The 230,686-nt window shown below is 46.1% G+C and carries 202 protein-coding genes, 1 pseudogene and 1 riboswitch (2 of these 204 only partly in view); of the genes and pseudogenes, 51 read left to right on the forward strand and 152 right to left on the reverse strand.

The genetic code is table 11. The features are described from left to right. On the reverse strand, nt 1–19 hold the beginning of the coding sequence (locus BLS14_RS20160; RefSeq protein WP_090953868.1) for an ankyrin repeat domain-containing protein. Its footprint begins 566 nt before the window's first position; only the first 19 of its 585 coding nucleotides appear in the window; its start codon is at nt 17–19; the stop codon falls past the left edge of the window. Nucleotides 20–203: 184 nt separating this feature from the next. Here BLS14_RS20160 and BLS14_RS20165 point away from each other — a divergent pair, with 184 nt between their 5' ends. Next, entirely contained in the window at nt 204–1,097 is an 894-nt protein-coding gene (locus BLS14_RS20165) for a LysR family transcriptional regulator (protein ID WP_063565383.1), read from the forward strand. A gap of 103 nt (nt 1,098–1,200) precedes the next feature. Here BLS14_RS20165 and BLS14_RS20170 read toward each other — a convergent pair whose 3' ends face one another. From BLS14_RS20170 to BLS14_RS20190, 5 genes are all read right to left on the reverse strand, one after another. After that, nucleotides 1,201–3,120 carry a beta-glucoside-specific PTS transporter subunit IIABC gene (locus BLS14_RS20170; RefSeq protein ID WP_090953611.1) on the reverse strand — a complete coding sequence of 640 codons (1,920 nt, stop codon included), beginning with the start codon at nt 3,118–3,120 and terminating at the stop codon, nt 1,201–1,203. A 127-nt stretch (nt 3,121–3,247) separates the two neighbouring features. Beyond that, the gene (gene licT, locus BLS14_RS20175) at nt 3,248–4,099 is read right to left on the reverse strand and encodes a BglG family transcription antiterminator LicT (RefSeq protein ID WP_053781440.1); all 852 of its coding nucleotides are present in this window, start codon (nt 4,097–4,099) and stop codon (nt 3,248–3,250) included. Between the two features lie 234 nt (nt 4,100–4,333). Next, nucleotides 4,334–5,758: a glycoside hydrolase family 1 protein gene (locus tag BLS14_RS20180; RefSeq protein ID WP_063565380.1), complete on the reverse strand. Its 1,425-nt coding sequence runs from the start codon at nt 5,756–5,758 to the stop codon at nt 4,334–4,336. A gap of 247 nt (nt 5,759–6,005) precedes the next feature. After that, the gene (locus tag BLS14_RS20185) at nt 6,006–7,463 is read right to left on the reverse strand and encodes a glycoside hydrolase family 1 protein (RefSeq protein WP_062325655.1); all 1,458 of its coding nucleotides are present in this window, start codon (nt 7,461–7,463) and stop codon (nt 6,006–6,008) included. A gap of 279 nt (nt 7,464–7,742) precedes the next feature. Further along, entirely contained in the window at nt 7,743–8,033 is a 291-nt protein-coding gene (locus tag BLS14_RS20190; protein WP_090953613.1) for a hypothetical protein, read from the reverse strand. A gap of 148 nt (nt 8,034–8,181) precedes the next feature. Here BLS14_RS20190 and BLS14_RS20195 point away from each other — a divergent pair. The 3 genes and pseudogenes from BLS14_RS20195 (at nt 8,182) to BLS14_RS20205 (ending at nt 10,924) form a co-directional block, all read left to right on the forward strand. Further along, nucleotides 8,182–9,245: pseudogene (locus BLS14_RS20195) on the forward strand (suppressor of fused domain protein). Between the two features lie 18 nt (nt 9,246–9,263). After that, a complete protein-coding gene (locus BLS14_RS20200) occupies nt 9,264–10,022 on the forward strand; it encodes a LuxR C-terminal-related transcriptional regulator (protein ID WP_090953615.1) in 759 nt (252 codons plus the stop codon). A 113-nt stretch (nt 10,023–10,135) separates the two neighbouring features. Further along, nucleotides 10,136–10,924 carry a hypothetical protein gene (locus BLS14_RS20205; protein WP_063565378.1) on the forward strand — a complete coding sequence of 263 codons (789 nt, stop codon included), beginning with the start codon at nt 10,136–10,138 and terminating at the stop codon, nt 10,922–10,924. 106 nt (nt 10,925–11,030) lie between these two features. On the opposite strand, the gene BLS14_RS33490 is transcribed toward BLS14_RS20205, so the two are convergent. Next, nucleotides 11,031–12,782, reverse strand: a complete 1,752-nt coding sequence (locus tag BLS14_RS33490; RefSeq protein ID WP_072734614.1) for an ABC transporter ATP-binding protein — start codon at nt 12,780–12,782, stop codon at nt 11,031–11,033. 170 nt (nt 12,783–12,952) lie between these two features. Between BLS14_RS33490 and BLS14_RS20215 the strand changes: the two genes are divergently transcribed. The 3 genes from BLS14_RS20215 to BLS14_RS20225 all read left to right on the forward strand — a co-directional run bounded on the left by BLS14_RS20215 (nt 12,953) and on the right by BLS14_RS20225 (nt 17,790). Then, nucleotides 12,953–14,371, forward strand: a complete 1,419-nt coding sequence (locus tag BLS14_RS20215; RefSeq protein WP_072734795.1) for an ABC transporter permease — start codon at nt 12,953–12,955, stop codon at nt 14,369–14,371. Between the two features lie 12 nt (nt 14,372–14,383). Continuing rightward, on the forward strand, nt 14,384–15,898 hold the full coding sequence (locus tag BLS14_RS20220) for an ABC transporter permease (protein ID WP_090953620.1): 1,515 nt from the start codon (nt 14,384–14,386) through the stop codon (nt 15,896–15,898). Between the two features lie 65 nt (nt 15,899–15,963). Then, on the forward strand, nt 15,964–17,790 hold the full coding sequence (locus BLS14_RS20225; protein WP_090809719.1) for an ABC transporter substrate-binding protein: 1,827 nt from the start codon (nt 15,964–15,966) through the stop codon (nt 17,788–17,790). A 77-nt stretch (nt 17,791–17,867) separates the two neighbouring features. On the opposite strand, the gene BLS14_RS20230 is transcribed toward BLS14_RS20225, so the two are convergent. Then, the gene (locus tag BLS14_RS20230) at nt 17,868–18,359 is read right to left on the reverse strand and encodes a hypothetical protein (protein WP_090809717.1); all 492 of its coding nucleotides are present in this window, start codon (nt 18,357–18,359) and stop codon (nt 17,868–17,870) included. Between the two features lie 186 nt (nt 18,360–18,545). Here BLS14_RS20230 and BLS14_RS20235 point away from each other — a divergent pair, with 186 nt between their 5' ends. Beyond that, nucleotides 18,546–18,746, forward strand: coding sequence for a hypothetical protein (locus tag BLS14_RS20235; RefSeq protein WP_063565515.1), 201 nt, complete (start codon nt 18,546–18,548; stop codon nt 18,744–18,746). 132 nt (nt 18,747–18,878) lie between these two features. Here the strand turns inward: BLS14_RS20235 and BLS14_RS20240 are convergent, their stop codons facing one another. The 3 genes from BLS14_RS20240 to BLS14_RS20250 all read right to left on the reverse strand — a co-directional run bounded on the left by BLS14_RS20240 (nt 18,879) and on the right by BLS14_RS20250 (nt 21,358). Continuing rightward, nucleotides 18,879–19,616, reverse strand: coding sequence for a cyclase family protein (locus BLS14_RS20240; protein WP_079696317.1), 738 nt, complete (start codon nt 19,614–19,616; stop codon nt 18,879–18,881). Between the two features lie 82 nt (nt 19,617–19,698). Then, on the reverse strand, nt 19,699–20,328 hold the full coding sequence (locus tag BLS14_RS20245; RefSeq protein ID WP_090953622.1) for a type 1 glutamine amidotransferase family protein: 630 nt from the start codon (nt 20,326–20,328) through the stop codon (nt 19,699–19,701). A gap of 103 nt (nt 20,329–20,431) precedes the next feature. Then, on the reverse strand, nt 20,432–21,358 hold the full coding sequence (locus BLS14_RS20250; protein WP_090953870.1) for an NADP-dependent oxidoreductase: 927 nt from the start codon (nt 21,356–21,358) through the stop codon (nt 20,432–20,434). 181 nt (nt 21,359–21,539) lie between these two features. Here BLS14_RS20250 and BLS14_RS20255 point away from each other — a divergent pair, with 181 nt between their 5' ends. After that, the gene (locus BLS14_RS20255) at nt 21,540–22,418 is read left to right on the forward strand and encodes a PhzF family phenazine biosynthesis protein (protein ID WP_090953623.1); all 879 of its coding nucleotides are present in this window, start codon (nt 21,540–21,542) and stop codon (nt 22,416–22,418) included. On the opposite strand, the gene BLS14_RS20260 is transcribed toward BLS14_RS20255, so the two are convergent. From BLS14_RS20260 to BLS14_RS20275, 4 genes are all read right to left on the reverse strand, one after another. After that, entirely contained in the window at nt 22,413–23,369 is a 957-nt protein-coding gene (locus BLS14_RS20260; RefSeq protein ID WP_090953625.1) for an alpha/beta hydrolase, read from the reverse strand. The two genes, BLS14_RS20255 and BLS14_RS20260, sit on opposite strands and share 6 nt — an antisense overlap. Before the next feature lie 315 nt (nt 23,370–23,684). Then, nucleotides 23,685–24,890, reverse strand: coding sequence for a cation:proton antiporter (locus tag BLS14_RS20265; protein ID WP_079696322.1), 1,206 nt, complete (start codon nt 24,888–24,890; stop codon nt 23,685–23,687). A gap of 3 nt (nt 24,891–24,893) precedes the next feature. Next, the gene (locus tag BLS14_RS20270; RefSeq protein WP_063565368.1) at nt 24,894–25,400 is read right to left on the reverse strand and encodes a cation:proton antiporter regulatory subunit; all 507 of its coding nucleotides are present in this window, start codon (nt 25,398–25,400) and stop codon (nt 24,894–24,896) included. Further along, nucleotides 25,390–25,863, reverse strand: coding sequence for a GreA/GreB family elongation factor (locus BLS14_RS20275; protein ID WP_090953627.1), 474 nt, complete (start codon nt 25,861–25,863; stop codon nt 25,390–25,392). The genes BLS14_RS20270 and BLS14_RS20275 overlap by 11 nt, the downstream gene beginning before the upstream one ends. Before the next feature lie 388 nt (nt 25,864–26,251). On the opposite strand from BLS14_RS20275, the gene gdhA reads away from it, so the two are divergent. Beyond that, entirely contained in the window at nt 26,252–27,628 is a 1,377-nt protein-coding gene (gene gdhA / locus BLS14_RS20280) for an NADP-specific glutamate dehydrogenase (protein ID WP_072734620.1), read from the forward strand. A 210-nt stretch (nt 27,629–27,838) separates the two neighbouring features. Then, nucleotides 27,839–28,693 (forward strand): pentapeptide repeat-containing protein, encoded by an 855-nt coding sequence (locus BLS14_RS20285; protein WP_090953629.1) that lies wholly within the window; start codon nt 27,839–27,841, stop codon nt 28,691–28,693. 183 nt (nt 28,694–28,876) lie between these two features. Here BLS14_RS20285 and BLS14_RS20290 read toward each other — a convergent pair whose 3' ends face one another. From BLS14_RS20290 to argH, 15 genes are all read right to left on the reverse strand, one after another. Further along, a complete protein-coding gene (locus BLS14_RS20290; RefSeq protein WP_371121655.1) occupies nt 28,877–29,854 on the reverse strand; it encodes a diaminopimelate dehydrogenase in 978 nt (325 codons plus the stop codon). A gap of 144 nt (nt 29,855–29,998) precedes the next feature. Further along, entirely contained in the window at nt 29,999–30,145 is a 147-nt protein-coding gene (locus BLS14_RS32685; protein WP_176854632.1) for a hypothetical protein, read from the reverse strand. A 50-nt stretch (nt 30,146–30,195) separates the two neighbouring features. After that, nucleotides 30,196–31,179 carry an alpha/beta fold hydrolase gene (locus BLS14_RS20295; protein ID WP_090953631.1) on the reverse strand — a complete coding sequence of 328 codons (984 nt, stop codon included), beginning with the start codon at nt 31,177–31,179 and terminating at the stop codon, nt 30,196–30,198. A 271-nt stretch (nt 31,180–31,450) separates the two neighbouring features. Beyond that, nucleotides 31,451–32,206, reverse strand: a complete 756-nt coding sequence (locus tag BLS14_RS20300) for an exodeoxyribonuclease III (RefSeq protein WP_063565361.1) — start codon at nt 32,204–32,206, stop codon at nt 31,451–31,453. Between the two features lie 105 nt (nt 32,207–32,311). Continuing rightward, the gene (locus BLS14_RS20305; protein WP_090953633.1) at nt 32,312–33,046 is read right to left on the reverse strand and encodes an alpha/beta hydrolase; all 735 of its coding nucleotides are present in this window, start codon (nt 33,044–33,046) and stop codon (nt 32,312–32,314) included. 37 nt (nt 33,047–33,083) lie between these two features. Next, the gene (locus BLS14_RS20310; RefSeq protein ID WP_064636055.1) at nt 33,084–34,106 is read right to left on the reverse strand and encodes a FecCD family ABC transporter permease; all 1,023 of its coding nucleotides are present in this window, start codon (nt 34,104–34,106) and stop codon (nt 33,084–33,086) included. Next, on the reverse strand, nt 34,099–35,106 hold the full coding sequence (locus BLS14_RS20315; RefSeq protein ID WP_063565358.1) for a FecCD family ABC transporter permease: 1,008 nt from the start codon (nt 35,104–35,106) through the stop codon (nt 34,099–34,101). Before BLS14_RS20315 ends, BLS14_RS20310 begins: the two co-directional genes overlap by 8 nt. Nucleotides 35,107–35,130: 24 nt before the next feature. Then, the gene (locus BLS14_RS20320) at nt 35,131–36,132 is read right to left on the reverse strand and encodes an ABC transporter substrate-binding protein (protein ID WP_090953635.1); all 1,002 of its coding nucleotides are present in this window, start codon (nt 36,130–36,132) and stop codon (nt 35,131–35,133) included. Nucleotides 36,133–36,249: 117 nt separating this feature from the next. Then, entirely contained in the window at nt 36,250–37,893 is a 1,644-nt protein-coding gene (locus BLS14_RS20325) for an AraC family transcriptional regulator (RefSeq protein WP_090953636.1), read from the reverse strand. Nucleotides 37,894–38,002: 109 nt separating this feature from the next. Further along, on the reverse strand, nt 38,003–38,827 hold the full coding sequence (locus tag BLS14_RS20330) for an alpha/beta hydrolase (RefSeq protein WP_090953872.1): 825 nt from the start codon (nt 38,825–38,827) through the stop codon (nt 38,003–38,005). Between the two features lie 257 nt (nt 38,828–39,084). Beyond that, a complete protein-coding gene (locus BLS14_RS20335) occupies nt 39,085–39,945 on the reverse strand; it encodes a carbohydrate ABC transporter permease (RefSeq protein WP_064636047.1) in 861 nt (286 codons plus the stop codon). 24 nt (nt 39,946–39,969) lie between these two features. Next, nucleotides 39,970–40,914 carry a carbohydrate ABC transporter permease gene (locus BLS14_RS20340; RefSeq protein ID WP_090953638.1) on the reverse strand — a complete coding sequence of 315 codons (945 nt, stop codon included), beginning with the start codon at nt 40,912–40,914 and terminating at the stop codon, nt 39,970–39,972. A gap of 27 nt (nt 40,915–40,941) precedes the next feature. Beyond that, nucleotides 40,942–42,297: an extracellular solute-binding protein gene (locus BLS14_RS20345; RefSeq protein WP_090953640.1), complete on the reverse strand. Its 1,356-nt coding sequence runs from the start codon at nt 42,295–42,297 to the stop codon at nt 40,942–40,944. A gap of 60 nt (nt 42,298–42,357) precedes the next feature. Further along, a complete protein-coding gene (locus tag BLS14_RS20350; protein WP_090953642.1) occupies nt 42,358–43,302 on the reverse strand; it encodes an amidohydrolase family protein in 945 nt (314 codons plus the stop codon). A gap of 18 nt (nt 43,303–43,320) precedes the next feature. Beyond that, nucleotides 43,321–44,829, reverse strand: coding sequence for an argininosuccinate lyase (gene argH / locus BLS14_RS20355; RefSeq protein ID WP_256336609.1), 1,509 nt, complete (start codon nt 44,827–44,829; stop codon nt 43,321–43,323). Nucleotides 44,830–45,060: 231 nt separating this feature from the next. Here argH and solA point away from each other — a divergent pair, with 231 nt between their 5' ends. After that, complete coding sequence (solA, locus tag BLS14_RS20360) at nt 45,061–46,200, forward strand: N-methyl-L-tryptophan oxidase (protein WP_090953644.1); 1,140 nt, start codon at nt 45,061–45,063, stop codon at nt 46,198–46,200. A 191-nt stretch (nt 46,201–46,391) separates the two neighbouring features. Here the strand turns inward: solA and BLS14_RS20365 are convergent, their stop codons facing one another. From BLS14_RS20365 to BLS14_RS33255, 9 genes are all read right to left on the reverse strand, one after another. Beyond that, the gene (locus BLS14_RS20365; protein WP_090953646.1) at nt 46,392–48,230 is read right to left on the reverse strand and encodes an RICIN domain-containing protein; all 1,839 of its coding nucleotides are present in this window, start codon (nt 48,228–48,230) and stop codon (nt 46,392–46,394) included. Nucleotides 48,231–48,311: 81 nt separating this feature from the next. After that, on the reverse strand, nt 48,312–49,646 hold the full coding sequence (locus BLS14_RS20370) for a glycoside hydrolase family 43 protein (protein WP_090953648.1): 1,335 nt from the start codon (nt 49,644–49,646) through the stop codon (nt 48,312–48,314). Between the two features lie 285 nt (nt 49,647–49,931). Beyond that, the gene (locus BLS14_RS20375; protein WP_090953650.1) at nt 49,932–52,922 is read right to left on the reverse strand and encodes a beta-galactosidase; all 2,991 of its coding nucleotides are present in this window, start codon (nt 52,920–52,922) and stop codon (nt 49,932–49,934) included. A gap of 105 nt (nt 52,923–53,027) precedes the next feature. Next, nucleotides 53,028–54,560 carry a glycoside hydrolase family 30 protein gene (locus BLS14_RS20380; protein WP_256336610.1) on the reverse strand — a complete coding sequence of 511 codons (1,533 nt, stop codon included), beginning with the start codon at nt 54,558–54,560 and terminating at the stop codon, nt 53,028–53,030. 82 nt (nt 54,561–54,642) lie between these two features. Then, nucleotides 54,643–55,488 (reverse strand): carbohydrate ABC transporter permease, encoded by an 846-nt coding sequence (locus tag BLS14_RS20385; RefSeq protein WP_072734634.1) that lies wholly within the window; start codon nt 55,486–55,488, stop codon nt 54,643–54,645. After that, the gene (locus tag BLS14_RS20390) at nt 55,481–56,368 is read right to left on the reverse strand and encodes a carbohydrate ABC transporter permease (protein ID WP_063565348.1); all 888 of its coding nucleotides are present in this window, start codon (nt 56,366–56,368) and stop codon (nt 55,481–55,483) included. The genes BLS14_RS20385 and BLS14_RS20390 overlap by 8 nt, the downstream gene beginning before the upstream one ends. A gap of 78 nt (nt 56,369–56,446) precedes the next feature. Beyond that, entirely contained in the window at nt 56,447–57,706 is a 1,260-nt protein-coding gene (locus BLS14_RS20395) for an ABC transporter substrate-binding protein (protein ID WP_063565347.1), read from the reverse strand. Between the two features lie 182 nt (nt 57,707–57,888). Then, nucleotides 57,889–58,917: a LacI family DNA-binding transcriptional regulator gene (locus BLS14_RS20400; protein WP_063565346.1), complete on the reverse strand. Its 1,029-nt coding sequence runs from the start codon at nt 58,915–58,917 to the stop codon at nt 57,889–57,891. 37 nt (nt 58,918–58,954) lie between these two features. Beyond that, the gene (locus tag BLS14_RS33255; protein ID WP_256336611.1) at nt 58,955–59,080 is read right to left on the reverse strand and encodes a hypothetical protein; all 126 of its coding nucleotides are present in this window, start codon (nt 59,078–59,080) and stop codon (nt 58,955–58,957) included. 85 nt (nt 59,081–59,165) lie between these two features. On the opposite strand from BLS14_RS33255, the gene BLS14_RS20405 reads away from it, so the two are divergent. Further along, the gene (locus BLS14_RS20405; RefSeq protein WP_256336612.1) at nt 59,166–59,540 is read left to right on the forward strand and encodes an iron-sulfur cluster biosynthesis family protein; all 375 of its coding nucleotides are present in this window, start codon (nt 59,166–59,168) and stop codon (nt 59,538–59,540) included. A gap of 189 nt (nt 59,541–59,729) precedes the next feature. On the opposite strand, the gene BLS14_RS20410 is transcribed toward BLS14_RS20405, so the two are convergent. Then, the gene (locus tag BLS14_RS20410) at nt 59,730–61,787 is read right to left on the reverse strand and encodes a methyl-accepting chemotaxis protein (RefSeq protein WP_090953652.1); all 2,058 of its coding nucleotides are present in this window, start codon (nt 61,785–61,787) and stop codon (nt 59,730–59,732) included. Nucleotides 61,788–62,046: 259 nt separating this feature from the next. Here BLS14_RS20410 and BLS14_RS20415 point away from each other — a divergent pair, with 259 nt between their 5' ends. Together BLS14_RS20415 and BLS14_RS20420 are read left to right on the forward strand one after the other, a co-directional pair. Then, complete coding sequence (locus tag BLS14_RS20415) at nt 62,047–63,063, forward strand: hypothetical protein (protein WP_090953654.1); 1,017 nt, start codon at nt 62,047–62,049, stop codon at nt 63,061–63,063. A gap of 125 nt (nt 63,064–63,188) precedes the next feature. Beyond that, complete coding sequence (locus BLS14_RS20420) at nt 63,189–64,145, forward strand: phosphotransferase family protein (protein ID WP_090953656.1); 957 nt, start codon at nt 63,189–63,191, stop codon at nt 64,143–64,145. A 172-nt stretch (nt 64,146–64,317) separates the two neighbouring features. Here the strand turns inward: BLS14_RS20420 and BLS14_RS20425 are convergent, their stop codons facing one another. From BLS14_RS20425 to BLS14_RS20445, 5 genes are all read right to left on the reverse strand, one after another. Beyond that, nucleotides 64,318–65,196 carry an amidohydrolase family protein gene (locus tag BLS14_RS20425; RefSeq protein ID WP_072734638.1) on the reverse strand — a complete coding sequence of 293 codons (879 nt, stop codon included), beginning with the start codon at nt 65,194–65,196 and terminating at the stop codon, nt 64,318–64,320. Nucleotide 65,197: 1 nt separating this feature from the next. Then, complete coding sequence (locus BLS14_RS20430; protein ID WP_090953657.1) at nt 65,198–68,350, reverse strand: GNAT family N-acetyltransferase; 3,153 nt, start codon at nt 68,348–68,350, stop codon at nt 65,198–65,200. Nucleotides 68,351–68,781: 431 nt separating this feature from the next. Beyond that, on the reverse strand, nt 68,782–69,099 hold the full coding sequence (locus BLS14_RS20435; protein ID WP_063565341.1) for an AbrB/MazE/SpoVT family DNA-binding domain-containing protein: 318 nt from the start codon (nt 69,097–69,099) through the stop codon (nt 68,782–68,784). Between the two features lie 21 nt (nt 69,100–69,120). Continuing rightward, the gene (gene rarD / locus BLS14_RS20440; protein ID WP_063565507.1) at nt 69,121–69,999 is read right to left on the reverse strand and encodes an EamA family transporter RarD; all 879 of its coding nucleotides are present in this window, start codon (nt 69,997–69,999) and stop codon (nt 69,121–69,123) included. Between the two features lie 105 nt (nt 70,000–70,104). Further along, nucleotides 70,105–70,548 (reverse strand): GNAT family N-acetyltransferase, encoded by a 444-nt coding sequence (locus BLS14_RS20445; protein WP_090953659.1) that lies wholly within the window; start codon nt 70,546–70,548, stop codon nt 70,105–70,107. A gap of 100 nt (nt 70,549–70,648) precedes the next feature. Between BLS14_RS20445 and BLS14_RS20450 the strand changes: the two genes are divergently transcribed. Beyond that, nucleotides 70,649–71,203 (forward strand): stalk domain-containing protein, encoded by a 555-nt coding sequence (locus BLS14_RS20450; RefSeq protein WP_090953661.1) that lies wholly within the window; start codon nt 70,649–70,651, stop codon nt 71,201–71,203. A 117-nt stretch (nt 71,204–71,320) separates the two neighbouring features. Here BLS14_RS20450 and BLS14_RS20455 read toward each other — a convergent pair whose 3' ends face one another. The 5 genes from BLS14_RS20455 to BLS14_RS20480 all read right to left on the reverse strand — a co-directional run bounded on the left by BLS14_RS20455 (nt 71,321) and on the right by BLS14_RS20480 (nt 74,930). Next, on the reverse strand, nt 71,321–71,776 hold the full coding sequence (locus tag BLS14_RS20455; protein WP_090953663.1) for a DinB family protein: 456 nt from the start codon (nt 71,774–71,776) through the stop codon (nt 71,321–71,323). Between the two features lie 132 nt (nt 71,777–71,908). Then, nucleotides 71,909–72,529, reverse strand: a complete 621-nt coding sequence (locus BLS14_RS20460) for a hypothetical protein (RefSeq protein ID WP_090953664.1) — start codon at nt 72,527–72,529, stop codon at nt 71,909–71,911. Between the two features lie 571 nt (nt 72,530–73,100). Continuing rightward, nucleotides 73,101–73,634 carry a pilus assembly protein gene (locus BLS14_RS20470; RefSeq protein WP_176854636.1) on the reverse strand — a complete coding sequence of 178 codons (534 nt, stop codon included), beginning with the start codon at nt 73,632–73,634 and terminating at the stop codon, nt 73,101–73,103. A 129-nt stretch (nt 73,635–73,763) separates the two neighbouring features. Beyond that, nucleotides 73,764–74,189, reverse strand: a complete 426-nt coding sequence (locus BLS14_RS20475; RefSeq protein ID WP_176854638.1) for a hypothetical protein — start codon at nt 74,187–74,189, stop codon at nt 73,764–73,766. A gap of 180 nt (nt 74,190–74,369) precedes the next feature. Further along, nucleotides 74,370–74,930: a DUF4367 domain-containing protein gene (locus BLS14_RS20480; RefSeq protein WP_090953672.1), complete on the reverse strand. Its 561-nt coding sequence runs from the start codon at nt 74,928–74,930 to the stop codon at nt 74,370–74,372. Nucleotides 74,931–75,535: 605 nt separating this feature from the next. Between BLS14_RS20480 and BLS14_RS20485 the strand changes: the two genes are divergently transcribed. Beyond that, nucleotides 75,536–76,054 (forward strand): hypothetical protein, encoded by a 519-nt coding sequence (locus BLS14_RS20485; RefSeq protein ID WP_176854640.1) that lies wholly within the window; start codon nt 75,536–75,538, stop codon nt 76,052–76,054. A 248-nt stretch (nt 76,055–76,302) separates the two neighbouring features. Here the strand turns inward: BLS14_RS20485 and BLS14_RS20490 are convergent, their stop codons facing one another. The 4 genes from BLS14_RS20490 to BLS14_RS20505 all read right to left on the reverse strand — a co-directional run bounded on the left by BLS14_RS20490 (nt 76,303) and on the right by BLS14_RS20505 (nt 80,033). Further along, the gene (locus BLS14_RS20490; RefSeq protein WP_090953878.1) at nt 76,303–77,502 is read right to left on the reverse strand and encodes an MFS transporter; all 1,200 of its coding nucleotides are present in this window, start codon (nt 77,500–77,502) and stop codon (nt 76,303–76,305) included. A 96-nt stretch (nt 77,503–77,598) separates the two neighbouring features. Beyond that, nucleotides 77,599–78,636: an ROK family protein gene (locus tag BLS14_RS20495; RefSeq protein WP_090953674.1), complete on the reverse strand. Its 1,038-nt coding sequence runs from the start codon at nt 78,634–78,636 to the stop codon at nt 77,599–77,601. Between the two features lie 199 nt (nt 78,637–78,835). Then, complete coding sequence (locus tag BLS14_RS20500) at nt 78,836–79,105, reverse strand: hypothetical protein (protein WP_090953676.1); 270 nt, start codon at nt 79,103–79,105, stop codon at nt 78,836–78,838. A 94-nt stretch (nt 79,106–79,199) separates the two neighbouring features. Beyond that, nucleotides 79,200–80,033, reverse strand: a complete 834-nt coding sequence (locus BLS14_RS20505; RefSeq protein ID WP_090809655.1) for an MAE_28990/MAE_18760 family HEPN-like nuclease — start codon at nt 80,031–80,033, stop codon at nt 79,200–79,202. 210 nt (nt 80,034–80,243) lie between these two features. On the opposite strand from BLS14_RS20505, the gene BLS14_RS20510 reads away from it, so the two are divergent. The 5 genes from BLS14_RS20510 (at nt 80,244) to BLS14_RS20530 (ending at nt 85,207) form a co-directional block, all read left to right on the forward strand. Then, nucleotides 80,244–81,191, forward strand: a complete 948-nt coding sequence (locus BLS14_RS20510) for a hypothetical protein (protein ID WP_143021568.1) — start codon at nt 80,244–80,246, stop codon at nt 81,189–81,191. A gap of 70 nt (nt 81,192–81,261) precedes the next feature. Next, nucleotides 81,262–82,221 carry a S8 family peptidase gene (locus BLS14_RS20515; protein WP_090809651.1) on the forward strand — a complete coding sequence of 320 codons (960 nt, stop codon included), beginning with the start codon at nt 81,262–81,264 and terminating at the stop codon, nt 82,219–82,221. Between the two features lie 71 nt (nt 82,222–82,292). Next, nucleotides 82,293–82,721 carry a hypothetical protein gene (locus BLS14_RS20520; RefSeq protein WP_090809649.1) on the forward strand — a complete coding sequence of 143 codons (429 nt, stop codon included), beginning with the start codon at nt 82,293–82,295 and terminating at the stop codon, nt 82,719–82,721. 355 nt (nt 82,722–83,076) lie between these two features. Further along, on the forward strand, nt 83,077–83,688 hold the full coding sequence (locus tag BLS14_RS20525) for a TetR/AcrR family transcriptional regulator (protein ID WP_090809647.1): 612 nt from the start codon (nt 83,077–83,079) through the stop codon (nt 83,686–83,688). Nucleotides 83,689–83,884: 196 nt separating this feature from the next. Then, nucleotides 83,885–85,207, forward strand: coding sequence for a metal-dependent hydrolase family protein (locus BLS14_RS20530; protein ID WP_090953678.1), 1,323 nt, complete (start codon nt 83,885–83,887; stop codon nt 85,205–85,207). 333 nt (nt 85,208–85,540) lie between these two features. Here the strand turns inward: BLS14_RS20530 and BLS14_RS20535 are convergent, their stop codons facing one another. Then, the gene (locus tag BLS14_RS20535) at nt 85,541–86,893 is read right to left on the reverse strand and encodes an MFS transporter (protein ID WP_256336613.1); all 1,353 of its coding nucleotides are present in this window, start codon (nt 86,891–86,893) and stop codon (nt 85,541–85,543) included. A 4-nt stretch (nt 86,894–86,897) separates the two neighbouring features. Continuing rightward, on the reverse strand, nt 86,898–87,914 hold the full coding sequence (locus BLS14_RS20540) for a quercetin 2,3-dioxygenase (RefSeq protein ID WP_090953882.1): 1,017 nt from the start codon (nt 87,912–87,914) through the stop codon (nt 86,898–86,900). Nucleotides 87,915–88,104: 190 nt separating this feature from the next. On the opposite strand from BLS14_RS20540, the gene BLS14_RS20545 reads away from it, so the two are divergent. Beyond that, a complete protein-coding gene (locus BLS14_RS20545) occupies nt 88,105–88,971 on the forward strand; it encodes a helix-turn-helix domain-containing protein (protein ID WP_063565324.1) in 867 nt (288 codons plus the stop codon). 194 nt (nt 88,972–89,165) lie between these two features. On the opposite strand, the gene BLS14_RS20550 is transcribed toward BLS14_RS20545, so the two are convergent. From BLS14_RS20550 to BLS14_RS20560, 3 genes are all read right to left on the reverse strand, one after another. Further along, nucleotides 89,166–92,699, reverse strand: coding sequence for an S-layer homology domain-containing protein (locus BLS14_RS20550; protein ID WP_090953680.1), 3,534 nt, complete (start codon nt 92,697–92,699; stop codon nt 89,166–89,168). 590 nt (nt 92,700–93,289) lie between these two features. After that, complete coding sequence (locus BLS14_RS20555) at nt 93,290–94,867, reverse strand: leucine-rich repeat domain-containing protein (protein WP_090953682.1); 1,578 nt, start codon at nt 94,865–94,867, stop codon at nt 93,290–93,292. Nucleotides 94,868–94,946: 79 nt separating this feature from the next. Continuing rightward, on the reverse strand, nt 94,947–95,408 hold the full coding sequence (locus tag BLS14_RS20560; protein ID WP_090809633.1) for a MarR family winged helix-turn-helix transcriptional regulator: 462 nt from the start codon (nt 95,406–95,408) through the stop codon (nt 94,947–94,949). A gap of 135 nt (nt 95,409–95,543) precedes the next feature. On the opposite strand from BLS14_RS20560, the gene BLS14_RS20565 reads away from it, so the two are divergent. Continuing rightward, complete coding sequence (locus BLS14_RS20565; protein WP_079697346.1) at nt 95,544–96,422, forward strand: SDR family NAD(P)-dependent oxidoreductase; 879 nt, start codon at nt 95,544–95,546, stop codon at nt 96,420–96,422. Between the two features lie 65 nt (nt 96,423–96,487). On the opposite strand, the gene pstB is transcribed toward BLS14_RS20565, so the two are convergent. The 17 genes from pstB to BLS14_RS20645 all read right to left on the reverse strand — a co-directional run bounded on the left by pstB (nt 96,488) and on the right by BLS14_RS20645 (nt 116,462). Next, nucleotides 96,488–97,243, reverse strand: a complete 756-nt coding sequence (gene pstB, locus BLS14_RS20570; protein WP_090809631.1) for a phosphate ABC transporter ATP-binding protein PstB — start codon at nt 97,241–97,243, stop codon at nt 96,488–96,490. 242 nt (nt 97,244–97,485) lie between these two features. Continuing rightward, nucleotides 97,486–98,394, reverse strand: a complete 909-nt coding sequence (gene pstA, locus BLS14_RS20575) for a phosphate ABC transporter permease PstA (RefSeq protein WP_090809628.1) — start codon at nt 98,392–98,394, stop codon at nt 97,486–97,488. Further along, complete coding sequence (gene pstC / locus BLS14_RS20580) at nt 98,391–99,359, reverse strand: phosphate ABC transporter permease subunit PstC (protein WP_063565319.1); 969 nt, start codon at nt 99,357–99,359, stop codon at nt 98,391–98,393. The genes pstA and pstC overlap by 4 nt, the downstream gene beginning before the upstream one ends. A gap of 107 nt (nt 99,360–99,466) precedes the next feature. Then, nucleotides 99,467–100,330: a phosphate ABC transporter substrate-binding protein gene (locus tag BLS14_RS20585; protein WP_063565318.1), complete on the reverse strand. Its 864-nt coding sequence runs from the start codon at nt 100,328–100,330 to the stop codon at nt 99,467–99,469. Between the two features lie 55 nt (nt 100,331–100,385). Continuing rightward, complete coding sequence (locus tag BLS14_RS20590) at nt 100,386–101,780, reverse strand: stalk domain-containing protein (RefSeq protein WP_256336614.1); 1,395 nt, start codon at nt 101,778–101,780, stop codon at nt 100,386–100,388. Between the two features lie 280 nt (nt 101,781–102,060). Continuing rightward, nucleotides 102,061–102,927, reverse strand: coding sequence for an aldo/keto reductase (locus tag BLS14_RS20595; protein WP_090809626.1), 867 nt, complete (start codon nt 102,925–102,927; stop codon nt 102,061–102,063). A gap of 69 nt (nt 102,928–102,996) precedes the next feature. Then, a complete protein-coding gene (locus BLS14_RS20600) occupies nt 102,997–103,428 on the reverse strand; it encodes an RrF2 family transcriptional regulator (RefSeq protein ID WP_072734667.1) in 432 nt (143 codons plus the stop codon). A 70-nt stretch (nt 103,429–103,498) separates the two neighbouring features. After that, nucleotides 103,499–104,383, reverse strand: a complete 885-nt coding sequence (locus BLS14_RS20605) for an AraC family transcriptional regulator (RefSeq protein WP_090809624.1) — start codon at nt 104,381–104,383, stop codon at nt 103,499–103,501. Between the two features lie 35 nt (nt 104,384–104,418). Further along, nucleotides 104,419–105,246, reverse strand: coding sequence for a sugar phosphate isomerase/epimerase family protein (locus BLS14_RS20610; RefSeq protein ID WP_090809622.1), 828 nt, complete (start codon nt 105,244–105,246; stop codon nt 104,419–104,421). 12 nt (nt 105,247–105,258) lie between these two features. Further along, nucleotides 105,259–106,266 (reverse strand): zinc-dependent alcohol dehydrogenase, encoded by a 1,008-nt coding sequence (locus tag BLS14_RS20615; protein WP_090953684.1) that lies wholly within the window; start codon nt 106,264–106,266, stop codon nt 105,259–105,261. 324 nt (nt 106,267–106,590) lie between these two features. Continuing rightward, on the reverse strand, nt 106,591–109,254 hold the full coding sequence (locus BLS14_RS20620) for an endo-beta-N-acetylglucosaminidase (protein ID WP_090953686.1): 2,664 nt from the start codon (nt 109,252–109,254) through the stop codon (nt 106,591–106,593). Then, entirely contained in the window at nt 109,251–109,379 is a 129-nt protein-coding gene (locus BLS14_RS33260; protein ID WP_256336615.1) for a hypothetical protein, read from the reverse strand. The genes BLS14_RS20620 and BLS14_RS33260 overlap by 4 nt, the downstream gene beginning before the upstream one ends. After that, complete coding sequence (locus BLS14_RS20625) at nt 109,355–110,863, reverse strand: ABC transporter substrate-binding protein (RefSeq protein ID WP_090809616.1); 1,509 nt, start codon at nt 110,861–110,863, stop codon at nt 109,355–109,357. Before BLS14_RS20625 ends, BLS14_RS33260 begins: the two co-directional genes overlap by 25 nt. Before the next feature lie 58 nt (nt 110,864–110,921). After that, on the reverse strand, nt 110,922–111,878 hold the full coding sequence (locus BLS14_RS20630; RefSeq protein ID WP_090953688.1) for a carbohydrate ABC transporter permease: 957 nt from the start codon (nt 111,876–111,878) through the stop codon (nt 110,922–110,924). A 22-nt stretch (nt 111,879–111,900) separates the two neighbouring features. Next, on the reverse strand, nt 111,901–112,806 hold the full coding sequence (locus BLS14_RS20635; protein ID WP_205524889.1) for an ABC transporter permease: 906 nt from the start codon (nt 112,804–112,806) through the stop codon (nt 111,901–111,903). Between the two features lie 285 nt (nt 112,807–113,091). Then, nucleotides 113,092–114,651 (reverse strand): response regulator transcription factor, encoded by a 1,560-nt coding sequence (locus BLS14_RS20640; RefSeq protein ID WP_090953690.1) that lies wholly within the window; start codon nt 114,649–114,651, stop codon nt 113,092–113,094. After that, complete coding sequence (locus BLS14_RS20645; protein WP_256336616.1) at nt 114,648–116,462, reverse strand: cache domain-containing sensor histidine kinase; 1,815 nt, start codon at nt 116,460–116,462, stop codon at nt 114,648–114,650. Before BLS14_RS20645 ends, BLS14_RS20640 begins: the two co-directional genes overlap by 4 nt. Before the next feature lie 250 nt (nt 116,463–116,712). Here BLS14_RS20645 and BLS14_RS20650 point away from each other — a divergent pair, with 250 nt between their 5' ends. After that, nucleotides 116,713–119,862: an alpha-mannosidase gene (locus BLS14_RS20650; protein ID WP_090953694.1), complete on the forward strand. Its 3,150-nt coding sequence runs from the start codon at nt 116,713–116,715 to the stop codon at nt 119,860–119,862. 193 nt (nt 119,863–120,055) lie between these two features. Further along, nucleotides 120,056–120,739, forward strand: a complete 684-nt coding sequence (locus BLS14_RS20655) for a DUF6199 family natural product biosynthesis protein (protein WP_090953696.1) — start codon at nt 120,056–120,058, stop codon at nt 120,737–120,739. Between the two features lie 32 nt (nt 120,740–120,771). Here the strand turns inward: BLS14_RS20655 and BLS14_RS20660 are convergent, their stop codons facing one another. From BLS14_RS20660 to BLS14_RS20670, 3 genes are all read right to left on the reverse strand, one after another. Further along, entirely contained in the window at nt 120,772–122,094 is a 1,323-nt protein-coding gene (locus tag BLS14_RS20660; RefSeq protein ID WP_090953698.1) for an LLM class flavin-dependent oxidoreductase, read from the reverse strand. A gap of 76 nt (nt 122,095–122,170) precedes the next feature. Beyond that, complete coding sequence (locus BLS14_RS20665; protein WP_090953700.1) at nt 122,171–123,418, reverse strand: MFS transporter; 1,248 nt, start codon at nt 123,416–123,418, stop codon at nt 122,171–122,173. 141 nt (nt 123,419–123,559) lie between these two features. Further along, on the reverse strand, nt 123,560–124,000 hold the full coding sequence (locus BLS14_RS20670) for a GNAT family N-acetyltransferase (RefSeq protein WP_090953702.1): 441 nt from the start codon (nt 123,998–124,000) through the stop codon (nt 123,560–123,562). 352 nt (nt 124,001–124,352) lie between these two features. Here BLS14_RS20670 and BLS14_RS20675 point away from each other — a divergent pair, with 352 nt between their 5' ends. From BLS14_RS20675 to BLS14_RS20700, 6 genes are read left to right on the forward strand one after another with little or no spacing between them, the layout of a single operon-like run. Further along, nucleotides 124,353–125,279 (forward strand): ABC transporter permease, encoded by a 927-nt coding sequence (locus tag BLS14_RS20675; RefSeq protein WP_063565301.1) that lies wholly within the window; start codon nt 124,353–124,355, stop codon nt 125,277–125,279. 1 nt (nt 125,280) lies between these two features. Continuing rightward, a complete protein-coding gene (locus BLS14_RS20680; protein ID WP_063565300.1) occupies nt 125,281–126,237 on the forward strand; it encodes an ABC transporter permease in 957 nt (318 codons plus the stop codon). 13 nt (nt 126,238–126,250) lie between these two features. After that, on the forward strand, nt 126,251–127,285 hold the full coding sequence (locus tag BLS14_RS20685) for an ABC transporter ATP-binding protein (protein WP_063565299.1): 1,035 nt from the start codon (nt 126,251–126,253) through the stop codon (nt 127,283–127,285). Beyond that, nucleotides 127,266–128,222, forward strand: a complete 957-nt coding sequence (locus tag BLS14_RS20690; protein ID WP_090953704.1) for an ABC transporter ATP-binding protein — start codon at nt 127,266–127,268, stop codon at nt 128,220–128,222. Before BLS14_RS20685 ends, BLS14_RS20690 begins: the two co-directional genes overlap by 20 nt. 32 nt (nt 128,223–128,254) lie before the next feature. Then, a complete protein-coding gene (locus tag BLS14_RS20695; RefSeq protein ID WP_090953705.1) occupies nt 128,255–129,913 on the forward strand; it encodes a peptide ABC transporter substrate-binding protein in 1,659 nt (552 codons plus the stop codon). Then, nucleotides 129,913–130,302, forward strand: a complete 390-nt coding sequence (locus BLS14_RS20700; RefSeq protein WP_090953706.1) for a DUF3899 domain-containing protein — start codon at nt 129,913–129,915, stop codon at nt 130,300–130,302. Before BLS14_RS20695 ends, BLS14_RS20700 begins: the two co-directional genes overlap by 1 nt. A 113-nt stretch (nt 130,303–130,415) precedes the next feature. Here BLS14_RS20700 and BLS14_RS20705 read toward each other — a convergent pair whose 3' ends face one another. The 8 genes from BLS14_RS20705 to BLS14_RS20740 form a co-directional block, all read right to left on the reverse strand. Then, entirely contained in the window at nt 130,416–130,958 is a 543-nt protein-coding gene (locus BLS14_RS20705) for an SMI1/KNR4 family protein (protein WP_090953708.1), read from the reverse strand. A gap of 336 nt (nt 130,959–131,294) precedes the next feature. Beyond that, nucleotides 131,295–131,624 carry a GRAM domain-containing protein gene (locus tag BLS14_RS20710; protein WP_063565294.1) on the reverse strand — a complete coding sequence of 110 codons (330 nt, stop codon included), beginning with the start codon at nt 131,622–131,624 and terminating at the stop codon, nt 131,295–131,297. Between the two features lie 186 nt (nt 131,625–131,810). Beyond that, nucleotides 131,811–132,629, reverse strand: coding sequence for a purine-nucleoside phosphorylase (locus BLS14_RS20715; protein ID WP_076287857.1), 819 nt, complete (start codon nt 132,627–132,629; stop codon nt 131,811–131,813). A gap of 276 nt (nt 132,630–132,905) precedes the next feature. Continuing rightward, nucleotides 132,906–133,715 (reverse strand): SDR family NAD(P)-dependent oxidoreductase, encoded by an 810-nt coding sequence (locus BLS14_RS20720; RefSeq protein WP_176854643.1) that lies wholly within the window; start codon nt 133,713–133,715, stop codon nt 132,906–132,908. Nucleotides 133,716–133,792: 77 nt separating this feature from the next. Next, entirely contained in the window at nt 133,793–134,893 is a 1,101-nt protein-coding gene (locus tag BLS14_RS20725; protein WP_090953712.1) for an MBL fold metallo-hydrolase, read from the reverse strand. Between the two features lie 140 nt (nt 134,894–135,033). Beyond that, a complete protein-coding gene (locus BLS14_RS20730) occupies nt 135,034–135,444 on the reverse strand; it encodes a MerR family transcriptional regulator (protein WP_231952412.1) in 411 nt (136 codons plus the stop codon). Between the two features lie 294 nt (nt 135,445–135,738). Continuing rightward, nucleotides 135,739–136,854 (reverse strand): AbrB family transcriptional regulator, encoded by a 1,116-nt coding sequence (locus BLS14_RS20735; RefSeq protein WP_090953714.1) that lies wholly within the window; start codon nt 136,852–136,854, stop codon nt 135,739–135,741. Beyond that, entirely contained in the window at nt 136,854–137,582 is a 729-nt protein-coding gene (locus tag BLS14_RS20740; protein WP_090953715.1) for an MBL fold metallo-hydrolase, read from the reverse strand. Before BLS14_RS20740 ends, BLS14_RS20735 begins: the two co-directional genes overlap by 1 nt. Before the next feature lie 148 nt (nt 137,583–137,730). Between BLS14_RS20740 and BLS14_RS20745 the strand changes: the two genes are divergently transcribed. Next, the gene (locus BLS14_RS20745) at nt 137,731–138,630 is read left to right on the forward strand and encodes a TetR/AcrR family transcriptional regulator (RefSeq protein ID WP_176854645.1); all 900 of its coding nucleotides are present in this window, start codon (nt 137,731–137,733) and stop codon (nt 138,628–138,630) included. A gap of 170 nt (nt 138,631–138,800) precedes the next feature. Here the strand turns inward: BLS14_RS20745 and BLS14_RS32690 are convergent, their stop codons facing one another. Together BLS14_RS32690 and BLS14_RS20750 are read right to left on the reverse strand one after the other, a co-directional pair. Next, nucleotides 138,801–138,974 carry a hypothetical protein gene (locus BLS14_RS32690; protein ID WP_176854647.1) on the reverse strand — a complete coding sequence of 58 codons (174 nt, stop codon included), beginning with the start codon at nt 138,972–138,974 and terminating at the stop codon, nt 138,801–138,803. Between the two features lie 91 nt (nt 138,975–139,065). Further along, on the reverse strand, nt 139,066–140,226 hold the full coding sequence (locus tag BLS14_RS20750) for a serine hydrolase domain-containing protein (RefSeq protein WP_256336617.1): 1,161 nt from the start codon (nt 140,224–140,226) through the stop codon (nt 139,066–139,068). 185 nt (nt 140,227–140,411) lie between these two features. Here BLS14_RS20750 and BLS14_RS20755 point away from each other — a divergent pair, with 185 nt between their 5' ends. After that, nucleotides 140,412–140,852 (forward strand): Lrp/AsnC family transcriptional regulator, encoded by a 441-nt coding sequence (locus tag BLS14_RS20755; RefSeq protein ID WP_063565290.1) that lies wholly within the window; start codon nt 140,412–140,414, stop codon nt 140,850–140,852. A gap of 12 nt (nt 140,853–140,864) precedes the next feature. Here BLS14_RS20755 and BLS14_RS20760 read toward each other — a convergent pair whose 3' ends face one another. After that, nucleotides 140,865–141,989 (reverse strand): MFS transporter, encoded by a 1,125-nt coding sequence (locus tag BLS14_RS20760; protein WP_090953884.1) that lies wholly within the window; start codon nt 141,987–141,989, stop codon nt 140,865–140,867. Between the two features lie 412 nt (nt 141,990–142,401). On the opposite strand from BLS14_RS20760, the gene BLS14_RS20765 reads away from it, so the two are divergent. Together BLS14_RS20765 and BLS14_RS20770 are read left to right on the forward strand one after the other, a co-directional pair. Further along, nucleotides 142,402–143,970: an AraC family transcriptional regulator gene (locus BLS14_RS20765; RefSeq protein ID WP_176854649.1), complete on the forward strand. Its 1,569-nt coding sequence runs from the start codon at nt 142,402–142,404 to the stop codon at nt 143,968–143,970. Between the two features lie 87 nt (nt 143,971–144,057). Continuing rightward, complete coding sequence (locus BLS14_RS20770; protein WP_176854651.1) at nt 144,058–145,125, forward strand: ABC transporter substrate-binding protein; 1,068 nt, start codon at nt 144,058–144,060, stop codon at nt 145,123–145,125. Between the two features lie 127 nt (nt 145,126–145,252). Here BLS14_RS20770 and BLS14_RS20775 read toward each other — a convergent pair whose 3' ends face one another. From BLS14_RS20775 to BLS14_RS20835, 12 genes are all read right to left on the reverse strand, one after another. After that, entirely contained in the window at nt 145,253–145,804 is a 552-nt protein-coding gene (locus BLS14_RS20775) for a hypothetical protein (RefSeq protein ID WP_090953725.1), read from the reverse strand. A gap of 553 nt (nt 145,805–146,357) precedes the next feature. Continuing rightward, nucleotides 146,358–146,711, reverse strand: coding sequence for a hypothetical protein (locus BLS14_RS20780; protein ID WP_090953727.1), 354 nt, complete (start codon nt 146,709–146,711; stop codon nt 146,358–146,360). A 50-nt stretch (nt 146,712–146,761) separates the two neighbouring features. Then, entirely contained in the window at nt 146,762–147,625 is an 864-nt protein-coding gene (locus BLS14_RS20785; RefSeq protein WP_256336618.1) for an aminoglycoside phosphotransferase family protein, read from the reverse strand. A gap of 58 nt (nt 147,626–147,683) precedes the next feature. After that, nucleotides 147,684–148,112: a GNAT family N-acetyltransferase gene (locus BLS14_RS20790; protein WP_064635944.1), complete on the reverse strand. Its 429-nt coding sequence runs from the start codon at nt 148,110–148,112 to the stop codon at nt 147,684–147,686. Nucleotides 148,113–148,130: 18 nt separating this feature from the next. Next, nucleotides 148,131–148,613, reverse strand: coding sequence for a DinB family protein (locus BLS14_RS20795; RefSeq protein ID WP_090953729.1), 483 nt, complete (start codon nt 148,611–148,613; stop codon nt 148,131–148,133). 454 nt (nt 148,614–149,067) lie between these two features. Further along, the gene (locus BLS14_RS20800) at nt 149,068–149,451 is read right to left on the reverse strand and encodes a nuclear transport factor 2 family protein (protein WP_063565500.1); all 384 of its coding nucleotides are present in this window, start codon (nt 149,449–149,451) and stop codon (nt 149,068–149,070) included. A 291-nt stretch (nt 149,452–149,742) separates the two neighbouring features. After that, complete coding sequence (locus BLS14_RS20805; RefSeq protein ID WP_090953731.1) at nt 149,743–150,210, reverse strand: hypothetical protein; 468 nt, start codon at nt 150,208–150,210, stop codon at nt 149,743–149,745. 623 nt (nt 150,211–150,833) lie between these two features. Beyond that, complete coding sequence (locus BLS14_RS20815; RefSeq protein ID WP_090809582.1) at nt 150,834–151,361, reverse strand: cysteine hydrolase family protein; 528 nt, start codon at nt 151,359–151,361, stop codon at nt 150,834–150,836. A 40-nt stretch (nt 151,362–151,401) separates the two neighbouring features. Next, nucleotides 151,402–151,830, reverse strand: a complete 429-nt coding sequence (locus BLS14_RS20820; protein ID WP_090953732.1) for a hypothetical protein — start codon at nt 151,828–151,830, stop codon at nt 151,402–151,404. A 41-nt stretch (nt 151,831–151,871) separates the two neighbouring features. Beyond that, nucleotides 151,872–152,417 (reverse strand): GrpB family protein, encoded by a 546-nt coding sequence (locus BLS14_RS20825; RefSeq protein WP_090953734.1) that lies wholly within the window; start codon nt 152,415–152,417, stop codon nt 151,872–151,874. Between the two features lie 48 nt (nt 152,418–152,465). Further along, the gene (locus tag BLS14_RS20830; protein WP_090953736.1) at nt 152,466–153,329 is read right to left on the reverse strand and encodes a GNAT family N-acetyltransferase; all 864 of its coding nucleotides are present in this window, start codon (nt 153,327–153,329) and stop codon (nt 152,466–152,468) included. Between the two features lie 195 nt (nt 153,330–153,524). Then, nucleotides 153,525–155,015, reverse strand: coding sequence for a glycoside hydrolase family 43 protein (locus BLS14_RS20835; protein ID WP_090953739.1), 1,491 nt, complete (start codon nt 155,013–155,015; stop codon nt 153,525–153,527). A 177-nt stretch (nt 155,016–155,192) separates the two neighbouring features. Between BLS14_RS20835 and BLS14_RS20840 the strand changes: the two genes are divergently transcribed. Continuing rightward, entirely contained in the window at nt 155,193–156,095 is a 903-nt protein-coding gene (locus BLS14_RS20840; protein WP_063565274.1) for an ArsR/SmtB family transcription factor, read from the forward strand. Here BLS14_RS20840 and BLS14_RS20845 read toward each other — a convergent pair. The 8 genes from BLS14_RS20845 to BLS14_RS20880 all read right to left on the reverse strand — a co-directional run bounded on the left by BLS14_RS20845 (nt 156,092) and on the right by BLS14_RS20880 (nt 161,931). After that, nucleotides 156,092–156,565 carry an NUDIX hydrolase gene (locus BLS14_RS20845; RefSeq protein WP_090953741.1) on the reverse strand — a complete coding sequence of 158 codons (474 nt, stop codon included), beginning with the start codon at nt 156,563–156,565 and terminating at the stop codon, nt 156,092–156,094. The genes BLS14_RS20840 and BLS14_RS20845 overlap by 4 nt on opposite strands. Nucleotides 156,566–156,695: 130 nt before the next feature. Next, nucleotides 156,696–157,082 (reverse strand): GNAT family N-acetyltransferase, encoded by a 387-nt coding sequence (locus BLS14_RS20850; protein ID WP_256336619.1) that lies wholly within the window; start codon nt 157,080–157,082, stop codon nt 156,696–156,698. A 64-nt stretch (nt 157,083–157,146) separates the two neighbouring features. After that, nucleotides 157,147–157,557 (reverse strand): DUF6157 family protein, encoded by a 411-nt coding sequence (locus BLS14_RS20855; protein ID WP_090953743.1) that lies wholly within the window; start codon nt 157,555–157,557, stop codon nt 157,147–157,149. 65 nt (nt 157,558–157,622) lie between these two features. Further along, nucleotides 157,623–158,051 (reverse strand): GNAT family N-acetyltransferase, encoded by a 429-nt coding sequence (locus tag BLS14_RS20860; protein ID WP_176854655.1) that lies wholly within the window; start codon nt 158,049–158,051, stop codon nt 157,623–157,625. A 179-nt stretch (nt 158,052–158,230) separates the two neighbouring features. Next, the gene (locus BLS14_RS20865; protein ID WP_090953747.1) at nt 158,231–159,457 is read right to left on the reverse strand and encodes an amidohydrolase; all 1,227 of its coding nucleotides are present in this window, start codon (nt 159,455–159,457) and stop codon (nt 158,231–158,233) included. Nucleotides 159,458–159,580: 123 nt separating this feature from the next. Then, entirely contained in the window at nt 159,581–160,348 is a 768-nt protein-coding gene (locus tag BLS14_RS20870) for a DUF1361 domain-containing protein (RefSeq protein WP_083584780.1), read from the reverse strand. Nucleotides 160,349–160,607: 259 nt separating this feature from the next. Then, nucleotides 160,608–161,162, reverse strand: a complete 555-nt coding sequence (locus BLS14_RS20875) for a methylated-DNA--[protein]-cysteine S-methyltransferase (RefSeq protein ID WP_090953749.1) — start codon at nt 161,160–161,162, stop codon at nt 160,608–160,610. A gap of 64 nt (nt 161,163–161,226) precedes the next feature. Beyond that, entirely contained in the window at nt 161,227–161,931 is a 705-nt protein-coding gene (locus BLS14_RS20880) for a DNA alkylation repair protein (protein WP_063565267.1), read from the reverse strand. A gap of 358 nt (nt 161,932–162,289) precedes the next feature. On the opposite strand from BLS14_RS20880, the gene mgtE reads away from it, so the two are divergent. Next, nucleotides 162,290–163,660, forward strand: coding sequence for a magnesium transporter (gene mgtE / locus BLS14_RS20885; protein WP_090953751.1), 1,371 nt, complete (start codon nt 162,290–162,292; stop codon nt 163,658–163,660). A gap of 133 nt (nt 163,661–163,793) precedes the next feature. Here the strand turns inward: mgtE and BLS14_RS20890 are convergent, their stop codons facing one another. Then, nucleotides 163,794–164,297 carry a hypothetical protein gene (locus BLS14_RS20890; protein WP_090953753.1) on the reverse strand — a complete coding sequence of 168 codons (504 nt, stop codon included), beginning with the start codon at nt 164,295–164,297 and terminating at the stop codon, nt 163,794–163,796. 157 nt (nt 164,298–164,454) lie between these two features. Here BLS14_RS20890 and BLS14_RS20895 point away from each other — a divergent pair, with 157 nt between their 5' ends. Next, nucleotides 164,455–165,036, forward strand: coding sequence for a LysE family translocator (locus BLS14_RS20895; protein WP_063565264.1), 582 nt, complete (start codon nt 164,455–164,457; stop codon nt 165,034–165,036). 21 nt (nt 165,037–165,057) lie between these two features. After that, complete coding sequence (locus BLS14_RS20900) at nt 165,058–165,834, forward strand: AraC family transcriptional regulator (protein WP_090953756.1); 777 nt, start codon at nt 165,058–165,060, stop codon at nt 165,832–165,834. A gap of 134 nt (nt 165,835–165,968) precedes the next feature. Here BLS14_RS20900 and BLS14_RS20905 read toward each other — a convergent pair whose 3' ends face one another. After that, nucleotides 165,969–166,535 carry a hypothetical protein gene (locus BLS14_RS20905; RefSeq protein ID WP_090953758.1) on the reverse strand — a complete coding sequence of 189 codons (567 nt, stop codon included), beginning with the start codon at nt 166,533–166,535 and terminating at the stop codon, nt 165,969–165,971. Nucleotides 166,536–166,680: 145 nt separating this feature from the next. On the opposite strand from BLS14_RS20905, the gene BLS14_RS20910 reads away from it, so the two are divergent. Then, nucleotides 166,681–167,349, forward strand: coding sequence for a phosphatase PAP2 family protein (locus BLS14_RS20910; protein ID WP_090953760.1), 669 nt, complete (start codon nt 166,681–166,683; stop codon nt 167,347–167,349). A gap of 129 nt (nt 167,350–167,478) precedes the next feature. On the opposite strand, the gene BLS14_RS20915 is transcribed toward BLS14_RS20910, so the two are convergent. Beyond that, a complete protein-coding gene (locus tag BLS14_RS20915) occupies nt 167,479–168,912 on the reverse strand; it encodes a glycoside hydrolase family 1 protein (RefSeq protein ID WP_090953762.1) in 1,434 nt (477 codons plus the stop codon). Nucleotides 168,913–168,980: 68 nt separating this feature from the next. On the opposite strand from BLS14_RS20915, the gene BLS14_RS20920 reads away from it, so the two are divergent. Further along, on the forward strand, nt 168,981–169,943 hold the full coding sequence (locus BLS14_RS20920; protein WP_256336620.1) for a helix-turn-helix transcriptional regulator: 963 nt from the start codon (nt 168,981–168,983) through the stop codon (nt 169,941–169,943). A 75-nt stretch (nt 169,944–170,018) separates the two neighbouring features. After that, complete coding sequence (locus tag BLS14_RS20925; protein WP_063565258.1) at nt 170,019–170,834, forward strand: class I SAM-dependent methyltransferase; 816 nt, start codon at nt 170,019–170,021, stop codon at nt 170,832–170,834. Between the two features lie 103 nt (nt 170,835–170,937). Here the strand turns inward: BLS14_RS20925 and BLS14_RS20930 are convergent, their stop codons facing one another. The 3 genes from BLS14_RS20930 to BLS14_RS20940 all read right to left on the reverse strand — a co-directional run bounded on the left by BLS14_RS20930 (nt 170,938) and on the right by BLS14_RS20940 (nt 173,792). After that, the gene (locus tag BLS14_RS20930; protein WP_256336621.1) at nt 170,938–171,705 is read right to left on the reverse strand and encodes a hypothetical protein; all 768 of its coding nucleotides are present in this window, start codon (nt 171,703–171,705) and stop codon (nt 170,938–170,940) included. Nucleotides 171,706–171,818: 113 nt separating this feature from the next. Continuing rightward, nucleotides 171,819–172,235, reverse strand: coding sequence for a hypothetical protein (locus tag BLS14_RS20935; protein WP_063565256.1), 417 nt, complete (start codon nt 172,233–172,235; stop codon nt 171,819–171,821). A 276-nt stretch (nt 172,236–172,511) separates the two neighbouring features. Next, nucleotides 172,512–173,792: a transcriptional regulator gene (locus BLS14_RS20940; protein WP_090953764.1), complete on the reverse strand. Its 1,281-nt coding sequence runs from the start codon at nt 173,790–173,792 to the stop codon at nt 172,512–172,514. A 380-nt stretch (nt 173,793–174,172) separates the two neighbouring features. On the opposite strand from BLS14_RS20940, the gene fabV reads away from it, so the two are divergent. Beyond that, nucleotides 174,173–175,363 carry an enoyl-ACP reductase FabV gene (gene fabV / locus BLS14_RS20945; RefSeq protein ID WP_090953766.1) on the forward strand — a complete coding sequence of 397 codons (1,191 nt, stop codon included), beginning with the start codon at nt 174,173–174,175 and terminating at the stop codon, nt 175,361–175,363. A 106-nt stretch (nt 175,364–175,469) separates the two neighbouring features. Here the strand turns inward: fabV and BLS14_RS20950 are convergent, their stop codons facing one another. The 3 genes from BLS14_RS20950 to BLS14_RS20960 all read right to left on the reverse strand — a co-directional run bounded on the left by BLS14_RS20950 (nt 175,470) and on the right by BLS14_RS20960 (nt 177,750). Further along, on the reverse strand, nt 175,470–176,702 hold the full coding sequence (locus BLS14_RS20950) for a DNA glycosylase AlkZ-like family protein (protein WP_256336622.1): 1,233 nt from the start codon (nt 176,700–176,702) through the stop codon (nt 175,470–175,472). Nucleotides 176,703–176,858: 156 nt separating this feature from the next. Next, a complete protein-coding gene (locus tag BLS14_RS20955) occupies nt 176,859–177,083 on the reverse strand; it encodes a hypothetical protein (RefSeq protein WP_063565252.1) in 225 nt (74 codons plus the stop codon). A 70-nt stretch (nt 177,084–177,153) separates the two neighbouring features. After that, the gene (locus tag BLS14_RS20960) at nt 177,154–177,750 is read right to left on the reverse strand and encodes a restriction endonuclease (RefSeq protein ID WP_063565251.1); all 597 of its coding nucleotides are present in this window, start codon (nt 177,748–177,750) and stop codon (nt 177,154–177,156) included. Nucleotides 177,751–178,006: 256 nt separating this feature from the next. Here BLS14_RS20960 and BLS14_RS20965 point away from each other — a divergent pair, with 256 nt between their 5' ends. Next, on the forward strand, nt 178,007–179,281 hold the full coding sequence (locus BLS14_RS20965) for a hypothetical protein (protein ID WP_063565250.1): 1,275 nt from the start codon (nt 178,007–178,009) through the stop codon (nt 179,279–179,281). Nucleotides 179,282–179,509: 228 nt separating this feature from the next. On the opposite strand, the gene msrA is transcribed toward BLS14_RS20965, so the two are convergent. The 6 genes from msrA to BLS14_RS20995 form a co-directional block, all read right to left on the reverse strand. Beyond that, nucleotides 179,510–180,028: a peptide-methionine (S)-S-oxide reductase MsrA gene (msrA, locus tag BLS14_RS20970; protein WP_090953770.1), complete on the reverse strand. Its 519-nt coding sequence runs from the start codon at nt 180,026–180,028 to the stop codon at nt 179,510–179,512. A gap of 166 nt (nt 180,029–180,194) precedes the next feature. Further along, nucleotides 180,195–180,452: a GlsB/YeaQ/YmgE family stress response membrane protein gene (locus tag BLS14_RS20975; protein ID WP_017686880.1), complete on the reverse strand. Its 258-nt coding sequence runs from the start codon at nt 180,450–180,452 to the stop codon at nt 180,195–180,197. Between the two features lie 285 nt (nt 180,453–180,737). Then, nucleotides 180,738–182,042: an AAA family ATPase gene (locus tag BLS14_RS20980; RefSeq protein ID WP_090953772.1), complete on the reverse strand. Its 1,305-nt coding sequence runs from the start codon at nt 182,040–182,042 to the stop codon at nt 180,738–180,740. Next, entirely contained in the window at nt 182,042–183,505 is a 1,464-nt protein-coding gene (locus BLS14_RS20985; protein WP_072734726.1) for an RtcB family protein, read from the reverse strand. Before BLS14_RS20985 ends, BLS14_RS20980 begins: the two co-directional genes overlap by 1 nt. 597 nt (nt 183,506–184,102) lie before the next feature. Further along, on the reverse strand, nt 184,103–184,921 hold the full coding sequence (locus tag BLS14_RS20990) for a TerC family protein (RefSeq protein WP_053779176.1): 819 nt from the start codon (nt 184,919–184,921) through the stop codon (nt 184,103–184,105). A 279-nt stretch (nt 184,922–185,200) separates the two neighbouring features. After that, nucleotides 185,201–185,515 (reverse strand): DUF3817 domain-containing protein, encoded by a 315-nt coding sequence (locus BLS14_RS20995; RefSeq protein WP_090953774.1) that lies wholly within the window; start codon nt 185,513–185,515, stop codon nt 185,201–185,203. Between the two features lie 174 nt (nt 185,516–185,689). On the opposite strand from BLS14_RS20995, the gene BLS14_RS21000 reads away from it, so the two are divergent. Further along, the gene (locus tag BLS14_RS21000) at nt 185,690–186,790 is read left to right on the forward strand and encodes a glycosyltransferase family 4 protein (protein WP_090953776.1); all 1,101 of its coding nucleotides are present in this window, start codon (nt 185,690–185,692) and stop codon (nt 186,788–186,790) included. 23 nt (nt 186,791–186,813) lie between these two features. Here BLS14_RS21000 and BLS14_RS21005 read toward each other — a convergent pair whose 3' ends face one another. The 12 genes from BLS14_RS21005 to BLS14_RS21060 all read right to left on the reverse strand — a co-directional run bounded on the left by BLS14_RS21005 (nt 186,814) and on the right by BLS14_RS21060 (nt 204,321). Next, nucleotides 186,814–187,176 carry an HIRAN domain-containing protein gene (locus BLS14_RS21005; RefSeq protein WP_063566897.1) on the reverse strand — a complete coding sequence of 121 codons (363 nt, stop codon included), beginning with the start codon at nt 187,174–187,176 and terminating at the stop codon, nt 186,814–186,816. A gap of 47 nt (nt 187,177–187,223) precedes the next feature. After that, on the reverse strand, nt 187,224–188,189 hold the full coding sequence (locus BLS14_RS21010) for a helix-turn-helix transcriptional regulator (protein WP_079697431.1): 966 nt from the start codon (nt 188,187–188,189) through the stop codon (nt 187,224–187,226). 273 nt (nt 188,190–188,462) lie between these two features. Continuing rightward, nucleotides 188,463–188,981, reverse strand: coding sequence for a hypothetical protein (locus BLS14_RS21015; RefSeq protein ID WP_090953778.1), 519 nt, complete (start codon nt 188,979–188,981; stop codon nt 188,463–188,465). 263 nt (nt 188,982–189,244) lie between these two features. Further along, nucleotides 189,245–189,877, reverse strand: coding sequence for a 50S ribosomal protein L25 (locus tag BLS14_RS21020; RefSeq protein WP_063566894.1), 633 nt, complete (start codon nt 189,875–189,877; stop codon nt 189,245–189,247). 281 nt (nt 189,878–190,158) lie between these two features. Further along, on the reverse strand, nt 190,159–193,038 hold the full coding sequence (gene pulA, locus BLS14_RS21025; protein WP_090953780.1) for a type I pullulanase: 2,880 nt from the start codon (nt 193,036–193,038) through the stop codon (nt 190,159–190,161). Nucleotides 193,039–193,321: 283 nt separating this feature from the next. After that, a complete protein-coding gene (gene pulA / locus BLS14_RS21030) occupies nt 193,322–195,373 on the reverse strand; it encodes a type I pullulanase (protein WP_090953782.1) in 2,052 nt (683 codons plus the stop codon). A gap of 164 nt (nt 195,374–195,537) precedes the next feature. Beyond that, entirely contained in the window at nt 195,538–197,049 is a 1,512-nt protein-coding gene (locus tag BLS14_RS21035) for an extracellular solute-binding protein (protein ID WP_083584781.1), read from the reverse strand. A gap of 82 nt (nt 197,050–197,131) precedes the next feature. After that, nucleotides 197,132–198,241 (reverse strand): glycoside hydrolase family 88/105 protein, encoded by a 1,110-nt coding sequence (locus BLS14_RS21040; protein WP_090953784.1) that lies wholly within the window; start codon nt 198,239–198,241, stop codon nt 197,132–197,134. A gap of 23 nt (nt 198,242–198,264) precedes the next feature. Continuing rightward, on the reverse strand, nt 198,265–199,764 hold the full coding sequence (locus tag BLS14_RS21045) for an extracellular solute-binding protein (protein WP_090953786.1): 1,500 nt from the start codon (nt 199,762–199,764) through the stop codon (nt 198,265–198,267). A 65-nt stretch (nt 199,765–199,829) separates the two neighbouring features. Beyond that, on the reverse strand, nt 199,830–200,702 hold the full coding sequence (locus BLS14_RS21050; RefSeq protein WP_024633116.1) for a carbohydrate ABC transporter permease: 873 nt from the start codon (nt 200,700–200,702) through the stop codon (nt 199,830–199,832). Nucleotides 200,703–200,747: 45 nt separating this feature from the next. Continuing rightward, entirely contained in the window at nt 200,748–201,701 is a 954-nt protein-coding gene (locus BLS14_RS21055; RefSeq protein ID WP_063566889.1) for an ABC transporter permease, read from the reverse strand. Nucleotides 201,702–201,984: 283 nt separating this feature from the next. Further along, complete coding sequence (locus tag BLS14_RS21060; RefSeq protein WP_176854660.1) at nt 201,985–204,321, reverse strand: helix-turn-helix domain-containing protein; 2,337 nt, start codon at nt 204,319–204,321, stop codon at nt 201,985–201,987. A 574-nt stretch (nt 204,322–204,895) separates the two neighbouring features. Here BLS14_RS21060 and BLS14_RS21065 point away from each other — a divergent pair. Next, a complete protein-coding gene (locus BLS14_RS21065; protein WP_090953790.1) occupies nt 204,896–206,905 on the forward strand; it encodes an endonuclease MutS2 in 2,010 nt (669 codons plus the stop codon). A gap of 92 nt (nt 206,906–206,997) precedes the next feature. Further along, nucleotides 206,998–207,246: a cysteine-rich CWC family protein gene (locus BLS14_RS21070; protein ID WP_063566886.1), complete on the forward strand. Its 249-nt coding sequence runs from the start codon at nt 206,998–207,000 to the stop codon at nt 207,244–207,246. Nucleotides 207,247–207,298: 52 nt separating this feature from the next. Here the strand turns inward: BLS14_RS21070 and BLS14_RS21075 are convergent, their stop codons facing one another. From BLS14_RS21075 to gcvH, 5 genes are all read right to left on the reverse strand, one after another. After that, nucleotides 207,299–208,450 carry a mannitol-1-phosphate 5-dehydrogenase gene (locus BLS14_RS21075; RefSeq protein WP_090953792.1) on the reverse strand — a complete coding sequence of 384 codons (1,152 nt, stop codon included), beginning with the start codon at nt 208,448–208,450 and terminating at the stop codon, nt 207,299–207,301. Next, nucleotides 208,447–208,881, reverse strand: a complete 435-nt coding sequence (locus BLS14_RS21080; RefSeq protein ID WP_024633110.1) for a PTS mannitol transporter subunit IIA — start codon at nt 208,879–208,881, stop codon at nt 208,447–208,449. Before BLS14_RS21080 ends, BLS14_RS21075 begins: the two co-directional genes overlap by 4 nt. After that, nucleotides 208,878–210,983 (reverse strand): BglG family transcription antiterminator, encoded by a 2,106-nt coding sequence (locus tag BLS14_RS21085; RefSeq protein WP_090953794.1) that lies wholly within the window; start codon nt 210,981–210,983, stop codon nt 208,878–208,880. The genes BLS14_RS21080 and BLS14_RS21085 overlap by 4 nt, the downstream gene beginning before the upstream one ends. After that, nucleotides 210,983–212,449, reverse strand: a complete 1,467-nt coding sequence (locus BLS14_RS21090) for a PTS mannitol transporter subunit IIBC (RefSeq protein WP_063566883.1) — start codon at nt 212,447–212,449, stop codon at nt 210,983–210,985. The genes BLS14_RS21085 and BLS14_RS21090 overlap by 1 nt, the downstream gene beginning before the upstream one ends. Nucleotides 212,450–213,013: 564 nt before the next feature. Then, on the reverse strand, nt 213,014–213,403 hold the full coding sequence (gcvH, locus tag BLS14_RS21095; RefSeq protein ID WP_063566882.1) for a glycine cleavage system protein GcvH: 390 nt from the start codon (nt 213,401–213,403) through the stop codon (nt 213,014–213,016). A 348-nt stretch (nt 213,404–213,751) separates the two neighbouring features. Next, nucleotides 213,752–213,874, forward strand: a riboswitch (glycine riboswitch). A gap of 300 nt (nt 213,875–214,174) precedes the next feature. On the opposite strand from gcvH, the gene gcvT reads away from it, so the two are divergent. The 3 genes from gcvT (at nt 214,175) to gcvPB (ending at nt 218,246) form a co-directional block, all read left to right on the forward strand. Further along, complete coding sequence (gcvT, locus tag BLS14_RS21100; protein ID WP_090809522.1) at nt 214,175–215,311, forward strand: glycine cleavage system aminomethyltransferase GcvT; 1,137 nt, start codon at nt 214,175–214,177, stop codon at nt 215,309–215,311. Further along, nucleotides 215,308–216,663 carry an aminomethyl-transferring glycine dehydrogenase subunit GcvPA gene (gcvPA, locus tag BLS14_RS21105; protein WP_063566880.1) on the forward strand — a complete coding sequence of 452 codons (1,356 nt, stop codon included), beginning with the start codon at nt 215,308–215,310 and terminating at the stop codon, nt 216,661–216,663. The genes gcvT and gcvPA overlap by 4 nt, the downstream gene beginning before the upstream one ends. 95 nt (nt 216,664–216,758) lie before the next feature. After that, on the forward strand, nt 216,759–218,246 hold the full coding sequence (gene gcvPB / locus BLS14_RS21110; RefSeq protein WP_072734812.1) for an aminomethyl-transferring glycine dehydrogenase subunit GcvPB: 1,488 nt from the start codon (nt 216,759–216,761) through the stop codon (nt 218,244–218,246). Nucleotides 218,247–218,390: 144 nt separating this feature from the next. On the opposite strand, the gene BLS14_RS21115 is transcribed toward gcvPB, so the two are convergent. The 10 genes from BLS14_RS21115 to BLS14_RS21165 all read right to left on the reverse strand — a co-directional run. Continuing rightward, nucleotides 218,391–219,170 (reverse strand): hypothetical protein, encoded by a 780-nt coding sequence (locus BLS14_RS21115; protein ID WP_090953796.1) that lies wholly within the window; start codon nt 219,168–219,170, stop codon nt 218,391–218,393. Continuing rightward, nucleotides 219,170–220,150 (reverse strand): ABC transporter substrate-binding protein, encoded by a 981-nt coding sequence (locus BLS14_RS21120; RefSeq protein WP_090809516.1) that lies wholly within the window; start codon nt 220,148–220,150, stop codon nt 219,170–219,172. The genes BLS14_RS21115 and BLS14_RS21120 overlap by 1 nt, the downstream gene beginning before the upstream one ends. Nucleotides 220,151–220,176: 26 nt before the next feature. After that, on the reverse strand, nt 220,177–221,268 hold the full coding sequence (locus tag BLS14_RS21125) for an alpha/beta hydrolase family protein (RefSeq protein WP_176854662.1): 1,092 nt from the start codon (nt 221,266–221,268) through the stop codon (nt 220,177–220,179). A gap of 219 nt (nt 221,269–221,487) precedes the next feature. Continuing rightward, entirely contained in the window at nt 221,488–223,059 is a 1,572-nt protein-coding gene (locus BLS14_RS21130) for a helix-turn-helix domain-containing protein (RefSeq protein WP_063566876.1), read from the reverse strand. Between the two features lie 249 nt (nt 223,060–223,308). Then, nucleotides 223,309–225,021 (reverse strand): phosphoenolpyruvate--protein phosphotransferase, encoded by a 1,713-nt coding sequence (ptsP, locus tag BLS14_RS21140; RefSeq protein WP_063566874.1) that lies wholly within the window; start codon nt 225,019–225,021, stop codon nt 223,309–223,311. Beyond that, nucleotides 225,014–225,289, reverse strand: a complete 276-nt coding sequence (locus BLS14_RS21145) for an HPr family phosphocarrier protein (protein ID WP_024633102.1) — start codon at nt 225,287–225,289, stop codon at nt 225,014–225,016. Before BLS14_RS21145 ends, ptsP begins: the two co-directional genes overlap by 8 nt. 77 nt (nt 225,290–225,366) lie before the next feature. Then, entirely contained in the window at nt 225,367–227,424 is a 2,058-nt protein-coding gene (gene ptsG / locus BLS14_RS21150; RefSeq protein WP_090953802.1) for a glucose-specific PTS transporter subunit IIBC, read from the reverse strand. A gap of 288 nt (nt 227,425–227,712) precedes the next feature. Then, complete coding sequence (gene glcT, locus BLS14_RS21155) at nt 227,713–228,567, reverse strand: glucose PTS transporter transcription antiterminator GlcT (RefSeq protein ID WP_063566872.1); 855 nt, start codon at nt 228,565–228,567, stop codon at nt 227,713–227,715. Nucleotides 228,568–228,732: 165 nt separating this feature from the next. Next, a complete protein-coding gene (locus BLS14_RS21160; protein WP_063566871.1) occupies nt 228,733–230,289 on the reverse strand; it encodes a flotillin family protein in 1,557 nt (518 codons plus the stop codon). A 58-nt stretch (nt 230,290–230,347) separates the two neighbouring features. Continuing rightward, nucleotides 230,348–230,686 carry the 3' portion of an NfeD family membrane protein gene (locus BLS14_RS21165; RefSeq protein WP_063566870.1) on the reverse strand. Its footprint extends 198 nt past the window's final position, so the window shows 339 of its 537 coding nt (coding positions 199–537); its start codon lies beyond the right edge, outside the window — the gene reads right to left on this strand; it ends in the stop codon at nt 230,348–230,350.

The following is a 230,686-nucleotide window of genomic DNA, read 5'->3' on the forward strand; positions in this document are numbered from 1 at the left end:
CATGTATTGTTTTCAGCATCGCACCTTCACCCTCCAATTCGTCGTCATCCTCACGGCATATATTCGATAGATCATAATCGACATGTGTGATTTGCAGTGTTTAAATCTTATGTATGGTAACATAGGATGGAAGTATAATAAAAATACATGTTTTGTTGGTTTCCCATATGAAAATCATATCGCTGCAAATAAGGAGAACACACGTGGATATCAAACAATGTCGCTATTTCATCGCGATTGCCGAGGAGAGACAGATCACGGCGGCAGCGCGCAGATTACACATGGCTCAGCCTCCTTTAAGCCAGCAGCTCAAGCTGATGGAAGACGAGCTCGGCGTGGCTTTGTTTGAACGCAAAGGACGCAGCATGGAGCTGACACAGGCGGGTCGAAGCTTCTATGATTATGCGGTCACAATGACCAAATATATGGAAGAAGCCGTCATGGAGATGCAAAGCTTCAGGTATGGCATTCGGGGCAAGCTGTCGCTTGGCATTAATACCATTTCAGATCGTTTGATCCCACAGGCGCTCCAGCAGTTTCGGACAACACACCCTCAGGTGACTTATAAAATTCAGCAAAATGAATCTGCTCAGCTCTGCCAGCTCTTGGGTGAAGGCAAAATTGAGCTTGCCTGTGTACGGATGCCTGTCAAAACAGAGCAATATGAAGTGCTGCATCTACCGCAGGAAGCTCTCTTCTATATTTCCTCCACACCACTGAAGTCAGCGGATGAGCGCGGGATTTATTTTCAAAAGCTGGCCGATATCCCTCTCTTGCTTCCTAGCACTGAAGGACTCGGGATGTTCGAACTGATATTACAGAAATTCCGTGAGCATCACGTGAACCCTTCGATTGCGGGCGAATGCTCGGATATTAACATGTTGTTGGAACTTGTGCGACTCGGTTTTGCAAGCTCCATCGTGCCCCATACGGTTCTTCAGCTTTATCATGAGCATCCGTTCCATATCTATCGTATTCAAGATGCGCAATCTAACGTAGATTCTGCGCTTGTGTGGCATCGCAATCGTCATCTTTCCAAGCCCGCGCAGCACTTTGTACAATTGGTTCAGGAGCTGCTGCCTTCTCGCTCGGTGTAGTGTCCAGCAAATATCAGCCATGAAGAATATCGCCCATATACTAAAAAGCAGCAGCCTTGCCGGAATAATTCCATCCGGAAAGACTGCTGCTTTTCGATGTTCGTTAAGCTTTTGCCGTGAACAACAATTCTTTTTCCTTAATCGTTGTACGTCCGGCAGACTCAATTGAATTATATTGATGCATGTTCGTAATGATGACCGGCGTAATCGTTGTATAACCGGCTTTTTCGATTTCTTCCCGGTCGAATTCCATCAGTACATCACCAACGGCAACCTTCGCTCCTGCTTGAACTTTAGGCGAGAAGAATTGACCTTTCAGTTTCACGGTATCAATCCCGATGTGAATGAGCATCTCAGCGCCATTGTCACTTACCAAACCGATAGCGTGTCCACTCTTCGACAACGAGAATACTGTACCGTTAATTGGGGAAACCACACGGCCTTCCGACGGCTGAATCGCAAAACCTTTACCCATAATCTCTTCGGAGAATGCAGGGTCTGGAACTTCACTTAGTGATTTAACTTCACCAGTAATTGGGCTAAATACATCTTGATCCAGCACTTTAGTTTCTTCAACAGCAGTTAATGCGGAAGCAGAAGTCGTTGCTGCTGGTGTTGTAGGCTCAGCAGCTGGCGTAGCTTCAACCGATTGTGGAGCATTGTCTTCTTGGAAACCAAGGATGTACGTCAGTACTGCTGCTGCTACGATGGCAATCAAACCACCAGCCAGAGCGTAGAGTAACGTGCTAATTGCCGGACTGATAAATGCTGCAATACTCGGCAGACCCACTAGACCTGTAAGTACATAAGCTTTAACATTGACGATCCCCATGAATCCACCTGCAACAGCTCCACCGATCAGGGCTGCTATAAAGGGTTTTTTGAACTTCATATTGATCCCGTACATTGCCGGTTCCGTAATCCCCATAATAGCCGTAAGACCTGTGGAATAAGCAAGCGATTTAGTTTTACCATTTTTCGATCTAAGACCAACACCAAATGCTGCACCACCTTGTGCCAAGTTAGCTGCAAACATCAGTGGAATAATAAAATCGTAACCGAGTGATGTCATCGAACCAACAATGATCGGCAGCAGTGCATAGTGCATACCCGTAATGATCAGAAGTGACATCGTACCACCAATCAAGATACTTGCGAATATAGACATATTGTCGAACAACCAGGAAATACCACCTGACAAACCATTACCGAGCACTGTACCCAATGGTCCAACTGTCATCAAGGTCAGAGGAACCATAATTAACAGGGTAACCGTTGGAACAATCAGAAGCTTAAGTGAAGCATGTGTAACACGATCAACCGCTTTCTCTACATAGGAAGCAATCCAGATTGCGAGAATAATTGGAATAACCGTAGAAGAATAGGTTGCTGCTATAACCTTAATGCCCACAAATGTGGTGTCACCATTGGCAAGCAAGGCTGTAATCGTCGGATGCATAATCCCCGCTGCCAACGCTGCAGCAATATACATATTGCTACCGAGCTTACGTGCAGCACTGATCGCCAGAATGATCGGCAGGAAGTAGAATGCACCATCACCGATAGCAGATAAAATGATATAAGTTGAACTGGTATCAGACAACCAACCTACAGCTACCAGGATTGCCACGATCCCTTTGATCATACCGGCACCTGTAATCGCTGGCAGAATCGGCGTGAATATTCCGGAAATAAAGTCGAACAATGCACTTACTGGATTTCTCTTTTTCTTAACCCCAGTCGAAGTACCGGTTGATCCAGCGTCTGCATTCGGGGATTTGGACATGTTGCCTACAAGTGCATTATACACAACGGGCACATCGTTCCCGATAATGACCTGGAACTGTCCGCCATTCTCCATAACGCCCATAACGCCAGGTGTATTTTTCAGCGTCGCTTTGTCCGCTTTTTTGTTGTCATTCAGGTTAAACCGGAGTCTTGTCATACAGTGTGTGACTTGATCGATGTTCTCTTCGCCACCAACAAGCTTCAGAATATCCTTGGACAATTGTTGTTTATCCATTGTGTTTTGCTCCTTTTATGTGTAATGAAGGTTAAAAAAAAACCTAAACACTGAATAATGACAAAGCAGTTTCAGCTTATCATTATTCAACGTTTAGGTTTTGCCTTTTTTGCAGTAACAATCCCAATTATTCAATTGTTTGTTCAGTTCTGACAACTCGTTCAATATGAATGGTCAGATATAGGATTTCTTCCTTGGATAAGACCCGGCTATAGATCTTGCGAGTATAGTCGTTAATCTTACAGGCACAAGCATGTGCCTCAGGATATTGTTTGCTCACCAGGTCATGAAGCGGATTATCTGCTTCCTTATCTTCAATCGCTGTACCGTGTAGTACGCGCTGAGCAAAGAATTTCAAATGTGTCAGGAATCGATAATAACTCAGCGAATCCTCATCCAGCTCAATGACAAAGCTGCGTCGCACAATGTTGAGTATGTCTTTTACGATATTCGTAATGCTGATGGTTTCTCTCATCTCACCGTTCATCTGGGCATTGACTAGATGCATTGCGATGAATGCGCATTCGTCTTCAGGAAGCAGGACACCCAATGTTTCTTCAATAATCTGAAGTGCCTTGAGCCCAATGGCATATTCCTTGCGGTACATGCGCTTGATCTCCCAGAATAATGCATTACGAATCTGCAAGCCTTGACGATGCCGGTCAATGGCAAAATGAATATGATCCGTAAGTGAAATGTAGATGCTTTCATGAAGCTTCTCACCCAACACGGTCTCGGCGTAACGAATAATCTCATCCGAGCATTCAACATATTCAACTGGAATATCAGACAGAAGCGTTTTCAGTTTCTGCGATACTTCCTTGCTTTCCAATGAGAATATTTTTTCGACCAGACTGTCGTCTATCGTTTCACCAGTATGCTTTTTGAAGGCTATGCCCCGTCCCATGACGACCAGTTCGTTTCCTCCTGGATCAATCACAGTAACTACATTGTTGTTCAGCACCTTCTCAATTTTCATTTCTTCACATCACCTTGCACCGTCAAAGTAGTAAAAGGCAAAACCAAAGCTGGTCATGATACACATGCCCCGCTTCTGGTTTTGCCTGATTGAACAGTAACAATCCAGTATTCATTAGCCTTAGGCCCATCTTACCATATAATTATCCATCTGACAATGTTTTTGTGAAAGCGGTTAATGTGCTTGAATATGACACAAGAAGATGCTGCCCACATATGTCTTTGGAACTAGAAATTAATGGTTTTCGGATTTTAGACTTGCGCCGTTTGTATCAATAACTTCTTTGTACCAATGGAATGATTTTTTCTTGTAACGATCCAGGGTACCTGATCCATCATTGTTACGGTCCACATAGATGAAGCCATAGCGTTTCTTCATTTCTGCTGTGGATGCACTCACCAGATCGATGCAGCCCCATGAGGTATAACCCATGACTTCAACGCCGTCTTCAATCGCTTCACCCACTTGCACCAAGTGATCATTCAGGTATTGAATCCGGTAATCATCATTCACTGTTTTATTGCCATTTTCGTCTGTGATCAGCTCATCGACTGCACCCAAACCATTTTCGACAATAAACAGCGGTTTTTGATAACGATCCCAGTATTTATTCAGCGTTACGCGCAGACCTTGCGGGTCAATCTGCCAGCCCCATTCACTTGCTTTGAGGTAAGGGTTCTGTACACCTGCAAACAGATTCCCTTTGCCTTCAACACGTTTCTGTGGGTCACCTGTCTCACAAATACTTACATAGTAACTGAATGAGATGAAGTCCACTGTATGTTTCAGAATTTCAGCATCGCCATCTTCAAACTTGATGTTGATATTATTCGCTTTGAAGTAACGATTGATGTATTTCGGATAATAGCCACGTGCATGAATATCGGCAAAGATGTCATTCCGCTGTTCTGCATGCATTGCAGCTACCACATCATCCGGATTTGGAGTTAACGGATAGGTTGGCATACTGAGTACCATACAGCCAATTTTCGCTTCAGGCATAATCTCATGACCCAATTTAACCGCCAGCGCACTTGCCACCAGCTCATGATGGATCGCCTGGTACAGATCCTGCTTGGACAGTTCTGCTTTTGGTGTGAAAATGCCGCCACTCATGAATGGTTCTTCCAGAATGGAGTTAATTTCATTAAACGTCAGCCAGTATTTTACTTTGCCTTTGAAACGGTTAAACAGCACAGTTACATAACGCTCATAGAAATCAATCATTTTACGATTAACCCAGCCATCATACGTTTTGGACAAATGCAGCGGTGTCTCATAATGAGAGATCGTTACGAGGGGTTCAATCCCGTATTTGTGGCACTCGTCAAACAGGTCATCATAGAACTGCAGACCTTTTTCGTTTGGCTCCAATTCATCGCCTTTAGGGAAAATACGGGACCAGGCAATGGATGTGCGGAATACTTTGAAGCCCATTTCAGCAAACAACTTAACATCCTCTTTGTAACGGTTGTAGAAATCAATACCGATCAATTTCAGGTTATCCTCTGTCGGTCCTTCCGTTCTTGGCGTCGTAATCCCATGCGGCATTACATCCTGAACAGACAGGCCTTTGCCATCTGTATTGTAGGCTCCTTCGAGCTGATTGGCTGCGACTGCGCCGCCCCATAGAAAATCTTTCGGAAATGGTGTTGTCATATCTGTCATTCCTCTCTGGTTACGTTATCTTCATTCTTTGTTAAAACGGTTGACCCTATGCCCGTAAGCACTTGTTTCGATCAGTTCCACATCAATAAGCGGACAACACGCCAACTAAAGGGCTTCAGATCAGATAATCACCGATGGCCTGCTTTATGTTGGGTTTTGCCCGCTTTATGCGGTAACAATCCGCGAATAGCCTAATTACTTACAGCGATCCGGGTTCAAGATAAGGAATCAGACCAAATTATAGTTGCTCACCATTGCTGGCAATTACGTTTTTGTACCAGTCAAACGAATCTTTCTTCGAACGTTTGAGTGTTCCATTACCTTCGTCGTCCAAATCCACGTAGATGAAACCATAACGTTTGGACATTTCAGAAGTGGACATGCTCACGAGGTCAATCGGGCCCCAAGCTGTAAATCCAATCAGATCCACACCGTCTTTGATCGCTTCTTTCATTTGTTCGATGTGTTTCTTCAGATAGTCCACACGATAGGAGTCATGAATTGAACCGTCTTCTTCAACACGGTCATATGCACCCAGGCCATTTTCTACGATGAACAATGGTTTCTGGTAGCGATCCCAGAAGTTATTCAATGTTACGCGCAGACCGATCGGATCGATCTCCCAGCCCCAGTCGGAAGCTTCCAGATAAGGGTTTTTCACACCGCCAGTCAGGTTACCTGTTGTTTCTTCTTTGTCTGCGGATGCAGATTTGGTTACGGACATGTAGTAACTGAAGGAAATGAAATCAACGGTATTGTTGAGCAAGATTTCGTCATCGCCTGCTTCTTTCTGAATCACAATGTTGTTTTCTTCAAAATAACGAGCCATGTAGTTCGGGTATTGACCACGAGCATGCATATCCGTAAAGAAGAGGTTAATCTGATTCTCATGTTGCGCCAGACGAACATCAACCGGGTTACAGGTCGCAGGGTACGTCTCCATACGAGCGAGCATACAGCCCACTTGGGAACCAGGAATAATCTCATGTGCAAGCTTGGTTACCAGTGCACTTGCTACAAATTGGTGATGCAGCGCTTGATATGTCGTTTGCAGTTGGTTGTCCACTTTATCAATCAGGATACCGCCGCCAGTGTATGGGCTAAATAACATCACGTTGATTTCATTAAACGTCAACCAGTATTTCACTTTATTTTTATAACGGTTAAACACAGTCTCTGCATATCTCACATAGTGCCCAATCACTTCACGGCCTGCCCAACCATTGTATTTCTGTGTCAGACCCAGCGGAGTTTCATAGTGAGACAAGGTTACCAGCGGTTCAATGCCGTATTTCAACAGTTCGTCGAAGACGTCGTCATAGAATTTCAAGCCAGCTTCGTTCGGCTCTTGGTCGTAACCATTCGGGAAAATACGTGCCCAGTGAATGGACAAACGGAACACTTTGAAGCCCATTTCAGCAAACAACGCGATATCTTCTTTATAGTGATGATAGAAATCAATACCAAAGCGTTTAGGGAAACGTTCTTCAATTTTGCCAGAAAGGATCTCTTCAATTCGTGTAGAGGAGATTTCCATGGCATGTCCACCTGTACGCTTCTCTTTAGGAACATGCGCAATCATATCCGCAGTAGAGAGACCTTTGCCGTCCTTATCGAATGCACCTTCTAATTGGTTGGCAGCTGTAGCGCCTCCCCACAGGAAGTTTTCGGGGAATCCTTTTTTTGCCGTGGTCATAACGAACAACCTCTTTTCGAATTTTATTTGGGTTTTTCCCGAATACAGCGGCTGTATTTCACGCCAAAAAACAAGAAAAACCTAAACTCAAGGTAAAATAGCTCGCAAAAAAAGAGCCTTCATTTCACCATCAGTTTAGGTTTTGCCTGTCTGCACAGTTACAATCCATCAAAAGATGTTATTGCGTATTCGGTTGTTTTCTCTTGTAATGTAAGCGTAACATATCTGTTTTGCAAAATCAACTTTCCGCTCAATGCACTCGTCGACCACCTTTGGACGTTATCGAGGCATTCGCATAATCGCTGCTCTTAGGGAATTTGTATCCCCGTATTCGAGGTAGCTGGCAGGACTTTCGTCGCCCAATGCAGGAACTTTCATGTCTATCCATCTTAGCGCATATTCACCCATTTCACATAATATAACCTTGCTAATATCTGCCGGAATCCCTCGCTGCTCTGCACATTCAGCCCATTTTGGGTCCACATGTAAATATGATTTTTCAAAGAGTTGCACAAATGAGTCCCAACTGCCTTGATTAAATTCCGCCAGATATAACTCTTTCATACTCATGTAAATTCCCTCCCTGAAATAGACATCGTAACCCCCAAGTCCTACGATAAGCAATTCATCCTTAAGCCGCTTGAAACCGATTTTGAAAAAGGTAGACTTAATTTTAAATGTTTTTCGGGAAAATGGATAGCCAAGGAGGAACACAACAATGACTGAAGAAGCAAACACATCCGGTTGGGATGCCATGATATAGCAGTTGGTAAGTTATATGGAGATCAGGAACCACTTCACTATGGTACAGCCATTCCTTATATGCTCGGTGGACCTGGTCCGCTAAATGGAATTAGCGTATACAAAGTGGATGCCCCCATACCTCACTGGCATTTCATTACCTATGGTTTTTCAGAACTGTATGAGAAGGAATCGGAAGATCTCGAGCATAGCGGTTATGGATTTGAAATGACGTTTCGGCTTACCCGGAGTGAGGGTGAGTCCACACCCCCGTCTTGGGCTCTGAATCTATTACAGAACGTTGGACGATATGTTTTTACTAGCGGAAACGTATTTCATGCAGGAGATTACATGGATGCAAATGGCCCCATTTGTCTCGGCTCAGATACATTACTAACCGCACTTTCTTTTATTGAAGATCCTGATCTGACAGAGATCTCCACACCCAATGGAACGGTGAAATTCATTCAGATGGTGGGAATCACCGGTCTGGAACTCGAAACGATGCAAACATGGAACACCCGCGGATTGTTAGCAGCCTTTGTTGAATTCATGCCAAAATACGTTACGGATCTCATGAGAAATTCATATTTGGATATCCCCTCAGTGATACAGGCTGTTGAGCGTGGGATTGAAGAGGAAGGTTCCAGTACAGCATTTTTATTCATACAACAACTGGCCTGGACATCTCCACGCAAGAGAATACTGCAAAAAAGTGTACCCGCTGAACTCCAGATCGGAGCAAAACAAGCCCAAATTATCGGAAAAATACTACGTTGCCGCTTTTCAAAAGGCGCTCCACTGTCCCTAATCGGATCAGGAGTGAACATTACGTTCGAAGCCGGGGGGACACCTTCATTTTCTGAGGATGGCAACCAGATTAAGGTAGTTGTGCATGAACAAACCGTATCGGAGTTAGTTGCAAACCTTCGCCCAGTCGAGCAAATATTTGAAATTGCTTCACTGCCCGGCGTTCTCTTTCGAATTGCCCGCACTGAAATTACCGATCAGGATGGTCATGTGATCGAAACCATCGGTTGATCACAAGGAGGTAACCATATGTCAAGAACATCTTCCTTACGGAAGAGCTGGTCCGAGAGCGAAAATTTTACTCCCGGTATGGCACATATTCAATATTTAACTAAAACCAATCTGGACAGGATTCGCAAAATCAATCATTTTCTGATTAACGCCTTCCAGCAGAGTCTCTCGGATATCAAAGAAAACCTATCCAGCACGTATCTCTTTCTGCTCACCGACGGGCATGGAGTTCTGCTTGCCATGGATTATAGCCCTGATTTGGAACAGGTGGTGAAACAGTCACCCATCCGCCCGGGTATGATCTTTACAGCTAGAAGCTGTGGCGTCAATGCCATATCCGAATCAATGGATAAACATGGGCCTGTTCAGCTGTCCCCTGAGCAGCATGAGAATCCACTTTTTCAGAACTGGCATTGCTACGCTGCACCTTTGTCGGTCGGTCTTCAACATGTTGGCTACCTGGACGTCTCCACCATTAATGCAGACATCCAGAGTGAGCTGATTGCAATCGCCAAGCTGATCCCGGCCCATATGCAAAATCGGTATCAATCTAACCTTGCCTCGTCGGTAACAGAGCAGCCATCGATTGAATTCACCAAGCGACAGTTAACCATTCTGAAAATGATCTCTAACGGACTGACGGTTAAAGCCATTGCTTTGAAATTGAAAATAAAGGAATGCACCGTAAATCACCATAAAAAAGTGATTTTTAACAAATTAGGTGTACAATCCAGCACGGAAGCTGTTTCAATTGCCAGCCGTCTGTCTTATCTATAAAGGTACACCTATAGATTCCTATAGGTGGTCAACACGAACATCTGTGCTAAGATTTTAGGTACACATGAATTAGAGAGAGAACAAGAACACACACACATTTTCAGGAGGGTAATATGTCTAATCCAAAAAAAGCTTCATTGTTTGCCATGTTAATTATGATTCTGTTGGTTGCTGCAGCCTGCGGCGACAAAGCGGATAACAACGCTAAATCGAAGGAATCCACTGCAACAGAAACCACTGCCGGCACAGATACAGACACAGCCAAGACAGAAGATACGGAGAACACGGAGAGCTCCGAAGCATCCACTTCCGAGTCCAAGGAAACAGATAACTCCAAAGACGTTGAATTGGGAACTACGGAAAAAGGCTCTTACAACAATGACTATTTCGGAGTTTCGTTGAAATTCCCCGAAGCTTGGGAGTTCCAGGATGCCGCAGGCATGAACGAGCTGACTAACGCTTCCTCCGAAGTTATTGCTGGAGATGATGAAACGAAGAAAAAACAAATTGAACTATCTCAGGCCAAAACACTGAACCTGTTGATGGCTTCACAATATCCATTGGACGGAAGTCAAGTTGGCCCTTCCGCCATGGCGATTGCTGAAAAAGTAAGCCTGCTGCAAGGAATTCGTACCGGTAAAGATTATCTGAAAGCAACGAAGAAATTCATGGAGGACAGCCAGTTCCCTTATGAATACAAGGAATTCACAACCGAAACCATCGGTGGCAAAGAGATGGATCTGATGCAAATTACGATGGATGCGGGCAATGGATCAACCATTACGCAAGATTACTACAGCACCATTATTGAAGGTTATGCATTCAACTTCATCTTCACCTATTTGGATGATACTACAAAGGCCGAGATCGATAACATTAAGAAATCCGTGCAGTTCAAATAATACACTCACTGTCACAGTGCTTGCTGTGCATGAATAGAACCCCGCGCAATGACCTTCTACAGATCATTGCCGGGGTTCTTTTTCGAGTAAAAATGAATGTTTCACCTTATCCGGAAATGGCCACCCAATGTCCCTCTTTTACTTCCACCCATCGGGACTGTTCCAGATTATAGCGATCTTCCACTTCTACCGTCTCTCTTGGGGCTTCGTTTACAGCATGACGTTTTTTCTTCGCTTCCACAGCCGGGTCCGGAACCGGAATAGCCGATAACAAGGCCTTTGTGTACGCATGCTGAGGGTTCGAATATAGTTCTTCACTTTCTGCTAACTCCACAATCTTCCCATTATACATGACAGCTACACGATCACTGATATGTTTAACCATGGACAAATCATGTGCAATGAACAGGTATGTCAGACCGAGTCGCTGCTGCAATTCTTCAAGCAGCTGTACGATCTGAGCCTGAATGGACACATCCAACGCAGACAAAGGCTCGTCACATACAATAAATTCAGGTTCCACGGCCAGCGCACGAGCGATTCCGATCCGCTGCCGTTGACCACCCGAAAATTCATGAGGGTATCGCTGGGCATGAGCCGGATCGAGACCCACCATCTCCAGCAATTCCTCCACACGTTTTTCCCGCTCAGCGGGGCTGCCGGCAAGATGGTGAATATCCAAGGCTTCCCCAATAATGTCCATAATTCTAAATTTCGGATTAAGCGAGGCATACGGATCCTGGAAAATAATTTGCATATGTCTCCTCATCGTTTTCATCTCTGAGGCAGAGAGGCGGTTGAGCGGCACTCCCTTAAACAGCACATCCCCACCTGTAGGTTCATGCAGTCGTAGAATGGCTCTGCCTGTAGTCGATTTCCCGCTGCCCGATTCGCCTACGACCCCAAGCGTCTCCCCTTGGCGAATCTCGAAACTGATATCGTTCACAGCTTTTAAAGTGTTGCCTTTACCCAAATTAAAATGTTGTTTGAGGGACTTCACTTCCAGTAAAGGCTGATCATCTTCCAGATCGCGTGGCACCAACGAGACGAGTTTCGGCTTTTTCTTCTCATCCAGTCGAGGTAATGCATTCAACAGTCTTGCTGTGTATGGATGTTTCGGATTCGCAAAAATCTCTGTGGTTGTGCCGGATTCCACAATCTGCCCGTCTTTCATGACTACAACCCGATCACACATGCCTGCCACTACTCCGAGATCATGGGTAATCAGAATAATGGAAGTGCCCAACTGTGCCTGCATATCTTTCATCAAATTAAGGATTTGGGCCTGAATAGTAACATCAAGCGCAGTTGTAGGTTCATCCGCAATCAGCAATTCAGGACGGCAAGCAAGAGCAATAGCGATCATCACCCGCTGACGCATACCTCCAGAGAATTCATGTGGGTACTGATTGAAACGTATTTCACTCCGGGTAATACCAACGAGCTCCAGCATGGCAATCGCCTGCTTCTTCGCTTCCCCTCTGGAAAGCTTCTGATGTTTAATCAGACTTTCGGTGATCTGTTTTCCGATTTTCACGGTCGGATTAAGAGAGCTCATAGGATCCTGAAAGATCATGCCGATGTCACGGCCACGGATACTCTCCATCTCTTTTTGCGTTTTATGGACCAGATCTACCCCTTTAAACAGGATCTCACCCTTTTTCATCTGCGAAGGAGGAGAGGCAAGCAGCCGCATAATGGAACGTGCCGTCACACTCTTCCCACTGCCGGATTCCCCTACAATGCCAAGCGTTTCGCCTTTCCGCACTTCAAAACTGACTTCTTTCACCGCCTGAAATTCATTCTCTCCGGAATGAAAAGAAACGGACAACTCATTTACTTTCAACAAAGGTTGCATGTGATCACCAGCCCTCATCCATATTTTCACATGTGCTCATATGTATACTCTTCCATACCTTGACAATTAAATAGACTCTAAATAATATATACTATATCAATCGGAATAATGCAATTTAAAATGAGATGAAAGGAGGCTCGCATGGTTTGAATCTTGCAAAAGGCAGCAAAATGTCACAGCTTGTTTACACCCTGGGATTTAATTATGGCAAAATGCTGCTTCATCCCTCCTATCGATATGTTCTATTTATTCTCGGACTGCCCGTTAATTTGGTTGTACTTCTGATCTGGCAATCTAGACGAAAAAGGGATGGCTGGGCCGTGGTTCAACAAGCTGTTGAACGCGATATGCTCTCCACTTCTTATCGGGATAAACTTAGGACGGACGTTGAAGAACAGTTGAGGCGTAAACACCGTTTCTTTCGGCAGCAAGTTAGTGAGGCAGAGTTTAAGCGTCAGACCGAGGAGTGGCTGGAGGAATCCGTTCAGAAGGAGTTAAAGGAACGAACGTTCAGCAAGCTTCAGGAACAGGGAAAACAGCGACTGACGATGGCTGATACATTCCAATCGATGATTGATAAACCTTGGTTCCTTGCGATATCAGTTATTCCGGGCTGTCTGATGTACGCCATGATGTTTTTGTATGGCAATCCTTATCTAAAGTACATATTCGAAAGAATTCTGATGACGGTATTCGTCATTCTGGGCGTAGCTACACTTGTATTCACCATCTTGTACCTGTCCCCATTCAATCCGGCGGCCAACATCCTCGGAGAGACAGCGACACAGGAACAGATCGCAGCTTTTAACCATGTCTATGGCCTGGATCAGCCCTATCTTGTCCAGCTCTGGAACAATATCAAGGGCATAGCGCTATTTGATCTCGGCAAGTCTTTTTCAGGGAATGAAGATGTCACGGCTACGATCGCCAGAAAGTTTCCAATCACGTTAACACTGGCCGTTATCTCCTTGCTGCTTGCCCTTGTCATCGCATTGCCAATCGGCATCATCTCGGCGATCAAGCCCAATTCACTGTTTGATTACACATTCATGTTTATTGCATTAATTGGATTATCGATTCCGAATTTCTGGCAAGGACTCATCTTCATCCTGAATTTTTCGATCAAACTGCAGTGGCTTCCGGCTACCTTCAATCCACAGAACTGGCTATCTATTATTATGCCAACGATTGTTCTGGGAACGGGATTAACCGCTGCGGTGGCCCGTATGACTCGGTCTTCCACACTGGAAGTTATTCATGAGGATTACGTGATGACTGCTCGTGCCAAAGGATTAAGCGAACGACAGGTTCTGCTGAAACATGCAGTGCGCAATGCGCTAATTCCAATCGTAACCGTTGTAGGTCTTCAATTCGGAGGCATGCTTGGTGGGGCGGCTGTAACGGAGAAAGTATTTAATATCAGCGGACTTGGAAGCTACATTGTGGATAAACAGTTTATCCCTGATATTCCGAGCATTATGGGCGGGGTCATATACACAGCGATTACAATCTCCATCATCAATGTTGTGGTAGATCTGTTGTACGCTTTTGTCGATCCCAGAGTTCGTTCCAAGATGAAACAATATTAAAGCAGGTGCACTATGACAAAATCGGGTTCACTTACACAAGAAATGCGTTTTCGGCTTAAGTCTTCACAGGAGTACAGTCAGGCGAGCTTCGCCTGGGTCACTTCCCTTCTCTTGTCGGTGTTACTGTTGTTCAACAGTTATGACTGGAGCCTTCAGGAGTTCAGACCATTTCTGCTGACTGCGCTCGGAATCTACCTATTTTTCACACTGGTCCAGAGTGTACTGACGCTCCGAATTCGGAGAGACCTGATTCAGAAGGGGACAATCTCTGTGCTGACTCGCAGACTTGCCTGGGTCCAGCTGTTGGGTATCATTTCAGGCAATATCTTTATCGTGACGGCCGCTTTTCATCTGATCAAGAAAACAAAGAGCATTGAGTATACATTTGCGGTGTATATGCTGCTGACCCAACTGTTCGTTATTGGGGTCTCGGCACTCAATATGTTTAAACCGTATGTTGCGGATACGTTTTTGCCAGCCATGGCTGTGCTCGTACTTGTCCTTGTCATTGATTTGGTGGTGCTGTTTATCGTATCCCGGTATACCTCAGCCTCGATCATCCCACGCTGGATGCTGGGCGTGAGCGTGATCCTAATTCTGACTTCGGTCACAGGGAATGTGTTCGCACTGCTGCTGGGTATTTCCATCATTGGACGAATCCGCAGGCAGGGTAAACAGAAATCCAACTTCTGGAATGATCTGTGGGAGCGTCTTGCTCCGAATGTCACGGCAATGTCCGGTTTGTTTTTTATCATTTTCCTGTTCTCAATATCGATTTGCAGCTTCTTTACTTTTGATTACAGTATGGCTGTAGAAAATAACTACTCAGCCTTGCTTCAGTCCCCATCGCTCGCCTATCCCTTGGGAACAGATGACTTTGGACGATGTTTATTTTCCCGGATTGTATTCGGTGCCCGTATATCGTTGATCGTAGGATTCATGTCAACCCTGATTCCGGTACTGATAGGCGGTATTCTCGGAGCCTTCTCGGGATTCTATGGAAGACACACGGACAATATCATCATGCGACTGCTGGATATTCTCTATGCCATTCCGGGTATTCTGCTCGCTATCGCCATCATTGCGGCGTTCGGGGCCAATACGGTCAATCTTATTCTCGCACTCAGCTTGGGCTCAATCCCAACTTATGCACGAACCATGAGGGCTAGTGTGCTCTATGTATCTACGTTTGAATTTGTTGAAGCTGCACGTGCACTGGGTTACAACAATCGCTCGATTATTTTCAAACATATTATTCCGAACTCGCTCGCACCCATGATTATCAAGTCTACACTTACGATCGGCGGAGCGGTCATTGCCACCAGCAGTCTGAGTTATTTGGGGCTCGGCGTGGAGCCGCATATTCCCGAGTGGGGCAACATTCTCAAGCTGGGCAGCACGTATCTGGAAACCCATTCGTATCTGGCCATCTATCCAGGTCTTGCGATCATTCTGCTCGTGCTCTCGTTCAACTTTCTGGGTGACGGACTACGTGATGCGCTTGATCCAAAGCTGGAAAAGGCTTAACCACTTCTACAATATTCAACTCAAATTGAATTCCAATGATTATGAACTTATCTGGAGGTATTTTCATGAAAAAACGTATGCTGATAGCACTACTATTAACTTTTGTCCTTGTGGTCTCCGGTTGCAGTGTGAAGACCAAGACGGAATCCCAGTCAGAATCCGCACCGTCAGATACAACAGAAAACACGCAAAACCAAAAACCGGTGGACATCGAATTACTGGCTCAGAGCTCCTCCGAAAATGACGTGAACATTATCCGCGACCAGCTTACCAAGAATGGCTTCAATGTTAAGCTGAACCTGCAGCCGGATTACGGCAGCTACAAATCCCAGCAGGATGCTGGCAATTATGACATTGCGCTGTCCAGCTGGACAACGGTAACCGGGAATCCGGATTACGCAGTTCGTTCACTCTTCAAAACAGGCGGAGACTACAGCATTCTGGCTGATGAAGAAATCGATAAGCTTATTGACCAGGCTGCTACTCAGACTCCGGACGAATACAAGGATACGTATAAACAATTGGAGGATCGCTTGGTAACCGATCAGGCCTATATCGCTCCGTTGTACATTTCCCTGAAAAGTCAGGCTGTGAACAAAGACATTCTCAATGTAGACACCGTTCGCTTGTCCAAATCCCGCGCCATGGCATGGGAACCGATTGAATTCAAAGACAGCTCCAAAAATACAAAAGAACCACTAATTCTTACACAAACCGCTTCCGTCCTGACTTCTCTTGACCCGATCAAAGGAAATGACGGTTCCATCAACCAACTGAACACCAACATGTATGTACGTCTCGTTAACCTGACAGATGACGATCAACTTACACCAGAGGGTTCCCTCTCCCACAATTTCAGCATTGCTGAGGGGAACTCGGAGTATTACTTCATTCTCAGAGACGATATCAACTTTGCCAAGATTGATAATAAAAAAGCGGTAGATACGGGAGAACGTGTCGGTGCAGATGACGTCATCTTCTCTCTTGATCGCGCCAAAAACAAAGATTCCGTACCGGATCACCGGACATACAGCCTGCACGAACATATCAAGGAAGCCGAGTTGGTAACCGATCTGGGCGCCTTGGAATCCGTTCAGCAATCCAGTGGCAGCGGTACGGTTAAAGAAGCACTGGAACAAGGGCTTGGCACCAAAATTACGGAACTGGTCGCGGACAAAAACAAAGCCGATAACGCTGCCGGGAAGTATCAAGTTGTGAAACTTACAACCACGGAACCTTTCCCGCAAGTATTGAACTATCTGGCTCACCAATCTGCTGGCATTGTGTCCAAAAAACAGGTCGAAAGCATCAATACGTATGATGTAGCTTCGTTTGACGTGAATAAAGACATTCCTTACGGCGATCAGAATACCGTGACTGAAGGTGCTGCGTACAACAACACCCTGTATGCCAGCGGCCCATATATCTTGGCATATAAAAATGATTACGAAGGTGTATTCTATCAGAATCCCGGATACCGCAAAGGCTCTGAGTATGCACCCAAAATCTCTCAGGTGAATGTTCGATTCATCTCTGATGCCGACAGTGCGTTGTCTGCTCTTCGCAGCAGTGAAATCCACCTGTACTACGGAGTATCCGAAACAAAGTATGACATCATCAAAAATGACAGCAAGTTGCAATTGCAGAGCATTCCGAGCAATGCGGTTTCCTATCTGCTGTTCAACACAGCCAATCGGGAAGTTGCCAAGAGCAGTGATCTGAGAAAATCCGTGCTCTACTCCATCAATCAGGATGACATTTTGCAGTTCTACAAAAACAATAAACTTAAGGCATACTCTACAGTAAGTCCACTCGTGCAGACCGGGAATGAATTGAAGTCCGATCCGGCAAAAGTAAAAGAATTCTTGAGCGCCTACCAGGCTTCCAAGTAACAATTAAGATAAACGGCTGTCACCCGGATCACTCCAAGATCCGGATGACAGCCGTATTATTTTATAGAAAGAATATATTATGATGAGCAGTCTGCCTGATACCTTCGCTGTACGTCAGGAAGCAGAGTGACGATCTGGATTCCCACTCCCCAGGAAAAATAGACCAGATGGATAACAGATATATGCTGGATCCAGTATACCTGCACCATAATCCAGATGATCAGAGCAAATCCTGTATATAACGAGAACGTCCATCCCCAGTATTGATTCGAGTAGAGATTCAGTTTCTCACCTATTTCCCAGTGAGTGCGACGAAGGAGTGAAATGGCAATGATCATCGGCATAACACCAAGAACCAACAATAGTATAATTCCCGGGATCAGAAAACTGTCAAAAGGGGAATGCTCCAATAATGAATCCGGCATATGGACGAGATTTCCCGAAGGATCGATAATGAGTGCTCCCCCTCCAACCATCGCACCAATGCCCAGTAACCCCTGCATCATAATGAGCGCCCACGATCTTTCAGGTACACATTCACGCTTTATTCCATCATCACTAGTCCTCATCCCTCACCCTCCAGACATTGTTATACAGATATACTGAACGTTCTATTCCATTTTCACATATGGAAAGGGCTGAATCCTGTGCTCTTTCTCACTAAAATCGTCCCCAAAAATTCGATTATGGTAAAACTTGATAAAAGAACGTACGTTCGGTATAATAGAGATATACTTAATGAGCGAGAGGCAGATATGGACGACAAATTTATTAAGGAACTACGCGAGATTAGTCGGGATGACAGACGAAGATCCGAATTTATGATCCAAGGCATGAAGGAAACACTGCAGGGAAGAAAAGAAGAAAGTATATTCAAGCGCTGGGTTCGGCGTAAGAAGACAGAGAAAAAAATTTCACAACGATTCAATCAGGATCCCTCTTCGGATCAAAAGTAACCACATAAAAAGGAGGCGTACTACGCCTCCTTTATTATTTATATGAGCAGTTTGCACACAAATGCCGTTGGTGAATCATTCTGAAAGAACTGTGTGTGAGTCCTTTGCATTATACCTATGTTCAACTTTGTTTTAAGGTAAAATGGCAAACGAGCGTACTGGAAAGCCGGACGCCTTTTCGGCCTTAGGTACGATATTGAAGATCACCGCACCTTTGGCTGGTACCTGATCCAGATTCGTTAACAGCTCTACCTGATATGTATCCTGAGCAAGTACATAATACTCTGCCAGAAGTGCTCCGTTCTTTTGATAGTCTACAGCTGAATCGGTGTCGAAGGTCTCATGGCCAATCGCCTGTATTTTTCTTTCCTCGAATAAAAACATTAGCGCACTGACTGACCATCCGGGTGCATGACTGTTTCCCTCTGCATCCTTGTTGTCGAATGCTTCGTGACTGGGCCAGCGTTTGCTCCAATCAGTACGTAGTGCTACAAAGCTGCCAGCTTCAATAACGCCATGCTCTTTTTCAAACTCAAGAATATGATCGACATCCAGCGTGAAATCCGGATTGCTCTCTACAGCCACAGATTGATCAATGACAACAAGCGGTAGCACAAGCTCCTTCAACCCCAATTCATCGAGATAACGGGTATCACGCACAAAATGGATCGGTGCATCGAGATGCGTACCATATTGACCGGGAAACCTGAAACTTTGGGCAAAGAAACCTTGGTCGTGATTAAACAACGTATCGAATTGTGCCGCATCAAAAGCCGAGAAATGTGGAGATTCCGGTCCAAACGTATGGGTCAGATCCACCCACTTCTTTTCTTTTAATAATTGAATCGCTTGAATGAGCTCATTGGACATCCGAATCACCTCATACATAGAATGGAATAAATTGTTACTATTATATCTTATTCCACTCCATGCGAAAATATCGAAATGTTAGCTATTTGATAGAATTCATTAACTCGAAGAAGTATTTTGGTTCATGAGTCTGATATAGATTGAACCACGAATCTAAAGTCTCCGGTGTAAATACATCTAGTACCTTCAATACAAGCATCGCAAATTCCAAAGGAGCTATGCCCGATGCAGTAACTAAATTGCCATCCGTTACGGCCGGTACCATTTCATAGTATTTTTCTCCAATGTAATGAGGACAAATCATTTTCAAATATTCCAGATCGTTGCTTGTATGCCTTCTGGAGTCTAGCAATCCCACCCTCGCAAGTCCAACGGTTGCACCACATATTGCCGCAACAACATGACCTTTTTCCAAAGATGTCGAAGCTTTTTTTAATATGGGCTCGTGAATGGATTCCATCCAAGTATTTCCGCCTGGAAGAATCAATACATCCGTACTTTCCAACATACACTCATCAACTGAAATGCGAGGTAATATTTCCAATCCCCCCATGGTAGTCACGGGACTTTTATCAACGCCAACAGCAACCACCTCTATCGCCGCCAGCCCTTTCTTAAAATACCTTCCCGAGTTTAATTCAGCAATTAAATAACCTACCTCCCAGTCTGACATCGTATCAAATACATAAAGATATGCTTTTTTTGTATGCATAGTGCACTTCCCTTCTAGTGGATACCCCTATTATAAAAAAACTTCACTGACATCTTCCGTCAGTAAAGTTTTTAAATTTGAAACCTTCAAAGATAACCCTCATCTATTCTACTCGAATGACCAGTTTTCCGCGTGTATGATGGGTTTCGCTTTTTTCGTGCGCTTCACGCAGTCCTTGTTCACTCAAGGGGTATGTCTCATCAATGATGGGTCTCAGCTTGCCCTCAGCAGCGAGCTCAGCCAACTGATCGAGTTGGTCCCCTTTGGGTTCCATCATGAACACGTTGGCGGTTACACCGGCTTCCTTAGCCAGCGTTTCATCCGGTTGTTCCACAAGTGATACCAGATGCCCACCTGGCTTTAATACCTTGAAGCTATCACGTTGAATATCGCCACCCATCGTGTCCAGCACGACATCATACCCGGAGAGAATCTCCGAGAAATCTTCTTTTTTATAATTGATAAAATGGTCCACTCCCAGCGAACGAAGCAACTCTTCATTCGATTCACTCGCCGTGGAAGCCACTCCAGCGCCAAGATATTTGGCAATCTGAATAGCAAAGGTTCCTACACCACCTGCTCCCGCGTGAATGAGGACCTTCTGCCCTTTGGCAAGCCGTCCATGGTCAACAAGTGCCTGCCAGGCCGTCATGGCTGCTAGCGGTATGGCAGCTGCTTCCTCGAAGCTCAGATTTTCCGGAATACGGGCAATGATGTCCGCATCCACAGCCACATATTCTGCATAGGTCCCGAAATGACGAGGACGGGCAAATACGCGATCGCCCGCTCTGAACCTAGTGACATTGGAACCCGCTTCAGTCACTGTCCCGGCCACATCCCCGCCCAATATTAGTGGGAAAGAATCTGCTGCCTCTTTCATATGGCCTTGTCTGACTTTAAAATCCACCGGGTTTACAGAAGTAGCATGAATGCGGATTAGCACCTGGTTCACTCCACATGCCGGCTTCGGCATTTCCTTTTCCTTCAATTGTTCCGCTCCACCGAACTTTTCAATCACAATTGCTTTCATTAGAGATCCCAGCCTTTCCATAGCATTATCGTTATGCTCTCCTTCTTCATTACCCTTCCCGAACGTTCACTTGACCTATATTCATGAATTCGCAGCAGGTTTGGGTTCACAATCCCGATTAGGAACCGTGATATAATGAAGAACTGTTGAACTTAAATAACTGAACAAGCGAGGTAGAGATGTGGAAATTGAAGTAAGTACGTTACATGCATTTTCGGATAAGCCTCTAGGCGGAAACCCCGCAGGCGTTGTTTTACAAGCAGGACACTTGTCCGACTCCCAGATGCAGGAGATTGCCAGACAAGTTGGATTCTCAGAGACCGCGTTTGTTATGCCATCGGATCAGGCTGATTTCAAAGTTCGTTACTTCACCCCTAGTGATGAAGTTGATCTATGCGGACATGCAACGATTGCCTTATTTTATTTAATGAAAGCACAGCATATCGTTGATGTAGGTGTATACACGCTGGAGACGTTAGCCGGAATACTTGAAGTAGTTGTCCACAACAATGGTGAAGTCTATCTGTCTCAGGCGCTTCCGGAGTTTGGAGAGATCGTTGACCGACAAGGCATTGCAGATTCTCTGGGTATTTCCACACATGATTTACACGCTGAATTACCTGTACAGATCGTATCTACCGGATTGCGCGATATCTTGATTGCGGTTAACCATGTTGATGTTCTGTCAAAAATCATTCCTGATTTTAAGCTTATCGCTGAAATTAGCAAAGCTAACCATGTCGTAGGTTATCACGTGTTTGCAGTCGAACCAGATAAAGAGAGTACTCTGGCAGAATGCCGGAACTTTGCTCCCCTTTACGATATCCCGGAAGAGAGCGCAACTGGTACTTCTAACGGTGCTTTACTCTGTTATTTACATAAATACAACCAACTTTCAGATCCCCACGATACAATCTATACGATTAGACAAGGGTATACTATGAACCGTCCCTCGGAGATTCAAGCCAGATTAACACTGGGCATGTCCAATGAAATTACAAAGATTCAAGTGGGCGGGGTCGCGGTTCATATAGAGAACATTCGAATTCAACTTTCATAAATGTTGAGCTTCAATCTTATGTAAAAATCGTAACACGGCTTCTTCCAATTGATTCAGCCCTGGCTGTTCTATAGGGAAGTGGCCCGCTCCTTCCAACACTACGCATTCCTTTTCCACCTTCAATCGATCAAAAAAAGATTGGCTGAACTGTAATGGTGTCATCGGGTCCAGTTCGGGGTGAACCAGCAGTACGGGACATTGGCCAAACTGTTCCGGATCTACCTCCGGCTTCTTATTCAGGAATGTTCTTAATAGTTCCAACGGGACACGTGTCGATGCCGCCTGTGGATCTTTCATAATAAGTTGGGTTAACTCCGAATTATTGGTAATCAGCTGCATACGCGATACTTGCTTCACAGAGATACGTATATGATCCAGTAAAGCCGGAAACCGATCCATCATACGTTTGCCCCATCGGCTCACCAAACGGTTTGGTGCAAGCTGGTCACGCATATCCGCATCACTCGTGTCCACAAATGTCGTTACAATCAAGCCTTGTACGTGCTCACTGCGTGCACTCATGTGATAAGCCAGCATACCTCCGATGCTGCTTCCCAATGCCACGATCGGCTTGCCGTCTTTCCTAAATTCGCAATCAGCGAGTGAAACAAGCAGCTTGATCCATAGTTCATAATTGAGACGTGTCCCAGGCAACGGATAGCTCAGTCCATACGGTGGAAGATCTGGCGATACTACCTCATAGCCTCGGAGCTGCAACATTCGAGCATAAGGCGCGAGCAACCTGCCATTGCCTCCAGCTCCGTGAATGAACAGAATTTTGATCGGCGACTCGGGCGCGGGCAGACGATCGATGTGCAGATGAACCCCGTTCGATTCCCACCACTCCTCTTCAGGATTCGCATGGTCCCCTAGCCTGAATTCTTCCGGGAAAAAGGCTTGATACTGTTTCCAATAATGATGTGATGAATGATATGAAGGCAGATTATCCATGCTGTTCATTCTCCTCTTGTGATAGATCAGTCTCATTCAGATTGAATGAGACTGATCCTATATAGCCAAAAAAGGCCGTGCATTGCACGACCTTACATTAAGCCTACTTCCATAAGTATACTTCTTTGTATAACAGCCTTCATACATCTGTCAATAAAGGGATGGTACATTCCCCGATACAATAAACGCCACACCAAGGAGAGAATATACTCCAAGTAGTGTGGCGTGTACGGTTTAGCAGTGGATTAGATTCAAAGCGTGTTTGCATTTGTGTATTAACCTACGCTGTAAAGACGTGGCAAACAGATGCACAATTCATCCCGTCTCTTTCCCCCTCATTCTTTTCCTCAAGCGAGCGTATTGACTGTAGATCCAAGGTGATTCTTTCGTCAGGATCGGGCCAAGCACTGCCAGAATCAACACATATAACACGGCAAAAGACTGAATGGATGCCATCAGGCCTCCTGCCTTGCCGATATTCGCCATAATGATAGAGAACTCTCCACGGGACACCAGCGTGAATCCCACATTAAGAGAAGCGCGTGGAGACATCCCGGAGAGTCTGCCAGCGATCATGCCCGCACCATAGTTGCTGGCAATGGTCAGAATAACGGCAATCACGGTCATTCCAACGGCTCCGCCAAGGGTCGAAGGTTCAATGGTCAGGCCAAAGCTGAAAAAGAAGATCGCCCCAAAGAAATCTTTGAACGGCATAATCTGATGCTCAATTCGGCTGGCATGTCTGGACTCCCCCAGAACCAGCCCCATCATCAGAGCTCCAATCGCTTCGGCTACATGCAGCGTTTCCGAGAAACCCGCCACCAGAAAGAGCAGCGTCATAACGGTAAGCAGAAACAACTCCGATGACTTGATGTTGAGTGCCTTATCAATATACTTGATGCATTTCCTGCCTATGATTAGAAATAGCACAATAAAGAGCAGCGCAGACAAGGATACGAGCAAGACGCTGAGGAATGAGGTAGCCCCACTAAGTACAAGCCCCGTCAGAATCGAGATATGGATGGCAATAAACAGATCATCAAACATGATCATGCCCATAATAATCTCCGTCTCCGGGTTCGCCGTGCGCTTCAGATCCACGAGTACTTTAGCCACAATAGCTGTGGAAGAACTCGTCATAATACCACAGACAACTAACGTTTCTTTGAGTGGCAGTTCCATGAACCATCCTAGCAGCAGACCGGAAGCAAAATTTAGTCCAACGTAGAACATACCTCCGGTCAGAATGGCTTTGCCCGACTTCATCAGGCGGGAGACCGAAAATTCCAATCCCAGATAAAAGAGCAAAAACAGAATACCCAGCCTGCCCATAAATTCAATAAATTCCGAGCTTTCGATAAAACGCAAATCCACAATGCCGATCTGTGGTGCATGCGGTCCAACAGCCATACCAATCAGAATATAGAAAGGAATGACCGAAAATCGTAATCTTGCAGATATTAGCCCCGTAAGTGTAATCAGCGCAACGGCAATTCCCACTTCGAATATGAGCATATCCATAGGCTAGAGCCGTCCATTGGATAACAACTGTTTTAACAGTTTGATCTGATCCCGTTCACCAGCGACAACAACCGTTGCTCCCGCGGTAAAGGTATAGTCCGGACCTGGATTAAACTGCTTCATCCTGTTCTTCTCCACCACAGCAAGAATAACTGCTCCTGTTGCCTGGCGAATATTCAGTTCTCCGATCGATCTTCCTATGCTCTCTGAATGCGGCTCAATACGGAGCCACTCAATTAACAGTCCCTCCAGCATAACTTCACGCTCATCCTGAAAGGTTGGTTTGTACGTCATGCCACCGACAATAGCCGCAACCGCACGTGCCTCATCATCATCCAGTGTGACCAGTGACACCATATCTCCCAATTCTTCAGGCGAATCGCCTGATTCCATGTGAAACAGGTCACGTCGCTCATCATTATGGATAACGATGACCAGATGCTCACCGCTGCGTGTGTGCAACCAATATTTGCGTCCAATTCCCGGCAAATCCGTCTCTTTAAAGTGCATGATCTGCACCCCCAGTGGACATCCGATTCAAGGACTCATTGTTTAACGTAATATCCGTAATGCGTACTCGCATGGAGCCAGCCGGTATATTAATCGACCTCACTTCTCCCTTGAGCCCAAGCAATAATTGCCGCCCCACAGGGGAGAGGAAGGAAATATGCCCCGCATCCGGGTCCGCGTCATCCGGCATAACAATGTTGAATGAATCAGATGTATGGAAGTCAACGTAATCAAAACGGATCAAACTACCGATAAGTACCACCGAGTCCAGAGCTTCATCCGAACCAAGGAGCAGCTTCTCCACACACGTTGTATAGTTCGCAAGCAGGCGTTCCATCTGCGAGCGTTCCGGATCACGCACGTCAAAATAGGCGTCGAGAAATGTTCTTTTCTCTTCACCGAATATAATGAGCTGGTTCACCAGCATTTCTCTGCAATTTTGAAAGGAGGTCCTATGGTTCATAATAAATCTCACCTCCTATACAAGCCCTGTTCTCCATGTTGATTCGCATGTTTTTCTTCATCATGTTGTTCTCCTCCTTCATATAGATAAAAAAACCACGGATACCGCGGTCTTACTACCATCTTACCAAAACTAATTTTTTAATCCAGCTATTCCGTTAACTTTGCCTTGTATAACGATAAAAGGGGCGTCCATTCAGCTTCCAAACTTAACCTTTACATCATATGACAGATCCATAGAAGATTTTAATAACGTCATAAAAAACATTTTATGGGTTTTCATCTCGTATTTTTATTTTGTTTCCTGTATATTTAACTACAAACTTTTATGCAATTTATACAAATAGCCATCCCAAGACTTTAACACAATAAAGGAGTGCATTGAAAAAGTGTCGACTATAACTAAGGATTCAACTCAAGTAACTGCCGCAGAGTATGTTCATTCCGTTTACGAATCGGTTATCGCCAGAAATCCACAGGAAAGTGAATTCCATCAGGCTGTCAAAGAGATCCTGGACTCGCTTATTCCTGTCATTGCAGCTCACCCGAAATATCGGGAAAATGGCTTGCTTGAACAGCTTGTTGAGCCAGAACGTGTCATTACGTTCCGCGTGCCTTGGGTAGATGATCAAGGCAAGGTACAAGTAAACCGTGGATTCCGTGTTCAGTTCAACAGCGCAATTGGTCCTTATAAAGGTGGACTTCGTTTCCATCCTTCCGTTTACTCGGGAATCGTTAAATTCCTTGGATTTGAACAAATTTTCAAGAATGCCCTGACTGGCCTGCCAATCGGCGGTGGTAAAGGTGGTTCCGACTTCGATCCAAAAGGAAAATCAGATCTGGAAGTCATGCGTTTCACTCAAAGCTTCATGACTGAGCTGTACAAATATATCGGTTCCGATGCGGACGTACCTGCCGGGGACATCGGTGTAGGTGCACGGGAAATCGGTTATATGTTCGGACAGTACAAACGCATCAGCGGTGGACACGAAGCTGGCGTTCTTACAGGTAAAGGGCTCCTATACGGAGGAAGTCTTGCACGTAAGGAAGCTACCGGATTCGGATGCGTGTACTTTGTGAAGGAAATGTTGGCATCTAAAGGACTGAGCTTCAAGGACAGCACCGTGGTTGTCTCCGGTTCGGGTAATGTATCCATCTATGCCATTCAGAAGGCTCAAGAGCTTGGAGCTAATGTTGTCGCGTGTAGTGACTCTGGTGGTTATATCTATGACGCTCAAGGAATCAATCTGGATACCGTAAAAAGATTAAAAGAGGTTGATCGTCTGCGGATCAGCGAATATGTCAAAGAGCATCCACATGCCGTGTATACCGAAGGCTGTGAAGGCATCTGGTCTATCCCTTGTGATATCGCGCTGCCTTGTGCAACGCAAAATGAAATCGACGAACAGGCTGCTGCATTGCTCGTGCAAGGCGGAGTTAAAGCGATTGGTGAAGGAGCGAACATGCCTTCCACTCTGGCTGCGATTGACGTTTTCCATAAAGAAGGCGTTCTGTTTGGACCAGCCAAAGCGGCTAATGCTGGCGGAGTTGCCGTGTCCGCACTTGAAATGTCGCAGAACAGCATGCGGTTGTCCTGGTCATTTGAAGAAGTGGACGCCAAGCTGCATGACATTATGTCTGACATCTACACTAGCTGTGTTCAGGCAGCGGATGAGTACGGCTGTGCAGGTAACCTGCTTGCGGGAGCGAACATCGCTGGCTTCCTGAAGGTTGCAGACGCCATGCTTGCGCAAGGTATCGTCTAATTCTAATTGTGTTACAGTTGTTAACTAACTAAATAAACCGCCTTCCATCACGGGAGGCGGTTATTTTACATTCCTACCTGTCATTTATGGAGTTTAATCCGGTATCAGGATCGCCATGTGATCCATATCGGAATTGATCGAAATCCAGTGTAATGGTAAAGTTGTACTGACCTTAAAATAGCATTTTTTTTAATTAAAGGAAGTGTATAAATGACTAACCAAGCATTCAGTAGCAATCAGGCTACTCTGCATTTAAGCGCAGACTGTGAGCAATGTTTTGGTCTATGCTGTGTCGCCTTGCCGTATGGCAAATCCTCAGACTTTGCTTTTGATAAATCCAGCGGCACCCCCTGTTCCAATCTCCGTACCGATAACCGCTGCGGCATCCATACACAGCTGCGACAGAAAGGGTTCAAGGGCTGCACAGTCTACGATTGTTTCGGGGCTGGGCAGAAACTATCACAAATTACATATGCGGGCAAGGATTGGCGTAATCATCCCGAATCAGCTGCTGAAATGTTCGATTGCTTGCCTGTCATGAAGCAGCTTCATGAGATGATGAGCTATATCAATGAAATGCTACAGCTGCCGGAAACATCATCCATCCATGCCGCGTTGAAGGACGTATATGTGGAAACGAACCGACTGACCGATCTGGAGCCATCTGCCATATTACGTCTCGATATTCCCGTACATCGGGCGGTGGTGAACGAACTGCTTGTATTGGCCAGCGAGATGGTGCGGGCAAAGGTCCCAGCTTCGGGTAAGGAGCCTTCCAAATCGAAGACCAAAAAGCGTATCGGAAGAGACTTTCTGGGTGCCAATCTAAAAGGAGCTGACCTTCGGGGAGCGAGCTTCAGAGGTGCATTAATGATAGCGGCTGACCTACGAAACGCAGATATGAGAAAGACCGATCTAATTGGGGCTGACTTGCGGGATGCGAATCTGGGTGGAGCGGATCTGAGAGGCAGCATCTTTCTGACGCAATCCCAGCTCAACTCGGCAAAAGGCAGTGCAGATACCAAGTTGCCGGATCATTTAAACATTCCCTCACACTGGCTGTAGGGAAGACTGTCCCAAGATGAAGTATGAATTATGAATGAATATGAATAAACCATGAATATGCACTGATTCGTATGTATAACACAAACAGCTCGTCCCTCTGTTTAGAAGGACGAGCTGTTTGTGTTGTATTACATTTTAGATATGAATAATCAGGTCTTACAACTGCGGTAATGAATTAACGGACTACAGCAAGTCGCGGCGAAGGTCCTCAGCCGATTTAGGAGACAGGTGACCGAGTGGGATATCAAATACCGTCTTAGCCCCTTTGTGTCCTTCCAGACTCAAACGTTGTGCGGCTCTTGCATAAGCCACCAGTACACTTGCGGTAAATTCAGGATTGCTGTCGAGCTTCAGACCAAACTCAATAATTTGTTTCTGGCCTGCGCCTGTAACTCCACTACGAATGACAAATCCACCGTGCGGCATGCCTTCATGCTCAGCCTTCAATTGCTCTTCAGTAATAAACGTCACCGTTGTATCGTAATCCGAGAAATAGTTAGGCATAGATACAATCGTTTCACGAATCTCGTCCTGATTTGCACCAGCTTCTGCAACTACATAGCATTGACGCAGATGCTTCTCACGTGTGGTCAATTCTGGGGTCTCCCCAGCACGAATGCTGTTGATTACTTCTTCAACAGGTACAGTGTATTGCACACCAGCCTTAACGCCAGGAACACGACGGATGGCATCGGAGTGACCTTGGCTTACTCCTTTACCCCAGAACGTGTACTCTTTACCTTCTGGCAGGATCGATTGAGCAAGCAGTCGGTTCATGGAGAACAAGCCTGGGTCCCAACCTGTGGAAATGACGCTCACATGGCCACCTTGCTCTGCCGCAGCGTTAACTTCTTTATAGAATTCAGGGATTTTGGCATGTGTATCGAAGCTATCCACCGTATTGAACAATTTTGCAATTGCAGGTGTCTGCTCCGGAAGATCGGTTGCCGAACCTCCACACAGAATCATCACATCAATTTTGCCTATGTATTGCTCAGCAGCAGAGATATGTTCGAAACGAACCTCTGTACCTTCTGCAACCATCTGCTCCGGGTTACGACGTGTAAATACAGCAACAAGCTCCATATCCGGGTTTTGAGTAATAGCTTTCTCTACACCTTTGCCCAGATTTCCGTAACCTACGATACCAACTTTGACCATGTTCAATCCTCTCCTGTCTTCATCTATAGTTGCCTACTTTATCTAGTATAATGATATAACATAACATGTAAATTGTCAGGTTTCCAGTTTGAAATAAAAATACCTTGCATGCAGAGCAGCAAGGCCTGATATATTCCTTTTATTCTAATCACGTCCAACCGAATGGATAAAAGGTATGACATCCACGGAAGAAGTAGCAAACAAGACGGAAACGGACAATACCGTTAGAGACAACAGACAACTTGCCAGGAGTAAGGAAAGGAATCTTGAAGCGGTTCTGATCTTTTTCATCCATCCTACCTCCTCATCTTGTTTGCTATATTTTGGCTGGATTATGTTCTTCATAGTTCACCGGACCGCCTCACCAACTCCAAAATTTCATTGGCGACAATATCCGGCTGACTGTTATGAATATCGTGTTTGGCGTGTGCCACAGTGACCTGTGTTCCTTGACTGGACCATGAAGCAAAATCGGCTTGATCTGCCTGCCATGCCCGGCTGCCTTCGCTCGATTTCTCTGAACCGGCCGTCAGAATGGTTAGCGGGAAGGAGAATTCCTTTTTATGCTCCAAGATATGGGCTACGTTCGTCTTGGAATTGCGCATCTCTCCAATCACGTTGTCATTGTAAGCATGCTTGAGTGTGGATATGGTGGCTGCCTTTCTCATTGACTCCGTAACGAGATCCGGGTTAACGACCAAAGATTCGGTTAACCGATCCGAATGCAGCAATGTCCGCACAATTCCTGTTTTCACCAGAAGACGGGCTGAATCGAAATACCAATCCGATTGCTCCATAGCCACAGTGCTGTAATATTCGGGACTTCCTCCATCAATCATGACCATGCCAGCTACCTCATCGGGATACATTTGTGCGAATCGCAAGGTCTCCAGCGATCCTAGAGAATGACCTACCATGATATATGGCGGACGTTGGCCGGATACTCGCAGCAATTGATGGATTTCCTCTGTAATGGTATCGATATCACGTGGCCGATCCGTATAATCGCTATACCCGTAACCGAACCGATCATACACCGCAATTTTCACCTGGGATTTCAACTTGTTATATAGCGGGCTGAAATCAACATACGGATTGGGCGTACCCCAGCCTGAAGCGAGAACAACTGTCGCATTTCCTCTTCCCGTTGTATAGAGATGCATGTTACGTCCGCTCACCTCATACATCTTGCCTGGTGCAGTATAAGATTTCATGTCCTGTGTCGACTGATACGCCTCGTACGCGGTACCTACCAGCAGCAGAAGTCCTGTTGCCAGCATCAGGCCACCCAGCCCCTTCAAACCTCTCCGTAACCCCTTCTTCATCGTTCTCTACCCCTTACCCGAATCATCTTCTATATGTATTCTTCAATCTTACCCAAGTACGGGTGGAAACGGAACGATCCCGGGTCCAGTTCTTTCCCCAACCTAAGTCTAGTTCCACCCCCTACCCGCAGGATGAAAAATACCATTGAGACCTGTACCAAAGGGAAGATAATCATATAGACAACGTAAAATAACCGCGAATTCCCGATAACGGAAACCTGCGGTTTTGATGATATTCATTTTGTAAAAAGCCAAATAAACCCTCTGCAATCTACAATTGCAACGTGAGACCCACCGGGCAATGATCACTGCCCATGACATGGCAATCAATATGCGCCTCTGACACCTTCGGAGCCAGCTGATTGGACACAAGAAAATAATCGATCCGCCATCCAACATTACGCTCTCTTACCTTGGGCATGTACGACCACCAACTGAACACATCCGTGCGATCCGGGTACAGATGACGGAAGCTATCCACATATCCGGCAGCCAGCAGATCGGTCATTTTGCCTCGCTCTTCCAGCGTGAATCCCGAGTTGCCCAGATTCGGCTTCGGATTCTTCAGGTCGATCTCCTGATGGGCTACATTCAGGTCACCACATACGATAACCGGCTTGGTCTGCTCCAATTGCAGCACGTACCCTCTGAACCGATCCTCCCATTCCAAACGGTAAGGAAGTCTGGTCAGATCCCGCTTCGCATTGGGGGTATATACGTTGATGAGATAAAAATGATCAAACTCCAGCGTAATCATTCGGCCTTCCGGTTCGCTATCTTCCTCGATCCCATACCAGACAGATAGCGGCTTGATCCGGGTAAATATGGCTGTGCCGGAGTATCCTTTTTTGACAGCATAATTCCAGTATTGATATACGTCTTCACCCAGATCCATTTCGATCTGTCCTGCCTGCAGCTTGGTCTCCTGCACACAGAAAATATCGGCTTGACTCTCGTTATAATAATCCATGAATCCTTTGGTAACACATGCCCGCAATCCATTTACATTCCAGGACACCAGCTTCATATCCTCATCTCCTCACATCTCCCCAATATAGCATGGGCGAATTCGGAAGGACAAGCTGAGGTGTGACGATATCCAAACAGAATGAGCGCTTACTAAGCCCTATGCTCACTGAAACAACCAGGTTAATGCTTCAGGCAGATGCTTGGCAAAAAATAAAAGATCATGCGTCCCGCCCTCTTCCTCCACATAATTCAGCCGCTCGGCAGGATAGCCCTGGGCCAAAATCATGCGACACGCAGAACGTGTATTTTCCAGCATTTGTGCTTGGGCATTAGCCTTGTACACACCTTCCAGACTCCCAACGTACATATACAGCTTCAACCCGCGGCGTTCAGCCCAGGAATAGTCACTCATATAATCGAGGAAACCTTCATACCACATTGAGGCTGATAACGCCCCAACCTTTCCAAAGATATGAGGGAATTCCATCGCCGCAAACAGAGAGATCAGCCCACCGAGTGAACAGCCAAGTATACCTGTATTCTCTGAATCTGCAAGAGTACGGTAAGACGAGTCCACATACGGTTTCAGCTGCTCAGTGATCGCCTTCAGATATATGCTTCCCTGACCGCCAAAGGCCGAAAAGGATGCATGCAGCGCTGGTACAGGCCATGGTGTGTAGTCATCGTTGCGATTGTGAGGTTCAATACCAACCAAAATCAATTCAGGCAATTTTCCGGAGCGAAAAGAATGATCCAGCAGATTGCTGCAGGCTTTGGCTACCGCACCTCCATCCTGAATATAAACGACCGGGTAATGACGATCTCCCTCTTTGTAAGATGGCGGAAGCAGCAGATGGAGCGTCCAGCCATTAACCGACTCCTGTACCCATTTACTCATGTATGGAACCCTTCCCTCCTGTTTCAAATCTGGCTTGTTACATCCGGTTTTTGAGCAGTAAAAAGATGAAATAAGGAACGCCAATAATGGAGATGACGATGCCCACAGGCAGTTCTGCCGGGGCAAATACCGTTTTGCCGATCAAATCCCCTACAACAACCATCGCCATGCCAACCAACCCGGATATCGGAATGACCCGTTTATGGTGAAGCCCCACCAGCCGCCGTGCAATATGAGGAGCGATTAACCCAACAAATCCGATACTCCCGGATACGGCAACACAGGCACTGACGAGCCCAACACTGCCCAGCAACAATATTTTTCTCTCCCGATGAACATCCACACCGAGTCCCATGCTGCTGGCCTCCTGCAGCTGCATGACATCCAGCACACGGGATTTAGCCCAAAGCAATGGAATCAGCAGAACCAGCCATGGAATCATCGCCGATATGTATCGCCAATTGGCATTATAAATGCTGCCTGTCAGCCAGACGGTAGCCATCTCAAAATCGGACGGGTTCATCTTTAGGGAAAGATAAAGCGTAATTGCACTAAAACCTGAACCGATGGCAATCCCGACCAGAATGAGCCTTTGGGAATCCAACTGTCCGCGCTCCTGAGCAAACCACAAGATGAGAATAACTGCGGTTAATCCACCCACCAGGCCAAACAGCGGCATCGCCATAACGGACAACCATCCTGTACCCGTTATGGACCCGTGAAACAGAAGCATAAAGAGCACCATTGCTGTTCCAGCACCTGCGTTAATACCAAGCATGCCGGGGTCAGCAAGCGGATTGCGCGCAATACCCTGAATTACAGCTCCGGCAATCCCGAGTCCCAGGCCAAGCAGTAATGCAATGACAATTCGCGGTAGCCTGAAATCAAAAATGACCAGATCATGCTCATGGACAGGGTCCAGCCGTAATAACGTTTTGACCACATCCATCACCGATATGTCAAACGCACCGTTAGTCAAACTGATATAAACGGCTGCTGCAATGATTATTGAACTTATGAAAATGACGGCCCATAATCTTCCCCGCTGCGGTTCAGGCATGTTTTCCCCCTCCTTTGGTTTTGATCAGATAAAGGAAGAAGGGAACGCCAAATAATGCGGTGACGACTCCAATTGGTGTTTCAAACGGAGAGTTAATGAAACGACTCAAGATGTCACACCAGGCCAAAAAGAATCCGCCCAGCAGAGCGGAGCACGGAATAATCCAGCGGTAATCTACCCCGAAGAGAAATCGGGTAATATGCGGAACCAACAAACCGACAAAAGCGATTTTGCCCGCCAAAGCCACAGATATTCCAGTCAGGATAACCACACTCAGTATCGATAAAGCCTTAACCCATCCGGTACGCTGCCCCAGGCTTGTTGCCACATCATCGCCCATCGACAGAATGGTAATAGACTTGGAGAGGATGATGGCTAACGCCAGTCCCACCACAGCAAATGGAATAATCAGCTTGATCATGCCCGGGTCCATCTGATGCAATCTGGCGTTATACCAGAAACTGATCGTTTGAGACACCTGATAATAGGTAGCTACTGCCTGAGATACACCACCGAGGAATGTCCCAATAATCGTTCCCAGAATGGCAAGCCGAACAGGCGACATGCCGCCCGGCAGTAACCAGGCTATGAAAAATACCAGTCCTGCTCCAAGTGCCGATCCCGCCAAAGAGTAAAATATAAGACCAAGAGATGACGTATTCGGCATAAATACCATGCATAAGGTGATGACCACTACCGATCCATCGGATACCCCCATAATGGAAGGGGATGCAAGATAGTTTCTTGTCATCCCCTGCATGAGCGCACCTGACACCGCCAGAAAAGCCCCGATTAATAGAGCACCAATAACACGCGGGAGCCGGGATGACACGATGATCTGGTGATCGATGCTGTCTGTATCAAAATGGAAAATGGCTGCCATTATGGTCGAAACGTCAATGCTCTTGGCTCCGTACATAACGGACGCCAGAATGGTAACTGCAATGAACAGAGGTGCTGCTGCGAACAGCACCACCGGATTCAATCTTCTTTTTTGCATAGGAGTATACACGCCTTGCTCTAATTATTTGGATAACTGCTCAACTGCTGCTTTCAGGAATTCAATACGACTCCAGGCCGGACCACCTTCAGCCAATGGATCAATGACATTAACAAAAGCATGATTTTCCTTCAGCGCAGTTGTCTTCTGGATAATCGGGTTGTTCTGTAGATCTGTCAGGGCATTCGGGGTGTCGGAGTTCTCGGATGTCTCAAATTGTAAAAACACATAATCCGGGTTCATCTCTGCAAACTTCTCTACCGAAAGTGCTTCCTGTGCTTTGGCTGCCTGAATCTCGGCCGGAACCTGGAATCCAAGGTCTCCATACAGAATCGGATTCACAAAGACAGACTCAGGATACACATACATTTGTCCGTTACGAATACGTACTGCCAACACCTTTTTGTTTTCCAGTTTGTCCCCAAGTTCAGCCTGGGCAGTAGTCAAAGCAGCCTTATACTGTTCAATTTCCTGTTTGGCCTGTTCCTGTTTGCCTGTCAGCTCAGCCAGCAGATTAAGGTTCGACTCCCAATCCGTAGCAATATGAGACACCTGAATAAATGGCGCAATTTTGCTTAACTGCTCGGCCACTTCAGGTTTAAACTTCGTAGAACCCAGGATAATATCCGGTTTCAGGGACAGAATGGTCTCAAAGTTAGGCTCAATCTTCTGCCCAATGGACTCAGCTTGATCCGTGATAGAAGCATACATCTCCGGGAATTCGCCGCCAAAAGTAATAGCCCCTACCGGATGTACATCAAGAACCAGTGCATCCTCCATGGCTTCCATGGAACCGGTAATTACAATACGGTTAACCTCTGTCGGAACCGTGTACTCCTGATCTAAGTATTTAATAGTTCTTGTGCCTTCAGCTGCCTCAGCTGTATCCGTTTCATTGGTCGTCGCCGTTGTTCCAGTCGAGGCCGAATTCTCCGCAGTCCCTGACGCGTCCTCTTTATTGGCGCACGCTCCCAATACAGCGAGCATACATATCATTACCAAACATAACCCCAATTTCTTTTTCATCTCTGGTGATCCCCCTTCAATTTCGATTATTCTAATTGAGAATAATAATCATTATTGAATGATAAACAAGATTGACCGACAGAACCATGGACTCTGTCCTGAATCTCTATGGATTTTTCACCGATAGCGATCCATCAGATCGTCCAGGATGCGTTCGTTGGCGAGGGGCGAGTTCTCAAGCCAGGGATCAGCCGGGATGATGAACAACCGGTTATTCTGAACAGATTTTATATTTTGCCACAAGGAGGTTTTCTGCACATCCTCCCAGAAGGATAACGTCTCACTCTCCTGACATACCATCAGAAATATCCAATCCGTCTGCATTTCATCCAGTTGTTCCAGCGTAATCGGCTCGTTATATATCTCCCCTTCCTCACTAACATGAGCTGGTTTGACTGCCAAATCTCCATATAACACTTCCAACATGGATGGTGAACAATAACGTGTGAACTGATGTTTTAACAAACGGACAACGACTACCTTCTCGTTGCCAAGCTTTTGATGCATCATCGTTTTGACCTGGTCCGCCTTATGATCATAAGTTTCCAGCCAACTCTTGGCATCCTGCTGTGCCCCCAGTTGTTCAGCCAGAATCTGAAGCTGTGAACGCCAGTTGTGATCTGAGACCGTGAGGTAATGAACCGGCGCAATACTTTCAAGCTGTGCTTTCTCCTCAGGTCGCAAGTGGTCGTAACTGATAATCAGGTCAGGCTGATGCTCCTGCAGAGCCTGAATTTTGGATTGCCATTCCATGTCAATCCGATAGGCACTCAGATGTACAGGGATGTCCTTGCCATACATTCGATAATAATACGATGTCCATTTCGGGTGCAGCGGTGCCGCATAGGGAATCATGTTCAGGGCCAGCAAATGTCCTGTAATCGCAATGTGATAGGCGGCAATTTTACGGCGGCGGCTGTTCATATATACCGAAGGGGATATTCCCATGGCTTTTTTAAATTTGCGACTGAAGTAAAATTCGTCGTGATATCCAACCTGATGAGCAATATCCCGCAGACGCATTTCAGTACCGGCCATCAGTTGCTTTGCCCGGTTAATGCGGAGTGAAGAAATATAATCAGTTGTACTCATTCCATATCTTCGCTTGAACAGGTCCACATAATATTTCGGACTCAGCCCGGCCATGCCTGCCAGATATTCCACGGTTAGATTCTCATTGGAATGCTCATCGATATAATCTTTGGTACGCTGGATCATCATCTGGGAATCTTCCTTGTGCGGAGGTGATGCTTCCGTAAGGCTTGCAAGCAATTGGAGAAACTGCACATGTGCCTGAAATTGCCCCATGGCCCTGCCACTATGCCACAGATTGTGTATTTCTTCGCACATAAATGAGAGCTGAACAGTGGGTGACACTGCCAGCTCCTTGCCAGATCTGAACATCGGGGTATCTTTAACCACATGCAAGGTGTCAGGATCATCATGCAGCTCTTGATAAAGGTCAAACCGCATGATCGTTACTTCGGCTCCTTCATCTCCGAAAGAGGTCAGTCCAAAAGTGGATTCGGGTACACAGGAATATACGCCTTGTGCATGGATATGGATAGACCCCCGATCCAGTGTCAGTAAGGCTTCACCACCTGTGACCATGACAAGCACATATGACGAGGTATGCTGCTGGGGAATGTTCCAGTCCGAAGTGGATTTCATTTTCTCCATGTCACGCAATTTTATAGTCAATCTGTCGAGCAGATACGTGGAATCCACCTCTTGATTAGGGTATAAGTTAGGGGAAATCATCTATTTATAGGCCTCCATTTGATAACCATTCTCAATAACTATCATCAGTATATCAAATTTTCGGAGACCCCCGCATCTACTAGTTCTTTCATGATGGTACTCAACCCGTTCAATCTCTGGATGCAAATCGCAGTGCCCTGTTGATCAACACAGGCAATACCGAGATATGACCTTCATCTTCAAAACAGATAAAATCAGCGCGGACTCCCCTAGCATCGGCATGGTTCAACCATTCGGTAAACACTCGGGAACGTTCAATCACCCCGCTGGGATGACTCCCCTCCAGTTCTCCTACTGCAAGTAAAACGTGAATTTTCATACGATTATCCAGCATACGGGAAGCAAACGTCTCTTGCTGCCGGGCGATCCAGGCCGAGTTCCAATGAAGAGACGGACTACCTGCAATGTAATTTCGGTATGTTCCCGGACGTTCCAGTAACAACTGCAAAACAAATAAGCCGCCCAGCGAGTGCCCCACAACGGATTGTCTGCTCCTATCAATGGCATAGCGTCGTTCAATATCCGGCTTCAATTGTTCCTCGATAAATTGGGTGAATGCTTCAGCGCCGCCATGCTCCGGCCAAGTTGCTCCATCCGGTCTCCGGGGTAATTCCTCTTCGGGAACCAACATCATAAAGTCATAGTGCCTGTCCGGTGGAAAGGCTTCCCGGGCTGTATACCCCACGCCAACAATAACTGCCGGAACAACCCCGGTCTTCTCCGGGCGTAAAGATTGTACACGCATGGCCTCAACCATCGTACCAAACACCGCATTGGCATCCAGTAGATAGATCACGGGATATCCGGAAGCTGGCGGGGCGCTCTCCGGCACCCAAACTCTGATCTCGTACTCTCTTTTGGTCTGTTCTGCACGCATGCGGTAAAAGGTGGTTCCCGGCAAAGTTACCTCCGGTTCTGTTCCGTCATGTCTCATCACTTGTTTCAATGAAGTATTCCTCCTGGTTGCTACGGCTTTAGTCTCCGATTATATCCAAGGTCGGTCCGGCCTTCCATGGACGAATCACCCATTTCCATATGGAAAATGCACCGCTTCATTGCACGCATGGCTTTTCCATTTCCATGAAAGAACAAAGCCGGCCCCCTTGACGGGGTAACCGGCTCTGTTTTGTTTTGCTTTGTATTGTATTGTAGGGTTCTATTTTTCTATAAAACATGTCCGTCGCTTTAATGCTATTTTAGACCTGTTGTAGCAATACCACGAATGATCTGCTTCTGAAAACACAGAAAGAGAATGATCAATGGCAGAACCGAAAGTGTTGCTCCAGTCATAATCTGCACCCAATTGCTGCTGTCCTTAGCCTCGCTGGAGAAGAAAGCCATCCCGACCGGAATCGTAAACATCTCCTCACTCTGCGTAATAATGAGCGGCCAGATGAATGAATTCCAACTGCCCAGGAATGTCAGAATGCAGAGGGTAGCGAACGCTGGCCTTACCAGCGGAACAGCGATCCGAAGGAAAATGCCCCATTCTCCCATGCCATCAATTCGTGCCGCATCCAGTAATTCGGAAGGAAGGGATTCCATGAATTGCTTCATTAGAAAAATGCCAAACCCGGATATTAAACCTGGAAACAGAATCCCCCAGTAGGTATCCATACCGTTAAAACTGCTGGATACAAGATACCATGGAATAATTAGCATTTCAGTCGGCACCATCAATGTACTTAGAATGAGTACAAAGATAACCTGTTTCCCCCAGAACGTAAATTTGGCCAGAATGTATCCCGTAATGGAATCAAATACGCAGACGCTCACGGTGGCAATGACGGCTACATATAAACTGTTCAACATCCAGCGGGGAAATGGAGTTCCCTGAAAAATAGCCGCATAATTATCCCATGTGACTCTGGAAGGGATGAGGCTTAGAGAGTAGATTTCATCCAGCGTCTTGAACGACGTCGATATCATCCATAGAAACGGAAACACCATCAACCCAAGTCCGAGCGTAAGTAAACCATAACTGATCAGTGACCCGGAACGTTTCCAGCGGAGTGTTGTTCGGGTATCGGCCCATGCGGCAGATCTGCTCATGCTTGTAAAGCACCCTCCTTCCTTTTACTCCTGTTGAAAACGACTGCCAAGCACTTTAAGCTGAACCAGAGTCAGCATGAATATGATGACAAACAGAATGACGGTGGCTGCCGAGGCCAGGCCCATATCAAAACTCTTGAAAGCCAAATTGTATATATGAAGCACGACAGATATGGTGGAGTCCAACGGCCCGCCTCCAGTCATATTCAGCACCTGAGTGAAGGATTGCAGAAACCCGATGCTTGCCATGACGACAGATAGAAGCATGACCGGGTTCAACAGAGGGATCGTAATATGCACAAAGCGCTGCCAACCCGTGGCTCCGTCTATGGCAGCCGCCTCATAATACAATTTGGGGATGTTTTGCAGACCCGCCAGGAAAATGAGCATCTGAAATCCGATATTTTGCCATACCATCACCGCAATAATCCAAAAGATGGCCTGTGTGGGCGAATACAGGAAAGATTGCGGCCCAAGGCCCAACTCTATAAATAGAGCATTTACAATCCCGTTCTTCATCAGCAGCCACCGGAATATCCAGCTTACCGCCACTACACTGGTTACATACGGGATAAAGTAGGCCGTCCTGAACAATCCGCGCAGCTTCACCACTTGCTGGAGAAGAAGAGCCACGATTAATCCGGCAATTAACTGTGCAGGCACTCCAACAACGACGTAGATTCCTGTGTTCACCAGCGACTTGAGGAATAGAGGGTCACTTAGCAATGTCGCATAATTATCAAAGCCCACAAAGGGTTTATCCGGTGACAGCATGCCCCATTCGCGAAAGCTTACGTTAAAGGAATACAGAATCGGTAAGATGCGGATGACTACAAAATAGATCAGCGGAATCAACAAACCGCCATAAATGAATAACCGCTGTTTATGTCTGTAATTGAGTCTTCCAATTCCCGATCCGAACCATAAACGCCGTTTCGGCCGCGAAGGGATCACCCCGGTAGTCCTCATAGCTGCGCAGCCTCCTTGAATGAGAACTTATTTTTTCTTATCCTGTTTCGCCCAGTAGTCGTCATAGAGCTTCTGGGTTTTGGTCACCAGATCATTGAAAGCCTGCTCTTCCGGCACATGATTAAGCAGCACCTCATCCACAGCGTTCACAAACAACGTACGCTCCTGCGTCTCATCAATGAAGAAGTGGGCGTTGGCATCGTTCAGTTGGGAGATAAAAGGGCCAAGCAGCGGGTCATTCACATACTTATCCTGAAGAGCAACTTCTTTCTGTGCGGGAAGTTCACCGACCTTCTCCACCCATTGTTCCTGAACGCCCTTGCTGATCAAAAACTGTAAAAATGCCGTGGCTGCTTCAAGCTTCTCCCCGGTAACATTGGCTGGAATCGCATTCGCCCAGAATGAAGCCTGTGTGGATTTTCCTTTATAACCCGGCAGCGGTGCGACAGCAAAATTCAAATCGGGAGCGTCTTTTTTGATAGATCCCAATCGATAGGAACCATCCACATTGATTGCGGCATGACCGGTTTTGAATGCATTGGCATCATCGGTGTAAAAGCCGTTAATTCCTACCTTATGCACGGTTGCAAAATCAACCAGATACTTGAATGCTTCAAGCCCTGCAGGGGTATCATTCCACAGGATTTTCCGACGATCCTCGCTCGTATCTTTGCCTCCCGCTTGATATAACAATCCGTCTCGGAACCAGTGATGAAGCTGGGAACCCGGTTCCCACGCGAAACCCTCTGTTACCAACTGCCCATTTTTGTCCGTTTCCGTTAATGCCTTGGCATCCGAGACAAGTTCTTCCCAAGTCGTAGGCGGTTTGTCGGGATCAAGTCCAGCCTTGGTGAACAGGTCCTTGTTATAAAACAACCCCAGCGTTCTCACGCCTGTAGGCAAAGCATAATAGCTTCCGTTTAATTTGGCTGTATCCACAAAAGGAAAAAATGCCTCGGCGATGCCCGGAAAGCTGCTTTCAGGTAGCGGCTGTAAATAACCGGATTGCACATATTTGGGCAACCATCCGTAATACAGATTGATGACATCCGGTCCTTTTCCAGCGGGAACCAGTGTAGCTACCTTTTGATTGTACTGGTCGTACGGAAAATTGGTTTGTTTGACTTTGATGTTGGGATGTTCCGTCTCGAATTCCTGGATTAAGGTATTGATCAGTTCAACCTTGGCTGGAAATTCGTACTGCCAGTACTCAATCGTGATGGGCTCCGTCTCCGTCTGATCACCCGAAGCTGTAACAGCTGCTGAACCGGACTCTTCGGATGGCTTGGTTGAGCAAGCTGTAATGCTCAATAAGAGTAAACCTGCAATCAATAATTGCAGGGTCTTGCTTGGCCTGAATGAAAAATAACCGGATTTCGTCAAGTGAAGCCACTCTCCCCTCTTTTGCAACAAAAGTGTTATAACGTTCTCTATTTCCTTGGCTTACGCGTTGGTGGAACCGACGGCTTTGCCAACAGGCAGCTTCAACAGACGTCTTGCGTTATTTCCGAAGATGAGTTCAATGTCCGCTTCAGGGAAGCGAAGTTCACGGCATACACGCACCTGATCCTGCAAATAACGATAAGGATAACCACGCGGAAATCCGCTCGCATCCGTCCCAAAGATGATTCGCTCCGGACCCAGCAGCTCGTATGTTTTGCGGAATAACGTCTCCAGGTTCAGCTCATAGGGCATCCAGCGTACCCACTGATTAGAACCGGATGTGTCGATGTATACATTAGGGCAGCTCCAGCTTAAATGCAGAAGCTCCTGGAAATACCCTGCGCCAAAATGAGGGATGATGAACGGTATATCCGGATAAGCACGGGCCGTATTAAAGATGGCAAGCGGATTAATGTTGGGATGATGAACGATGCCTCCGGCATGACCAAGCATGCCGAAATGAATCAGAACAGGCAGGCGCCGCTCTGCAAGAAACGCCCACACCGGATCAAGCGAAGGGGAGTCAAAGGGAATCTGGGTGAGGGGACCAAATAGCTTGTATCCTCGCAATCCGAGCTCATCAACCGCCCGACGCAGCTCTGTGGATGCATCTTCATTTTCAATGGAATGATAGGCGAATCCGGTAAACCGATCCGGGTATAAGGATATTTGTTCAGCCAGATTGTCATTATCCAGAGCCGTCAGAAAGTTAAGTCCAGCAATATTGTATTTGTCCAATTCCTCTACCCACCGTTCAATTAACGGCCGTGCTGCTTCCTCTCCCTGCTCCTCCACCGCTGGGAAATCCCAGGTTAGTCGCATTCGCTCACTTCGTTCCTTGCCATATCGCGTCACCAACTCATGGTTTTTATATGAGGAAAGCAAAAGTTTATAAGGCAGATGGGCATGGATGTCAAAAACTCGAAAGTCGGGATTGGAGAACATTGATTTTGCTCCTTCCATTTAGATTCTGTTAAGCCAGCCGTTTAGAATTAAATCCAGTTTTGCATCTACAGAACGGAGTTTATTAGTGGTATCGAGACTCCATTGTTCCTGTGTGCCGAGACGGAGCGCTTGGGCCTCCAATGCTCTTGCCACTTCTTCCGGATTGGGTCCACCACGCACATGTCGAATGTGTACAAAATGCTCGGGAGATATTGCTTCCTCTAATTGCTCATAGGTTAGGGCAAGCGGCTTGGCGGCAATTTCCTGTACCGCTGTGTTCACAACCTCCCAGTTCAATCCCGAAATAGAAATACCAGATTCCGTCAGCTGTGTTACAATCCGGCTCACGATGGAATGAGCTTGTCGAAACGATAATCCTTCTGTGCGGACCAGCGTATCTGCAAGTTCGGTAACCATGGCAAAACTACGCTCTGCCCGTTCACGCAGCAATGACACATTGACCTTAAGGGTATCCATCACTTCGGACAGCAAGCGATATACGGATTCAAGTGTATTCAGACTTCTCCATACATAGGGCTGCATATCATCTTCGGTATCTACAATGTCACCAAAGGGCGTGTTATGCATCATGTTAAGAGCAGTTGCTGCATCCCCTTTGGCACTTGAAAGGAGTGATCGGGCGTGTTCAATGGATACCGGATTCCGTTTTTGCGGCATGATGGAACTAATCTGAACGTAAGGGGCAGCTACAATTAATGCACCATATTCCTGTGTGCACCATAACAGCAGATCCTGAACGAAACGTCCCAGATTGATAGCTGCCAGTTGGGCTACAGAGGCGGCTTCACCTGCATAATCTGCACCGCTGACGGCATCATAGGCATTCTCAATAATGCCATCAAAGCCGAGCAATTCTGCGGTTCGGTCTCGACAGACCGGAAATCCAGAAGTGGTGAGAGCAGCCGCACCAAGACTGCTGCGATTGCAGCCTGTATAGGCGGATTTCAACCGATCGAGATCCCGTTCAAGGGAATCGCTAACGGCACAGATGTAATGGGCAAGTGTGGTCGGCTGGGCTTGTTGGGTGTGCGTGTGAGCAATCATGAGGGTATCGATATGACGTAATGCAAATTCTCTTAGGCTTCGGTGTAATGACAGCCCTGAGGAAATCGCTGAGTTCAGCTTATCCCTTAGCACCATACGATAAATGGCGATTCCCATATCGTTTCTGCTTCTGGCTAAGTGCAGATTCCCGACAGAGGGTCCGCCAAGCTTCTCTAGTTCAACTTCGACTTGGTAGAACAAATCTTCAACGTGGGAGGAATACTCGCTCGTTCGGAGCCCATCCACATCCAGACTCTGTACAGCCGAAGCGATGTGGCACGCTTCTTGCTCCGGAATGATGTGTTGTTCACGGAGCATAATTAGATGTGCTTTGTTTACGGCCATCATGGGGTTCAGCAGATGCTGTGTGGCCTGGTTATAGGCGGGTTCAAGTACAATTTCGGCATAGGTTTGACTGGGAAAACCAGACACTTGTGTTGGATTCGTTGACGTTGACTTCACCTTCCTTGTTCTTCATCTGAATATACAGAGATCTGAAATGCCGACTAATCAGGTCGGAATGTTTAGTTCAAAACTCTACCACTATTTTGGTATACATACAACTTTATCCTTAATCAAAATTTTCTATTGTTGTATCGGCTTTCTCTATAACCTGTTCTATTGACTGCCGTAGATTTGAAGACTAGATTATCCTGTATAAGATTGGTCTCTGAAAAATAAGCGGAAGGAGGGATGGTTATATCACATTCCTATGATGTCATTATCGTTGGAGCCGGATCGATGGGCATGAGTGCAGGTTATTATCTTGCGCGCAGTGGATTAAAAACATTACTGATTGATGCCTTTGATCCTCCGCATACGGAGGGCAGCCATCACGGAGAACCACGGCTTATCCGCCACGTGTACAGCGGGGGACCTGACTATATAGCGATGGCACTTCTGGCGCAGGAACTGTGGGAAGAACTGGAGGATATTACCGGTGCCAAATTAGTTGTACCTTCGGGCGTCTTGAATATAGTTGACCCCGATATCCATTCTTTTCATAATCGTTTAACCCATGCTGACGATGCGGGGATTCGATATGAAACCTTGCGCGCAGCCGAAATCATGAAACGCTGGCCAGGCATTGAAGTCCCTGAACATTACGAGGGAATGTATGAGCCTGATGCAGGTTATTTATTCAGTGAACGCTGCGTGCTCGCCTTCCGTCAGGCAGCCGAAGCATCGGGTGCCACTCTCTTAACGCACACACGTGTGGAACATATCGAGTGCAGCGCAGATTCTGTTGGAGTCATCACATCTGCTGGCGAGACGTATTATGCGAACCAGGTCATTCTCAGTGCCGGAGCATGGTTTCAGACGCTGAAACCGTTCGTGAACCTTCCCATTCGAGCTGTCCGCAAAACCGTGGGATGGTTCGATGCACCGGAGGCGTTGTTCGCCGAGGATCACTTTCCCGGTTTTACGCTGGCTGGAAAAGAAGGCGGATATTATGGATTTCCGAGCATTGGCGGGTCGGGTCTGAAGATTGGACGTCACGATACGGGGCAGGAGTGGACACCAGGCGGTACACTGGCTTCATTTGGCTCTGATAAGACGGATGAGGGTGATCTGCGGAGATTGCTTGAACTTCGGATGCCTCTGGCAGCGGGAAAGCTGAAGCGTGGTGCGGTATGCAAATACGAGTTCACACCGGATGAAGATTTTATTATCGACCGTCACCCTGCCCATAACCATGTATGGCTGGCAGGCGGATTTTCCGGTCATGGCTTCAAATTTGCAAGTGCAGTGGGCAAAATATTGTCTGACTTGGTGCAAACAGGGCATACGGATCAAGATATTGGACGATTTGCCCTTTCACGTTTTCAATAGAGCACTAGCCCCCGGAGAAGGCTGACTAGTCCTGAACGTAAGCTAACTCGATTTGGTGTATCAGGATGAACTCCTTTCTTGAGCCGTGCGGTGTGGCATAGCGCATCCTGCTTCAAGAAAGGAGTATCCTTACCTTAGCAACGTTGAATCATTCTAAAGCGAGAGCAGTCCGCGCAATGAATACTCTACTTCTAATTCACTTTAACCAAACTCCAGTGCTGATTGGCTCCTCCATTGTCTGCCCATTGAATGGTCGAGGCACCAGCGGTTGTGGAGCTCTGGTTGATATCAACGGTCAAGCCGCTATTGCGGTTCACGAGCACAAGATATCCTCCGACATCCACCGGTAACCATTGTTGATTGTTGCCCCCGTTATCCTGCCACTGAATCAAGGCTGCTCCTCCTTGAGTAGAGCTCTGATTCACATCCAGCAGCAGACCACTGCCTACGTTACGGATCTTATAATAACTGTTGCCCGCAGACTCCAACTTCCATTGTTGGTTTGCTGCGCCATTGTCGTTCCACTGGATGATCGTTGCACCCCCGGCAGTGGAAGCCCCATTCACATCCAAAGCGAGACCACTGTTCCGATTGATCAGCTTATAGATCGCCCCGGATTCATATCCTGTGCTGCCATTATACGTCGCGCCAGATATGACATAGGTCGTAACCGAGCCCGCTTTGGCGGTCGCTGTAAACTTTTTATTCTGAATGTTGATGTTGGTCAACTGCTGCAACTTCTCCGTAGAGGAGGTCCGGTGTACTTGAGCAGACGATCCAACACTTGTAAACTGACTCAAATCATACGTCACCGCTGTATCACTCGAATCCGAATTGGTAGTCACCAGCACCACTTTACCTGAAGTAGCATCATAGGCAGCAAGCGTATTGGCATCACTCATGCCGATGATCTTGTAACCAGGACGAATAAACTTGCTGTAGTTGCCCATGACATAATATTTCTGATTCACAGTGTAACTGGTCGTTTGCGTGTTATTCAGTACGTTTTTGAAAAATCCCCAGCCATCTGCACTATCTACGGCCTGCCAGTACACCCACGCACTCGCCCCCATGTTGCGTATATCCTTAAGGATCGTGCGTGACATCGTTAGTCCGCTAGCATCCCCGTCTCCATATTCTGAGGTCCAGAGATGTTTTCCCGCTGAAGTCGCTGTATTCCGCAATGATGCACGATTGCTTCCGCCATAGGTATGTGTGTTAATTTGACTGATCGCAGACTTCACTGCACTGCTGTAACTGTTGAAGGAAGTGGTTGTGTCATCCAGACTGTATTCTTCTGGTGCGCTCAGCTTCGTGGACAATCCCTTTGCTGTAAGTGAAGATTGCACCTGGCTCAGAATCGTGTTCTGATCTGCCCGATCAAAGTGCATGCCCTCCTGATTATTACCCAGCTTCCACCAAGTGGAGATCGGTTCATTAAGCGGGGTAACTGTGTCAAACGTGATGCCCCAGTTATCTCTGAAATGCTTCACGACCTCTGTGAGATAATCTGCAAAATCATCATAGTAATCCGGCTTGAGATTATTGCCACCATTCGCGGCCCCGGACACACTTCCGCTAATGGTCATCCAATAGGGTGCCGAGTTCGCAAAGGCTTCAAAGACGTTGACTCCATATGATTTGGCGGCTTGGAGCATATACCTCTGATTGGCATCTGCATTCCAGTCATACACGCCCGGGGAAGGTTGATATCCCGGCACGGCTTTGCGATATTCCAGCACATTTGATGAAGGATTATCGCCGCCTCCAATGTTGTAACGCAGAACGTTCAGACCTAGTCCGGTTGTTGGGCTAAACATCTTTTCCACATACTCATCCCGGTTGGAGTACTCTCCGACCACTTTGCCCCACCAGGCAAGGGATGTTCCCCAACCTTCGATAGTCTGATATTGCTTCGAGGGATCAGCCGTGGCTGTATAAGAACCCGCGGCGGATGCCTCTGTACCCAAGCTCCCTGTTATAAGACTTCCTGCCATTAGCAGGGTGCCCAACCGTTTCAACCATTTCATTCGATTCACTCCTTCTAAAGTAAAATGAGTTCAGTTTCTTGAGATAAAATGAGTTCAATTTCAATGGAAGAATCCAGAAGATTACTGTGCAACCTCTCGGAAGGTCGCGTCTGACTTATCGAGTGCGGTAACGACAGCTTCCAATTTCAGCACATTATTGTAATGCCTCAGATACAGGTTCGGGTTACTAAACGAGGCGTACGATGTCCAAGCGGCGTTAGCAAGTCCATTTACACGTTTGAACGTGGCATCATTTCGAAACGTAGCACTGCCGTCATTATTCACCAGTGTGATGTTGCCATTATTATTGCGCAGGAAATAGCCTGGATAATTCATGGCCTCAAACGAAATTCCTGTGGCATTCTCCAGCCCGGGAACGATGCGAAACTGTGCGTCCTCTGCGGGACTGACACTGGCATCGATTCGGGCCACATAGTTATAATGGCGAATATAGCTGCCTGGAACATTATAGGACTCCAGCTTGCGGATATCGCCAGGCTGCCCGGTTTCTTTCAACACGGTCATGTGCCGAACCAATCCGGTCAGACCGGCAAGCTCCTGCTTTGCACTCCAGGTCTGAAACCCGTCAGCAGAGTCGCTGTAATAATATTTTTGTGTAGAGTAACCGTCAAAATAGATTCGCCAGGAGCCGTTATCCAGCTGGACAAGCGCAGGTCCCTCTACCCAGGAACCCCATCCTGCCCAATCCCCTGTCCCTTTGAATGTGTAAGGTCCAGTGAGGGAAGTAGCTGTAGCATATTCGATATACTTGGTGGTTTCATTCTTGGTGAATACGTGATAGGTTGATCCTGTCTTGACGATGAAGGTATCGATGTAGTTGGGTGCAATGCCTGCAAGCTCTGTGGCAGCAGACCATGTTGTGGAAGACAGCGTTGCATTGGTCGCTGTGATAACATAAGGTTTGAAGTTCTCATAATTGCCTGGGGAGATGGACACGATGATGTTCAGACTGCCGTTGCTGTCTTTGAACCATTCCGGTGCCCAGGTATGTGCAATCGTGGTGGGTGCAGATAGGGTAATATTGCGGACAAACGTCCAATTCACCTTATCTGTGCTTGATGCGATGCCGATCGTATTACCTGACCAGTTCGTGGTATAAACGACATAATACAGCCCATCCGTATGCTTCATGATGCTGGGATCACGGATCAGATTGGCCGGGGGTGTATAGGCAGGCCCTTTAAGCAAACCGTAATTAGTCGCATTGTAGGATTCATAGATATACAGATTGGATTCGCTCGTATTGGTAAAAGCCGAAATCGTGTAAACACTTGTTGCTGCTCTGGCTGTATTCGGGAATAACGTGATGAATAAAAGCAAGACTCCAAGCAGCATGATCATGCCGGACTTACAAGTTTTGAATAATCTTGTACTCCATCTTTTCCTTGTGAACATGGGTCATCTCCTTATCGAAAATGTGGGACAGGCATACCATTTGCCAAACATCACCCCCTCACAGAACACGTAGCCCACAACGCCCTCAATATGTAAACGGTTTCAATAAGAGATACTAGCTATTCTCGTCGTCCATTCACCGTGCAAGAGCTGCCCGGAGATTCAGAATCTATAGATTCAAACATCCGAGCAGTCTCCGCAAAGAGAATAAATACGACGAGCTAGAACAGGACACGACTGATCAGAACAGACCCAATTCCCTTGTACGTACAATGAAAAGAAGATCTATTCGACCACAACCCATGGATACTGGGACAAGTTATCATACAAGAAGCGCACCCGTTCTGGCGTTCGGCCTTCCTCATCAAATAACAGCAATTCATTCTCATCCTGCAGCCAGGATAAAGGAATTTTGTAATCCTCTTGCGGACCGATCTGCCAATAACGTCCCAGATGGTGCCCGTTCAGATGAAGTGTTCCCTTGCTCATCCTGGTAAGACGAAGCATCAGGTTCACTCGGAAGTGTTCGGGCACAGCTGACTTGGAGAAACGCCAGCGGTACCAGACAGGTTGACCGTACGAACCATTCCCCACCGACATGGCATTCCAATTGCCACTATAGTCCGCATCCTGCCGATAGGTATCGAGATGACCTGAGACGTTCGGTGGCTCATATAATCCCCATTGTCGTGGAAGCAAGGCATCCGTACCTGCCATGCGCCAATCCTTCAGCTCATCTTCACTCCGGTACAAGATCAGTTCCAGCCGATTCAGCGGCGTCCTGCTATAAGGCATCTCCAGCGTATTGATCTCTCCGGGCCGCAAATAAAGGGAAAGATCCAACGTGTTAAACGAAAACCAGTCCTGATACCCTTCCATTGGCACATCCATGCCATTAATGCGCAATCCTTGGCTCACCGCTCCAACGAGAGTCGCACGGTCCATGCCATCCAGCGTAAAGCTTCTGCTCAGAAGCGGGGCATCCTCAAGATGATTCACCTCATCGAGATGCACCACCCCATGCTCCGCATGCCAATTCCGGCGTAGGTCCTGAGCGGAACCACCGATGTACACCGATCCTGCCAGACCTTTGCTTTCACCCAAATATGGAGAAAAATTTAGCCTGCCCATATGCTGTACCAGCACCTGAAGTGTATTCTTTCCTTTCGTCGTCTGCACCTGAACACCCGCTGCACCAACTTGACGAACCAGTGCCTGCTCTACACGATTGACATATATTCTGGCCGTATCCTGAAGGTCCGGCAGAATAAGGGTGGTGATTCCATCCACCGAACGGTCGAAATCGCACTCGTATAATAGATACCCGAAATCTTGTCCGTACTGGGAAAAATGCTCTGGTTGACCACTCGAAGCACGCTGTTCCGCTGTTAATGACACACGAGACAACTCGGGGGAATCCGACAGTTTCGGTGGCATAGGCAGCGTGGTGAAAAGATCATGCTGAATTGCTGCGGATGACTCCTGAACATGTTCATCCTGTATGCCGCTCTGTGAATCGTTTGCTTCTCCATATATGAACTCACGTCCAGTCAACGACCGTTCACCATCCGTCCAGCTGCCGAGAAGCAACATATTCCGATCCGGATCAGAGATCATACCTGTGACCTGCCCGGATAGGGAGACATCTACATCATCAAATCCGATTGCGTAACGCAGCTGATTCGCCCCTCCCTCACCATCAATTCTCCACATGCAATCCATCGTTTCCTTGTCCAGAACCACGAACCGAATGGGGATACCACTTGCCTCCAGATGAATGATGCCTGGCTCACGGAAATGTACCAGTTCGAAGCGATAGGCTCCATTTAACGGATCACGTTCAACCAGTACCTGCATGCTGCTATCCTGTACATTCAAGACATTCGTCTCCAGTTCCACAACTGAACGCTGTCCCGCCTCCGCAACGATGAACAGGGTCAATTCTCCATTCACCACTTCATTGCCCGTAATCATCGCGCCACCTGTCAGGTATACATTCTTGGCAATCTCCACCCTGTCAAGTATCGGGATAATCTGCCCCGGGTTCAGAGCTACAGGAAGTGTCCGGCCTTCCTCCAGCGTGACGTGAAACGTTTCGCGCTCATCCTTGTGACTCTCCAAGAACCATATCTTCTCGCTGCCTTTAGACCTGCCTCGTATAGAAACGCCTTGCGGATGACGTACCTTGATCTGCTCTGCTGGTACTTCCTCCGTCTCCATCAACAATGCGCCAAACGCATGGACAAAATAGGATAACGTCTTCGCTACAGCATACTTGGCCGTTACCCGTCCGTACTCGTTCAGCGGCGCATCATAATCGTAGGAGGTAATCATGAAAATATCGCTGCTGCCCACGGTTCTGCCACCGTATCCGCCAAAGTTGGTTCCGCCGTAGAACATGTAATGACTGATTCCGGTATAGCCGGTGCGAAGAATTTCCATCATGCGTTTCTCAAACAGTGGCGCCGTCTTCTGAATGGCAGAAGGCCCACCCCAATTCTCGAACCATCCCGTCCAAAATTCCGTAACGATCTTCGGTGTATCCGGCTGCTTCTGCCGAAGCTTCGCATAATGACCGTCAGCACCTGACCAGAAGTTGGCCCCTTCAATCGTGCCCTCCGCGCCACCTACACAGGTGATAAGTGGAACGTCAATCCCTCGCTGAAGCAGGCCGTCCCGAAGGTGGTTCATATGGGCACTTGCTGCTGCATCATCCATCAGATACCCGTATTCGTTCTCGACCTGTACAAGAATAACAGTGCCTCCAGCAGATAGCTGGCGCTCACAAATGATTGGAATGATCCGGTCAAAATACAGATCTACATAATGCAGATAGGCTTCATTATTTTGTCGGAACTTGATTCCCTGCTTCGTCTCCAGCCAATACGGAAAGCCGCCGAAATCCCACTCTGCGCAAATAAACGGACCCGGCCTCGTGATTACATACATGCCCAACTCTGCACACAGGTCCAGAAAGGCTCCACAATCATTGTCTCCTTCGAACGACCACTGTCCTTCCTCCGGCTCATGCACGTTCCAGGCAAAATAGGTATCAATGCAATTCATGCCAGCCAGCTTCGCCTTCATCAAAACCTCCCGCCATTCCTCCCTTGGCATGCGGAAATAATGAATGGTGGCACTGTTCAGAAATACTCGTTCTCCATTCATCATGAAGCTGCGCTGATCGTAAGTCAGTTCAGATCGAACGCCGTGCTCAGCCCTCGTCTTTGTATTCTTCTCCTGCTCCTGAAGCAAAAGGGATGTTTTCTCTGTCAAAGATAAGCCCTCCTTCTCTGTGTTTGAGTTCATCACTGCGTTGACAGAACAACCTTCCAATCGCTGTTATCCCCAGATTTTTTTGATTCCTATTTCAATAGGCCCTCAGTTCGCCTGCAACGTTACACCTTCCAATACTACAGTGGTGATGGAATTGTCCGCAGTCGATACTTCCAATCCATTGGCATACACCGGAACATCTTCAAGCTGCTCCATATTGCGATCCGGCGACGTCTGATAAACCTGTGCTGTAGAAGTACTGCTGTGGTCAAACGCCTCCAGTTCAAATGCTGTAGTTCCGGCAGATAACTCGTTGCGAATGATCAATACCAGTCTCTTCTGCTCTCCATCATAGGCAGCCAGTGTTCGCCCTTCATCTGTTGGAATAATCGTTGCACCTGGACGGATGAATTTCGTAAACTGGGCCATGCCATAATACTGTTTTGTCATCTCGTACTGCTCTTCTCCATTAAAGTTCGCATGAATAAAGCCCCAGTTATTGTTGGCACCTTCATCTTCAACCGCCTGCCAATACACCCAGGCAGAAGGCTGCATGATTTTCAGATCGAACATGATGCGCTCCGCGAGCTCCTGCACGGAAGTCATGTCCTCGTGACTATGGGGTTCACTGCCACCCGTCCCATACTCGGACATCCACAGTTTCTTGCCATGTCGCTCGGTCAACGTGCGAAGCTCTTCCATTTTGCTACCATTATAGGAGTGCGTGTTAATCTGGTCGATCACATCAAGCGTATCCTGATCATAGAGGCTGAAATTGTGCACCGTCTCGTCAATGCTATTATCGTCCGCAGCACTGATGAGCGTACCGTCCAGCCCTTTACTTTTGAGCGATGCCGCAACCCTCTTGATAATTTCGGCTTGTTTCTCATTGGTAAAATGACTGCCTTCCTGCATGTTGCCTTTCTTCCACCAATCAGAGGAAGGTTCATTGAGGGGGTCAAGTGTACGGAACGTAATGTCCCACTCATCGCGATAATGCTTCACTACTTCGGTCAGATAATCGGCAAACGCGTCGTACTGATCCTCTCGTAGATTGTTGCTGCCATCCACGGCACCCGTAACCGAGCCGCTAATCGTCATCCAGTAAGGGGGTGAATTGGAGAACGCTTCAGCGATGTTGACCCCACGTTCCAAAGAACCTTGTAATACGGCACGTTGTCCTGCATCTGCCTCCCAATTCCACACGCCGGGTTCAGGCTGGAAGCCGGGAATATCTCCCCCGGGCCGAAGCGCCTTCATGTCGGGATTCTCCTCGCCGCCAATGTTGTAGCGAACAATGTTCAGACCTAGCCCTTTCTCTGCATCAAACACCAGATCCATGACTTCACTGACCTTTGCTTGATCTTTCCATCCTCCAAGATCGTTGGCCCACCACGCAAGCGACGTACCCCAGCCTTCAAAATGATCATAGGATTGCTCCAGCTTCAGACGTATCGGCTCACCTTGGAATGCAAGTGTTTTGGATGATTCATTGGCAAAATGATTGATGATAATCCCTCCTCCTGCAAGGAGCGCGATCAGGGCCACACCCATCAGGATGTAACTCCGGCTACGCCACCTGCGCTGCTTGTGATGATTATGGTTGTCATTGTTGAAAGGGTCCTTGTTGTTATTCATGATTCATGCAGCCCTTTATCCATGTGCGATGTAGACGGCTCTTGCTTTTCACCATTGGCTTCAACACTGCGTTCACCTCCCGTTACTTGATCCCGCTGCTGCCACCACTGATATTCGCTTCATAGACATAACGCTGTCCAAACAGATATACCAATACCATCGGAATGGTCAGGAACAGGGAAGCAATCATAACGAGGTTCCATGGCGGCATCTGTCCGCCACCTACCGTGGTCAGAAGCTGAACACCGAGCGCCAGTGGCATTTTCTCCGGATCATTGATGTAAATGAGCGGTCCCATGAAGTTCCCCCAGTTATAGGAAAACGAGAAAATGGCGATGGCGGCAAGTATCGGATAGGTGAGTGGCATAATGATCTTCCAGTAGATTCCCGGATGTCCCATGCCGTCGATCATGGCAGCTTCATCAAGCGACTTCGGAATGCTCATGACGAACTGCCGAATGAGAAATACGTTGAAGGCTCCGGCGAAAAAACTAGGCACGATCAGTGGATAGAATGTATTGATCCAATCCAGATGACGGAAGATGATGAACTGCGGCACCATCGTCACCTCGCCCGGAATCATCATCGTACTAAGCAGTACAATGAACAGGAACCGACTGCCTCTCGCCTTGATCCGAGCGAAGCCGTAAGATACGACCGATGCTGACAACACCGATCCGATAATGGTAATGACGGTAATAATGACTGAATTTTTCAGATAAGTACCCAGATTGTTATTCGTGAAGATCGTATAGAAATTGGACCATTGGAATTCGAGCGGTATGAAGGTAAAGGCTGATTTTACTGTTGTAGCGTCACTCGCCAGTGCGATGGAGATCATGTACAGGAAAGGGGAAGCAAGCAGCACCCCAACCAGAATCAGAAAAATGTAAGATATCGTTTTCTCTACAGTGGATGGATTACTCATTTGCTTTTCCCTCCTCGTAATGCACCCATAGCGCCGACGAACGGAACACAACCAGGGTGAGCGCCATGATGATGATGAACAGCACCCAGGCAATGGCCGATGCATATCCCATTTTGTAGAACTGGAACGCATTCTGGAACAGATAAGGAACAACCATCTGACTGGCATTGTCCGGTCCACCTGCTGTAACGATGAATACCTGTGCGAATGTCTGGAGCGCTCCGATCATCCCGGTGACGAGATTGAAGAAGATGACGGGAGTCAGCATCGGAAATGTAATGTGGAAGAACGATTGCGAGCTCTTCGCCCCATCAATGGCGGCGGCCTCGTACAGCTCCTGAGGAATACCTTTCATACCCGCCAGCAGCAGTACCACGCCGCCCCCGACGCCCCATAGCGACATGAGGATCAAGGCTGGTTTAACCCAGTTCGGATCAAGCAGCCAAGCAGGGCCTTGAATGCCGAAGATGGCAAGTGCCTGGTTGATCAACCCTTCCGTTGGAGCGAGCAAATGGATGAAGAGTAGTGAGCTTGCAACCACCGGAACGACAGATGGCAGATAGAACAGGATGCGGAAGAAGGTAATACCTTTGATTTTTTTGTTGAGGTAATACGCGATCCAGAGCGAGATGGACATTCCCAGCGGAATCGATATTAATGCGTAGAAGAAAGTATTGCCTACGGATTTCCAGAAGATCGGGTCATCGGTCAACAGGTTTTTGTAATTGTCTATACCGATGAATTCAGGAGACTGGAACAGATCCCAATTGGTGAAGCTCATGTAGATGGAAAACAGGATCGGACCCAGGGTAAGTCCAAGGAATCCAATCAGCCAAGGCGAGATGAATATATAAAACCATTTCCCGTCCTTTTTTCTCACGTTAAGCCCTCCCATAACGAAGCGAGCAGACGAAACCCGGATTCATTCATGCCGAATTCCGTCTGTCCCCTGTCGATGCTATTTGTAGATTCTTTCCAGTCCACTCTGAATTTCAGTCACGGTATCATCCAGTGAGGCTTTATTGTTGAAGTAGACACCCAGCTTGTCGTTAATGAGCTTCATCATTTCATTCCATTGCGGATTGAACGGCTCGGCGTAAATGGTGGACTCGCTGAAAGCAGCCATGTTGATTTTCTTGCCGCCATATTCTGCATTCAGGAACTCATCGCTGGACAGGCCTGCTTTCGTTGCCGGAGCATCCTGGCCCGCTTTGATCATCGGTAATTGAGCTTCTGGTGTGGTCAGCGCTTCTATGATTTTGAATGCCTCTTCCTTATGTTTGGACGCGTTCGTAATCGTGAAGCCATTGAAGAAAGCGTTGGTCTCTCCCCATATCGGAGAAATGTCCCAATTGATGCCTTCCACCTTGGCAAGTGAACCGATATTCCAGAATCCCGTCGTCTCCATGGCAATCTTGCCCTGGGCGAACAATGGGTCAGCACCGATATTTCCCATGTCGGCAATCTCCGTTGGCGTTGGTCCCACACCATGGGTGAAGGTCAGATCATTCATGAATTGCAGTGCTTTACGTACAGGTTCGGTATTGAAGGTAGGTTTGCCGCTCTCATCGAACAGGGAGCCACCGTTTTGGTAGATCAATTGCATCCATTGCGGCCACCAGCTGCCTGGGTAGTACCCCCATTGAACCGTTTTGCCATTCTCCTTCACTGTCAGCTTCTGAGCAGCGGCGAGCAGGTCTTCCTGCGTCCATTCCTTGGTCGGGTATTCCACCCCGGCCTTGTCGAACAGGTCTTTGTTGTAAAAGAGTACCATCGCGCCTGCGCGGTCAGGCATTCCGAACTGTTTACCATCGAATTTCATCAGGTTGGCGATGTCGTCAGAATAACGCTCTGACATGTTCACATTGTTGGCCTGGATCATATCATCCAGCGAAACAATTTGGTTTTTGGAGGCGTACGCCTGATAGTTCTCGGCAATCATCATGATGTCTGGTGCGGTTCCTCCGGCGATCATCGTCTGAACCTTTTGATCATAGTCCCCGGCAACGACGTTCAGTTTCACATTAATATCGGGATAGGTCTGCTTCACAATATCGAGTCTCTCCTGATAAATCTTCTTCTCGTCCTCCGAGCCCCAGATCGTCATGCTCAGATCGACCTTTCCCCCAGCTGCACCGCTGTCACCCTTGCTACAGGCTGTCAGACCCATCACCATGACCAACATCAATAACGAAATGACCTTTAAACTTTTTCTCATACCGTGCGCCCCCTTGAAATATGAATGGAAGATCAGACAACTGAAACCCATTTCATGAAATGGGTTTCATAAAGTTTAAAATTAAAACCCGTTCCAGTTTATGAAAGGGGTTTCATTCACGACCTCATTATATTTCACCCTCCGAAGGAATGTCAACGCTTTCTTTTTCAAACATTCCCCATTTATCGTGGTGCGGGTCCAGTACTCTGGCGGACAACAAGCTCTGGTTGCAGAACAGTCTGTTTCTTCGGATTACCCTGGTTAATCAGTTCATGCAGCTTATCCACGGCCAGCTTGCCCAGCTGATACGTATTCTGGGAAACAGTCGTCAGTTCCGGTATAACGGCACTTGCGAGCGGCGTATCATCAAAACCGACAATGGAAATATCCTTCGGAATCGATAAGCCATGCTCAATGGTCGCCTTAATCGCACCAATCGCCGTGTAGTCGTTCACACAGATCACCGCAGTTGGAGGGTTTCCACGGTCCAGCAGCTTAGACATCTCCCGTTTGCCATCTTCAATGGAGAAGCTTCCAAGCAGTTGACGATCTTTCGGTATTTCGAGTCCATGCTCACGCAGTTTTTTCTGAATGGCCTTGACCTTAACCATCGTGGTGGACAACTCCTTCAAACCGCCCACAAAAGCAATATCCCGATGTCCCAGTTCGAGCAAATGTTCAGCAGCCAAAACGGCTCCTGCTCCTTCATCCGTGTACACCCGATGGAATCCGCCTTTGGCAATGTTGCCATTGACCAGCACGATCGGCATACGTTTGCCCATATCAATCAATTCCTGAGCCATCTCATCCGGACAGACCTGCATGTTGATTCGTCCACCGAGAAAAATAATGCCATCTACCCGCTTCTCGCGCAAAATAGACAGATACTCGGACTCCCGGCTGTAATCCCCGGCCGTATTGCACAGGAAGAATGTATATCCCAATCCACGTGCCTCGTTCTCAGCCCCCCAGAACACTTCCGGGAAGAACGGATTCGTAATGTCCGGCAGGATGATCGCAATGGTTCCCGTCTCTTTCTTGATCAGACTGCGCGCCTGCGCGTTGGGTTGGAACTGGTGTTTTTCAATGATAGACATGATCTTCTCCCTTGTGCTAGCACGCACAGGTGCCGTATCATTCAGCACACGGGAGACCGTGGATACGGATACGTTCGCTTCTTTGGCGATGTCATATATGGTAATCGGTGTCATATGTGGAACCATCCTTTTTCTCTAATATTCCTGCTTATCATACCAGATAAGGAATCGGGATGAAATGGGTTTCATTCCGAGGCTCCATCACAGCATCTCCACCGATGATATTCAAGTAATTGAACCATTCGATTGGATGATCCACCAAAGTTGTAATTTTCATCGGATTCAGCCTGCTTTCCCTTCTATTTCACACCATTGTTCCATATATTAGATTGTAAGCGAATTCATAAGGTGATTAGAGGAGTGTGAACGACGTTATGATCATTCAGGTCAGTCCGCTGGCAGAATCAAGACTTAACGCGATGCTGGGAGATCGGCCGGGCTATTTCAAGCTGTTTTATGACACCGATGGATGCGGATGTGATGGTACTGCTGTGCTTCTGATCGTTAACGAGCCAGACAGTGATGACATTCGGATTGAATCCGATTCGCTTCCTTTCCTTATCAACAAACAGCAACAGATCTATTTCGAACCTTGCCTTCGCCTGCAATCAGAGAACAGTTTCCCTTCCTACCGATTGAGCAGTGATTCCATGATCTACGGTAATCATGTCAAAGCCCATGATCTTCGGGATACCGCAGACACTTCGCCGCAGCCGCTCAGTTGGTTCGTACGATAAAAGTTGGAAAAGATGGACTTACGAAAAAACCTCCCAACCCTTCAAACTTAACGGGCTGGGAGGTTTTTTCTTTGATTGTTTGTTTGTTTGTTTGTTTTTGTATGACCTGCACCAGTTGTGCGACTGGAAAGTTATCTCTTGGCCCAATCGCAGCATACCGGATCTCGTCAAATGACCTCATGCGCTTATTTACTTTGTTTTGAACCGGGATGATGCTTCGGCAAGCTGTTTGGTCAATCCATCGATGGTCTGTACCATCTCTGACAGATGCTCGGTCATACCTGACTGTTCCTCCATCGTCGCGGTTACTTCCTCCACGGATGCAGATACTTCTTCACCCGAAGCAGATAAGTTCTGAGCAGCTCCAATGACGTCATCCTTATCGCGTTCAATGGATTCAATCTCAGAGGCAATGGCCTGAACCTGGTTCATCATTTCATTCATATTTTGGGTGACAAAATTGAACGTTTCCTTGGTCTGGCCTACACTGCTCTTATGCTGTTCAGCAATCGCCTCAATGGCTTGTACGCTCCGGTTATTCTGCTCGACATGATCAATCGTCTGCATCACAATCCGGCTGATATCCTCCGATTGGGCTGTGGTCTGCTCCGCCAATTTGCGGATCTCCGATGCAACCACGGCGAAGCCACGCCCATGCTCGCCTGCCCTAGCGGCTTCAATGGAGGCATTGAGTGCAAGCAGCTTCGTCTGATTCGCAATCTCGGTTATCGTACCTGTAATTTGGTGAATGCCGGAGGAACTTTCAGCGAGCTGCACTGTAATCTTGGAAATATTGTTCACTTCGGCCTCGTTCTGTTCGTTCACCGCAATCAACGCATCAATGACCTTATGGTTGTTTTTGAATGCATCCGTAATCTCGTCTGCCTTGAGCTTCACTGACTGCGACATCTCATTAACGTTCTCAATTTTATTGCCCACGTTCATGAATTTATCCACGATCGCTTCCGTATCATTGGCCTGAGACTCCATGGCTCGTGAAATTTCAAACGCCGTGGTCGTGGTTTCGGCAATGGAGGTCGAGGTCTGCTGGGTGGACAGATCCAGTTCGGTTGTACTTGTTTTCAGTACGCTGATGGAATGATTCATGCTGGAAATCAGCTGTTGGTTGCCCGCCGCCATCGTGTTAAAGCTATCCACCAGTTGTTTGAATTCTCCGCTATATTTGCCCTTAGCCTGCACCGTCAGATCCCCGTCTGCAAGTTGTCTGAACAATGCTGTTAGCCTTGTAATGGGTTTGGTAACCAGCAGGGAGATCAGTATTCCTGCGATGATAGACACCGCAATTGCGCTGAACAGGACGATATACATCTGTTTCGCCATTTTCCCTAATGGCTTCTGCACATCACTTAGTTTATCTTCAACAATGATGGTCCAATCCGATCTTGGAATTTTGGAATAAAAGATTACTTTGTCCTTTGTGCTAACATCGCCTTGTTGCAACTGCTCGTTAGAAGGCAGATCAATCAGTGACTGATATTCACCAGACTCAAGCTTCTGCCCCGCCATCTTTTCATCCGCCGAATTGAACATCACTGTACCTACGCGGTCCAGAATAATGACTTTTCCCTCTTCATTAATGTTGATGTTCTGAAGCTGGTCAACGAAGAACGAGGTTGATGCGGTAGATACAAGTACGCCCTCCACTTGTTTGTTTTCATCGTAGATCGGCATTGCAAAAGCAGTACCCAGCGTACCCAGTGACTTGGAGATAACCCCTTCACTAATTACATTCTGGCCTTGAACCGCCTGTTGAAAATACGCACGATCTGCACGTTCTCCCCCGAGGGCTTCAGGATCGTTCGCTGCAACAACGATGCCTTTCCGGTCCAGCAATATGATATTGCTGTTGCCTTCCATCCCCGCGAGGCTGTCTGCCAATATACCATTGGACTTATCCACGAGTTCACTATTTTCCGAGAAAAAGACATCATCATTCTGTCCTTCGCTATTTCGAATCTCCAGCAATTCCTGAAATGTGCCATGTGTTGTAATCAGGAACGTGGATTGTTCTTCCAACGTTAGTGAAGTGAACAAGCCCGCACCAATCCGGTCAGAGGTTGCTTTAATCTCATCCTTGCTTTTGTCGAGGGTAATCACTGCTGCTACAGTGTAAGATAAAACCGCAGTTACCGCCAATACGAGGGTTACCAGTAAACCGATCATTAGCGGCAATTTGACTCTGAACGACATGTTGATTACGCGTTCTCTCGCCTTCGCGAATACCAAATGAATCCACCTTCCATTTCATCCTTGATTGTGTCCAATATTGTATGGGTTAACTTTATATCGGTAGATATCAATCAATTGTTCAGCAGGAAAAACGTTTGCACTGAAAATGTTTTTTTAAAACTCATATTCATCTATATAAAAATAGAACTATATGTAACTAGTCTAATTTTTTTTCATTTACTCCATTTGTAAAATAAAGGTATAATTCACTTTGAATTCATCTATCGTTTCTTTTAGTGAAAAGGGTGTAAAGATAATGAAAAGAACGATCTTACCCAACCAATTTATTGCAGTCGTAATAACTTTACTTCTCTTCATTGCAGGGTGTGGTCCAGAAGAAGAAGCACATGAATATCTCTCAATTACAAACACGGAATATGTTAATGGAACTGATACCGATGATGGTATGATCATGAGAGTATACACATACGACATCCAAACGAAGGCTCTAACTAAACTATCTGATTTACCTTATACCTCACAATATCCCTTAACTGTAGCTTCCTTAGCAAATGACACCATCTATTATTCAGGAGTTGGAAAAGATAAGGGTGACGAGTTGTTTTCCTATGATATTCAGGCACAAAAGACTCAACAATTAAGCACAGGCTTATTTGCAATTAATTCAATTATTCCAGATACCGTTGATCATACTTTGGTTATGGCTGCTGTTAAAAAGGGAGAGCGTCCTGTCAAAGTCATTTTCTTTGATCAGAAAACACAAGAGATGAACATCTTGAATGACTATGATTCGGATACAACTACATGGGATATTTCGTTTAACCCGGAAACGAGAAAAACCTATGCCATCCAATATTCCGAAGAAGAGCAATACATTCATATGGAGCAGTCCAATAAGGCGCAAACACCGTTGGTTCCTCCAAACCATACCATCATTGAAATAGATCCTATTTCCATGCAGACCCGTAAGGTCATTGAACTGCATGAGGAACAAATCTTAACTCTGTCCGCACGTGCAGATCAGATCATGATTGCCACAGCAAAACACATCAATAAATATCCTATTGAATACAGTATGGTGAATATCAGAACAGGCGAAAGAACGAAAATGTCCTTTCCTATCAAGGCCAGCAGCGAATTGCGCTTATCCAAAGATGGACGAGGTTTTTATTTCCTTGGGGAATATGTAGATGCAAACATCAAACATGAACGGGGAATCTATTACTATGATTTGAAAACGCAAGAATTCGAAGAGGTATTTCTTCAAAAAGAGGGATTCATTAATAATTTCACAAAAACAATAGCAAAATAGGGACGTTGCTGAGAAACACAGGAATGCTCTTGTAGAGTGGGCTCACCAATAAGGTGCTTGTTTCACTTGTAACTACAGCGAAGCTTGGTAAGCTACTTAACTAATAAGCAGGAAGGAGCAATCAGATGAGTAAGGAATCTATCACAGTACAAGCATTAATAGAACAAACCATCCATCAGTATGTATCCTCGGATGCTCACATCCTAAGCATGGAAAGTAACCCTATCCAATTGGGACTTCAGGCCGTGGAATTGCTTCGACATCATATTGAATTCCTAGTCAATGGAGTGCAAAAGGACATTTCTGTCATTACGAAGAAAGCCACGTTCATAGAACGCTCTGCATTGACCAGATTATTTTCACAAGGCGCGAATGTGCCATTTAGTCTAACAAGTGAGCCTCATACTGAAGATCGCTGCTTGATCTGCATTCAGGATGTGGACTACCAAACCGATTATAGCCATCTGGATATGGATCTGCTTCAGAATAAAGAATTACGAGCGCTGGCTTACATACATGGAACGAATATGGGGTTACAAAAAGAAATGCCCTGGATACCCACTGTGGATCGGAATCATATCATCGGCATGATGGAAAATCGTTGGAAACCTTCGTGGAACGCCGCCATAGAAAACCCAGCATTCATTGCGGAATTTGGATTACCAATCATATCGGAAATTGAAGCTCTAGCCAGTACCATCGTAGATGATCTTGAAGTTCTGATCAGAGATGAACATATGCATACGATGATCCATAATGATCTGAATCCCGGAAACGTACTGGTACATAACAATGAGGATGTCTATTTTATTGATTGGGAGGAAGCAAGGTATGGCTCCCTGTTCTTTGATATTCCTTTACGCTGTAGCCACTTAAAACAAGTAGACATCTATCGGGAGGCCCTAAGTTCCCACGGATACGATATTCCACAAGAGCAATTCGAAAAATACTTCTCCCTGGCGTCCCGTTATCTTGGCATCCGTTATATGAGTTGGAGCCTTGGGGTATGGGAGAAACACTCGCATGGAAAAGCTGACTTAAAAAAATATATGAAGATGGTAACTCAACCTTTGTTCTCCTGATCCCTTACTCATTCCAAGTTAGCCGTAGGAAGAATTCACTGTTTTCCCGGATAAAAAAAGCTCCTGCCACCAGAAGTGAAAGGAGCTTACATGATAGGGATTCAGCATGAACATCATATGCTTCCACGACCTACATGGCATACATTTTCCACAGATAATTATGAGCTGGTGCTTAACCCAAATCTGCAATTCGCTGTTTAATGCGCGGAAATAAACCAAAAGCATTCTCATAGAATACCTTCTCATGATGCTGCTCCGGCACAAGTCGGCGGACGAATTCTGCATACAGATCGATCGGCGCAAGCGGCCAGTCGGTTCCGAACAGCATTTTCTCGTAATGATCCGAATACACCAGCGCCCGGCGGAAATGATCCATGAATAAGGGCTCGTTCATAAATCGTTCAAAATGGGGCCGATCACCGACAACGAGGCCGGACAGATCTGCGTAAACGTTAGGGTTCTTCGCCACAACTTCAGCGGCATCCATCACCCAAGGATCACCCAAATGACAGATCATAAAATTCACGCCGCGCTGTTGAAAGGCTAATTCGTCCACGGTCAGCGGATGTGCATACTTGAGCAATCCATTCATGGAGTACGTATCGCCCGTATGAATGACCACAGGCACGTTATACTTGGCTGCCAGTTCATAGACCGGTGTGTAGATCTTGTCATACACGTAGTGATGATAGTACCCCGCATATAGTTTGATTCCGGCTACCTCAGGAGCTTGTAATCGTGCTTCAATCCGGTCCAGCTCGTCCTGAGCGTGTTCACCACCAAGGTGGTTTGGATTGATGCCGACGCATTCCATGAGGAATGACGGAACCGTTTCTTCCAAATCAAGTCCCATCGGGTTGGGAGAGCTGGAATCCGGAAATGCTCCCTTCGTCTGCTCCGTAACCCCCATTCCGATACCAAGAATAACGTCGTTCTTATCAAACTCCGCCTTGAGGCCAGCGGCAGAGTAATCCACTTTCGATAAATCGATCGCCGTTCTATGAAAGCTGTCGATGTCCGACAGATGAATATGAATATCAATAATCGGCATGTTAAGCCTCCTTTTCACCTTTTGAAGTTGCAAAGTCTAGCTGCAGAAGGCCACGTACATCCTCTGGATTCAGAGGAATTTGCCCCAAGATCAGATAGGTCGGCTCTGTCCAGACCGTTTCCCCGTTCAGCAGTGGCAGATTGTGATACACACTGTGACCAAGCACCACATTGTTCACAAACCCCGCAGCGTTCTGATTAGGGTAACGATTCACTGCATGCAGCATGTCTTTACGCGAAACTGAACCCATTCGCAAGAAACCTTTGGACTGAAGATATCCATCTAGCTTTCCAAGAGGGTACCGCCCTTGCTCGGGGTGTTCCAGCCAACCATCAGCAAAGACAGGCGAGGGTTTGAAGAAATGTTCCTCGGCTAGCGAGTAATCCAGCGCCAATCCGCTTTCGTTCGTAACCGAGTGCAACTCACAGAGAACAGGAACGCCGGGCAGCATGAGGTAATGCTGCTGTACCGTGATTCCTCGATTCGCTTCATGCTTCTCGATGCGGGTTGTGATCTGAATTCCTTTCCAGACGTTACCGAATTCATCCTTCTGCTCCGTCCAAGCTGCGCTTCTTTGTTCCAACTGACGGCTGAAACCGTTCATACCAGGGATACCTACACCAAGTCCACCGTACCATGGATTCCACCAGGAACGCGGTGTTGCTTCCGGATACGTACTGTCCAGCCATTCTTCACCCTGGTACTTCAAGGAATGCACGACACTTCCGAAACCAGGGGCAGCTGCCATCGAAAGAACTCCGTTGCTCACCGTGTACACAGGACCTGCTGGACCTTCCTCAATCACGCAATCAACGGCTGTTCCTGTCTGCGGATACCAGAGGGCTGTACGTTCATGAATCCGATCCTCGCCTCGATATACGGCCCGAGCCTTCCAGCCAAATTCGCTTTCTCCTGTCTCATCCTTTTCCTCAGGGGAGAACTGCAATTTAGCAGAGCGCAGATCCTGCTCTCGATTTAATTCCATATCAGCAGCTAAATGCTCTGGTGTGCCACCATTCTGCACGTACAGTTCCAGGTTTCCAGCGAGCGGGACCATCTTCCGTTCAATCAGTTCTGCTGTCAGCACATCCTGGGCAAACGGATTGCCACCACCCAATGCCAGCTCAAGATGGTTGTCCAGCTTCGGTACAACCGGGCTATGCCGTTTTTGAGCGAATGATCGGAAATCCTGCCATTTGGCAAAGGTATTCAGAGCAAATACGGTCGCCTTTGTTTGCACAACGGCTCCTGCTGGAATCCGGCCTAGCTCATGCTGTAACCCCAGTGTGTGTTCCGGACGAAGCAGCTTCAGCGAAGGGTCCCAATAGATACCGCAAGCACCATACTCCTCCTTGCAGAACAGCCAGTTCTCTGTAATTTGGGCGCTGTCCCAGTGGCTCGGATCGCCAGAGTACGCATCGCCCATATCTACATAACGGCCTTGGTACGGGAGAATAAGCCGGTTGCCGAAGAAACCAAAGTTCGTCATCAAGAACATATTCTCTTCCAGCTCTGCGCTGCGCGTATTCCCAATTTCGTGGTAAAACTCCGCAATTCCGTTGGCAGACAGCTTGACCACGGACTTGATCTCTATACCAGGGAAATCTTCCGATTCATACAGTGCTTCGAGAACCTGGTTTTCTCCCTCCGGATAGATGTTCACTTCCTTGGCTTGTTTCTTGGAGAACTCTTCTGCAAATGGCTTACCGAGCTTCGGATAGGTCCACCAGAACGTGTGAACCGAGCCAGGATATTCAATCCACATGTTGTTCTCTTGCTTGCTCATATGGAGGGAGAATGCACCGTTCACGGCCACCCACTGTTCCCCATTTTCCCCACCGTAACGTCCTTGTGTTCCCTTCATTAGAACAGACAGCTTGGTTGTAAAAGATACCTCTTGTCTATCCGTCGGAACAGCTGTTACCTCTACTTCTCGCGAATAGAGACCATACGAACGCAAGGTGAACGCTACGGGAACAGATGCTTTGCCTTTTGCAGGGACCGTGAGGCGCACCGAGCGTTCTGCCCACTCTAGGAATTCTTCTTCTGGCAAGTCAAAAGTGAACACTGCTTCGGAATCAAAATTATTCTCCACGTTCAGGTATAGCTCAGCAGGAACGCTTGTATAGAGCTCTTTCACGGGCAACGCCGTGTTGATCTTGGCCGGGAATTTCGGGGCAACGCCCATACGAAACTCGGCTTTCCTGCCACCGATCAGCCATGTGCTCGTCACAACGGGATGGGTCTTATTCTGACTTTGCTCCTCTTGAACCGAATCAAGGTGGAATTCGCCCTCCACGATTACCGTTTCTCCCGGAGCAACTGCTCTTGCAACGTCCAGCGCAAAACGAATATTTTTGTTGTCTTGGCCCTTGATCTCAAACTTCAGCTCGGATGCTGAGCGGTTCGTGATCCGGTAGCGAACCTTGTATGTGGAACCAAATACGAGATCATGATCGTCGATCTCTGTGGTAATTTCGTAATCCGGTGTTTCAAGAGCTGTCAGCCCGCGACCCGATTTCTCGAATTCGGCTCGTAAAGAGATATCTCCCTTTTTCCAGGAATAATCAAAGAAATCGAAACCACGCTCCCGTCGGCCATCCGGCTCGATGACGAGTTCGCGGGTGCTGTCTGCGTACCAATCCAGCTCCTCAAAATAAGGAGCAAGTGCTTCCGTCTGCAAAATGGTCGGGATGAAGTTCATCAGATGCACATTTTCATCCTTTTTTTCCCAGAAGAACCCGCATTTCTTATACATCGGTACAGCCTTGGTGTTACCTGCCCAAGTGAACAGATCCAGGCGAGGCCATCCCGCTTCCACAGTCTTGCGAACGGCGTTCAGGATCAGATTACGTCCGACCTTGTAGCCGTGATAATCGGGGCGCACATTCAACAGCGGTACATACAGGGCATTCTCGTCATAGCGGTAGTGGGCGAAACTGCAGAAGCCAACAACCTCTTTCTCATGAACGGCGAGAAATACATGAAGATTGGACGAAGTCTCCATCTCCCGGCGAACGGTATCCTCCGTTCTCTGGTTGGTGCCACCTCCCCAACTTTCATTGCTGCGGTTCCACATATCAGCGATTGCAGCGGCGTAGGAGGGATCGTATTCGATAATGCGGATTTGTTCCATGATCGAAGTTACTGTCATATTTGGATCTCCTTATCTTTATCTATAGGATGGTCTTCGTGATCATTCGATATGGCCTTTGCCCGATAGCCGCAGAGATAATACAGGCCATGTTTGAAGAAGCTAGCGATAGTCTTATCATACTATAAATGGAAGCTTTTTCAGAGGATTAAAAATCTTTCTTTCCAACTTATAAGTGCCTTTCGGCTCTTGTTCGAAGCGTCAGTGATGGACGAATAAATTTAGGTAAAAAAGAAAAAATCCACGTCTATGAGTTAGACGTGGATTTAGGTATACGAACAGCTAATAATCTTCAATTATGCCAATATAGAACGGACATTGCGTAGAACTGATTTCATTGGGATTGGCTCATTAAGCGACATACAACAGCAAAACCCTTTACTTCATTAAATTCATGTTAGTACAGTGGTCGGTCGTATGGCTGAGAATGATCAAAGTAGCTCGTTCCCTTCTGTGCCAAAGTCTATTTCCTCATGTCTTGTATCCTGTTTCACTTTAGAGAGCAACGTCTTTAGATGGTTACGTAGTTCCTCATTGGACTCTACAGGCTTGGTTTTTGGACGCAACAACAATTCATTATCTTCTGTCACCAAAATCTCAATTTCCGAGCCTTCTTCCAGATTAAGACGCTTAAGCAATTGGTTAGGAATGCGAATTGCACTGCTATTTCCCCATTTGCTAAGTGTGGCTGTAGTCATGGCAATCCCACGCCTTTCGTTTGATTGATGCTCCAGGGTTTTCCACTTCATCCCTACCGGGGTACTATGCCATCAACTCGCCTTCGCGAGTTTCGCGCCGCGAATCGATGCTGTAGCGTATACCACGAGCGCTGTCCAGATGAGAGCAAAGCCTACGAGTAGAACCGGCGAAACCGATTCCTTGAATACGAATATGCTCAGCAAAAGCATGATCGTCGGCCCGATGTATTGAACGAAGCCGAGCGTTGACAGCGACATCCGGGCGGCTGCTCGCGCAAAAAAGAGCAGCGGCAGCGCCGTGACTACGCCGGAAAGAAGCAATTCGATGAACGTTGGTGCAGGCAGCGTCCATGCCGTCGTTTTCCCTACAACGGCCAAATAGATCCAGTAGCCGAGCGCGACAGGCAGGACTACAGCCGTCTCCGAGAATAAACCTATAGAAGCGTCTTGCTTGATCTTCTTCTTCGCCAGGCCGTACAAACCAAATGACGCAGCCAGCGAGATCGCGACCCACGGAAACCGTCCATAGTCAATCGCGATGATAAGCACCGCTGCGCCAGCGATGGCAATTGCAAGCCATTGGCCGCGGTTTGGCTTCTCACGAAGGAAGGCGACCGCTAACAGCACGTTCAGCAACGGATTCAAATAATAGCCAAGGCTTGTCTCGACGACATGGCCGTTGTTGACCGCCCAGATAAAGATGAGCCAATTAACCGCGATCAGCATTCCGCTGGCGGTGAGCGACAGCAGGATCGAGCGGTTAGTTGCAATCCGCTTTATATCACCCCAGCGACGCTGGGCGGCGACCAGAATACCCATAAAAACAAACGACCAGACAACCCGATGCGACAAAATCTCACCTGCCGGAACTTCGCTAAACAACTTCCAATAAAGCGGGAGAACCCCCCACATGATATACGCAATAATAGCGTTGACTAACCCGTTATTCATAATCATTTTTCCCCTCTTCTTGCTCTGATGTCTGAACGGATTATACGTCTCAATCCCCTCTCAAGTAAAGGAAATAATTGATGAATTTGATTTAATTATTATTTATTAGTCAAGGTTAATAATCTTATCAAAGCAGTATGAATCTTTGTCATAGCCATTATGCTCATAGAAAGCATGGGCATCAGTTCGCTTGAATCCGCTACATAAAATAATACTAGATATTCCGAGTTCTTTAGCATAATTTTCAGTATGTCTTAATAGTTGTGTACCTACCCCACGATGCTGGAATTCTTTTTTAACGGCAAGAGCTTGTATATGTAAATAACCAATGGAAACCCCTATGGACAATGCCTGAACTATAGTTACAAAACCAACCACATCATTTTCAAATAATGCAACAAATGTTTTGTAATTCCCGTCCTCATTCATTTTTTCTGTAGTATCTCGAAAATTCCCCTCATTAACATTGCGAATCTCAAGCACATCGTTCCATAAAAAAACAACTTCAGTATAATCATTCGCTGCAATTTCTCGTATCTTAATTTCCATGCCTATTCTCCCTTTTCATACAACTGGATTTTAAAGGAAACATTTTCCTGTCTTGTAGCGTTTATGTTACGTGAATAACAATACTTAAGGAGGAATCAAGATGAAGCGATTAGTTTCTCTATTTTTGATGTCAACTTTAGTTGTGGGTGTAGTGTCGGTTGCATCTGCTACGGACCAACCTTTAAAGGATCTACCTTTTAAGGAACGTGCAGCGTATACATATAATCCTTCATTAAAAAAGATAGAACTAAATATCACAAAGGACCACAAGTTGACTACAACGACGTATAACTCCACTTATGTTCCAGTGAAGGATGTCTTTAAAGCATCCGGAGCAACAATTAAATGGGATGGAAAGAACAAAGTGACTACGATTAAAAATCAAGGACAGGAATTGATTCTTAATTTCTCTGGTAAGAGCATCGAAGTGGGTAAGAACCAAGTAGTTCTTCCGCAAGAGTGGGTACAATTAAAAAATGGAGTCTCAAGTATTGATGCATTTGTCTTAGCATATATTTTTGAAGTAGCTGCTGATGAGTCCGACCAAGAAAGAGTGGACTGGGAAGAAAAACTTAAATTTTTGGATATCAAAGAAACGACTGGTCTTCCAGGATTAGATAAGTATATGCATGTGTTTGTTGAGTTTAATGATTAATTAAAACCTTTATTTTCTAATTCTCTTTCGGTTATCCCCAGGATAGGTTTCTTTTCCTCTTATTAAGAAACCTATCTATGAATATCCAGTCCTCTATATGCCACGCTATCTTGCCCGTTAGAGCCTCGCGAACGTGATGTAATCGACTTGGGCAGGCTCTGCCGATTCGATCCGAAGTGCCCGATTGATCTGTCCTCGGTGATATTGCCCATGTAAGAGAACCTGCAACAGGATGTCCCGGACGGATGTTTGGAATGGAACCCCACTCTGATTCGCGTAGTCGATCATTTCATCCAACTCAGATTCCTCAAGCCCTTCGATATAGACGCGATATTGCTCAGCGTTTTCTTCGAATATCGTCCGGATCGCCGTCAGGTCTTCCGCTTCTTCCCATAACGAATATTGCGCGCTACCCTTGCCCTGCAATCGAGACAACCAGACTCGTTCCGCGACCGCGACGTGCCGAACGAGTTTCAGAAGGTCCTTGTGCTTCGTCCCACTCTCTTCGAGTGCTTCCAAGATACGTCCGTCTGCCCAGTACAGGTGGTCCATCATGCACTTGATTGTCTTCATTTCGATTTCCCCCTCTTCATCTCATTGATTAATCGAACCTGCTGCCATCCAATAGTTTCATCAATGAAGCTTTTCATTTGATTTAACTGATATCTGAACAAATTCCGTAGTGTCTTGGTTGAACGCCAACGTTTAACGTAAATCCGTAAGAACTCGTTTCGCATAAGCTTCCCAGTCTGCTTCATCTGTGTTAATCTCTAAAGTTGGAATCAATGATTGTTTCGTAGCCATTCGAAGATTTTCTTGATTATCTAAAAACGTTTCACATACTTGGGGAGTAGTAGAATTCCCCATAACATATGACTTCCAGGCTTCACCGCGACTTTCAATATACCTAGACTCAACAGCATCCGGGGTCAAGGTTAAGAGTACACAATGTGCATTCATCCTGAGTAGACGTTTCTCTAGCAACTCAATCTCAGGAGAGGCTTTAAATGCGGCTCTATGATTTACATGAAACCTCTCTAAAAGAAAAAATATACCTTTTGATGGTTTGGAATGACCAAGAAAGTTAATCCAATCGTATTGTTGTTCAAGATAATCAACATGTCGACTTAGAAGTGAGATATGTTCATCCTTATCCATGGATCTTAAAACACCTTGGTATGAATGCAATACTTGTGAATAGTGTTCACTTACTGCAACTATAGTTTTCTCACTATTCGGTGTTTGACTATGTAATCTCTTTATAGCAGAAAATAATGATGTTTTTCCTACAGTAGACATCCCTTCAACAATTACACCCCGAATCATCTTCCTGTTCCCTCCTAAGCTTCTTGGTATTCTGCCCTTTAGTATATTTAGTACCGTGAACTAGCCTGCTCGTTCCTGCTCGTTAGTTGATAATTTAGTTAGTTCATCAATGGGAATTGAACCATCATGATAACGATAAGAGAAGAAATACAGCTTAGTATTGCAATCAAAATATGAAGACAACTGAATGAGATTTTTTCTATAAAAATTCTTTCTTTTCTTTGAATGAAGCACGAGTATATTAACACAGTGATCACAATGGGCAAATATTGATGAAGATTCGGTCCATCCTTACTCGGTAATACTTCATGAATATATCCACCTATAGTTTCATCAATGATCATAAAAGTATATATAACTCCGATTAACGCTGAAATAAAAAACTGCAATGCTAACTGAACTAGATTTTTCTTTAAAAATAAGAGACCAATTTTTCGGTATAGGTCATTGACCATTATGTATTTGTTGCCTCCTCATTTTTTGAATAGTACTCCTCCTATGTTTTACCATATAATTCATGCTATTGATTCCGTGCAGCGATACCTCAATTAAAACTAACCTGCCCGTTAGTTCAATAAGATAGAGGAGCAGTATCGTCCGGGTCTGAAACAGCTGCTCCCCATACTTCCCCATTAACGTTATAACCGCCACCACTCCATTGAAGCAAGTAGCCTCCAGTACGCATGCCTTGCGTGAAACCTTGATTAATATTTATCCAATCCGAAGATTCCCCGGCAGCAATCGTTCTAGCGAAATACACTTCACTAGTATCTAAGTGTGTTAAACTAACATTGACTTCATGGCTACTATTGTTCTTCATTAGAAGTTTTATATGTACGAATTCCGGATTTATTGAAAAGGGTTGCTGTACCGTTGCGCCCCCAGAAGCAATATAGTGCGAGGGTTTATTCTCTTCTTCACTTAAAGAATTAGTAGGGGTTGTACTTGTTGATTTGCTTGATAATACACCAGACTTTAGAGTAGAGTTATTCTCTTGAGTTGAACTTGTTGAATCACAGGCAGTTACAGTCGCTGTTGTTAAAGATAATAATAAAACAGCAAAAAAAAGCCCCTTTTTTTTCACAACTTTATCCCTCATATTCATTTATTAGTTATTCTAGAACCTATAAGACGTTCCTCGTTATTAATAACGCTATCAAATCAATGAAAGTTACATCTGTAATTCACAAAATGGCACTGAGTTAACCTGCCCGTTAGTTGAATTCAACTAAGATTATTTAACAAGAATTTCAATTGGATTCATTGTTAATGAGATATCCCCATCAATATTTACAAGAAGATTTTGTTTCCCTTTTTTTGTTACTATAAATTCATCTTCAACCTCAACTAGTTGACCTGACTTAAACTCAGTTAAATATGCCATATCCTTATAATTACGCTCCTCGTTACTACCCGAAAAGTAAAAACGAATGATTGGTTCTCCATGGGAAACTTCACCGGGTTGAATACCCGTATATTTAAGAGTCCCTTTTACTTTTATTGCTTCACCAGTAACTATAATAGTTGGCGTTGTTACTTCGAGAACAAAATCAGATGCTACTACACTTTGAGTCACAGTTTCTTCATTTTTTTCTGTTGATGAACACCCAGCAAATATCGTGGGTACCACTAATACCAACATTAAAATCCAACTACTCATTTTTGTCACATCATATCACCTCTCTCATACTACAACGGATTTATATCGAATTTGTTGCTTAATTTCAAGGATAAAAGCCATTCCGCTTTCATAGTCTACTTAAAGTCAAATATTAAAAAGGCTCCCATGTAAGATGGCAGCCTTAATTGCTTTCGTTTTCCGTTAGTTTGAATTACTGAATCATCTCATTGATTTTGCTAACGCGATCATTTCCTCTTTAGTTAATTCTCCGCTGTCCATTTCAATGAAAGTATCATTTTGTACCCATCGTAGGTATCCTCCTGGTATATGGTTAGCCCATGGTTCAAATCGCCCTTCGATTCCATTTATGTTCATTTTCTCTCCATGTTCATTAAACTTAAAATCCTCGACTATAGTTCTTGTTGTACTTGATCGGTTACGAACATCGACGTTAGTGACAACTCGGTTTACTTTATATCCACCCGCCTTATGTTCTTCAATTCCAAACAAATATGTCTGTCCTGATTCATCAAAAAAATGAAGTCTAACTTTTGAAACTGATTGTCTAAGATCAAACGGGTATGGTTCCTTAATTTCTAATATATAGTTTTGATCCGAGCAAGACGGCGTATAGAGTTTGAAATCCGCAACAGTTTGCAGCTTGTCCAAATCCATATTTGAAAAAGCTTGCGTAGGTTTAGCTGATGCGATGAGTAGGTCATTGTTGATTCCAACAGAAAGCGTAAAGATAAAAATCAATGAAACAATCCGTTTAAGCAAGGGCATTCCCTCCAAATTTTTTTGGTAATATTATGCCATTGTTTAATTCAACTATTCTTCCCTTTAGTTTAAACACAAAAAATCCCAGAGTCGGTTACTCTGAGATTTCCGCCATTATTCGAGTGGATTAGCTTATATTGAAGGACAATTGATTTTCAGTTGATAATCTTAAATTATTCTCTAACTCTCTCCTGCGTCATCATCTACTCTGAGGTATACTGATCCAAACATAGGAATCATCAATTGTTTAGTCTTATCGTTAATTTGATTCTATTGGCGGGCTATTTCAGATTCGTTAAAAACCGTCTGTTTCTCTGCCCATGCAAAAGTTCCGTGTTCTGTAGATATCTGACCTATAAATCTGAATTTATCCGGATCTAAGTGTATATAAGAATTCAGTAAGGTAGAGTTGTCCATATCGGGCTTCACAACCTATGTCCTTTACAGAACATGATAGATTATTGTAATTCGATTCCATATAAATGGTAAATTGTACAGATAGATCTATTCCCTTTTTTTGTGGTAGTATCGCTAATGTTGTGTACATAACAAAAATATTATAGAGGTATACTAAATTGCAGAAAATACCACACGTTGAATTAATGATGAAGAAAAAATATTCTAAAATCATCATCGTTGTTGTCGTTCTCTTGATCATTGCTTCAACTTTTATTTTAATTGAAAGCTTATACACTAAGAAAGAAGTTGAGGTTAATTCGAATTATTATACTGGTTTTGTTGCGAGAGTACAGAAATTGGATGATACACTTTCTCAAACCAGTGAGATAGAGACTGATAATGAAGTTGAGCAAATGTTTGATGTCTATACTTCCATTATTTTAGTGAATGACCAATTAACTCTCTTAAAAGAAAATACTAAAAATTTTCCTGAACTAAATGTTCTCATCAATGACTTTTTAATATTTAGGGGGGAATATGGTTATCTTGTAAGAGATCAATTAAAAGGTAATCGTGCAGATTCTGAAGTACGCATGAAAGTGGTCAAACAGGTCAAACTATTCCTGAATAACTTGCCAAAAGAATACGAAAATTCGAAGGAATTTGCGGATAAGTTTAATGCGGCAGCTGAGCATATTAAACCGTTACTACATCTTAATTTCTAACTATATTAAATTACGGTGTAATTTTACCGATTACTTATTTGAGCTGCGGTTGCGGCTCTTTTTCTGTATTTCAAGAAATAACTAACCTGCACTTAGCTTAATAAAAAGAGCAGGATACCGAAGTATCTGCTCATTAATGTGTATTATTCCACTATCGTTCCCATAGTTTAAAGAAGCATCGTTAATTCACACTTTATTTGCTTTCTACATAAAGCATCGATTTCTGTTTTAAAATCAATAAATGATAGCTAAATCAGTTCCTGCTTCCGCTTCAAATACCCGTACAACACTATTCCAGATGCCGCACAGATTACAGCGCATAGGCCGATGAATCCGTACCCTGCTTGAAGTCCGCGCAATAACCCCAGCTGAGTGGTTGGGCCATATGCATTCTTCACGCCCTCAATCACCCAACCAATTACATAGTTACCGATGACACTACCAATCCCCATCAAGGTAACTGTGAACGTAATCGCAGTGTCACTGCCGTTTGGATATCTGCGTGCGATAAATGCCATGACTGTTGGATAGATCATCGCAATACCCGCTCCCGATACGGCAAAGAAAAATGCCAACTCCTCTCCGCCTGCAATGGCGACAAACGTACATACCGCCGAGAAAGCAGAGAACAGAATCAACGACAATACGAATCCGATCCGGTCAGTAAGCGGTCCTAGCAACAGTCTGCCCAACGAAAAACTCAGGAAGAACGCAGACAGCAGCCCAGATGCTTTGACCGTGTCCCACGTGTAGGCTTTCTCCAGAAAGTTAACGAGCCAACCCCCAACCGCCAGTTCTGATACCACGCCAAAAGAAAGAATAAGCACCATCAGCCAGATGGCTGGATCACGTGTTAACGTCTTGAGTGAAGTCCGATCTTCATGAGGAAGATCGTCCCCCGGAAACTTACTGCGCAGCGCTGCAATGATCGGTAGCATACAGAGTGACAACATCACCAGATACATACCACGCCAGTCCAGTTCGTGACCAAACACGTGCAACGACATCACACCTGTCGCCAGCAAAGGCGCTACCGTTGAACTCAGCCCATAGAAGAAATGGGAGAGGTTCATCATCGTACCTGTGTTTTTCACAAAGATTCGCGCCCCCAGAATCGCCAGCGCAATCTCCAGCATGCCGTTTCCGATGTACATGAAGAAGTAAGATGAAGCAAAAAGTGGATATGTATGAGATACGTAAATGAACACACCCGAGAGTATCATTGATGCAAACGAAATGATGCTAACTGCCTTAATGCCCCATTTGCGAACTAGGATGGCGGTGAAGGAGCAGGCGATCAGGTACCCCAGTGCATTCAGGGACAATAACGTCCCGAGCTGTTTCTCATCCAGATTGAAGTCGAATTGAATTCGCGGAATGGCTGGTCCCTTAATATTTTCAGATATACCAAATACGATAAATCCCAGAAAAATCGTTGCCAGTTGCATGGCGTAAAGCTTGTTGAACTTTTTCTTGTTTCCTTCTGTACCTGCTTGCTGATTCAAATTAAGTTCCTCCATTAAGGTGCCATAAAATGTGGTTGACTACCATTGCTTCTCGATCAGTTGGATGCGATAAGTCAGGCTCTCCAACGTAACAGCGACCACCCCAGTGAGGTATTCACGTCGTGTGTCTCTCTGGATAATCAACTCCGGCATATGCTCCAATGGAATCATTCGATCCAGACAACCTTGCGTCAGGCCATCCCGCATAGCCGGGTCCATCGTATCCCCTGTTACCACAATCGTTGCCGGATTAATGATCGCAATAATGGATACCAGTGTCTGTACCACCAGTTCCTGCAACCCTTCCGCTGTTTTCAACATCCGTAACTGTTCTTCCCGTGACACGCCAAAAGGTAGAAAAGATACCTCGCCCCCAAATTGCGTGTTCCCTGTGAGCGGACGACCATCAATAATAAAGCCTGCACCAGGAAAATGGTTCTCAGGAAATGTAACTACCGCGAAGTTCTTCTCTTCTTCAAATTGCTGCTGGTTATACAGTCCGTACACCGTGAGATTCATGTCGTTACCAATGACCACTTCCACATCATCATACTGTTCCTTGAGCCTTGGCCCTAGCGGTTGACCCGCCAGCTCCGACACATCACAAATGCCAATTACACCGTCGTGTGCCACCCCTGGTATACCAATGCCAATGGCCTGCACATTGTGGTGCGTTTCGATCAGGCTCGCAATCAAATCCTCCACCACAGTCACATTAATCTCATCCAAAATGAGCGTCTGTTCGTCCGTCATTTCCCCGTTCAGATTGGCGTGTGTATGTGTAATCGAGTGAATGCCACCCTCCGTTCGAATAATCAGACACAGCACACTTGCGTAGTCCGCATTGAATTGATACCGACTTGCAGGTCTTCCCCCACTTGATTCATCTGGGCCCAGATCGATAATCTCACCTGTCTGAAGCAACTCGTTCAGGATCGTGCCGCATGTGGCTACGCTGAGTTTCGTCAGGTTTGCAATGGAAGCCTTCGTGCCTACGCCTATTGATCGCAGTGTATTCTTCACAAGTTCAACATTAATGCGCTTCACCTGTTGGGTGTTGTGTGAAGTGGGTAACATGGTTAGTTGTATGCCTCCTTTCGTTCATTTCGAACCATTCAATGAATGTTTTTAAAAGTATTTTAATAATTGAAGTGTAGGGGGATTTGTGGGGAAAGTCAATGCTTAATTGAAGGCGAAAAACGTTTGGATGGACAGACAAAAAGACAGTTCAAGATCATCTTGTATGATCCTGCACTGTCCTTTAGTTAAGGTGACTTTATGTAGACTGACTCATTTGATTTGTCAAGATGCTCTTCTCCAGTCGGACTTTAAATAACTTTCGATTCAAATCCTGTTCCATGGAATGAAGGTGATACGCAGCCTGTTTCACGGTATCCATCTCAAGCACACCTGCTTGCTTTGCGATGATGTCCATGGCGTCTAGGATGAGTTTGTTGCATGTGACCAGTTGGTTAACGTAATCGTCTTCCTGTTCGATGAGTTGTGCGTACTGCGAAGCGAGATTTTCACTGTCGGTACTTGTCATGTCACCACTCCTTTGTTAAGGAGAGGGTAACATAAAAATGAACTTGAGTCGGTACGCTAAGACGTACCATTCACAAATCAAGTTAAGAGCAGCTTTAGAGAGTCGTAATCGAGGAGTTAAACAGTACTAACGCAATTGTGTATTGCAGTATCTGAACTTTAATCCTTGCATCTTCTAGTTCCTTTACTGCTATCTCATTTTGAAAATTCGCTCCATGTGCGATAGAATGTCGTTTTCTTAATAACTCATCTATAAATACTATCCACAATGAATCATCTCTTAAAAGTTGTCCATTTTTAATCAAGATTTGATAATCCAATAAATTAATTTTATATGGATAGCTTACAACTGCTTGCTTTATATAATCTTTTAAATCTGTTAAAAGCTCTTTCGTTTCAGAAATATTGTTTTCAAACACAACATCTAATTTTGAATTATGCAGTAACTTAAAAAAATCCTTGATACCAAAATTATTAAGAATAAGTTCAATTACACTCGGTGATGGATTTTTATTTCTGTCAAATAGAAAAGGTTCGACAGTAAGACGAGCATTTAATTTGGAAAACTCCTCAAGTAACTTACCCTGAATCCTATTATCGATGCCTCCACTATCATTTATAGTCGACAAGAACAAACTGCAGTAGGTTTTTTGAATTCGTTTTGGAAAGTCCGAGAAAGTACAATACTGGTTTAAGTCTCTTATTAATGTTGATGCCGCTTCTTTCATAAAACCTTCAAGATGAGCAACTAACAGAACTACCGCCGATCTACAAAGAACATTTTTTACATCAACATTACTTTGTAATTTAATTTGTTCTATTAATATATCTATTTCAGACCATCGTTCCTCTAATTCTTCAATAAAAAGGGAAGCGAAAGTACTAACCTCCGCTCCATCATTAATTGTGGTATGTTCCGCGGAAGTCATTTTAGTAACTCCTTAACTGCAGAGCGATTTAATCAACTAAATAGCATGTTGTATCTAAATATAAATAAGATCTACCTTCGTATAATAACAAAAAAACGACAAAATAATACATTTTTTAGACTTTTTGACCTATTTAAGTTTTTACGTATCAAGGTTAAGATTAACATCGGCAAATGCGCATTTGCAATTATTGTAAATATAGGAGGGAATATGTTGAAGAAAATAATATCTATACTTTTAGGATGTTCTTTACTTATGTCAGTAGCTCCTGTTACTAACGCTACAGAATTAAATTCCACCAGTACAAAGCTCAATGAATTAATTACCGAGGGTTTAACTGAGTCTGAGGCCTCTAAAGTATTACAATATGAAAAAATTAAAAGTCAACTTGCTGAAACTGGACAAGTCCTGGATCTGAATGGAAATGATCAAATTATTGTTACAACAGATCCTAGTATCAGAAGCCTGACTTCAACTAAAGCAGAAGCAGTTGGACTTCAAGAAGAAGATATTTCTTTCTTACAAGAAGATTACGAAGAAAAGAAAGAATTAAACGTTCTGACTCATGAAGAACGTATGAAAGAGTTTGAAGAGTATAGAGAAAAGAATCCAACAGTTACCAATGATAGACTGGAATTTGAAGATGGCTCTTGGATTGAATTCACAGTAACTCAAGAGAGAATTGACGAGATTACTGAGGATAATGTAAACGTATATACTTTGCCTAACCAAAAAGAGATGACAAGTAAAAACTGGCCTTCGGATGGTAATTTCAGTGCCACAGCTGAATTGAAGCAATTTGATGGTACAACTTTTTCAAAGATCTATGTTACTCAGATCACTAAAGTCAGTAACGGACAAAAACACGTTGAATTCACTGGAGAAGCATGCGGAAGAGCAGCAGTTGGTATTTCTGAAGTAGGTGATTGCACTTTACAGGGACAAATTACTGAAACCGATTACTATAAAAAACCAGAGATTTGGACCCAAAATGAGGCTAAAGCTTCCTTTAAGCTGACAGCTTCGCATAGTGTATCTTTGGCTGGAGTATACTCCTTCACAGTCAATCAGAACAGTACTTGGGAACAATATGCAAGCATTCGTTGTTCTTTGATTGGTTCGCACTATTATGCTGGTATTTATGGAGTAGGTATTTAAATAATCAATAATAAGTTATACGACAACGAATATTGTCGTATAACTTATTACTTTGTAAGTGGGGTTACTTATGATCAAATCTAAACATATTTTTTACAGTTGTATTATCCTATCTATTATTATATGTTTTGCTATTCTAATTTTGAAACCTCATAATAAAATAGAGGTAATTTTGGCGACAGATAGTATTAAAGAGTGGCCATACAGTAACCTAAATTACTATCCAGTAAAAGATGAAATTGCAATGAAACCTTTATCCATTGCAATTATTGACACTGGTACTGATAAAACGAGTCCTTGTTTGAAGAATATGGATATAGAAGAAATTAAAATAACTGGATCAGAAGATAATGATAGTAAACATGGTACGTTGATTACCTCAGCATTTTGCACAAGTAAATTTTTAGACACCCCATCATTAGATGGAAAATTGCTAAGAGACCATTTGAAAATGTATTCAATTGATGTTGGAACAGACAAAAAAATAGAAATTGAATCTTTAAATAAGGGAATATCCGTTGCACTAGAAAACAACGTTGATATCATTAATCTGAGTATAGGTACCTATAAGAACAATGCAAAACTAAATAATTTAATTAATGAAGCCCTTAATAGAGGCATATTGGTTATCACATCCGCAGGTAACGATATGACACGCCAAAAATTATATCCATCGGCATATGAAGGAGTTATCACAGTTGCGGCGATTGACCAAAAAAATAACTATGTACAAACAAATAATTTTAATAGTGACATAACTTTGAGTGCCCCAGGGATTGATATTCCCACATCTTTAATGGACGAACATGGTAAAAATCAGATTATATCTGGTACATCCGCCTCAAGTATTTTAGTATCAAGCTTGGTAGTACTCCTGAAAACAATTGATCCTAAAATAGATGAAAAAAAGCTTAACGAAATTTTCAAACAAACTTCAATCGATTTAGGCACAAAAGGAAGAGATGATCACTATGGATTTGGACTCATCGATTTTCAAAGTATAATTAAATATGTCAATCAAGCCAACTAACTGTTATATTTTTTAAAATAATAAATAAAATAAAAATGCTTCTTAACATTAAAGTCTAGGGAGGATGAAGAATGACCAAGTTACGTTTTACTATAATCATAAGCCTAATAGCTCTGGTCTCTGTATTGCTTATTTCGTGTAATGAGAAAAAAGAAGTATCTCTCGATGACTTGATTGAGACTATGAAAGAATCAAGCCTAAACATTGAAACAGATGAAACTGAAGTCGCTTCAACCCACTATGCATACAATCCGGAAAAAAAGATGTTTTATTTAGGCTTAGAATTCAACAATAACGAAATTCCTTCCAATGAGCAACAAAAGGCTATTTATGAAAAATTTCTTTCTAAAGCTTCTGAGGTTACAAATACAGGCGATTGGAAAAAAGCCTTAGAACTATATAACGTAACATTTGAGCAACTATTACCGAACAATGAGAAAAAAACACTCGCCATAAAGAAAGAAAATTCTGACATAATTGAACTTTTAAATTCGAAATAAGACTATCTAATTTTAAAACAAGGAGCACATGTTTAAGTGCTCCTTGTTCATTACCTCTATATCTTCCCATATACAACATAATTCATCACGCCACTCTCGCATAGAGCTTCAAATTCCTTCACTAATTATTGATTGAATCTAATAATGTCACTTTTGCCCAAATGAATAGTATGTATTTCAATGTCTTCATCCATATTGATCCTGTCCTAGTGGATTATTTTAAATAAACATACGAAATAAGCACTAGATCTTCTATAAGCCGAGATCTAGTTTACCCTCTCCTCATTTGACACACCACTCAAAAAGGCTTATCCTAATAACGAACCGCCCATTCACTATTAAGGAGTCGTTCCCGATGGTGCAAGCCAAGAAAGACGAAGTCAGGAAAGAGATTGAATACGCGGCGCTCAAGGTCTTTTTTGAAAAAGGCTATGTGGATGCCAAGATGAGCGATATCGCGGATGAAATTAATATTTCCGTGGGCAATATCTATACTTATTTTAAGAATAAGAAAGAACTATTCTACGCCGTCGTGCCACCGGATCTGGTGGATTATCTGAAGAATGTGCTGGTGGAGACGATTCACTTTGATAACCAGACTCTTTTCGAGGAAACGGATAGCGAGCGAAAGTCGGCACTGTTACAGGAACAGGTTGATGTGTTACGGAAATATCGGAATCAAATCGTGATCATCTTTGAAAAGAATAAAGGCACCATCTACACCAACGCCAAGAATGAACTTGTTGAGCTAATGATCGAAACCAAGAAGGCCTATCTCAAGAATCAATATAAACGGTATGAGATTGGCACCGAGGAGAATTTGATCTTACTGAACATCCTCGCGCACAACGTGATCGACATGAACCTGGATCTATTGAAGCGGGATATGAGTGAGGACAGCCGGAAGCAAATATTCGAAGCCTTGTATGTATACAGACTGTACGGTATGAAAAGTCTCAACGAATAACGCTATATCTCATCACTTATGTCAGATAGACAAAGCGTGCAGATCAGATCAACTTCACTTGGTTTGCACGCAAAAAAACTTCATCATATATCAGCCAATTTTTTTAACCTAAAAATGAATTATTTATTCATTATTGAAACAGGTATCTTCGTTACCCTAACTACTCGCTTCACCTACATCCAAAGGAGGAACACATATGAACACCGCTTACGCATTGAAAAACGTCAATCTGATCCACGGCGACTCAAGCCGCAATCTGCAAAGAAACATGACCATTCTTGTCAATGAACAAGGACTTATTCAGAATATAAGCCAAGATAACGAACTGCTTATCCCTAGTCACTACACAACAATCGACCTCTCAGGAAAATACGTAATGCCTGGACTGATCAACGCCCACGTGCACCTCTTTGCAGACGGTAAACCGTTCAGTCTCTCGGTTAGTGAAGGCATGTTGCAGTTTGCCTATGATCGAATATTGAACACCAAGTTTGGCAGAAACGTTTTGAAAAAACGCATGAAACGCAACGCGCTGACCGCACTCCATGCGGGTGTGACGACGATGCGCAGTGTGGGGGAATTCTTTTACACGGACGTCCAGCTGCGGGATGAGATTAACAACGGTGACTTTGTCGGCCCCAATCTGCTAGTCTCCGGGTTTTTCCTAAGTGTAACGGGCGGACACGGTGCTCCATTCCTGGCTCTGGTTGGCGACTCCCCGTGGGAAGCACGAAGAAATGTACGGATCAATGTGAAACACGGTGTGGATCTGATCAAAATCTGTGTGACTGGTGGCGTGACGGATGCGAAGATGGTGGGCGAAGCTGGACGTTTACAGATGACGGTGGACGAAGTTGCGGCGATCTGCGATGAAGCGCATAAGATTGGCTTGCGGGTGGCAGCGCATGTGGAAAGCACCGAAGGCGTACGGGTTGCGTTACAAGGTGGGGTCGATACCATTGAGCACGGTTCGGAGATGGACGACGAAATCATTCGTTTGTACAAAAATAATCCCAATGCCCTGAATGGCTGCACCGCACTCATCCCCACCCTGCAAGCCGCTTATCCCTCCGCTTCACTTGATACCAGCGTAACGAAGGTAAGTGCAACGGTAAAAGAGAACTCCAGACTCGTCTATGATTCCATGCTCAAAGGTGTAAAACAAGCGATCGAAAACGACATCAGCATCGGGATAGGCACCGATGCCGCCATGCCTTACGTGACTCACTATGATATGTGGAGAGAGTTGGACCATTACATGAGACAGGCCAACCTGAACATCAAACAGGTCATCGACATGGTGACTCGAACCAATGCGAAGATCCTCGGTGTTGACGATATTACAGGGACGATGGATATCGGAAAACATGCCGATCTGATTATTATGGAGCAAAATCCCCTGGAACATATCGAGGCCTTGTCAGACATCTCTATTGTCATGGTTAAAGGAAATCTAATTCAAACACCATCTGTCACAAGAATCAAAGAAGTCGACGATGTTCTAAACTCAGTTTGGTGAATTCAGGAGTGAAATCTTGCTTGATAAATTGATTAATTGTTTATCCATCTTCATGACGTTGAATATCATGAACGAAATTGCTCTGATTGGCGGTATTCTGACGCTTTATACGGGGTTAAACATCTTGTAGATTACGAAGATCAAAGTGTTGAACCTGCTCCCTGCCTTATTTATCCCGATCTTTTTACTGTAGCTTCAGGATACTGAGATCTTTCCGTAAACATAACAAACAGGCTGCTCCATCCTTTAGAGGAATTGTGGGACAGCCTGTTCAATAACTTGCGTATGACAGAAAGCTTCTATCGATTTTAAATCGACGATACCAAGTACAACCTAGGTTGCTGCAGATTCGGACTCTCTCTTTTTGGTAAAGGAAAGAAACAATACTGCGGAGACCACAATCCATATCCCAAAAAAGATATAAATGGAACCGAATACTTGAGTGCTTGCCCCTTTTGCATCCAATGTGGTTCCAAGAATCGACGTTCCAATCGCACCAGCGATAAAGCTGCACATCATATAGACACCCATACCAACACCCGCCTCATGCCTCGGCAAAGTTCTGGATACGGTATTCGCAAGAGCAATCTGGGCAAATGTCAGCCCTGTATTCGCAGCGATAAGAACAAACAGCACTACACCATACGAACCACCTGTAAAAAGGTACAATAGCGTATAGGCAATGAATTGCAGTCCAAAAGCCCACGAAAACAGATAACGATTCCCTTTTTTATCCGTAATGCGCCCGCCCAAGAGTCCAAATAATGCGGCAAACAAGGCTCCAGGCGACATCACCAACCCGATCTGTAATGCAGACAACTGATTGAGACTGGTTAACATCTGGGGGATCAGATAAGGCACACACAAATTCAAAGTCAACACCATGGATCCAATGAGAAGTCCGCGAGAGTAGCGTTTGTTTTTAAACAAATCAAGAGATATAAACGGTGCTGACGATCTTCTCATCCTTATCCAGAACAGTACGAGCGTCACTAACATCAGCAGCAACAAGAGCAAGCTTTGTCTTGTAATCGCAAGCATTAACAGTGTAATAACGCCAGCCAGCAATAGCCCCCCTGGAAGATCTGCCTGTCCTCTTACACCCTTGTCATTACCCAGATATTTTCGAAAGAACGGTAATGTAACAAGTACCAAAATGGAAATCGCGAAGAGAAAACGCCAGCTTGCCATACTAAGAACGAACCCGGCAATGATTGGACCAATCGCTGTCCCAAGAGCCATACCAGCCGAAGTAATCCCCAATGCTCTGCCACGATTTTCTTCAGCCACATAACGAATTGGAATCAACATGGAAGAGGCCGGGATAACGGACGCTCCTATCGATTGTAGAATTCGAGCCACAATGATGAACATATAACTGTCCGCCAGTACTCCGATTAGCGACCCCATTGCAAAGCAGCATAATCCAAATGTAATCAAATTTTTCAGCTTGAACATATCAGCCAGCTTGCCATACGTTACTGACCCTATGGCGTATATAATAATATACGCGGTTACCACCCAGCTAACCTGGGAAGAAGTCAGTCCGAATTCTGCTCTAAGATCAGGCAGTGCCACATTAAACATGGTGGAATTCATCACGGAAATAACCATCGCAAAAGCCAAAATCCAAACTAATTTATACGATTGTGATTGTTGTGTAAGGTTTGTTTTTTTATCCATCATATACTCAGTTGCGATGCAACGGTGATTGGGCAACCACTTTCAGATCCAGAGTATCCATATTAGCCATAACGCGGTCCATCCGTAGCGGGCCAGGTTCATTCGGGAAAATAAAATGTTCATAAGGCTCACCCAAGATGCGGAAGAATGGCTCAAACAAACCGCACTCCAGCATTCCAACAAAGCGGGTATACGGTGCATCGAGACGATAGGCATGGGTAGTACCTTCCGGTACGTGGAGGAAGTCTCCTTCATGAAGCTGAATTTCCTCACCATTCGCCCACATGGTCATCTGGCCTTGTACACAATAAAAAGTTTCCACATGGTTCTCGTGATAATGCTCTACAATAGGTTCACCCTTCGGTCCTTCTGTAGATACAAAAATGTAGGCGCCATCTGTATTTTTCTGAGACGCAAGAATGCGATGCAATTGATCTCCCGTTAAGAGACGATCCCCTTCCCCGCTCTCCAATACATAAGGAACGACTCCGCCGTACACTACTCCTGTCTCAACAAGCTGGGAAGCACCCCACTGTAACTCCCCATCTTCAAAACAAATATCGGCTACCTCGGAGGCTCGGATCAAATCCTCTTGCGTCCATTCGTGTAGGGGCTGCGGTGGGTAATCCTTGAAAGAATAGGCCAAACCGATGACAGGAAAGATAGACGTGATATTCCCAGGTAATGAATAGGAAACAATACGATTTCGATGACCTGCAAACCGATAGGCATGCCTTGTCCCTGGCGGTATATGTGCATAGTCTCCAGAAGTTAGAAGATGATATTGCCCGTCGATTACCAACTCAACTCTTCCCTCCAGAACCATTAAAGATTCGTAGCTACTGTTATGAAAATGGAGGGGAAACACCTCTCCCTTACTCCCGGCGATGGTGAACATTTCGAACTGTCCTCCTGTACTGTCAGCATCCGCCATGACCGTAACTACCTGTTTACCGAACGTATAACTCGTGCCCTCTCCTTTACGAAGTAAATAAGGCTTTCTTGTCTGAGGCAATGTACTCATTAATGTTGATGTCACTTGATTCTCTCCTCCAATCCTTTATTCATGTTCATTTTAAGGACTTCACCCTATATAAAAAATGGTCTAGGGCGACCAGCCTATGGGCAAATGCGACATCTGATTGATTGAAGTCACTCGCTTAATCCATTAAAATTAAATAATAAAAAATTGAAGAGGGAGGGGCCTCCTGTTTATGAATTTTAACGATTCAACCTATTACATGGAGCACCCTTTCCATGACACTCCCATTTCCATGCATCCGGTAGAAATACGAAATAACCAATGTCAGAAGCATGCGCATTCATTTTACGAATTGTCTTATGTGACGGCAGGTGAAGGAACACTCTCGATCGATGACAGCTGTATCCCAATCACTCGTGGAGACCTGTTGTTCATTCCTACAGATACGAGACATGTGTTCCAGACTACATTGAATCAGTCTGTCACGCTCATGAATTGCCTTGTGGAGAAGCACATATTATCGGGGCCTCAAGCCATCGGTGACCGCATGATCTATGATGATATTGATGAGCTCACTCAACCATTTCGTACTCTGGGGAACGGCTTCAAAGTAACGGAGAACAAGAAAGAATTCGGGAAGATCATGTACTCTTTACACCTTGAACTTCAATGTAAGGAATCCGGTTATCGTTACCGACTGTATCTTCATCTGATGGACTTGCTAACTCGCATACGGCATGCCGAGCCAAGTGATCTTCAGTCTGCACAAGGAGATCTGACCGACCACATTCAACTTGCAGTGAACTATATATCCAGTCATTATAATGAATCCGCCATTCTTACTCGTTTGTGTGAACGATTTGCCATAAGCCCTCGCCATTTCCAAAGAACATTCAAGCAGGTTACCGGGCTCACCCTGACACAGATGATACAAAATAAACGTATACAACGAAGTTGTGAACTGTTATCCGAAACCGATTGGAGTGTGCAAACTATTGCCAGAGAGGTTGGAATACAGGATATGAAGTACTTTTATCGGATATTTAAAGAAAAATGCGGAATGACCCCTAAAGAGTTCAGGCAGCCTCAAGGGTCGTGATTCACATGCGATGTGTGATAGTGTGCATATATTTTCTATTCAAATAAGAAGGCCACAAAATCCGTTACAGAAATGATGTACGGGTTTTGTGGTTATTTTGAATAAGCAGATAGCGACAATTGTATATAACAAAAAAAGAGAAGTACCTCTTTACGGGGTACTTCTCTTTTCGTTAAACATTTTTAATTTACTAGTTAAACATGCAACGCCAACAGCAGCTTATAGATCATTGCTGCGGCTTCCGCACGGGTCGTCATATTCCCTGCACGAACCGTATTGTCCGTATATCCGTTCACAATTTTGGCCTGAACGGCTGTATTGAGTGCATCTTGTGCCCAAGCCGGAGTTTGCAACTCGTCAGTGAAGCTTGGTTTTACAGCATCATTGCTCGTTCCCGACTGTGCATCTGCACTTAACTTCAATGCATTCGCCATCATCACAGCCATCTCGGCACGAGTGATCGTCTGATTAGGTTTGAACGTATTGTCTCCATAGCCCTTCACGATTCCGGCTTGCACGGCTGCGGCAATATCGCTCTTCGCCCAGTCTGGCAGACTGCCTTGATCTGCAAACGTCGTATCCGACTGCACGGACTTCAAAGCCAGTGCCTTACTGATTAACGTAACAAACTCTGCCCGTGTAATCTTCTTGGATGGTTGGAATGTACCATCTGTGTAACCCTGGATAACGTCCATGCCAATCAAACGGTCTGCATAGTCGGATGCCCAGTGTCCGTTCAGATCGGACAGATTAGCAGCTGTGTAACTGGACACAACAAAGGTACCCAGATGATTCACATCAGCCGATATTGCTCCTGCTGCATTCGTCTTACCACCAATGAATACCCAGCTCTGACGGGCTTCATTATAATAGTAGATCGCTGGCTGTGTTCCTTGTGGCAGCTTGGAAGCATCATATTGCAGACTCAATGCTGCCTGATCGTTCAATGTCCGTCCTCCACTGCGAGTAATCTGTACTGCTTGGCCGAGTACATTCAGCGAAGCTGCATTTTGCAATTGGTCCTGGGATACAACGGACAGCTGCAACGTATCTTTTTCCCCAATGGCTCCAGCCGGAGCGTTGAATTGCACGATGTCTTTCAGACCCGTTTGTACTGGCTGATTCGCTTCGACCTCTACCTTCACTTCAGAAGTAGAATCTGATCCCGTATCCGGGTTGGTTGGTGTGGTTGGAACTGTAGGCGTTGTTGGCACGCTTGGTGTGCTTCCACCGGAATTCCCTCCAGCGTTGCCTCCATCACTACCTGAACCCCCGCCGCCATTACCCGAACGGGCTTGTACGATAACCGTACGTGTGACTTCCTGTGCAGCATTGCCGGCAATATCTTTCACGTTATAACGAAGGGTATAGATCCCCGCCGCTTGTGTGTTCACTGTGCCGTCAATCTGCACGGAACCATTGATGCCCACATTATCGGTAGCCTGTGCTCCAGGCTCGTTATACGTATCTCCCACGGTTAATGACATTTGGCTGTTGCCTTGCAGGGTGATGACAGGAATTTCGCGATCTATTTTGACCACCAATGGTAAAGTATAGGTTTCGTTCAAATCGTCTGTCGCTCTGAATAGCAGCTTATTTTCTCCCGACTCCGTTATCTCCAAAGGCGTATTCTCTGTATACGGTTCGTACGTCTGCCCTCCATCACGAGACAACTCAATGATTGCGGAAGTAGCAGGGGCGTATACTGCGCTGGTTACACTAACCGTTACGGACTGGTTTGTCCATGTATCCGTATGATACGGCTGGCCGTCAGCGGTGGTCATGTTACCTTTTAACACCAATACCTGATTATTTGTTCCTTCCACAATGACAGTGAACGTTCTGGTATCCATTTCGCTGCCACGTTGTACCGTTGCCGTCAATTCCAGTCGCTCATTATTCTCAGGCTGTGTAATAAGTTTCCCCTGTACATCCATCAATTCCGGGTTGGAGCTGGACCAGCTAATCGTTGCTCCATGTTTTCCTTCAACAGGAAGGGTAAGGTCGGAAGTGACCGCGTTCAGATCGCCCAGATCAATCGCTTGAAGCGTATCCGTTACCGCCTGTGCATCACTGTAAGGTGTGGCATTCACGAAGATCGGGTTAGAGTAGAACCACAGGTCGCGATAGTTCTGATCATTGATCTCGTTGAACCGAGTCTCTGCATCCGCTGTTGTGATCTTCGGGTCAAGTTGCGGTTCACCATTTACGGTCTCTCCTGCAACGTTCATGCCCAGATTTGTACCGCGCAGGCGATAATATTTATCCTGGTCCGTTGCTTTGATCTTGTACGTGATGACATTGTAACCTTCGGCGTCTGTCGTCCAATCGTTGGACGTGAATGTTGCCAGTACTTTGGTGGAGTCGTTCGTGTCTTTGGAATATGCGGCTGTGCCCTTCTCAGCCTTGCCCGTCACATCTCCCGCGATGAGATCTACGTGATCTACCACCGGTACTTGTCCAGCGGACGTACCGCTGTTGATAGGTTTTTCATAGTTGTTGCTCGTGGTTGGACTCTTGAAACGGATTTTCAGTTCCACTTCGTCACCTTGGATCACACCCAGGTCTCCGCCCATTTCAGCCTGAGTACCCGCGCCGGAAGCCGTGAAGTCCAGTGCGTTGATCAGATCACCGAATACGGAAAATGATTTCCCCGAACGCAGTCCTTCCAGCACGGCTTGCATCCCTGTACCATCAACCCACGAATAGGTCTTGGCATATTCGCCCGGAAAATAACCGCTGGAATTCGTGCCAATTGTCTTGAAATGATAATCCGAATTACCATAGTTCCAGAAGTGACGCCCTTCTCCCAACAATGCATCCCACAAACCGCCCACCTTGGCGACCATATAGTCCACACCGCCGTATGTACGGTATTTGTATCCATCATCTGCGGTCGGATTGGCTACGTTGTAGCTCGTGTTATACCCGCCGCGATCCGGTTCCATCTGGTTGCCCAGCATACCTTCGATACCAAAAACAATTTGTGGAGCCAGATCGTTGAACTCACGGAAGTCCGCGATGGTATATTTGTTTTTGCCCCGTGAAGGGTGATTGATCATCGCATAACTCGTCGTTGGATACTTGGTTGCCAGCCAATTGATAGCAGCTAGTGCATCCTGATGAGTTGTATAGGCACGTCCTCCCGTCTGATTCCAATCCGCTACGTCAGCCGCATCAAATAGACTCGCATCCCGATTGGTAAAACGATACTCAAATTCGTTTGCAGCTTCCAGCGCTTCGGTCGAATTCGGCTCATCTGTGAGAATACCTACACCAACGTGTTCATGTGTCGGCATGTCCCATTCGAAACCGGAGAAGATCGTTTTGCCTGCATATTTGCCCGCTTCCTGAAGTCCTTTGATCTGTGGCACCTGGTATTCATTCATCCCTTTGGACATCGGAATCGATCCACCTGGAATGTCTACTCCGTTCTGATCCCGCTTGGATAACCGCAAATGATCCGTAAGCGCGATCCAGTCCAGACCATACTTCGTCAGTCCTGCGTCGAGTACATTTTCCAACGAATTCTGCGCATCATCGGACTCAAACGTATGTACGTGCAAATCCCCCGTTTGCCATGAACCTGTTGCCGAGCTGTTGGTTGGTGTGTTATCTCCCGCATCCGCATAGGTTACCGCAGCAGGGAAAGCTCCCATGACAAGGCCCGTAGCCAGTGGTATAAGCGTAAGCATAGCGAGCATTTTCTTTCCTTTATTGTTGAACAAAATCATCCCACCACCGTTCTGAGTTGTTGTGTCGGGAGTAAATATAAGAAACTTTGAGGGCAGGGTCAACGCAATGAAAGCGCCTATTAAAAATTTGACATATCCCTGCATCACTTTATATTTCGTTAACGATTTCTTTTGCTGTATCTACGAAGATTATGCTCTATCATCCTCCATATTGAGGTGCTGGAATGGACTAGAGAGAGGTTGCAAGAGGGTGAAGAAAAATTCAGATTTTGTTCACCATTCAGGAAAGTTCCACCACAGCTAGTGGAGCATTAGGAAGAGAATTAGCAGAACAGAGGTGCTGAAGAGGTATAAATGAAGGACTTTGTAAATATTTGAGGACGGAGCATCTGCCTAATATAAAAAAAGAACCCACGAATGCACAGACGCAATGCGCCCTGAATCCGTAGGTACTCTGGGTTTGACTGGGTTTTGATTTAGCTTTTACATGTTTACTTTTGTGAAGGGTAAGTTAACGGGTTGTGAAATGTGGTCACGAGTCGGCTGGCCCTTACTCTATTAGATCATTTTACATTTTTTTCGTACCCACAGTTGCATAACGAGCACTTGCTATCTAATTCTTATCATCTCGGCTTGTTATATGTTTTGCTGCCTCCGGCCTCCAGAGACCAACTCACCTCGAACCGCTTGCTTTTGATAACTGCTCTCATACTCTTGCGAGAAGCCTCTGACATTCCCCTCTCAGAGATTTTTACGTCCTCCAGTTTTGGGAACTGAGTCAGCAAAAAGCTCCAATCCTCTGTATGTACCCCTTCGATTATTAAACTTCGAAGCTCCGGCAACTCCAATAAGTGAATATTCCTAATTGGGTTATGGTCCAATATAAGCTTCCTCAACTCCCTGATTTGATTGAGGGGAAGAATGTCTTCGATCTGGTTATGATCTGCCCTGATCCACTGTAAATGTTGGAAGATTTTTAACGGAGATAAATCAACCAGTTTGTTATTTTCTATGTGAATGGAATCCAATTTTGATAGATGCTTAAGTTCATTCAATTTAGAAATGCTAGTCAATCCATTATCGTTGATACATAATGTTTCTACATTCTCTGGAAGGTACTTCAGCTCGTCTAGATCAAAATCCGGAGTATCACGAATGCTAAAGCTTTTCAGATTTTTGGCATACTGGATTCCGTCCAGATAGTAAACGCTTCCTTTTTCATGATAACGAAATATATTCCTTAATTGAAGAAGATTAATATCCGTCAGATCCTCCTTGAAAATTTGAAGCTCTGCCCGAATACTGCGTTCCAGAATTTCATCCTCGAAGAGAACTTTCGTTCCTTTTAGCCCGTTTACTTTGTGGGATACCTCTGCGAAATACTCTTGTCTAGCACTCTCACGTTCGGAATACTCATACATGTACCATTGCCATTCAAAATATATGGGTGGGATATAAGTGGGCCTTATCCATTGAATAGTCTCGTTATCAAGTATTTTCCCAATCAGAAATTGGTCATCTTCCTGAAGTAATATGTGATCATCATGACGAAAAACATTTCCTAATTCGACCATGCTTCTTGCGCTTTCATATGGAACCTGCTGTCGGTCCGCAAGGGCAGCATAGTATTGATCATATGCTTTCAGACGTTCTTTTCTCATCTCCTCTGTGTTTTCCGTATCCCATACCTCAATGAATTGAAAGGTCTTCAACTTATTCTCTTCCACCACTTTTTTAAATGTGTCTGTCGCAAAAAATCTTAGATGGTGGTGTTGGGGTAAACAGAACAAATGCGCATCCACTTCAATTCTCTCTGGTAGGATGTGTATGTATTCCGAGAAAAAACCATAACCCATTCTTCGTTCAACTGGATTGGTCATATCGATTAAATCCTGTATCCGATTCACCTTTACGGCGAACATGTCGTGCTCCTCATGAATCAGAGGCAGGAACTCGACGTCCTTGCCGATCAAAGGAGTCAACACTTCTTTTGCTTTTTTCGAAAACACTAAAAAAGTAATAGAATATTTAATACAATCACTCTTGTTACCTTTTCGTTTAGTCACGAATACCGGTGGCTCCCAATGTTTGCTATTTCCCTCAAAATAAGCATCCATTCGTTCATCATCTTGCTCAAACGACTCCAGTTCAATACGCATAGACTTTTCTGCTGGAACAAGCATCCAAATTTTAATAATCATCCACTCCGAAAGTAAATTGTAGTATTCCCATCTTCTATATCGGTCCCTCCTCGTTTAATCCATAGCTCGATCACTTTACTTACAACAACTCAAGTCCATTGAACTGACGAAGCATAGTGGTGAAACGTTCCAGTTCCTCTTCATTCCATCCCGATATGCGTTCATAAAAAGTTGACTCCTTCTCCTTGAGCGCACTCACCGTCGATTGTTGACCAAGCTCCGTCAAAGACAACAAAACGCCGCGTCGATCTTCGGGGTCCGGCTCCTTGCTTACATACCCTGCCTTCTCAAGTTGTTTAATCAAACGACTTACCGAACTGCGGTCCATAGCCGTCGCTTCTGCCAAAGCTGCGGCGCTTGTAGGACCGTAAGAGTACAACCACCGCACCAGATGAAAAGCAGCAGGCTGCAAGGTCGCATCGAAACGCTCGGCAGATCGAACATTGAGCGCATGCGAAGCACTAATTAGCGCATGGATCTGCTCACCTAGTGCCAGTTCCAGAGTTTCTCTATCTTTGGTTTTAACCGGATTTTTACTCATTATTGTTGTTTCCCTCTCCTCGATACATCAAAGTAGGCTTATGAATATATAGTTGACAAATATCAATTAAATTATATAGTTGATTTATGTCCATTATATAATTCGATCCTATTCGTGTCAAAAGGAGACCTCATTATGAGAACAACACAACCCATTATTGTAATTACCGGAGCAACAAGTGGACTGGGGCAGCTTGCCGCCATTGAACTTGCCAAACGCGGTGCACATCTTGTACTCACAGCCAGAAGCGAAGAACGCGCCGAGACCACCAGAAACAAAATCAGGGAAATTGAGCCATCCGCCAAGATCAATTTTTTCTTTGGAGATTTGTCCTTACTGAGCGATGTAAAACGTATAGGGCTTGAAATCGCAGCCGCTTATCCGCGTATCGATGTACTTTTGAATAATGCGGGTCTTCATGCTTTTGAACAAAGAGTCACTTCCGAAGGGTTTGCCGAGATGATCGCCGTGAACTATTTGGCACCTTGGCTGCTAACGCACACATTGCATTCTTCCCTGATTCGGGCAGGCCACGCTCGAGTCGTCAATGTTGCATCTGAAGCCTCGCGGAATCATGGCACACTGGTGCTGCCCGATGACTTAACGGATACCGATCCCTTTACTGCACGCGGCTCCTCCGCCATCTATGGCAAAACCAAACTGCTGAATATTATGTTTACTAGCGAACTTGCCCGTCACTGGGATGGAACTGGAATCCGAGTGAATGCTTTGAATCCAGGTTTTAATGTTACGGGTCTCGGACGAGAGTTGTGGTTTGCGAGTGTGCTTGAGCACATTCTAACGTTTTTGCATATCGGCGACCCACGGCGGGGTGCGAACATCATGACTCGTTTGGCAGTGGAATCGGAATATAGTGAGGTTTCGGGAGGATATTTCAATGTTGGAAGCGGGGCATCCATTACTCCTGTGTATCCGGGCGGAGATGCTGGAATGCAAAACAAGCTGTGGAAGGTTACGACACAATTACTGGAGCAACGTGGTCTGTTGAACTAATCAAAAACAGAAAAAAGCCTTCCAGATAACTATCTGAAAGACTTCCACCTCTTGCCGATTCAAAATCAACCAAACCGACCACTAATATAGTCCTGTGTACGCGAATCAACGGGCTCGGCGAACATATCTTGGGTCGCAGAGTATTCCACGACCTCGCCATTCAGGAAGAACACCGTCTGCTGGGAGACCCGAGCTGCTTGCTGCATATTGTGTGTGACCATCACGATGGTATAACGTTCCTTCAACTCATGAGCCAACTCCTCGATCTTGAAGGTCGAGACGGGATCAAGCGATGCCGTAGCCTCATCCATAAGAAGAATGTCCGGCTCCACTGCCAATGCACGTGCGATGCAGAGGCGCTGCTGTTGTCCTCCGGATAAACTTAACGCGGAACGCTTCAAGTTGTCCTTTACTTCATCCCACAGGACAGCAGAGCGCAGGCTCTGTTCCACGATTTCGTCCAGCTTCTTTTTGCTGTGAATGCCGTGTTGTCGTGGACCGAAGGCCACATTATCGTAGATGGATTTCGGAAAGGGATTCGGTTGCTGAAAAACCATACCGATCTTCTTTCGAATAGTTTCCACATGAACTTCACCACTGTAGATGTCGGTTCCCCCTACGGCCACTTTACCTTCAATCCGTGTGCCAGGTATCCGGTCATTCATGCGGTTGAGGGTTCGCAGCAGCGTCGATTTGCCACAACCGGACGGTCCGATAAAAGCGGTAATGGCCCGTTCCGGAATTTCAATGGAAACATCCTTTAGCGCCTGAAACTGACCGTAATATAAATTCAATTTGTTGATCTCAATGATTGACCGCACAATAGTTCCTCCCGGTGTTGAATTTGAATGTATTGCTGGAAGTTGAACTAAACATATTTACACTTGCCACTCCGATGACAGAACAACCTTCCGATCGCTGTTATCCCCAGATTTTTTTCATTCCCTTTTAATTAGGTGAAAATCCGGGTATAAAGGCGAACGCTCCGCTTCTCCAGCTTATTTCTTTCCTCTACGTTCTCGTGTAAATGCATAGTTCAACTAATTGCCATCATTCTGATCTATCAGGCTTGATTTTTGCGTGCATTCAGCCAAATTGGCACACGGAACAGAATATTAATGAGCAAGGCCACAAAGATCAGTACGGCCGTTGTCTTTTGCGCAATTTCCTCGGCATCGGGCACAATCGCTTCGGATTGAATGTACCACAGATGTACAGCAAGGGTTCCTCCTGGCGATAGCAAATTGAAGTCCCACATTTCCCCGGATGTAGATACCCCTGCGGTCAGAATAATGACGGCACTCTCACCGAATGCCCGACCTGCCGTGAGGCAAATGCCTGTCATGATTCCGTTTATAGCCACCGGCAGCAATACATTACGGATCGTCTGCAAATGGGTAGAGCCAAGTGCAAAGGACGCATTACGAAGTTCAACCGGAACTGCTCGGACCGATTCCTCGGTTACCCTGGTGAGCACAGGCAGATTCAGAAAGGCAAGGCTGACGGCGGCGCCCAGAATGGTAAGACCAATTTCGAAGAACTCCACAAACAGGGCAATACCAAACAATCCAAAGATGATGGATGGAACAGAAGACAGTCCCTCCACGCAAATCCGCACGATCTCCATAAGTTTGTTGTTTGGAGCAAATTCCGCCAGGTAAATCCCGGCCGCCATGCCGATGGGAATCGAGATCAGGAGGGATAGAATCAGCACATAGAACGAGTTGAACAGCGCCGGCCCAATCCCTCCTCCTTCTTCAATCTCGCTTGGAACACCGTATAGAAAGTCCCAGCTCAGCAAAGGCAGCCCTTTTTCCAGAAGAAGAAATAACAGTCCAACAATGAATAAAATGGCGATAATCCCTACACCCCATACCATGCCCGTAAAAATCCGGTCCATCAGCGTGGATGCACCTCTGCGTTTGCCGAACGAATAGGCGGGGACAGCGTTCGCCTGTTTCTTCATACTCATGAGTAGCGTCCCCCTTTCTTCTGAAGCATTCTTACGGCTACAATCATCAAGATGGAAATGGCAAGCAGGATAAAGCCCATCATATACAGCCCGTGATTCCAGGTGGAATCGAATTCGACGCTTGAGATTTGCATGACAATATTACTTGTCAGCACCGCTGTTGGTGTAAACAGACTGTTAGCGAGCTGCGCCGTATTGCCGATGACCATCACCACCGCCATCGTTTCTCCAATGGCACGAGTCATCCCGAGAATGACGGCGTACATGATTCCGCCTCTTGCAGCAGGCAAGACCACACGAGTTATGGTTTGGAATCGGTTCGTACCAAGTGCATAAGCTGCATCCCGGTATTTGTTCGGTACAGCAGATATGGCATCATCACTGATCCGGCTAATGGTAGGCAGCACCATAATCGTCAGAACGATGGACGCTGCGAGCAAACCGTCCGCCAGATCATGTCCACTGATATCCCTAAGCCAGGGGATGAGAATCGTCAGTCCCAAGAAACCGTATACCACAGAAGGAATACCCACCAACAGATCCAATACGGGTCGCAGAATATGGCGAAGCCATTTTGGCGTCATTTCCGCGAGAAACACGGCAATGATGACGGAGATTGGAATGGCAAACAGCATCGTGAGCCCCGTCAGTGCCAGCGTTCCCAGAATAAAGGTCAGCGCACCGTAATGCTCATTTTCCGGGTCCCAGTTGGTAGAGAAAAAGAATTCGCTGAGCGAAACATCCGCAAAGGTCAGAACGCCCGTACGAAGCATAAGGACCAGAATGCATAACAGAACCAGACAAACGAACAATGTACTGCCAATACAGACCATGCGAAACAGTTTATTGGACCATCTTAAACGCGCCTTACGGTCAAACCGGGTTCCCGATCCGGGAGCCTTGCCGATGCTTGAACCAAGCTCACTCGGAGCAGGGCTGTTCGTGGATGGATTTAAATCGATCATGAAGGGCTCTTCCTTTCACATAGAGAAGCCAGCTTGGCGACCGTGCGCAGAAGCTGGCTATCCCTTTCCTTATGAAATGCGAGAATGATGGACGTTCGCAGCTTTCGTTATTTAACGGCAGCAAGCGGAATGAATTTCAGTTTTTTCAGGGAACCGTTCTGGAACTTGCTGCTTTGGATATACTCGATGAACGCTTTGGTTGCTCCCGTAGGTTGACCTTTGGTCATGTAATATCCAATACCCCATACTTTGTATGTTTTGTTCAGGACGTTTTTCTCTGTTGGTGCCACGCCATTGATGGATACAGCCTTCATTTTGCTAGTCACATACGGAAGGTCAATATAACCGATTGCATTTGGTGTCGTTTCAATTGTTGTTTTCATATCGCCGCTGGAGCCAACCTCTTTGTAGTTGTCCCCTTTGCTCATGAAGTCCTTGCCATCCAAAGCTTTTTGTTGGAAGTTAACCCGTGTACCGGAACCAAATTTACGGTTAACTACAACGATGTTGGCATCCGATCCGCCGACTTCCTTCCAGTTTGTCACTTTGCCGGAGAAGATGTCCTGCAGTTGTTTTGTTGTCAGATTGCTTACACCCACATTGGTATTAACGACAGCCGTGAACACTGTTACAGCTACCGGATTGGCTACCAAGCCATCAAATTTCTTGAAGCCAGGTACATCTTTGGATGCATCCCAGTCTACAGCGCCAATATCCGCGATCCCTTTACGAACGGATTGAGGACCTGTGATGGAACCTGCTGCGGAAGCCGAGATTTTAACTTTTGGATTATCTTTTTTGAATTCGCTGGCAGCTTGAAGTGTCAGCGGAAGCAATGCGGAGGAACCGTTAATGACTATTTTACCTTTCTCTGTGCTCTTGGCAGCTGATGCTGTCGTTGCGCCACCCAGTCCACCAATCAGAGATACAGCCATAAGCATTGCTGTGAAGGGTTTGATCCATTTTTTCATGTTAATTAAACTCCTCTCGAATTAAAAAGCTTGTGATCATATTTGATATAAAACATTACTTCGTAACGGCTCTCCAGCTTCCGCCAGCTTGTACCAGAACTCGGCCGTTCTCAACCACAGAGATTTGTGTTCCGGCAACCGCGATGGAGGATACATCGGAAGATACGGTGTACAGCTTGGTTTGTTTTCCAGTTACCGGGTCGATCGAAAGGATCACGCTGTTGCTGTCATCCTGGGCCGCAAGTACATACAAGATGCCACCCGACAGAATAGCTTGTTCTACATCGTACTCGGAATACACCGGCGTAGACTTTTGAGATGAATCCACAGACAGCAATGATGCTTTACCGTCTTCGGAAGGCACACTCACATAGTAGGCTTTTTGTCCGTCAGCAGACCATACAAATACCTTGTCGTCAGTTGATGTTGTGAGCTTCACAGCCTCCGGTTTTGAATCTGCTGTGTTATACGAAAATATTTGCTGTTGATTGGATGAGAAATCAATGGAGACATTGTCTTCATCCACATTGGTTGTATCCGAAGTTACGGTACCAAGTGTTGTTACGGTATAGATGAATTTCTTGCCGTCAGCAGATACATTCAGGTTTTCCTTATAGTCCACCTTGTCTTCGACCACTTTCGTAATCGCCCCATCCGCCAGATTCACCTTGGCAATCACGGACCCTTTATCCCCTTGCAGGAAGTAGATTGCATTCCCGTCAGCAGACCATACCAACTCAGGCTTGATGCTGTTGTCGCTGGTGATTAGTTTGGAAGCCTTGGTCTTCAGATCAATAACATAAACGGCTCCTTCGGCATTCGTATACGCCGCTTGATCACCACTTGGCGAAATAACGAGATCCGATCCACCGTCTGTCGTTAACAACAGATCATATTTGCCGCTTGTTGTATTGACGAGATAATCGTTTCTGCCATTGTTATCGCTCTTGGAAACAATCAGCTTATCTGCTCCGGCAAAACGAGGATTCTCGACTTCATCGATCAAGGATACTGTACTGATCTCAAGCAGTCCGTTTCGCTTGACAATCGTACCGCCAACGCCCGACACCAGTGGACGAAGAGCGATGTAACTTGTACCACCGATGATAGTAACGGGTTGATTCAGATTCACTTTGACGTCATCTACCACGATTTGTTTGCTATTGTTTTGGAGCGTCACGCTGTGATCATTCAGCTTGATCACCGTCGTTCCGCTATGTACTTCGGCTTGTGCGCCGATGGCTTTGATCACATCACGAAGTGACACAAGTGTCTCCCCATTTTTAACGATGGAACGAACGACGACGCTGTTACCGTTTATTGTAAGCGTGGAATTTTGCACCTGAGCTGCATTAGCCACAGGTTTCACTGCAGGAGCAGCCGATACTGCACTAACCACAGAAGTACCTAACACTGTTGCTACCATGGACACCACTAACACCTTTTTCATTGACATTGGCTCTTGTCACCCTTCTCTATTCCATTTAATTTGCCTTGTTTTGTCATGCCCTGCTGTCTGGTATTCTGCATGTATCGTCTTTATGAGAGCTTGTCCGGCTCATCCCCCCAACTTCCACGTTCATAGTAAAAATGACCTATCACGATTGTAATTATAGGAGAGATTTGTAAACGGGAAATCCTGGAATTGTTAACGAATTGTCAATGTTTTCATAAATACAAAAAAAGAGTCGATGGAATATGACCCACGACCCGTTTTTTGTCTTATTTTCCTAGATAAATAGTTTCATCAATGTATTAAAAATCGGATTCACGATATAACCTGTCGGATGGATCGAATACCTCTTACCCGAGTTTAGACGGTTGATCTTTTCCATTTCCTCAGCGGACAGCTCAAAATCAAAGATTTCACTATTTTCTCTGATCCGCTTTGGATTGGATGATTTGGGAATCAGGATGACGCCCCGTTCCAGATGCCAACGCAAAATCACTTGAGCCACCGTCTTATGGTGATGATCAGCGATTTCCTTCAATACCGGATGCTGTAATAACACTTTATTCCCCTGTCCCAGTGGACCCCATGCCTCATGTAAAATTTGATGTTTGTCCATATAGGCACGCAGTTCGTTCTGTGGAAATTCCGGGTGCGTCTCGATCTGGTTGATCATCGGCAAGATTTTCGTGTGCTTCCTTAATTCTTCCAGATGCTGAATCTCAAAGTTCGCGACCCCAATGACCCTGATCTTGCCTTCCTCGTATAATTCCTCCATGGCTTTCCACGTTTCGATATACTTTGGCGAGGCAAAATGGATTAAATACATGTCAAGGTAATCGACACCCAGCTTGTTTATCGTTTCCTGGAAAGCTTTCTTGGTCGCTTCATAGCCATGATCCGTATTCCAGACTTTCGACGTGATGAAGAATTGCTCGCGCGGAATTGGACTATGCCGGATCTCTGCTCCCAGCGCTTTCTCATTCCCATAGATCCGGGCAGTATCAAAATGTCGGTACCCGACCTGAATGGCCTCGCGAGTCGCTGTTGTAAATTCTGCTTCTTTCGTTATTTTGTAAACCCCAAAACCCAGTTGGGGAATAGGAACCCCGTTTCTGGCTTCAACCACTTTTGTATGCAAATTCATTTTAGCTGCTCCTCTCAAAACGTAATATACTTGATATATATTATATCTAGTTAAAGCCAAAAAAAGAGGTTAACCCTTTTTTTCTTCATGAAACAGATCGGTTAACCGTATGTCTTTTAAATAATTCTGCATTGCGATCTCCGCACCTTCAAGATGATGAATGACCTTTTCTTTCACGTCATCCACGTCTTGTCCCTGGAGTGTTACATCGGTATGAATTTTAAACAAATCTTTGCCGGGTTCAACCGCCAGGAATACATCCAACATCGTGATTTCCGATAAAGGCTGAGCAAGCAATATGCCGCCCTTGGCACCTTCTTTTGCCACTGTCAGTTTGGCGTTATTCAGGTTGCGAATGACTTTTACCGTCGTAGGAACCGGAATATTTAGCTGCTCCGATATCACTTTGGTCGATAGATAGTTAAGACAGTTCTTCTCGGTGTACGCGTGAACGTAGAGCAGAATGGAGATTCCCTGTGATAAGGCTGTAGAGTATGCCATTGCATTCATCCTAACTATTTCTTTTCTAAATATACTATATATCTTTTATGTTTAGTTAGCAACTATCAGCCTATTCCCACTCCACCCTCGATTTCATCGCTGCATATTTACTGGGAGTGATACCTACAGCAGCCTTGAAAGACCGACTGAACAGATGAATACTCGAAAAGCCAACTTCCTCGGCAATCCGGGTTAAATTATGTGTGCCTTCAATAATTCTTTTCTGGGACTGCTCTATTCGGATATGTGTCACATATTTATGAAGGGTAATCCCCAGCTTGCTTTTGAACAAATGCGATAAATGGTTCGTCGATACACCGACATGTCTACTGATAGCAACATTATTTAATTGAGGGTCGGCGTAGCATTCATGAATATAACGAATCGACTTTTCAATGAATGCCCACCCCTTGGTCATGTTCCCCTCTTGGTCCTGATCTTCGGATTGATTTTTGAAAAACAGATGCAGCAACTCCAAACATATGGATTTCGTGATTAACGAAGATCCTCCCCGCTGCTCCTGAAACTCCTTATGCATGAGCGCAAATCTCTTTTTCCATTCAATTCGATCGGCTAGCTGCAAATGAGAGATTGGCCGTATGGAAGCCAGCTTCATTTCCCTATCCGCCAGATCAGGTCGTTCACTATGAGCTGCACTCGTATTCTTCAATAAACTACGCTCTTCCTCATAGTACAGATCAAAATGAAAAATATACTGAATCAATGGCTGCGTGGAGGTGGACCGAATGATATGAGACATGAATGGATGCATCAGCACAATGTCGCCTTCTTTGACCAGGTATTTCACACCACTCAAGAAGAACTCCGCTTCCCCTTGTTCGATGTATGTATACACATGATCGTGGTCTATCCATTCCCCTGCCAAAGAAAATGATTCCGTCATTCTTGCCGCTCTTACGAATGGCGAAATGCTATTCATCCATGGCTCATACACATGTATTCCTCCCAACTGCCTTCTCACTGATCCGGTTATATTTTCGCAAACACTTTATCGAAGCCTGCTTTGGACTTGGCAAACAATTCACTTGAATCGACGGTTGGCGTTGGTGCCAGTACCTCTTGAGATACGACGCCAGTGTATCCAATCGCTTTTAGATTCTTCAAGAATCCCTGCAGATCAATTACTCCCTCACCAGGGTATAAACGCTCATGATCCAGCAATTCTTCAATGGGCAGATCATAAGCATCATTGATATGAACATGGACAATCTGTTCCTTCTTAAGATCCAACACCTCTTCAATCTTTAATCCATTCGTATGCCAATGATAGGAATCCACCAATAAACCTACATTGGGAGCATGAATTGTTTCGATCCAGTCAAGCGTATCCTCCACACTCCAAATAAATGGATTCTTCCATTGAGTACGCAGATGATGGCAACCCACAAACTCCAGGCCCAGTCGAATTCCATATGCGTCCAGGATATCTGCACACAATCTCAATCGTTTGGTAGCTGCCGCCATAAATGATGCTGCTGGCTGATCTATGGAAGGTAAAATATAGGTGCAACAGCTGTAACAGTTCAACGAAGCGGAGGCTTCTGCCAATTGAACCAGCGATTGAAGTCCTTCACGAAACTGTTCATCTGTGGTTCTCCAGTCCACGGTCAGATCGGATGAACCGATGATCACCTGATTGCTTTCCAACAGGTGTTTGGCCTGTTCTTTGCCAACCTCTTCAATTAATGAGAGCGGATTCAAATCTACAGACTGAAATCCGTATTTTGCAGCATTCGTAATATATTGTTCATTGGACTCGATGTTCCCTAAGCCTGCTCTTGTTAACCCTCTAATCATCCCAATCTCCTCCTAGGACCAGTCAAACAGTACACCGTTATACTGGTCTTTATTCAATCTCAGTCCCTCATATGCTTCTTGCGCTTGATCCGGCTTCATCACATGACTGATCAATGGTTCGATATGCAGCTTGTTCTTTAACATCAGTTCAAACACAATGTTCGAATTTCTCACCAGGGAATGCTTAACGAATTCGTTCGGCTCAACTGGGAAGCGCCATTCATGTGCCCCCTTAAACGTAATACAGCCTCGTCCATACAGGTGGCAGTAGTTCAATATATCGGTGACATCCGTGTTATATTCGCCTCGTGGACTGCCCAGGAAAATAATCTCTCCCAGCTTCCCGATCCACTCCAGACTTTGAACACCTACACTGGGTACACCCGTCGCCTCAATATGAGTGGATACACCTGCTCCATTCGTTAGGGCATGTATCTTTTCTTTTACTTTATCTTCTCCGCCATGAAGCGTATAGTCAACCCCACATGTCTGGGCAGTTCGAATTCGTTCTGGTGACAGGTCCACGCCAATCACAGTTGCACCTTGAAGGCGAGCCAATTGAGCCGCCAAATTCCCTACCAATCCAAGCCCCGTCACGCCAACAACGTCCCCAAGTTCAATATTGGATACACGAACGGAGGTGAATGCCACGGTTGCCATACGGGTGAAGGGAACCCACTTCAAATCCATGTGCTCAGGTACCTTGATGAAAACATGATCTGTGGATACCACTTGATATTCAGCATGTTGACCATAATGAAACACAGCGTCCCCGGGCTGAACATGGCGTACACCCTCTCCCACCTCGATCACTTCACTTACACTCGCATACCCCGGACATACGGGAAGCTTGGCCCACTCTTCTTTTCCCGATAACATGGCCAGCTCCGTTCCCGGACTGATCAGGGAATAGATCAATTTAACCAATACTTCCTTCTCCCCTAGGGCTGGCAAAATAAAGTCCTCTTCTACCGTTTCCACTTGCAGCGGACGAGCAAACATGATCTTTCTATTCTTCATCACCTTCACTCCTTTCTATCTTTTTAACTACAATATAAGACTTTTCATTAACATTGTCTTTGATTGCAAAACCGATTTTTTATCTAAAACAACGATTTTAAAACCTTTGTAAGCGAATACAGCATAAACGTAAAAAGACTCACATGATCCAATGATCTGTGAGCCTCAAATTCAATCCTATTCAGTCGTAGTCTGATACAATGCGGTACACCCATTAGAAGACGGGATACTTCAGGGATATCCAGCCGTCATTGAAACCGGATTGGCCGCATGGTTCCTTTTTTGCTAATTTCACAGCTACACTTGTCACTTCTCAACCGCAAACTACGGCTGCAGCCCATGAACCTCAAACTCATAGATTCGGGCTGCCGTATCGCCGCCCTGCGTTGGTTTCAGCACATTCAGCTTCACATAACGAGCCTTGACCAGTGCAATTGCATCCGAGGTTTCGGCTGCGGTATTCCCCAATACATGAACTACATCTGACCAATTCACGCCATCAGCACTGACCTGGATCGAATAGTCGCTCGTATTAAATCCAGACCATTCCCCACCGCTCTCCGCATGTTTGATGACAAAACCACTGACTTGATGTTCTTTGCCAAGATCAACTTGCAGCCAATGCGGCTGGTTACCCAGTGCGCACCACTTGCTGTTGCCCGTCACCTTGCCGTCAATTGCCTTTCCCGCACCTTCAGCAGGTCCGCAGGCATGGTCCGCAGAGGCAGTTTTGCCAAGTGCGACATTTTTGATCCCGGAAGCACCCTTACTTACGGTGATCAAAGCTTGCTTTGTTACCGTGTCCTGCCCCGAGCTGTTGGTAGCTGTAAGCGTCACATTGTACGTGCCTTCCTTGTCATACGTTACCACTGGATTTTGCTCCGTGCTGACAGACGGACTGCCATTCTTGAAAGTCCACAACCAGCCTTCCGTCACCTCGGAAGAGAGATCAGTGAAATGCACCTGCTGACCCGGTGTGATCAGCGTTGTATCCGCCTTGAACTTTGCTTCCGGCTTCGGATACGCTGGCCACTGAATGGTCACGCTGGCAGCCTGGCCGCGCTCATATTTTGCATTCACTGCCACGACTTTCAGTATAGTCGCCTGTTCCGCGTTGATTCTCTTCATCTCAGGCACATAGAACACGTTATTGGCGGTCGCACCCACCCAAGTCTCTTTGCCGTCGGGCAGTACACGGTAAATCTCATATTGTTGAACTTCCTCGTTCAACGCGTTCCATTGCAACCTTGCATCACCGTAAATACCGCCGCGGAAATCGGATTGGGTGACATTCAATGCTTGAACGGCCTCAAGAGGGTTCGATGGATTACTGTTCTTGTTCTTGTGGATAGATAGCTGCCCAATATGGATGTTATAATCCGATACGGTTTCCGTACTGTCAAAATACAAAGACAATGCCGCAATCTGCTTTCCTTGGTAAGGCGTCAGATTGATCGTGTCCGTCGCCCAGTCGGTTGCCTTCTCGTTCTTCACATCCAGAAAGACGAACTGGTCCGGTTGGTTTGCAAAAGCGAGGCCAACCTTCATGCCCGGCTTGCTCTGCGTCTTGTACGTAATTGATAGCTCAGTACCCGACTCGATCTTGAGATCTGTTTTATACAGCTTCAGATGGGTTGCATTCGTTGGACTTAATGCACCGGCTACCTTCAGGGAACTGCCACCATAATAGGCATCCGACCAATCGAGAGAAGGTTTCAGCGCCGTGCCTTTACTTTCTGCTAACCAGCGCCATGTCGGAAGTACGTCCTGCAAACTGCGATTATTCCATCCAGTCTCCCGCACTTGTGTGCCATCAACATAGAATTTCTCGCCACTGCCCGTGTTGAAATTGGTCGTGAAGGGCAGCTGGTCCACCGGCGATGATTCAACCACATTGTTCGCAATCCCTTTCCAGGCCTGGCTTGTCGCTGTATTGGCCGGGTTGCCGTTCTGCCCTACCCAGAACTTATTTTCACGGGCAAAGAAATCGGTCATGCTGTCCGCGCTGTTGTACGACCAATCCGGCCGATAAATGCCGAGGGAAGTCACAGCCGGTTTCCCTTCAGGAAACAGCAAATTCCATTTCAGACTGGTATCATATCCTTTAGCTTCCACATCGATGCCTGCGAACAGTTCAAATGGTGATCTGCCCAGGCTTTTGGCTTTGGCCGCAGAACTGCCAAGATCATTCCACCAGAAATTCAGGAACATGCTGTCTGATACCTTGTTCCCGTTATCCTGAAGGAACATTGCATTCCGGTCCGTCAGCGCATTTTGCCATGAAATATTGCCTTCCTTCGTCATGGAATCATACCAGATGATCTCCATACCCGCAGGCTTATGATCCTGAAGATAACTGAGGAATGTCTTCATTAACTGTGCGTCAGTGGCTGTTCCACCTTCAGTCTCCTGGTTGATAAACCAGCCGTCAAAACCGTAGTACTCTGCTACCTCAATTAATTTATCCGCGGCGGGGAAGGAGCCGTCGCTGTTCTGCTGAAGCATTTGCTTCACCCACTCATATTTGCCACCGTAAACCGATGGCGGGAAGAACACTGTGCCCATGATTGGCACTCCGTTCCGGTGTGCCGCATCAATCGTGTCGGCGCTTGGTGGCACAATAATGCCTTCTCCCGCTGAGCCACCCCAATATACGAGCTTGTCGACATACTGCCAGTAAGAGAACGTATTTGCAGAAAATGTATCCGATCCCTGCGATGGAACGCCACTGGTTCCCTGATTCAGCGCAGACAAGGCCATTACTTTGGGATCTTTCGTTGCGTTCGGGTTAACTGCCTCTCCTGTGAATCGGCTCTGGAGCGGAATGGTGCTCCGGTTGAAGGCCGCATCCGGGTCGGAAGCTGGATTCCAGTTAAGCAATTGTTCAGGCAGCCAATAGGATGAATAAGGTTGCTTCGCCAAGGCCGCTGAGGAAAGAACAGCGCATACCAATATTACAAATAGGAGACTCGCACCAAGCTTTTTCATGCCATATCCTCCAATCCAATTTTGGCAATCCACTCAGGGTAAAAAAAGAAACGCCCGTCAAACCGGACAGACGTTTCCATGTCTACTTTATCATTCAGGCTTATTTTGGATTTGCAGCTTTCCATTCGTCGTATTGCTTTTGTGCTTCTGCAATCACTTTATCCAGACCTGCCGCTTTCAACTTCTCGATCGCTTTCGGCAGATGCTCATCCGGGTCAACAGCTCCCGTCATGATGGATGGGTAGAATTCCTTCACGATGGCGGAGATGGAAGCCACTTCCGTCTTCACCGGGTCAGGATTGAAGTTGAAGCCAAAGCTCGGAGCAACTTTCGCGGAATTGTTGAATTCCTTGAACGCTTCCCACTTATCTGCTGGATCTTCCTTGTGCATGTAGGTCAGGAACAAGTTACCCAGGGCAAAGCCAGGCATCTGGAATCCGTCCTTCATCGCTGGCAGATCCTCAATGACATTATCCGAAATCTTTTTGTAATGTGTTCCTTCAATGCCGTAGTTGATCAGGTTACGCAGATATGGATCGGTATTCAGCAAGTTCAGGAACATCATAGCCCGTTCAGGGTTCTTGGAGTTCGCCGAGATTGCATGCATAGCGCCTGTTGCCGAACCAGTGAAAATAACCGGATCCTGCATCGGTGTAGTCACGATATCATAGCCCGCACTTCTGGACCATCCCAGTTCGGCGTACGGCTGTGTCTGTTCACGGTCAACAAACCATTTGCCTGTTTTGATGTTGTCGATGCCTTCCAGTGTCGCTACATCCTTGCGCAGATAACCAGCCTGATAGTATTTACGGATGGTTTTCAACGAGCTTTTCAGCTCTTCGGATTCCAACACATTAACGTATTTACCAGTGTCACCATTCATATTGATACCAACCGGGAATTCGTCACCCAATAGGAAGTCGAACGCCAGATAAGGCTTAAAGCCCTTCGGAACAGCCAGCGGAGTAATGTCGGCTGGTTCATTATCCTTAATTTGCTGCAGGTAAGGCTCCAGATCTTCTAATGTGCGAATCTTGGTGATGTCCATGTTGTATTTATCAACGTACTGCTTGTTGAAGCGCCATACCCATTGCGAAGCCAACTCTTTGTTCACTGGCACGGCATAGTTTTGGCCACCGATCTGCGATCCCGTAAGGAACCGTGGATCAAGTTGCTCTTTAATGCCCTGACCATACTTATCCAACAGATCATTGATTGGCAGGAATGCTCCTCTGGTGGCATTTGGCAGATAATCATAAGCCCAGGAAGAAGTGAAAGCGATATCATAATTTTCGCCCGAAGCGGTAATGACTGGCATACGTTTGGAATAATCACCCCAGTCAATCATCGTGATGTCGACGGTTGTATTTATTTTCTCCATTAAGTATTTGTTCATTTCTTCCTGTACCATTGGCAGATCGCGCTGTGGACCACCAATCAGATATACCTTAAGCTTCACCGTGTCCTTATCGCCGGATTCTCCCCCGGATGCCGCATTCCCGCTTGTATCATTGGTATTACTGCCACCGCAGCCTGCTAGAACAGTAGAAAATGCAAGCAGTAAAGTAACCATGAGCAGAACCATTTTTTTGGTCTTTTTGTTCTTCATGTGTATCCCCCTTATCAATGTTATTGTTACTGCCCTTTGAGGGCAGGCACAACCAGACTTATTCTTTGACCGAACCGATGGTCAGGCCTTGTATAAAATACTTTTGGAAAAACGGATACGCCAGCGCAACCGGCAGTGTAGCCAAGACTACCATCGCCATGCGGACGGTCTCTGTTGGCAGTGTCGCGGCAATGTCGTAGGACACGACCCGGCTGCTGTTTTGCACAACAAAATCCATATTGTTCTGTATTCGAATCAGCAATGTCTGGAGTGGAATCAAATTCGCATTGTCGATATAGAGCAACGCATTGAACCAGTCATTCCAGAATCCTAACGTACTGAACAATCCAATAGTCGCAATGCCCGGCAACGAAATCGGCAGCACGATGCGCGTATAGATACCGAATTCAGAAGCTCCGTCGATTTTGGCCGACTCAATAACCGCATCCGGCACGGTGGTCGTGAAAAATGTACGCATAACGATAATGTAAAAAGCGTTCATGATTGACGGCAGGATCAGCGCCCAGATCGAATCCCGCAAGTGCAGCACCTGCGTAACCACAATGTAACTGGGAACGAGACCGCCGGAAAATAGCATGGTGAAGAAGGCCAAAAAGCTGAAAAACCGACGCTGTGCAAAATTTTTGCGCGAGATGGCATATGCATACGTGGTGACCAAATACAGTGTTAGCGCGGTTCCGACAACCGTCACCGTTAAGGTAACCCCGAACGATTGGGCCATCTGCTGCCCGGATTCCATAAGGAATCGGTAGGCATCCAGCGTCCAGACTTCAGGGAATAACTTAAAGCCATTGATCGCCAGCGTCTTCTCATCGGTAAATGAGATGATAACGATGAACAGAAACGGAAAGATGCAAGATAAGGCAAACAGACCGATAGCTATATTAAAAATCACATTAGATAAAGGCGAAATGGCATTCAGATCTCTCGATTTCTTTCCGGTCCTCCTCGTATGGGCAGATGCCCGCTTTACCGGTTCGCTTAAATTACTCATGGAAGCACCCCCTTGCCGCAGCCTAGAATACGGCATAATCCTTTTCAATTTTACGCACAGCATAGTTTGCCAGCAGGACAAGAATCAAACCGACAACCGATTGATACAATCCTGTAGCTGTACTCATTCCCGTATCACCCATAATGGTCAAGCCGCGGTATACAAACGTGTCGATGACATTGGTGACCGGATACAGCGCACCAGAGTCCCGCGGAACCTGATAGAACAGTCCAAAGTCGGAACGGAAGATCCCGCCGATCGCCAGAATGGTGAGGATGATCATTAGCGGTCTGAGCAGTGGCAGCGTTATATACCGGATCTGTTTCCACTTCGTAGCACCGTCGATCATCGCTGCCTCATAATAAGAACGATCGATACCTGCAATTGCCGCCAGATATACTACACTGCCATAACCTGCACCTTTCCACAGGCCGAGCAGAATGAGAAAATACGGCCAATACCCTGTCTCACTGTACCAACTAACCGGATCTCCACCAAAATAGGTAATGATCTGGTTGAACACACCCTTTTCCACACTCAGAAACGAGAAGACGAAATAACTGATAATAACCCAAGACAGGAAATAAGGCATAAACATCGCGGTCTGGTAAATCTTCGCCAGCCGTTTGTTCAACAGTTCGTTCATGATGATCGCAAGCGTCACCGCGAGCACCAACCCGAGAAAGATCAGCCCCAAGTTATACAGAATCGTATTACGTGTGATGATATAGGCGTCACTGGTGGAGAACAGAAACTCAAAGTTCTTGAACCCAACCCATTCGCTTTTTAGAACGCTTTCAAGAAATCCGCCCGGATGTATCCGGAAGTCCTTAAAAGCAATAATCGTTCCGAACATTGGCAAATAGGCAAAAATGATAAACCAAGCTGCTCCCGGCAGTACCAGCAGAAGAAACGCCTTGTTCTTCATCAGACTTTTGAAGATGCCCTGCACGGCTGTCCCTCCTTATAATCTCGTTCATGATCGCTTTAGCTGCATCCAGCATTAATCCCCTATAATCAACACTGGATCTAAGCCCTTTTAATGCTTTGGATTTCCTCGTTCACTCCTACCTCCATTATGCAAGCGCTACCAATTTTGAGATAGTTGAAAAACCCAATAAATTGATGGATTAATTAAAGATCGTGCATTCATTGCATAACAAAAAAGACACCCCCACATGGGGAGTGTCTTCATTCAGCCGGAGCCCCCGGCTTATTTTTTCATGTAGATCGAGCGCAGCTCCGTAGGAGAAACGCCAGCATATTTCTTAAACTGTCTGTAAAAATATGTGGAGTCCCAATAGCCCACCTCGCCCGCTATTTCTGCCGTCTTTTTGTCCGAATATAACAGCAAATGAGTGGCACGCTCAATTCGGTACTGGTTCACATAATCAGAAAAGGTGGTACCGACCTCTTGCTGGAACAATTGGCCGAGGTAGTTCGGATGAAGCCCCAGCCTCTGACTGAGCGTCTTAAGTGAAAGCTCATCCTGATAGTGATTTTTCACCACCTCCAGCACAGCCATGATATGCGGACTGTACGTTTTCTCGGCAGTATGGTATGTATCCAGCGTGTGATGAACAACCTTTCTGACCAATTGTTTCAGTTTGCTGAGCGTATGAATTCTAGACAGGGGTCCAAAGATGTCCCCGTAGTCAGGCGTTTTCTCTAGTTCCTTGGCGGCCAGCATCAGCTGGATCGCAGAATTGAAGAACGGTGTTCTAGGGAGGCAGGGTTCCTTACCCTCAGCAATGAAGAATTCGTCGATGAACCGATCCACCTCTGTACCTTCACCATCCCGCAGCAGTTTGTGGAACTGCTCCATCGCTGGCCCAGGCTTCTCTTGATGCTGATTGGTAGCTTCTTCGTTCTCCACTTGCATGATGAAGGTATTACAATCCATAAACAAATGATTCTGAAGCCACAGCTTTACGGACTTGCAACTCTTTGGAAAACCCAGATAGGTCGACTCGGATTGACCGATGATCCCCCATACACGTGCACCTGTGTCCTCAGCAACCGCTTGCTTCATTTTGGTGAGTGCCTGAAGCTGCCATTCATCACTACCTTCCGTACCGGCTGAAACGAACAGCAGCATGATGTCTCCGTTCTGATCAGGAAAACAGATGATACCGCAGCCATCCGGGAGGCCTTTGTTCCCGATCTGCTCACACTGCTCAGCAATTCCCGGCAGATACATCTGGGGATCATCCCCCTTGTCATCTCCTACAATCCTTAGAGAAGCCGCACAATATGTGGATTTGTTCATGGGAATCTCAAGCATCTGCGCACGCTCACGGAATTCTTTGGCGTCAATGGTCTCGTTCGCCCACCGCTGCAAAATATTGTTGCGCAGAATCCTCCAGCTCTGATCCATTTGAATCTGGCGCATCTCTTCGTGTTCCCAATCCCGCTGCATATGCTTGATGGTCGCTTCCAGTTCATCCATATTGACTGGCTTGAGCAGGTAGTTCTCAACCCCCAGTGAGATGCCCTCCCGCACATATTTGAATTCTTCGTAACCACTTAAAATAATGAATTTGGTATATGGATTGCGCGCTTTAGTCTCCCGGATCAGTTCAAGTCCGGTCATTTGCGGCATCATGATATCCGTAATAATCAGATCGACAGGAACCTCCTCCATCATTGCTAGCGCTTCCAACCCATTGCATGCCGTTCCGGCAATCTGCATGTTATTCTGATCCCAATCAATGATCGCTTGCATTCCTTTGACAATAAGCGGCTCATCATCGACCAACATTACACTTCTCATCCCGTTTCCTCCCTTGTAACTGGAATGCTGATGGTCACCTCACATCCTTCGCCTTCCGCACTGTTCAGGTGCAGACCATAATCACTGCCATAATTCAGACGTATGCGGTCGTGCACGTTCTTAAGACCCAAAGATCGGTCAGATGTCTCAGCAGCTTCATCGCCCTTATGCAACCCATGTTGCAGTTCAAGCAGTCTCTCCGCGGAAATCCCCTTTCCGTTATCCTTTACACGGATGTGAATCACGCCGTTCTCTTCTTCAGCTGTGATGGAGATCCGGTTATCATCATCATTCGTACGAAAACCATGCACAATGTAATTCTCAATAATCGGCTGGACCAGCAACTTGACGACCATGCTTCCCGCAGCTGCATTCTCGATATGCGTCTCCACGTGCAGCTTGTCCTCATACCGATATTGGACCAAAGCCAGATACATGCCGCACAGCTCTATTTCCTCCGCCAAGGTTACATGGGTCTGCTTTTTGATCAAATGACGGAACATCGTGGCGAGAATATAAATCATCTGCCCAACATCCCTGGCTCCCAAACTGATGGCTTTCATGCGGATGCTTTCCAACGTATTGTACAGAAAATGGGGATTAATCTGGGCTTGCAAAGCCACAAGCTGCGCGTTCTTTTGTTTGATCTCCGACACATATACCGTTTCTATGTAAGACTCCAGCCGATCACACATATGATTAAATCTCTGCGAAATCTGCTGCAACTCATCTTCCCCCTCCATCTCGATACGTTTACTCAGATCACCCTCCTGCCAGCGCCGCATGTAAAGCACGAGTCTGTGAATTTTTTTGGAATAACGGCGGATGATGGTGAACGTCACCGCAATGCTAATCATGATGCACAGAATCACAATCCCAATGAGGCTGAAACGAATCGCCTGAAGGCTCTGTTTGATTTGCGACTCCGGAATAATAGAAGCCACGACCATTCCCGTATTCCCGATATTCAGCAGCTGCACCTTGGAGCGCTCCTCCAGATCCACCCAATCCTCCGGTAAATTCATCTTCCCCCAGTACGGGTAGACGGTGTTGTCATACTTGCCCTTTGAATCGAAAATCACCTGACCTTCCCCTGTCATCAACATGATCCGACTGTTCTTGCCGCCCGGTCTGTCTCGAAGCAGCCCTTTGATGCGGTCTGTATTCAGCTCAAACATAATTGCACCGTACTGCTTCAATGTCACGGAGTCTTTGAGCACATTCGCGTAGCTGTACGGGGTAGGCTCATCAGCCATTTTCCCTTCGAACAGCGGTTCGCTGCCCATATACTGCCAAGGTGCACTCCTCAGCCGCTGGAACCAGTCCTGATGCCCTGCAGAAAGCTTGGGATGATAGTAAAAGTGCTGGGTCTCCCGATTAAGAACATAGAAAAAATCCTGATCCGTGCTGTATAACACGACATTTGCAATCGAGGCCTCATCCTTTAACAGCAGACGTAATTGATAATCGAAGTTCCCTCGCTCTGTACGGTAGCTGTAAGCATATTGATTCAGGCGCCAATTGAGAAAATCCTCGTATTCATGAGTCAAAAAATACTTCAGATCATCGCCAATCATGGCGTCGGTATAAATCTGCTGCACGGCATTATACAGCCGTTCGTACTGCTGATTCAGGTTGATACTGACAATATCCAGCTCCTGCAAACTGGCATCCATTTGTTCCTGTACCACTCGCTGTTCATAGTAGCGGTAGGCCAACACCGAGATGCTGATGAACAACAGGACCATCACCATGGAATAAAACAGTAGGATTTTGTTGAACATTTTTTTCTTCAAGTAGTTCTTATACATGGTTCGTATCCTGGACATTCGCGCCTGAACACCTCCTCCAGACCAATTTCCAACTCAGTGTATCACCGTTTGGTTAAATTCGACAATCACCAGTGCCCAGAACCAGTAATCCATATTTTGATTTGTCAAAAGCGAATGGAAGCGCTATAATGGGCGCATTCCCCTATAATAGTTATGTAATACATAATCGCTTTGGATGCTCTCTATATATGAATCACTCCCCGATAAAATGAACTGGGGGTTTTTAACGATGTTTCTTACTGAAAACAAACTACAAGCACGTATTCATGAATTATCCGAGCTCCGTTACCGGGATCGTTTGCCTTTAAATCATTTTCTTGCCTGCGAAGACCGCAGGCAAGAGATCAACCCGGTCCTGCCGGGAGACGATGGCCATTGGAAGCCTATGTATACAGGAGAAAGTTGGTCCGGTCGAGATCTCTATTTGTGGCTGCGTACAAAAGTCGAGTTCCCTGCCTCCTGGGAAGATAAACGGATTGTCGGACTGTTTGATTTCGGCGATACCGGGGGTGGTAACAATTCCGGCTTTGAATCACTGTTCTACTGGGATGGAAAGCCGTTTCAAGGCGTAGATTCCAACCACAAGGAAGTGTTTTTTCCAGCCTCTGCCGCAGGCAGCACCAACGAGTTGGTCTTCCGCTTATGGTCCGGTCTGGAAGGTGGCGGTCAGCCCCGCAACCAGACGCATACGTTCAGACAAGCAGAACTGTGTTGGCTGGATGAAGCTGTTGATGATCTTGTATTTACAGGGTCAGCAATTCTGGAAACGGTCAACATTCTGGATGCCCATGCACCTGAACGCACAAAGCTGCTTCATGCACTCCAGCAGTCCTTCCGCCTGATTGATTGGTCCCAGCCTAAGTCCGATGTCTTCTATACCTCTGTGCATGAGGCAAGGGATGACCTGAGCGCCCGATTGAGTGCGATGGACAAAGCCTCTGATGTGACCGTCACTTGTATCGGCCATACTCATATTGACGTTGCCTGGCTGTGGCGGTTGAAGCATACGCGCGAGAAATGCGCCCGTTCCTTCTCTACGGTCATGCGCCTGATGGAGATGTTCCCGGAGTATGTTTTCCTTCAGACACAGCCCCAATTGTACGAATATGTGAAAGAGGACTACCCGGAACTGTACGAATCCATCAAGGAGCGTGTCGCTGAAGGACGCTGGGAAGCGGGCGGCGGCATGTGGCTGGAGGCTGACTGTAACCTGACCTCGGGCGAATCCCTGGTCCGACAATTGCTGATTGGCACTCGTTTTCTCAAAGAAGAATTCGGGACGGATTGCCGATATCTATGGTTGCCCGATGTATTCGGCTACAGCTGGTCTCTGCCGCAAATTCTGAAAAAATCCGGCATTCATACATTCATGACGACCAAAATCAGCTGGAACCAATACAACCGCATGCCATTCGATACATTTCACTGGCGCGGAATTGACGGCTCAGAGGTGCTGACCCACTTTATTACTACACCCGAGCCTTGGTCCGAGCCGGGTTCCTGGTTCTATACCTATAACGGGAAAATCATTCCGAAGACGGTCAAGGGCATATGGGATGCTTACCGCGATAAGGAGATGAACCAGGATCTGCTGCTGTCGTACGGATACGGAGACGGCGGAGGCGGAGTTAATCGCGAAATGTTGGAGATGAGACGGCGGCTGGATCAACTGCCCGGATTGCCCAAGGTCAAGACAGGACGCGCAGATGATTATTTTGAAAAGCTGCAGGAGACGGTCGAGAAAACCGATTCGTACATCCATACATGGGATGGTGAACTGTATCTGGAGTATCACCGCGGAACGTATACCAGTCAGGCGTACAACAAACGGATGAACCGCAAGCTTGAGCTGGCTTACCGCGAAGCGGAGTGGCTGAATGCATTGCAAAGTATTGTGCACAATGACTGGAATCTGTATCAAGCGAAGTCCCTGACTGCGGGTTGGAAAATCATTTTGCGCAACCAGTTCCATGACATCATTCCCGGTTCCTCCATCACAGAGGTGTATGAGGATAGCCGAATTGAATATGCAGAAGCTGAGCTGATTGGCAATCACGTGTACACGCAGGCTCGGATGGCTATTGCTGGCAGCGGAGAATCTCCGTGTACGTACACCATTTGGAACTCCTCCCCATGGGTCGTTACAGAAATCGTGAGCATTCCTGCGGCATCAGGCGAATTGGAAATGGGAACTTGGCTGAGCGATTCCGGTGAGATTCTGAACGCTCAATACCAGGATGCACGTTGGTCCGTCGAGGTAAAGGATATTCCTTCGCTGGGGTATACCACAATTCACTTCCAGAGCAATACGGTAAACGATATCCCTGAGCAATCTCCATTCATCCACACAGCTAATGGAATCGAGACACCATTCTATCTGCTCGAGTGGAATGAGAATGGGCAGTTGACACGCCTTTACGATAAAGAGTCACACCGTGAGGTGCTTGCCAAAGGCGCAAGAGGCAATGTGCTTCAGGTGTTCGAGGACAAACCACTTGCCCACGAGGCCTGGGATATTGATATCTTCTATCAGGAGGATATGCGAGAGATTACGAAATGCACCAGCATTGAAGTCGTAGAGACTGGTCCGCTTAAGGCCGTGATCCGCTTCGCTTGGGAATACCTCGGCTCTACGATTACGCAGAACATGACTGTATATACCGGGCATAGACGAATCGATTACGCCACTGAGGTGGATTGGCATGAACAGCAGCAATTGCTGAAGGTTGCCTTCCCAGTCGGCATCCGCTCCACTGAAGCCACCTATGATATTCAGTTCGGTAACGTTAAACGGCCCACGCACTGGAACACAAGCTGGGACTGGGCGCGATTCGAATCCGTTGGCCATCAATGGGCTGATCTATCCGACAGAGGTTATGGCGTCAGTTTGCTGAATGATTCCAAATACGGGTATGACATTAAAGATAACGTCATGCGGCTGACCCTGATCAAGAGCGCTACGCACCCTGATCCACATGCCGATCAGGGACTACACAGCTTCACCTATGCTCTACTTCCGCATCAGGGAGATTGGCTCGTTGGCGGAACCGTGCAGCAAGCCTGGCTTCTGAATGCTCCAGCTCGATATACACAGGGACAATCAGAGCAGCCAAGTCGCTCCATGTTCACCTTGTCCGGCAGCACAGCCATGATCTCGGCAGTTAAGAAGGCGGAGGATTCCAATCGTGTCATCGTACGCGTTCATGATTATTCCGGCAGCATGAATATGCTTGAACTGACAAGTGATCTGCGGATTCATGCGTGGAGAGAATGCAATCTAATGGAAGTGCCGGATGGTGAACTCCTGCATGATACGCCGGTAACTTTTACACTTGAGCCGTATGAAATCAAGACGTTTGAGATTGATCTGAGAGTATAATCGTATAACTGCAACAGCTTAACGAAAGAAACCAGCAAGTCCCCGATGATGGGCGACTTGCTGGTTTCTTCGTGCTGTCGTTATTCGGCCGTTATTCAGGCAGTAACGGAGATCGCAACCTGTGCTTCTTAATGACGTATTATAGAACTAAATGGAAAGGATGGCGTTTATATGGGAGAGTCACTCAAAAAAAATGAAGTCCCCCACCTTCATTTTCTTTTCATGCGTTCTGGTCCTGTCCGTAATCATCGCGATCCTGTCCAGACCTTATTTCACAGAGCCGATTTTCCATGTTGAGAACAACAAGTACACATTGGATATTGATCAAGGTAATCTAATGACTTATCGCAGCGGAACGGCAGATCCTATTCAAGTACGCCTTGATCATCAGGAACGGACTGTTTACATCAATCATCAGCAATATATCATCACGAAAATTGATTCTGCGTTTAGTACAACGTATAAGTTGACATATCCTAACGGGAACAAGTATGAAGTCCAAGATCATTCCGGACAATTAATAAGTTTTGATGCAAAAGGCAATAGCGTTTCCGAGGTCTTCTTGTACGTTGGCAGTCAGAGAGTACTTCAGGATGGGGAAGAACAATTCTCTCCTGCAACGCTTGTAACAGCCGCTTACCCAGAATATCATTACACTCGTGGTGCTCCAGGTTATCTGTTTCTCGCATTAGCCGCAGTGATTTTCGGATGGTGCAGCTTCCGTTATCAAAAATTTCAAGACTTCCTTTTCTACCTCTCACTTCGTTCGTTCTGGGCGAACGATGTCGAGCCTAGCGACTTTGATTACTTTTTGAGCAAGGTATGCGGGATTGTCGTTATGATAGGGGCTGTCTGGATCGCTTTTAAAGCATTCTGAACTGGAAGCAAGTTCGATGTGCGATAATTGATTTATTTTACCGTCTCCAATGTATATCGATTGCGTGGAATCTCAAGCCCCAGATTACCGCGCAGTGTCTCATGCTCATACTCGGTACGGAACAGGCCTCGCTCTTGTAAGACAGGTACGACCAGGTCCACGAAGTCCGCGAGTCCGTTCGGCACAACTGTGCGAATATTGAAACCGTCCGCAGCTTCGCCTTCGAACCACTCCTGAATCTGATCAGCGATCTGATCCGGTGTACCGATAAAAGAAGTGCGAGGCGTCGATGCAAGCAATGCCACTTGGCGGAGGGTCAGTCCCTGTTCTCGTGCCTGCTGCTTGATCTTGTCTGTTGTACTGCGGAAGCTATTAATTCCCAAATCACCAATCTCGGGGAAGGGCTCATCCAATGGGAATTGGGCGAAGTCATAATGATCGAAGTAACGTCCCAAATAATTCAGCGCATGGTCAATATCGACCAACTCCGCGATTTCCTGATACTTGCGCTCCGCTTCTTCCTCCGTTCTACCCACAATAGGACCAATGCCAGGGAAGATCAGGATATCTTCTGCCTTACGCCCATAAGCCACCGCTCTTGCCTTCACATCCGAATAGAACTCCTGAGCTTCCTCTAACGTCTCATGCCCCGTGTATACAGCATCGGCCGATCGGGCCGCCAGATCCTTGCCGGATTCGGAAGAACCTGCCTGGAAAACGACCGGATGTCCCTGCTCCGAGCGCGCCACATTGAGTGGACCCTGAACGGAGAAGTGATCTCCCTTGTGGTTCAGCGTATGCAGTTTGGATGGGTCGAAGAAAACACCGTTCTCTTTATCCCCGATAAACGCGTCATCCTCCCATGAATCCCACAGCCCTTTGACCACATTCAGATGTTCTTCTGCAATTTCGTAGCGCAGCGCGTGGTTCGGATGTTCACCTTTGCCAAAATTCAGCGCCGAGCCTTCCAGTGGCGAAGTGACTACATTCCATCCGGCTCGTCCGCCACTAATATGGTCCAGGGAAGCAAATTGTCTTGCCACTGTGAATGGTTCACTATATGAGGTAGACAACGTCGCAACCAGCCCGATATGTGAGGTTGCTCCTGCGAGAACGGAGAGCAGGGTTAAAGGTTCAAAACGATTCAGAAAATGCGGGTTGGATTTCTCGTTAATAAAGAGGCCGTCGGCAATAAAGAGAAGATCGAATTTCCCTTCCTCCGCCTTAATCGCCTGTTTCTTGTAGAAATCCAGATTTACGCTGGCATTGATCGGAATATCCGGGTGTCGCCAAAAAGAGATGCTATTTCCCACTCCATTCAAGTTTGCTCCCAATCTCAATCGTCGTTGTGACATATTAATTCCTCCCTATGTTGTAGTGATGACCATTTAATTCAGTCCAAGTACCTTTTTTTCTCTGAGGATCATTTCATCATTTCTTTATGCTGTTTCCGCCTGCTTCTGCTGCTGCCATGCCCAATCCCGGTTTATTCGCCTCGTTCCTTTCGCTTAACCGGACTGTCCAGGCTGCTCCCAGAAGGACAATGCCCGTTAGGAGAAAAATAAAAGGAATCCCCGTCCATCCACCCAGAAAACCGCCGAGTAACGGGCCGAGTACAATACCGAATTGATTTGCAGTCTGACTCAGACTGACAGCCCTTCCCCGGAAATCACGGTCAGCATATTTGATGATTAACGCATTCAAGGCCGGATACACGGCAGCAAAGAACAGACCGTAGACAAATCGCAAACTTCCAAAATAAATGAGGTTATACGCCGTCAGTTGCAGTAAACTACCAATGCCGCCGCCCAGCAGGCCGATAAACAGCGTTTTCTCGTATCCGATTTTCCCACCAATCCGTCCCCAGCGCGGCCCCATTATTACCGTTGCCACGCCGATGGCTGAGAAGACGATTCCTGCACTAAGCGTTGCACTACTAACGTCTCCACCAATCTGGACCACATAAAGCGTCAATACAGGTTCAATAATGAGCACGGAAGTTGAAACGAGTAAAATCAAACCATAGATCCGCATTAATCCCGGAGTGGAGGCAGCTTTTTTCAGATCACCCAGAATACTTGTGCGAACCACAGTGCGGGGGCCGCGGGCTTCTTTTACCCATATCACCATCACAGCCGAGAGCAGCGTAATGATTCCCGAGGCGATAAAGCATCCTCGCAGCCCGATCCAATGGCTTAGTACTCCACCCACAAGCGGTCCCAGAATGCCTCCGGCAGCCGTGGATGTAGAGATGACACCAAGCGCATAACCTACATGCTTCTCCGGTGTATTGGTGCCGACCAACGTAATAGATGCAGGATTGAAACCAGCCATGAGTCCTTGAAATATCCGCACAGCGATAAACGTGTAAGGGTCATAAACGAAATAGTTAGCCAGATGAGCAATGGCGAGGCCAACGCCCGAACGAATCAGCATCAGTTTGCTTCCATATCTGTCAGCCAGCGAGCCCCAGAAAGGAGCACATAGTCCGCTGATCAGAAAGCTGATCGAGATCGAAATGCCGGACCAGACTTCCAATCCGCTCTGAATACCGAGATCATTTTGCAGAAACAGCGGAAAGAACGGCACAGACAAGGTGTAAGCCATATGATTAAAAAATAGGCCAAACCACAGAATATACAGATTTCGCTTCCAATGCGGCATCTTGGTATTCTCCATACTATATAATTCCTATATAAAAAGTAGGTTATTATCCATATTAGGATACCGTCACTGGAAAGTATAATAGAAAAGTTCAATAGACCCATTCAAGAATTAAATGAATGGGTCTGTTAGATGCTGCTATTTTGACCGTAACGATTACTGCACTTGAACGGACATGAACACATCCACCTCATCTTCACTGTCCAAAACAAACCCAAAACGTTCATACAAACGCCGAGCCGGACTGCCCTGCAATACATTTAAAGTAACACGTTTGCCCCGGACCTCATCCCGTTTCAGCAGCATATTCAGCACTTGAGTTCCTATTTGTTGACCCTGATAATCGGGATGAATATAGAAATGCTCAAGTAGCATCTCCTCTGACTTGGGCTTCAACGCTACACACCCCACCAGTGCACCCTCGACCTCAATAATCCACGTGTGGACAGGGTCAAATGTATTACGGAAACGTTCACGGACCTTCACCTCATCGTACCTTTTCAACCTGTTTAAATCATCATATAGAACCACAGCTCGCAACTCAGCAAGGTGCTCCTGATCTGCCTGCTTGGATTGACGCATGGTTACTTGGTTCATTGGAAGGGCTCCTTATTTTTCAATTATTTTATTCTGTATTCTAGCTATTCATATTGTCTATATTGGATTCGGTGGATCATTGGTCTATGGGGGATTTGATAAGTTCATTCGACTCCAATTATACAGGAAAAAGCAAGCTATTTTTATATTCTGAGCGTTTTCCCAGGCGAAAAACCTGACAACCTATGTTGACAATATATGCAAACCACTTTAATATACCTAGTATTCTTATCAGCTTTTAATAGTTTCTCGCATTCTACATCGAATGTGGCATTTCTGTGCGATTATTAATTGAACAGTAGTAGATTAAATGGGAAGAGTGCTTAGAGAAACAGAACAGGAGATTTGCATCATGTATATTGTTAAACGCTTTTTCACCATGCTTTTGACGCTCTGGATCATTGTGACGCTGACTTTTCTAATCATGCACATGATCCCTGGAGACCCTTTTTCCAACGATTCCAAAACGATACCTGAAGCTGTCCTGCAAAATATGCGTGCAAGATACCATCTGGATGAACCGCTTGCTGTCCAGTATGCACTGTATTTGAAAAATTTGCTGGTGCTGGATCTGGGACCCTCCATCCAGTCCAAAACGACCGATGTCAACACATTGATCGCACGAGGGTTTCCGCCCTCCGCCCTTCTTGGCATCCAGTCCATTGTCATTGCACTGATTGCAGGCATTGCACTGGGCACGGTTGCCGCCCTGTTCCACAAAAGGCCGCTGGACTACATATCCATGTTCATTGCCATCATCGGGATATCCGTCCCGAGCTTCATTCTTGCACCGCTGCTCATTAAATATGCGGCTGTCCAATGGAGGCTCTTCCCCGTTGCATCCTGGGGAACCTGGCAGCATACGATACTGCCCTCGCTGGCTTTGTCGGTAACACCACTGGCTGTCATCGCTCGCTTCATGCGGACCAGCATGCTGGATGTGCTGCAGCAGGAATACATAAGAACAGCAGAAGCCAAAGGATTATCTACCTGGTCAGTCGTCATCCGGCATGGAATGCGAAACGCGCTCATTCCGGTATTATCTTTTATCGGGCCGCTCTTCGCCTCCGTAATCACCGGCACCTTCGTGATTGAGAAGATATTTGCCATTCCGGGAATCGGCAAATATTTCGTGGACAGCATCTTTAACCGTGATTACCCGGTCATCATGGGAACGACGATCTTTTACAGTGTCATTCTGGTCGTAACCCTCTTCCTGATCGACCTGTCGTACCGGATCGTCGATCCGAGAATCAAGCTTTCCAGCAAAGGAGATTAGCATGAAAGCTACAACTACAGACCCCATTACATCGGACCCTCGCTTCACACCGGCAGATCGAAGCCGATTGAGTGCGAACCGCATATCCAGCCCGGGTCTTCCCTTATGGAAGCAACGTACATACAGTATTTTTCGTCATCGATTATCCTTGCTTGGTTTGTTGTTGCTCGTTGTCATTATTGCGCTGGCTCTGGTAGGTCCGTTACTGGTTCCCTACTCGCCAAGCTCACAGTCCCTGCTCAAGACCAATTTGCCACCCTCCGCTGATCACTGGTTTGGCACGGATGATCTCGGACGGGATATGTGGGCCCGTACCTGGTCAGGAGCTCGTATATCCCTGCTGATTGGCTTTACTGCCGCAGCCATAGACCTCGTGCTTGGCGTCCTGATTGGCGGAATCGCCGGTTACTGCGCCGGACAGGGACGGACAGGAGATCGAATCGACAGCCTTTTGATGCGAATCATTGAAATTTTGTACAGTATCCCGTATTTGCTGGTTATCATCCTACTTCTTGTCGTTATGAAACCGGGATTGTTAACGATGATTATTGCCCTGTCCATTACTGGTTGGGTTGGGATGGCCCGCGTCGTCCGAGGTCAGATCCTGCAATTGAAACAACAGGAATACGTGCTCGCGGCGCAGAAGCTTGGCACATCCCATGCCAAGATCATTTTCAGGCACCTGCTGCCCAACGCGGCTGGAATCATTATCGTCAACCTGACCTTCACGATTCCATCGGCTATTTTCTCCGAATCCTTTCTGAGCTTTTTAGGACTCGGTATCCAGTCACCCATCGCTAGCTTGGGGACGATGGCCAACGATTCGCTTGGGGTCATTCTGAGTGGACAATGGTGGAGACTGTTATTTCCCGGTCTAATGATCTCGCTCACCATGTTTGCATTTAACGCTTTCGGCGATGGGCTGCAGGATGCTTTTGATCCGCGCTCCAACCGTTAAGGAGGTTCACACCATGAGTCATTTACTGGAGGTCAATCATTTGAAGGTCTCCTTTGCCACACGTGATAAAGAACTTGAAGCTGTAAGAGATGTTTCTTTTCACGTCGATGAAGGAGAGACACTTGCCATCGTCGGCGAAAGTGGGAGTGGAAAAAGCGTAACCGCCCGTTCCCTGATGGGGATGTTCTCGTCACCGAACGGCCGTATTCGCAGCGGCGAAATCCGCTTTGAGGGGCGGGTTATCAGCGGATTATCCGCTAAAGCCATGCGCCGAATCCGAGGCTCCGAGATCAGCATGGTGTTCCAGGACCCCATGTCTTCTCTGAATCCAACGATGAAGGTCGGTATTCAGATCGGCGAGGGACTTCGCAAGCACCGCAAACTCTCGCCAAAAGATGCCCGGGCCAGATCTGTAGAACTGCTAAACCTCGTGGGTATTCCTGATGCACCAAGCCGCTATCATCAATATCCTCATGAATTTAGCGGCGGAATGCGTCAGCGGGTTGCCATTGCGATGGCACTTGCCTGTGATCCCAAGCTTCTGATCGCCGATGAGCCAACGACCGCTCTCGACGTTACCATTCAGGCGCAGATTCTGGATATTCTAAGCAGCCTACAGCAGCAAACGGGCAGTTCAATTTTGCTGATTACCCATGACCTGGGCGTTGTCGCCGAAGTGGCTCACCGCGTTGCCGTCATGTATGCAGGCACCATTGTGGAGACCGGCACGGTGGAGGATATCTTTGATCGGCCACGCCATCCATATACGTGGGGACTGCTCCAGTCCACCCCGCGACTGGATGATACAGAACATGACAGGCTAATTCCTATTGAGGGCTCGCCCCCGGATATTGCTGCGCTCCCGCCTGGCTGTCCGTTCGCAGACCGATGTCCGCACACGATGGATATCTGTTTGACGGAAATGCCTGATGCAACCATATTTTCATCAAAACACAGTGCCAGATGCTGGCTAAACGATCCTCGAGCTCCTCGAGTGGATGACCGTATCCCGGCAGAAAGGAATGAGCATGACCGAATCTATAATTGAAATTCGCAATGTGAAGAAGCATTTTCACGGCCCGTCCAATCTGACCGTCAAATCGGTTGACGGCATCAGCCTGAACATCCGTCGGGGAGAGACACTCGGGCTTGTCGGCGAGAGCGGCAGCGGCAAATCTACACTAGGTCGAACCATCGTGGGGCTGCTGAAAGCTACGGAAGGACAGATTTTGTTTAACGGACAAGATACCGGACAGGCCAAACCGCATGAGAAGCGGGAGTTGAACCGCCATCTGCAGATGATCTTTCAGGACCCGCACGCTTCGCTTAACCCGCGGCTTTGCATCGGAGATATTATCGCTGAGGGGCTGGATGCTTACAAGCTGGCTCGAGGAAAAGCGCGAAAAGACATCATCGCAGACTTGTTGCTGCGCGTCGGGCTTCACCCGGATCATGCCCACCGCTTCCCCCATGAATTCAGTGGAGGACAGCGCCAGCGCATCGGGATTGCCCGGGCACTTGCCGTCAAGCCACGTTTCATCGTCGCCGATGAACCCATTTCCGCGCTGGATGTGTCCATTCAGGCACAGATCGTCAATTTGCTGAAGGACCTGCAGCGCGAAGAGGAACTGACGTATCTATTTATCGCGCATGATCTGGCTATGGTGAAGCATATCAGCGACCGGATCGGAGTCATGTACCTGGGTAAAATGATGGAACTGTCCGGACGGGACGATCTGTTTGCTAATCCGCTCCACCCCTACACTCAGGCGCTACTGTCGGCCATTCCCGCCGCACATCCCCGTTTAAAAGGGCAAAGGGAGCGTATTCGGCTTCAAGGGAATCCGCCCAGTCCCATTCATCCCCCGGCGGGCTGTCCGTTTCATCAACGATGTTTTGCCGCGATGGATGTTTGCGCAAACCGCATGCCTGCCGGAAGGGAGGTCGAAACAGGACACTGGGTAGCATGTCATCTTTACGAATAACACGAATTAATCATTAATGGAGGAATGAACAAATGAACAAAACAAAAACGAACTGGACCGTCTCTCTCTTGCTCGCAGCATCCGTTGCCTTGAGCGCATGCTCCAGTTCGACAACTGACAATGGTGCCACTGCTTCAAAACCGGACAATCAGGCAGCAGCGGCAAACGTTGAGCAAGTACTGAACACCAATCTGGCCGGTGGAGAACCATACACACTGGACCCTGCACTGGCATCTGACACAACATCCTACTGGGTGATTGATAATCTGTATGAGGGACTGTATACATACGACAAATCAGGCAAAATCGTTGAAGGGGCAGCAAGCAAAGTCGATGTATCACCGGACGGTAAAACCTACACCTTTACCATCCGCGACGATGCAAAATGGTCGAATAACGAACCTGTAACTGCCAAGGATTTTGAATACTCTTGGAAACGTGTATTGAACCCTGCCACTGCCGCTTACGACCCCTCTTCTCTGTATTACATTAAGGGTGCAGAAGCTTATAACACGGGAAAAGGAAAAGCTGAGGATGTCGGTGTGACAGCCAAAGATGACCATACACTGGTGGTTGAGCTGAAATCTCCGCTGGCCTTCTTCCCAACCATTGTCGTTGGCCATGCTTATCTGCCGGTTCAAGCTTCCGTTGTGGACAACAATGAGAAGTGGGCAGCAGAAGCCGATACGATTGTAGGTAACGGTCCTTACATTGCTAAGGAATGGAAACACAATGAACAAATTACACTGGCCAAAAATGATCAATACTGGGATAAATCCAACATCACAATGGATACCATCCATTTCAAAATGGTTCAGGACTCCAACACGTACTATCAACTGTTCAAAACGGGTGAGCTTGACCTGATCCTCTCCCTGCCAGTGGATACGCTTGATCAGGAGCGGAACAATGCCGAGTTCCTGTCCCATCCTTCGTTCAGCGTATATACCTACTCCTTCAATGTGGAGGAAAAACCTTTCACGAACAAAAAGATCAGACAGGCCCTAGCTTATGCACTTGATCGTGAAGCGTTGACGACAAGTGTAACCAAGGGCGGTGAAACACCCGCGTTCGGATATGTCCCTTACGGCGTAACAGCACCATCCGGCAAAGATTTCCGGGAAGAGGCGCCAACCCAATATTATGCATACGATCCGGCAAAAGCCAAAGAATTGCTGGCGGAAGGATTGAAGGAAGAAGGCTTATCTGCACTCCCGACAGTTACCTTCAAATACAATACGTCCGACAAACATAAAAAAGTAGCCGAAGCCATTCAGGAAATGCTCAAAACTAATCTGGGTATTGAAGTCAACTTGGAGAATCAAGAATGGAAAACTTACATCGATACCTTCAAGCAAAAGAATTTCCAAGTCGCACGTATGGGTTGGGAAGGAAACTTCCTCGATCCGCTGGGTGTGCTGGAACACTACACATCGAAGAACTCCAACAACTTCACCAACTGGAGCAATCCTGAATACGACAAGCTGATCAGTGAATCCACGTTTGAGCTTGATCCAGTTAAACGGTTTGAAGAGCTGCATCAAGCCGAGGCCATTCTAATGGACGATCTGCCAATTATACCGATCCTCTTCTCTGCCGACACTGCATTGATTAGTCCTAGTATTGAGGGCGTTATCTTTGACACTCGTTCCAACCCGGATCTCCGCTTCACCAAGCGGGTAGCCGAGTAATGTTTATCCGTTACGCTATGGCCGGTCTGATAACGGCTCTGGCCGCCTATCTGCTGGACTTCTGCGGAATACTAGGCGGCTCCGGTGGCCTACATGAAGGTTCAGACCAGCTGTTTGTCGCCGGTCTGATATGTCTCTTGGCCGGAACAGCAATCCATGTGCTGCAGACTGGGTTCATGAACCCCTTTCTGCAAGGATTCGGTGATCTCAAGCGCATGTTTGTCAGAGAATCGAACGCCCTGCAACGGGAAAATGAACGGATTCGCACCCAGACAGCTCTGCCGTTCTGGAAAAAGTCCTTACTCCGCCAGCTCACGGTCTATACCTTGGGCGGCGGTTCAGGTCTGATTCTATGTTCACTGCTGTTGCTCTGGCCCGTATCCTACTAAATCCTACACAAATAAATCGCTCCCTGGTGCGGCTTGATGCCTGCACTCCAGGGAGCGATTTATTTTTCTACGCCACTATTTTACACGGGAAATCTCTTTCTTCCGCTTAATGATTAAGCGGAACCGTTCGATTCGTCCTCTTCTTCTATACATTTCTGAATAAATTCAAATAATCCCTTAGCCTCAACCGACCGATGTCCCCAATCATGCCAAAAGTACAATACCTGTCCCACGGTTCCAGAACTTGATGGGTCTGTGTCCAGACATAGATAATCCCCACCGCCATTTTCTGCAATCGGAATCCATTTGCAGTTCCACAGTACTGGCTTAATGGCATCATCCTCAATCTCGGGCTCCATCTCGTCCGGGTCGAATTCTTCCTGCAAAAAGGCCCAGTTCTCCTTCACCTGATCCAGAGGTGACAATGTCAGGTTACGAACAAAGGAATCTACGCCAACATTCCAGGCTTGTCCGTTATGCACACGATACAGAGCCTTCATCTCTTCAGGCAAGGTCACGCCAAGTTCGTTTTCTACGGATCGAAAATCTTCATCGCTCGCACCAGGTTGAAGATTCAGTGCTACCTCAAAATCTGCATTTGCTACCGTCCCTTTTGCAATAATACGTTGCCACAGCAGTTCTGCTTGCTTGATCATCCTACATCCTCCTTCTTGTGCGCTTTATAGATTGTCTAGTCTAATGATATAGAAAATCTAACTGTACGATATCAGAGATAGGAAATACAAGGGAGTGCATGACGATCTTGTTAATCCCATCATTTTGCCAAATCAAATAGCACCGCCCAACGGATTAATTCCGTATAGACAGTGCCCATTGTATAGCCTTTTTAGTGCATATCATGTTATTAATATTGTCTATATAGATTTCAATGCATGATTAATCTGTGAGGATTTAATAAATTCATCTGGCCAGAGCAGAATCCGTTCACTTTATTATCCCACATTTTTTGGTTTATGTACTTCATCTGAAACTTACATTATTTCGTTATTCATTCTCTTGGCTTGTACAATCTCCTTGATGATCTTAGAACGATTCCAGACAACAAACTTGAAGACATGTCCACTGTCTAATGTAATGGTAATTCCGTTAGGGATTAGTCCCCATGTCGCACTTTTCTCAATCTTAGTCATAGCCCAGATCTCGATTTGAACCCATTCCGTCTGAAAATTCAGACCATGAGGAATAAAAACTAATCGTTCATTAGTTAGAAAAAGCTTTCCTCCTACTCCTTCAAAACCTCTTAACCAGTTTGCATGAATCCTCTCAAAAATGACGTGTTCATGGGGGCCCAATTCTTCCATTTCTATCAGTCTCCTTTTTCAGCCTATAGCTTGAATCTCTATTATTATAGGTCGTTTTGACCGATATAGGAATATTTTGCACATGTTCATTTGTAAAAAAAGCACTGCCCTACGGAATTCCCTCCGTCTTGGACAATGCTTAATATATTAGTGCTTTGAAAGTAGAGCTTCCTTCTCGATTCCGAATTACATCTCTTTCAGAATACCTTTAACCAGTCCGATGAAGGTTGTTTTCACTTTTGCCGCGACTTCAATCACTTCATCATGACTTAACGGCTGATCCAGAATTCCGCAAGCCATATTGGTCAGACAGGAAATACCCAGCACCTTCATGCCGCCATGAATGGCTACAATCGCTTCAGGTACCGTCGACATACCCACAGCATCCGCACCCATCGTACGAATCATGCGAATCTCTGCTGGAGTCTCATACGCCGGACCACTCCACCATGCATATACCCCTTGCTGCAAACCAACATTCTGCTCCTCCGCTACCTTCAGGGCGATACTGCGGAGTTCGCGATTATATACCTGTGATACGTCCGGGAAACGCACGCCCAGCTCTGCATTATTCGGTCCCATCAGCGGATTGTTGCCTACCAGATTGATATGATCGGTAATCAACATAAGCTGTCCAGGTTCGAAGCTGGTATTGATCGCTCCACAAGCATTGGTGATAATCAACTGCTCGACACCCAGTGCTTTCATAATCCGGACTGGGAACGTGACTTCATCCAGCGTAAACCCTTCATAATAATGAAGGCGTCCTTTCATAGCTACGACAGTCTTGCCCATCAATTCTCCGATGACCAATTCGTTAGCATGACCAATCGCCTCGGATTGAGCAAAATAAGGAATGTCCGTATATGGAATGACGGTAGCATTCTCGATCTCGTCCGCGAGCGCTCCCAGCCCTGATCCCAGAATCATACCCACGACAGGCTTGTTATTAATACGGTTTAATATGTAATCTCTGGCTTCCTGAATATGTGCGGATTGATGCATAAATATATTCCCCCTGAACATCTGAGTTTGGATTAAGTAAGTACTATAAACCAAGTGTAATGAACATTAGTGATCAAGTAAATGGGAGCCGGATAAAGTGGACTCTGCCTCTCCTCCCGAAAGCAGGTTAAAGTTTGAGCCCTGACTGTAACACGTCGAAATATGGTCTCAAAATCTCATCAAAATCAGGTTCGTCGCCTTAACATTAAATAGATGATGGATTCTTTATTATGCAAAAGAGGAGCGGATGTATTATCCACTCCTCTTTCTTTCTATTTAATCTGCGCTTGCCGTAATGTGTTCCCACTTGTCATATTCCTCAAGCATGCCATTCAGCTGCGTACGCGCCATCACAAGCCCCATGCTTCCGAGAGCCAGTCTTCTTGGAGGATTGTCTGTGCCGGCAATATCAGCAACCGCTGACATGGCTTTTTCAACATCGCCATAAGGCGCGGTCTCAGCAAGATCATTATACCAATCATACAGCGTTTGATAGTCCGGGATATCGCTTGTAATTTCTTGAGTATTTCCTTGGAAACCTGTCTTGAATCCTGCAGGCTCTACAAGGGTAAGGTTTACACCCAAGCCCTTAACCTCAGCGGCCAGACCTTCACTCAGGTTTTCAAGCGCTGCTTTAGAGCTACAGTAGATAGACAGCGTTGGCAAGCTTTGTACGCCGCCCATAGATGAGATATTGATAATGTGACCCGAGCGATGTTCCCGCATCTGTGGAAGAACGGCTTGAATGGTGGTCATTACACCAAACACATTCGTTTCATATTGCTGACGTGCTTGGTCAACGGATACTTCTTCAAAAATACCTGCTTGAGCATATCCGGCATTATTGAGCAGCACATCAATTCGTCCATATTGGCGCGTTACCGCATCCACAACCTCGTGTGTCATTTCCTGATTAGTAATATCCAGGGCCAGCACTTGTACATTACTATATTGGCTAAATTCAGCGGCAGCTTTCGATGTATCCCGCATGGTAGCGACGACATTCCATTCACGCTTCGCAAATTGAAGAACCAATTCTTTACCGAAGCCTGTTGATGTACCTGTGATTAAAATGGTTTTACTCAAGTGTATTCCCTCCAGATCACGAATTGAGCTTGGCTCTTGAGTTATCGTAACCCTTAAAGTTCACTTTAAGGCAAGTATTATTTTTCAATAGACTCCCACCAGCTTGAAGTAGGAAATACACTTGAACCGATAATCACCTTTTCTCCAATTTTTGGCGTAGCCAAAGCTACACCTAGCTTATCCGCAGCTGCTTTCGCGCGCTCAATGGGGTCTGTCCAACTGTGCAATGCCAGGGTGAATGCTCCCCAGTGAATAGGAATCATTACTTTACCCTTTACATCCTGATACGCTTGCACGGACTCCTCAGGAACCATATGAATGTTGGCCCATTTCACATCATATTGACCTGTCTCTATGAGGGCAAGATCGAACGGACCGTATTTATCGCCAATCTCCTTAAAGTGAGGACCATAACCACTATCCCCGCTAAAATATACATTCGATTGTTTACCTTGAATAACCCAGGAACTCCATAACGAGGAACCAGAACGGATACCGCGGCCAGAGAAATGTCTTGCGGGCGTGCTAACGAAGGTTAACCCTTGATACGATGCTTCTTCCCACCAGTCCAGCTCTTTAATCTGGCTCGGATCTACACCCCATTTTGTCAAATGTCCAGCGACCCCTAACGGAACGATAAATTGTTTGACCTTTCCTTTTAGCTTACGGATAGACTCATAGTCCAGATGATCATAATGGTCATGCGATATCAAGACGACATCGATGTCAGGCAAATCCTCAATCTGTGCTAGCGGCTTATTGCTATATCTCTTTGGCCCCGCGCAAGCAACGGGAGAGGCGTATTTACTGAATACTGGATCTAGCAGAAGCTTCACTCCACTGACCTTCATCAAGAGGGTCGAATGACCAAACCACATGACTTGATCCTCGGCACTGTCTGAAAATGCTTTTGCATCAAAAATCTCCATTGGAAGAGTTACCTTTGGTCGGCCATTGGGGTTTCCTTTTATCGTATCGTATAGGGCTCCAACGGTATCTTTTAAACTATAATCCATCGATGTCGGTATTTGATTGTGAAACTTCCCATCGATAAAGTTAGCGGAATCATGAATACGCCGCTTACTATCCGCTGAACTTTTCCCTCCAAGAGGCGGGTAATAATTTACGACCCAGAAAATCACTAATACGAGTACGAACAAGATTATTACATACTTCATCCTGTCTCTCCTGCTTTCTCATTCCGATGAAATTTTTTTAACCATGTTAGCATATATCTTAAAGTGCACTTTAAGGCAAGTTTTTGATTACAGAAAAAGCCACCCTATTCTTACACAGAGTGACTTGTCAAAATCTCGACTTATATGGTTGTATCTAATTCTCCAATGTACGTGAGAAAACGTTCCTCAGGATTTCCCTTTTCTATATCGTTATACACTTCAAGCTTCTGGCTAACCGCTTCAAAAGCCTCATTTAGCACTTGCTGTTTTCTCTTGATCTCCGCTTGATGGGATTCTAGTATGGCTCTGCGCTGTCCGATCGTTTCATCTCCCTGCAAGGCAAGGTCAACGATTTTTTTCAAATCCGCTACGCTCATTCCTGTGGCACGAAAACATGTTATTAAGCGAATCCAGTCTATATCTCGTTTTTCAAAAAGCCGGTTGCCGTGATTATCCCTACGAATATCGGGTAAAAGTCCTTCTTTATCGTAAAATCGGATCGTATGAGCAGGGCAATTTAATTTTTCAGATACTTCCTTGATTGTAAACAAATTCACTCTCCCCCAAGTCCAGTTCATAAGATGTTACAGCTAGCTCTATTATAAGCAAAAAATTGCCCTTAATCGAAGCCAGCCCCTTTATTCCTTATAATAAAGGTACATAAATGCCTCTATTTACACTTGGGAGGTAGTTGGGCGGTGATTGAGTCACCTTTGAGACACCCTTAAGCCACCGTGAACCATACTTAAGACACCTTCATCCTCTCGCCCCACTCTTTCTCCCCACACCTTCTCGCCTCTTAGCCTCGATCCTGCTCACCTCTCCATTTCTCTCTTTTGTCCATTTTATATAGTATCTTTTTTTCCTTTCAGCAACGATCGGAAAGCCAGCTTTAACACCGGCGGAACTGCAAAAAAGATAAACAAGGTTCGGAAGAGCTGATAGCACGTTACAATCGACAGGTCGCCGTTGACTTCCTTAGCGATGAGGGCCATTTGGTCCATACCGCCTGGCGATAGGCTGAGAAATGCAGTGACGATTGTGATGTCATGCATTCGTGTCAGCAGCAAGCTAAGTCCCATAGAGACCCCAATTAGCAGCACGCCACTCAATATTGCGAGCAAAACGATTTTTGCTTTGTTCTTTAGACTCTCCAGATCCAGCAGCAGCCCAATGTAGCCCCCGATCATCAGTTGTGAAAGACTGAGTACGACGGGTGGCAACGCATGACCCTCATACCCGGTCAAATTAAGCAGGATCGTACCAATCATTGGTCCAAGCAGAAAGGCCGTTGGCATCTTGATCTTCTTTGCGATGAACGCACTAAGTACGCATACTGCGGCAAAGACCAAAGTATGCGGAAATAACGCAGCAGATCCGCTCGCAGCAGCAGCTACGGCGCTATGGTTGCCACTGACATGAAACAATGGGCTGAAGATCAGCAGCGGCACACAAAAAATAATCATCATCAGGCGAGATACCTGTAAAAAGGTGACGACAGTGATATCAATACCCTTCACTTCTTCGGCCAACGTAATCATCTGGCTGAGTCCTCCGGGAATGCTGCCCATGAGCACCGTTGGGAAAGGAATACCGGATAATTTCGAAATTAAATACGCAATGGCCCCGGCACATAACAACAGCAGAGATGTGAACAGAATCATCGTCGGCAACTGAAGTCCGATCTGCGTTAAGGTCGACAAGGTGAACGAAAGCCCTAGGGTATAGCCGATGATAACCATGCCGGTATCGCGGACTTGTCCAGGCCAGTATAAGGTGATTCCTTTAAACAATCTGGAGCCGATCACGAGGAACACCATGGATCCAAGTAGCCAGGGAATTGGCATATGGATCAGTTGGAAAACAAATCCACCAAGGACAGCAATGGCAAAGGTTATCACAAAACGGACCCACTTACTCTTTTTCCACAACGCAACCCGGGCTTCGCCGGTACCATCCATTACAGGTTCTCCGTTATTTTATCTAGGGCCTGTTGAACATCGCCTTTAAAAATGCCTCCATGGTAGCAAATTACAGTCTCTATTGGATAAGCCTTCAGTTTGCGGAGTGATTCCAATGCCAATGTCATATCTGGCGTAACTGTCGGATTAGGGCCTATCAGCTTATCGTCTTCAACATTTAATGCATCACCTGCAATGAGTGTCTTACTAGGCTCATGATACAAGCTGATATGTCCTGGCGTATGCCCTGGTGTATGGATTACAGTCAGTCCGCCGCCGAAAGGCAGTTTCTCTCCGTCTGCCAGCAACGTGGTCACATTCTTTTCCTTTCCAGAAAAAGTAGCTTCAAATGCAGTAGCAAGATCCTGCGGAAGTGAGGCAATCAGCCCTTCCTTGCGTTCCCCGCTGAATTTAATCATCGGCTTTAGGCCATCGATATAAGGCTGGTCATCCGCATGGGCATACACCTCTATACCTTCGCCTTTGAACTGCGGCAGGCTGCCTACATGATCGATATCCTGATGGGTTAAAATAATGGAATGAGAGGCCGCAGGGTCAATTCCCGCTTGGATCAAAAGCTCCGTGATTTGGCCGTAAGAACCAGGCATTCCGGTATCCACCAATACATAAGATTGCTCGTCACGGATTGCCACCGGGTTAATAACAAAATCATGCTCGCCCATCTTAAGAGTAAGCACTAGCATTTCAATCTGTTCGTTAATTTTCATATTGCGCCAAAGCGAATGCTCTGGCTCACCTCCCTAGAAATAAATCAAAAAAACTAACAGGTTCATTATATGACTTTGTAGTTTTTTCGTCAATTTCCTTTATTGACCACATTAAGAAGACATGTCAGAATGTGAAGGGGTGGTTAAAATGGAACAATTCAAAAGACAACTAATCGTCGATACAGCAATGCGCATTTTTAGAGAAAAAGGATATTTCTCAGCCTCCATGCAGGACATCGCAGAAGCTTGTAGCATGGCCAAGGCGAGCATCTATAAAGTATTTTCCTCTAAGGAAGATTTATTTACCGGGGTATTTGTCGAGGTACACAGAATCCTGTTCGAAGAGGCAAGGGAGCTTGATCGGAGACTTCGGCTGGAGGGGCTTCCACCAAAAGAAGTACTGCGCCAAAAGATCGAATTTCAGCTGCAATATATGCTTGAAAATTATTTTTTCACCAGTGAGTTTAAAGAGCTGCCGGTCACAAGTAATGAGAACTTTCTAATCGAATGGAGAAAAAAACGTGCCTCTCTGCTAACCTTACATCAGGATTGCTTCTATGAAACATACGGCGAGCCTATTCTCCCATATCTCGGGGATGTTGTCGCTATCTTCCGCGGCATGGTCAAAGAATATTTGTTTCACACTTTTCAAGCGGTGATTGCTGCTCCCATGGCTAATTTGGCTGGATTTATTGTGGATCGGCTGGATGTTGTTATCGGAGATTTGATCGCAAGCAAAGCCCAACCTGTGCTCAAGGCATCAAGTGCCTTTTTTAACGAAATCAATCCACCAGATGACCAGACCCGGCAGGACAATCTAGATGATCTTCTGAAGTTTTTTGCCGATAAAATCCGCGAGCTACCACGGCCAGAGCCCATTCAGAATGAACTGCTTGAGGTTATCGAATGGCTAAAGTTAGAGTTAGGACAACCCAAGCCTAATGGTACTCTTCTACGGGTATATATCAACTTTTTGGATTCAGTTAGCGAGTTAGCACCTTATGTACGACAGCTTAGTCTCGTACTGAAACGTTCGTCAGTAGAATAAGATTCACTACAAAGAAAAGCAACTGAAATTAATCAGTTGCTTTTCTGCATATAAATATACTTACTCCCTCTTTAACTATTGTCGAGATTAATTCACCACAGCATCACTTCAAGTCCCCACCGGAACCGATCTATGATGACAGCTTACCTTTTTCGATGATCGATGCGGAATTACTGAACTGGATTTGCTTTCCGTTTGCTTTTCATGAAATCCATCCCCATGCACAGCAACAGCATCAGTGCAGCAAACATCACGGATTTACCAATGGTTCTTTCAGGAAAGATCATATAGGCAGCTAGAAAATTGCCTGCGAAAACAAACAGGTAATTGCGGATGCGATCCATCTTCTCATCTCATTTCGGAATCAAATTTAGATTTCACTGTAATCTGCTGCTCTACCTTATCATAATTTTCCATATAAATCCATAATACAACTTATCTCTTTCGCTCAATCCCCTCATAGACTGCCTCGCAAAGTTCAGTTGTGAATCTGCCTGACATGCCCTCCAGAGCCGTATTCGTAAAAGCGACAACGCTCAGTTCTTTTGTTGGATCAACAAACCACGAGTGACCGTAGGTTCCACCCATGCGCCACGTTCCAGTAGATTCCAAAGTACCCGCCTCAACCGGATCTTTCAGCACCGTGAATCCCAGCCCAAATCCTCTGCCTGGCCAATAAGGCATCTCCAGATCGCCAATCTGATTAGTCGTCATTTCGGCGACCAGCGCTTTAGGAAGAAGCGAACCTCCACCTTGACGCAGCGTTTCAAGCAATATAAGAAAGTCTCCTGCACTTCCTATCATGCCCGCACCACCCGAGAGATAGGCCGATGGATCAAGGTATCTTTCGGGTGCAAGTTGGAAGCCTGCCGTTCCTTCAATAAAAGGAACCTGGTCCTCATCACGCAAGCGACGAGGTTGCCCAGAAATGTCGGAACTGTCCGCATAGGCAGCCGTCATTCTCTCCGAGTCCACTGTGACAAAATCCGTATCCTTCATGCCCAGCGGATGAGTTACGAGCAGTTGTACTGCCTCTCGCAGTGTCAGCCCGGTCACTTTCTCAATAACTGCACCGAGTACATCAGTTGCAATCGAATATCTCCACATCTTCCCGGGCTCATACAGCAGTGGAGCAGAAGCAATCCTCTGCAAATTCTCTTCCAGCGTAATGCCAGCGATATCCATTCCATCTGATACTCCGGCAAGTTCGTACGTTCCTCCGTTTTCCTGAAAAAAACGATACGTTAAACCCGCCGTATGTGTCATCAGATGATGAACCGTCATGGAGGCCACTTCCCCATTTGGCTGTTTGGGACGGAATTCAGGCAGCCATTTCATAACCGGGTCATCCAGCTTTAATTTACCTTGGGATATCAATACCATGGCGGCGGTGGATACAATCGGTTTGGTTACAGAAGCATACCTGAACAGCGCATTTTCTTGCATGCGTCTGTTCTGTTCCCGATCGGCGAGGCCATCCGCGCTGTTGTAGACCAGCTCCCCTTTCCACGCAATCTGAACAACGGAACCCACAATTCTTTTTTCTGCCAACGTACGGTGAATCACTTCTTCTACAAATGCAGAATTAAACTTCATATCTTTGTCTCCCATTTCTCTCTTCCCCTCCATGTGCCACGTGCTTGATTATTTAAAGTAAGTGTGCTTATTATATAAATGATCTCATTCATATTACATAAGACAACCAAGTTATCTGCTTTAATCTACAATGAATATAAAGGCATTCACAAAATATTTCCTATAATTTAAAAGGAGGCCATCTTATGGACCAAATCGATACTAATATCCTCTTTCATTTGCAAAACCAGGCAAGGCTATCCATGACGGAATTGGGCAAGCTGGTCGGTTTATCTCAACCCGCCGTAACGGAACGCGTGAAGCGTCTAGAAGAAAGCGGTGTAATCGAAGAGTACCGTACTATCATTTCCCCGCAGAAAATAGGGAGGTCGAGTACTTCCTATCTTCTTTTTCGCACACGGGATTGTCATGCCTTTCTTGATTTCTGCCGTTCGTCACCCGAAGTGATCGAATGTCATCGCGTGAGCGGAGAGCATAATTACCTGTTGAAGATCATGACAGATTCGATTGCTGGTCTTGAAGCATTTGGAGACCGATGCGATCAATACGGTACCTACACCACCCTCATCGCGATGTCCTCACCTATTGCAACCAAAAATCTCATCGAAGGAACGAATCCGGTGTAAATGTTTCATCGATCATCGGTCCTTAACCTGTCTTGGAAAACCATGTTTACTGGCGAACCAGGCGACGAGTAAGGCCATAACGATCAACAGGATCAGGGAAATAGGTAGGAAACGAGCGCCTGTCTGCTCCAGCAGGATGGCTCCGACGATCCCTCCCCCTCCGATCCCCAAGTTCCATGCTGTCACCAGCATGGATTGGGCAACATCGGCACTTTTGCCTCCGGCCTGCGCAATTGCAGTCTGTAATAACGTAGCCGCTCCGCCAAATGTAAGCCCCCAAGCGACTACTCCCAGAATGATCATTATCGGTTGATGGATAAAGATCCCCATTGCCAGCGATGCCAGCGCAAATAGAACAAGGCTAACCAGAATCAATAATCTCATGTAACGGTCAATCAACAGTCCAACAATCCATATACCGATTACCGAAGTCACTCCAAAGATCATCAGAACCAGGTCCACCCTTTCGGACAGCATCGTCTCGCCCAGATAAGGTGAGATATACGTGTACAGAATGTTATGGGCCAGTACCCAGGTCAGAACAACAAACAATATGGGACGAACCCCCGGTATAACAAAAATCCGATGAAGCGCAAGCTGATGACGTGCAGGCTCCCCCTCATAGTCAGGTACTTTCCAGAGCACCCACAATACAAGCACTACCGTCAATAATGAGACTGTTCCAAAAATAAGACGCCATCCTGCGTAATTGCCCAAAAAGGTTCCCAAGGGAACGCCCAATGCAAGGGCGAGCGGTGTTCCCACCATGGCGACAGCCATCGCTTTTCCCTTTAACGTGTCTGAAACCATGCGGCGTGCGTAACCTGCAGTCATCCCCCACAACACTCCAGCAGATACACCCGCCATGAAGCGTGCAGCAAGGGTCAAACCATATACTGAAGATACGGCCGTAATCGTATTGAAAATCAGAAAACCAAAGATGCATAATAGCAGCAGCGGTCTGCGTTTCCATCCACGAGTTGCTATCGTCAGCGGAATTGCCGCCAGAAGAGATCCCACCGCATACAAAGTGACGAGCTGTCCAGCAAGACTCTCTTTGATATTCAGATCTTTCGCTATTTGCGGCAGCAGCCCCGCCGGGAGGCTTTCTGTAAGAATGCATATAAATCCAGCCATGGCCAAAGCGAGTAGAGCTGACCAGGGAAGGCGTTCTTTTGCGATTGTGTTCGCGTTCACAAAAACTCTCCTTTATCCTTTATTTTTGTATAATCCAGAAGCCTCTGGCCTACAGAATAAGCTTATAAAATCGAACCCACATTTGGCATACATAATCAACGGCAGATCGAGCGTTTTATAAGGATAATCCATTTAATTTTGGTGTTTCACTTCGAATTTCAATGTAAACGCTATTAAAGCAATTATCATCGCGTACTGGATCATTAAAGAGGATGGGAGAACAACGAAGGGAACATCGAAGATGATTGATAGCATTTCTGTTACTCGCTAGAATGATAAGATAATACATAGGCTTTGACTTTAATGCCTTTTAACACATACTCAAATCGGCTTCATAGAGAGGGATATGCCAATGTACAATCTTACATCCATTGAGCACCACACCGGGCTGCCCTCTAACGGCAACCCGTTCACACATACAGAAGGACAACTGTTATTGCTGCTGGAGGATGGAGAGATCTGTCTGACCGTGAATCGTCAGCATTGCGATCTTAAGGCAGGGTATTTTATTTTTCTCCAGGATGGCAAGCAGCTGCAGATTAGACAGACTTCCGCAGATCCATTACGCATCATCGCGTTGGAGATAGAGGGGCAAGTCTCGAATAGAGAGGATTCCGAAGAGGCTCTTATTCTCCCTCCCCTTTTTGAGCATAACCGTGTGGGTATTCTGCAATCCCATGAACGCGAGTTAATCAAAGAACTGCATATACTCTGGCAGAAGCATAATCATTGGCAGCAGATTCGTATCCAAGGACAATTTCTGCAATGGGTCGCAGATGTAGGAGAACGGCTTGAATCCACCTCCGATTATGACTCGGCCAGTCTTGTACTGGATGCGCTGCGTTACATGGAGCAGAACTATCAGACGCCGATTACACGCCAACAGCTTGCCGAACGGGCAGGTTTCTCCGAGGGGTACTACTCCCGTTTTTTCAAGAAAAACGTGGGCAAAAGTCCGCAAGAATATCTGACCGACATTCGAATGCATCATGCCAAACGGCTGCTCACCAGGCAACAAAGCTCCATACAGGATGTAGCCGCTCAAGTGGGTTATAACAACCCTTTATACTTCAGTCGTATATTCAAAAAAACCGTGGGCCTCTCGCCCACCGTCTATATTCATTCAAATCCACGCCAGATCAGGGTGGCCGCCATGAATAATCAATATACAGGTCATCTGCTAGCACTGGGACTGGAGCCTTGCGCCGCAACGGGTCCTTCTTTCAAAGCCGAAACCTCTTTGCTGGATCATACGCTTTTCATGAATGCCTATGAAGGGAAAGCACCCGATTCAACTACATTGCTCCGGGCTGAACCGGATCTGATTCTGACCAGTGAATATGCAGACGAGGCACATGTTCAGCAGTTGCACCAGATTGCACCTACACAGACGATTGCTTTTCAATCCCAGGACTGGCGCAGTCAGTTCCTCGAAATTGCTGAGGCTACCGGACGAAATCAACAAGCTTACAGCTGGCTGGATGAATATGATGAGAAATCCCATCAGGCTGCAACCCATCTTCGTCAGCAGATTGGCTCTGCTTCAATCGTGTCGTTACTCGTTCGAAGTCAGGATTGTTTTGTTGCTGGCTACCGCCATATGGGCGCGGTCCTGTATCAGGATCTGCAATTGTCCACCCCTTCCCTGATCCATGAACAGCAAAGCCATTATATTGCTGAGGATTGGAAAATGGACGATCTTGATGCCGATTACATCATGTTGGTGTTCCACCCTTCGGTCAGTGATGCCGAGCGGCAGAGATGGTTGAACTCACCCTGGTGGAAAGCGCGGGAAGCGGTGAAGCGGGGGCGGGTTTATTTGGATCAGATGAATTATGTACTCGGCAGCTATAATGCCTTCTCGCATGATCTGTTATTACGGGAAATTCCCGAGCGCCTTCGGTCACTATCGTGCATGTGAATGGTTCCTTTTGTGCCTCGACGCACGGAATCTTCTCTCCTATACTAGTAATTGAGAATGATAATCAGTAAAGGGGAACATGCACATATGAATACAGATAGAAGAAACAAACGTGGATTCAAAACCAATTTGAAGGCAAGCATCATGCTAATGCTGCTGCTTATTCTGGTTGCCGGGTGCTCCAAGGCCGAACAAGCTTCTACGGGTGAATCCACTTCCACAACCAGTGAGTCAACAGAGAGCACCAACGGCACCTCATCGTCGGATAGCGAGGCAATCAGTACAGAGACACGCACCGTTGAGGGTATTAAGGGTCCTGTTGATATTCCTGCTGAACCCAAGCGTATCGCTGGCTTGACCTATGCGTATGCCGATCACCTCGTGGCATTGGGCATGAAACCATACGCCATGGTGACCCAAGTCGGTCAGGAGATGCCTGCCTATCTGAAGGACAAGCTCGAAGGCGTCATTCCACTCGGTTCAGTTAATGAATTCAACAAGGAAGCACTTCTAGACACAGAGCCTGATCTCATTCTGTCCAATGAAGTACTTGTTGATGAATACGACGCAATCAGCGCAATTGGACCAGTCTATATGAGTAGCTACTTCAGCAATTCGCTTGAATGGTTCAAGGACACAGCCAAAGTATTAGGCAAAGAAAAAGAGGCAGACGAAATCGTGGATCAGTTGTATCAAAAGGCGAAGGATCTGGGCACCAAGGTTGCTGCCAGCGATGCCGCGGATGACACCATTCTGATTTTTCGTTTGACCGATAAGCAGATTCAGGTATTTGCTCCAAGTGACAAATCACCTGACGCCTTCTATTCTCCGAACCTGCTGTACGATATAGCCGGACTCCATGCACCTGATCTTGCCAAAGCAGGCATCGTCATGAATGAAGTTATTGAGAATGTGTCGCTCGAATTGTTGCCTGAATTGAATCCGGATCGTATTTTCATGATCATCTCCGGTAGTGAAGCAGATAACGAACAAGCACTCACTAAGCTGCGTGACAATGCAGTCTGGAAAGGCCTGAAAGCTGTGAAAAGTAACCAGGTCTACATGGTGGACAACACGGTCTGGGTAGCTGGATTTGGACCGATTGCCTATGGTCAGGTTCTGGATGAAGTAGAACAAGCTTTGCTTGGAAACTGAACGCAAGATGACTAGAGATTTGCAGCATAAATAAAAAAAACAGGCATGTCGTTTACATGAAGGGGGAAGGCCCTCAACGTAAATGCATGCCTGTTTATGTTTATGTTTATGTTTATGATTTTGTTTCTCATTTTAATGTATAGCCCCCGAGATAGGTTTCCATCAGTTCATTAGAGAGCTGAATAGCTTCGGAACGATTCGTTGCAGGCATCGAGAGCATAAGCCCATCTTCGGCGCTCCAGCTTTTACTGTTCTGCTCTTCGTTCGAATCCTCCTCGGAAATGGCGATGGTGAGTTTGCTGAATGCACGATCAACAAATAGTGTTCCGTATAAGAAGATATCCGTTTTCCCATTTTCAAAAATGATGTACTCCATCGATCCGTATCCTTTATGAAAACGAATTTTGAGCATCTTTTGATCTTCGGGTACAGGGAAAGGCTCACCTTCAATATCAATGGTTCCTTTGAATATGTAATCACCCGAGGTCGTTAGATAACGCTTGCCATCCATCTTGATATGAACCGTTTGCTCTGGCTCCCTGTTGTCTTCTCCCCCCAGCCGATACTTTACACCCACACCATCAAGATGGATCGTTCTGGGCAGTAACAGAAGAACCACACTGATCACAATCATCAATACCCAGATGGCAAGCACGATCGAAATGATTTTTTTCCTCATAGTCCATCTCCTCAACTCATCGGTCTACAACTTATGAAGATATACTGTCTCTTCCTGATCTTCATTCCCTTGAATATGGACAAGGATGGGAAAATCTTCATTCTCCCCTCCTAATCAAAGATGGCATATGAATTAATTACAAATTATAACATATAAACTACTCGCATAACGGTTCAAAGCAATTCGCTTACTTTCATTAAGGCACGGAATCAGGCCTATGCTTACAAATGACTTAAAACGCATAGCTGAAATTGGCACACAACTTTGCATACAACAAAAAAACCGGTCACCTCGTGACCGGTTTAATCAGCTCCTCGGGGAGCATTTGCAAATATGAGCGAATGACAAGGAGCCCATGATTGCTCTCCTTAATGTTACTCCAGAACGGCTTCTTTGGCTGAGCTGCTGATCGAATACAAAGGCCAGCTTTTGCTTCCACGCAAAAACAAAAACACCTCCGTATTCCGTCGATGATTGCAGCAGAGCAATATGCCTTGGAAGGTGCTTTGTGATAACGATATAGAATGGTTAATATATAATGGCGTGCAAAGGGTTACAACTTGTCCACCTGTAATATTGTTACCGGCTTCACCGTACAAGCTGGACTAATCTGCTCCTCAGTGAGTATGTTCAGCTTGATCAGGCTTTTCAGCTTATGACTGTCCACCTTGGACAGCAGTCGCCAGATGTCCGGATCGGGAAGGGACGCGTACAGCTTCTGATCATTATATTCCTTGCGGTGCTGAAGCACCGTTTTCACAGCGTATCCGCCAACTTGCGTCTCATAGACACCCTGCTCCTCACAATACCCGACAATCTCATCTCGTAACACAGATAGACGTTGTTCAATTTCTTTTTGCTGCTGTTTCAGTTCAAAATAGGTTTGCACCTTCTGTTCCATACCCATCACGCTCCTCTATACCATAGGTATGCAGTGAAGGATAGTTTAGGACACTACTACAGCAGTTCATCATTTAAATATGAATTATTGCCAATAATCTTTTTAATCCGCTGCATCACACCCGGCCCCAGAGGAACATTAGACACTCGCTTTAATAGAATCCAGCGCAAACAAGCCATCGCTTCAAAAATCTCCGCATCGTCTGGTGTGTATTCCGTCAGACTCTTGAATAGAGCACTGTACATCTTACCGTTTCGTTCCCCCGTATAGATCGTCATCAAAAAAATGGACCACGCCATATCGTATCTGGGATCACCACGCTGACCATTTGTCCAATCGATGATCGCATATTGATCACCTGCCTCCAGAACATTTCCCAAGTTATAATCACCATGGATCAAATGATCTTGCCTCAACTCAGTCCGTTGAAGAAGGGTCGTCAGAATCTGATGCATATCCTCATGCAGTTCAATGGAGGGAAAAAAATATCCAACGAAATCATATTGTGGTATGTAATTTGCAGCCGCGTTACCTGTATCCTTTACATCATAACCATGGACTTGAATTAACTTTTGAGCCAATTGCTCCAGCTTGGTTTTGCTTAACTTGGCTATAGGCTCCCCGTCATAACTCGTTAACAGGACTTGATTAGAATCCACATCCATGCCCCAACCATACGGTTGGGAGACTTGTATTCCACTCTCATATAGTTCAGATAATAGCTCATACTGGTTGCGAATATTGGGTTTGGAGTCCTTGTTCCATATCTTTAACACATAATTGTGATCTGTACATTCTATCTTCACAACGTCTGCTTCCAAGCCTGGTGAGAGGGGAAGCATTTTGTATGGTTTTTCAAGCAGGCAGCGAATTTCTTCGCTCAACTCGACCCAGCGGATACTTTCCAGCGTTATACTCATATTTCCCTACCCTTCTCTGTGAAATTAGAAATAACGGCATTCGATACTCCATAGATCTTTATAATGATTTATCAAAAACCTTCTGCCACTTCTTCTCATTATATCCGATGGCAATATAGAACCGATGCGCCGCTTCCCTTTTACCGCTTGATCGCACGCGAATCTTGTTAAACCCGTTCATCCGTGCCCACTTCTCACATTCGCTCATGATCTTTTTACCAATTCCCGCACCTCTATGATGCTCATCGACAACCAAGCCACCAATTTCAGCAAAAGGTACACTTTCGATAGAATATCTTCCCTGTACGTGCCCCCAACCCACAACAAGGGAATCGATCTCAGCTACGCAAACATAATGATCAGTCATTGAGCCTAGTCGATTCAACCTTTCGATGATCTCTTCTGTTGTACTGGTGTAACCCAGTTGATGGGATAATTGGCTAATCCCCTCTCCATCCCCAATTCTAGCTTCTCTGCAATGAATCATAGTGTCTCCTTTTCTAATCTAGTTATCAGGTGTAATAAATCCTTTACCAATGAAATTGGCAGACACAGGCTTCTTGTCCAGTTCTCTGGACCATACCGATAACTGCCCCATATGGTGAATCTCATGAGCAATCACGTGTCGCATCACTTCTCCCCACGATTCCTTGGCGACGGTGCTATCCAATTCGGGATCAATGCAAGGTCTCTTTTCCATGCTGGGGTCCCAGGATAGAACAAATGCCTCCACATCAGGTCGCAGCTTGCGGTCGAATTGTCGTACGGCTTCCAGTGTTTTATAATTATCAAAATTCTCCATACCATCCGGTTTGCCCTGCAATACTTGGAGCCAGCTCCACTCTACATCGATGATATGAAAAAACGTTTGCAAAATATTGCCTACTCCCCCCGTCCGAGGTCGAAGCAGCTCTTCCAGCGGTACATCCTCACACCACTGAAACCATTGCTCACGCACGATCCAGTTATAACGAAAGAAAGATTCCATTTAGCTATTCTCCTTTTCTATATAATTGAACTAAAAAATATTTACACTTGCCACTCCGATGACAGAACAACCTTCCGATCGCTGTTATCCCCAGATTTTTTGGAATCCCTTTTTCAAAGGGGAAAATCCGGGGATAAAGGCGAACGCTCCGCTTCTTCAGGTTATTTCTGCCCTCTACGTTCTCGTGTAAATGTTTAGTTCAATTTATATATCATGCTTTTTAAGTATTTTGATCAGTTCCATATTGGCAAAAGTTTTGTCCGAATGTTCAAGGTGTTTTCCAAAATCCAATGTCATGCTTCCAAAAACTTTTAGAAACTTATGCATCCATTACGTAATCACAGCGCTGATCGGGGTTCCTAAACGGGTAAATCATTACGCTTACTTATCTGCCGGCTGCTCCATACTCATTTGAACTGACGTTACCCGTTAGCTTAAAAAACGTGTAGTGTATTCAACTGTAATCTTCAATTAAAGAAATTTTTCCTTCCTTAATCTCGAATGTTGTCTTTCCTTTTAATTGCAGCTTATCCCCACTCTTTAATCCATTAGGAAAATCTACGGCAAGAATACCTTCATAATCGATTCCTACCTCTACTTTGTCATTTATAACACTGTAATCGGTAATTGTCTGGCGACGGCTAGAGAACATCGTTGACGACTGTTCTGCCAACTCCCTAAATGCTTGTATTCCTCTGGTCTCCGTTGTAGTTTCTCCATTGGAAATATTACTGAATATTATGTCATTATGTAAGAGTTCGACCATTCTTTCAATTTCAAATGAATTGTATGCTTCAAGATAATTTTCAATTATGCCCCTTATTTCTTTACTAACCATAACCATACTCCTCTCCTTTACATAAAAGAGATGATACCCTTGTTTACCCGAGCAATTTATTCTCAATGTAATATTACCATATATTTCAACTATCCTGCCCCATAACTTAAAGAGGCATCATCACTCTAATATAATTTTACATTTCTCTATCGTCCCTAAAGGTATACAAAAAAAGGATCGTCAGCATATCTGCAACGATCCTTTTTTGACAGCCTGCTAGTTGAAAACAACATCTGACGCCGGTAAATACCGAATTCAGTTTGCAGCCTAAGATTTCTATTTTATTTCGTATTAAAGCTCTTCCTTCGTATTTGCAAGTTTAACAGAAAGCAATCCTGACATGTTGCCACTGTTTTTAGTGCTGATGCTAACCCAGTGGGTACCTGTTGCCCATGGTTTTGTTCCATATTCAGACCAAGTTACACCAGGAGCTACAGATAATAACATTTTTTGAGTACCAGACAGAGTACTTTGAGTAACTCGGACAGTTAGGGTTTCCTTAGATGTATTTTGAACCCAAACTTTGACCCATCCATAATTTGCTTGGATATTAAAACTCTTCGTGTAGCTACTTCCGGAAATCTGTGAATTCACAATCTCATTATCAACTGCCATTGGGGTAATGATTCCTTCGCCTTGTGCAGATGCAGTAGTTGCTGATGAGTCCCCTACATTATTTGTTGGTGCTGCAGATGCAAGCGTGACAGCTGCTACCAAGGATAATGCCGACAAACCTACGAACAAAGTGCTTTTCTTCATAATTAAAAATCCCTCTTATTTAAAAATATACATAAAAATAGCTTTGCAAATTTACCATAAGTTACATGTATATACAATAAGAAAATAATTACAATTTCAAAATTTTATGGGCGGCCAGCTCAAAACGTGGACATGAAGCTTAATGGGATATTATTAGTCTAATATAATTCCCCTGTTCTCTACCGTCCGCAAAGGTATACAAAAAGGATCGTCAGCATTTCTGCAACGATCCCTACTTTCATTCCGCTAGCTGGCTGTATACCTCAATTATCATAAGCCTTCTATCATAACCCATGATATGGAAAAAAAAGAGCCGCGATCGTCGCAGCTCCCTACTCTTTTGGCTTCGTCATTCTCTTCTTTACATAGAGTAAAACATGAATTCCAGCGTATATAAACAGGACATTAAACAGATAAAGAAGAGCATTCACATAAACATTGGAAAGGAACCAGATCGTATCATCAGGTTTCTTATAATGATAATCAGTAAAAAACCGCAATGGAAAACCATACTCTGTTCGTAAAGTCCCCTCCGTGTAGGCTGTTCCTGGAATAAAGATCAAACCTAATACAGCAAGCCAAGCCGAAAGATTAAATATTCTTTTATTAAACGTCAATTCATCTCATCCATTCATTACATTTTCGGTATCCACCACATTCGCAAACATACCCAGAACCGAATTGTGATGTTCTATAATTTGCTCAGCTTGAAGAATGTTGGAATTCCATGTGCTGTGAGCATCACGAACCAAGGTTAGTGCATAGCCAAGGCTACTTGCTCTGCGACAAGTCGTATCCACGCATATTTCCGTCTGCATGCCAGTCAGAATAAGATCCTTCACTTCGTTTTCTTGTAATTTCATGTTCAGATCTGTTTCGTGAAACGAATCCGGTGTAAGCTTTTCAATAATAAGGTCACCAGTGATCGGCGCAATGGACGGATGAATCGCCCAACCTGCCGTTCCACGCTCAAGGGGACTGCCTGCTCCTTCACTATGCTGAATGTAGATAACGGAGTGACCTTTTTCCCGAGCCTTGGAAATGACGTGTTGTATTTTCTGAAGCAATACGTCCCCCTGATATACGGGATCTGATTCATCGAACATAGCTACCTGAACATCGATAACAAGAAGTGCACAGTGGGTTGGCATCTTATATTCCTCCTGAAAAATAATATTAAATCAGCAATTGTTATGACTCCTTCTTCCGTTTTCGCACCGTTAACAAACCTTCCAATCCCACATCGATCAACACAAATAGTATAGCAGCTAGAACGCCAAATAAAGTCAAAACTAACGACTCTTTAAAATTTAAAATTTCTTCTCCAGCGCTCATGAGTAAATAATAGATATACATACCTAAGACTCCAGCACATGCGTAACCCAGTATTCTCAGACTTAGATACAAGGCATGATTAACGAACTGAATTCTGCTCAACAGATAGTCCAGCAATAAAGATAACGGTAGCCCGATCAATGTGATCAGGGGAGTCGCATATACAAGATAAACAAGAATATAGAAATCAAAGCTGTAGGATTCATTCATGGATATGATACTTGCAATTAAAGTAAAACTAATGATGGTTAGAACGGTCGTCAGGAGCTTTCTTCCAATGTTCATATCACCACTCCCATAAGGTTATCCATATACAATGAATGTTCCTATGCGTCAGATTCTCCCGGCTGCCACCCGATTTCTTGGGACCATAGATGAGCTTTCTCTAATATGCTCCACACCATCGGTCCTTTGCCTTCCACGTATTTTGGACGCTGGTCCTTGTATAATGCCATAAGCCGATGCTTCTCTTCTGCATACTTCAATCGATCCTCTGGATGTTGCCTCAAATAATCTCTAAAAAGCAAGTTCATCTGCTCAGAGAAACTCCCTGCTTGTCTTACATGTACATGTGTTCTCCTGCTTCCGGGCACTTCACGAAAATATCGCTTGGTTTTATCGGGATTTTCTTCTCTAAATACGAAGCCGGCCGCTTCGATTTCCTGTTTGTAGTTAGGTAATTCTTCGTAATTGGATACGGAAATTTGTATATCTATGATCGGTTTGGCGTCCATTCCGACGATGGAAGTTGATCCGACATGGTCAATCCGCACAGACTTTTCACCCAACGCCTCTCTTAATCTCATCCCGGTTTCGAGAAACATTTGCCTCCAGGTAGCATCATACGTTGCAATTCTCCATTGATCTTCCATGTAGTCCTCCCTTCGATTTCATTAAGTATAGTTTCTATCATCATTTCTCTACACGACTCTATAAACCAAGTGAGATGTTTCCTCTCCTGAAAGAAAACCTAATCTGGTATATAAATAGTCAGCCTTATTTCCTAATGTAACGAACAAACGAATGCTTGGAGAGAAACCTTCCAGATGAGAAATCGCCTTGGATAACATATATCTTCCCAAACCCTGATTACTATAGCACGGCTTAACTGCTATATCATACACAAGAGGTATATCCTCCCACATCGAAATCAAACAAAATCCAACAACCTCGTTTGTCTTTTTATCTACTAAAACCGATGATGCATTCAATAGCTCATCCTGACGGTTATGTTCAAAATAATAACTCACGTCATCCCGATATGTATCCAGATTTCCCTCATCCATTCCTCCACGATATGATTCGTTCATGACTTGAACAATGCTTGGCAAATGCTCCAATTTGGGTTTAATAGAAATAAAATCAGTATGCAGGTCATTTTCATTCTTCTCCGTAGGTCTAATCATACATTTTCTTGTGTTTAACACTTCGAAACCAGCCGACTTCAACACATCAATATGTTCAGCCAGAACATTGTATGCATCTACCTTTGACTGACCCCCTGAATTTTGAATGGCATAATTCTTTAAGAAATGAACCATATCTACAGTCAACGTGGATGGAGGGATCATAAAGAAAGAACCAAGTTCATTACTTGTCAAAGAAATCCCTCCCACTCGTTGATTATCTTGATAGATCCAATAACAATCACTTGCGTCTAACATCATTTCTTGAAGGGATGCCCAGCTCGGTCTAAACCAGATATTCTTTCTATACGTCGCAAAATACTTGGCATAGCTAGTTTGATTCGCTGCTACTAACGAATATGAAGTCTTATCACTCATTGCCTTCTCCCTCTCTACTACAACTTACTTCTTGGTGGTTATCCAAATATGTTGTTATCTATATTTGATTCTCAGCATACAACTCATTCTTTGCTACGGCTATATAATACATAAACAAGTGCTACTACACTTTTGTTTGAGAAAACACAAGAATTCAAAAAAAAGAGAAGGAACAAAAGTCCCTCCCTTACCTTTTCAGATATAATCACACTTAAATTTAGAAAACTCAGCTACAGAACCTTCTCCGCTCGCGTATAGACCAATGAGCACCCCTGTAAATCCCCCGGCAACTTCTGAAGAAAGGTATTTCGTCTGTGCTGTACCTAAGAGGATATCCTTGCCATCTGCATGAATTAGGAAGCTGTAACGTTCATGGCTTGCCTGTATAACCAATGTGGCATGATGATCACTTCCCAGTTCAACTTCATTTTCGACTGATTTGATATCCCCAATATTCAGACGCTCAATCACCTTATACCCGCTCTGCTCTTTGCGAATGGCCAAGTCATAATGGTGCTGTTCATCCATATAGATGGTGATGCCTGCCTCGCCATTCGTAAGACTAACGTCAACAGAGATGGTCGCATCAAAGTCTTTTTGGCGTAGGCCAATGAATGTCGGGGATGCTGGAACATCCAGTGTCACTTCGGTTCCTTTTAACTTTAAGTTGCTTTGCTCTAACAAATAATTTTCTGTATTGGGATGACGAAGATAACACCAGTCCAGATTCCAATCCGTGTTCTCGAACGTATAGCTTTTCTTCTCTTGTTGAATGACTATGTCGGAAATACGATCAGTGTCAAAACTCATAAGCGTCGTACCTTCATGCCCTGCCGTAAACCAGCCTTCCTCATCAAAGTTAACTGGCGTAAGGAATACTTCTCGGCCCAGATGATGATAGGTAAGCCACTGCCCACTCTGACGGAATCCCAAATGGAAGATCCACCAATTCCCTTCCTGGTCCTGGATCAGGTCACCATGGCCAACCCCTTGTAGTTCGTAACCGCCCAGATTACGGTTGGTCAGAACAGGATTCTTGGCATAGGGTTCGAAAGGACCCGAAGGAGAATCTCCCCGCGCATACGTGACCATATGACCGTATTCGGTTCCGCCCTCAGATGCCATGAGGTAATAGTATCCATTGATTTTATACAAATGTGGGCTTTCCAGATAACGTCCGCCTGATCCTTGCCATATTGAACGGCTTGGAGTCTTTTTGCGACCTGTTTCAATGTCAATTTCACACTGAATGATTCCCCCAATCCCTTCATCATCGGTCCCGTTGCTCATAAAGAAAGCCTTACCATCTTCAAAATACAAATCCGGATCGATTCCCCCTTGATCCACAATAATCGGTTCTGACCACTCCCCGTATATATCGTCAGTCCATATGTAGAAATTCTGACGCGTCGTGTCGTTCGTCGTGGTCATAAAGAATCGCCCATTGTTGTATCGAATTGTAGGGGCGAATACACCTCCAGAGCTGCCCACCGTCTCCAGACGAATCTGGCTTTTTCGAGTTAAACAATGACCGATTTGGGTCCAATTCAATAAATCTTTGCTTTCAAAAAGCGGGACACCCGGAAAATACTGAAAAGAACTGCACACCAGATAATAAGTGTCATCCACCTTGCAGATGCTCGGATCAGGATAGAATCCTTTAATAACCGGATTATTGTATTTCATTTGAGCCACCTCTTTTTCTATAATTCATATATTTAAGAATCCAACTTCATAAGTAGATAAAAAAATTAAACACTATCGCAAACATACTTTCAATGCATTAGAGTTGAAGAGTCCAGTTAAATTCATTAAATTAATATATATATGATTTCAATAGATCTGGTTAGGAGATTGTTAAAGATGATCAAAGCGAACGGAGATCCAAAATTCATACCATTATACGAAGCGCTGGCAAGCGAGGTTAGATGGAGGATCATGGATTTGATTGCAGATAGCGAAATGAATGTCAAGGATATTGCGGCTGCGTTAGAACTTAGCCCCTCCATCGTCACGATGCACATACGAAAGCTTGAGCAAGCCGGACTGATTGATAGCCGTAGGATACGCCTGAATGGAGGCACGCACAAATTGTGTTTCCTCAAACAAAATAACATTGAGATCGAACTACCATCCCCCAGCCGGACAGCAAGAATTAGAGAGCAGACAATTTCAGTGGGGCACTATACTGCATTTGAAATCCATCCTACCTGTGGACTTGGAACACACGAGAAAGAAATTGGTGTTTGGGACGACCCACGCTACTTTCTTGATCCTGAGCGGGTTCACGCTGCCATCCTTTGGTTTGGAAGAGGTTATGTCGAATACAAAACGCCTAACTATATGCTTCCCGATCAGACTGCTAACGCCATTGAAATTTCAGTGGAACTGGCTTCTGAAGCCCCGGGTTTAAGAGATCATTGGCCATCGGATATCCGATTTACGTTTAACGGCATTTCGCTTGGAACGTGGACAAGCCCCGCTGACTTCGGAAGAGCTGCCCGAGGCAAATATACACCAACATGGTGGCATCGCAATGTGAATCAATATGGATTATTAAAGACGATTCGTGTTGATGACTCGGGTACGTATATGGATGGAGAGCGGATGTCGGACGTGACGATCGAGGATATCAAACTGGAGCAGCCATTCTGGACGCTTCGTTTCACAGTTGACGAGGAGGGGGCTAACGTCGGGGGATTAACACTTTATGGTTCCGGGTTCGGCAATCATGACCAGGATATTGTCATACGCGTACAACGCTAATCTTTCTTTATGTAGTAACGAATAATCCCGTTCTTCTCTTCAAACGTATTCCTTTGAATGAACGGTCCATCAGGAACTAGCTTTACATCATCCATTGTTGTTGAAAAATAAGTGATTGGTTTCCAACATGCTTTATAGGGGATAGAGCCTTCTAATCCAACAAATTCTTCCTGATTGTATTGAGATTTATCTATAAATGATGCTTCATAGATAAAATCAATTTCATGACCTAATTCATCTTCTACTCCAAAAATATTTTCAATAACGGAAATTAATCGGGGCTCTTCGATCTCTTGATCCAACTCTTCCTTGAGCTCCCTGATCAGAGTTTTCTTACTGTTCTCACCAAACTCTATCGTTCCACCAATAGGTCTGTAGAAAGTAGTTGAAATATCCGGGAAGTTAATTTCCTGAACCAAAATGCGATCTTCTTTCCTCAAAATAGCTAGTGAGACAGAACGAATTTTCATTTTTTCTCCTTGACCTATGTTTGTTTTTATTCCTTTGTACTAAATGTCTGAATATACTTTCTGGTATCATCTCTGAATGTTTCCGTATAATGATCGTTTGTAAAATCTTTTAACACCTTTCGCCAAAACGCTATTGCAGGAGTGTTACTCTCCATCTGAGCAAGTGCCCAATTGGCTTTGTATAACTCAATGTCTGCATCGCAGCAGCATATCCAACTCCACTTCTTCTAAACTTCTTCAGGATCATAAAATCATAGATTACATGTGTAGGATCTGGATCGGTATCTAAATTTTCAAGAAGCACAATAACAAAACCTGCTATAGTGCCAGAAATCGTAATGAAATATGGCCTCCACCTGTTATCCCCTTCCCAAATGAAGTCAATATTCACATCGTATTTACCTTCTTGATTGATATCCTCGCTTGTATATTCGCTGAAATCATAATGGTACAGTTGATACAGATTCGATAACATACTTTTCTCTGCCAATGTTACTGGAGTGAGGTCTACTATCATACTGCCTCCCTATAGTTCTCTTTTAAATTCTGTCTGCTTAGCATTGGTGCTCCAACAAATAGAGCTATTGACGGCTCGAACGCATCGCCTTTACATGTTTTAAACTACTATCGTTTAAGAACTCTTTATATGCTTCGGATTCAACGGCGTAGATCGCCACTTTTCCTTGTGAATTATGATGAATACCCCAACCGTAACGCTTACCCAACGAAGAAGTACGAAGACAGGGTTGTCCCTTAGAGAAAAACTTGGTTCTCTCTATGGATCTTTGTTCGTCGGGTATATGATTGCGCTGCGCGAACACTTCAAACATGACATCCTCTTGCGTATATTGATAAGGGTGGTTTGTAATCATTTCATATTGTATAACTGGAACGGTTTTGACGCCGTTTTTGGCTTTGGGGATCTCTGCCACTTTAACAGGGCAATCTTCTGCTACTGTAATAAAAGTTTCATAGTAGTTCATGTCTTTCATCTATATATCCTCCCATCAATTCAGAAAATTAAAGGATACAAATATACGATCAAGCTTGAGCTGTTTTATAAATATTTCTTAAAAGCCTTGCTGGATTCCCCATCGTACCCTAACTTCGTGTAGAAGCCGTGTGCTTCGTACCTGGATGAACCGCTGGTGAGAAACACTTTTATACAATTTTTCTGTATGCAAACATCCTCTATATACTTCATAAGTTCAGATCCATATCCCTTGCTCTGCACATGTTCCGTAATGATAACCCGCTCAACCACGCCAAACGGTCTATTTTCCACCAAAGCATCCAGACAAATATGTAAATGCGCAGTCCCAATAACCTGATCACCGACTTCGTAAACAAATAAGAAACTGTTGGGATTATCCCTTACTTCTTCTATCCGCTCTGCCAGTACCTTCGTATTCAGGTTGTTCGGTAATAATTCTTTGTACAACCTTTCAATAACCTCGACATCCCTTGCTTCGGCCTCTCTGATCATCAGGTTCCACTCCTCAACTTAAATAGTAAATTAAATGATAACTACGTCCATAATAACCCAAAAAGCGGTATATGCGAACAGTAACTTCCTCTTTTTCCACCTGCTGATTAGCGGTTCTTTCCTTACAGGTCCAGAACAAAAAACCACGGTTTCCCGTGGTCCATCCATTCCAGTATGCTCTATTCTACCGATCCACTTACCAGTCTTCCTTCAAACCATACCGCTTGTCGCGCAGACCTTCTGGCAACCGCCTCTGCCGAGCAACTTGCTTCTACCAGTACAAAACTAGCTGTATCCCCTACCTTCGGCCATACCTGTTGTCCCTCTGAATCCAGTGGAGTGATACCACTTGTGACAAATGCAAGAGACTGAGCCAAGGAGCGTTCATCGTTATACCCGTACAATTCGGCAAAACGGCCGGCTTTCTCCAGTTGATCTCCATTCCCAAATGGAGACCAATGATCCGTCAAACTGTCTGTCGCCAGCTTCACGTTCACTCCATGTTTATGGAGCATCGGAAGTGGCATCATCATTTTACCGATAGGCACGGTCGAAGCAACACTCATACCAAGGGAGGCCATTCGCTTCGCCATATCTTCCGTTTCTTGCTGCTCCGCACGGGCGAACCAGAACGCATGACTTACGGTAACTTTACCCTGAAGTCCTGCTTCTTCGGTCAGATCAGCCAATTGCAGCAACGTTTGTTTACCCGGTTCTCCAGAATCATGCAAATGAATATCGATGCCTGCCTGATATTGAACAGCCAGTTCGACCATTGCGTTAAGCGATTTCTCGATATGCTCGTCCACGGTGTGAGGATCCAGTCCACCTACATGAGTGGCCCCTTCTGCCATGGCTTGACGCATGAGCTCAACCGAATTAGAGCGGAGAAGTCCATGCTGCGGGAAAGCGACGATTTCAGAGGATATTTTGCCCGAAAATGTCTCCAATGCCTGCTTTGTCGCTTCCAGCCGTTTCAACCCGCTGACCGGTTCAATATTGCAATGACTGCGCACATGGGTAGACCCATATCCCTGAATCAGGCTCAGAATGCTCTCCGCCTGACGCTTCGCATCGGGTAATAGCTTGGGCAGCAACACTTTCTCTTCTTCGATACGTTCGAAAATGCTGGAGATGCGTCGAACCGCTTTCCATGGTGCATCATAATACGTTTTATCCAAATGAATATGGGCTTCCTCGAACGAAGGCAACAGCAGTAATCCTTTACCATCTACTTTTGGCAACTCGCTTGTTAATTCCGTATCCCCATCCACGATGGCTGAAATGACTCCATCTTCAATCCGCAGATGACCAAGGCTCGTCCGGGTGCCAGTTACCTGCCCGTCTTCCATTACATAACTTTGCTCCAATGATACGTTGGTTAACCAGTATTCCTGCTTCAACATAGTCACTCCCTCTTTCCACTCGGTCTATCGAGCATCGAGTACCGATTCATCTGTGGTCAATGGTACCATAGGACCTCATTCAGCAAAAATAGTTAAAACGTTGGTGTTCCATACGATTATCGTCTAGATATTATTGGACTTCCCCATTAGTATACGAAGTGTAATATATCCCAAAACTTGAATCACAAATACCATAGCCACAAATTCAACCAAAATGCTGTTGCCCGCACTTAAATCAGTCATGATATCCTTCAAAATGAGGTCAGGCTGCTTCAGGACATCCCAACTATTCCACCGATTAAATCTCCCGATGTATACCCCTAAACTGCTCAGAAGTAAAATAACGCCTACAATTACCATGCTACTAAGTTGGTTTAATCGTTTATTTAACAATTTGTGGACTTGATGTATGGAGCAAATGGACAGAAGTAAACCAAGTATGGCTACGACAAACGCTAGGGTAAGGCTATACCAAAAATCAATATTAACCCAGAATTTAGTTTCCCCTTGAGGATCAAAGTATCTGAATGCATGCAAAATTTCTGTGAAAAGATATGCCGAATTCGGTAGAAAGAACAGCCAGCATGCACACATCACCCCGACTAGTGCGATGCTCGTTCTTGTAAGTTTCCTATTGCTTACATAACTAATCGTTGATGAAATGATGAATGGAACCCATGCCAAAAAAATGTCCCACGTTAAAAATTGATACATGTTCGTGTTTGTTTTGGTACGCAAGTAGTGAACAACAAGTAGACAACCTATGGTAGCAACGATCAACACAATACTCATTTTTAAATAAATTGTATTTTTATTATTGTTCATTTCTTCGCTTCGATTTCCCTTTCCTTGGTGGTATGCAAGTGCAGTCCTGATAACCTGATCATCCATTTCATAAACGAACTGTGACTCTGCCTTCCTAGTAATACACGTCCATCATAACCCAAAATGTGGTATATGCGAAAATAGCGGCGTGAACCCAGAAGGAAGACAAAAACTTTACTTTCGCAATATTTCCGTTCATCTTCCATTCTTCTACCATTAGAGAATGCAAAAAAACAGGCACTAGGGAAGTGCCTGTACATATTTAGAACCAAGCGAAGTACTTAGCTAATAGTTCACGCTTCTTTTTTATATGAAAATAGGATGATCAGAAATTAAACCGCGCATGGCCGCCATCCGTCACGCCTTCAATCTGTTCAATATCCAGCAGTCTTCGCTTCATCTCCAGTCCTCCGCGAAAACCGGTCAGCTTGCGGTTGGCACCGATAATGCGATGACACGGCAGCAGCACCGGAATGGGGTTGGCTCCATTGGCTGCCCCAACAGCTCGCACCGCTGAAGGTCTTCCCACCGCAGAAGCAATGTCGCCATAGGTTCTTGTCTCACCATAAGGAACATTCCCCAACTCCGTCCATACCTGCTGTTGGAATGTCGTTCCGATCAAATCAAGTGGAATTTCGTCTGTAAAAGCCACCTTGTCTCCGGCAAAATAGGATTGCAGCCAATCCATCATTCCCGTATGCTTCAACGCTGCTTGATTCTCTTCGAGCTCCACTCTAGGAGCAATTCGGCCAATCCAACTACTCCAATCTTCCAGCGTTTCATTGGGCATGATGACCCGGCATAGCCCTTTTTCGGTGGCAAGCAATACCCACGGACGACCGTCTAACTCCATTTTGGTCCACATGATGCTCTTTCTCATACGTCAATCGTCCTTTCCCCTCGTAGGTTTTATATCTGGTTTCTTTTCTCGTTATGCACACATACTACACACGAATCCGTTTTATCGCTTTCCGTCTCATGCTGCGGATCATCTGCTTTGTCTCGGAATCAACACGATAGGACTCCGTTATTTTCTGAAGAGCCTTATTATACGTAAAGTCGTCCAAGGTATTGTCCTGCAAATAACGCAGCGTCGCTTCAGGCTGTTTCACATAAGCGATGGAAATTGCCCAGGCCACTGCCATTTTCACATAGTACCCTTCGTGATGAATGGTATCTAATGAAGCAAGCACTCTGCTGATATATTTTTCTTCCATATAAAAGTTCAACAGCATTACAACCCCGAAGCGAATGTCGTATTCCTGGTTGGATACCAGATAGGGCTGCAAGAACTGCCACACTTGATCCAGATGTGCCTTTGTATATTTCAAACCACCGCAGAAGCTGTCGCATACAGACCAGTTATCTATTTTGGGAACAAACCAGGCAATATGCTGCAGGAGTTCCTCCATATCTGCTTGGGCATGACCGATGACCATCGCTTGCAGCATCACTTCTTCAAAATAATCATCATCAGCGTTTTTCAGATAGACACGCCAGTCCTCTTTGACGATTTGTTTCGCCATCTTGCGTATTTCAGGCAGTCTCACACCTAACAGATTCGTGATATTCGGAATGAGCGCAGCCGAGAATTTCTGATATTCCGGTTCAACCAGAGATAACAATTGTGTTCTTACAACCGATTCCACATGTCTCCTCCTCATCGGGTTTTCTACAACAAGTATATCCCGGCCGCATCCATTTGTAAGCCCATATCGAATGTTTTAGCAAGATTACAATATGCATTTCCCGTGGTCACTGTTTAACTTTCATTCCATTTCGTTTAAGAATACGGAGTTGAAATATGTTCAACCAAACATTTACACAATAACGGAGAGGACAGAAATAACCTGAAGAAGCGAAGCGTTCGCCTTTATCCCCGGATTTCCCCTTTTTCAGAAAGGAATCAAAAAAATCTGGGGATAACAGCGATCGGAAGGTTGTTCTGTCATCGGAGTGCCAGTGTAAATATTCATTAGTTGAACCCATATAGAAAGGAGACTACATATGAATCGATCCCATCCCAAAAAAGATTTTTCGGTTGAAGAAATTACGGAGCTCCTTGTGCAATTCGTGCAAACCCAAAACCTGACCGAATTTTACAAATGGGCCAAAGAACTTCATCCCTACGACCTTTCTCTGGTATATAAAAAGTTCCCTGAACAAGAGACGAAACGCTTCTTGCTCTTATTCAAACCGGACGTGCTCGCCGACATGGCAGAAGCGCTCATGCTTCACGAACAGGTGCATCTATTCGAACAGTTAGGCCCGGAGCGCACTCTTGAAGTCATGCAGCAAATGGACAAAAGTGATCTGATTCGCTTCATGCATGATCTGCCCCTCCAACGCAGAGAAGAACTGCTGTCCAATATGAATCTCGACCATTCAGCCATTATCCGCTCCGTGCTGAACTATCCACCGGAGACGGCGGGACGTATCATGACCGATCGTTACCGTACCCTGTTATCGCATGAAACCGCAAAGGAAGCACTGAGAGAATCGCAGGCAATGCTGCACATTCCTGCAACCAGTTATCTGTACGTCACCGACGATGAAGGCAAACTAGTTGGAGTCGTGAGTTATCAATCCCTTGCTCAGGCAGATGACAACACCAAAGTGGAAGAGCTGATGACTCGGCGTGTCATCCATGCAACAGTCGATATGGACCAGGAAGAGGCCGCACAACTGTTGCAGCGTTATGAGTTTATGGCTCTGCCTGTCGTGGATGAGAACCGCAGATTATGCGGTGTTATCCAAATGGACGATGTTATTGATATTATTATGGACGAAGCCAGTGAAGACATCGCCAAGATGGGTGGCGGCAGTAAAGATATCGATTTTGATACCAAACCATTGGTTGCCGTCAGACGTCGCCTTCCTTGGCTGATTTTATTGTTATTTATCGGACTGATCTCGGGCAGCATCGTGGATTTTTTCGAAGACACACTGAATCAGGTTGTGGCACTGGCGTTCTTCATGCCCATGATAGCCGGTATGACGGGGAATACGGGTACACAATCCCTTGCAGTGGTTGTACGTGGCTTGATTGGACGAAAGCTGGACAAGGCCACAGTGCTCGCGCTTATTGGCCGAGAGATTAAAGTAGGCACCATGATTGGACTTGTATGCGGTTTGCTGATCACGGTCATCGCCTATTTCTGGCAAGGTGACTGGCTGCTCGGAGCGATTATTGGAGTATCACTATTCTTCACCCTGGTTATCGGAACATTGACCGGTACTTGTATTCCTCTTCTGCTCAGTCGTTTCAAAGTAGACCCTGCGGTCGCCTCCGGCCCATTAATCACAACGTTGAATGATATATTGTCGTTGTTTATCTATTTCGGCATCGCAACTCGTTTTCTGGATGCCTTAATGTAAATTAACCTTTCAGTCTTTATTCATTGAACAGGTACTTTAATATAGTAACCAAAAGACTCAACTTCCTCTCTACATACAGTGAAGTTGAGTCTTTTGGTGTTATTTTCAATCTAAAAGAGAACTGCCTTATGCTTCATTTTAATGTATTTGCTATTTCAACTAATGTTTGATAATCGTATAACGGTTCAAGATTGTTATTTTTTCCTGAAATAAGAGAGTACGTTAAACCCTCGTTTCTCCAATAGATGGCACTTATATGTCCGTCTCCTTGGTCCCACGTTTGCGAACCATTAGATAATTTTTGACCTTTCTTCCCATTCGGAGGTGTATCAACCTTTGAGTTTGTAATCATAGTGATCAGGTTCAATCCTTCATCGGTATTGGCATACGTGATTTCTACTGCTTCAAATGTACCATTGGTATCTAAAATCCTTGCTGATTTTTGAGTAACTTGGAAAGGAACTGACGGTTGTTTGATTTCAAACGGGGTCCTAGCTTCCGCCTCTTCAAATGAAATTTCAACTGGAGGACTTAGATCCAAATTATTGATCGGTTGGTTACCTTCCCCATTTTTTAAGCAGGCAGACAATAAAAGAGGTATCATACATAGGAACAGCAACTTACTTACAGCTTTCATTTAATCACCTCGATATCAGAGTAGTTACTTCTATGACGTTTCTATTAGCTGGAAAGTTATGATTTTTTTCCACTCATGTGCATTCTGCTGCAATAATGTACTATAAGCCAAAGCCTCCCCGGAGTATGATCATGTAACTACAACTTGGGGAGGCCCTATGAATCTTACATCTTTTTTCATCTATTGTATTGTCGTTACCTTTACACCTGGCCCCAGCAATATTGTGATTCTCACTTCCGTCGGGCAGGTTGGTCCCCGGAAAACGATGGAGTATGTGTGGGGTGCCACCGTTGCATTTGGCTTATTACTAGCTGCTTCTGCTCTTCTTAATCATCTTCTCGCTGAGATATTGCCTGGCATTCTCCATGTGATGCAGATCGTGGGTAGTGTCTATATGATATATCTGGCTTATCAAGTCTATAAAATGGGTTCCACCGAGACGGCATCGAAGCAAGTTACGGGGTTTCTAAACGGTTTAATCATGCAGTTTGTGAATCCAAAAGTGGTTCTGTTCACGTTCACTGTCATTCCCAGTTATGTTCTGCCGTACTACGATAGCACCATGTCAACGTTTCTGTTCGTGATCATTATTACCATCATCGGCTTCTTGGCCTATTCCAGTTGGGCCGTGTTTGGCTCCATCTTCAGAACCTTACTCAATCGTCATCAAAAAGCAGTGAGTATCCTAATGGCCCTTTTTTTGTTATACTCAGCCATTATGGTATCGGGAATCATCTAACGCGCGGGAGGTGTGTGCAGCATGGAATTGTTTAACTATAAGAAATCACAGGACGTACTGGCTTTATCCGCCAGCTTTACGGATTTCACCTATAAAAAGCATTGCCACGAGGAATATGCAGTAGGAGTAACGCTTCGCGGTATTCAGCAATACCATCTGGACGGACATTATCAGGCCTCCCACAAAAACGGCGTGATGTTATTCAACCGGGAACAGTCCCACGATGGAAGTTCCTATGACAAAGCCGGCATAGACTATGTCATGCTATATCTGAAGCCGGATTTGGTCGAAGAGGTTCTAGGGAAAAAGGAATTGCGTTTTAATAGCCCCATCGTCTATGACCCTGTGCTTGCACGAAGCATCCTGATGATGAATGATGCTGTTCAAAACGGACAGGATGAAGCGAGATGCAGTGAACTGCTCTTGGGCCTGTTGCAATTACTCTCGCAATCGGAAATGGACACCAAGTTGTGGCGACCTCAGGACAATCTGGTTCGAAAAGCGAAAGAAATGATGTTTTGCAGTATTGAAGATGTTCTGAAACTGGACGACCTGAGTGCGGAATTCAACATGTCCAAGTTTCAATTTATCCGCGAGTTCAAGTCCCATGCCGGCATATCGCCTTATCAGTTTTTTCTGAATTGTAAGGTGGAGCGTGCCAGACAGTCCATTGAAACGCATAAGGATGTTTACTCCGCTGTAGCCGAATGTGGTTTTGTCGACCTGACTCATCTGAACAGACACTTTAAACGAGTATTCGGTATCACGGCTTATGAATATATGCTCCAGTTAAACTAATTGAATCGGTACGATTATCCGACAAAATGTATAAAATCCCCGCATGGAACGCGTTTACCTCAACGTTCCACACGGGGATTTTCTTTTCTCTTCCGTTGCCGTACTGCCATTCTCCCTTAATTCAGATCCTAACATCACGCGCGCTTCTTCCTTCTCCAGATCCAGCCACTTACCAATACAAGCAATAGAATAACCCCACCATATATGATGAGATAAAATGACCAACTTCGTCCTTGATCGATTTTTTCAAAATCATCCTGACTCACTATTTTTCCTGCTCCCAGCAGCTTTAACGCGTCTCCAGCTTGATCAATGGAAACATTGCCACTGCAAAGATTCGTATGCAACTTATCGTCCATTTTATTCTTATAAGCAAAGATCAGATAGGATTGGTTCTTCTCCAATTGAATCCCACAAGATTCCGAACCGGCATCATTACCCATGACAGTCATTCGTTTAGAAGAAACACCCTTCCATGCGGTATCCACTTCAAAGGTATATGCTCTCAATCGGTCAGGGCTGAATATTTGCGTCCCACCCCTTTTCACCACTTTACCTGTAAAAACCGATGTGGACGTCTTCAGTTTCTCTTGAGCATTCGATTCTACACAGCTGCAAGCATAAGCTTTTTCCCCAGGGAATACTGTGTAACCCAATCCAACCAACAACAAAATCAATGCAAACCATACTAAGCGCTTCATCCTTTCACCCCCGGCTCAGATTGCAACACCCATCTTGTGATCGTTCACATTTTGTTTGAAGCGATATTTATTGTAAGATTATAGCATAATACGAATATTGTATTGAGCATCATTAGAATTCAGACACCTTGGAGGAAACCGTCACTTGAATCAGAATTGGAAAAAGAATATCTCCATCCCGCTGCTCGTTGCAGCGGGATGCCTCATTGCATTTGTAAGTATCGCCCTGTCCATCAGCGACAATCAGATTCACACCTTTGATGATACCTTGATTGGCTGGATTCAGGGCATGGAATCACCCGGAATGACACGGTTCATGCAGCTCTTTACCTGGATTGGCAGCGAAGTGCCTGTGGTTGTCATTACCATTCTCGCCATGCTTGTGCTGTATATCTACCTCAGGCACAAACGCGAACTGCTCTTCCTGGCCTGTGTTATTGCGGGCTCGACTTTGCTAAATGCATTGATTAAGCTGGTATTCCAGCGCGCCAGACCTACGATTAACCGGATTATTGAGGTGAGTGGTTACAGCTTCCCAAGTGGCCATTCGATGGCAGCGTTCAGCTTGTATGGCGGCTTGGCCTTCCTGATCTGGAAGCATGTACCGACAGCGACTGGACGCGTACTCATGATTATCGTGAGCGCAATCTTTATCCTGACGATTGGAATGAGCCGAATTTATCTGGGAGTACACTATCCCAGTGATGTAGTGGGTGGGTACTTTCTGAGTGGATGCTGGCTTGCCGTATGCATATGGTTCTATCAGCGACATCTGGAACGCCTTTCCCTGTTACAGTCCAAGTCTCTCGCTTAGGCTTTTTCGATCACCATGCAATGATCCAACCCATGCTTGAAAACAAACCAAACGCAAAGAACCTCACGGGTGCATCCAGCACCAGTGAGGTTCTTTTACGTCATTATGAATCTATTTTACAGTGGCAACTTAGAGCTCCTCGCCATTGGATTCAATGACTTTTTTGTACCAGTGGAAGCTCTTCTTCGGTGTTCTGCTCAGATCACCATTGCCATCATTGTCCTTGTTCACATGAATGAAGCCATAACGCTTCTTCATCTCGCCTGTGGATGCGCTAACCAAGTCGATACATCCCCACATCGTGTAAGCGATAAGCTCCACACCATCGGCAACCGCTTCTTTCATTTGTTCAATGTGACCTCTCAAATAATCAATCCGATAGTCATCTTGAATAGAGCCATCTTCCTCCACTACATCCACTGCACCCAGCCCGTTCTCCACAACCATCAATGGAATTTGGTAACGATCATACAGGTGGTTCAGGGTGTAACGTAATCCTTTCGGATCGATCTGCCAGCCCCAGTCGGAAGCTTCCAGATACGGATTTTTGATGCCGCCCAGCAGATTTCCCTCTGCTCTATCCAACGACTCATCCGCACTCTCGACCAAGGACATGTAATAGCTAAAGGAATAGAAGTCCACGCAGCCTTCACGCAGAGTCTGTGCATCTTCCGGCTGCATCTCGATCTGGATGCCTTCTTCGGCGAAGAAACGTTTGGCGAATCCAGGGTACGCTCCACGAACCTGTACGTCTCCACAGATCATGTTGGACAGCTGGTCCTTCTTCTGCGCGAGCAAAATATCGTCCGGATTGCATGTATTCGGATATGTTGTCATGAAAGCGACCATACAGCCGATTTGGAAATCAGGATTGATTTCATGTCCCAGCTTCACTGCTTTTGCACTTGCAACAAATTGGTGATGCAGCGCCTGGAAGCGGGTCTGTGGATCATCAACGCCATCGATCAATGTCTCTTTGCCTTCAAACAGGATACCTGCAGCCATATAAGCCCCCATTGGCATTGTCAGACAGTTGATCTCGTTGAAGGTCAGCCAGTATTTCACCTGATCTTTGTATCGGTTAAACAGGGTTGTACAATATCGGATATAACAATCAATCACTTCGCGCGAAGCCCAGCCGTTATATTTCTGGGTCAAACCAAATGGTGTCTCGTAGTGAGAAATGGTCACGAGCGGTTCAATGTTGTACTTTTTCAACTCGGCAAAGACGTTGTCATAGAACTGCAATCCCTCTTCGTTTGGCTCCAGATCATAACCGTTCGGGTAGATTCTGGACCAGTTAATGGACATGCGGAACATTTTGAAGCCCATTTCAGCCATCAGGGCAATATCCTCTTTGTAATGACCATAAAAATCAACCGCTTCATGGCTCGGATAATACGTACCCTCTTCCAGTACAGGCGTAATCCGCCGTGGTGTCGTGTGCGTTCCACCTGTCATCATATCGGAAGTACTTGGGCCTTTACCACCCTTGTCCCATCCACCTTCAAACTGATTGGCAGCCGTAGCGCCACCCCAGAAAAATCCTTCTTTCATCGACATCATCAATTCCTCCTTCTTGATCTTCCTAACACTATACATCCAGTGTACCACCCATACCCTGACACCTATTGTCATGGTATAATGTCGGCATGGAAAATAACCGATTATTCAGAATGCTATTGCTGTTATTGGAGAAAAAGAAAGCTACCGCCCCCGAGCTCGCGCGTTTGTTCGAGATATCCGTGCGCACGGTGTACCGTGATATCGACAGACTGAGTGCGGCGGGTATTCCCGTATACACGACAACCGGAAAGCATGGCGGCATCCATCTCATGGACAACTTTGTCATGGACAAATCCCTGTTGTCCGAAGATGATCAGAATGAAATTTTGCTTGGATTATATAGCGTCAGCGCCATCCCTCACCTTAACACTGCCCATATGCTCAAACGTTTAACCGCCCTGTTTGATCACAAGCTGGATTGGATCGAGTTCGACTTTTCACCATGGGGCAGCATTCCACTGCAGGAGAGGGAGCTGTTCAATCAGGTCAAGCAGGCGATCTTCACGAATCAATGGATTACGTTTCACTATGTCAATTCGGATGGAGAGAAGAGTGTTCCGACGGTTGAACCTCTCAAACTTTTGTTCAAGAACAGTACTTGGTATTTCAAGGGGTACATTCACGACGAGCACGACCGAAACGAATTTCAGACGTTCAAAATGAAACGCATTACCCAGCTGAAATTTCTGCCTAGGGTTCCCCGAAACAACATGAACATCGGATCAACGGAAAATGAGACACAAGTCTCTATCAACCAAATCGCTCTGGAACTGTCGTTCTCCAACTCTATTGCGTATAGGGTGTATGATTTTTTTGAACCATCACGCGTTGAAAAAGAGCCCGACGGCAGGCTGCGCGTTGCCCTTGAACTCAATGAGGGAGAATGGCTGTACTCCTTCCTGATGTCGTTTGGATCTGACCTGACCGTAATCAAGCCTGCACACGTTGGACAGGAACTGCTTAGGCGACATATCAAAGCGGTAGAACATTTACAACAGGTCGTTAACAACAGGTTGGAAAATGAATGATATAATGTAGCTCTGATCATCTGTTGATTCTTTTACTTTTTTGCTATCTATCCATTTCCTGAAGGAGGTTTGTCCATGCAAGACATTAGACGTAACAATGTGGAACGATTCAAAGGTTTCGGTACGTTATATGACCAGAACCGGCCCGCTGCGCCCACCGAGGTCGTAGATATTCTGACGAATTATTTGGGCAGCAAACCTCGCTTGGTCGCAGATGTTGGCTGTGGTACGGGCTTATCGTCATGGATTTGGCTAAATGAGGCAGAACGTGTTATTGGCGTCGAACCAAGCGATGATATGAGAGCTGTCGCAGAGTCCAAATGGGAAGCCGCAGGCAAACCGGACCATCTTCGCTTTGTCTCCGGCCTGTCCCACGAACTGGTACTACCTGATGGCAGTGTGGATATCGTGACCTGCTCACAGTCGTTCCACTGGATGGAGCCCCAGTCCACACTGCGCGAATTTGCGCGTGTACTGCGTCCAGGAGGCATATTTGCTGCCTACGACTGTGACTGGCCACCAGTGGTCGATTGGCAGCTGGAACAAGCCTATCTGCATTTGAATACGGAGGCAGATCATCGAGCTGCCAGTCTGGCTCCCCAGGAGAATCAAGCACATAAATGGAGTAAAGACGGACATTTGCAGCAGATTCAGCAGTCCGGCTTGTTCCGTTACTCGCGTGAAATTGTGTTTCATCATCGGGAAACATTCGATGCCGACCGATACGTCAATCTGGCACTAAGCCAAGGCGGCCTGCAAACGGCAGTGAAACTCGGAGCGACTGATCTACTTGAGGTAGCAGACGAATTTAGACAGCTGGCTACTCGTATATTTGCCGGTGAATCGAGACAAGTTCTATTCTCATATCGGATGCGTTTGGGCATCGTCTGATCTTAATCTAATCTCATCCAGAATCTCCAAAACATAATTCACAAAAGAAACCTGCCCATCACGAACACAGTGATGTTGCAGGTTTCTTTTGTTTATATAGCCATCAGGATGAGAACAAATTACTTAGTTGTTCTTCCTGTACATTCAATGCCAACACTACTTTTGACGGGTCCTGCTTCGAGTAGATCACGTTAATAATATGACCTTGCTGAACCTGAGGTAGGGTAGATGGATAAATTTCCTTTGGTATAGTGACCTTAAATGTCTCTCCATTTGACTTCGTTACACTAAGCGTTAGCTGAAGTTTGATTTTGCCATTACCTCCGCTTCCAAGTGGAGTAACATCCAATATCTTGGCCATCGCTTTCTCGCCCGTTCGTGCAATATCCATCATCTCAGGTGCCACACCATGCTGCACCATCTTCTCATCCAGCAATTGCTGTATATCTTCCTGCGATAGCCTCCCCTTCAGATCAAGCCCTACCTTGTGTTCATCCGTCACAGAGACCACTAAGGGAATTAAACTGCCCGGCTGGAATTGAGACATTGAAGTCAACGGTATGATCGTTCTCAACTCGGTATCGTATTTCTCACGTCCTTTACGCGAGACGGTCAGGCCCAGTCGAACTTCCGGCTGCTCATTAATATACGTACCCGTCTGCTGGATGCTTTTAATGACACCAACCGCTGGTAATCCTGACTTCACTCTCCCAACGCCGAAGATATTAGCCAAAATGGAGGGAATAAAGATCAGCCCAAATCCGGCAAAAATCGCTGGTGTATACCACCATGCCTGCATAATGATAAAAGGATCATTCCACAGCTGCTGTGCCAGAAATGGGGAGAATCCCACCCCAAACACAGTCAACACACCGACCAATCTCAGGAAACCTACCATCTGCCCCACCCTCTCTATATCTCTATTATTCGTTGTTAGTTGTCTTTATTAAATGATAGAATGCTCGTTTGTAGTTCGAACACCTTCTAGATAGACAACAGACCCATGTAAATTAGCTCTGTCGGATTCGCCGGATTTTGCCCCAATCCCACTCGATCTCCCACGCGTGGAATCTGCATCTTGGACACCAGTGTTTCCAATGTTCGCTGATACTGATTGCCATTCGTCTCTGTTACATCCAGCACAAGCACAACAATTGGATCAAAATTGATCAGCTTGCCCGTATCGGTAATCGTGATTACCGTGGCTGTTGCAGTTAAGGGAAGGGAACCACTTGCCGCCAGTTGTGCCTGTTTTGCCGAATCCAGACTCTGGTTGATGGCTTCCCGATGCTCCTTTGATACAAAACCTTTCATCATCATGCCGGTAAGTCCTTTATTCATCATTTTATCCGCCTTCGCAATCGCATCTTCCTGCTTGTTCTTTTTACCAAACCATCCCATAATGAACACCTCGTTTTTTTTGTTTTTGGTTATAGTTAAAGTATAAACAGGACGGCTTGTCCTTGAATACCCTTTTGACTGCATACAAAAGAAACGAAAAAACCGGTGATTAAACCACTGGATTTTCGTTTCTTTAACATACATTTCGGTTGATTCCGCAAAAAAAGAGCCGAAAACGACTCTTGAATGAAAGGTTGGCAGGCATATTTTGTGCCTAATGCACCGGTGTTGAACAAAATCATGCAAAAAAATGGCGGTTCCAAGCCGATTTTCAATCTATTTTTTGCGTAACAGGTAGACCAGCTTCCGATAATACATGGCGGCTTCCTTATATTTTCGCTGATCCTCGGACACCACGGCCATTCCCTCATATAAAGGTTCAAGACGCATGACATGCTGCACGGACTCAAAATAAGGCAGACACGAAAGCGCACGCTCCATGAACACTTCACGATCTCCATGTGCAAGAGCCAGATGGCTCTGGTAGAAGGTTGCACTCATCTGCTGATCCTGAGTCGTTGCACTATTCAACAGTTGATCCACACTCTGCGCGAGTCCCCCCCAGTTCTTTCGTGCCAGTGCCACTTCACAGCGATACACACTCACTAAAGGCTTCATGGCCTGCTGGGTTTCTTCGGGTTCCTGCTGCAACAGGGATTCGAATCGCTCGATCTCCGACTGCGCCTGATCCAGCTCCCCTGTCATGGTTAACATCACAATCCGATTATTGGCAATGGCAGTGACAAGATCGCCCTGATTACCCGCATACACCAGATTCGCCTCTGCCATGGTCAATGCCGAGAGCGCCTCCTGTACAAGTCCCATCGCAAAGCAATATCCGCTGTACGCCACATACAAACCGGACAACCGATGAAACAGCCGCTGATCATAGACATGTCTCATGGTGAGATCGAATACCTGCTTGGCCTCTTCGTACTGTTTGACCTGAATGTAGGCTTCCATCTTGATATTTTGCACAGACAGCCAGAATTCACTTCCAGGAAGGGCCAATTCACTGAGCCTGGTTGCATGTGTTAACACATCCACAGAAGCAAGCTTGGAACGATAGTACTGCACTTTGTAATATAATAACGCCTTTGCTAACGGACGGGGCAGATCCACATCGTCAGGACGGCCGTATTTCTCCAGATAAAAATTCAAATAGGATGTATGTATATATTCATGAGCCGATGCATCATTTAATTGTTGGTAATAGACCGCCTTCATTAAAGCCGTGGTTAGCTCTACTGTCAGCGTATCATCCCGATCTTCAAGTGCATGGACCGTTTCTTCTAATATGGCGGAAGCTGGAACTGACATTTGTTCAAAAATGGCCTCTGCCCGCGCCAGTGTTTCTTCATCCTGTGCAGAAGCGTTTAACAGATAGGAAGTCGTTACGCCAAGACGTGACGCAATAGCCTCTGCCAGATCTTCAGGGAGTGGATAACGATCGGCCAGAATATTGGCAAAGTGAGCCTGCGTAACCAGACCTTCCACGAGGTCTTTGCGGGAGATTTGCTTTCTTTTGCTCAGAAATTCAATCCGTTCCTTCAGCATGGCTAGTCTTCCTTTCGTTTCGATCCTGGAATTACTATAAGTTGAACGAATGATTTTACACTAGAGCACTACGTGGCCAGAACCATCTTCCGATCGCTGTTATCCCCAGATTTTTTGAAATCCCTTATAGAAGGGGAAAATCCGGTGATAAAGGCGAACGCTTCGCTTCTGCAGACCTGTTCTGTCCTCTCCGTTATCGTGTAAATGTTTAGCTCAAATTATATAATATCATCCCGGATGCGAAGCCGGATACCGTCTTTTAGCCAAATCCATCGAAACGGTTTCCGTTTCGGAGGCAATTGTTTTACAATAAGGTGGTATGTACAAGAGCATTATCCAATAATGAAGAACAAGAGTTGAATATGAAAGGATGCAAATGAATGATTATTAAACCAAGAACACGTGGTTTTATTTGTACAACTTCCCATCCTGTAGGCTGTGCTGCACAAGTCCAGGAGCAAATTGATTATGTCAAATCCCAACCGCAATTGAACGGACCGCGGAACGTACTCGTTATCGGAGCTTCTACTGGATATGGACTTGCTTCGCGTGTCGTATCCGCATTCGGTGCCGGAGCCAACACCATCGGCATTTATCGCCCAAGCAGCTCCACTGAAAAACGTACGGCTTCAGCAGGCTGGTACAACTCCGCTGCATTTGAGAAAGCTGCAGAAGAAGCAGGACTGAAATCATACAGTATCACAGGTGATGCCTTTGCCAACGAAACAAGAGAAAAGACCGTTGAACTGATTCGCAGTGAACTCGGTCAGGTTGATCTGGTTGTCTACAGCGTAGCGTCAGCACGCCGTACCGATCCGAATACTGGTGAAGTATTCAACTCCGTGCTCAAACCGATTGGACAATCGTATACGAACAAAACAGTCAATTTTCATACGGGAGAAGTTACGTCCGTTACGATTGATCCGGCATCCGATGAAGAAATTCGCCAGACCGTAGCCGTGATGGGTGGAGATGATTGGGAACTGTGGATGGATGCCTTGCAACAAGGTGGCGTACTCGCCGACAATGCAACAACCATTGCCTTTTCTTACATCGGTCCTGAACTTACGCATGCCATTTATCGTGATGGTTCCATCGGTCAAGCCAAAAACCATCTGGAAGCGACAGCCCACAAGCTGAATGATCGTCTGAGTGCAAAGGGCGGACGTGCTTACCTAACCGTAGCCAAAGCGCTGGTAACCCAGTCAAGCTCTGCAATTCCAGTGGTGCCGTTGTATATCTCTGCATTGTACAAAGTCATGAAGGAAAAAGGCTTGCATGAAGGCTGCATCGAGCAATTGCAACGCTTGTTCGCTGATCGCCTCTATGCGGGAGGAGAAGTTCCGACCGATGAAGCAGGGCGTATTCGTATTGACGATTGGGAGATGAGAGCGGATGTTCAGGAAGAAGTGGCGAAGCTCTGGAACGAGCTGACCACCGAAAACATCTACGATCTGTCCGATCTGGTAGGATACCGTCAGGAATTCTTCCAACTGTTTGGTTTCGAAACCGACGGTGTGGATTATGAAGCAGATGTTGATCCAAATGTTGAAGTACCACATCTGCGTTAATTGAAAACTAATTTTGCTGTTAGACTGGAGTAAACAAGCTTATTACAGGGTCCAGATCCAGCCTTAGGGGAGCGAGCTTTCGCTCCCTTTTTGACGTCTACCGATTCTATAAGATCGACTTGAGTTGCTTTTTCAACCCCTTCGGCACCGTCTTCTCTACCGTGATGGATCTCGCTCCATGCATCGTTGCAAAGAAATGGAGTCCCTCCCGAAAATCCGCGATCCATTCCTCCACAGGCGAAGCAGTCTCTTCCATCGATAACAACCGAACCGTTAGCACGCCCGTTTTGCGATCGAGTCGCGGGTCCATTCGTCCAATCAGCCGATCGCCGTGAAGAATGGGCATGGCGTAATATCCGTAGGTTCGTTTCACCTCTGGTGTGTAAATCTCCCACTTATAATGGAAATCAAATAAATCCACAATCCGTTCCCGTCTCCACAGCAGGTTGTCCAGCGGGGGCAGGAATCGTACCGGACCTGATGGATCATAATGCATTTCTTCCCTTTCCATCTCACGCAACAAACCCTCATCTTCTGCACGGATGTAATAAGGCGTCGCGACGTCCTCTACCTCCAGTGCGATCATGCGACCATCTGCGACACGTGCAGCCATATCATTCCGACGTTCGGCAGCCGTGGATTTCATCCAGCCTAATCGTGGATCTCGGGCATCCACGACCCGATATGCGTAAATGTACTTGTCCATCAAAGCTTGCCTTTGAGTCAAAGGATCGATTTCCGCTGTCGTGGATTCGCCCTGCTCCAACAATCCGGATTCAGTAATATGAAAATATCGTTCATTCCCCTGCCTTGCCACGACACGAATGGCAGCCGAATCCAGCAGCAAGTTTAACGCTAGCGTAGTATCCTTCGTTTTCGGTACATCCGCATTGTCCCAATATCCGCTTACCCGTTCGACGGCACGAAAAGCTCTGGAGGGTAACGGCCCCTCTTCTTCCAAACGCTTCAGCACATGCTGCACCGTGTTTCCCAGCCCTTCCAATGACGGAGCCAGACGATCCCTTAATCGGGCACGTACAGGTTCGAACATCGCATAATCTTCGATCGGAATAACACATGCGGCATTGGCAAAATATTCGAACACTTTATGATCACTTAGCAAGGTATGTAAATATTCGGAGGTATAGCCCGAATCACGAGCGCCCAGCACCAAATGCTGATTCCCGGTTACGGCAGCGACAGGATCAATCTGTACGCAGCCAAGGGAGCGAATCAGCTGCATCACCTGTTCAGGACCCGAAGGCAAGGAAACGGCGGGCCAACGTCCCAATAAAAATTGCGTCTGCAGCAAAAAACGCCGTACGATTCTTTTATTCATGCGAAGCGCTTTTGTCATATGTAGAATTCTTCCCTTCATCGAAGATAGGAGGATGTATAGCTATAATTGATCCAATTAAAAAGATATACATTGATTTTAACAGTCCAAGGGATGTCATACCAATCGAAGGAAGAGCTTTTTTTAAAATTTTGATGCTTATGCAGCACTCCGCACATCACAGACAAAATAAAAAGAAGCACCACCATCCTGGGTCCGCTTCTTGTGTTTGACCTTTTGCAATTTTTCCTGTTTCGTGGGCATGAGTCGAACATGCTGGGATAATGCTCCATAATCTCCGTTTACTCTCCGACTTTGCTCTGGACACCATTGTCCTGACCGCTCTGCTTTGCGCAATGCTTTTTGCGTTTGTGTACGTGCCATGATAATTGAACACACTCCCTTGGTTGGTATGCACTCAATATATCATGTGCAGGCAGACAAGTGAAGGTGATTAACGTGGAACTCTTTTCCGCCGTGATTGCCATGTTTCCACAGGTTCCTGATCGTCTTCCTCAATCAATTCCAGTGCTTCTTCCATTCTTCTGGATTTAAACAGCATGATCAGGTCCATCAGATCTTCACGGTCCAGCAGCTTCACCCCGTTGACCGCTGCTAGCGTCCGGCATGCTTCCGTATATCTGGCTGAGGTGAGCACGATGGATCGATCTGCTTCATAATAACGCATGGACGTGTAAATCTCCTGTACTGCGCTGAGTCCAACCGGATGATTTGCTCCGTAACGCTTGGCCTGAATGACATTACGTCTGCCTGCTCTATCCACAAATACAAGGTCCGCACCAAAATCACGGCTGCTTGTAGTCTTATGTACTTCGGCATAACCGAGTTGTTGGAATAAATGATACAGGTACAGTTCAAATTCCGATCCATCCTGCATTTTATCGATATCCTTAATCGTAATCTTACGCGGATTGGCCTCACTTCGTATGCGCTGCCCTCGCCGAATTACACGGCGAATGATCCAGGCAATGAGCAGTAAAAGGACGATAACGCCTATACCCACAGTGGTCATATTTTCATTCCAGTTCATGTCTGTTCTCCTTGTCGTTCCTCTAATCTGTCAGGCTAATCTCCCTCTTAGCCCTCGTCACCCGACTAAATATAGCAGACTTCTCTCGTAACAGAAAGAAGATGAATTCCCTGTAACCCTAGAACTTCTCGAAACAACATTAATATTACACCTCAATCATAAAAGGTTACAGACACTCAGGTTGAATTTCACATGTGTGAAATGGTAGAATTCAACAATCGGTTCTATTTTGAATCGAAGAAAGGTGGTTTATAACTTGCATACATCCAACAAACGAAAGTCCAAAACATGGGCTGCGCTTCTTCTCAGTGGCACGCTCCTCTTCAGCCTGCATACACCAAGCTACGCGGCCGCAGAACAAAATGCACCCTTGCCTAAGCCTTCATGGACATCATCTTCTCTCTCACTCACCCAAGTGAATACGGAGAAAGACGTTATCGTCAACGAAGTGAACGCAGTACCTGCGAAAAATCTGGTGTATGTGCATTCTTCCCAGCCCGTGACCAAAACAAGCAGCAATACGAAGCTGGATTGGCAGCTAGATTCGCTTCAGGCGCTGGATGCCACGACCGGACAATTGAAATGGAACGTTATTTTCCATGAGAAAAGTGGGCCTTATACAACCTACTCCAATTCGCTATATACCAGCAACGGCACAGCTTACGTATATATGGAATATTCGGATGGAACCAAAAAGGTATACTCGTTCAATACTTCCGGCAAAACCAACTGGGTCAAAAACGTGAGTAATTCATCATCCATGTACCTTCTGGACGACGATACGTTATTGATCGCTTCGAGCCCTGGTGTTCAATCGAACGGTTCCGTTCGTTCAGCCATCTCGCTGTATGACAAAAAGGGAAAACTGATTACGGAAAAAACAATCAACGGTGCTGTACTCAAAGCAGGCAGTGATCGAATCGTAGTCGATGCAAGCAAACAAACCAAAGTGGGCAGCTTCTGGCAGCAGGCCGCTAATCCCAAAGTGGAAATTTACGATCGTACGCTGAATCGTCTTTCCTTCTATCAGTTCCCGAGCAATGCCAACACTCTGGGAGACGGTGGCGGTGAATCACTGGCCATTCTGGAAGATGGCTCCGTGATCATGCGTGCCAATTTTGCCAACACGGGTAACAAGCTGATGGGCTTTGGCACCGATGGCAAACTCGCCTGGGGCCGTGCGATTGCCGGTGATGCCTATGTTCAGACCGCAGGCAACAGTTACACTCTGTTTACAGGCCAAAAGCTGGAGCTGTACACCATGAAAGGCCAAGTGACTGAACGTACATTTAAGGAAGAGCAGCCTATTCTCATGCAGGTTGATCGTACACAGGACGGGCAGTATAAACTTGATTTCGCCAAAAAAGGTTATATTCTCGATCCGCAAACATTGGATACAGTACATGAATATACGTTTGCATCCTCTCCTGGATTGCTCGATGGGTATTCAACGTACAACGATCATATTATTTATCAGATCAATGACGATGCATTATCCAAGTATGTATTGAAGACAGCCTCAGCTAAATAGTAAATGGAGCGCTCTGGTTGACCGACTAACGGTTAACAGGGCGCTCTGTTATTTCACACAACGATGTAGAGTTCTCCCAACAACGCAGAGAACGTAGATAAGTTCTGTAGCCATTGAGATAACATTCTCTTAATCATTGAACAATCAAAAAAAGCTGGGGAAGTTCCTGTTGGAACTCTCCCGGCTTTTTCAATAAGATCTGATGCAAATTGATCTAATGTAATGGAATTAATTATTCCAGTTTTCTTCAATAAATTCATCCCGTCCGGATTCCGCACGGTCTTCTTTGTAATGCTTCTCATTTTTCTTGTGGTAATCCTGGTGATAATCTTCTGCCGGATAGAACACAACTGCATCCCGAATCTCCGTCACAATCGGTTGATTGAACCGCCCGCTTGCTGCCAGCTCCTGCTTGGACTGCTCTGCGAGCTCACGTTGACGTTCATTATGGACAAAGATCGCTGTCCGGTACTGACTGCCACGATCCTGAAATTGCCCTCCATCATCGGTTGGGTCCGTCTGGGGCCAATATAGCTCCAGCAGACGTTCATACGGAAACACCTCTGGATCAAATGTGATTTCAACGACCTCGACATGACCGGTCTCCCCGGTTTTGACCTGCTCATATGTTGGATTATCGACGTGACCGCCGGTATAGCCTGATACAATACCATGAATGCCTGGTTGCTCTTCAAATGGTGTAACCATACACCAGAAGCATCCGCCGGCAAATGTAGCTTTTTCCATGCACACTCATCCCTTTCTGTTGTACCTATATCTTAAAACAAAAAGAGGTTGATGGAAAGCCACGTCCGTGGACTTCCATCAACCTCTTCAGAAGCATCTGTTATATCAACAGTTATTCAAAGTGCGTGTTGCCGACTAACTGTATATTCAAGAATTCTTGAATTCGTTACCCGCGGCTTCGGCCCATAGAACGGAAGATCAAGCTCACGATTGCTACAAGTACAATGGCACCGATTAATGCCGGTACTATGTAGAATCCGCCCATTTCTGGACCCATATCTCCCAGGATTACTCCACCTAACCATCCGCCGATAAAACCGGCAATGATGTTACCGATAACGCCGCCGGGAATGTCACGACCAACAATCAGACCTGCCAACCATCCAATGATACCACCGATAATTAATGACCATAACCAACCCATATCATTCACCTCTAATTAAAGTTTTTGTTGTTGTCTGTCTACTATTAACCGCTACAGAAGCATTTAAACAATTGGCATGAAAATTGTTGTATATTACCTTTTGTTCATATGCCCTTTTCTCTGTTCTACAGCCTATAACAAGGCATTATAAACAGATTGCGTCACTTCCGGGCATCTTACACAGTTCAAGACTGCGTTATGTACCTCCCAAAAGTCATTGTATGTTGATTCAGACAGCCTTAGTATAACCAATTGAGGTGAGAATATTTTAATGGTTATATTCGATTAATAAAAACCTGCACGGCCTTTACCTGGCTGAGCCAGCCAGTTATGTTTATGGCTCTTGTCCAACTCTCCTCGCATCGACTGAATGATCTGCACAATGTCTGTCTCGCCATTCTGGTGCCATTCCAGCGCTGCGCTGACATACAGCTCTCCAAGTTGAGCAAGAGAAAAGGTATCCGTCAATCGTGCAGCTTCCAGCGTACCTTCTTCCCCTGCGAAGACATCAAAGCCGCGTTGGTTCAAATATTGCAGGCGCAGCCCTTCGTCCGGTAGCGGTATTTCATAAGCCCGATCAAACCGACCGGCACGGTTCATGAGCCCTGGGTCTATTTTCTCCGGATAATTCGTGGTGCCAATTAGGAAAATGCCCTCTTTGGACGTTGCCCCATCCAATGTATTCAGGAAAAAGGAACGAACTTCATCTGGCATGGAATCGATATCCTCAATAATCAGTACCATGGGAGCCAAACGTTTGGCTGCTTCGAACACTTCACGCACCGATTCACTGTTTGTGTATTCGGTAATTTGCCAATATGCCGCAGGCCCCGGTATGCTTCCCGCAATGGATTTTACGAGGGTCGTTTTTCCGTTTCCAGGATGGCCGTACAGCAGGATTCCACGTTTGTAAGGAATATCATAGTCCCGATAAAAGGAACGATCTGCCTCGAAAAACTGGTCCAACGAACGGAAAATATCCTGTTTAATTTGCGGAGAAAGCACGACCTCATCCCGCCCCACAGAGCGGGTAATGGATTCCACATGACGATCACTGCCATTGCGGGCATCCGTGTACACCGTGACTTTTTTCATATTTTGCTGCCGTTCCCGTTCCCTTACACTGCCCAGAAATTGCTTCAATTCCTCTTCTCCTGTAGCAAAAACAAAATCCTCATTGTATATCCCATTCTCCCGGAAGAAAGGAATGCGGACGAGAGCCACTCCCCACTGCGGATAGGCAAATACATTGTTGCGAATCGAATAATGCACCCCATATGTCGGTGCATCTCCATCATCCTCATAATGCAGTGTACGCAGCTCCAGATCTTCGAAAATCCGGGCAACCAATTCCACTTCCGTACTGTTGCTTTGCAGATCTTCTTTTAGCAGATCCCAGTATTCACTGTTTGGATCATCACTTGCATAGAGTTCATAACGAACGCCGTATCGATTGCCAAGCGCTTCAATGATGCCGCGAATCAAGCGGGCATATATGGCATAGCCTTCGTTTCGGATTTGACTGTCTTGTTGCTCCTCATAGGAATAGATGACTCTATTATGATTCAATTGTTCTTTCTCTATCGTCATTACTTAGCTCCCTTCACAGCGGCAAGTGGTTTACATTTGGCTACAACTTGAGCCAGACCTGCGCCGGTAACACTATCAATAATTTCATCGACATTTTTATAAGCTTGCGGCGATTCATCAATAATCGATTCAAGCGAACGCTGGTTCACCACAATCTCATCTTCAGTTCCCACACCCAGCGCCGAGGCAAAATCCTCCACGGTAACCAGGCGCTTCGTTGCTGTACGCGAACGAATGCGTCCTGCCCCATGACAAATCGAATAATAGTTATCCTTCCCCTCGGGTTGACCTACCATGATATACGAAGCCGTCCCCATTGAACCGGGTATAAGCGCGGGATGACCTGTTGCCAGATATGGCTTCGGATTATCCGGATGACCAGCAGGTAATGCACGTGTAGCTCCTTTACGGTGTACAAAAACGGAACCTTGATCCGAGTGCGATTCCTCCCATGCATAATTGTGCATCAGATCATAGAGGGTTCGAAATTCGCATTTTGGACCAAACACATCCCGAAAAGCTTCGCGAATTGCATAAGCAATCAGATGGCGGTTCACCACAGCATAATTCAGTGCAGAATACATCATATTGACGTAATGGAGACCTTCCGCATGTTCAAGCGGAGCAAAAACCAGTCTTGGATCGGATGTCCCCAGACCATTTCGCTGCATCACTTTCGCAATCGCTGATGAACTAGTTTGGCTTACATACCCACCCCAAGCCCGGGAACCGGAATGAATCATGACAACAATTTGTCCATCGTACAGACCCCAGGCTTCCGCAATCTCCCGATTTTCCTCCGCAATCTCAATCGCTTGAATCTCGGCAAAATGATTGCCTCCACCCAAAGTTCCTAACTGGCGATGAGCCCGATGCCAAGTCATATCCGGTACCAGATTCAACACTTCCTCATCAAAGGCAAATTTGCTGCTCTCTACATGAGTGATGGAAGTTGATTTTTTGGGTGTATAGCTGTCCGGGATATATTTTTTAGGTAATCCATGCAGACCCTTTCGCACAATATGCTCCAAACGAATGTCCGAGTAATGACCGCGCTGATTTGCCTCCATCGGCAGCACTTTCTCAATGGCTTTCACGAGTTTACGGCGCAGCTTCACATCCTTCAGGTCGTCCTTATGCAAATTGGTCATATGCACCCGCATGCCACAGCCGATATCACTGCCTACGATGGATGGAGATACATAGCCACTCTTGGCATCCCATACCGCCGTTGTACCGATGCAGGTGCCTACACCGACATGCACGTCAGGCGTATAGCTCATATAGGAAATGCCCGGGATTTGAAGATTGTTGTTCGCCATCTCGAACACCTTATAGTCCAATGACGAGAATAGTTGTTGTGCCGCATATACCGTTAAGTCCCCAGCAGGCAATTTGACTTCATGTCGGTAGCCACCTGTGAGTTCATTTTGAGTCGTAAATAAATTAGGTTGTGTATTCATAAATGTTTATTATTCCTTCCTGTACGTTCAGCTAATTCGGTTCATTTCAAAATTGAACCCTAACGTTATTCCGAATTCATATCCATATTCAGTACAACAAAAAAGAAGCCACGGACAGTTCGCCCGTGACTTCTTCATGACAATAACAGAAAACAAAAGCAGCATGAACATGCCGCATCTGTTCTCCATTGCTATATACGCCGAGAGTAGCATATCGATTAATAACGTTCCAAGGATAAACGATATGCATCTTCCCCTATGTCGCCCGTATGAGGCCAAAGAGACGATGAACTGGATATACAATTGTGTCTGTGCTTCGTAGTGTCTTTGTGAATTTCAAATCATAACCAACCATCATATCTCTCGGCCTCCCTTCATTAATATTATGTTTATATTAAGCGGACTCGTTTCGATGTGTCAACCCTTTTCTTGGAAAATTACCTATTTTGCATATGCATTAGATTTAACTTCGTGCCAATAACTTATATAAAAAAAGCAGGGTCTGTAAGGAACAGACCCTGCTTAATCATGCATATCATGAGATTAGATATCGATTATTGATGGTACATGTTTTGACAGATTTGATTCTGCATCTTATCATTTCCCTGCTTGTTTTTCCAATTCTTCCACAGGATTTTCATCTTCTTTTTCAGGCACCTTGGAAGACAGGAACCAACCGCATACTGCAATCGTAATCAGCACAATGTAGAATCCAAATTTCCAAATTTTATTTTCCGGGAAATGCTCATCCAGAACGCCCAGTGAAGGGTGTGCAAGTGTAATAACAGCCAACTTAACCCCAACCCAGCCGACGATAACGAAGGCTGCAACTTCAAGCCCTGGACGGGAATGAAGCAACTTAACGAAGAAGGAAGCCGCAAATCTCATGATGACGAGACCGATAAATCCGCCGAGGAAGATGACGATAAACTGGCCACCGTCAAGTCCACCGATCGGAGGAAGACCACTTGGCGGCAAGGCAACAGCCAGCGCCACAGCTGCGAGAATGGAATCGACCGCGAACGCGATATCTGCCACTTCCACCTTGAATACAGTCATCCAGAAACCAGATTGTTTTTTTTGTTTTTTGGGAGCGGAATCAGCCGCTTCATCTGTTTTGTTTCGGCTACCCATAACCTTCTTGATAATGTGGTTAATCGAGATGTACAACAGGTACAGGGCACCAATTGCTTGAACCTGCCATACGTCCACGAGGAACGAGATGAGGAACAACGAACCCAATCGGAAAATAAACGCTCCCATCAAACCATAAAATAACGCCTTTTTGCGTTTATCATCAGGTAAATGCTTAACCATAATGGCAAGAACCAATGCATTATCCGCTGCAAGCAATCCCTCCAGGACTACTAATACGACGAGAACCCACCCATACTCCAATAATAATGACAAATCCAAAATTGACTCCTCCTTAGTATCCTTATGATGTACAAAAAAAAGGACCTTTACCATTACTGGTAAGGTCCTTTTTATTCACAAAAAGAGACCTTTACCCAGTATGAAAACTTGGTAAAGGTCTCGCTAACAACAAAATTGCTGCCAATAAAGCCGGGGATATAATCCCGAACTGACGACTTTACTGTGAAAGCTACTCCCCTTTAACATCAGGAATATTTAGTTTTAAGTTGAAACAGGTTCAATAATCTGTTCTCATCATATTCATAACGATAAGCAAAGTCAAGCTTTATTTGACTGACTACGATCCAGCTTGCGAAAGACCAGCAGATCATAGATGAAATTGCCTAGCGGGATAAATGAGACAAAAAACAAAGCAATTGGACGACGTAAACGCCATTTTTGCGTGGTATAAAGACTCACCATAAATAATAAATACATCAGAAATAAAAAGCCATAGATGTTGCCAAACCACGTGACTGCCTGAGGCAGGATTCCTGATTCCCTTAATGGAAAAGCAACAAATAACAACAGCACATATGAAAGCCCCTGCAACCACAACAGCAGTCGAAAGCGGCTGAGTGTTGAATGTAACATTTTTTTCCTCCTGCTTCTAAATACGCGCAACGATTTCACTGCACCCCGTACAGTATATCACAAAAACGAAATTTCCCCTCACGCGTAGTTCCACAGGAGCCAAATCCACCCGATGCACATAGGATATATGACCAAAGTAGATTGTTACGAATATGGACAAGGAGGAGCCTGTTGATGAAAATAGCCCTGATAGCGCCTGAAAAATTGCCAGTCCCAGGTAACGGATCAGTCGAAATCTGCCTCCTCGGCATTGCTCGCGAACTTGCACTCCGTCACCAGGTGACGATCTTAAGTCGTCAGATGCCCGGCCTTGCCATCACAGAGCAATTAGATGGCATTACGATCCGTCGTGTAACAGCAACCAGCCCCAGCGAGTACACAAGGGCAGTGATCCGTTTTCTGAAAATTCAGCCCTTCGATTTGATCCAGGTAGACAACAGACCACATAGTATGGCTGCAATTAAACGCGCCTTCCCTTCGTTACCTGTGGTGCTCTATCTTCACTCGTTAACCTTTGCACAACCAGGTCCTGCAAGATTAGCGCTGTTAAAAAAAGCGAACTGGATTGCCGTCAACAGTCAATCCCTCAGACAAAGGCTGGCTCGTCGATTCCCATCCTTGAAACGACGGATGGGTGTTGTACCACTTGGCGCAGACCTAAGCCGCTTTTTGCCTGCAACTAAAGGAGAGCAGCAGCTTCTGCGGAAGCAGTTTGGTATTACAGGGCCATTCTCCATTCTGTATGTAGGCCGACTGATTCCCGGCAAAGGTGTGGACATATTGATTCGTGCCGTAGCTCTTATTCAGCAGCAGGTATCCGTACAACTGATCATTGCAGGTAAAGGACCTCCAGTTTACGTCCGCAAGCTGCGACAGCTTGCCCGAAAATTAAAGGTGGATGCCGCCTTCCGAGGTCAGATCGCTCATGAACGTATTGACCGTTTGTACAGGGCTGTGGACTGTCTAGTGTGCCCTTCCCAACAACATGAGGCCTTCGGGCTGGTTAATGTTGAAGCCATGGCTTCAGGACTACCCGTCATTGCTTCAGACAATGGAGGCATTCGTGAAATCATTGTATCGGGGAGTAATGGATACCTTGTGAGACAGTATCACAATCCCCGAAGTTTCGCTGCTTACCTGTCTAAACTCGCAGACAATCCTTCTCTCGCTCGTTCGCTTGGAGAAGCTGGCCGTGTCAGTGCAGTTGAACAGTTCAGTTGGGCCCGGACAGCCATGCATCTTGAAGCAGCTTATACAAGACTCATCCGCGCATAAATCTTGTTGCACTTGTGATTTCGTTAGGCTTTTTCACGTGACTGCCAGTCTGCAATAAAACTATCCATATGCGGAACAGGAACGTACATCATTTCAATTAACTCCACAATAATCATATCTTTCATGGCAAACCTTACTTTAGCGCAGGTTTGTTGGCGGAAAGCATCATAGATTCCCGAGCCTGTCCAGCAACCATGAGGAGCGAGCAGCGGATTATTAACAATATATCCAACCGTCCCAATGGGTGGAACCACTACCTTGATGGCTCGAGAGTCCACCCGATTGTCGGGGTCTTTGACCAGAAACAGGATATCGCCTACATTTAAAGCTTCTACACCATGATAATGTTCCATTCCATACATGGCTGCAAATAATTTGGTACTCATTGAAAAAGCTCCTTTTACACATTTTTTTGATTTTAGAAGGGTTGAAATTATTGATCTTCCGCATAATGCTTCATCCACTCTATGAGTTGTTTACGAATTTCTTTACGATATTCGCGGGGTTCAAGAACCTCCGCTTCGGGGCCAAATTGATATAACCATTTCAGGAATTCACGACTACTGTTCAGCGTTACTTCAAATAACAATCCGCCATCAGGCAAATCAGTCATTCGTGGACGAACAAACATTTCTTCTTCTTTTATGTAGGGGGCCACCTCTTTACTGAACCTTACTTTAAAATGAATCAGTTTATCCCCACGATCAATGGACCACGTATTTTTCATGAACTGCGTTATGTTGAAATCACCCATAACAAAATGGGTATTGGTCTGGATAACGTCCAGAAAGCGACTAATCCGAAACAAACGTACTTTCTTCAGCAAGTGGCAATAACCAATCAAGTAGAAACGCTGATCGCGCGGAATGAGGTAATAGGGGTCAATATCGCGGACCGTTATTTCATTTTTCGTAAGCGTATGATATTGGGTTCGAATCGTTTGTTGATCCAGAATGGCTTCAATGACTGGAATAAGTAAATTGGGATACTTCCCTTCTTCCCGGTATGCAGGTGTACCCATACGAATAATGCCTGCAATATTTTCTACAATGTCACTGTTTCTCGATTTCATTTTGGTATGAGCTGTCATCACCTTGTCAAAAGCTGAATCAAATTCAGCCGGGAGTTGCGAAGTATCCACCACGGATGGAAGCATCGAGAATACCATCGCTTCCTGTTCGGTAAAATCCAGAGGATACATGGCAAATTCACCAATGAACCGATATCCCTTGCCATAACCTTCATTCATGATAGGGGCAACCCTGTCCAAAATTCGGAGATCGCGATAAATCGTGCGCACAGTGGTACCGCATTTCAACGCCAATTCTTTGGCGGAAATTCCGGGATTCGCTTGTATAGCCTGAAGTATACGCAGAAGACGAATTAATTTCTCTGTCATGTAGTTTCTCCCCTTCGATATTTTATCGGCAAGGAAAACTAGTTCCTTTAGTCCGGTACTAAATCTTTAGTCCCAAACTCACTTTCGCAATTTCACCTTATGCATATAGTTCAATCGCACTTATTCGGCTTATTAAATATACATTCTCTTACTTGCTTGCGTAAAATATTAACCTCAAGTCCTTATACCTACGCCTGATAGCCTATTTGGCATTCAAAAAAAAAATAAAAAAAGTCTTGTCTCTTTGAGCAGAGACAAGACTTTTTCGCTTGGTTATTTGTGCAATTGCAATAATTTAGTCAGCACATTGACCATATGGTCGCACAGATCAGGGATATCTCCCATCTGATCTTCATTCACACTACGGTCAAAATGTACTTCAGCAGTGACGGCGTAAGTTGCTGGCTGATCTTCAAATATATAATGAATATGCTGCAATTTTCGTTGTTCCGGCCAGCTCTCTTGTAATAGGGGGCTAATCGCCGGACATTGAGTCTCAGGCTCCTTAACAACCATTCTGAACCGCAGCCGCAAACGGCAACCTGATGGACCACCTGGTGTCTCCAAAATCTCAGCCGCGAGATCCTCAAGCGATGTGCTCAGTACCACTTCGCCAGTTACCTCAGGACAATCTCTCAGGCAGAATTGCAGCACGAACTCTCTGGACATACGAGCCATCTCAAGCTGATCCTTCCGATCTGTTATGGAAATAAGTTCATCCAAATTATCGAGATCATATAGGTAATTTTCGAAGCCTACTTTTAAATTGTCATAAATCGTCGGATCAAACATATTGCGAAACCTGCTTTCTTGTGTAAATTATTCCGCAGTGAATTGTTGCTGCTCCGAATCATAGTATACTGTAACGCTGTTTCACGCAAACAGGCAACGTTATCATACCGAATAGCTCGACTATGTAGCCATCTGTCATAAGTCAAAACGACATTCATTATCGCGCATCTCCAGCGACTCCACTTGTCCATTTCCAATATAAAAAAGCCCGGTCGTGATGACCGGGCTTGGTTGAGATACAGAATAATAAATATTCTGACTCCCTATTCTTCTTTAGCTGGTTCTTCTGGTGCTGCTGGTGCTGCTTCATCAGCAGAAGCCGTAGGCTCTTCCTCAGCCGCTTGTGGCGGCATCACGGAAGCGATGATGGAATCACCTGACGTCACCAGAGTCAGACCTTTTTCGAGCTTGATATCTCCAGCTGTCAAACGATCACCAATTTCCAGTCCGCTAACATCCACCTCAATGGAGGTTGGCAGATCAGCCGGAAGTCCTTCGACCTCCAGTTGAGTTTCCTGTGTCTGGAACACACCGCCTGCCTTGGAGCCGGCTGCGGTACCTTGGAAGTCGATCGATACACTAACGCTGATCGGCTTGTTCTTCGAAATTTGCAGGAAGTCCACGTGCAGCAGACGTCCGTTACGTTCCTGCTGATCCTTGATCAGCACTGGAACCGTTTTGCCACCCTCAAGATTGAGGTTGAACATCTCGGAGCGACCTGTACGTGCTACTTTCAGCACTTCTTTTTCATCTACATGTATCGCGGCACCTTCTAATCCCGGGCCATAAACGACAGCCGGAACACGTCCGCCTTGTCTTAACAGGCGCAATGCTGCACCTTTCTTTTCAGTTCTTGGTGTTGCCGTAAGTTGAGCCATTTTTCCGTTGGATTTCATGATTGAACATCCTCCTTCAAGGGATCCTTACTTTATATTTGTTAGGAAGCGATAAGCTTCTCTCTTAGACCAGAATGGCCTTTTCGTGCGTGGCCGAATCTGGGGCCATATCTATATTTACCCCAATGAAAGACCATCTCAAACACTAACATGTACAGTTTTTTTTATTTTTCGGGTGAAAATGGTTCTTTCTGATGAACAAAAAAGCAGCCGGAATACCTTCCGACCGCTTGTTAAGCCTATATTTTTCAACCATTTGTATGAAGTTATAACCTGGCCAGCTAAGCGCTGTTACGATCATCCTCTACATCACTTTCACGGATAACCTGCATCTGATCCGACCCACTCTGAACGATAATGTGCACATCTCCGTCTTCAGGACCGATATCAACATAACGATCTCCGCAGGTATCTTTGGCTTCCCATTCATTCAGACGAATGATTAAGCCCAGATGATGCAGTCCTGCAGCCACCCGAAAACGGGCTTCTGCTGCATTGCCTACTCGCTCAAAGGAGACCGCTCCATCCTCCATGCCTGTGCCCCATACCCAGACATCCCATCCCTCATAATGCTGATCTTCCCGTTCATATCGGAGAGTGACAATTCGCGAAATTGGTTTGTGGATTTTGATATTCAGCGATGCCTGAATTCCTCCAGCCTCCGCGATAATCTGGGTAGATCCTGGTGTTAAAGCACGCACAATGCCTGCTGTACTAACCGCTGCATGATCCAGATGAGACGAGCTCCACCGTATATTCATACCTTGCAAAGGCTGGCCGAATTGATCCAGAACCAAGGCGCGGAATCGACTGACACGTGTTGTGTACATCACGGATTCCCCGATAATTTCAATTCGTTCCGGATGGAGGTAATCAACCTGCAGCGTACACTCTGTGGTAATCGTGCCACATTGGACGCTAATCGTGGCTTCTCCGGTCTCCCCCGTATGAATTGTCCCATCGGATTGAATCGCAATAATCTGTGGGTTCGAAGAGCTCCAGGTCACAGATGCGTTCTCCACCACATTACCAAAACGGTCTCTGACCGATGCTCGCAAACCGGCAATCTCTCCGACACTGTACACAAGACGCGGCGAATGAATCTCAATCACAGCGGGTTCAGCACCGCCAGCATACTCCGTGTCGTACATTACCATCAGTGACCATCGTTCTACCATTGCGGTTCCGCTCACCGTCTCAATGAGATCTGTACCTGCCTTGTGATCATTCACCACGATATGCCAGTCACCCTCCGGCAGACTCACTTGCTGCTGCTGACCTGTACCGTTGTAAATCACCACGATCTGATTCCAGGTATCCTGATTCGCTCCGTGATCCAGTGTAAATGCAACCACATTTCCTTCTGCTCGCATCATGCGAAGGTGACTCCTTACCTGCTCGGCGTTAATCATACGAAAAGCCGGATGTGTGCGGCGCAGATGAATCAGGCCGCGATAATAGTCAAAAACAGGTCTGAATCGAGCTTTGTTAGCCCAAGTGATCGTATTCACGGCGTCCCCGCTGCGATAACTATTGTGATCTCCTGCTTTGGATCTCAGCATCTCATCCCCTGCATGGAGAAATGGAATCCCCTGTGAGGTAAGTAGAATCCCTGTTGAGAGCAAGGAACGACGGACCATCTCATGATCAAGTACATCATCCGCATTGACATAACGATAAGGGTCCGCCGCTTTAACCGCCGATTCCGCACTGCCTCCTTCTACGGGCTGCCCGTCTCTCCATACCGGGTAACCGAGATCATGCCTGAGGTACATCGTTGTTGCGATTTTGTCCCACAGGTTGAGATTATCATGTGCTGTTACATAATTGACGGATTCCACCGGTGAAGATGTGAAATCATCCAGCGCTCCAGCTACACCCATGGCAATTTCGTACTCCCTACCGTCTGCTCCTGTAACAAAACCTTTGCCGATACCATCACTATCCCCTTTGATGGCACTGCGGAAATGATCGTTAAAAACGGAAAATCCCTGACCGCGCTGTGTTCCTTTTAACGTTTTCCGATCCAGAGGTGAATCTCCGCCTGTCCACGGCTCCCCGTAGATCAGAAAAGCCGAATCAATCTGTTCTCTCAGCTCACGGGTCACTTCGTTCATCGTGTCTGTATCAATCAGACCCATGAGGTCGAATCGAAACCCGTCCACATGATATTCCTCTGCCCAATACAGGAGAGAGTCCAAAATATATTTTCGTACCATGGGGCGCTCCGTAGCCAGTTCATTGCCTACACCCGAGCCATTGCTCAATGTGCCGTCCTCACGGTAACGATAATAATAACTTGGTACAATTCGTTCAAAAGGTCCATCATCCACGCTGTACGTATGGTTATAAACCACATCAAGCACGACACGAATGCCTTGTCGGTGCAAGGAATGAATGAGAGCCTTGAACTCCCGAATTCGAACCGCAGGATCACGTGGATTGGTGGCATAGGAACCCTCCGGCACGTTATAGTGCTGCGGATCATACCCCCAGTTGTATGGCAATTTGGCATTCGAACCGGCGTCCGTTGTCGATGCCAATTCATCCACCGTCTGATAATCCGCTACAGGCAGAAGATGCACATGCGTGATGCCGAGTTCGACAAGATGATCTACTCCGATGGAGTTGCCGCCTCTGTCCGTCAACCCGGAAGCTGTAAATGCCAAATATTTGCCCTTATACGGAATATCGGCATGGGGGTCGGAGGAGAAGTCACGCACATGTAATTCATATAGAACTGCATCTGCCGGACGTAGAAATACGGGCTTCACATCCTCTTCCCAGTCCACAGGATTGGTTGTATCCAGATCAATTATGGCTGTTCGCTGTCCGTTCGCCGATACAGCACGAGCGTAAGGATCGGGTGCCACTGCAATATGCTGATCATCATGCGTAATGTGATACATATAATAATGTCCGGCCCAATCCCCTTCAAGCTGTACACTCCATATTCCATCCGGGTCACGGGTCATCGACCGTTGCTGTCCGTCATCATGTTCGGTTACTTTACCACTTGCATCATAATGTCCCTCATCATCAAAAATGAGTATAGAAACCTGCTGAGCTGTAGGTGCCCACAGCTTAAATGTGCTTACTGTACGCGTATATGTTAAGCCAAGATCGTTGCCTTCATAACGAAAAGATGTCCATTCCGGCATCGTTCCCACCGCCTTTATATCCATTGATTTCGTGTTGTCCCGATGTTACGGAGCGAGACGTCATTTGTCAACCCGGGGTTGTCTGTACTCAACATATCGGTTGAGCAGAGGCTTTCAATTAGCATATTGAATATGATGCAAATCTACATAGCAATCGCTTTCAAGATACAGCATATGTAAACAAGCGCCATAGATTGACAGCATTTGTACCTGTCCTGATGAAAAAAAGGCGGGAGAAAACAAAACACCCTCGTCCCACAATGGAGAAAGGGTGCAATAACGTTCATTCACCTGTATACATAACCGTCATGGATATAGCGGGAATGCTGACCTGACCGTCCTTGGCCGTACGCAGCGTCTCGGTACCAGCCTGCCCCTGCTCTACGACCACATTCCATGTACCTGAAGGAACGGAGGTTGTACGGGTTTCTTTGGAAGCATTATATATAACGATTATCCGTCCCCATGAATCTCCGACAGCCGTTCCTGCCAGTTCATAGGCCAACAGCCCTTTTCCTTTTTCAAGCAATCGAACATGGTGCTCAATCTCTTCCCGGGTGCGAAGACGAAAAGCAGGATGCTCGCGCCGAAGACGGATCAGACCACGATAATAATCATGAACAGGTTTAAACTGCTGCTTTTGCTCCCACCGAATGGCATTGACTGAATCCCCACTCTCATGACTGTTGGCATCACCATATTTACTTCGCAGAAATTCATCTCCAGCCGCAAGCAAAGGAACCCCCTGGGAAGTCAATACGATGCCATTAGCAAGTAGACAACGCCGGACCGTTTCGTTCTCCAGTATACGATCCGGGTCAACGTGCAAATACGGCTTCGCCTGCTGTACAGCCTCTTCCACGTTGGCGCTGCCTTTCACACGACCATCCTCACTATATGTGATAAATCCCAGTGTATCGTGCAATCCTTGTGTCTGGGCGACTTTGTCCCACAGGTTGAGATTATCATGTACGGTTACATAATTAATTGTTTCAGATGGGTTATCCGTAAAATCGGTAATGGCTCCCCGTACGCCTGTCCATATATCATCTTCCTTTCCCTCCGCTCCAGTAGCAAATCCGGTTCCCGTTCCATCACTATCGCCTTTGATCGTTCCACGGAGGTTATCGTTAAATACAGCAAATCCGGCTTTACGCTGTGCTGCCTTAAGTGTCATTTGATCCCCAAGGGGTGATTCCAGCGCACCCCAGGGTTCACCGTATAAGAGAATGGATGGAGAAACCTCGGCATGCAGTTCTGCTGCGAGCTCTTTCATTGTTGTCGTGTCGATCAGACCCATCAGGTCAAAACGAAACCCGTCCACATGGTATTCCTCTGCCCAGTATCGTACGGAGTCGATAATGAACTTGCGCACCATCGGCCGCTCCGTAGCCACTTCATTGCCTGTACCAGATCCATTGCTGTACGTGCCATCCGGGTTCTGACGGTAGTAATATCCTGGAACAAGCTTCTCAAATGAACTGGCTGCCTTATCAAACGTATGATTGTACACCACATCCATAATGACTCCGATCCCCTTCTCATGAAGGGCGAGTACCATCGATTTGAACTCTCGAATTCTTGTCTCCGGCTCATCTGCACGGGATGCATAAGAACCTTCTGGAACGTTGTAGTGGAGCGGATCATATCCCCAGTTATAACGTGAGCAATCGGAAGTCCGATCATCTTCCTTCGATTCGTCCACTGTCGCAAAATCAAAAACCGGTAGCAGATGTACATGAGTAATTCCCAGCTCAGCCAAATGATCGATCCCCAGTGTATTCCCGTTTGAATCGTGCAAACCTGTCTCGGTAAAAGCAAGATACTTTCCTTTGTGCCTCATGCCGGATGACTCATGGATCGAGAAATCGCGCACATGCAGCTCATATAAGACCGCATCTACCGGGCTCGCCAGTTCTGGACGAATATCCTCATTCCAGCCATTCGGGTGGGTCTGTTCGAGCCTGACGATGACTCCCATTTCTCCATTCATGGTCACAGCCCGTGCATAGGGGTCAACCGCTATCTCCTGCCGTCCGTCCTCAAAGGTGGCTCTGTACATATAACGATAACCGCTCCACTCACCTTCGAGCTTTAGGGACCAGATGCCCTGATCCTGTTTGTTCATTGGTATTTCTTTCTGTTCGTCCTGATTCTTCTGTTCATTGGGACTTCCCCCTGTTGAAGGCGGGTAAATCAGCACATCCACCTGCTTTGCGGCAGGAGTCCACACTTTGAAACCACAGGCTTGTGGTTCCATCGTGACACCCAGATCTCTTCCTTGGTATGTATCTAATACGTTTAATACGTCTAACTTGTGATGGTCATCAATCATGCTGTATATTCCCCTCTCGATGAGCAATAAAATGAATGTGAACAAATGCTCCTTACCTTTTATACCCGTTCTGTCACTTAACCATAATCTTAGGGATGAAAAAGAACATAAAAAACAAGCCATGCTTCACGTCATTTCACGCAAAACACAGCTTGTTCTTCAAATTACTTCCCGTTTAGCTGGGCATAAGACGCTTCAAATTCGGAAATGAGCTGTTCGCCACCGGATTTTCTCCAGTTCGCCACTTCCTGCTCCCATCCAGCATCATCGATTTTGCCCATAATGTATTTGGTCTGTGCATCCCAGATCATCTGGTCCAGCTCCTGGCCTCGCTCAGTATAGATGGCAGAAGACAAGGTCAGCGCCGGATTTGGAATGGCATACTGCTCATTCTCACGTGCCATCTTCGTGCCCTTCATACCGATTGGTACATCGACAAGTTCAGGCACGTTATAACCTTCAATGCTTAACAGATTGTCACGATAAGGCTTCACTTCACGCTGATACCCGTCGAAGTCCTTGAACTCGGTTTTGCCATCCGAAGTCTTCGTATAGTGCACGTCTTCCAGACCACGCAGCTGAAGCGTACTCAGTGGTTCGTCCATCAGTTGATCCAGGAACGTCAGCACCTGTTTTAACTGTTCTTCGTCCGGTACGGAAGCTTTGGGAATGACAAGCATGCCATAGTTCCCTGGTTCCCCGGCAATTCGAATGCCATCCGGTCCTTGGAACGGAGCCACATCAATCTCGCCATCAGGCACGTTTGGTGTCAGCCGCTGTTGAAACGACTTTCCGTTCTGAGCAACGCCGTTCAGCTTCATAGCTACAAGACCCGAGTCGATTTTTTTGTCCGCATCAGAAGGGTCCAGCGCTGGGAAGTCACTGTTGATCAACCCCTCACTGAACAGACGCTTGAACAGCTTCATCGTGTCCACATATTCTGTGGTCAGGAATTCAGGGGTAAGTTTACCCGCATCGTCCACACCCCACTTGTTCACCCCACCAATACTTACGGCGATCCGTGTCAGCGGAGAGGATACTCCTTCGTTGTACTTTTTGAATAGTACCGTTCCATACGTATCTTCCTTGCCGTTACCATCAGGATCATCCTTGCGAATGGAGCGCATCACTTCGTACCAGTCATCCAGCGTTTTTGGTACATCCAGCTTAAGCTTGTCGAACCAGTCCTTGCGGTACACCATGGCTGTACGCCCAATATCGCGGAAGTTGGGTACCCCGTAGACCTTTCCTTCGATCTTGATGTTGTCAAAATAAGCCTCGGATTGGGCAGACAGGTTCTTATAATCCTTCAGGTAGGGTCCAATTTCCCAGAACAGCCCCGTTTTGGCTGCGTTAAATGTTGTGGGTACATAATTCACACGCATGATGGTCGGCATCTCGCCCGAAGCTACCATGACATTAACTTTATCATCAAAAGCAGACTGCGGAATCCACTGTACACTGACATCCGTATTCGTATATTCCTCAATCTTTTGTTCAATCCCATTCTCCTTGGCCGGCACATCACCAACCTGCATCAAAGAAATCGAAATGGGAAGCTTGCCTTCCCCTGCCGCAGGCGCTTTTTCTCCCCCACAGCCTGCAAGCAGCCCGGCGGACATTGCACCAACCACGACCAATCCGCCTAAACGGGACATCCGACCTTTTGGACTCATGAACCATCTCTCCTTTGGTTAACCAAATTGTTACGGGCACGCTCTATGATTGCGCTATCATAAATGGGTCTGAAGAAAAAAACTAGCGTGGCGCCAGTTCCATCTCCACTCCTGCCAAAATAAATGGAGCAACCGATTTCGGATCATTAATCCGAATGGATTCAGTTACATAATACTCGTACGACCCGTCACGATACGGGGTACCGCCCAGACCTGCCCCACCGTTACACTGCGTCAGGGACAATACACCTTCACGGTCCGTTTGCAGCAGATGCAGCAGCAGACCCTGATACCCCTTTTCTGCGATAGCTTTAAACTTGCCACTCAGATAACCCTTACGTACGCCCTTCGCAAGTGCATACACAAACATTGAGGTTCCCGAAGCCTCCAAATAATTACGCTCACGCCCCGGCTGATCGAGCAAATGAGGCCATAACCCGGACTGTTGGTCCTGTACATGTACAAGTGCATTCGCTACACGTTCGAAAATCCCCACAATCTGACCCCGCTGCTCATGATCTACAGGCAGATGATCCAATGTATCCACTACCGCCATCACATACCAGCCCATCGCCCGGCTCCATACATGCGGAGAGCATCCGGTTTCTCCCGAGCTCCAGCGCTGTTCCCTGCTCTCATCCCAGGCATGGTACAGTAGACCGCTGCGTGGATCACGTGTACGTTTCTCCACCAGCAGCAGCTGTAATGCCGCCTTGTCAAACCACTTCTCCTCGCTAGTAACCGCACCATATTGCGTCAGGAACGGCGTGGCCATATACAGCCCATCCAGCCACATCTGAAACGGGTAAACCTTCTTGTGCCAGAATCCGCCTTCACTCGTACGAGGCTGTCCCTTAAGCTGTACCATGAGCAAATCCGCGGCTTTACGGTACTTTTCTTCGCCCGTTTTGTCCAGCAACAGGAACAGCGATTTCCCCTGGTTAATTTGGTCCAGGTTATACTCCTCGACTGCATACGAGCGAATCGAGCCATCTTCCAGAATGAAATTATCCATCAGTTCACGGATGTAGTCGAAATATTTCTGTTCTCCGGTATGGGTGTACAGCTCTTCCAGCGCTTTCAGCAGACAACCATTTTCATAATGCCAGGTCGGATATAACTCATGATTGCGATAACTTTCCATGAACTGTTCAGCCATCCGTACCGGTGTGAATTGCAGGGTTTCTTTCATGATGTTCCTCCGCTTCCGGCTTTTTATTTAGCCTGTTTTTTGTAGTCTTCGGCATATTCCTCACGAATTTTGGTACCGCCCGCATTGCCCCAATTCTCGATCTCCTGTTTCCAGCCATTTTCATCGATTTTGCCCATAATATATTTGGTCTGCGCATCTGCAATCATCTGATCCAGATCTGCCCCACGGTCGCCATAAGTAGACGAATACAAGGTTAATGCAGGGTTTGGCACAGCATGTTCCGCCAGCTCTTTGGCAAGTTCCGTACCCTTCTCACCGAGTTCGGTATCTTTCAATTTCGGTACGTTGTAACCTTCTACGTAAGGCAAGTTATCACGATATGGCTTCACTTCACGCTGGAACGCATCGAAGTCGCTCATCTCCACCTGGTCCTCGCCAGCCTTCTTATAATGTTTGTCTTCAATACCACGCATCAGCAGCGTTGCCATCTCCGGGTCCATCAATTTATCCAGGAAAGACAACAGGTTTTTCAGCTCTTCTTCCGATTTCACCGTCGCTTTCGGGAAGGCCAGAATACCGGAGTTACCCGTCTGCCCCGCCACACGGTCGCCACTCACACCAAGCAAACCTGCAATGTCTACTACGCCATCCGGGTCATTCTTAGAAAGACGCTCTTGTTGGCTCTTTCCGTTCTGGGCGACACCGATGCGCATGCCGACAACACCTGTATCATATTTCTTCTCCGCTTCTGTGGAGTCAAATACGGCAAAGTCCTGATTCAGCAGTTTCTCGCTATACAAACGTTTCAGCAAATCCAGCACCTGCATATATTCCGGTGTCATGAATTCCGGCGTAAAACTGCCGTCATCTTCTACCTTCCACTTGTTTGGTGCACCAAAACTTACGCCAAGACGTGTAGTGAAGGAATATTGATCCTCGTTATACTTTTTGAAAAGCATGAGTCCAAACGTATTATCCTGACCGTCTCCATCCGGATCGGAGGTCGCCAGCGTCTTTATCGTTTCATACCATTCATCCGGTGTCGTTGGTACCTTGAGATTCAACTTATCAAACCAGTCTTTACGGTAAATCACCGTTGCACGGGCAATATCAGAGAATACGGGTACCCCGTAGATTTTGCCTTCCACCTTGATATTGTCAAAGAAACGCTCGTTCTGTGCAGACAGATTTTTATAATCCTTCAGCAAAGGTCCAACTTCCCAGAATACATCGTTACGCATCGCACTGGTTACGGTTGGGTTATACTGTACTTTCACAATTTTGGGCATATCGCTGGATGCAATCATGACATTGATTTTGTCATTGTAAGCCGAAGCCGGAATCCACTGAATGTCCAGTTTGGTGTTCGTATACGCCTCAATCTTTTGCTGGACCTCATTGCCTTTGCTCGGTACGTCGCCCACCTGTGCTATTGCAATGGACACGTTCTGCACTCCGCCCTCGGCAGCCTGACCTTCATCCGATCCGCATCCTGCCAGCAGGCCTGTTACCAATGCCAATGTGCTCAAGACAGCTACGGCTTTCTTTTTTGTTGCTTTCATTAAACGAAAACCTCCCCTTTTTTATACAGTCATGAACCCGTTTTGATGTACAACCATGCGCAATTTCAACCTTTTACCGATCCCAGCATCACTCCTTTGGCAAAGTGTTTTTGCAGGAATGGATACACCAGCATGATTGGAATCGTGGAGAACACGATAACGGCCATGCGTATGGTGAGCGGCTGAATCTCGGTCTCTTCGATACTGGTATCCCCGATCCGGCTCTGAGCCAGGATGACAATCTCACGCAGCCACACTTGTACGGGCCACTTTTCACTATCGTTGATATAAATGACAGCGTTGAAGAAGCTGTTCCAATGAGCCACCGCGTAAAAGAGAGAGAATGTAGCCATTGCTGGCATCGACAAAGGCAAAACAATACGGAACAATACGCCCACATCGTTACATCCATCGATTTTGGCGGCATCCTCCAGTTCATCCGGAATGGCTTGGAAGAAGTTCTTAAGTACGATCAGGTTGAACGCACTAATCGCTGTAGGCAGCATCAAAGACCATAATGTATCCGTCAGGTGCAATGATTTGACGACAAAGTAGGTTGGAATCATCCCACCGCTGAACAGCATGGTGAACAGTACACCCAGCAAGATCGGCTGGCGTCCACGCAAGTATCTTCTGGAAAGCGGATACGCCATTAGCGAAGTGAACAACAGGTTAAGCAGTGTTCCGATTACAGTGATGTAGATCGATACACCCAGACTGCGAATCAATGTGTCTGTAGAGAAGATGTAACGGTAAGCGGCGAGGGAGAATTCTTTTGGAAAAAGAATGAATCCTCCCTTAGCCACTTCATGCGGACTCGTAAACGAGACGGCCAAAATATAAATGAACGGGATAACGGTCACGATTCCGATCAAAAGTAGAAAACCATGATTGAGGATATCAAAGATCCGGTTGCCCCACGTTTTATCCTGTTGCATCTTAATGTTCACTCCTGTCTGGTGAAGGACGTCTGCTGCCAAGCTTTAGTAGACGCCTTCCTCCCCGAATTTTTTGGCCATCGTGTTGGCACCCAGTACAAGTGCCAGTCCGACCACCGACTTGAACAAACCAACAGCAGCACTATAACTGTACTGTGCCTGTGTGAGACCTTTGGTGTAGACGTAGGTATCAAATACCTCACCCACATCCCGGTTCGTCGGCGTGAGCATCAGGAAGATCTGTTCAAAGCCTGTATCCAGGAAGTTACCCAGACGCAGAATGAGCAAAATAATGATTGTACTGCGGATGGCAGGCAACGTAATATGCCATGTCTGACGCCAGCGATTGGCACCATCCATCCGTGCAGCTTCATAGAGCTGTGTATCTACACCGGAGAGTGCCGCTAGGAAAATAATCGTGCCCCAACCTACCTCTTTCCAGATGGATTGTCCAACAATCATCGTTCGAAACCAGCCGGGCTCAAGCAGGAAAGCCACTTTTTGTCCCGTCAGGTTATAAAGTAATTCGTTAATAGCGCCACCCTCGGTTGTGAACAGCATGTAGAACACACCAACCACAACAACCCAGGAAACAAAGTGCGGAACATATACCAGCGTCTGTACAAAGCGTTTGAATCGTTCACGGCGAACTTCATTCATCATGAGTGCCAATACAATTGGCAGCGGGAAGAAGAATACCATATTATAAATCGCTAGCAAAAACGTATTCCGGAACAAAGTCCAGAACTGCGGTTCCCCGAAGAAACGCTGGAAGTGCTTAAACCCTACCCAGTCGCTGCCCAGAATGCCCTTGTAAGGCGTGTAATCCTGAAAAGCCATCGTAATACCGTACATGGGTATGTATTTGAAAATAACAAAGTAAAGCACGCCCGGTATCAACATAATATAGAGCCACCGGTTTTTGATGATGTCCCTCCACAGCAGGTTTTTGTCACTGCGGGTAGCGGGTCGTGTCCGAGCCGCCGTTTCGGCTTTCATAGTGTCTTCCTCCCCACATTGGAAACGATTACAAAATATCACTTCCTGAATTCATGTCTTCATTGTGGAGGATAAATGGGTAACTGGCTATCGTCTCATTTTAGCTTCTTGTTTTCCCTTATGCAGCAAGGGTTTAAGGCATTTGTAATTCTGGAATGCTCCCCTGAATGAACCACATTTAACCTCCGATATTCCTGTCTTAACTCTGCTGCAAACGCAGAATAAAGGCTGACCTTGAAACAAAGAAAAACCTGCCTGCCATGGCAGGCAGAGCAGGTTGCTTTTATCGCTGCTGCTCCCGGTATTTTCCGGGGGTAGTTCCCGTAATTTTACGAAATGTACGGATAAAAGCGGTAGGGTTGGTGTAATTGAGTTTCTCGGCAATCTCCGATATTTTCAGGTTGGTCGTCTGCAGCCAGGTTTTGGCTTTTTCCATCCGGTATTCGGCAAGGTATTCCGTAAAGTTCACACCAGCCTCCTTCTTGAACACACGGCTCAGATAGACTGGATGAAAATTCAGTTCTTCTGCGCAAGCTTCCAGCGACAATTCGCGATCATATCGCTCCTCGATCAGCCGAATCATGCGCCGGGCAATATTCAGATATTGAGATTCTTCCTGTTCACGCCAGAATCGAATGACAGGGTGAAATAAACATTTGCGGAACCAGTTCGTCATTTCATCCAATGTGGATAACTTGAGTAGTCGAGCCATAGAGGCCTTTTCGCCCAACACTTCCGCAACATTCCCACCCTGCTCCTGTACAAGCTGATACACACGGGACAACAGTTGAACCATGATAACGGGGTATTCGCTGAAGTGCAGCTTCTTGTCTGCAAGCAGACCGAGGTATTGCTTAAAGTACGCATCGGTTTTCTCCTCGTCCCCTTGCTTGAGTGCAGAAGCCAACTGGTCTTCAATCATCCTGAGCTGTGTATATAACGCTGCCTCCGTCTGACCTCGCGGCTGAATATCCTCGTAATGCAAAATAATACGGCTGCCCAAACTTACCCTGCCTTGCAGCGCCTCACGACTCTCCTGGTAAGCCCGTGGTGAATCACCTATTGCAGAGTAAGAGCGACTAATACCGATACTTACAGGCAGATTCAGATAGGTCACGACCCGCTCACGGATCAATTCGGCTTGAGTGTGCATCCACTCTTTTAGCTGTACTTCATCATCAAGCACGGATGCCAGCACCGTAACCTGGGCGTCATCAATCATGACAGGTGCGAAACGAATATCAGAGGGCAGCAGCTCACCGACCATATTGTTTAACGCAAACAGCAGCAGATCCCGGTCCTGCTCCTCATACCTTGTCCCTTCAAGGGTATCGATCTGAAGTGTAAGTAACCCAAGTCTGGACCATGAGGTTGGAAAATCGTATAACTGACCCTGATATCTGAAGTCATCTTCCGATATTTTTCCTGTAAGTAGTTTGGTCATAAAAAATTCCTGCAAATGAACATGCTGGCCCTTCATCTGCTCACGCATCGTCTTTTCCGAACTGAACAAGGTCGATAATCGCTCTTCGATGTATATAAATTCATCCTGACGGCGTCCCGACGGAGCCAATGGAGAATCCAGTCCTTTTGTAACCTGCAGAAGTCTGGAAATGGGAGAATACATCTTGCGACTGCCGTAGATGGCTACTAATCCCGTCAAACATAACATGACTAATGTAGCCACTCCCGTAACCAATGCAATTTTCTGCGATTGGGCGGTTATCTGACTCAGCGATACAACGGATACATACAACCAGCCATTGAGTGGGGATTGCCTGTAGCTAACCGCCACCTGACTTCCTTGAACCTCTGCACTGAAGAAACCCTCCGACTGTCCCGTCGTTTGTACCTTTTCATGGATTTCCTGATTCAGCGCGTTGTATTTCCCGTCTTGTTCTGTATCGTTGAGAAAATATTTCTGCTCCCGATCAAGGACGTACATATCCCCTGAATTCGGATTTCGGCTTAGAAATGTACTTAGTTCTGTATCGGCTATGTCTATAACCAAAAATCCCTTGGGTTTCACATTTGTTGGTATCATCGGAATCTTGAATACCATGCTGACCACGTTATCGGATGAAATAAGAGTAGGTGCATGTTCTGGCGTTGCTTCACCAACTCCCGCCGATACCGGCACACTTTCTTTGGTTGAACTCACATTTTGCGTTACCCAGAACAGGCTGTTTGTATATTTCAAATAAGAGCCTATCCGGTCCCGAATACTGAAATCATCCAATTTTCCAAAGGAACGCATCGAAACGACCCAGTCTTCATCCAGATTCACGAGATAGGCCTGATCGATATTAGTAACCGATTGCAGATTATTAAATCCGGAAGTCAGATCACGAATTTCCTGAAATTCGCTGCTGTCCAGCGGTTTTTTCATCGCTTTTAATACCAGTGGAGAATTCACATATTGGATGGACGATAATTGCAGGCTGCGCAATACTTGCTCTACCCGCATTTGGGTCTGATGCAGAATCTGCAAATTACTCTCCCGGACCTTCTGTTCAATGTCACGTGAAGCAATCGAATAGGAGACTGAACCAATAACAATGACCGGAAGGGCTCCGAGAATCATGGTAAAACAGAGCAAACGCAGCAGGTATTTAGGCAAAAAGAGCATCCTCCTTTGTGCATTTTGCGTTATTTGATCGAGAACGATTTCGGAATCACTACCCGATCTAATGCAAAACGTATATATAATATCGCTTTCATTGGATTAATTTACTATTGTTATTTTAAAACCCATTGTTATTCAAGTCCACTATTTATTATTGAAGGTTGACTTCAAGGCAATTTCCAGTTTATATTGGTTGCATATTCCTCAATCAAAGGAGAGATTTTGATGTCGGTGAGCGTTCTTAACTAACTAGTTTCATATTCAGGAGTTTGGCCTTCGATTCACTTGTGCCTTGTGGCATACGTGTATTTCATGATGCGCCATTACCCTGTACTTAGTTAAGAACAGCGGATATCATAAATCGCCTCCGGGATTGTACGTGTCCGGGTCTATTTCCGCGCTGTGTTCAGCGTGGATTTTTTTGTATAGACCTATAACGGGCCCTACTTTCCCGTACGTTAAGGGCGGAGAATGACGTTTGTTCATTCTCCGCCCTTTTTGCGTTTTCCGGGAATATGTCCCATCGCTTTAACCGAAATTCCATTTTATATCCAAGGAGAGATCAAGCATGAATGAAAAAACGTTAACCAGTCTGGGTTATCCCCAAATTCAAAAAAACGTTGCAGCCTGTGCCCTATCCTATTTGGGCAAACGTTACGCAAGAGACATGAAGCCAATGGTGGACGCTTCTCTGATTCAAATGCGGCTGGAAGAGACCGCTGAAGCGGCTGCTTTGATTCGTTACGGTGCCAGTGTGCCCATTCCTTCACTGGATGGCATGGAGACCATCATGGATCTGCTCGGCACCGGTTATTTATTTACGGAACGTGATTTCAGTCATCTCGCCCAATTTCTGCGCAGCTGCGCACAGCTTATGAAATACATGGAGGGCAAATCCGAAGTGGCCCCCACAGTTAGTCGCTACGCTTCATCCATGATATGGATGGAATCCCTGCTCAGCGAGATTGAACGCTGTATCCATAGTGGACGCATTCAGGATCAGGCGAGCAAGGAGCTGATACGTATTCGTAAAAAAATGACGGTGAATGAGGAACGCATGAAGCGCAAGCTGGATTCTCTAATAAGCAAACACCGCTCCATCATGCAGGAAAATGTGATTAGTCAGCGTGGTGGAAGAACCGTGCTGCCCATTAAGAAAGAATTCCGCAAACACGTTAAAGGCAGTGTGCTGGATGAATCAGGAAGTGGCCAAACCGTATATATTGAACCTGCTGAATTAGTAGGTCTGCAAATGGAGCTGTCTTCACTGCAAGCCGAGGAATCACGGGAGGAGATGAAAATTCTCGGTGACTTAACCTCCCTGGCAGAGTCTTATAATCGTGAAATTTCGTTAAATACGGAAACGGTAGGGATTCTGGATTTCCTATTTGCCAAAGCGAAATATGCGGCCACCATGGATGGACGAACTGTACGCGTCAATGCCATTGGACGTGTTCGGCTTCATCATGCCCGCCATCCGTTTATGGGTGCATCCATGGTTCCGCTTGATTTTGCAATTGGTCAAACTTATTCCTCGCTAATCATTACCGGGCCGAATACGGGTGGCAAAACGGTTGCACTCAAAACATTGGGTCTGCTCACATTGATGATGCAATCTGGTCTGCTTGTGCCTGTCGCTGAAGATGGCGAGATGGCCGTGTATCATGAAATTGCTGTTGATATCGGCGATGGACAGAGCCTGGAGCAAGCACTCAGTACCTTTTCTGCACATATTCGCAACATGATTGGCATCCTGGAGCAAGCCGATTCATCGACACTTGTGCTTATTGACGAGATGGCCTCCGGTACCGATCCCGGTGAGGGAGTGGGACTCTCGATCGCCATGCTGGAGGAGCTGCACAGCCGTGGAGCTACCGTTATCGCTACAACCCATTTTGGGGAAATCAAACATTTTGCAGCATCCACGCCTGGATTTGAGAATGCAAGAATGGAATTTGATACGGTCTCTCTTCAACCTCTCTATCGATTGCGGATCGGAGAAGCCGGGGACAGCTATGCCTATTCCATTGCACTGAAATTGGGTATGCCACAGCGTATTATTGAGCGCTCCAAGCTCATTTCAGATCAGGGTGTCTCGCAAAGTGTCTCTTCCACCTCCTCTCCATCCGTGCCTAACGTAAGTTCAACGTCATCGCAAATAAACAGCACGGTTGAACAAGAACAATTGAATGAAGCAAGGAACACGATAAAACCTATCAGCCCGTCCGTACAGACTGGAACTAGAAAGCAATCTGCTGATCGGCCTGAAACATTAGAACCCGCGCCCCCTGCCAAAGCATTCCGAAAAGGGGATCGCGTCTATGCAGCTTATCTGAACCAGTCAGGCATCGTATGTGATGTGGAGGACAGTCGCGGAAATATCGGAGTCATGCTGCGTGGACGTAAAGTCAAAATTCATAAGAAACGTCTAACTCTGCACATCTCCGCAGATGAACTATATCCGGGTGACTATGACCTCGACATTGTGCTGGAGTCCAAAGAGAACCGAAAGAAACGCAAACTGATGAGTCGCAAGCATGTGGAAGGACTGAAAATTGAATTGCCCCCTGAAGAATAACCACAGGATTGATATAATGGGTTGAGTTGCTATACTTTAATAAACCTATCGATCGTTCGTGGTTAGAAATTTATCGGGGAAGGAAGACTCGTATGTCTGTTGAGCAGGATACAAAGAAAGTCACTCCAGAAGTTCTTGTATGTCCTTTATGCGGTGAGGCCAATGGCTGCTCCTATGCGGCTGGTCGTCCTCATTCAGAATGCTGGTGTAACTGGGCTGTGTTCCCAGAAGGGGTATTTGACCCCATTCCGGCAGAACAGCGCAGGAAGTCCTGCATCTGCGAGGCATGTCTGGATACGTATAAAAAGAAGACAGAGCAAAATAAAGAGCCCCACAGTTAACCCTGTGAGGCTCTTCTTCAATCAATATTATTTTGTATTGAAATACAGAACGTTACTTCTGCATTTGTTGATAATGCGCTACAGCCTGCTTCAGTACAGGATGACTCTCATCCATGGACGTATACTGGCTGAGTGCTGCTTCAATCCCTTTTTGCTGGATCGTAGTCTGGAGTTCCACCGCTTCCGGGTCTTCGGATACGTCAAACTTGCAGGCAGCGGCCATACCCATCGCCAAAAGTGTTGTCTCCGTTCCATACTCGTAAGCCTGGAGAGCTGGGCGAACCAGACGGTCATTCGGGGACAGTTTCCGCAGTGGAGAACGTCCTACACGAGTTACCTCATCCGTCAGATGCGGGTTAACGAACCGTTCCAATATTTTGGCAATGTACAACTGATGATCGTCGGCATTGAATCCAAAACGCTTCACCAAAACGGCTCCGGTTTCCTGCAAGGCACCATATACGATGGATTTGACTTTTTCATCGGCAATAGCCTTCTGAATTGTATCAAACCCGTTCACATATCCAATATAAGCGGCAATACAGTGTCCCGTATTTACGGTAAACAGCTTCCGTTCGATATAAGGCTCCAGATCATCCACATACATTACACCCTCAACCGGTTTGAACGCAGGAGCCATTTGTGAACGGTCAACAACCCATTCATAGAAAGGCTCTACCTGTACATGCAATGAATCTTCATGATGCTGAATCGGCACAATCCGATCTACGGCAGAGTCCGGGAAATACACGTACTGATCCGCAAGCAGGCGAGTCCGCTCATCAAGCAGGCCATATACATGTTCTTTCAGCTGAGTGCTGGCTCCAATTGCATTTTCACAGGCAATAATGTGAAGGGGCTGGAAGACATCGCCCGTTCCCAGTCTGGACGTAAGTCCTTTGGCAATACCGGGAGCAATATGTTTCAGAATGTTCACACCCACTGCAGTTGTGATCAATTCAGCTTCTGCAACATTCTGAGCAACGGTATCCAGATTGGTTCCATCGATTGCACTCACACCGGTAACTGTCTCCAGGTCTTTGGCCTCGTTAGCCAGTTCAACCGTATACTCTCCACGCAGCTCTAGAGCCTTAACCAGATCCTGATTAACGTCGGAGAAAACAACATTGTAGCCTGCACGGGACAGAATCAAACCGATAAAGCCACGTCCAATATTACCTGCTCCAAAGTGAAGGGCCTTCATAGTTCCATTTCACTTTCCAAAATAGTGATGACTTCTTCAGCGGTTTGAGCATGACGCAAAGCTTCCATGTTCTCTTCCTCGGCGCAGATGACTGCGATGCTGGTCAGGATCTCCATATGTTCTCCACCTTGAGCGGCGATACCAATTACCATATACGCTTTTTCTTCCCCAAAATCAACACCTTGCGGGAACTGAATGACGGAAATGCCTGTGGACAGGATGAATGATTTGGATTCCTTCGTGCCGTGTGGAATCGCAAGTCCGTTGCCTACATACGTGGAGACAATCTCTTCACGCTCCAGCATTTTGTCGATGTATTCAGCGGTGATATGTCCCGCGTCTTTCAAAATTTGACCTGCCATACGAATCGCTTCGTATTTGTCCTGAGCCGTTGCATTCATGATGACTTTATCTTTAGTTAACACACTCATGTTTGAATACCTCCAATTTCGGTTTTGCTGCGGTAAAATCCCGCAAGTTCTTGGGACAAGTAATGAATAAGATCATCCCGGTTGCCTTTTTCAAGTAATGCAATCATTTCTTCCTGCAACAATAGCGCACTGATTTCACTCAGTACCTCCAAACTTTCCTTCGATAACTGTCTGGGTCCAAGCATCAAGAGCACATGGCTGACACCTGCCGGGTCTTCCGGCGTGCGTAGAAGCGGCTCTGTCAATTGGAACAGCGTAATTGAAGGACTGTGAATGCCATCACTGCGTGTATGAAACAGAGCGAGGGAAGTTCCGGGAATCTTCTGACTTCCAACAGCTTCACGCTCCTCCAGCAGCCTGGCAATCTCATCTGGATTATTCAATACACCGGATTGATGCAAAACGCTGCACATGGCGTAAGCCGTTTCTAAAAATCCGATCTCCTGATTATCCAGCGGGAACACCTGAAACTTGCCGATTATCTGTACGATTTCAATCAGGGTCGCTTCCAGTCCAACCGGATCGGAAATTCGTCCTGTTGTCCTTGAGTCTGCTTCAGGTGGGGGACTATGTTCCCGCTGAAGCGTCGTTGTCCTGATGAAATGTCTTAAACGTTCACTTTCTTCTGCCGTCAGCAGTGGGCTCACCTTGTAGTATTGATGTTTATCCATCGGCAGATCCACAGTAGAGAGAACCAAATCATATTCCGTCTTTGGGATACGCGCGGCTTCATACCAGGACACGCTGTCCACAATCCGAATTTCGGGAATTTCCTTGGACAGACGGCTCGATAACATCCGTGAAGATCCGATCCCACTCGTACAAACGACGACAGCCCTGATTTCACGCTTCAACACCCGCAGCCGTTCAATGGAAGCACCGAAGTGCATTACCAAAAATCCGATCTCCTCATCCGGCACATCCGTATTGGGCCAAGCCTCTCGCACGGCTTTCTTTACATCCTCAAACAGTGATTCATAATCCTTGCGGATCTGCTGAAGCAACGGATTACGGATGAGCTGCCGCCCATCCATTCGTTCCAGCACCGGCTCTATATGGGCAATCAGACCTTCACGAAGCAGACGATCCTCATGGAACGAATAATGAGTTTTCTCCTGCATTCGATCTGTAAGAGAACGAACCATGTCGAGTAAGACCAGATCGTCTATGGGCAGAAGACGCGAGGAATGAATCGATTGCTCGATTTCAACTAGCAGCCTGTGAAAATAAGCCTGCTCCTCGCCGACAAACTCCAGCCCAAGCTGGGCAGATAGAACGCCGCACAACCGTGAAGCCAAATATTCCGGCACCTTCCGCTCATCTTGCAGAGGATTTCCAACGTCATTTTTGTCCTGTTGTGTGCCCCGACCTATGCCAAAACCTTTGCGAATACGCACAACGGCTACAGACAATTGGATCAGCAGCTTCATGTATTGACGTTCCGGGATATTTTCCAACCACTCAATATCCGGCTGCCATAATGCATTTTCGACCGTAAGTACATCCTCATGCCCTATCATTCCCAGAAGTTTGCTGTTTACTTTGGAAACTCCCTGCTCCGCCTGTCTACCGAACAAATCGGATTCATCCAGATATTCAAGAGCGAGCGCGGAAATAGCCATGCGATGAGCCAGCTCGCTTCCATTGATCTTGACCCCATATCCACGCCTGCGAACCAGCTTCAAGCCAGCCAGCTGAATGCGTGGTTCCAGATCGTCCAGATCATTGCTTGCCGTAGACACGGTTACCTTCAGATCTGAGGCCAATGCAAGCAGCTTCACAGGCTCGGATTCATCCAGCAAAATACAAAGCATGAAGAGTTTACGCTCTTCGGGCGTAAACTCCACATATTCGTTAAGTTCAAGTTGTTGACGCAATACGGCCAAATCATCGGAACCGGGATCAATTCGAACCCCGGTTCCCGATTTTTTTTCCAATCTCATGCCAAGGGGCTCAAGCCATTGTTCAATCATCTGCAACTCTCGATGTACGGTACGAGTGCTTACTTTGACCGCAACAGCTATATCGCCAGCAGTTACCTCATGAGGATGCTCCAGCAGGAACTCCACGATCTCACGCTGTCTCCTTGTAATATTACTCATCAGGAGTCGGATTTGAGGCGCTCCACCAGTGCCTCATATTCAGGACTCTTCAGGAAGTTATCGATGGAAATATGCTCTGCATTTGGAGCCACGGATTTGGCCCGGTCAGTCAATGTTTTCTGTGTGATGACGATGTCGGCATCTTGTGGAATCTCACTGATCGCCGTGTTGGTTACAGCGACATCCACACCGGCTGCCTTCATTTTCTTCCGCAGAATCGAGGCACCCATGGCACTCGAACCCATACCTGCATCACAGGAGAATACAATTTTATTGATATCCGTTTTTACTGCCGAAGAAGCAATATCGGCTGCACGGTCAGCTTCACGATTGTCTTTATCAACGGTGAGGTTGCCCGTTTTGCCCTGATTTTTCATATCTTTCATGCGGTTGGAAGCACTATCCAGATCTTCGTCATCCTTCTGTTTACCTGTTTTGAGCAGTATGGATGCCACGAGGAAGGAGATGACCGCAGCTACGGCTACCCCGGCAAACATGCCAAGATATCCACCCTTAGGCGTTAACAATGAGTAGGCAATGATACTTCCCGGTGACGGTGCAGATACCAAACCAGCTCCTGTCAGCATGAAGGTCAATGTACCCGCCACACCACCAGCCATCGCAGCCAGAATCAGTATCGGTCTCATCAGAATGTAAGGGAAATAAATCTCGTGAATCCCGCCAAAGAAATGAATGATTACAGCACCTGGAGCGGAAGATTTGGCTGATCCGCGACCGAAGAAGCAGTATGCCAGCAAAATGCCGAGTCCAGGTCCTGGGTTGGATTCAAGCATGAATAATACGGATTGCCCCAGTTCTCTTGCTTGATCCGTACCAATCGGTGTCAGAATACCATGGTTGATCGCATTGTTCAGGAATAATACTTTTCCTGGCTCAATGATCAGGTTGACCAGCGGGAGAAGACCAGCATTCATCAAAGCTTCTACCCCAGCCGATAACACCTTGCTAATCGCTTCAACGAAAGGCCCGATGCCTTTAAGGGCTAGAAGGGCCAAAATCCCACCAATAATACCAGCGGAGAAGTTGTTAACCAGCATCTCAAACCCTGATTTGATTTTGCCATCGACAGCTTTGTCAAATTTCTTAATGACCCAAGCTCCCAATGGTCCGGCAATCATAGCGCCAAGGAACATTGGAATGTCACTGCCGACAATAACCCCGATGGTCATTATTGCACCGACTACACCACCACGTTGGCCGTGTACCATGGTACCGCCTGTGTAACCGATAAGCAAAGGCAGCAAATATTTGATCATTGGATCAACCAGCAATGCAAAATCTGCGTTAGGGAACCATCCTTTTGGAATGAACAATGCCGTAATCAAACCCCAGGCGATAAATGCACCCATGTTCGGCATAACCATACCACTCAGGAAACGTCCAAACTTCTGAACGCCGACCCGTATTCCTCCGCTTTTTTCGGACTTTGCGTCCACTGAACTCATATTGAAAACCTCCTCAACATATTAAACCTTAATTCCACTGAATTTTGACAACGATGATCCAGACGAACAAAGGTACAAATCTTCAATAAATCTTAATTTACAACCATATCGTAAATGAAAACGGTATCTTCTACAACGAAATGAAAACCTACTTCCGTCATGAACGTTGATGACAAGATTTAAATTTAAAGGATTGTCCCATGTTTGAACCTTGTATATGGAATGGAACCTGTTATTCCCTTTCATGTATCATACCCACGAAATGCCCCATTTTAATGACAAATGAAATTGTAAATTTATTCTATTTGAACGAGCTGTTTCTATCTCAATTAGAAATAATGATGAAACACGTTAATTGATATTCATTCCATCCCATTCGTCTGTTAACAACGAAAAAAGCGCAATTGCCTCACCCTGTCCCAGGTGAGGCAATTGCGCCTAAGTATTCTCCGAATGAGCTGTATCACCATCCGGATCTATAATCAATCGATTCATTTTTAATACGTTAAACGAACTTTCCATTAAGCTGAAACTCCGTATCTAGCGGAAATTTGTACCTTAATATTATTCCGTATGTTTACGATACGCATCCGCGTTCATCAATGTGGAAAGTGCTGCTGTGAGGTCGCCCTCAACACGAATCTCGATCATCCAGCCTTCCTCATATGGGGAGTTGTTAACCAGCTCCGGGGAATCCTGCAATGCATCATTCACAGCAATAATCGTTCCACTGACAGGAGAAAACAAATCCGAGACGGTTTTGACGGATTCAATCGTTCCAATGCCGTCTTCCGCTTTTACATCCGATTCAAGGTCAGGCAATTCTACAAACACAATGTCACCCAGCTGATGCTGCGCGAACTCGGTAATGCCAATACGTACGGTATCCTCCCCTACGGTCTGCACCCATTCGTGCTCTTCACTGTACAGGAAATCACTTTTCAATTCGCTCATCGATATCCGCCTCGCTTTTCATTAAATGAGTGCATGCGTTTCTTTGACCTTAACCTTTTTCCCAGAACATAGCGTATGATATTTTCGATTCAAATGTCAAGATACCTCACAATTTATTTGTTTTTCTTCCTTATATGCCTGTAACTCAAATGGACCCTCCCTACATATAATGGTGAATATTAGAAAAGTAAGCGCACTCTTTATAAATAGACGTACATTTTAATGTTAATTAAAAATTTCATTCGGATTTTTTGTTCATATCTATGATATCGTTCTTGACATCAATAGACGATTCAGGCTTTAATGAGAGTAGTAAATGTGTTTAATTGGTCTATGCAATACCCGCGGATGAATGTAAAGGGAGAGATTACCCTTGACACCCGAATCAGGGTGTACATGCGGTAACGCCGAAGGAGTAAGCCACCGACAAGCGGAGGTGAATCTCTCAGGCAAAAGGACTTTTACGGGACGCAACTCTGGAGAGCATCTAATCGCCTGTATGGGCGTTATGATCACCCAAGGGGAAACCTGCTGCATCATGCGGCGGGGTAACTCTCAGGTACCAAGGACAGAGCCTAAGAATACAGCGTGCTTCTGGCATGCCGATTCTTTGGCCTGTCCTTTTCCTTTTTCCCAAAAAAACGAAAACAGGTTATAGAGCGGCGCTGCCTATAGCGTCCTTACCTTACTTTTATAATAAAATATGATGCCAGATTCATTGATCCACGGTTATACACTCGGCCGGTTGACGGCCCATGACGAGGTGATTGGATGTCCGATTTGCTTAGAACCCCACTCTTTCCACTCTATCAGCAATATGAAGGCGTACGATGCATTGATTTTGGTGGCTGGGAGCTCCCGGTACAATTCAGTGGAATTCAGAAAGAGCATGAAGCGGTGCGAGAACGTGCCGGATTATTTGATGTATCTCACATGGGTGAATTCACCGTACAAGGTGAACACGCAGAAGCTTTTTTACAGCACATGACCACTAATGATGTAACAACACTCGTTCCCGGTCAGGCCCAATACACGTTAATGTGTTATCCGGATGGCGGCGTGGTCGATGATCTGCTGATCTATAAACTGAAAGACCAGCATTATATGCTGGTGGTTAACGCCTCCAACATCGACAAGGACTGGGCATGGCTGCAACAGCACATGACGCCAGGCGTAACGATGACCAATGATTCGGATCAAACGGCGCTGCTTGCTCTGCAGGGTCCGCTGGCAGTGGATATTCTCAGAGCGGTGACAGACACTGATGTGTCTTCGATTGAGCCTTTCCGCTTTGTGGCAAATGCGAAGGTATGTGGCGTTTCATTGCTGTTATCCCGCACCGGATATACGGGTGAAGATGGCTTTGAGCTCTACGTTCCCGCGGAACAAGCTGCTGAGGTCTGGAACGGATTGATGCAAGCGGGAGAAGGTCACGGACTCGTTCCGACAGGACTGGGTGCCAGGGATACGCTGCGCTTTGAAGCCAAGCTGCCCCTGTATGGACAGGAATTGTCTGCAACCATCTCACCGCTGGAGGCTGGCGTAGGTATGTTTGTGAAGCTAAATGCAGGACCGTTTATCGGACATGAAGCCCTGTTGCAGCAAAAAAATGATGGGCCTGCCCGCAAGCTGGTCGGCATCGAAGTGCTGGAGCGCGGCATCCCTCGCCCTCATTATCCCATTTACGCCGAAGGCGTACAGATTGGTGAAGTAACCACAGGCACCCAGTCGCCTACGTTAAAACGTAATCTGGGTCTGGCCTTGATTGACAGCAAATATGCTGCACTGGGTACCCCGCTGGAGATTGAGATTCGTGGCAAGAAACTGAAAGCCGAGGTCGTGAAGACCCCTTTTCATAAACGGACACGTGCGCCAAAGACACCTACTCAAGGAGCTGATCAAGCATGAGCAAGCATCGCTACATTCCCATGACCGAGCAGGATCAGAGTGCCATGCTGGCAACCATCGGCGTGGAAACGATTGAGGATCTGTTCCATGACATTCCACAGGAGATTCGCTATCAGGGCGAACTGCCTGTTTCCTCCAAACTGGATGAATACGCACTGACACGTCATATGTCGAAGCAAGCGGCAGCGAATGCCAACTTCGAGACACACGCCAGTTTCCTGGGTGCAGGCATTTATGATCACCACGTTCCCTCCGTCATTAATCATGTAATTTCCCGTTCCGAGTTCTATACAGCCTATACACCCTATCAACCCGAGATCAGCCAAGGAGAATTGCAGGCGATTTTCGAGTTTCAATCCTACATCTGTGAGTTGACAGGCATGGCTGTAGCCAATGCCAGCATGTACGATGGTGCAACTGCATTTGCGGAAGCAGGCAATCTGGCCGCAGCGGCAACCCGCCGCAAACAGCTGATTGTGTCACGTACCGTGCACCCCGAATCCCGTCAGGTATTGCAAGCTTATGCTCACGGCCTCAATCTGGAGATTGTTGAGATTGGATATCAAAATGGTGTAACAGACTGGGATGCCCTGCAAGCCGCCGTGTCCGATGACACCGCAGCCGTCATGATTCAAAGCCCGAACTTCTTCGGCGCCGTGGAAAATGTAAAACAGGCCGCAGACCTTGCGCATGCGCACAAGAGCCTGCTCGTGGTCAGCGCCAACCCGCTATCGCTGGGTCTGCTGGAAGCCCCAGGCAAGCTGGGTGCTGACATCGTCGTTGGCGACGCGCAGCCCCTTGGCATCGCCGCTTCACTCGGCGGCCCAACATGCGGATACTTCGCCGTATCCCAGGCTCATATGCGCCGAATTCCTGGCCGAATTGTAGGCCAGACAACGGACCGCAACGGCAAGCGTGGTTTTGTACTCACGCTGCAAGCACGGGAACAGCATATCCGCCGTGAAAAGGCGACGTCCAACATCTGTTCCAACCAGGCGTTGCTCGCGCTGAGCGCCTCTGTATATATGTCCATTATGGGTAAACAAGGCATGATCGACGTTGCTGATTTGAATTTGCAAAAGAGCCATTATGCCCTTAATACGTTTACCGCAATTCCAGGCGTCTCTCTTACGTTTACCGCCCCTACGTTCAATGAGTTTGTTATCCAACTGCCTGAAGGAACAAATGTGGAACCACTGCAACTGAAATTGCTCGATGCAGGTTTCATTGGCGGGTATGAACTTGGCCGTGATTATCCCGAGCTCGCCGGACATATGCTGATTGCAGTTACTGAACGACGCAGCAAGGAAGAGATCGACGAATTCGCACGTGTATTGGAGGGATCGCTGTGACTCAGGAAACGACAACAAAGACAACTACGACGACATCAGCACAAGGACAATCGGAAACGGTAACCTCTATCTCCACTTCGGGCCAACCTGAAACTATCACAACAGACACTAACCAGGCTGCCTCTCCAGCACCGGAGCAATCGTTGATTTTTGAACTCAGCAGTCCGGGTCGGGTCGCTTATTCGTTGCCCGAATGCGACGTTCCCCGTCAAGCTGTGGATTCCCTGATTCCCCGGGAAATGCTTCGGTCGGAAGCAGCAGCATTGCCTGAGGTTTTTGAAGTTGACGTCATTCGCCATTACACTGCCCTGTCTCGTCGTAATTTCGGGATAGATAACGGATTCTATCCGCTGGGCTCTTGTACGATGAAATATAATCCGAAGATTAATGAGGATGTGGCCCGTTACAACGGGTTCGCCAAAATTCATCCATATCAGCATGAATCCAGCATTCAAGGTGCACTTGAACTGCTCTACACGTTGCAAAATGACCTTGCCGGACTTACCGGGATGGACGCCGTTACGCTGCAACCGGCCGCTGGTGCACATGGCGAATGGACCGGGCTCATGATGATCCGTGCTTACCACGAAGGTCGTGGTGAACGGCGTACGAAAGTCATCGTACCCGATTCTTCTCATGGGACCAACCCGGCAAGTGCAACCGTAGCAGGTTTCGAAACGGTAACGATTCCTTCCCGCGCAGACGGTCTGGTAGATCTTGACGCACTTCGCGCAGCTGTTGGTTCGGACACCGCAGCGCTCATGCTGACTAACCCGAATACACTCGGACTCTTTGAAAAAGACATTCAGGAGATTGCCTCCATTGTGCATCAGGCAGGTGGCTTGCTGTACTACGATGGAGCCAACTCCAATGCCATTATGGGCATCACCCGACCTGGCGATATGGGCTTCGACGTGGTGCATCTGAACTTGCATAAAACGATGAGTACTCCGCACGGCGGAGGTGGACCTGGTGCCGGCCCGGTTGGTGTGAAGAGCCGCTTGATTCCATTTCTGCCGAAACCGATGGTCATCAAAAATGATGAGGGTATATATGCATTGGATCGCGAAGGTGATCAATCCATTGGCCGGGTCAAAGCTTACTATGGTAACTTCGGTATTCTGGTCCGCGCCTATGCCTACATTCGTACTTATGGACCTGAAGGCTTACGCCGGGTATCTGAATGTGCGGTGCTCAACGCCAACTACATGATGGCCCGTCTCGCACCTTACTACGAGATTCCGTATCCAGGCGTGTGCAAACATGAATTCGTTATGTCTGGCCGGGGGTTGAAACAGTATGGTGTACGTACACTGGATGTTGCCAAACGATTGCTTGATTTTGGGTATCACCCGCCAACCGTGTACTTCCCGCTGAACGTCGAGGAGTGCATCATGATCGAACCAACCGAAACCGAGAGCAAAGAAACCCTTGATGGGTTTGTCGATACGATGATTCGCATTGCCAAGGAAGCAGAAGAAACGCCTGAACTGGTACTCAATGCCCCTTACGGCACACCGGTTACCCGTCTGGATGAAACAACAGCAGCCCGTAAACCTGTACTGAACTGTGCTTGCAGTTAAAAGCTAACCTCTAATAAACTAATGAAAACATATTCAGTCGTTGATAATCATTAATAAATGCCAAAAACAGCCGCATTTTGCTTTCTGCGCGGCTGTTTTCTTTATTGCTTATTAACCTGTCAGCTTTATTTTATCTTCTCCGGTCTAGGGCTTCCAATTGGCCCGTTCCTTCTTGCCCAATCGCGGACAGGTGTAACAATAGGAGCGACCTTGTCGTAAATATTGCAAGCAACAGACGTTTTTGATCGCAAGTCTCTTCGTAGGCTCCAGCGGATGATCAATCATCCGAACCCTGACACGAAGCGGATTCTTGGCCAGACCAAATACATCAGCTTCCAGACCATTTTGCAGCACCAGTTCATCAGCGGCAAACTGACGCAAGAGAGCTTCATCGTCTTGATACGTATTATGAATATTCTCCCTGTAGTTTTGCAGAGCCGTTGGCAACTGCCCCCACAACATGCTGACATGCAACCCAGAAGCTTTGGACAAACACTCCATGAGGGGACGTGCAGTCTGACTGTAAAAACGTCTTAATTCTGCTTCAAGCCAGACCGTTCTTTCCTCCGAATCCTTCGGAGCGAGAGTGACATCCATGTTCTCAAGTTGAAAAGCAATTCGTGTATACCCGGTTTCCTTCATCAAATGTATACTCAGATTGGCTAGCGAAAAATTCGGAGCTGAATCATGGACGGATACGGTATATTGCAGCGCAGCTGCCACATCCCCGAACCAACTGGTGAAATAGGCTGCGGCAACCGTTAGATCCTGTCCCTCGATTAACTGTTGATAGGCGGACAAAAAGCTTCTCATTGCCTCCGGATCAACAATAGATTCTCCACATAGCGATGCCACGGGTACACCATTCAGTTCCTGTACAAGATTAAAGTGCTTCCCCAGTTCCTCACGAATCCGGTCATTCATCATTCGCCGAACAAACGATTCAGGTCATCCAGCATGGAAGTAGCCGCATTGGGTCCATACCCGCCAAACCACGAATCTGAAGCCACCTGGAATACCTGATTATTTTTAACAGCCTTCATGTTTTTCCAAATCCCCAAGGTCTGCAGATTGTTATAGATCTCTTCATTATCATTGATAAGGATAATGTAATCCGGATCGATTTCTGGCAACTTTTCATTAGACAATACTTCATAGCGACTTTCAGCGCTTGTCACGGGGAAAACAGCCGGTCTGGAGAAACCGAAATCATCATAAAGCCATTTGTAGTCCATGTCTCCGTAATACCGAATATCATTTCTTATCCGCAATACCATGAGTGTCTTACCCTCTGCTTTGGCGTGAACTTTTTGGATCGCCTCAGCTTTATGCGTTTCATAGGTTTTTATCACTTCTTCTGCCTTTTCGTTCAGACCAAAGGCCGCCGCGGTAGCTCGAAATGCCGTCTGCCAATCAGGTGCCACATATCCATTCTCAAGCATGGCCGTTGGAGCAATTTTGGCATAATTCTCGTATTGCTCTTTGCTGTTCGTATCCGTCACAATCAGATCTGGTCCAAGAGAGAGCATTTTCTCTACACTGACCTTACCTTGATCACCGATGATAGCCACATCATTCAAGAATGGCTTCAAATATAACGGAAAATCTTCGTTCTGTGATTTTACTGTAGCTTGTGGCGTCATGCCAAGTGCAATCAGGTGATCCGTCAAATATGTCACTGTGGAAGCGATATTTTCTGGCTTTTGTGGTAATGTCTGCTCACCATTTGTATCCTTAAATGTAAACGTGGCATCTTGGGACTCTTCCGAAGCCGCTTGTTCCTGTTTCGTCGGTTCTGCCTCAGACGAACCTGACTTCTCTTTGTTGCCACAGGCCACAATCAATAATAGCACCGCAAGCAAAACTGCTGTTAACGTGAAGTAGCGTTGATTTCGTTGTTTCATTTTCTACAGATCCCCTTATTCATTCGTTATTCTGTTATTTTGTCTTCTGCCGTTCTCTCATTTCTCATTACACGTGTGCTTGTGATCCAGCCCTTTTCATTTCTTAGATTCATAAAAAACGAACTTCCATGCTGTGGAAGACGTATGAGCGCTTTGCAGTTCGTTGTATCCAACGAAGCAGGGATGGACTCCCATCTTGCGGTTCTCCAATTGCGATCATCCACGCACCAATAAAGATTGGCCTCCAGGACAGGAAGGCATGAATCATACCGAACGACAAACCAACCGTCCTCGTGCTTCTCCTCACATATTTCAATAAGCGCAGGTTTCGCTTTAACGATACTGTCTGCAAAAGCGAAGACCCCCTCGCATGCCCATGCCTCCTTATAAGAATGTCCAAGACCCGGATGAAGGCTTAGTCTGCTTTTGTTGTTCGGATGGCACTCCAGATGCTGCTCAAAAGACTTGTTAAATATGGTCAACGGAAAATGGGTATCATTACTACCGTTAAGCCATAACATCGGCAAGCTGCTTTCCGACAGATATGTGGATGGATCCCATAATAGACGAACACGTTCTGCCTCTGCCTCCGGCATCGATGCAAAGCTAAGCCCATAATAGGAACCCGGTTCATGCAAATACCCACAGCCATAAACGGGCATGGCAAAAGAAAGCCTGGTGTCTAACCCCGCAACCAAACTTGTGATGATGCCTCCCCATGAAATTCCTGTTATACCTATGCTCTGCTTGTCTACACCCGGAAAAGAGCGGAGCAATGAATGAGCCAATATTACAGCGGCTACGGCATGATACATCCATTGATCTTCAACAGGCTGTTCGTAATCTGCAAATACACCCTGTTTCTCAGGACCACTCCATGAATGTGAAGGCCATTCCATCCGTTCGGTGTGCTCCTCATCCCCGAATGGAACATGCCCTTCCAGATCCATGGCTATCGCAGCATACCCTCGTGCCATCCATTCTTTCACCCAACTGCTAAAAGCTGTTCCCGCACCACCGTGAACCAAAATTACCGCGGGAACTTCCTCGTTAGGAGAGACCGGACGCGGGATGCCGTAGTAGCCAAATATGCGAGTAGCACGACCTTTATATGACACACCCTCATAGAAGCAAGCATGTACGCCGGTATGTTGATCTTCGGAAACCGGGTATAATCGAGGTGCTTTAAACAATTGCTCTAGATTCCAAGGCGGCTTTCCAGAAATGGAATGTCACCTCCTCTTTACACTGATAATGATTTTCTTTCTCAATACGTATCATATCATTCATTGCTTCAGCTAAACATGGATATATAAACGGAGTGAACTGGACTTTAGTCAGCCAAATAACCGCATAAAATAGGATAGCGCCCGATCATGCGACCAAGCTGAATACTCAAACAATTTTTCTGTCCCCACCTCGTACACATGTCCATGCCGAACCGCTGTCAAACGATGCCACTGCTCACTGGCCTGAAGCGCCTTCCATTCCCGGGCCGCCTGCTGTGTGGAATCTACCATGATAATCAGCATATCTGCGTCGTATTTTTCCAGAGCTTCTTTAGTCACCGATTCAAAAACATTGATGTCATCGAGACGATGCGTAGCTGCCAATCTAAAATCATCATAAAGGACCGCGCCAGCATTGCGTTTGCCATATATCCGATATTCCGAATCCGTGATACGCCATATGTTGACGGTAGCTCCACCGATGTTACGTCTTACTTTGCGGTAGACCGCTTCCGCCTTGCCATCATATTCTGACAGCCACACCTCCGCCTCTGCCCGATGCTCCATGACTTCTGCAATCATTCGAAGCTGCTCGCGCCAGTCTGCGGATAACCAAGGGATGGCAACTGTCGGCGCAATCTGCTCCAGCTCTTTTCGCGCCCGCTCGCCCAGAATGTCAGTGCAGAAAATAAGCTCCGGCTCCGACGCACGCAATCGATCCACATTTTCTTGCCAGATCTGCCCTTCCCCCAGCTCATAAGAATGCAGACGAGTCATTCGGTTGTATAATTCATGATTTGGATAAAAGGCAGCAGCTTTCGGAAGCAGGCCAAGTGCCAGTAAACTGCCCGAGATTGGATCAGAGACACTTGCGATACTATATCTGCGGCTTTTGACAAACGCATTAGGCGAAAGTCCCATCTTCTGTTTGAATCTGCGGCTAAAATAAAATTCATCTTCATAGCCGACTCGGACCGCGGTCTCTTTTACACCATCACCTGACAAAAGGAGCTCCTTGGCCCGTTTCATTCTGACATCCATCAGATAGGCCGTCGGGGTCTTTCCTGTATATTGCTGAAATGCCCACGAAAAATATCCTGGACTCAGGCCAGCAAGCTTGGACAATTCATCTCGTTTTAACTCATGATCCAGATGTTCATTCATATAATCGGCAACACGGGCAATCGCAGAAGCGGTAGACTCAACGCTTTCCGGCTTGGCCTCCGCTTGAACAAGTGAAGTCATCAAACCGTATAATGCGGCCTGTCTATTGAAGTGTTCCTCGTCACCAGCGACCTCCAGTTGAAGCAATCGATCACAAGAGAGCGCGAGTTGATGCGGATCTTTGCACCAAAACAAACCCTCCATGAAAGCATGGGTAGCGGTCATCTGCTGTTCTCCGCCATATTCGTATACTTCGAAACGGACCATACAGCCTTTTAACGCCTGCTCATCTGCCGCCAGCTTGAACCTCTGTCCAGGAGCCAGCAAATAGACTTCCCCTTCATTCAATCGGGATATGTGTTCGTTCGATACCAAAGTTCCTGAGCCACTTATACAAAGAATAGCGAAGTGTTCCGCTGTCGCTGCATGAACAATTTCTCCATTCGAGGACACTTCAAACGAATCGATACTGCTATATTTAAGCATCTTGCCTGCCTTTTTTTCATTGACCTTCATGGTAACCCTACTTTCTCCCTCAGCATGATGTCCATTGATTGAATTGTTCGAATATCTTAATGATAATGATTTTCAACCAAGATACAAACGGAAAAATGTAACTTCTCTGAAGAATAGTGATATCGGCCCAAAACAAAAAAAGCCGGTATCTGCTGTAACAACAGATACCGGCAAAATCGCTGCAAGACTGCAGCTTTTTTATCGGAAAAAGAAACCCTAAAAATCGGGTGGAAACCCCGTAAAATTACATTACGCTTGAATGCTTTGAACCAATTCAACGACTTGTTCAGCCGTTTGCATATCGAGTGCTTTGGCAGCAAGTTCTTGCATGTCTGCACGGGACAGCTTGGTGATCTGACTGCGAGCTGGCAGAATAGATGTTGCGCTCATGCTGAACTCATCCAGTCCGAGACCGAGTAGCAATGGAATTGCTGTTTCGTCTCCGGCCATCTCACCACACATGCCAACCCATTTGCCTTCACGATGCGCTGCATCGATAACCATTTTAACCAAACGTAAAATGGCTGGGTTGTAAGGTTGGTACAGATATGCCACTCGTTCGTTCATTCGGTCAGCAGCCATCGTGTATTGAATCAGATCGTTCGTTCCGATACTGAAGAAATCCACTTCTTTGGCAAATTGATCCGCCAGAACTGCAGTCGAAGGAATTTCGACCATGATTCCGAGTTGAATGCTGTCAGAAACAGCAATACCTTCAGCAACCAGCTTCTCTTTCTCTTCGAGCAAGACAGCTTTCGCTTCACGGAATTCACCAAGTGTTGCGATCATAGGGAACATGACACGCAGGTTACCATGTACGCTTGCACGCAGCAATGCACGCAATTGAGTACGGAAAATGTCCAGACGGTCCAGACACAGACGAACTGCGCGGAAACCTAGGAATGGATTCATTTCTTTTGGCAGGTCCAGATATGGAAGCTCTTTGTCTCCACCGATGTCGAGTGTACGAACAACAACAGGTTTACCTTCCATTTTTTCCAGTACAGCCTTGTAAGCATTATACTGAATGTCCTCGGAAGGAAGCTTGTCTCTGCCCATGTACAGGAACTCGGTACGGTACAGGCCTACAGCCTCGCCGCCATTCTCCAGAACACCAGCAACATCATTCGGTGTACCAATGTTGGCTGCCAGTTCCACATGAACGTTGTCCACCGTTACCGTTGGCTCATCACGCAGTTTTCTCCACTCGGCACGTTGTGCATCATATTGCTCCTGTTTGGAACGATACTCAGCAATAACATCATCCGTTGGATTAACCAGTACGTGACCGTCCAAACCGTCAACGATAATCATGTCACCTTGTTTCGCTTGAGCCAGAATGTCCTTGGTTCCAACGACAGCCGGAATTTCAAGCGAACGAGCCATGATTGCAGAGTGAGAAGTACGTCCACCAATATTGGTTGCAAAACCTTTAACATATTGACGGTTCAGTTGAGCCGTGTCGGAAGGCGTAAGATCCTCCGCAAGCACGATCACTTCTTCACTGATCTCAGCAGGACTCATGAATTCGATACCAAGCAAGTGATTTAGCACACGTTTGGTTACATCACGCATATCCGCAGCACGTTCCTGCAGGTAAGCACTCTTCATGTTTTCGAACATTTCGATAAATTGCGTTGCTGTTTCGTTCAATGCGAATTCCGCATTAATCTTATCATCTGCAATTTTCGCTTTAACCGGATCAATCAGTTCCGGGTCATTCAGAATGAGCAAATGCGAAGCAAAAATCTCAGCTTTTTTCTCGCCAAGCTCTTGTAAAGTACGCTCTTTGATCGCCTCAAGCTCAGCCTGGGACTTGCCCAGAGCTGAGTCGAGTTTCGCGATCTCTGCGTCAACGTCGTTGATTTCGCGTTTTTCTACAGAGTAATTGGGATGCTCCAAGATAAACGCCTTGGCGATAGCAATACCCGCCGAAGCCGCGATCCCAGAGACATTAAGCATTAATTTCGCCCAGCCCTTCGTTAACCATAACGTCTGTCAGAGCTTGAAGAGCTTCAGCTTCTCCTTCGCCTTCAACGATGATGTTGATGGTGTCGCCTTGTTCCAGACCAAGGGAAAGTACACCCAGGATGGATTTCAAAGTTACTTTTTTACCGTTAGCTTCTGCAAAGGATTCTGCACCTTTGAATTTGTTTGCTGTATTAACCAGGGCTGTCGCCGGACGTGCGTGGATACCATCTTCGTCTGTAATTCTGAATGTTTGTTGCATTACAATCATCTCACTTTCAATAATTTAATTTAGGCATTGCATATATTTACACTTGCTTGCCATCGTCGTAACACTTCTTATTTTATCTCAATAATCGGCTGATCGCCAATTTTCAGTAACCCACTTTTCGTTAGCGTTACTGTCGAGCCTTCTGGCAGGTTGGTGAAAATGATCGGAGAGATGATCGACGGAGCATTAGCTTTCACATACTCCAGATCCACTTCCATAATCGGCTGTCCTGCCGATACCAGGTCGCCTTCCTGCACAAGCACGTTAAAGCCCTGACCTTTCAGCTTCACCGTGTTGACACCTATATGAACAAGTACTTCCTTGCCTCCGTCAGACATAATGCCCACGGCATGTTTGCTTGGAAATACGTTAAACACCTTACCATATACAGGAGAAGTAATCTTGCCATCATGAGGCAGAACAGCAAAGCCATCGCCTGTCATTTTCTCAGCAAAGACCGGATCAGGAACGTTTGTGATGTCCATCAGTTCACCATTTACTGGCATAACGATGTCTTCCGCAATAATACGTTCACCTTTTTCACCTTGCGCCTTTTCCTGTTCAGGAGCTGGCTTAGCCACAGCTGCTGGAGCTGGTGCCGGTGTCCGTCCTGCAATGATATCCTGCATTTGAGATTTAATCGTATCTGAACGTGTACCGAAGATGGCCTGTACATTATTACCCACTTCAAGTACTCCAGATGCACCCAATTGTTTCAAACGATCTTTATTTACACTGGATTTCTCATTTACTTCAATCCGCAAACGAGTAATGCAGGCATCCAGATGTTTGATATTATCTTGCCCGCCGAATGCAGCAAGAATATTGTGAGGCAGATCATCCGTTGAACCTGAGCCTCCACCGCCCGAAGCAGTTTCAGGAGTTGACTCTTCACGTCCTGGTGTTTTGAGGTTGAATTTGCGAATGATCAATCGGAATCCGAAATAGTAGATCACTGCAAGAATCAAACCTACGATGATAACATCCCACCACGGCGTGCGGTTCGGGATAATTCCGAAGATCAGGAAGTCAATAAATCCACCGGAGAATGTCATCCCGATTTTGACTCCAAGAATTTGCATCGTCATGAAAGACAAACCTGCAAAGATACAGTGTACTGCAAACAGGATTGGCGCTACAAACAGGAATGAGAACTCCAGTGGTTCTGTAATCCCTGTGAGGAACGAAGTCAGCGCAGCTGATCCCATGATCCCTGCAACATACTTTTTGTGCTCCGGTCTTGCTTCATGGTACATCGCAAGCGCCGCAGCTGGCAAACCGAACATCATGAACGGGAATTTACCAACTTGGAACGTTCCCGCTGTAAGGTTCACACCATCACGCAGTTGATTGAAGAAGATTTGCTGGTCTCCACGAATGACATCTCCAGCTTTGTTCACATATTCACCAAACTCAAACCAGAATGGTGAATAGAAAATGTGATGCAGACCGAACGGAATAAGTGACCGTTCTACCACTCCGAAAATGAACGCCGACAATGTCGGACTTGTATCTACCATGAAGTGAGATACAGCATTCAGCCCATTTTGAATCGGAGGCCAGATGATTACCAGAAGCAACCCGATTAAGAGGGAAACGACTGAAGTGATAATTGGGACAAAGCGTTTACCTGCAAAGAAACCAAGGTAAGACGGCAGTTCGATTTTGAAAAATCGATTGTAACATAGCGCGGCGGTAATACCTATGATAATACCTCCGAACACGCCAGTACTCAATGTAGGGATACCCAAGATGCTGGCATAACCGGGTACTTCACCGATCATGGCCGGCGTAACACCAACAGCCGTACCCAAAGTCACATTCATGACCAGGTAACCGATGATGGCCGCAAGACCTGCGACCCCTTCGCCTCCGGCCAGCCCGACGGCTACACCGACAGCGAACAGTAATGCCAGATTATCAAATACGATCTGACCCGCATTCATCATAATCGTCGCGATCGAGCTTACCCATGGGGTATCTAGCGCTGTAGCATATTGCAGAAAATCCGGATTTACAAGCATGTTACCGATCCCGAGCAACAAACCTGCTGCTGGAAGAATCGCTACGGGCAACATGAGAGCTTTACCTACTCTTTGCAATACACCAAAAAGCTTTTTAAACATTGCGTCGTATCCACCCTTTCTTTTAAATTTTTATGTTGTGAAGCAAGCAAGGGAAAACAAAAAAGGCACGAGTTAACAAAGCAAATTGGTCCAACCTTCGGGTATAGCATACCCGGTATAAGGTAAGAACAATCACGCTCTAGATAACTCATGCCTGATCGAATCAGTAACACGTCGTTTGTGTTTATTCAGTTGCTTGATTACGGAGACCATTGTAGCACCACTTCAAAAACGATGCAAGCCTTTACACGAAATTTGTCGAACCAGAATTCCAATGATGGAATTTTTTCACTTACTCTCTTCTTCTTTCCTTTGATTCAAGCGCTGCAAATGAATGGTCAAATAACCTACTTCCGCAGGATACACTGGGAGATTCAACCTTTTTTCCATCACCTTCGTTAGCTTCCATGCAAGCGAGTACATTTCAGGATATTCTAACTTCAACAGGGAATCCAATTTGTGGATTTCTTCCACTTTGTCTCCCCGACGGACACGCTCTAATGCAAACCGAAGATGAGTCAGTAACCGGGAATAATCCAGTGACTCGGTCTCAAACGAATAATCCAGTTGGGTGGACACCAGGCTCACCAAATCAGTTATCAATTGCGAGTGCTCGCGAACTTGGGAAATATTTTGGTTGGTCATGGCACTGTAGATGTGAAGCGCAATAAAACCGATTTCATCCATTCCTAGATCTACGCCCAGTTTTTCTTTAATCAAACGAACCGCATATTCACCCATACGATATTCGTCAGGATAAATTTCACGGGTCTCATATAGAAACGGATTCTGGATAACAATCCCTTGTTCTTTCCGTTTTAATGCAAAAGAAATATGGTCGGTCAGTGCGATATGAATATGTTCGTTTAAAGGAACGTCCGTACGTTCTGCAATATACGTAATGACTTCGTTAATAATTTCGATCAATGCTTCATCCACTTGTGGAAGAAGCTGTTTATACTGCTCCTGCTCCTGCTGGTTTCTCAAAATGAACATCTTCTCCACAGCCATCAGAGGAATAATATCATTCGTTTTCCGATTGAAGCCGATGCCTTTACCAATCACGACAACTTCTCCATGTTCAGGATGCTGTGCAATAATTACATTATTATTTAGCGCTTTGGCTACTTGCAGGCTACTCAATATTTGCACCTCTTTTTCACACCATCTTAGGTGTGATTCAGTCACACCCTAGTAAGAAAGAAAAGACATCCGGAAGCGGGCAAACCGCGCCGGACGTCTCGCTTAAAAAGTAACAAAAATTCGCCTTGAGGTCAATAGAGCATGACTGCTTTATAATTCGTTGTCTTACTCGTCAACTCCAGCTTTTTCCACAATCTTATCGATTATAGAGGGAGTCGTTACAGGTTCACTCTGTTGGATAGCAACCGGTGCTGTTGTTTTAGGTTTGGTGAGGCCTTTAATTAACTGCTCCACATCAATGCCGGAAACGCTTTTGAGCATCTCAGGGGCCGTCGCCATGAGCTCAGTTACATAATTGCTTACACGAGTGGCGCCTTCACCTTTACCTGTGTCCACAACAGTCAGTTTATCAATCGCAGAGATCGGCTCCGCAATTTTACCAGCAAGTTCAGGCAGCATTTTGACGATGATATCGAGCACGGCAGCTTCGCCGAACTTTTGGAACGCCTCGGCCAGTTTTTCCTTCGCTTCCGCTTCTGCAAGTCCTCTCAGACGAATAACTTCTGAATCCGCTGTACCTTTAGCGAGTTCTGCATCCGCCATAGCCTGCCCTTCAAGACGCTTCTGCTCCGCAGTAGCTTTCGCATGCGTTTCAATGGAGTACTGTACTGCATCGGCTTCACGCATTCTTTTGGCTTTATCCGCTTCGGCAGCCTGCTCCACCGCATAACGATCCGCTTCTGCCTTTTTCTTCACTTCAGCATCATACTGCTTCTCACGTACGATAATTTCTTTCTCTTGCAGATCAATCTCACGTTCTTTACGAACGAGTTCAACTTTCATTTCTTCCTCCACCACGGTTTGTCTCGCACGCGCTTCGTGGATATGGTAAGCCTGATCCGCTTCTGCTTTAGCAGTATCCTGATCCCGCTTAAACGTCGCTACTTTCAGTTCCTTCTCTTTTGCAGCTTCAGCGATATTCGTATCACGCAGCAACTCGGCTTTTTGCCCTTGCTCTTCTGCATTGGCCTTCTGAATACGTGCATCCCTCATCGCTTCCGCTTCCGCAATTTCAGCATCACGCTTGACGGCTGCTATTCTCGGTTTACCGAGGGCATCCAGATAACCTTGTTTGTCACGAACATCTTTGATGGTAAAAGAGACAATTTGCAGTCCCATTTTTTTCAGATCCCTGGCAGCTACACCTTGAACCTCTTGCGCGAAGCGATCGCGGTTACGGTATACTTCTTCCACCGTCATCGTTCCGAGGATGGCCCGCAAATGCCCTTCCAGAACTTCCTGTGCTTCGCCTCTTAACGATTCTACCGGCTTACCGATGAATTGCTCGGCTGCAGTAGCCACGTCTTCTATTGAGCTACCGACCTTGATAATGGCGACACCATCGGCAATGACCGGTACGCCTTGTTCCGTGTATACTTCTGGTGTGGAAACGTCCAGCTTATGGGACAACAGCGAGATAAACTCTGACTGCTGGAATACTGGCAAGATAAATGCGCCGCCTCCACGAACAATTTTAATTTTGCGTCCGGAGTCATCGTCGGAAATATTTTTACTTCCAAGGAATGAACCCGTAACGATCATGGCTTCATCCGGCCCAACCGTTTTGTACCTCGCCCAGAACGCCAAACCAAGAATCAGAATAACACCGACAACTATTGCAGGAATCAACAATACATCCATATCCAAATTCAAATCACTCATTCCACATCTCTCCCCTTATTCATACATGACTGCTTACACTGCTAACGGTTAAACTACCTTAAACATCTTTAAGTACATCTTCATCCCATTCCGACACACGCAGCACGCCTTCGGTTACATCCACAACTACAACACGTGCTCCCGCCGCAATGGGACGATGTTCAAAGCTGGATGCCGTGTGCACCGTATTACCGGCAGCAATCTTGATCATGACTTCACCAAAACCTTTTTCAGGTACCGGAATGGTAATTTCTCCAATTTTCCCAGATAGCTCTTTCATGGAAAACGCAATGGAAACGTCACTGTTACGCATCGGCTTGATATATGCAAAGAATACCAGCATGGCTGCAGCAATACCTATAAGCAGGGATAGTATCAGTGCCGAAATCGCACTTAT

It is taken from the genome of Paenibacillus sp. OK060 (genome assembly GCF_900101205.1).
Classification (GTDB): Bacteria; Bacillota; Bacilli; order Paenibacillales; family Paenibacillaceae; genus Paenibacillus; species Paenibacillus marchantiae.

Bases quoted from the DNA above. Each gene is read 5' to 3' on its own strand.
- BLS14_RS20170 (WP_090953611.1), bottom strand. From the start codon at position 3,120: ATGGATAAACAACAATTGTCCAAGGATATTCTGAAGCTTGTTGGTGGC.
- licT (WP_053781440.1), bottom strand. From the start codon at position 4,099: ATGAAAATTGAGAAGGTGCTGAACAACAATGTAGTTACTGTGATTGAT.
- BLS14_RS20180 (WP_063565380.1), bottom strand. From the start codon at position 5,758: ATGACAACACCATTTCCGAAAGATTTTCTATGGGGCGGCGCAGTCGCA.
- BLS14_RS20185 (WP_062325655.1), bottom strand. From the start codon at position 7,463: ATGACCACGGCAAAAAAAGGATTCCCCGAAAACTTCCTGTGGGGAGGC.
- BLS14_RS20190 (WP_090953613.1), bottom strand. From the start codon at position 8,033: ATGAGTATGAAAGAGTTATATCTGGCGGAATTTAATCAAGGCAGTTGG.
- BLS14_RS20200 (WP_090953615.1), top strand. From the start codon at position 9,264: ATGTCAAGAACATCTTCCTTACGGAAGAGCTGGTCCGAGAGCGAAAAT.
- BLS14_RS20205 (WP_063565378.1), top strand. From the start codon at position 10,136: ATGTCTAATCCAAAAAAAGCTTCATTGTTTGCCATGTTAATTATGATT.
- BLS14_RS33490 (WP_072734614.1), bottom strand. From the start codon at position 12,782: ATGCAACCTTTGTTGAAAGTAAATGAGTTGTCCGTTTCTTTTCATTCC.
- BLS14_RS20215 (WP_072734795.1), top strand. From the start codon at position 12,953: ATGTCACAGCTTGTTTACACCCTGGGATTTAATTATGGCAAAATGCTG.
- BLS14_RS20220 (WP_090953620.1), top strand. From the start codon at position 14,384: ATGACAAAATCGGGTTCACTTACACAAGAAATGCGTTTTCGGCTTAAG.
- BLS14_RS20225 (WP_090809719.1), top strand. From the start codon at position 15,964: ATGAAAAAACGTATGCTGATAGCACTACTATTAACTTTTGTCCTTGTG.
- BLS14_RS20230 (WP_090809717.1), bottom strand. From the start codon at position 18,359: ATGAGGACTAGTGATGATGGAATAAAGCGTGAATGTGTACCTGAAAGA.
- BLS14_RS20235 (WP_063565515.1), top strand. From the start codon at position 18,546: ATGGACGACAAATTTATTAAGGAACTACGCGAGATTAGTCGGGATGAC.
- BLS14_RS20240 (WP_079696317.1), bottom strand. From the start codon at position 19,616: ATGTCCAATGAGCTCATTCAAGCGATTCAATTATTAAAAGAAAAGAAG.
- BLS14_RS20245 (WP_090953622.1), bottom strand. From the start codon at position 20,328: ATGCATACAAAAAAAGCATATCTTTATGTATTTGATACGATGTCAGAC.
- BLS14_RS20250 (WP_090953870.1), bottom strand. From the start codon at position 21,358: ATGAAAGCAATTGTGATTGAAAAGTTCGGTGGAGCGGAACAATTGAAG.
- BLS14_RS20260 (WP_090953625.1), bottom strand. From the start codon at position 23,369: ATGGATAATCTGCCTTCATATCATTCATCACATCATTATTGGAAACAG.
- BLS14_RS20265 (WP_079696322.1), bottom strand. From the start codon at position 24,890: ATGGATATGCTCATATTCGAAGTGGGAATTGCCGTTGCGCTGATTACA.
- BLS14_RS20270 (WP_063565368.1), bottom strand. From the start codon at position 25,400: ATGCACTTTAAAGAGACGGATTTGCCGGGAATTGGACGCAAATATTGG.
- BLS14_RS20275 (WP_090953627.1), bottom strand. From the start codon at position 25,863: ATGAACCATAGGACCTCCTTTCAAAATTGCAGAGAAATGCTGGTGAAC.
- BLS14_RS20285 (WP_090953629.1), top strand. From the start codon at position 27,839: ATGACTAACCAAGCATTCAGTAGCAATCAGGCTACTCTGCATTTAAGC.
- BLS14_RS20290 (WP_371121655.1), bottom strand. From the start codon at position 29,854: ATGGTCAAAGTTGGTATCGTAGGTTACGGAAATCTGGGCAAAGGTGTA.
- BLS14_RS32685 (WP_176854632.1), bottom strand. From the start codon at position 30,145: ATGAAAAAGATCAGAACCGCTTCAAGATTCCTTTCCTTACTCCTGGCA.
- BLS14_RS20295 (WP_090953631.1), bottom strand. From the start codon at position 31,179: ATGAAGAAGGGGTTACGGAGAGGTTTGAAGGGGCTGGGTGGCCTGATG.
- BLS14_RS20300 (WP_063565361.1), bottom strand. From the start codon at position 32,206: ATGAAGCTGGTGTCCTGGAATGTAAATGGATTGCGGGCATGTGTTACC.
- BLS14_RS20305 (WP_090953633.1), bottom strand. From the start codon at position 33,046: ATGAGTAAATGGGTACAGGAGTCGGTTAATGGCTGGACGCTCCATCTG.
- BLS14_RS20310 (WP_064636055.1), bottom strand. From the start codon at position 34,106: ATGCCTGAACCGCAGCGGGGAAGATTATGGGCCGTCATTTTCATAAGT.
- BLS14_RS20315 (WP_063565358.1), bottom strand. From the start codon at position 35,106: ATGCAAAAAAGAAGATTGAATCCGGTGGTGCTGTTCGCAGCAGCACCT.
- BLS14_RS20320 (WP_090953635.1), bottom strand. From the start codon at position 36,132: ATGAAAAAGAAATTGGGGTTATGTTTGGTAATGATATGTATGCTCGCT.
- BLS14_RS20325 (WP_090953636.1), bottom strand. From the start codon at position 37,893: ATGATTTCCCCTAACTTATACCCTAATCAAGAGGTGGATTCCACGTAT.
- BLS14_RS20330 (WP_090953872.1), bottom strand. From the start codon at position 38,827: ATGAGACATGACGGAACAGAACCGGAGGTAACTTTGCCGGGAACCACC.
- BLS14_RS20335 (WP_064636047.1), bottom strand. From the start codon at position 39,945: ATGAGCAGATCTGCCGCATGGGCCGATACCCGAACAACACTCCGCTGG.
- BLS14_RS20340 (WP_090953638.1), bottom strand. From the start codon at position 40,914: ATGAGGACTACCGGGGTGATCCCTTCGCGGCCGAAACGGCGTTTATGG.
- BLS14_RS20350 (WP_090953642.1), bottom strand. From the start codon at position 43,302: ATGTTCTCCAATCCCGACTTTCGAGTTTTTGACATCCATGCCCATCTG.
- solA (WP_090953644.1), top strand. From the start codon at position 45,061: ATGGTTATATCACATTCCTATGATGTCATTATCGTTGGAGCCGGATCG.
- BLS14_RS20365 (WP_090953646.1), bottom strand. From the start codon at position 48,230: ATGAAATGGTTGAAACGGTTGGGCACCCTGCTAATGGCAGGAAGTCTT.
- BLS14_RS20370 (WP_090953648.1), bottom strand. From the start codon at position 49,646: ATGTTCACAAGGAAAAGATGGAGTACAAGATTATTCAAAACTTGTAAG.
- BLS14_RS20380 (WP_256336610.1), bottom strand. From the start codon at position 54,560: ATGAATAACAACAAGGACCCTTTCAACAATGACAACCATAATCATCAC.
- BLS14_RS20385 (WP_072734634.1), bottom strand. From the start codon at position 55,488: ATGAGTAATCCATCCACTGTAGAGAAAACGATATCTTACATTTTTCTG.
- BLS14_RS20395 (WP_063565347.1), bottom strand. From the start codon at position 57,706: ATGAGAAAAAGTTTAAAGGTCATTTCGTTATTGATGTTGGTCATGGTG.
- BLS14_RS20400 (WP_063565346.1), bottom strand. From the start codon at position 58,917: ATGACACCGATTACCATATATGACATCGCCAAAGAAGCGAACGTATCC.
- BLS14_RS33255 (WP_256336611.1), bottom strand. From the start codon at position 59,080: ATGAAAATTACAACTTTGGTGGATCATCCAATCGAATGGTTCAATTAC.
- BLS14_RS20415 (WP_090953654.1), top strand. From the start codon at position 62,047: ATGAAAAGAACGATCTTACCCAACCAATTTATTGCAGTCGTAATAACT.
- BLS14_RS20420 (WP_090953656.1), top strand. From the start codon at position 63,189: ATGAGTAAGGAATCTATCACAGTACAAGCATTAATAGAACAAACCATC.
- BLS14_RS20425 (WP_072734638.1), bottom strand. From the start codon at position 65,196: ATGCCGATTATTGATATTCATATTCATCTGTCGGACATCGACAGCTTT.
- BLS14_RS20430 (WP_090953657.1), bottom strand. From the start codon at position 68,350: ATGACAGTAACTTCGATCATGGAACAAATCCGCATTATCGAATACGAT.
- BLS14_RS20435 (WP_063565341.1), bottom strand. From the start codon at position 69,099: ATGAAGTGGAAAACCCTGGAGCATCAATCAAACGAAAGGCGTGGGATT.
- rarD (WP_063565507.1), bottom strand. From the start codon at position 69,999: ATGAATAACGGGTTAGTCAACGCTATTATTGCGTATATCATGTGGGGG.
- BLS14_RS20445 (WP_090953659.1), bottom strand. From the start codon at position 70,548: ATGGAAATTAAGATACGAGAAATTGCAGCGAATGATTATACTGAAGTT.
- BLS14_RS20450 (WP_090953661.1), top strand. From the start codon at position 70,649: ATGAAGCGATTAGTTTCTCTATTTTTGATGTCAACTTTAGTTGTGGGT.
- BLS14_RS20455 (WP_090953663.1), bottom strand. From the start codon at position 71,776: ATGAAGACAATCAAGTGCATGATGGACCACCTGTACTGGGCAGACGGA.
- BLS14_RS20460 (WP_090953664.1), bottom strand. From the start codon at position 72,529: ATGATTCGGGGTGTAATTGTTGAAGGGATGTCTACTGTAGGAAAAACA.
- BLS14_RS20470 (WP_176854636.1), bottom strand. From the start codon at position 73,634: ATGAATATGAGGGATAAAGTTGTGAAAAAAAAGGGGCTTTTTTTTGCT.
- BLS14_RS20475 (WP_176854638.1), bottom strand. From the start codon at position 74,189: ATGAGTAGTTGGATTTTAATGTTGGTATTAGTGGTACCCACGATATTT.
- BLS14_RS20485 (WP_176854640.1), top strand. From the start codon at position 75,536: ATGAAGAAAAAATATTCTAAAATCATCATCGTTGTTGTCGTTCTCTTG.
- BLS14_RS20490 (WP_090953878.1), bottom strand. From the start codon at position 77,502: ATGCAACTGGCAACGATTTTTCTGGGATTTATCGTATTTGGTATATCT.
- BLS14_RS20495 (WP_090953674.1), bottom strand. From the start codon at position 78,636: ATGTTACCCACTTCACACAACACCCAACAGGTGAAGCGCATTAATGTT.
- BLS14_RS20500 (WP_090953676.1), bottom strand. From the start codon at position 79,105: ATGACAAGTACCGACAGTGAAAATCTCGCTTCGCAGTACGCACAACTC.
- BLS14_RS20505 (WP_090809655.1), bottom strand. From the start codon at position 80,033: ATGACTTCCGCGGAACATACCACAATTAATGATGGAGCGGAGGTTAGT.
- BLS14_RS20510 (WP_143021568.1), top strand. From the start codon at position 80,244: ATGTTGAAGAAAATAATATCTATACTTTTAGGATGTTCTTTACTTATG.
- BLS14_RS20515 (WP_090809651.1), top strand. From the start codon at position 81,262: ATGATCAAATCTAAACATATTTTTTACAGTTGTATTATCCTATCTATT.
- BLS14_RS20520 (WP_090809649.1), top strand. From the start codon at position 82,293: ATGACCAAGTTACGTTTTACTATAATCATAAGCCTAATAGCTCTGGTC.
- BLS14_RS20525 (WP_090809647.1), top strand. From the start codon at position 83,077: ATGGTGCAAGCCAAGAAAGACGAAGTCAGGAAAGAGATTGAATACGCG.
- BLS14_RS20530 (WP_090953678.1), top strand. From the start codon at position 83,885: ATGAACACCGCTTACGCATTGAAAAACGTCAATCTGATCCACGGCGAC.
- BLS14_RS20535 (WP_256336613.1), bottom strand. From the start codon at position 86,893: ATGATGGATAAAAAAACAAACCTTACACAACAATCACAATCGTATAAA.
- BLS14_RS20540 (WP_090953882.1), bottom strand. From the start codon at position 87,914: ATGAGTACATTGCCTCAGACAAGAAAGCCTTATTTACTTCGTAAAGGA.
- BLS14_RS20545 (WP_063565324.1), top strand. From the start codon at position 88,105: ATGAATTTTAACGATTCAACCTATTACATGGAGCACCCTTTCCATGAC.
- BLS14_RS20555 (WP_090953682.1), bottom strand. From the start codon at position 94,867: ATGATTATTAAAATTTGGATGCTTGTTCCAGCAGAAAAGTCTATGCGT.
- BLS14_RS20560 (WP_090809633.1), bottom strand. From the start codon at position 95,408: ATGAGTAAAAATCCGGTTAAAACCAAAGATAGAGAAACTCTGGAACTG.
- BLS14_RS20565 (WP_079697346.1), top strand. From the start codon at position 95,544: ATGAGAACAACACAACCCATTATTGTAATTACCGGAGCAACAAGTGGA.
- pstA (WP_090809628.1), bottom strand. From the start codon at position 98,394: ATGAGTATGAAGAAACAGGCGAACGCTGTCCCCGCCTATTCGTTCGGC.
- pstC (WP_063565319.1), bottom strand. From the start codon at position 99,359: ATGATCGATTTAAATCCATCCACGAACAGCCCTGCTCCGAGTGAGCTT.
- BLS14_RS20585 (WP_063565318.1), bottom strand. From the start codon at position 100,330: ATGAAAAAATGGATCAAACCCTTCACAGCAATGCTTATGGCTGTATCT.
- BLS14_RS20590 (WP_256336614.1), bottom strand. From the start codon at position 101,780: ATGAAAAAGGTGTTAGTGGTGTCCATGGTAGCAACAGTGTTAGGTACT.
- BLS14_RS20595 (WP_090809626.1), bottom strand. From the start codon at position 102,927: ATGAATTTGCATACAAAAGTGGTTGAAGCCAGAAACGGGGTTCCTATT.
- BLS14_RS20600 (WP_072734667.1), bottom strand. From the start codon at position 103,428: ATGGCATACTCTACAGCCTTATCACAGGGAATCTCCATTCTGCTCTAC.
- BLS14_RS20610 (WP_090809622.1), bottom strand. From the start codon at position 105,246: ATGATTAGAGGGTTAACAAGAGCAGGCTTAGGGAACATCGAGTCCAAT.
- BLS14_RS20615 (WP_090953684.1), bottom strand. From the start codon at position 106,266: ATGAAGAATAGAAAGATCATGTTTGCTCGTCCGCTGCAAGTGGAAACG.
- BLS14_RS20620 (WP_090953686.1), bottom strand. From the start codon at position 109,254: ATGAAAAAGCTTGGTGCGAGTCTCCTATTTGTAATATTGGTATGCGCT.
- BLS14_RS33260 (WP_256336615.1), bottom strand. From the start codon at position 109,379: ATGGAAAGCTGCAAATCCAAAATAAGCCTGAATGATAAAGTAGACATG.
- BLS14_RS20625 (WP_090809616.1), bottom strand. From the start codon at position 110,863: ATGAAGAACAAAAAGACCAAAAAAATGGTTCTGCTCATGGTTACTTTA.
- BLS14_RS20630 (WP_090953688.1), bottom strand. From the start codon at position 111,878: ATGAGTAATTTAAGCGAACCGGTAAAGCGGGCATCTGCCCATACGAGG.
- BLS14_RS20635 (WP_205524889.1), bottom strand. From the start codon at position 112,806: ATGAAGAACAAGGCGTTTCTTCTGCTGGTACTGCCGGGAGCAGCTTGG.
- BLS14_RS20640 (WP_090953690.1), bottom strand. From the start codon at position 114,651: ATGAGAAGTGTAATGTTGGTCGATGATGAGCCGCTTATTGTCAAAGGA.
- BLS14_RS20645 (WP_256336616.1), bottom strand. From the start codon at position 116,462: ATGTATAAGAACTACTTGAAGAAAAAAATGTTCAACAAAATCCTACTG.
- BLS14_RS20650 (WP_090953694.1), top strand. From the start codon at position 116,713: ATGTTTCTTACTGAAAACAAACTACAAGCACGTATTCATGAATTATCC.
- BLS14_RS20655 (WP_090953696.1), top strand. From the start codon at position 120,056: ATGAAGTCCCCCACCTTCATTTTCTTTTCATGCGTTCTGGTCCTGTCC.
- BLS14_RS20660 (WP_090953698.1), bottom strand. From the start codon at position 122,094: ATGTCACAACGACGATTGAGATTGGGAGCAAACTTGAATGGAGTGGGA.
- BLS14_RS20665 (WP_090953700.1), bottom strand. From the start codon at position 123,418: ATGGAGAATACCAAGATGCCGCATTGGAAGCGAAATCTGTATATTCTG.
- BLS14_RS20670 (WP_090953702.1), bottom strand. From the start codon at position 124,000: ATGAACCAAGTAACCATGCGTCAATCCAAGCAGGCAGATCAGGAGCAC.
- BLS14_RS20675 (WP_063565301.1), top strand. From the start codon at position 124,353: ATGTATATTGTTAAACGCTTTTTCACCATGCTTTTGACGCTCTGGATC.
- BLS14_RS20680 (WP_063565300.1), top strand. From the start codon at position 125,281: ATGAAAGCTACAACTACAGACCCCATTACATCGGACCCTCGCTTCACA.
- BLS14_RS20685 (WP_063565299.1), top strand. From the start codon at position 126,251: ATGAGTCATTTACTGGAGGTCAATCATTTGAAGGTCTCCTTTGCCACA.
- BLS14_RS20690 (WP_090953704.1), top strand. From the start codon at position 127,266: ATGACCGAATCTATAATTGAAATTCGCAATGTGAAGAAGCATTTTCAC.
- BLS14_RS20695 (WP_090953705.1), top strand. From the start codon at position 128,255: ATGAACAAAACAAAAACGAACTGGACCGTCTCTCTCTTGCTCGCAGCA.
- BLS14_RS20700 (WP_090953706.1), top strand. From the start codon at position 129,913: ATGTTTATCCGTTACGCTATGGCCGGTCTGATAACGGCTCTGGCCGCC.
- BLS14_RS20705 (WP_090953708.1), bottom strand. From the start codon at position 130,958: ATGATCAAGCAAGCAGAACTGCTGTGGCAACGTATTATTGCAAAAGGG.
- BLS14_RS20710 (WP_063565294.1), bottom strand. From the start codon at position 131,624: ATGGAAGAATTGGGCCCCCATGAACACGTCATTTTTGAGAGGATTCAT.
- BLS14_RS20715 (WP_076287857.1), bottom strand. From the start codon at position 132,629: ATGCATCAATCCGCACATATTCAGGAAGCCAGAGATTACATATTAAAC.
- BLS14_RS20725 (WP_090953712.1), bottom strand. From the start codon at position 134,893: ATGAAGTATGTAATAATCTTGTTCGTACTCGTATTAGTGATTTTCTGG.
- BLS14_RS20735 (WP_090953714.1), bottom strand. From the start codon at position 136,854: ATGGATGGTACCGGCGAAGCCCGGGTTGCGTTGTGGAAAAAGAGTAAG.
- BLS14_RS20740 (WP_090953715.1), bottom strand. From the start codon at position 137,582: ATGAAAATTAACGAACAGATTGAAATGCTAGTGCTTACTCTTAAGATG.
- BLS14_RS20745 (WP_176854645.1), top strand. From the start codon at position 137,731: ATGGAACAATTCAAAAGACAACTAATCGTCGATACAGCAATGCGCATT.
- BLS14_RS32690 (WP_176854647.1), bottom strand. From the start codon at position 138,974: ATGGATCGCATCCGCAATTACCTGTTTGTTTTCGCAGGCAATTTTCTA.
- BLS14_RS20750 (WP_256336617.1), bottom strand. From the start codon at position 140,226: ATGAAGTTTAATTCTGCATTTGTAGAAGAAGTGATTCACCGTACGTTG.
- BLS14_RS20755 (WP_063565290.1), top strand. From the start codon at position 140,412: ATGGACCAAATCGATACTAATATCCTCTTTCATTTGCAAAACCAGGCA.
- BLS14_RS20760 (WP_090953884.1), bottom strand. From the start codon at position 141,989: ATGGCTGGATTTATATGCATTCTTACAGAAAGCCTCCCGGCGGGGCTG.
- BLS14_RS20765 (WP_176854649.1), top strand. From the start codon at position 142,402: ATGTACAATCTTACATCCATTGAGCACCACACCGGGCTGCCCTCTAAC.
- BLS14_RS20770 (WP_176854651.1), top strand. From the start codon at position 144,058: ATGAATACAGATAGAAGAAACAAACGTGGATTCAAAACCAATTTGAAG.
- BLS14_RS20775 (WP_090953725.1), bottom strand. From the start codon at position 145,804: ATGAGGAAAAAAATCATTTCGATCGTGCTTGCCATCTGGGTATTGATG.
- BLS14_RS20780 (WP_090953727.1), bottom strand. From the start codon at position 146,711: ATGGGTATGGAACAGAAGGTGCAAACCTATTTTGAACTGAAACAGCAG.
- BLS14_RS20785 (WP_256336618.1), bottom strand. From the start codon at position 147,625: ATGAGTATAACGCTGGAAAGTATCCGCTGGGTCGAGTTGAGCGAAGAA.
- BLS14_RS20790 (WP_064635944.1), bottom strand. From the start codon at position 148,112: ATGATTCATTGCAGAGAAGCTAGAATTGGGGATGGAGAGGGGATTAGC.
- BLS14_RS20795 (WP_090953729.1), bottom strand. From the start codon at position 148,613: ATGGAATCTTTCTTTCGTTATAACTGGATCGTGCGTGAGCAATGGTTT.
- BLS14_RS20800 (WP_063565500.1), bottom strand. From the start codon at position 149,451: ATGGTTAGTAAAGAAATAAGGGGCATAATTGAAAATTATCTTGAAGCA.
- BLS14_RS20805 (WP_090953731.1), bottom strand. From the start codon at position 150,210: ATGAAGAAAAGCACTTTGTTCGTAGGTTTGTCGGCATTATCCTTGGTA.
- BLS14_RS20815 (WP_090809582.1), bottom strand. From the start codon at position 151,361: ATGCCAACCCACTGTGCACTTCTTGTTATCGATGTTCAGGTAGCTATG.
- BLS14_RS20820 (WP_090953732.1), bottom strand. From the start codon at position 151,830: ATGAACATTGGAAGAAAGCTCCTGACGACCGTTCTAACCATCATTAGT.
- BLS14_RS20825 (WP_090953734.1), bottom strand. From the start codon at position 152,417: ATGGAAGATCAATGGAGAATTGCAACGTATGATGCTACCTGGAGGCAA.
- BLS14_RS20830 (WP_090953736.1), bottom strand. From the start codon at position 153,329: ATGAGTGATAAGACTTCATATTCGTTAGTAGCAGCGAATCAAACTAGC.
- BLS14_RS20835 (WP_090953739.1), bottom strand. From the start codon at position 155,015: ATGAAATACAATAATCCGGTTATTAAAGGATTCTATCCTGATCCGAGC.
- BLS14_RS20840 (WP_063565274.1), top strand. From the start codon at position 155,193: ATGATCAAAGCGAACGGAGATCCAAAATTCATACCATTATACGAAGCG.
- BLS14_RS20845 (WP_090953741.1), bottom strand. From the start codon at position 156,565: ATGAAAATTCGTTCTGTCTCACTAGCTATTTTGAGGAAAGAAGATCGC.
- BLS14_RS20850 (WP_256336619.1), bottom strand. From the start codon at position 157,082: ATGATAGTAGACCTCACTCCAGTAACATTGGCAGAGAAAAGTATGTTA.
- BLS14_RS20855 (WP_090953743.1), bottom strand. From the start codon at position 157,557: ATGAAAGACATGAACTACTATGAAACTTTTATTACAGTAGCAGAAGAT.
- BLS14_RS20860 (WP_176854655.1), bottom strand. From the start codon at position 158,051: ATGATCAGAGAGGCCGAAGCAAGGGATGTCGAGGTTATTGAAAGGTTG.
- BLS14_RS20865 (WP_090953747.1), bottom strand. From the start codon at position 159,457: ATGTTGAAGCAGGAATACTGGTTAACCAACGTATCATTGGAGCAAAGT.
- BLS14_RS20870 (WP_083584780.1), bottom strand. From the start codon at position 160,348: ATGGATGATCAGGTTATCAGGACTGCACTTGCATACCACCAAGGAAAG.
- BLS14_RS20875 (WP_090953749.1), bottom strand. From the start codon at position 161,162: ATGAGAAAGAGCATCATGTGGACCAAAATGGAGTTAGACGGTCGTCCG.
- mgtE (WP_090953751.1), top strand. From the start codon at position 162,290: ATGAATCGATCCCATCCCAAAAAAGATTTTTCGGTTGAAGAAATTACG.
- BLS14_RS20890 (WP_090953753.1), bottom strand. From the start codon at position 164,297: ATGAAAGCTGTAAGTAAGTTGCTGTTCCTATGTATGATACCTCTTTTA.
- BLS14_RS20895 (WP_063565264.1), top strand. From the start codon at position 164,455: ATGAATCTTACATCTTTTTTCATCTATTGTATTGTCGTTACCTTTACA.
- BLS14_RS20900 (WP_090953756.1), top strand. From the start codon at position 165,058: ATGGAATTGTTTAACTATAAGAAATCACAGGACGTACTGGCTTTATCC.
- BLS14_RS20905 (WP_090953758.1), bottom strand. From the start codon at position 166,535: ATGAAGCGCTTAGTATGGTTTGCATTGATTTTGTTGTTGGTTGGATTG.
- BLS14_RS20915 (WP_090953762.1), bottom strand. From the start codon at position 168,912: ATGTCGATGAAAGAAGGATTTTTCTGGGGTGGCGCTACGGCTGCCAAT.
- BLS14_RS20925 (WP_063565258.1), top strand. From the start codon at position 170,019: ATGCAAGACATTAGACGTAACAATGTGGAACGATTCAAAGGTTTCGGT.
- BLS14_RS20935 (WP_063565256.1), bottom strand. From the start codon at position 172,235: ATGGGATGGTTTGGTAAAAAGAACAAGCAGGAAGATGCGATTGCGAAG.
- BLS14_RS20940 (WP_090953764.1), bottom strand. From the start codon at position 173,792: ATGCTGAAGGAACGGATTGAATTTCTGAGCAAAAGAAAGCAAATCTCC.
- fabV (WP_090953766.1), top strand. From the start codon at position 174,173: ATGATTATTAAACCAAGAACACGTGGTTTTATTTGTACAACTTCCCAT.
- BLS14_RS20950 (WP_256336622.1), bottom strand. From the start codon at position 176,702: ATGAATAAAAGAATCGTACGGCGTTTTTTGCTGCAGACGCAATTTTTA.
- BLS14_RS20955 (WP_063565252.1), bottom strand. From the start codon at position 177,083: ATGGCACGTACACAAACGCAAAAAGCATTGCGCAAAGCAGAGCGGTCA.
- BLS14_RS20960 (WP_063565251.1), bottom strand. From the start codon at position 177,750: ATGAACTGGAATGAAAATATGACCACTGTGGGTATAGGCGTTATCGTC.
- msrA (WP_090953770.1), bottom strand. From the start codon at position 180,028: ATGGAAAAAGCTACATTTGCCGGCGGATGCTTCTGGTGTATGGTTACA.
- BLS14_RS20975 (WP_017686880.1), bottom strand. From the start codon at position 180,452: ATGGGTTGGTTATGGTCATTAATTATCGGTGGTATCATTGGATGGTTG.
- BLS14_RS20980 (WP_090953772.1), bottom strand. From the start codon at position 182,042: ATGACGATAGAGAAAGAACAATTGAATCATAATAGAGTCATCTATTCC.
- BLS14_RS20985 (WP_072734726.1), bottom strand. From the start codon at position 183,505: ATGAATACACAACCTAATTTATTTACGACTCAAAATGAACTCACAGGT.
- BLS14_RS20995 (WP_090953774.1), bottom strand. From the start codon at position 185,515: ATGTTACATTCAACACTCAGCCGCTTTCGACTGCTGTTGTGGTTGCAG.
- BLS14_RS21000 (WP_090953776.1), top strand. From the start codon at position 185,690: ATGAAAATAGCCCTGATAGCGCCTGAAAAATTGCCAGTCCCAGGTAAC.
- BLS14_RS21005 (WP_063566897.1), bottom strand. From the start codon at position 187,176: ATGAGTACCAAATTATTTGCAGCCATGTATGGAATGGAACATTATCAT.
- BLS14_RS21010 (WP_079697431.1), bottom strand. From the start codon at position 188,189: ATGACAGAGAAATTAATTCGTCTTCTGCGTATACTTCAGGCTATACAA.
- BLS14_RS21015 (WP_090953778.1), bottom strand. From the start codon at position 188,981: ATGTTTGATCCGACGATTTATGACAATTTAAAAGTAGGCTTCGAAAAT.
- BLS14_RS21020 (WP_063566894.1), bottom strand. From the start codon at position 189,877: ATGAAATCCAACGGAAAAATGGCTCAACTTACGGCAACACCAAGAACT.
- pulA (WP_090953780.1), bottom strand. From the start codon at position 193,038: ATGCCGGAATGGACATCTTTTCGTTATGAAGGCAACGATCTTGGCTTA.
- pulA (WP_090953782.1), bottom strand. From the start codon at position 195,373: ATGATTGATGACCATCACAAGTTAGACGTATTAAACGTATTAGATACA.
- BLS14_RS21035 (WP_083584781.1), bottom strand. From the start codon at position 197,049: ATGAGTCCAAAAGGTCGGATGTCCCGTTTAGGCGGATTGGTCGTGGTT.
- BLS14_RS21040 (WP_090953784.1), bottom strand. From the start codon at position 198,241: ATGAAAGAAACCCTGCAATTCACACCGGTACGGATGGCTGAACAGTTC.
- BLS14_RS21045 (WP_090953786.1), bottom strand. From the start codon at position 199,764: ATGAAAGCAACAAAAAAGAAAGCCGTAGCTGTCTTGAGCACATTGGCA.
- BLS14_RS21050 (WP_024633116.1), bottom strand. From the start codon at position 200,702: ATGCAACAGGATAAAACGTGGGGCAACCGGATCTTTGATATCCTCAAT.
- BLS14_RS21055 (WP_063566889.1), bottom strand. From the start codon at position 201,701: ATGAAAGCCGAAACGGCGGCTCGGACACGACCCGCTACCCGCAGTGAC.
- BLS14_RS21065 (WP_090953790.1), top strand. From the start codon at position 204,896: ATGAATGAAAAAACGTTAACCAGTCTGGGTTATCCCCAAATTCAAAAA.
- BLS14_RS21070 (WP_063566886.1), top strand. From the start codon at position 206,998: ATGTCTGTTGAGCAGGATACAAAGAAAGTCACTCCAGAAGTTCTTGTA.
- BLS14_RS21075 (WP_090953792.1), bottom strand. From the start codon at position 208,450: ATGAAGGCCCTTCACTTTGGAGCAGGTAATATTGGACGTGGCTTTATC.
- BLS14_RS21080 (WP_024633110.1), bottom strand. From the start codon at position 208,881: ATGAGTGTGTTAACTAAAGATAAAGTCATCATGAATGCAACGGCTCAG.
- BLS14_RS21085 (WP_090953794.1), bottom strand. From the start codon at position 210,983: ATGAGTAATATTACAAGGAGACAGCGTGAGATCGTGGAGTTCCTGCTG.
- BLS14_RS21090 (WP_063566883.1), bottom strand. From the start codon at position 212,449: ATGAGTTCAGTGGACGCAAAGTCCGAAAAAAGCGGAGGAATACGGGTC.
- gcvH (WP_063566882.1), bottom strand. From the start codon at position 213,403: ATGAGCGAATTGAAAAGTGATTTCCTGTACAGTGAAGAGCACGAATGG.
- gcvT (WP_090809522.1), top strand. From the start codon at position 214,175: ATGTCCGATTTGCTTAGAACCCCACTCTTTCCACTCTATCAGCAATAT.
- gcvPA (WP_063566880.1), top strand. From the start codon at position 215,308: ATGAGCAAGCATCGCTACATTCCCATGACCGAGCAGGATCAGAGTGCC.
- BLS14_RS21115 (WP_090953796.1), bottom strand. From the start codon at position 219,170: ATGAATGACCGGATTCGTGAGGAACTGGGGAAGCACTTTAATCTTGTA.
- BLS14_RS21120 (WP_090809516.1), bottom strand. From the start codon at position 220,150: ATGAAACAACGAAATCAACGCTACTTCACGTTAACAGCAGTTTTGCTT.
- BLS14_RS21130 (WP_063566876.1), bottom strand. From the start codon at position 223,059: ATGAAGGTCAATGAAAAAAAGGCAGGCAAGATGCTTAAATATAGCAGT.
- ptsP (WP_063566874.1), bottom strand. From the start codon at position 225,021: ATGCTTAATGTCTCTGGGATCGCGGCTTCGGCGGGTATTGCTATCGCC.
- BLS14_RS21145 (WP_024633102.1), bottom strand. From the start codon at position 225,289: ATGCAACAAACATTCAGAATTACAGACGAAGATGGTATCCACGCACGT.
- ptsG (WP_090953802.1), bottom strand. From the start codon at position 227,424: ATGTTTAAAAAGCTTTTTGGTGTATTGCAAAGAGTAGGTAAAGCTCTC.
- BLS14_RS21160 (WP_063566871.1), bottom strand. From the start codon at position 230,289: ATGAGTGATTTGAATTTGGATATGGATGTATTGTTGATTCCTGCAATA.